This window comes from Thiosulfatihalobacter marinus (assembly GCF_016019955.1).
Classification (GTDB): Bacteria; Pseudomonadota; Alphaproteobacteria; order Rhodobacterales; family Rhodobacteraceae; genus Shimia; species Shimia marinus_A.
The window spans coordinates 1-164,285 of record NZ_JAECRZ010000009.1; the positions used below are offsets into that span (position 1 = coordinate 1).

Annotated in this window: 154 protein-coding genes and 1 pseudogene; 69 read left to right on the forward strand and 86 right to left on the reverse strand. The window is 59.3% G+C overall.

All coding sequences use genetic code 11. The annotated features are described in order from the left end of the window. The first annotated feature begins 254 nt into the window (after positions 1-254). Positions 255-791: a hypothetical protein gene (locus tag I3253_RS13565; protein WP_232272160.1), complete on the forward strand. Its 537-nt coding sequence runs from the start codon at positions 255-257 to the stop codon at positions 789-791. 176 nt (positions 792-967) lie between these two features. Here the strand turns inward: I3253_RS13565 and I3253_RS20715 are convergent, their stop codons facing one another. After that, entirely contained in the window at positions 968-1,399 is a 432-nt protein-coding gene (locus I3253_RS20715) for a toll/interleukin-1 receptor domain-containing protein (RefSeq protein WP_258093597.1), read from the reverse strand. A 335-nt stretch (positions 1,400-1,734) separates the two neighbouring features. After that, on the reverse strand, positions 1,735-1,956 hold the full coding sequence (locus tag I3253_RS13575) for a DUF2188 domain-containing protein (protein WP_102856492.1): 222 nt from the start codon (positions 1,954-1,956) through the stop codon (positions 1,735-1,737). Positions 1,957-2,113: 157 nt separating this feature from the next. Here I3253_RS13575 and I3253_RS13580 point away from each other — a divergent pair, with 157 nt between their 5' ends. The 21 genes from I3253_RS13580 (at position 2,114) to I3253_RS13680 (ending at position 30,363) form a co-directional block, all read left to right on the forward strand. Beyond that, the gene (locus I3253_RS13580) at positions 2,114-2,449 is read left to right on the forward strand and encodes a helix-turn-helix domain-containing protein (RefSeq protein ID WP_165198613.1); all 336 of its coding nucleotides are present in this window, start codon (positions 2,114-2,116) and stop codon (positions 2,447-2,449) included. Next, the gene (locus I3253_RS13585) at positions 2,436-3,290 is read left to right on the forward strand and encodes an ImmA/IrrE family metallo-endopeptidase (protein ID WP_197918452.1); all 855 of its coding nucleotides are present in this window, start codon (positions 2,436-2,438) and stop codon (positions 3,288-3,290) included. The genes I3253_RS13580 and I3253_RS13585 overlap by 14 nt, the downstream gene beginning before the upstream one ends. Before the next feature lie 600 nt (positions 3,291-3,890). Next, on the forward strand, positions 3,891-4,820 hold the full coding sequence (locus tag I3253_RS13590) for a DUF2493 domain-containing protein (RefSeq protein ID WP_197918454.1): 930 nt from the start codon (positions 3,891-3,893) through the stop codon (positions 4,818-4,820). A 132-nt stretch (positions 4,821-4,952) separates the two neighbouring features. Continuing rightward, positions 4,953-5,969, forward strand: a complete 1,017-nt coding sequence (locus I3253_RS13595; protein WP_258093599.1) for a nucleotidyltransferase family protein — start codon at positions 4,953-4,955, stop codon at positions 5,967-5,969. A gap of 539 nt (positions 5,970-6,508) precedes the next feature. Continuing rightward, positions 6,509-6,715 carry a hypothetical protein gene (locus I3253_RS13600; RefSeq protein WP_007120662.1) on the forward strand — a complete coding sequence of 69 codons (207 nt, stop codon included), beginning with the start codon at positions 6,509-6,511 and terminating at the stop codon, positions 6,713-6,715. Between the two features lie 500 nt (positions 6,716-7,215). Further along, complete coding sequence (locus I3253_RS13605) at positions 7,216-7,809, forward strand: helix-turn-helix domain-containing protein (protein ID WP_197918458.1); 594 nt, start codon at positions 7,216-7,218, stop codon at positions 7,807-7,809. Next, positions 7,796-10,129 (forward strand): relaxase/mobilization nuclease domain-containing protein, encoded by a 2,334-nt coding sequence (locus I3253_RS13610; RefSeq protein WP_197918460.1) that lies wholly within the window; start codon positions 7,796-7,798, stop codon positions 10,127-10,129. Before I3253_RS13605 ends, I3253_RS13610 begins: the two co-directional genes overlap by 14 nt. An 8-nt stretch (positions 10,130-10,137) precedes the next feature. Continuing rightward, a complete protein-coding gene (locus tag I3253_RS13615) occupies positions 10,138-12,117 on the forward strand; it encodes a type IV secretory system conjugative DNA transfer family protein (protein ID WP_197918463.1) in 1,980 nt (659 codons plus the stop codon). A gap of 288 nt (positions 12,118-12,405) precedes the next feature. After that, complete coding sequence (gene dndB / locus I3253_RS13620) at positions 12,406-13,512, forward strand: DNA sulfur modification protein DndB (protein ID WP_197918465.1); 1,107 nt, start codon at positions 12,406-12,408, stop codon at positions 13,510-13,512. Continuing rightward, positions 13,509-14,972 (forward strand): DNA phosphorothioation system sulfurtransferase DndC, encoded by a 1,464-nt coding sequence (dndC, locus tag I3253_RS13625; RefSeq protein WP_197918468.1) that lies wholly within the window; start codon positions 13,509-13,511, stop codon positions 14,970-14,972. Before dndB ends, dndC begins: the two co-directional genes overlap by 4 nt. After that, positions 14,969-16,921, forward strand: coding sequence for a DNA sulfur modification protein DndD (gene dndD / locus I3253_RS13630; RefSeq protein WP_197918470.1), 1,953 nt, complete (start codon positions 14,969-14,971; stop codon positions 16,919-16,921). Before dndC ends, dndD begins: the two co-directional genes overlap by 4 nt. Beyond that, positions 16,911-17,285, forward strand: a complete 375-nt coding sequence (dndE, locus tag I3253_RS13635) for a DNA sulfur modification protein DndE (protein WP_011567101.1) — start codon at positions 16,911-16,913, stop codon at positions 17,283-17,285. The genes dndD and dndE overlap by 11 nt, the downstream gene beginning before the upstream one ends. Before the next feature lie 4 nt (positions 17,286-17,289). Continuing rightward, entirely contained in the window at positions 17,290-18,453 is a 1,164-nt protein-coding gene (locus I3253_RS13640; protein WP_197918473.1) for a cysteine desulfurase family protein, read from the forward strand. Positions 18,454-18,519: 66 nt separating this feature from the next. Further along, complete coding sequence (locus I3253_RS13645; protein ID WP_197918475.1) at positions 18,520-20,493, forward strand: hypothetical protein; 1,974 nt, start codon at positions 18,520-18,522, stop codon at positions 20,491-20,493. Positions 20,494-20,671: 178 nt separating this feature from the next. Continuing rightward, on the forward strand, positions 20,672-23,683 hold the full coding sequence (locus I3253_RS13650; protein WP_197918478.1) for a sigma factor-like helix-turn-helix DNA-binding protein: 3,012 nt from the start codon (positions 20,672-20,674) through the stop codon (positions 23,681-23,683). Next, positions 23,683-25,767: a DNA phosphorothioation system restriction enzyme gene (locus I3253_RS13655; RefSeq protein WP_197918480.1), complete on the forward strand. Its 2,085-nt coding sequence runs from the start codon at positions 23,683-23,685 to the stop codon at positions 25,765-25,767. Before I3253_RS13650 ends, I3253_RS13655 begins: the two co-directional genes overlap by 1 nt. Positions 25,768-25,805: 38 nt before the next feature. After that, the gene (locus tag I3253_RS13660; protein WP_197918482.1) at positions 25,806-25,997 is read left to right on the forward strand and encodes a hypothetical protein; all 192 of its coding nucleotides are present in this window, start codon (positions 25,806-25,808) and stop codon (positions 25,995-25,997) included. Continuing rightward, the gene (locus I3253_RS13665) at positions 25,994-28,045 is read left to right on the forward strand and encodes an AAA family ATPase (protein ID WP_197918485.1); all 2,052 of its coding nucleotides are present in this window, start codon (positions 25,994-25,996) and stop codon (positions 28,043-28,045) included. Before I3253_RS13660 ends, I3253_RS13665 begins: the two co-directional genes overlap by 4 nt. Then, positions 28,035-28,466 carry a DNA phosphorothioation-associated protein 4 gene (locus I3253_RS13670; protein ID WP_197918487.1) on the forward strand — a complete coding sequence of 144 codons (432 nt, stop codon included), beginning with the start codon at positions 28,035-28,037 and terminating at the stop codon, positions 28,464-28,466. The genes I3253_RS13665 and I3253_RS13670 overlap by 11 nt, the downstream gene beginning before the upstream one ends. A 125-nt stretch (positions 28,467-28,591) precedes the next feature. Continuing rightward, complete coding sequence (locus tag I3253_RS13675; RefSeq protein ID WP_197918489.1) at positions 28,592-29,134, forward strand: hypothetical protein; 543 nt, start codon at positions 28,592-28,594, stop codon at positions 29,132-29,134. Continuing rightward, positions 29,134-30,363, forward strand: a complete 1,230-nt coding sequence (locus I3253_RS13680; RefSeq protein ID WP_197918491.1) for a DNA phosphorothioation-associated DGQHR protein 1 — start codon at positions 29,134-29,136, stop codon at positions 30,361-30,363. Before I3253_RS13675 ends, I3253_RS13680 begins: the two co-directional genes overlap by 1 nt. A 204-nt stretch (positions 30,364-30,567) precedes the next feature. Here the strand turns inward: I3253_RS13680 and I3253_RS13685 are convergent, their stop codons facing one another. The 15 genes from I3253_RS13685 to I3253_RS13755 are packed head-to-tail and all read right to left on the reverse strand — an operon-like array spanning position 30,568 to position 42,016. Then, on the reverse strand, positions 30,568-31,647 hold the full coding sequence (locus I3253_RS13685) for a type IV secretion system protein (protein ID WP_197918493.1): 1,080 nt from the start codon (positions 31,645-31,647) through the stop codon (positions 30,568-30,570). A 6-nt stretch (positions 31,648-31,653) separates the two neighbouring features. Continuing rightward, a complete protein-coding gene (locus I3253_RS13690) occupies positions 31,654-32,058 on the reverse strand; it encodes a hypothetical protein (protein ID WP_197918494.1) in 405 nt (134 codons plus the stop codon). Continuing rightward, positions 32,055-32,243, reverse strand: a complete 189-nt coding sequence (locus tag I3253_RS13695) for a hypothetical protein (protein ID WP_197918495.1) — start codon at positions 32,241-32,243, stop codon at positions 32,055-32,057. Before I3253_RS13695 ends, I3253_RS13690 begins: the two co-directional genes overlap by 4 nt. Beyond that, positions 32,240-33,226 carry an ATPase, T2SS/T4P/T4SS family gene (locus I3253_RS13700; RefSeq protein ID WP_197918497.1) on the reverse strand — a complete coding sequence of 329 codons (987 nt, stop codon included), beginning with the start codon at positions 33,224-33,226 and terminating at the stop codon, positions 32,240-32,242. The genes I3253_RS13695 and I3253_RS13700 overlap by 4 nt, the downstream gene beginning before the upstream one ends. A gap of 4 nt (positions 33,227-33,230) precedes the next feature. Continuing rightward, a complete protein-coding gene (locus tag I3253_RS13705) occupies positions 33,231-34,610 on the reverse strand; it encodes a TrbI/VirB10 family protein (RefSeq protein ID WP_197918499.1) in 1,380 nt (459 codons plus the stop codon). Further along, entirely contained in the window at positions 34,607-35,302 is a 696-nt protein-coding gene (locus tag I3253_RS13710; RefSeq protein ID WP_197918501.1) for a TrbG/VirB9 family P-type conjugative transfer protein, read from the reverse strand. The genes I3253_RS13705 and I3253_RS13710 overlap by 4 nt, the downstream gene beginning before the upstream one ends. A 1-nt stretch (position 35,303) precedes the next feature. Then, a complete protein-coding gene (locus tag I3253_RS13715; protein ID WP_055296259.1) occupies positions 35,304-35,957 on the reverse strand; it encodes a virB8 family protein in 654 nt (217 codons plus the stop codon). A gap of 16 nt (positions 35,958-35,973) precedes the next feature. Then, positions 35,974-36,783, reverse strand: a complete 810-nt coding sequence (locus I3253_RS13720) for a type IV secretion system protein (RefSeq protein WP_197918503.1) — start codon at positions 36,781-36,783, stop codon at positions 35,974-35,976. Next, complete coding sequence (locus I3253_RS13725; protein WP_197918506.1) at positions 36,783-37,937, reverse strand: lytic transglycosylase domain-containing protein; 1,155 nt, start codon at positions 37,935-37,937, stop codon at positions 36,783-36,785. The genes I3253_RS13720 and I3253_RS13725 overlap by 1 nt, the downstream gene beginning before the upstream one ends. Continuing rightward, on the reverse strand, positions 37,927-38,094 hold the full coding sequence (locus tag I3253_RS13730) for a hypothetical protein (RefSeq protein ID WP_197918508.1): 168 nt from the start codon (positions 38,092-38,094) through the stop codon (positions 37,927-37,929). Before I3253_RS13730 ends, I3253_RS13725 begins: the two co-directional genes overlap by 11 nt. Then, complete coding sequence (locus I3253_RS13735) at positions 38,091-40,454, reverse strand: VirB4 family type IV secretion/conjugal transfer ATPase (protein WP_197918510.1); 2,364 nt, start codon at positions 40,452-40,454, stop codon at positions 38,091-38,093. The genes I3253_RS13730 and I3253_RS13735 overlap by 4 nt, the downstream gene beginning before the upstream one ends. Beyond that, entirely contained in the window at positions 40,444-40,722 is a 279-nt protein-coding gene (locus tag I3253_RS13740) for a type IV secretion system protein VirB3 (RefSeq protein WP_009808059.1), read from the reverse strand. The genes I3253_RS13735 and I3253_RS13740 overlap by 11 nt, the downstream gene beginning before the upstream one ends. Beyond that, positions 40,715-41,008: a TrbC/VirB2 family protein gene (locus tag I3253_RS13745; RefSeq protein ID WP_035252599.1), complete on the reverse strand. Its 294-nt coding sequence runs from the start codon at positions 41,006-41,008 to the stop codon at positions 40,715-40,717. Before I3253_RS13745 ends, I3253_RS13740 begins: the two co-directional genes overlap by 8 nt. Next, positions 41,005-41,619: a lytic transglycosylase domain-containing protein gene (locus I3253_RS13750; RefSeq protein ID WP_055296410.1), complete on the reverse strand. Its 615-nt coding sequence runs from the start codon at positions 41,617-41,619 to the stop codon at positions 41,005-41,007. The genes I3253_RS13745 and I3253_RS13750 overlap by 4 nt, the downstream gene beginning before the upstream one ends. 43 nt (positions 41,620-41,662) lie before the next feature. Next, complete coding sequence (locus I3253_RS13755; protein WP_012187165.1) at positions 41,663-42,016, reverse strand: hypothetical protein; 354 nt, start codon at positions 42,014-42,016, stop codon at positions 41,663-41,665. A gap of 203 nt (positions 42,017-42,219) precedes the next feature. On the opposite strand from I3253_RS13755, the gene I3253_RS13760 reads away from it, so the two are divergent. From I3253_RS13760 to I3253_RS13770, 3 genes are all read left to right on the forward strand, one after another. Continuing rightward, entirely contained in the window at positions 42,220-42,480 is a 261-nt protein-coding gene (locus I3253_RS13760) for a hypothetical protein (RefSeq protein WP_055296411.1), read from the forward strand. A gap of 124 nt (positions 42,481-42,604) precedes the next feature. Beyond that, positions 42,605-42,862, forward strand: a complete 258-nt coding sequence (locus tag I3253_RS13765; protein WP_055296412.1) for a helix-turn-helix domain-containing protein — start codon at positions 42,605-42,607, stop codon at positions 42,860-42,862. A gap of 167 nt (positions 42,863-43,029) precedes the next feature. After that, positions 43,030-43,257 carry a hypothetical protein gene (locus I3253_RS13770; RefSeq protein ID WP_055296263.1) on the forward strand — a complete coding sequence of 76 codons (228 nt, stop codon included), beginning with the start codon at positions 43,030-43,032 and terminating at the stop codon, positions 43,255-43,257. Positions 43,258-43,563: 306 nt separating this feature from the next. On the opposite strand, the gene I3253_RS20470 is transcribed toward I3253_RS13770, so the two are convergent. The 27 genes from I3253_RS20470 to I3253_RS13900 all read right to left on the reverse strand — a co-directional run bounded on the left by I3253_RS20470 (position 43,564) and on the right by I3253_RS13900 (position 73,353). Continuing rightward, complete coding sequence (locus tag I3253_RS20470) at positions 43,564-43,905, reverse strand: hypothetical protein (RefSeq protein WP_232272162.1); 342 nt, start codon at positions 43,903-43,905, stop codon at positions 43,564-43,566. 53 nt (positions 43,906-43,958) lie between these two features. Further along, on the reverse strand, positions 43,959-45,233 hold the full coding sequence (locus I3253_RS13775; protein ID WP_055296265.1) for a multidrug effflux MFS transporter: 1,275 nt from the start codon (positions 45,231-45,233) through the stop codon (positions 43,959-43,961). A gap of 180 nt (positions 45,234-45,413) precedes the next feature. Further along, positions 45,414-46,340 (reverse strand): electron transfer flavoprotein subunit alpha/FixB family protein, encoded by a 927-nt coding sequence (locus I3253_RS13780; RefSeq protein ID WP_055296266.1) that lies wholly within the window; start codon positions 46,338-46,340, stop codon positions 45,414-45,416. Next, complete coding sequence (locus I3253_RS13785; RefSeq protein WP_055296267.1) at positions 46,340-47,098, reverse strand: electron transfer flavoprotein subunit beta/FixA family protein; 759 nt, start codon at positions 47,096-47,098, stop codon at positions 46,340-46,342. The genes I3253_RS13780 and I3253_RS13785 overlap by 1 nt, the downstream gene beginning before the upstream one ends. Before the next feature lie 29 nt (positions 47,099-47,127). Then, positions 47,128-48,333, reverse strand: a complete 1,206-nt coding sequence (locus I3253_RS13790; RefSeq protein ID WP_408647828.1) for an acyl-CoA dehydrogenase — start codon at positions 48,331-48,333, stop codon at positions 47,128-47,130. A gap of 5 nt (positions 48,334-48,338) precedes the next feature. Then, complete coding sequence (locus tag I3253_RS13795; RefSeq protein WP_197918514.1) at positions 48,339-49,874, reverse strand: class I adenylate-forming enzyme family protein; 1,536 nt, start codon at positions 49,872-49,874, stop codon at positions 48,339-48,341. After that, positions 49,871-50,893: an NAD(P)H-dependent flavin oxidoreductase gene (locus tag I3253_RS13800; RefSeq protein WP_197918516.1), complete on the reverse strand. Its 1,023-nt coding sequence runs from the start codon at positions 50,891-50,893 to the stop codon at positions 49,871-49,873. Before I3253_RS13800 ends, I3253_RS13795 begins: the two co-directional genes overlap by 4 nt. After that, positions 50,890-51,687 carry an oxepin-CoA hydrolase, alternative type gene (locus I3253_RS13805; RefSeq protein WP_055296271.1) on the reverse strand — a complete coding sequence of 266 codons (798 nt, stop codon included), beginning with the start codon at positions 51,685-51,687 and terminating at the stop codon, positions 50,890-50,892. Before I3253_RS13805 ends, I3253_RS13800 begins: the two co-directional genes overlap by 4 nt. After that, positions 51,687-52,124 carry a PaaI family thioesterase gene (locus I3253_RS13810; RefSeq protein WP_332262137.1) on the reverse strand — a complete coding sequence of 146 codons (438 nt, stop codon included), beginning with the start codon at positions 52,122-52,124 and terminating at the stop codon, positions 51,687-51,689. Before I3253_RS13810 ends, I3253_RS13805 begins: the two co-directional genes overlap by 1 nt. A gap of 6 nt (positions 52,125-52,130) precedes the next feature. After that, the gene (locus tag I3253_RS13815) at positions 52,131-53,264 is read right to left on the reverse strand and encodes an acyl-CoA dehydrogenase family protein (RefSeq protein ID WP_055296273.1); all 1,134 of its coding nucleotides are present in this window, start codon (positions 53,262-53,264) and stop codon (positions 52,131-52,133) included. Positions 53,265-53,274: 10 nt separating this feature from the next. Further along, positions 53,275-54,471, reverse strand: a complete 1,197-nt coding sequence (locus I3253_RS13820) for an acyl-CoA dehydrogenase family protein (RefSeq protein ID WP_055296274.1) — start codon at positions 54,469-54,471, stop codon at positions 53,275-53,277. A gap of 13 nt (positions 54,472-54,484) precedes the next feature. Next, positions 54,485-55,660: an acetyl-CoA C-acyltransferase gene (locus I3253_RS13825; RefSeq protein ID WP_197918517.1), complete on the reverse strand. Its 1,176-nt coding sequence runs from the start codon at positions 55,658-55,660 to the stop codon at positions 54,485-54,487. 4 nt (positions 55,661-55,664) lie between these two features. After that, on the reverse strand, positions 55,665-57,782 hold the full coding sequence (locus tag I3253_RS13830; RefSeq protein WP_197918518.1) for a 3-hydroxyacyl-CoA dehydrogenase NAD-binding domain-containing protein: 2,118 nt from the start codon (positions 57,780-57,782) through the stop codon (positions 55,665-55,667). Between the two features lie 80 nt (positions 57,783-57,862). Continuing rightward, on the reverse strand, positions 57,863-58,672 hold the full coding sequence (locus tag I3253_RS13835; RefSeq protein ID WP_232272163.1) for an IclR family transcriptional regulator: 810 nt from the start codon (positions 58,670-58,672) through the stop codon (positions 57,863-57,865). Between the two features lie 29 nt (positions 58,673-58,701). Beyond that, on the reverse strand, positions 58,702-60,039 hold the full coding sequence (locus I3253_RS13840; protein WP_197918520.1) for a TRAP transporter large permease: 1,338 nt from the start codon (positions 60,037-60,039) through the stop codon (positions 58,702-58,704). After that, the gene (locus I3253_RS13845; RefSeq protein WP_197918521.1) at positions 60,039-60,554 is read right to left on the reverse strand and encodes a TRAP transporter small permease; all 516 of its coding nucleotides are present in this window, start codon (positions 60,552-60,554) and stop codon (positions 60,039-60,041) included. Before I3253_RS13845 ends, I3253_RS13840 begins: the two co-directional genes overlap by 1 nt. Before the next feature lie 78 nt (positions 60,555-60,632). Further along, positions 60,633-61,682: a C4-dicarboxylate TRAP transporter substrate-binding protein gene (locus I3253_RS13850; RefSeq protein WP_055296280.1), complete on the reverse strand. Its 1,050-nt coding sequence runs from the start codon at positions 61,680-61,682 to the stop codon at positions 60,633-60,635. 787 nt (positions 61,683-62,469) lie between these two features. Next, positions 62,470-63,216, reverse strand: coding sequence for a hypothetical protein (locus I3253_RS13855; RefSeq protein WP_232272164.1), 747 nt, complete (start codon positions 63,214-63,216; stop codon positions 62,470-62,472). 83 nt (positions 63,217-63,299) lie between these two features. Continuing rightward, the gene (locus tag I3253_RS13860; protein WP_136340210.1) at positions 63,300-64,118 is read right to left on the reverse strand and encodes an MBL fold metallo-hydrolase; all 819 of its coding nucleotides are present in this window, start codon (positions 64,116-64,118) and stop codon (positions 63,300-63,302) included. 201 nt (positions 64,119-64,319) lie between these two features. Next, positions 64,320-64,886: a biotin transporter BioY gene (locus tag I3253_RS13865; RefSeq protein ID WP_136340106.1), complete on the reverse strand. Its 567-nt coding sequence runs from the start codon at positions 64,884-64,886 to the stop codon at positions 64,320-64,322. Between the two features lie 47 nt (positions 64,887-64,933). Then, complete coding sequence (locus tag I3253_RS13870) at positions 64,934-66,100, reverse strand: acyl-CoA dehydrogenase family protein (RefSeq protein ID WP_152467144.1); 1,167 nt, start codon at positions 66,098-66,100, stop codon at positions 64,934-64,936. Further along, a complete protein-coding gene (locus tag I3253_RS13875) occupies positions 66,097-68,100 on the reverse strand; it encodes an ATP-binding protein (protein WP_232272165.1) in 2,004 nt (667 codons plus the stop codon). Before I3253_RS13875 ends, I3253_RS13870 begins: the two co-directional genes overlap by 4 nt. Then, positions 68,097-68,891, reverse strand: a complete 795-nt coding sequence (locus I3253_RS13880) for a crotonase/enoyl-CoA hydratase family protein (RefSeq protein ID WP_028288551.1) — start codon at positions 68,889-68,891, stop codon at positions 68,097-68,099. The genes I3253_RS13875 and I3253_RS13880 overlap by 4 nt, the downstream gene beginning before the upstream one ends. 9 nt (positions 68,892-68,900) lie before the next feature. Next, positions 68,901-70,499 (reverse strand): acyl-CoA carboxylase subunit beta, encoded by a 1,599-nt coding sequence (locus tag I3253_RS13885; RefSeq protein WP_043753606.1) that lies wholly within the window; start codon positions 70,497-70,499, stop codon positions 68,901-68,903. A gap of 4 nt (positions 70,500-70,503) precedes the next feature. Continuing rightward, on the reverse strand, positions 70,504-71,070 hold the full coding sequence (locus I3253_RS13890) for a TetR/AcrR family transcriptional regulator (protein WP_332255714.1): 567 nt from the start codon (positions 71,068-71,070) through the stop codon (positions 70,504-70,506). A gap of 243 nt (positions 71,071-71,313) precedes the next feature. Next, positions 71,314-72,144, reverse strand: a complete 831-nt coding sequence (locus tag I3253_RS13895) for an SDR family NAD(P)-dependent oxidoreductase (protein WP_027264429.1) — start codon at positions 72,142-72,144, stop codon at positions 71,314-71,316. 24 nt (positions 72,145-72,168) lie between these two features. Beyond that, entirely contained in the window at positions 72,169-73,353 is a 1,185-nt protein-coding gene (locus I3253_RS13900) for a lipid-transfer protein (RefSeq protein ID WP_152467141.1), read from the reverse strand. A 253-nt stretch (positions 73,354-73,606) separates the two neighbouring features. Between I3253_RS13900 and I3253_RS13905 the strand changes: the two genes are divergently transcribed. Next, positions 73,607-74,218, forward strand: coding sequence for an acyltransferase (locus I3253_RS13905; protein WP_043753615.1), 612 nt, complete (start codon positions 73,607-73,609; stop codon positions 74,216-74,218). A 111-nt stretch (positions 74,219-74,329) separates the two neighbouring features. On the opposite strand, the gene I3253_RS13910 is transcribed toward I3253_RS13905, so the two are convergent. Genes I3253_RS13910 through I3253_RS13930 form a run of 5 tightly spaced genes read right to left on the reverse strand, consistent with a single transcriptional unit; the run spans position 74,330 to position 80,531 of the window. Next, positions 74,330-75,937, reverse strand: coding sequence for an acyl-CoA carboxylase subunit beta (locus I3253_RS13910; protein ID WP_043753618.1), 1,608 nt, complete (start codon positions 75,935-75,937; stop codon positions 74,330-74,332). A 2-nt stretch (positions 75,938-75,939) separates the two neighbouring features. Beyond that, positions 75,940-76,443: an acetyl-CoA carboxylase biotin carboxyl carrier protein subunit gene (locus tag I3253_RS13915; RefSeq protein WP_232237131.1), complete on the reverse strand. Its 504-nt coding sequence runs from the start codon at positions 76,441-76,443 to the stop codon at positions 75,940-75,942. Continuing rightward, entirely contained in the window at positions 76,443-77,912 is a 1,470-nt protein-coding gene (locus tag I3253_RS13920) for an acetyl-CoA carboxylase biotin carboxylase subunit (RefSeq protein WP_136340206.1), read from the reverse strand. The genes I3253_RS13915 and I3253_RS13920 overlap by 1 nt, the downstream gene beginning before the upstream one ends. A 12-nt stretch (positions 77,913-77,924) precedes the next feature. After that, on the reverse strand, positions 77,925-79,724 hold the full coding sequence (locus I3253_RS13925; RefSeq protein ID WP_152467139.1) for an acyclic terpene utilization AtuA family protein: 1,800 nt from the start codon (positions 79,722-79,724) through the stop codon (positions 77,925-77,927). A 21-nt stretch (positions 79,725-79,745) separates the two neighbouring features. Beyond that, positions 79,746-80,531, reverse strand: a complete 786-nt coding sequence (locus I3253_RS13930; protein ID WP_043753629.1) for an enoyl-CoA hydratase-related protein — start codon at positions 80,529-80,531, stop codon at positions 79,746-79,748. 139 nt (positions 80,532-80,670) lie between these two features. On the opposite strand from I3253_RS13930, the gene I3253_RS13935 reads away from it, so the two are divergent. From I3253_RS13935 to I3253_RS13960, 6 genes are read left to right on the forward strand one after another with little or no spacing between them, the layout of a single operon-like run. Further along, complete coding sequence (locus tag I3253_RS13935; RefSeq protein WP_152467198.1) at positions 80,671-81,885, forward strand: acyl-CoA dehydrogenase family protein; 1,215 nt, start codon at positions 80,671-80,673, stop codon at positions 81,883-81,885. Positions 81,886-81,898: 13 nt separating this feature from the next. Beyond that, positions 81,899-83,098 carry an acyl-CoA dehydrogenase family protein gene (locus I3253_RS13940; protein ID WP_152467138.1) on the forward strand — a complete coding sequence of 400 codons (1,200 nt, stop codon included), beginning with the start codon at positions 81,899-81,901 and terminating at the stop codon, positions 83,096-83,098. 9 nt (positions 83,099-83,107) lie between these two features. Continuing rightward, entirely contained in the window at positions 83,108-83,962 is an 855-nt protein-coding gene (locus I3253_RS13945) for an SDR family NAD(P)-dependent oxidoreductase (RefSeq protein ID WP_057796873.1), read from the forward strand. Next, a complete protein-coding gene (locus tag I3253_RS13950) occupies positions 83,955-84,758 on the forward strand; it encodes an enoyl-CoA hydratase-related protein (RefSeq protein WP_152467137.1) in 804 nt (267 codons plus the stop codon). The genes I3253_RS13945 and I3253_RS13950 overlap by 8 nt, the downstream gene beginning before the upstream one ends. Before the next feature lie 12 nt (positions 84,759-84,770). Continuing rightward, positions 84,771-85,253, forward strand: a complete 483-nt coding sequence (locus tag I3253_RS13955) for a PaaI family thioesterase (protein ID WP_027264417.1) — start codon at positions 84,771-84,773, stop codon at positions 85,251-85,253. Next, positions 85,253-85,654: a PaaI family thioesterase gene (locus I3253_RS13960; RefSeq protein ID WP_028093915.1), complete on the forward strand. Its 402-nt coding sequence runs from the start codon at positions 85,253-85,255 to the stop codon at positions 85,652-85,654. Before I3253_RS13955 ends, I3253_RS13960 begins: the two co-directional genes overlap by 1 nt. Here I3253_RS13960 and I3253_RS13965 read toward each other — a convergent pair. Further along, positions 85,636-87,036: a TetR/AcrR family transcriptional regulator gene (locus I3253_RS13965; protein WP_269648888.1), complete on the reverse strand. Its 1,401-nt coding sequence runs from the start codon at positions 87,034-87,036 to the stop codon at positions 85,636-85,638. The genes I3253_RS13960 and I3253_RS13965 overlap by 19 nt on opposite strands. Positions 87,037-87,124: 88 nt before the next feature. Here I3253_RS13965 and I3253_RS13970 point away from each other — a divergent pair, with 88 nt between their 5' ends. The 6 genes from I3253_RS13970 (at position 87,125) to I3253_RS13995 (ending at position 92,782) form a co-directional block, all read left to right on the forward strand. Further along, positions 87,125-87,886 carry a glucose 1-dehydrogenase gene (locus I3253_RS13970; RefSeq protein ID WP_152467136.1) on the forward strand — a complete coding sequence of 254 codons (762 nt, stop codon included), beginning with the start codon at positions 87,125-87,127 and terminating at the stop codon, positions 87,884-87,886. Positions 87,887-88,001: 115 nt separating this feature from the next. Further along, complete coding sequence (locus I3253_RS13975) at positions 88,002-89,939, forward strand: AMP-binding protein (protein WP_197918524.1); 1,938 nt, start codon at positions 88,002-88,004, stop codon at positions 89,937-89,939. Next, positions 89,936-90,790, forward strand: a complete 855-nt coding sequence (locus tag I3253_RS13980; protein ID WP_152467134.1) for an SDR family oxidoreductase — start codon at positions 89,936-89,938, stop codon at positions 90,788-90,790. Before I3253_RS13975 ends, I3253_RS13980 begins: the two co-directional genes overlap by 4 nt. Continuing rightward, complete coding sequence (locus I3253_RS13985) at positions 90,774-91,499, forward strand: helix-turn-helix domain-containing protein (RefSeq protein ID WP_152467133.1); 726 nt, start codon at positions 90,774-90,776, stop codon at positions 91,497-91,499. Before I3253_RS13980 ends, I3253_RS13985 begins: the two co-directional genes overlap by 17 nt. 21 nt (positions 91,500-91,520) lie before the next feature. Further along, a complete protein-coding gene (locus I3253_RS13990; RefSeq protein ID WP_152467132.1) occupies positions 91,521-91,976 on the forward strand; it encodes a PaaI family thioesterase in 456 nt (151 codons plus the stop codon). Between the two features lie 305 nt (positions 91,977-92,281). Continuing rightward, positions 92,282-92,782, forward strand: a complete 501-nt coding sequence (locus I3253_RS13995) for a DNA-3-methyladenine glycosylase I (RefSeq protein WP_136340201.1) — start codon at positions 92,282-92,284, stop codon at positions 92,780-92,782. A gap of 88 nt (positions 92,783-92,870) precedes the next feature. Here I3253_RS13995 and I3253_RS14000 read toward each other — a convergent pair whose 3' ends face one another. Continuing rightward, entirely contained in the window at positions 92,871-93,299 is a 429-nt protein-coding gene (locus I3253_RS14000; protein ID WP_232237122.1) for a MarR family winged helix-turn-helix transcriptional regulator, read from the reverse strand. 98 nt (positions 93,300-93,397) lie between these two features. Here I3253_RS14000 and I3253_RS14005 point away from each other — a divergent pair, with 98 nt between their 5' ends. Then, entirely contained in the window at positions 93,398-93,832 is a 435-nt protein-coding gene (locus I3253_RS14005; RefSeq protein ID WP_036051600.1) for a DoxX family protein, read from the forward strand. Then, positions 93,829-94,533, forward strand: a complete 705-nt coding sequence (locus I3253_RS14010) for a glutathione S-transferase family protein (RefSeq protein ID WP_043753650.1) — start codon at positions 93,829-93,831, stop codon at positions 94,531-94,533. The genes I3253_RS14005 and I3253_RS14010 overlap by 4 nt, the downstream gene beginning before the upstream one ends. Positions 94,534-94,994: 461 nt before the next feature. On the opposite strand, the gene I3253_RS14015 is transcribed toward I3253_RS14010, so the two are convergent. Beyond that, positions 94,995-96,515: a class I adenylate-forming enzyme family protein gene (locus I3253_RS14015; protein WP_152467131.1), complete on the reverse strand. Its 1,521-nt coding sequence runs from the start codon at positions 96,513-96,515 to the stop codon at positions 94,995-94,997. A 26-nt stretch (positions 96,516-96,541) separates the two neighbouring features. Further along, positions 96,542-98,542, reverse strand: coding sequence for an NADPH-dependent 2,4-dienoyl-CoA reductase (locus tag I3253_RS14020; protein ID WP_152467196.1), 2,001 nt, complete (start codon positions 98,540-98,542; stop codon positions 96,542-96,544). A 126-nt stretch (positions 98,543-98,668) separates the two neighbouring features. Here I3253_RS14020 and I3253_RS14025 point away from each other — a divergent pair, with 126 nt between their 5' ends. From I3253_RS14025 to I3253_RS14110, 18 genes are all read left to right on the forward strand, one after another. Further along, positions 98,669-99,850: an acyl-CoA dehydrogenase family protein gene (locus I3253_RS14025; protein WP_197918526.1), complete on the forward strand. Its 1,182-nt coding sequence runs from the start codon at positions 98,669-98,671 to the stop codon at positions 99,848-99,850. Then, positions 99,847-100,626 (forward strand): enoyl-CoA hydratase/isomerase family protein, encoded by a 780-nt coding sequence (locus I3253_RS14030; RefSeq protein WP_197918528.1) that lies wholly within the window; start codon positions 99,847-99,849, stop codon positions 100,624-100,626. The genes I3253_RS14025 and I3253_RS14030 overlap by 4 nt, the downstream gene beginning before the upstream one ends. A gap of 9 nt (positions 100,627-100,635) precedes the next feature. Further along, the gene (locus I3253_RS14035; protein ID WP_027264402.1) at positions 100,636-101,796 is read left to right on the forward strand and encodes an acyl-CoA dehydrogenase family protein; all 1,161 of its coding nucleotides are present in this window, start codon (positions 100,636-100,638) and stop codon (positions 101,794-101,796) included. A gap of 27 nt (positions 101,797-101,823) precedes the next feature. After that, positions 101,824-103,215 carry a phenylacetate--CoA ligase family protein gene (locus I3253_RS14040; protein WP_136340197.1) on the forward strand — a complete coding sequence of 464 codons (1,392 nt, stop codon included), beginning with the start codon at positions 101,824-101,826 and terminating at the stop codon, positions 103,213-103,215. After that, positions 103,212-104,819 carry an acyl-CoA carboxylase subunit beta gene (locus I3253_RS14045; protein WP_152467130.1) on the forward strand — a complete coding sequence of 536 codons (1,608 nt, stop codon included), beginning with the start codon at positions 103,212-103,214 and terminating at the stop codon, positions 104,817-104,819. Before I3253_RS14040 ends, I3253_RS14045 begins: the two co-directional genes overlap by 4 nt. Positions 104,820-104,829: 10 nt before the next feature. Next, on the forward strand, positions 104,830-106,836 hold the full coding sequence (locus tag I3253_RS14050) for an acetyl/propionyl/methylcrotonyl-CoA carboxylase subunit alpha (RefSeq protein ID WP_152467129.1): 2,007 nt from the start codon (positions 104,830-104,832) through the stop codon (positions 106,834-106,836). A 4-nt stretch (positions 106,837-106,840) separates the two neighbouring features. After that, positions 106,841-107,800 (forward strand): hydroxymethylglutaryl-CoA lyase, encoded by a 960-nt coding sequence (locus tag I3253_RS14055; protein ID WP_152467128.1) that lies wholly within the window; start codon positions 106,841-106,843, stop codon positions 107,798-107,800. Between the two features lie 12 nt (positions 107,801-107,812). Further along, positions 107,813-108,727: an SDR family NAD(P)-dependent oxidoreductase gene (locus I3253_RS14060; protein ID WP_152467127.1), complete on the forward strand. Its 915-nt coding sequence runs from the start codon at positions 107,813-107,815 to the stop codon at positions 108,725-108,727. After that, positions 108,727-109,521 carry a citryl-CoA lyase gene (locus tag I3253_RS14065; RefSeq protein WP_152467126.1) on the forward strand — a complete coding sequence of 265 codons (795 nt, stop codon included), beginning with the start codon at positions 108,727-108,729 and terminating at the stop codon, positions 109,519-109,521. Before I3253_RS14060 ends, I3253_RS14065 begins: the two co-directional genes overlap by 1 nt. A gap of 3 nt (positions 109,522-109,524) precedes the next feature. Next, positions 109,525-110,688, forward strand: coding sequence for an acyl-CoA dehydrogenase family protein (locus I3253_RS14070; RefSeq protein WP_152467125.1), 1,164 nt, complete (start codon positions 109,525-109,527; stop codon positions 110,686-110,688). Between the two features lie 11 nt (positions 110,689-110,699). Continuing rightward, positions 110,700-111,539, forward strand: coding sequence for an FAS1-like dehydratase domain-containing protein (locus I3253_RS14075; protein ID WP_152467124.1), 840 nt, complete (start codon positions 110,700-110,702; stop codon positions 111,537-111,539). A 211-nt stretch (positions 111,540-111,750) separates the two neighbouring features. Further along, positions 111,751-112,530 (forward strand): ABC transporter ATP-binding protein, encoded by a 780-nt coding sequence (locus I3253_RS14080; RefSeq protein WP_028288584.1) that lies wholly within the window; start codon positions 111,751-111,753, stop codon positions 112,528-112,530. A gap of 46 nt (positions 112,531-112,576) precedes the next feature. Continuing rightward, positions 112,577-114,532 (forward strand): AMP-binding protein, encoded by a 1,956-nt coding sequence (locus tag I3253_RS14085; protein ID WP_233145719.1) that lies wholly within the window; start codon positions 112,577-112,579, stop codon positions 114,530-114,532. 15 nt (positions 114,533-114,547) lie between these two features. Further along, on the forward strand, positions 114,548-115,432 hold the full coding sequence (locus tag I3253_RS14090; RefSeq protein ID WP_028288586.1) for a branched-chain amino acid ABC transporter permease: 885 nt from the start codon (positions 114,548-114,550) through the stop codon (positions 115,430-115,432). Positions 115,433-115,435: 3 nt separating this feature from the next. Further along, complete coding sequence (locus tag I3253_RS14095) at positions 115,436-116,488, forward strand: branched-chain amino acid ABC transporter permease (protein ID WP_027264390.1); 1,053 nt, start codon at positions 115,436-115,438, stop codon at positions 116,486-116,488. A gap of 34 nt (positions 116,489-116,522) precedes the next feature. Further along, on the forward strand, positions 116,523-117,761 hold the full coding sequence (locus I3253_RS14100; RefSeq protein ID WP_051630972.1) for an ABC transporter substrate-binding protein: 1,239 nt from the start codon (positions 116,523-116,525) through the stop codon (positions 117,759-117,761). Between the two features lie 61 nt (positions 117,762-117,822). After that, positions 117,823-118,614 (forward strand): ABC transporter ATP-binding protein, encoded by a 792-nt coding sequence (locus tag I3253_RS14105; protein WP_028288589.1) that lies wholly within the window; start codon positions 117,823-117,825, stop codon positions 118,612-118,614. Positions 118,615-118,626: 12 nt separating this feature from the next. Further along, on the forward strand, positions 118,627-119,415 hold the full coding sequence (locus I3253_RS14110; RefSeq protein ID WP_043753691.1) for an SDR family NAD(P)-dependent oxidoreductase: 789 nt from the start codon (positions 118,627-118,629) through the stop codon (positions 119,413-119,415). Positions 119,416-119,440: 25 nt separating this feature from the next. Here the strand turns inward: I3253_RS14110 and I3253_RS14115 are convergent, their stop codons facing one another. Further along, positions 119,441-120,544 (reverse strand): CaiB/BaiF CoA transferase family protein, encoded by a 1,104-nt coding sequence (locus tag I3253_RS14115; protein ID WP_232237125.1) that lies wholly within the window; start codon positions 120,542-120,544, stop codon positions 119,441-119,443. A 113-nt stretch (positions 120,545-120,657) separates the two neighbouring features. On the opposite strand from I3253_RS14115, the gene I3253_RS14120 reads away from it, so the two are divergent. Genes I3253_RS14120 through I3253_RS14130 form a run of 3 tightly spaced genes read left to right on the forward strand, consistent with a single transcriptional unit; the run spans position 120,658 to position 123,884 of the window. After that, positions 120,658-121,446 carry an enoyl-CoA hydratase/isomerase family protein gene (locus tag I3253_RS14120; protein WP_152467123.1) on the forward strand — a complete coding sequence of 263 codons (789 nt, stop codon included), beginning with the start codon at positions 120,658-120,660 and terminating at the stop codon, positions 121,444-121,446. A gap of 16 nt (positions 121,447-121,462) precedes the next feature. Further along, complete coding sequence (locus I3253_RS14125) at positions 121,463-122,701, forward strand: thiolase family protein (protein WP_152467122.1); 1,239 nt, start codon at positions 121,463-121,465, stop codon at positions 122,699-122,701. A gap of 16 nt (positions 122,702-122,717) precedes the next feature. After that, entirely contained in the window at positions 122,718-123,884 is a 1,167-nt protein-coding gene (locus tag I3253_RS14130; protein ID WP_136340189.1) for an acyl-CoA dehydrogenase family protein, read from the forward strand. A gap of 42 nt (positions 123,885-123,926) precedes the next feature. Here the strand turns inward: I3253_RS14130 and I3253_RS14135 are convergent, their stop codons facing one another. Continuing rightward, positions 123,927-124,553, reverse strand: a complete 627-nt coding sequence (locus tag I3253_RS14135) for an SDR family NAD(P)-dependent oxidoreductase (protein WP_197918530.1) — start codon at positions 124,551-124,553, stop codon at positions 123,927-123,929. Here I3253_RS14135 and I3253_RS14140 point away from each other — a divergent pair. Beyond that, a complete protein-coding gene (locus tag I3253_RS14140) occupies positions 124,504-125,481 on the forward strand; it encodes an FAD-binding oxidoreductase (RefSeq protein WP_168733229.1) in 978 nt (325 codons plus the stop codon). The genes I3253_RS14135 and I3253_RS14140 overlap by 50 nt on opposite strands. 225 nt (positions 125,482-125,706) lie before the next feature. Here the strand turns inward: I3253_RS14140 and I3253_RS14145 are convergent, their stop codons facing one another. From I3253_RS14145 to I3253_RS14190, 10 genes are all read right to left on the reverse strand, one after another. Continuing rightward, on the reverse strand, positions 125,707-126,903 hold the full coding sequence (locus I3253_RS14145; RefSeq protein WP_232237126.1) for a phenylacetate--CoA ligase family protein: 1,197 nt from the start codon (positions 126,901-126,903) through the stop codon (positions 125,707-125,709). A gap of 27 nt (positions 126,904-126,930) precedes the next feature. Next, positions 126,931-127,740 (reverse strand): enoyl-CoA hydratase/isomerase family protein, encoded by an 810-nt coding sequence (locus I3253_RS14150; RefSeq protein ID WP_028095226.1) that lies wholly within the window; start codon positions 127,738-127,740, stop codon positions 126,931-126,933. A 28-nt stretch (positions 127,741-127,768) separates the two neighbouring features. After that, a complete protein-coding gene (locus I3253_RS14155) occupies positions 127,769-128,920 on the reverse strand; it encodes an acyl-CoA dehydrogenase family protein (RefSeq protein ID WP_152467119.1) in 1,152 nt (383 codons plus the stop codon). Continuing rightward, positions 128,917-130,041, reverse strand: coding sequence for an acyl-CoA dehydrogenase family protein (locus tag I3253_RS14160; RefSeq protein ID WP_136340185.1), 1,125 nt, complete (start codon positions 130,039-130,041; stop codon positions 128,917-128,919). The genes I3253_RS14155 and I3253_RS14160 overlap by 4 nt, the downstream gene beginning before the upstream one ends. Continuing rightward, positions 130,028-130,477: a MaoC family dehydratase gene (locus I3253_RS14165; RefSeq protein WP_136340184.1), complete on the reverse strand. Its 450-nt coding sequence runs from the start codon at positions 130,475-130,477 to the stop codon at positions 130,028-130,030. Before I3253_RS14165 ends, I3253_RS14160 begins: the two co-directional genes overlap by 14 nt. Continuing rightward, a complete protein-coding gene (locus I3253_RS14170; protein ID WP_152467118.1) occupies positions 130,474-131,193 on the reverse strand; it encodes a transglutaminase-like domain-containing protein in 720 nt (239 codons plus the stop codon). The genes I3253_RS14165 and I3253_RS14170 overlap by 4 nt, the downstream gene beginning before the upstream one ends. A 63-nt stretch (positions 131,194-131,256) precedes the next feature. Beyond that, positions 131,257-132,393, reverse strand: coding sequence for a CaiB/BaiF CoA transferase family protein (locus I3253_RS14175; RefSeq protein WP_197918532.1), 1,137 nt, complete (start codon positions 132,391-132,393; stop codon positions 131,257-131,259). Positions 132,394-132,403: 10 nt separating this feature from the next. Next, entirely contained in the window at positions 132,404-133,261 is an 858-nt protein-coding gene (locus tag I3253_RS14180) for a MaoC/PaaZ C-terminal domain-containing protein (RefSeq protein WP_027264317.1), read from the reverse strand. 23 nt (positions 133,262-133,284) lie between these two features. Continuing rightward, positions 133,285-134,436: a thiolase gene (locus I3253_RS14185; RefSeq protein ID WP_027264316.1), complete on the reverse strand. Its 1,152-nt coding sequence runs from the start codon at positions 134,434-134,436 to the stop codon at positions 133,285-133,287. A gap of 3 nt (positions 134,437-134,439) precedes the next feature. Next, positions 134,440-134,817: a Zn-ribbon domain-containing OB-fold protein gene (locus I3253_RS14190; protein ID WP_027264315.1), complete on the reverse strand. Its 378-nt coding sequence runs from the start codon at positions 134,815-134,817 to the stop codon at positions 134,440-134,442. Between the two features lie 104 nt (positions 134,818-134,921). Here I3253_RS14190 and I3253_RS14195 point away from each other — a divergent pair, with 104 nt between their 5' ends. Then, positions 134,922-136,067, forward strand: a complete 1,146-nt coding sequence (locus I3253_RS14195) for a CaiB/BaiF CoA transferase family protein (RefSeq protein ID WP_027264314.1) — start codon at positions 134,922-134,924, stop codon at positions 136,065-136,067. A gap of 16 nt (positions 136,068-136,083) precedes the next feature. Next, on the forward strand, positions 136,084-137,250 hold the full coding sequence (locus tag I3253_RS14200; RefSeq protein WP_027264313.1) for a CaiB/BaiF CoA transferase family protein: 1,167 nt from the start codon (positions 136,084-136,086) through the stop codon (positions 137,248-137,250). Positions 137,251-137,273: 23 nt separating this feature from the next. Here the strand turns inward: I3253_RS14200 and I3253_RS14205 are convergent, their stop codons facing one another. The 21 genes and pseudogenes from I3253_RS14205 to I3253_RS14310 form a co-directional block, all read right to left on the reverse strand. Continuing rightward, positions 137,274-138,431 (reverse strand): acyl-CoA dehydrogenase family protein, encoded by a 1,158-nt coding sequence (locus tag I3253_RS14205; RefSeq protein WP_027264312.1) that lies wholly within the window; start codon positions 138,429-138,431, stop codon positions 137,274-137,276. Between the two features lie 207 nt (positions 138,432-138,638). Next, positions 138,639-139,565, reverse strand: a complete 927-nt coding sequence (locus I3253_RS14210) for an FAD-binding protein (RefSeq protein ID WP_027264311.1) — start codon at positions 139,563-139,565, stop codon at positions 138,639-138,641. Continuing rightward, on the reverse strand, positions 139,565-140,323 hold the full coding sequence (locus tag I3253_RS14215; protein ID WP_027264310.1) for an electron transfer flavoprotein subunit beta/FixA family protein: 759 nt from the start codon (positions 140,321-140,323) through the stop codon (positions 139,565-139,567). Before I3253_RS14215 ends, I3253_RS14210 begins: the two co-directional genes overlap by 1 nt. A gap of 42 nt (positions 140,324-140,365) precedes the next feature. Then, a complete protein-coding gene (locus I3253_RS14220; protein WP_027264309.1) occupies positions 140,366-141,148 on the reverse strand; it encodes an enoyl-CoA hydratase/isomerase family protein in 783 nt (260 codons plus the stop codon). Positions 141,149-141,159: 11 nt separating this feature from the next. Beyond that, complete coding sequence (locus tag I3253_RS14225) at positions 141,160-141,936, reverse strand: enoyl-CoA hydratase/isomerase family protein (RefSeq protein ID WP_027264308.1); 777 nt, start codon at positions 141,934-141,936, stop codon at positions 141,160-141,162. Positions 141,937-142,013: 77 nt separating this feature from the next. After that, positions 142,014-143,264 carry an ABC transporter substrate-binding protein gene (locus I3253_RS14230; protein WP_027264307.1) on the reverse strand — a complete coding sequence of 417 codons (1,251 nt, stop codon included), beginning with the start codon at positions 143,262-143,264 and terminating at the stop codon, positions 142,014-142,016. 95 nt (positions 143,265-143,359) lie between these two features. Beyond that, positions 143,360-144,598, reverse strand: coding sequence for an ABC transporter substrate-binding protein (locus I3253_RS14235; RefSeq protein ID WP_027264306.1), 1,239 nt, complete (start codon positions 144,596-144,598; stop codon positions 143,360-143,362). 33 nt (positions 144,599-144,631) lie between these two features. Next, positions 144,632-145,441, reverse strand: coding sequence for an ABC transporter ATP-binding protein (locus I3253_RS14240; RefSeq protein WP_050685932.1), 810 nt, complete (start codon positions 145,439-145,441; stop codon positions 144,632-144,634). 10 nt (positions 145,442-145,451) lie between these two features. After that, entirely contained in the window at positions 145,452-146,525 is a 1,074-nt protein-coding gene (locus tag I3253_RS14245) for a branched-chain amino acid ABC transporter permease (RefSeq protein ID WP_028095207.1), read from the reverse strand. Between the two features lie 3 nt (positions 146,526-146,528). After that, complete coding sequence (locus tag I3253_RS14250) at positions 146,529-147,416, reverse strand: branched-chain amino acid ABC transporter permease (protein WP_050685832.1); 888 nt, start codon at positions 147,414-147,416, stop codon at positions 146,529-146,531. Further along, on the reverse strand, positions 147,417-149,336 hold the full coding sequence (locus tag I3253_RS14255) for an AMP-dependent synthetase/ligase (RefSeq protein WP_197918534.1): 1,920 nt from the start codon (positions 149,334-149,336) through the stop codon (positions 147,417-147,419). Beyond that, positions 149,329-150,135 carry an ABC transporter ATP-binding protein gene (locus I3253_RS14260; RefSeq protein WP_136340174.1) on the reverse strand — a complete coding sequence of 269 codons (807 nt, stop codon included), beginning with the start codon at positions 150,133-150,135 and terminating at the stop codon, positions 149,329-149,331. Before I3253_RS14260 ends, I3253_RS14255 begins: the two co-directional genes overlap by 8 nt. Before the next feature lie 37 nt (positions 150,136-150,172). Next, positions 150,173-151,027, reverse strand: a complete 855-nt coding sequence (locus I3253_RS14265; protein ID WP_197918536.1) for an SDR family oxidoreductase — start codon at positions 151,025-151,027, stop codon at positions 150,173-150,175. Between the two features lie 105 nt (positions 151,028-151,132). Beyond that, positions 151,133-152,299 (reverse strand): acyl-CoA dehydrogenase family protein, encoded by a 1,167-nt coding sequence (locus tag I3253_RS14270; RefSeq protein WP_172975950.1) that lies wholly within the window; start codon positions 152,297-152,299, stop codon positions 151,133-151,135. Beyond that, entirely contained in the window at positions 152,296-153,507 is a 1,212-nt protein-coding gene (locus tag I3253_RS14275; protein ID WP_152467184.1) for a CaiB/BaiF CoA transferase family protein, read from the reverse strand. Before I3253_RS14275 ends, I3253_RS14270 begins: the two co-directional genes overlap by 4 nt. 123 nt (positions 153,508-153,630) lie before the next feature. Next, positions 153,631-154,053, reverse strand: a pseudogene (locus I3253_RS20475) (IS66 family transposase); the annotation flags it as partial. 202 nt (positions 154,054-154,255) lie between these two features. Next, on the reverse strand, positions 154,256-157,336 hold the full coding sequence (locus I3253_RS14290; RefSeq protein ID WP_197918539.1) for an efflux RND transporter permease subunit: 3,081 nt from the start codon (positions 157,334-157,336) through the stop codon (positions 154,256-154,258). 28 nt (positions 157,337-157,364) lie between these two features. Next, on the reverse strand, positions 157,365-158,468 hold the full coding sequence (locus I3253_RS14295) for an efflux RND transporter periplasmic adaptor subunit (RefSeq protein ID WP_232237128.1): 1,104 nt from the start codon (positions 158,466-158,468) through the stop codon (positions 157,365-157,367). A 31-nt stretch (positions 158,469-158,499) separates the two neighbouring features. Beyond that, complete coding sequence (locus I3253_RS14300) at positions 158,500-159,051, reverse strand: TetR/AcrR family transcriptional regulator (RefSeq protein ID WP_103911562.1); 552 nt, start codon at positions 159,049-159,051, stop codon at positions 158,500-158,502. A gap of 67 nt (positions 159,052-159,118) precedes the next feature. Next, positions 159,119-159,727, reverse strand: coding sequence for a TetR/AcrR family transcriptional regulator (locus I3253_RS14305; protein ID WP_197918543.1), 609 nt, complete (start codon positions 159,725-159,727; stop codon positions 159,119-159,121). Positions 159,728-159,964: 237 nt separating this feature from the next. Then, complete coding sequence (locus I3253_RS14310) at positions 159,965-160,318, reverse strand: winged helix-turn-helix transcriptional regulator (protein WP_232237129.1); 354 nt, start codon at positions 160,316-160,318, stop codon at positions 159,965-159,967. Between the two features lie 131 nt (positions 160,319-160,449). Between I3253_RS14310 and I3253_RS14315 the strand changes: the two genes are divergently transcribed. The 5 genes from I3253_RS14315 to I3253_RS14335 all read left to right on the forward strand — a co-directional run bounded on the left by I3253_RS14315 (position 160,450) and on the right by I3253_RS14335 (position 163,837). Further along, positions 160,450-160,857 (forward strand): DoxX family protein, encoded by a 408-nt coding sequence (locus I3253_RS14315; RefSeq protein WP_197918545.1) that lies wholly within the window; start codon positions 160,450-160,452, stop codon positions 160,855-160,857. A gap of 66 nt (positions 160,858-160,923) precedes the next feature. After that, the gene (locus I3253_RS14320; RefSeq protein ID WP_197918547.1) at positions 160,924-161,739 is read left to right on the forward strand and encodes a DODA-type extradiol aromatic ring-opening family dioxygenase; all 816 of its coding nucleotides are present in this window, start codon (positions 160,924-160,926) and stop codon (positions 161,737-161,739) included. An 8-nt stretch (positions 161,740-161,747) separates the two neighbouring features. After that, positions 161,748-162,245, forward strand: a complete 498-nt coding sequence (locus I3253_RS14325; protein ID WP_036051542.1) for a luciferase domain-containing protein — start codon at positions 161,748-161,750, stop codon at positions 162,243-162,245. 42 nt (positions 162,246-162,287) lie between these two features. Beyond that, positions 162,288-163,190 (forward strand): SDR family oxidoreductase, encoded by a 903-nt coding sequence (locus I3253_RS14330; RefSeq protein WP_152467180.1) that lies wholly within the window; start codon positions 162,288-162,290, stop codon positions 163,188-163,190. Further along, positions 163,190-163,837, forward strand: a complete 648-nt coding sequence (locus tag I3253_RS14335; protein ID WP_051372683.1) for a glutathione S-transferase family protein — start codon at positions 163,190-163,192, stop codon at positions 163,835-163,837. The genes I3253_RS14330 and I3253_RS14335 overlap by 1 nt, the downstream gene beginning before the upstream one ends. Positions 163,838-164,285 lie beyond the last annotated feature (448 nt).

Here is a 164,285-nt window from a genome sequence, read left to right on the forward strand (position 1 = left end):
CGAAGACCAGCGCGGCGGGCAGACCTTCTCGATCATCCCGTTCATCGACAGCGGTGAGCAGCCGCTGGACGCAGGCGTGGGGCTGTCGCTGGTCGCGTGACTAGCGCGTGAGAGAAGACAATTTGTACCGAAAGGGGAGCCGTGGGACCACGGTTCCCCTTTTTCCATGTCTGGCTGCACGACGCACGCATCTGCTTGCGATCTGCTGAATATGATATACGATAATATATTATTGAAAGGGCGAGGGTAGGCACATGGTGGCGAGACTGGGAAAAGCTCCGTGGTACGAGAGCTTTGATGTAGACGCCGAGGTTGAAGAGCTTCTTGCTCATATCGAGCGTTGCACCGGATTTGCGCTGCCTGAACGACAGCGTGATGTCATCATGACCCATGCAAGGGCAAAGCTCGACAGGACAAGGCAGGCATATCTGGAGGCCAAGGCGGCGGGAAAGCCGGTGTCCACATCGCGCCGCGCCTATCTGACCGACCTGCAGGACACGATCTTCATGGCGATCCCGGAAGAGAACCTCGCGCGGATGCCCCTGAGCGAGCAGGTTCTGAACGATCCATCATTTTATGCGGACGCCATGCACTATGCCGCCACGATCAGCGAGGAAGTGCTCTTCATGGCGCTGTCCTCTTCGCTGAAGGACATGACCGTTCAAGACGCCCAAGCCTTTGTCTCAAAGCTCTTGCACGGCACGATTGACGACAATACCCGCAAATATGCCGAAGCGTTGAAGCGCCCCGAGCGTGAAATCATGCCGCAGCGGCCTGGCAAAACAGTATGATACTGCGACCAATCGGTTCCTTGTTCTGGCGTTTCGTGACCCGATCTACGTGAGTTGCCGCGCGCATCAAAGGCGCGCTTGCTCCTCGGTTTCTGTTGCCGCTCGAAGTCAATGGGCGACAGCATTTCGTTCCGCGTGAACCCGCAGTTGCCATTCTGTATCACCTTCAGATTTCATCAAAGCGCCACCAATTCCGCAAGCTTTGCGGCCACATTTGTCATGCTATCTTCAGCAGTGCTCAAGCCACTTCGTGAGCCAAGAAGGGGACTAACTTCGCGAAGCTCCTCGTAAGTTGTTTCATGGACGATTGGGACAAGAAGATCGCGTGCCAACAATGCCGAAAGCTCTTTATCGGCAATTCCTTCGCTCTGAAGGCGGCGCAAAAGTGCTGGGGTGACCAAAACAATGCCAACGCGTGACTTCACAAGTCCTTTGTCGATTTCACGCAGAAGGTTGGAACCAAGCAGAACATCCTTCTCGCTGAACCAAACTGAAACGCCAGCTTCTTCCAAGAAATCGTGTAGTTCTTTCGCTGCGCCTCCTCGGTCGTCCCACGCGTGACACAGAAAAACGTCACGAATGTCAGGAATAGATGCCCGCTTTTCCACGTTTTCTCGGACGGGGGTGAGTGTTCGCACTTCGACGGGAGTATAAACCACCGTCGAGCCTGCTTTAGACCAACGCGGCTTTGTGTTGCCGCCAGATCTGGAACCGCCACCGCTTCGTGCACTTCCACTACTTCCCAACGAGGAATAGGATGGGCTGCGATACGGTGAATAAGAAAAATACGACCTGTAGCCACGCGAACCACCTCGACATGCCGGGCAATTTTCGGCCCCACTTGCCGTGCGATGACCATTCACGGGTGCTGTACACTGTGCCATTAGATTATCTCCTTTGTTCGTGGGCGCGTTGGAAAGGGGTCATATATCGCGACGCTAGTTCAGCCTTTTGGAGGATAGGGGTCGTTGCCGTAGCTCCAGGCTTCGCGGAACTGACCATTCCGACCCTGAATTCGGAGCTCTGAGCCCTGATTGCGAGCGATGTCGCGCCCGTGGTCGATAGCTTCGCGCTGAGTGTCAAAGCTGCGGGTAAGACGTTCGTTGCCTTCGCCACGGACGCCCCATTTGTCGCCATTACGAACGACATACTGGTTCTTAGACATTGCTGTCTCCATTTAGCCGGCCCCGTCATTGGCGACCGATAACGTATCATATGATCTTACGGAGCGAGTTGTCAAGTTAGCCGCTACGTGATAATATCATTGCATCTTACGGCGCGTTCCCTTATGGACTGCGCCGCTTTGATTCAGGGAGAGAAACATGACATTTGCGGTCCGTCTGAACGAGCTCCGGGTAAAAAAGAAAAAATCACTGCAGGAAGTTGCAGACGCCCTCGGAGTTTCCAAAACTCATATTTGGGAACTTGAGAAAGGTCGAACGGACAACCCTTCTCTCGAGCTGTTGACCAAAATTGCGGACTATTTCAAGGTGTCGATCCGGCATCTGGTGGGCGAAGATTTTGAGAACGACCAGAACGATGAAATGGCACGTATGTTCAGACAGGTCGGCGATTTAGAAGAGAATGACCGAGCGATCATAGATGATATGATCCAGTCGCTTCGAAACCGCCGAAAGGGGGCAAATGATACAAATTGACCGCATGGAAATTGATGATGCTGGGAGCGATCCGAAGAGGCTCGCAAAGGCAATTCTGGATCAACTTCCAGACGATACCGTGATGGTGCCGGTCAGAGATATCGCGAAGGCTATAGACATCTACGAGATCCGCGAGGAACAGTTGAGCGGTCTTGAGGGAGCTCTCATAGTTCCCAAAGAAAAGTCTGAAGGGGCAATTTTGATCAACAAAGATCGCCACGAAAGCCGAAAGCGCTATACGATTGCCCATGAGCTTGGGCATTATGTACATCCGTTCCATCGGGCCAATAGTCCAGACGGCTTCCGCTGTAAGAAGAGCGATCTGGCGGTCACAAAAGCTAAGCCGAATGATCCGCACTCACGGATGGAGCAGCAAGCAAACGAATTCGCAGCTGAGTTGCTTATGCCAGCACTGGCTGTTGCGTCCTTTGTCCGAGACAATGGCGAAGCCGATCTATCCCATATTCTTGAGCTAGCTCGACGCCATGATGTGAGCAGAGAGGCAGCAGCTCGACGCTACATTCCGCGGATCGGCGACCCCGCAGCCATAATTTTTTCGAATGGTGGCGTCGTCAGGTATGCCCGGTTGAACGAGTTTTTTCCCAAGTTATCAGTTTGCCGCGGCGACCAGGTTCCGCCGCAGAGCGTCTCTGCCCTCTCAACTGCGGATATTGGAGAAGTAACTGGCTGCGTAGAAGTTGCGGCGTACACTTGGCTGCAGAGGCCGGCCGGAGTAACGTTGTTTGAGCAAACGTTGGCGCAACAAAACGGTTTCAGAATGACATTGCTCACGGCTGAAATCGAAGAAGTTGAGGACGAATGGGAAGCTCCATCGTTCTGACGAAGTGCCGCTCTGTCTATCTACACATTGCATTTATTGGTGTCGCCTGCAGCGAATGTAAGCCTTCGGACCTCCCCTGCTCGGCTTCGCGTGTCGCAGGAGAGAACGGCCCTTCGGTCCGTCGCGCATTCGGCCATGCGGCCTCACCGCGGCGTCGTACCCGGCATCCCGGTTTGCCCGCCTCGCGAGCACGTTCCTCCCTGGCCGCTCCGCCGGATTGCGCTCTGGTCTGTTTTGCGGGGCAAAACGATCCCTCCGCTTCATCCGTCTCCCGCGTCCGGTCGGGCCGTTTGCCTGCTCGGGTCGGGCAAACCTACCGTCAATACACACACACATGAGCGTGGAAGCATATCCTCCGGATGGCCCCCAAATCAGCCCGCGTCAAGGATCGCAAAACTTTTCGGCGAGGGCGGGGTCTATGGCGTTGGGCGGTCCCGTGCGTGAGCGCGCGCATGTGTCGGGTGCTGCGCGCGGAAAACTTTTGCGCCCGGCAAGCCGGCGGCTGCGCCGTCCCTGACCCGGGCAGATTCGGAAACCAGGCATTCGGCCATGCCCCCACACTCACGTGGTGGCTCCACAACCGACTACTGGAGACCAGACATGGCTTACGACAATGCAAACACCTACGAGACCATTGAACTTTTCGGACTGACCGAGAAGGACGCACAGCTCCCGATCCCGGAAGATCACTTCCTGACCGACCGCATCATCCGCGAGAGCTTCGAGGCTCTGCTTGGCTCGCTGCGCGGGACTGGGCTCGAGGCAGAAATCGAACCGCTCGCCCATGGGCTCGCCACGATCCTGCAGCGGCGCAAGGTGGCGCTCGGCAAGGAGGTCGACCGCACTGCGGACAAGATCGGCGCGCTGGCAAAGTCCCACGACGGGTCGGAGATCGCCGAGACCGCACTCGAAGAGGCGCAGGCGCGCTTTCTGCACCTGCGCGAGATTGTCAGCGCCATCGAGGTGATGAGCGAGGCGGCGGCGGAATGCTACGAGATCGAGACGGGTCACGCCTTCATCCCGGCGGCAGGCTCGCGGGCGAGTGTCCGGGCGCAAGAGACTGGGGCGGTCTTCGAGGCCCGGCATCTGCTCGAACAGCATGATCGCGAAACCGCCGAGAAGTCGAAAGTCGAGGGGGTGCCCCTGATCGTTTCGGGCGCCACCGACTGGACCGATGTCGATGTGATCTTCAACACGCTCGACAAGGTTCGGGAGCGGATCAAGCAGAACCGTAACCAAGAGATATTCCTCTGCCACAAGGGTGGCAAGCACGGGGCGGAGATGATCGCGGCTCGGTGGGCGCGGGCGCGCGGGGTAGCGCAAGCGCGCTTCGATCCGCGCTGGTCCGCACACGGGCGGGCGGCACCGTTCAAGTGCAACGACGAGATGCTAGACGACAAGTTCGCGGCGACGGGGGTTGTGCTCTTCGGCGGCAACGGGGTCGCGCTGAACCTCGGGCAGAAGGCGGAAGCGAAAGGCCTGACGGTCATGCGGGTTGCGGACCCGGCGAAGAAGGCGTCGCAGGATTGAAGAGAGAGGGTCGCCTTCGGGCGGCCCTTTCGTCGTTTCTTATGGGTGTGGACGTTCTCCAAATCACTTTGCCTAGCAATTTCCTGTTTTGATAGGTATATGAATGCCAAGCAAAACTTGGAAATGATAGGCATGACCCCACTCAGCAGCATCGCGATGAGCGCCTATACCGACCTGGTGCGTCTTCTGAAGGACGACGCCTTGTCCGGTGTCGAAGGCAAGCCCACGCTCAAGGAGCGTGGGGATAAGGCTTATTGGTATGCCGCGCGCCGTGTCGGGACGGAGATGCGGTTCATCTATATCGGCGAAGACAGCGACGAGACGCGCGCGCGCATCGACCGGATCGAAGAGCTGCGCGCAACGGCCAAGGATCGGCAGGCGGAACGGTCGCGGCTTGTCCGGCTCTTGCGTGCGGAAGGCATGACGCCCATCGACCGGGCGACCGGTTCCATCCTGTCGGCCATGGCCGCAGCCGGAACCTTCCGTTTGGGTGGCACCATCGTCGGAACCAATGCATTTCGCCTCTATGAAGGCGAGCTTGGTATCCGTCTGCCAATTGGCGGTATGGCCAATACTGGCGACATCGACATCGCGCAGTTCGAGAAGCTCAGCGTTGCGTTGCAGGATCAGGTCGACCCGGGTCTTGCCGAGACGTTCTCGGCGCTCAAATTCGATCCTCTGCCAGCTCTTGACCAAGGTCGGACATGGCGATGGGCCCAGGGTGGCAGCGGCCAGTTGGTCGAGTTTCTCACACCGGCGTTCGGAGATGAGACCATCCGTGATCTGCCAGCATTGGGCGTGAACGCCCAAGGATTGAACTATCTCAACTTCCTGATCGCTGAGCCGATCCACGCGGCGGCGATCTATAGATCCGGCGTTCTGGTGCAGGTGCCCCGCCCGGAACGCTATGCGATCCACAAACTGATCATTGCCGACCGGCGCCGCGATGGGGCAGGGAGCCTGAAATCCGCGAAGGACCGCGAGCAGGCGGCTTTCCTTATCGAAGCGATGGCCGAGGACCGGCCCGATGATCTGGCTCGGGCCTATGCCACCGCAATGGAGGTTGGGCCGCGCTGGCGGGAGCACATCGGCAACTCGCTGAAGCGAATGCCTGATACCAGCGGGTTGCTCGACAGCTTGGGCGCGTGATGACCGTAACGGGGTCGTGCTTGGCGCGGCCCTTTCGTCATGTCTCATGGCGCGTGCGATCGGTCACACTTTTTCAGCAACTCGCGGCGGCCAGCACCGTCATCCCTCTACCCAGCCCGTCAGAGTTCGGCCCATCCACATCGGTACGGGCTGGGGATGGTGCGCACCTCGCACATCGTCAGCAGCGCAAGACCGAGGGGGCAAGACGTCGCACATGACGCTGAAGACCTGCACAACCCTCGGGTGGTGTTTCGGAACATCGCATCCACGCGGGCGGGCGTCATCAGCACCCCGGCCAGGATCGGCGGGACGCGGACGCGGATGGTGGCGACTGCGTGATGGCACAGGTCAATCGGGTCCCTCCTTTTTGCTATGCATGTGGATCGCACGGGGTCGGCCCGTTCGTGCCCTCAGCTCACGCTTCGGCAAGCACAAATACGGCTTCCGCGGCGGAGCCGCGAACCCTCCGCATTTGCACTTGCGACCGGGCCTCTTGCCCCCGTGCTGGCAGATCCCCATCGCAACAAGGAGTAACCCAAATGACCAACCACTACGTCGCCACCGTCCCCGTCAAGTTCACCGACACCGATGGCCAGGAGCGCACCCGCTTCCAACGCGTGGGCGCGATGTTCCGCAACACCCGCAACGGGGATGGATCGGAGTTCTTCAGCCTCAAGCTCGACTTCCCGGTCGCGGTCTCGGAGCTGGTGATGTTCCCGCCGAGCGCGAAGGATCCCCAGGACTGAATCCTCTGACGAGGATGGGCCGCCATCAGGCGGCCCGGTCCCTGTTCCAGGGATGCCGGGTCCGGCGGGGGTGATCGCCGACCGGAAGGGTCAGGCCGCGACAGACCGGCCAGTCAGCCTCAAGGGGGCCATCCACAAAAACCTATCGGCCAGGGCCTCCCGGTTTTTGCGGCAGAGATTTGGCAAGCCAAATCTGGCCCTCCTTGACCCTGCCTGTCCGCCCTGTCGGTGGGGTTTGTGCCCGCCCGCGGTTCCGTCCGAACACATGCGTGTTCGGCCAGACCTTCGGGCGGTTTTGGGGAAGGGGACCCATTGGACAGGTGGGTCGCCCGGTGGTGAGGGCGGCAGAGCCGCGTCCCTGCGGGCCGCGGCGTGAAGCGGACACCAAGACTGCCTGAGCCTGAATGCGCCGTAAGTATATAATTGACAGATAGGTATATTATCGTAAGGTGAGGGCAGACTTGGTGGAAGGTGGCAGGAAATAGGGGGTCTTTCTTCGCATGTCGCGCTCAAAACGTCTCACCGATGCGGACCGCATGGAGATCGTTCGCGAGGCTGCGGAAGGTGTGACCACATCGGCCCTGGCGGAGCGGTACGGCGTGTCGGTGCGGGCAATTCAGTACACGCTCAAAGCTGATGCCGAGCGCCAGACGGATGCCGCCATTCCGGTCTCGGCGGTCAGTGTGAAGGTTACGGCTGCGGAGCTTGCGGCGCTCGACGAGGTGCTGGCCGCCGCCGGGATCGAGAGCCGGGCCGAGGGGCTGCGGCGGCTCATTCAGGCGGCAGGCGGGGTGTTCGTTCCGGATGCGCAGATGGCAGCAGAGATGGCGCGCTATAGGGCTTCTTTGCATGAGGTTGGCAATGGGGTCGCACAGATCGCCAAGCAGATGACGCGGGCCAATCGGATGGGGCAGGGGGCTGATGGCGGCACGCGTGCCGAGTTCTCCGAATTGCGGCTTGCGCAGATGCGCGGGCTGGCGCGGTTCATCCTGGATTCTGCTGACGAGATCGATCTGCTCCTGCGCCGTCGTCGCGACGCGATGCAGCTGGAGGCTACGGCCGCGCTGAGGGAGTTTGCCCATGCGGCTGAATGATGCCGTTGATGCCGTCACTGGCGAGGTCTTCCGGGACGGCTGGAGCCGAATCCGAGGCTCGATGCAGGGGCTGCATGTCGCCAAGCAGAGCCAGCTTGCGCGCGTGGCAGCAGGGCATCGGCCAGCGGTCTTCAAGGCGATCCGGGGTGGGGGCACGCATACCAAATCGCAGCTGATGAACCAGCTCGATTACCTCACCACCAAGTCTACTCATATCGTGGACAGTAGCGGGTTCCTCGATGGCAAGGCGAAGCTCGAAGCGAAGGACATCAAGGACCTCACCGAGCGCTTTGCCAAGCGGTGGGACGCGGGCTTCAAGCCTAAGCTTGGGCAGACCACCCATATGCTCATGTCCTTCCCCATCGGCACCCGCGGCGAGGACGTGCGCGACATCGCGACGGATGTGACCGAGCGGTTCTTCCAGACCGATGAGGGGCATTTCGACTACATCATCGCGGTGCATGAGGACCGCGATCACCCCCATGCGCATCTGGTGCTGAACCGCCGCTCGCAGGAAGGCGAGTTCTTCTTTCTGGGGCGCAACCACCGCTTCAACTATGACGACTTCCGCCTCGCCATGGTCGAGGAGGCGGAGAAGTACGGCGTGCGCCTCGAGGCCACGCGCCGCGTCGATCGGGGGCTCATGCATTACCCCGCCCGGACCAGCGAGGTCTATGCGGCGAAAGAAGAGGGGCGCGCGCCCCGCGAGCGCGAACGCGTGGGCACCGACCTGACGCGGACGCTCGCGGAGATCGCCAATACCAGAACCGTCTACCACTCGCTTGCTGCGGAGGCATCGCGCGAGGCCCGTGAAGATATTGCCACAGCCCTTTTCCGCGCGGGTGAGGTGCTGGCGCGCGGCGGGCAGCTGGACCGAACAGGAGATGTGTATATGGCCGAGGATCAGAGTTTCGAGGATCTGAGAAGCCTCTACGCGGAAAAGCTCGCGCGGGTGCAGGGCATGATCGCCGAGAAGTCTGACGCGGAACGTCCCGTGCTGGAAAAACGCCTCATCGAGATCCAGACGCAGGTCCAGCACATGCAGCCGCTCGGATTGCGTTCGAGCACGTTGTCAGAGGCGCCCTCGGAAGGCGGGATCTATTCTGAGGCCAATATCGACGCCAGCCGGCTGGACCGTCTGGCCGAGCCGGACTTGCGGTCGCGCATAGACACCGCGCTGCGCGGAACCGGGATCAGCACATCGGAAGTGGTGGCCCGGATCGAAACCAGGGCCTCGAATGCCGCGCTGGAGCATCAATGGATCGCAGATGATCTCTCCAAAGTGGCCGAGGCGCGCGATCTGAACCTCGAACGCCGCGCCGATCTGGAACAGGCGCGCGACATTCTCAATGACGTGCATGTGGAACTTGGCACGCTGTTGGAGCGCGAGAACGTGCTGCGCCGGGATGGCGTCATGGAAGCGGAAGCGGTCAGCGAGCGGTTCCACTATCAGGAGGACGCGGTCCGGGCGATGGAAGGGGCAATCCGTCAGGAGATGCGCGCAGAGGGTCTGACAGCGGAGCAGATCGAGGCTCGGGACTGGGAGGTGGCCTCACGGGCGGAGCGCCGGATCGAGACGGAGCAGCGTGCGTATCTCGAGGCACATCCGGAGCTGCTCGCCCGTCCGGACGATGTGATCGACCGGTCCGAGCCCTACCGGGAGACCATCACAGATGTGGCCCGCGCCAGCGAGATCACCCGCGAGGTCGACCGGATCATGGAGCGTCGCGATGCCCGCACCCCTGTTGCCGATGCTGTCACGGATGACTTGCGCGCGCGCTATCCGGACATGCCGTCCCACCTCGCCCGTGGGCTCGGCGCGACCTATGCCGCCGTCGTCGAGATCCGGGATACGGAGGTCATCAATCAGGTCCGCCGCGAAACCGAGATGCGCGACGGGCCCGGGTTGGGCAAGCGTGACGAACGTCTAGCGACCCGCGATGAAACTGCACCGCAGTTTGACCGGTCCGACCGCCTCGCAGAGGAGATTGCGCGTGTTCTGGACCATGAGCGGGCGGGGGAGTTGTCCGCGCCCTTCGAGACCGACGCGGAGCGCGACGCCTTCCGCGGTGAGATCGCGCGGGTGCTGGACGTTCGCCAACTAGACCGGCTCACATCCGGCGATGCCGATGCGCTGGACAAGGTTCTCGAGGACCGCCTCGACCGGCTCTATGTCGCCAAGGTCTACCTGCAATCCGATGCCGCGACGGCCAACACGGAGGCCCTGCGTCAGGTGGTCGATGAACTGGCCGATGCCGAATTTGAAAAACACCGCGCGACAGACGTGGATGGCGAAACCGAGCGGGGTCAGGTCCATTGAGCGCCGCCATGGGAAAGGCGCGGATCGCCACGGGCGTCCTGTTGGTGACGCTGGTGACCGGGGCCATGGGCTATACCATCGCCTCGGCGGTACTGACCTACCAGGATCTAGGCTTCGGGGCCGAGATCGACTTTGCCTATATCGCGCAGAACTATCTGGCGATCCTCGATCGCCGCCCCGAGGATGCCCAGCTGATCCACCTGATCATCGGCAGCTTCGCCGCCGCCGGCATGATGCTGAGCCTCGCCCTCTCGGGGTCCGCTCTGACACGCTTTGGCCAGACCCATTGGCAGTCTGCGCGCGAGATGAAGTCCAATGGTTTTTTCGGCGCGCCCGGCACCGGCTTCATCCTCGGCAAGCTGGGTTCTCCAAAATCCAGCGCGAAATACATTTGCTCGAAAGTCTTCCCGCACGCGCTGATCGTGGCCCCCACGGGCCGCGGCAAGACCACGGGCTTCGTCATTCCAAACTTGCTAACCTGGCAAGGCTCCGCCGTGACGCTCGATGTGAAGGGGGAATGCTTCGAGGCAACAGCCCGGCACCGCGCAGCCCAGGGCGACAAGGTCTATCGTTTTGCCCCCACCGATTGGGAGGGCAAGCGCACGCATCGCTACAATCCGCTCCTGCGCATCTATCAATTGAAGGATCCCGCGCGCCAGCAGATGGAATTGCAGCTCCTGGCGACGCTCTTCCTGCAAAGCGACAATGACCGGGTTCAGGGTCTCCTGAAGGGCGGGATCGATCTCTTCGTCGCCGCAGGGCTTTTGGCCTTCCAGCGAAAGCGCCCGACCCTAGGCGAAATCTACCGCATCGCGGCCTCGGGCGGGAACAAGCAGAAGGAGTATTTCGCGCGGGGTCACGAGGTCGACAACAGGGCGGCCAAACTGATCTTCACGCGGCTGGCCTCGACCAACAACGACACGCTGACGTCTTACGTCTCGCTCCTTATGACCTCGGGGCTCGATCAATGGCAGAACCCTGCGATCGATGAGGCGACGGCAGTTTCGGACTTCGATTTCCGGACGATCCGCAAGAAACCCTTTTCAGTCTATCTCGTTGTCCAACCCCTCATGGTCAAACCTCTCGCGCCGCTGATCCGGCTGTTTTTCTCCGACCTGCTCTCGGCCATGCAGGAAAAGGACCCCGGGCCGGATGAGCCATGGCCGGTGATGATCATGCTCGACGAGTTCAATCGTTTGGGCAAGATGCCCATCGTGGTCGAGAGCATCGAGACCCTGCGCACCTATCGTGGTCACCTGGCCGTCGTCACCCAAACCATCCCCGCCCTCGATGAAATCTATGGCGAGAACACCCGCCGCGCCTTGCAGGGCAACGCCGGCGTGAAGCTGTACCTGACGCCCTCGGATGAGAAGACAGTCGAGGAGCTGAGCAAGGCGGTCGGCAAGACCACGAAGACCGTGGTCACGCGATCTCAATCAATCGGCAAGAACCCATTCGAAGGCCGCAGCCAATCGACACGGACTGAGGAAAGCTCGCTGTTGCCGGAAGATGAGGCGCGCCGCCTGCCGCTCGACGAGATCGTCATGGTCATCGATGCCCAGATGCCTGTCCGCGCGAAGCGGATCCAGTATTTTAACGATCGGCTGTTCAAGGCGATACACGCGGCGCAGACGGGCGAGTTGCCGTTCCCGGAACCGGGGGGAGGTGGGTCGCAGGGCACGTTGCCGTTGAGTATGCGCGCGATGCCGATGACACCGCCAGCGAACGAGTCGGGCGGACCCGAGGCCGATGTTGAGGCCGCACTCCAGGCTCCTGATGGCCAATCGTCAGGGAAAACTGATGTCGCTCCAAAGAAGACCGCGCCTGTCGTTCAAGCCGTCGTCGCCGAGGAACAGCGGCAGATGGAGATGAATTTTGTGGCGCAGGTATCATCGGATTATCTGCCGCGAGGCGAAGTCAATGAGGATGTACGGACGGCTGTGGATGGTCTAAGCGAGATTGAGACGATTTTGAAACAAGGCCTTTGAGGCGACCTACCGGTTCGTCGGATTAGAGATTTGATCGAAGAGGAAAGCTGGACAAGACTAAGCCTCATATCGAAGGGTTCGCGGCCCTCATTTTGAAGTCGACCGCCCACATTTTTGGGCTATTTGCTGCGCATCGAGCCAGATGCCGAATTTACTCGTCCTCAACATAGAATTGCGCTAGTTGGCCGTGACGTTTTGTTTAGAAAGAAGCAGCCGCTACAGATGCCCTTAGGGGGGTTGACTTCCGGAGAGACTTCCATAGACTTCCACCCAGCAGTAGGGGGTCTAATGAGCGGTAATTTCTATAATTTCGCAGCCATACGCGGCGTCCAAGCTGGAACCGAGTATTATGTGATCATGGTCCCGCTTAAGATGGTTCCAAAGATTTTCGAATTCGACAGTCAGGAATTGCCAGCGGACTTGCGCGCTCAACGCGTATTGTCAAACGTCCGCGTTCCGCAAATCGCATCCTACCTCTCGGAAAACTTCGAGGAATATACGCTCTCGTCTCTCTGCGCGTCCGTGGATGGTGATCTTGAGTTTTCCCCAGCCAGCGATGGTCTTCAGTTCCGTAATGTAGGCGAGCTACGGCTTTCAATGACAGCGCGCATCATTCTAAACGATGGACAGCATCGTCGCGCCGCAATCGAAGAAGCCCTCAAGACGCGACCCAAACTGGAAAACGAAACCATCTCGGTTGTGCTTTTCGTGGATGAGGGGCTCGAGCGCTGCCAGCAAATGTTCGCGGACCTCAACAAGAATGCCGTACGTCCATCCGGGTCGTTGAACGTCCTCTATGACCGCAGAAATCCTTTGGCACGTCTGAGCACGCGCGTGCTAGAAGACATTCCGTTTTTCCAAGAATTCACCGAGCTCGAAAAGACATCTCTGTCGAACCGAGCCAAAAACCTCTTTACCTTGTCCAGCCTGAATCAAGCCAACAAGTGGCTCGCAGGACATGACGCAAACCGGTTCGGTGAAAACACTGAAAGCACCGTGATCGCATATTGGCGTCAGGTTGCTGAGGTCATCCCCGACTGGCAAAAACTGATGCGCGGCGCGACAACGGCGGGTGATTTGCGCAAAGAAACCGTTCATGCGCATGGCGTCATGTTACAGGCGTTTGGCGTCCTGGGGGCAAGACTGATTGCAGCAAAGCCGGATGGATGGGTGGAAAACCTGGCACCACTGGCGGAGATCAATTGGAGCAAGCGCAATGCACAACTCTGGCGTCCACGCGTCATGGGTTCGCGCGGCATGGATGGCAGTGTGAAATCCGTACATCTGGCGGCCAACGTCCTAATTGGGGCTGTGGGCTTGCCGCTCAATGAAAAAGAACAAGCGAATGAAGACGACTACTTGGCGTCATTGACTGAAGAGAAGGTCGTCGCATGACATCTAGTAAGGATACCGATCAAACAAAGAGGGCAGGGCTCGATCTTGTCGCTCTACAGGAACATATCCGCACCGTTTACGCGGCGGACGACCGGCCTTGGGTGATCGGGTATAGCGGCGGAAAGGATTCAACCTGTGCCTTGCAGCTGATCTGGAGTGCCATTCGTGCACTTCCGGAAGATGCGCGGCGCAAACCGATTTTCGTCCTCAGTTCCGACACGCTTGTCGAAACGCCAGTGATCGTAAACTACATCGACGAGACCTTGGCTGCGATCAACGCGGCAGCGGCAGACCAGAACATGCCCATTACCGCACAAAAGGTGGTTCCGGAGATCTCAGACAGCTTCTGGGTGAACCTGATTGGTCGCGGATATCCTGCACCGTCAAAGCGCTTTCGCTGGTGCACGGAACGCTTGAAGATCGATCCGGCCAATGCTTTCATCAAGAACCGCGTTGCCGAGTATGGCGAGGTGGTCATGGTTCTGGGCGTCCGGTCCTCGGAAAGCGCGACGCGCGCGCAAGTGATGTCGCTGCACAAGATCGATGGGACGGCCTTGTCTCGCCATTCGACCTTGCCTGGGGCTTTCGTTTTCACGCCGATCGAGACCTTCAGTGTGGATGATGTTTGGGCTTTCTTGCTGCAAAACCAGTCACCTTGGGGATCAGACAACCGCGATTTGCTTGCGATGTATAGAAACGCGCAAGCTGGCGAGTGCCCACTTGTGGTCGACAAGCAGACCGAAAGCTGTGGGAATTCCCGCTTTGGCTGCTGGGTGTGCACGGTTGTGACAAAAGACAAGGCCATGGAGGCGCTTGTTGAGAATGGCGAGGAATGGCTTGAGCCTTTGCTTGATCTCCGTGACGAGCTGGCTGAAACACAAAACCCCGAGCGGAAGCGGGAGTTTCGGGATTTTCGCAGACGGGACGGCTCAGTCACCTTTGTGGGCGATGCAGAGACATCCATTCCGGGGCCCTATCTTTTCGAGTACCGCAAAGAGCTCTTGAGAAAACTTTTGGAGGCGCAAGAGCAGGTAAATGCCAATGCGCCGCCCGGGGAGAAGACCGACCTTATTCAGGTCGAAGAACTGCGGGAGATCCGTCGGATCTGGCGGAGCGAACAGGGTGACTGGGGCGATGCTGTTTCAGAGACCCTCCAAGCTGTGACGGGCAAGGAACTCCCAGCCGATGCGACCGACGGATTTGAATTCCAAGCCGATGACGCCAAGGTCTTGGCGGATGTCTGCGCCGCGCATGATTTGCCGCCACGGCTCTTGGCCCAGCTTCTGGAGGCAGAGCGCTCTGTGCGGGGTCTGAAGCGCCGGACACTTATTCACCGAAAGATCGCTTCGATCCTTGAGCAAGAGTGGCGAGACGAAGCAATAGTCCTGGACGAACGCAAAGCGCGATTGAAAGAGCGTGAGGCATCTTCGTCTGACCCTCTGTTTGAGACTGAATCATGATCTTACAGTCTCTACGCCTCGTGAACTTTGGTCTTTATGGCGGTGAGCACCGTTTTGATCTTGCACCTGAGCCAGACGGGCAAAAACCTGTGGTCTTGGTTGTTGGCCATAATGGTGCCGGGAAGACAACGTTCTTGGAGTCTGTCCGTTTGGCGCTCTACGGCAAACGCGCCCTCGGCGCGCGTGTTGGGCAGGCCGAATATGAGCGGCATCTCCTTAAACGGATCAACAACTTCGCCAAGGACCGCAGAGCCTCCGTCGAACTGGCCTTCAAGAGCCAACACCTCGGCAATGAGGACCTCTACACCGTGCGGCGATCTTGGGCGGCCCGCGGTGCCAGCGTCATTGAAAGCCTTGAGTTTGAACGCAATGGCGCACCGGTGGAGGATATCCCAAGCGAGGATTGGAACCACTATCTCGAAGACATCATTCCAGCTGGTGTGTCTCAGCTTTTCTTTTTCGATGGAGAAAAGATCCAAGACATTGCTGATGATCAGGAAAGCACTGGGCTGACAGATGCAATCAAATCCTTGCTGGGGATCGATATTCTCGATCAGCTTCGGGGCGATCTCGCCCTTTACAAGTCACGCAGCATGGACCGGGACGGTTACACCGACTTAGAAGGTCTTCGGCGCGACCTAGAGATCGCAAAGTCTGATCTGGTCTTGGCTGAAGAGGAGATTGGATCGCTATCAGCAAAGCGCACCCAGCTTGCGCGGCGAAGCGAGGCGTCACAGAAAGTCTTTGAACAAGAGGGGGGAAGCATCGCGCTCAGCCGTGACACCCTATCAGAGGAGCTAAAGCGTGTCGAAGCGGATCTGACCAAGCAAACCAACGCGCTAAAGTCGCTTGTAAACGGCGTCGCGCCTTTTGCCCTGGCTCCAAAACTTCTCGAACGGTTCTCAGCAGACCTGGAGAAGGCGCGCGGGCAGCACAGCGCGACAGCAATCGAAGCCTTTGTCTCGAGTTTTCAGGCGGCCGTGGGCAACGACGACAAGACATGGACGAAGACGCATTTTGCGCAGCTCAAAGACTTCGCTCGGAACAGCCAAAGCACCGGGCCCAAAATGGCTCTGAGCACGGAACCGGACTGGGTCTTGGCCAAATTTTCTCAGGTTGCGGATGAACGGGTGAAGGTGGCCACATTGGCTGCGCAACTGGCCGAGCTGCAAAAGCAACGCGCAACCTTGAAGGACCAGTTGAAGAACTTCCGTCCCGGTGCTGCCTCCGGTGCATTTGAGGAGTTGAAGAAAGCAGAGTTCGAACTCGGCGCCGTCGAAACAGAGCTCAATCGCAAGCAAGGCGAGGCGACCCAGGCACGTGCACTGATCGAACGGCTGGAGCGCGAGTTACGTAAGTCCCAGGACGCCGTCTTCGCACTTGCAAGGGCCGAAGAGAAACGAGACCTGGCGACGCGAGCACAGGCCGCGCTCAACGAGTATGAGGAGCGGATTGTTCAAATGCGCCTCGCCTCGCTTTCCAAGCATTTCATCGAGGCATTCAGCGGCCTGGTTACGCGGAAGTCGCTCGTGCATGACGTCATCGTCGACCCCAACAGCTTTCAGCTCAAGCTTTTGGGCAAAGAAGGTAGAGAGATTACCCCATCCGAACTCTCCGCCGGCGAGCGGCAACTCTTTGCGATCTCGATGCTTTGGGCGCTTGGCCGAACAAGTGGGCGCGAATTGCCGATGATCATCGACACGCCGTTGTCACGTCTGGACCGGAAGCACCGGACAAACTTGATGGCAAATTACGTGCCGCGCAGCTCGGCGCAGGTCGTCATGCTGTGCACCGACACCGAGTTGACCCCGGATTTGTCGAAAATCATCAGCCCTTATGTGAGCCGACGTTTTGAGATTGGTGCTGTGGGTGGTGGACAACGCACGGAGATCACGGTGTTGAGAGCTGAAGCGGATGCACAGGTTCTGGAGACAACCGATGCACATTAATAAGTTTCGGATCTCATCGACGGCGACCGGCCAGGTGCGGATCATTTCACAAAGATCAGGTCTGACACCCAACCTCGTTTGCCGCATGGCCATGTTGTCATCTTTTGAAGCCGGGCCCATATCCGGCGCCGCCGATGACGCTGGCGAGGGTCAAGAATTCAATGCCTATACGCTCTTTGGGGACTTCCAGCCTCTCTTCATCGACCTTCTGAAATACGTCGAGTTTGGAGCTGAGGAGATCGAAACCGACGACAGTGATTTGCTGGCGCGCTTGCGATTGCACATCGATCGCGGGGTGCGGCAACTCTCGGTCCGCCTCAAATCCCCGGCGGATGCGGCCGAGCTGATCGCGGGGAGTGCGTGAAGCGATGTCGGCACCGATTTATCTTGACCACAACGCTTCTACTCCGATTGATCCGGAGGTCTTGGAGACGGTCATACGTGTCAGTCGGGACGTATATGCGAACCCATCAAGTGTTGAGCATAGCCAAGGTTCAGCGGCAGCTCGGGTTGTCGAGACTGCGCGCGAGCAGATTGCGGGCCATCTCAATTGCAAGGAAACCGAGCTTGTCTTTACAGCCGGGTCCACGGAAGCCAACAATCTTGCGATCCTTGGAGCGTTCCCTCGGCTCAAAGAGGCAGGACGCACGCATCTGATCACCAGCAAGATCGAGCACCCATCCGTTCTGGCCTGTTTCGACCATCTCGAAGCCCAAGGCGCGCGGGTAACGCGATTGGGGGTAGATGAAGGTGGCCAGATTTCCCTCGATGAGCTGGCCCTGTCTTTGACAGATGAGACCGGATTGGTGTCCATCATGGCTGCCAACAATGAGACGGGCGTTCTGCAACCCATCTTGGAGGCAGGCCAGCTTGCCGAAGAGGCTGGGGCGCTGTTTCACACGGACTTCTCGCAAGCTTCGGCTTTTGTGCCAGTTGATCTCAAGAACGTACCCATCCATCTGGCGAGTTTTTCCGGGCACAAGGCCTATGGACCGAAAGGGGTAGGGGCCCTTTACCGGTCGATCCGAAAACCACGGGTGAACTTAGCGCCAGTGATGTTTGGTGGCGGGCAGGAAAAGGGTTTGAGGGCGGGGACCCTAAACACGCCTGGCATTGCGGGTATTGGACATGCATTTCAGCTCATCTCAAAAAACATAGACCATGACCGGGATCGGATTGGTGCCTTGCGAGACCAGCTTGAAAGGGAACTCAAAGAGACCTTAGCGGTGCAGGTCAATGGCAACACAGAGGCGCGGTTGCCAAACACGATGTCGCTCACAATCGACGGCGTTGTACCACAAGCGCTGATGCAGAAGCTAAGAAACGACATCTGCTTCTCCGCATCGAGCGCCTGCGCCACAGAACATGTCGAAACCTCTCATGTTCTACTTACCATGTTCGGCGACACTCCTAGGGCGCGTAATGCTTTCCGACTAGGTTTAGGCCGGCAAACCAGCAAAAAAGACATATCCAAAGTCATCAGACTCTTTTTACAGGCGTCATCAGAACTCCTGCTTTTAAAAACAGCTTAGAAACCGGCCGATCCGCCACAATTTCGAGAGGTATAGGTAGGATAGCAATAAAGGCTACGAACTTCCATGGATGCTGAGCGAAAGCAGACTTACAAGACAGTCAAACAACTGCGCTCAGCACTTGCTGAGGGTGACAGTCAACGCTTCCAACGCACGTTGGCAACGCAACCGACACTTAGCCTCCTTAAGGCAATTCGCGAACAAAAACTGCTTGTTAAAAACTACGCAGCAGAACATGAACCTGTAGTCGAAATTGTAAGGACGGTGGCTTCCACAGTTCTCAGCCCGGAAGAACTCGCAGAGTACTCCAACTATTTGTCATTCATTGGGCCATGGCAAAAATCTAAGGAACACTCAGAGGCGCGGCTTAAAAGCTGCTTGAACAACTTTCCGAAGGTCTCGATCGAAGAACTTCTGCAAATATTCGACAAAGCACTAGACCGCTTTTTCTCTAAGCTCACTATCGGTGCTCCCAAAGAAGACCAAACCGTAGCGGATTACGAGAAGTGCATTCACGACCGGAACGGAATCGCAGATGACGTACTTTTCGCGGCACTCAGAGCACTCAACTACGCTTCTAGGAAAGTCGTCGACCCTAGCGCCCGGAAGCTCTCACCTAGTACGCGCTTGTCCTCAATACGACGGTTCTACAAGGCTATTCAACTCGCCTCTGAAGTGAATAGCTTGGATTGGGTTATGGACTCTGTTTCATATGGTGATCTTGTGGTTTCGAAGCTTCAGACAGGCTCACCAATAGAAGCACGCCTAGAATACGCCGATAAAAAGCGAAGCTTGATGCTGAACCTAGCTATTCGACGCAAGCTCATTGGCGTTATGCATCTACCGCGCAATGAGCGGTATGTGCGTGAAATGTTGAAGGCCTCCGAAACCTCGGTACTAACAGAAGCCTTAGAATTCTACGCTGGTTTTGTGGGCGAAAATCCTCGCCAGATCGACATGGAATCCCTGCTACGTCAAAGCTCTGCCAGACTTGCTCAAGTGGAAGCAGAAGATGATCTTCTGGTGGTTGCATCGGCACGCGCCAGAAAGCAGGATCATGCGACATACTACCTTACTTCAATGTGTCTGACTTGGTTTGGCATGGCGGCTGATGCCGTACAGAAGGCCTTTCCCAGATCTTTCCGTCGACGAACATCCGTTCCAATCCCCTCAAGTCTGATTGAGTCGGCTGTTTCGAGTGTTGGTGGAAAACAGGTAGCTGAAACTATCAAAGCGCTCTCAAGCACTCTTCCTACAAAGAGCCACCACGACCTTGTACGTCGGCCATTCCTGAGCGTCTCAGAAGATGACACACTTTGGCTACTCAATGGAGATCCAGGATTATGGAATCTCAAGGTTAGAGAGGCATTGCTTTCGGGCGGAAAAGTTGGGGATGCCTATGGCCATGTTTGGGAGGAGTTCTTAGCAAAGTCGTTCGAAGACTCAGATTGGCAGTTGATTGGTCGGAACAAGCGACTGCGCGTGGCAGGTCAGACTGCGACAGAGGTCGACCTCCTGCTAAAGAAGAATGACCTACTTCTTGTAGTTGAAGTAAAGGCACTGATCGGCTCCAATATAACTTGCTACGATCATTGGCGCAGCCGCCAAACAATCGAATGGGGCTGCCGTCAAGCGGCTGCCGCTGCTGAGTTCATAAAGTCCAACAAAAACTGGTTGGTCTCAGTTGCAGGAAAACAGTTGGCGGAGGAAGTCCATCATATTCAACCGCTAGTTCTCACCAATAACGACTTACTTGATGGGTGGCAATTTGAGGGAGTACCAGTGATGGGCGAGGTCGGCCGCAAGGCAATCACGACTGGAGCAAAAGTCGACTACACGGATCAGAGTGGCCGTGTCGTTTCCACGCGTTGGATCACAAAAAAAGAAGAGCTGACGACCGATCGAATTCTGTGGTCGCTCCAGAATCCTGTTGAGCTATTGATTGCCCCCGAAAGCTTAGAGACCTCACATCGTGTGTTGAAATTGGGCGACTTCGCAGTGTTGACCCCGCAATTTGATCTTAGAGATGACCTAGATTAGAGCGTTCCGGCGATTGCAGCCAGCAGTTGAGAAGTGCGCGCAATGACTCAACCGGTACAAAAGAGCTCAGCGAACTGCGGAACAAGTGGCATTTGACCACCGCACTTGATAGATTGAACGAGCATCAAAGGGTATTTTACCTTGTTCTTAGTACGTTACTGGGGGGCAAGCAGGCAACATGCTGTCAAGACTGGGCAAGAAGCTGAAAGCTCTCGTGAGCGGCGAAACGGTGAAGACTGTGCCAAAGGCACCTGGCGCCGCAACCCGCGCACAAAGTCCCTTCGCCGTGTCCGATGCCCAGCACGTCTCAAGAAATTTATTATCCGAAGCCAAAATCGGTGTGATCGGAGCCGAACTAGGAGGCGATCCCGAACCGGCGGCCGTGCTCGTGTTGGAAAGTCCTTCCCTGACTTTAGACCATGTCACCGAGCTTGCAGTGACGCCCGAAGCGATGGACGCGGGCCACATTGATTCAGCTGAGGCGACTTCTGACGATGACTTGACGGTCATGAAATTGGGCTTGGCCCTCGATGAGGCGCATCAGGGCATCCCTTCGAAACAACAAGCCGCAGACACCTCCAACAGTCGACTAAATCAGTCTGCTCGGTCCGCTTCTCAAAATAATCCTGAAGAAGAACGTCTTCTGGACCTGGCGATACAGAGTTTCGCGTCAACGCGTCTTATTAATGTGTTGCGCAATGCCGAAGGTGAGTTGCCCGCAAAAACGGTCGCGGCCTACATGCGAGCGCCTGACGCTGCGCGAGAAGCTTTCCGGCAGCTCGAAAACTCTGGCGAAAAGACCGCAACGGAACTTGATGACCTTGTGAGGAAGTTCGCGCGCAAACTCGATCAGGGCCGGCAGACCGCAGCAGACAGCATCGTCGATGTCGTACGTGAAGCCGATTGCTCCGTTCGCCTCTTGAATGCGATCTCTGCACACTCGCATCGTCTGCCAGTTGCTACCGTAAGAGAGTACATGAAAGCGCCGGAACATGCCCGGCAAGCTTTCTTGAAACTGCCGAACCTCGGGCGCAAGTCGGCAGATGAACTCGACCTAATCATGCGCAGTTTTGTACCGAGCAAAACTGATCTTCAAGGTGACCAGAAAGCGGTCCCAAGCGGAGAAGGTGACTTCCAACGAGCACTTAGGGCCGCTGAAGTGTTCTTCTCTGGAATGATCTATCCTGATGAACTTTTTGAATGGTCGCCGCCTACAAGACTCACAAACCTTCTCAAAATTGACCAGGTAGAGCACCGGCAGAGCTTTGTGGATTTCCTAAAGACATACAATGAGACCGCGTTGCGCATTCGATCGCTGCCAGGCTGCGGACGAAAAAGCATCGAACAGCTGGACGAGATCGTAACCAAGATGATTGAGGCGCGTCTCTGTTTTTGCGGTGTGCGTAGCGAGATCGCGCCCGATCTTAGACGTTTGCTGCAAGGCGAATTTGTTTCCCATACATCGCTCACAAGCATATTCGAACTTGGCAATATTAAGCCTGAAGACATTAAGGCCTCCGAACGTGCTTCGGTCGAAGAATTGACGGTGACCGAAATCATTGAGGGATGTATTTTGACCCTCAACGATCGGCAGCAAGACGTTCTTCAGCGGCGGTACGGCATAAACAGAGGGCAGACTGAAACGCTTGAACAAGTCGCTTCCGACTATGGTGTGACGCGCGAGCGTATTCGTCAGATTGAGAAAAAAGCAAAGCAAAAGCTCGAGACGAAACGCACAAAGAAAATTTTGATCGGCGCGCTGGAGCAAGAAGGGTCGTTGGAAAAGCTCTTCAAGAACCGGAAAATTGTCTCTGACGAACAGATAAGTGCTGTAAGCAATCTGCTTACGGCGCAGGAGCGTCTTGCGGTCGATCTAGCCTTTGGCGACATGAGATCGTTCCTCGACGCTGAAAGCGTTCGAACCGAAGCAGGTTGGATTCAGGAACAAGACCTGCTCTTGATGAGCCATGAGCCGGAAGACTTATCTGGCTCATTGCGGCAGCGGATCGTCTCCGCGATACGCGAGCAAAAACTGCCGATCCGATTGTCAGAAATTGCCGCAGCGCTGCCCGACTACCCACTTTCGGAGATCATGGGTGAGTTGTCAGCACGCTTCGAGGCTTCAATCGAGGGTGACTTCGTTAGAGCTGCTTCCCGTTTGCCTAGCACGGTACGGTGTATTCTCATACTTCGCGAAGCGGGCCACGCGATGCATTGCGACGAAATCCGAGCCCGAATGCACGAAGTCTTCGCAAAAGATGAGAGCATTCATCATATCGGAAGTACGCTCTCTGGAATGGAAGAAGCCCTGATCGTTGAACGAGGAACATACGACCTCTACGAGAACTTGAGCCTGACAGATGGTGATCTTCAAGAAATCCGAGACCGCACGCTTTCCCACCTAGAAAGTGTGGGTGGTTTTATAAGCGCCAAAGTCTTGTTCTCCGACCTGTTTCAAGGCGAGACAGAGCGCTTTGGGATAGCATTCGGACCTTACATGCTGCTTGGCATCGTGCAGGATGACGATCGCTTTGTGACCAAACGAGGTCTGATGATCGGTGTGGCATCTGATGAAAACAAGTCCGAGTTCCGCGGCCTGGGCGAAGAAGTCATGTCCGTACTAACAGAAGCGCAGCGATCAATGACTTTGGTAGAGATCGCCCAGGAACTCGAAGGCCGAAGAGATGTTCTTACAACATCGATATCAATTGGTTTGGAGAATTCACCTGAGGCGGTTTCGGTCGGCCGTGGTCGCTTTGACTTAGTAGGCAGAGCCATCGGTCCAGACGAACGCCAAACAGACCTAATTTTGGCTTGCGCTATCGCTTTAGCGAATGGCCCCAGAACCGCATTTGCTTTATCAGAACTCTTGAGCCCCGTTTGGGGTGAGATTCAGACCAGACCACTACTGAGCTTCTTGAAAAATCGCACAATCTTTGATGTGGATGAAAAGATCGTTTCAGTGACTGAGCTGCCCGAAGCGGTGGCAAAATACGTAGCCATTCGTGATCGTGTCAAAGAGGTTGCAGAAATGGGGGTGCTGGACGTTGAAGCGGTGCGAGATGCTCTCGTCTCGCGTGATGCGCCTGATTTGACCCGGCTCGACCACTTGTTTGCAAGTAAGGAGGAAGAGCCGGGCGAAGGTGAAGAAATGCTTGGGATGATACTTGGGGACTTTGGTATAAATTGATGTCCTTTGAGACCCTGAAACTCCCTTTTTATGTCACCACAAGCGAGCATGAACCGGTGGCAGATTTTTTCGATCCGGTTCTCGAGCATGCGCAGAAATATGACATTGCTGTCGGATACTTTAGCAGTGCGTGGATGCGTGATGCAGCCCATGGCATGGCAACTTTTGCACTCAACGGTGGCAAAGCGAGGTGGGTGATTTCACCCGAAATGTCTTTGGAAGACTTCAAGAGCCTACAGGTTGAAGGTCAGTTTTCAGATGAGCGTATCCGAGAACTCATTTCTCGGTCATATGAAGACCTCTACGGGCACCTTTCGCAGCATACGCGTGAGGCACTCGGATGGCTACTTCATGATGGGGTGTTGACCTTCAAAGTAGGCATTCCGAAGAATAGGCTGTCCGGAATTCTGCATGCGAAACAGGGCATCTTCACGGATGAGTTTGGAAACCGGGTCGGCTTCCAGGGATCTTATAATTTGACCGGTGGAGCCGGCACCAATTGGGAAGCTTTCAGCGTCTTTTGTGATTGGAAGTCAAGCGAGAGCCAGGAGCGGAACAACCACATCGCTGCGTCCTTCGACAGAATGTGGAGAGGACTGGATCCAAACCTAGCACTGTTTGACCCTTCTTCAGCAGATCTTGAGCGGTTTGTCAGCGCGGCCAGGGATAGCTCCCGACACTACGATTTGTTCCCGCCAGAAAAATCAAGCTGTCCTCGTGTGCCAGCACACTTCCTCACCGACGGGCGTCTACGGGACTACCAAGAAGAGGGAATCCGCAAATGGTTCAAGAACAATGGCCGCGGAATCCTCCACATGGCAACGGGAACCGGCAAGACCGTGACTGCGTTAACTGCTGTGACGCGGCTGAACGATTTTGTCGCTCAAAAGAACGGCCAGCTTTGCATCGTAGTTACGGTTCCGTATCAACATCTCGCAGAACAGTGGGCCCGGGAAGCCGAAGAGTTCGGCTTCGAACCCATTTTGTGCTACGGAGGCGTCAATCGCTGGATGGAGGAGTGCCAGAGGCGCCTGAATGAACTGCGATCAAAGGCAACGCAGCACGTGATGCTCATCGCGGTCAATGCGTCTATGGCAGATAAACCGTTCCAGTCGGTCTTGAACTCCTTTGATGGGAACATCCTATTTGTTGGCGATGAGGCGCATAACTTGGGCGCGCCGTCCAACCTACAGGCCCTCCCGGAGCGCGCAGCGTTTAGACTTGGACTGACGGCGACACCTGATCGCTACGGGGATGAGGAAGGCACCGAGGGTCTCAAAAGGTATTTCGGAGAGATCGTTTTGGACTACGGTTTAGACAAGGCGATCAGCGGCGGTCACCTTTGCCGATATCTTTATTATCCGATCCTCGTGCACTTAGACGAAGACGAACAAGACGAGTATGCAGAGCTCTCCGTACGGATCGGTAGGCTTTTTGGCCAAGCAGCCAAGCCGGATAGCGACAAAGGCGAACAGCTAAACCGTTTGTTGATCAAACGGGCACGCCTGATCGGAAAAGCGCGAAACAAGCTGCCGGAGCTGATCAAGCTACTCAAGCAGCAGGGAGAGGTCTCTCATACTCTGATATATTGCGGCGACAGCAAGGAAGATGGGCAGCGATACATCGACACAGCACTTGCTAGGGTAGGCGGCGAGCTCGGACTAAGAGCGAGCCCGTTCACTTCGGAAGAGAACAACGACGAAAGGTCGATATTATTGAAGCAGTTCGCGGCCGGTGACATACAGGCGCTGCTGGCCATCCGATGCCTAGATGAAGGTGTTGATGTACCGATGACACGGACTGCGTACATCTTGGCTTCATCTGCAAACCCAAAGGAATTTGTCCAACGACGGGGTCGGGTACTACGGCGGTCTGAAGGGAAGACCCGTGCTTACATCTACGACTTTATCGTTGTGCCAGATTTGGAAAAATTGTCAGATCAGGCTCCATCCAACGTGGAGCGATCTCTGATGAAACGTGAACTGGTGAGGTTCAATGAATTTGCTACCCTTGCAGAAAACCATGGTGAAGCGCTATCTACGATCACAGAAATTAAGAAGTACCTTAACCTCCTTGACCATTAGCGCGTGTGATCCAGAAGCTTCTAGAAAAGGCATTACGAATGAGCGAGCACAACAAGTCTCCAAAACAAGTTCTTGAAGCTGCATCTCCGAAAGCTCGAAAAGTCGTCAATGAGATCCTATCCATTGAACATGAATATCAGAGTTATCGAAACCTTGGTGCCGTCGGCAGTGTTGAGAAAGAGATTGCCGCGCGGATCAAGCAACTCATCGAGCGTGAGGTAAAACGGTGAGAATACTACGTCTAAAAATAAGGAACTTCCGCCAGTTTTATGGTGAGTGTGAATTAGAATTCCTCTCTGACGATACATCGAGAATTACAGTCATTCATGGCGAAAACGGGTCTGGTAAAACCTCGCTTTTGAACGCCTTCAAATGGGTTCTATACGGCAAGACAGATTTTGATACTGGCGAGCAAACAATCCTCAACGAACTTGCTTTGTCTGAAATCTCTCCTGGAGCGGTGACTGAGCTCAGCCTAGAACTTGAGTTTGAGCATGAAGGCTCCACCTACACTGTGCACCGAAAGCAGGAATTCAAGCGTACAGGAGAAGCGCTGGAAGCCGAACCAATTGGAAAGTCTGTTCCAACCCTGTCCTGGATCGATGATCGGGGCAAATACGAAACGGCAAAGAATCCTGCCAACCGGATCAATCAATTGATACCTGAGCAGATGCACTCGTACTTCTTCTTCAACGGCGAGCGCATCGAAAAACTGGCTAACGTGTCTGCTTCTGGCGAAATCCGAGATGCTATCAAGACCTTGATGGGCTTAGAAATCATAGACCGGGCAAGCGATCATCTTGGTCGTTTGGTGATCAAGGATCTTCGGAAGGAAGCAAGTGAAACGGCTTCAGCTGACTACCGCGATCTCCTCGAAAAAGAGTCTCGGATCAACTCAGAGATAGATCAACGGAAACAAGAACGGGACACGGCGTCGAAATCCAGCAAGGGTTTCCAAACAGAATTAGACGCCATCAATGCATCTTACGAGAAGATTGCCGATGTAAAGGCAAAGGCTGAGCAAAGACGAAGTCTGGAGGCCGAGAGAGGTACAATCGAAGGCGAACTCGAGAAGCTCAGCCAAGAGAGAATGGAGCTGGTCTCGCAGACGGGTGCACTGGCTTTTCTAAGCGATACAGTGGCGTCTGTCTCCAATGTTCTTGAAGACTGTCGCAAAAGGGGTGAGTTACCTTACAAGATCAGGCGGACGTTCATAGACGACTTGCTACACGATGCGAAGTGCATTTGTGGAACTCAACTAGCAGAGGGCACGCAAGCAAGAGCAGCGATCGAAGGCTATCGTGACCAAGCTACTGGAGAGGATCTTGAGGCCGCTTTCACAGATGTCGTTAGCAACCTAAGAGCAATGCCTCGTGAGAGGACTAGGCTGTATGCACAGTTATCAACTTGGTCATCAAAAGAGAGCGACTACAACAAGCGTTTAAAAGCGATCACTGAAGAGCTAGACGAAATCAGCAGCAGCTTGGGGTCTTCTGACATAGAAGATGTCAAACGACTGGAAGAGCGCCGGAACGAGCTGACAAAACTTCAAGCCGACGAACGTCTTAAAATCGCCAAAGCAAAAGATTCGATCGAACTGCTGAACGACGACCTGGCCAAAGTTAAAAAAGAGATCGAGAAGGTCCAATCCAAATCTCAAAAGGAGGACTTGGCAAGACAGAAGCTTGAGTTTGCCGAAGCTTGTAAGAGTCTGGTAGACAACCTGCATGAGGCCCTGGCTGAAGAGACACGCCATCACTTGTCTTCCAAGGTAAATGACACCTTCCAGAGCATCCTTCGCAAAGACTTCTATGCAGAGATTGATCGAGACTACACCCTAAGAATCTTCAAAGACGTCCCGGGGGTAGGAAAGCAACCCGTATCTGAGAAGTCGACGGGCGAAAACCAAGTCATCAGCCTGAGTTTCATCGCAAGTTTGGTTAATCTCGCGAAGGAACGCAACAAAGCAAAAACAACCTTTTTCAAGGGCGGTGTTTATCCTTTGATCATGGACTCACCGTTTGGCGCTTTGGATCGCGAATACCGTGAGAAAATTGCGCAGCACATTCCTGATCTCGCAGACCAAGTGATTGTTTTTGCTTCTAACTCTCAATGGAGCAAGGAAGTCGATGACAAGTGTCGTCCGTTTATCGGAAAAGAGTATAGCTTGGTCTACCACGCTCCAAAGTCTAAAGGGCGCGAAGAAGACACCGACTACGTAAAACGTACAGATGGTCCTGAGTTCACAAAAATTGAGGAGGGCTATCTTGGCCACTAGAGTAAGACGCCCCGCCGAGTTCGAAGAAATGCTCAGTGAGCTACGAGACGAAGGCATTTTCCCAACCTTCAAGGATGTCCTTGTCTTCGCGGCTGCTTTGGGGTTCCGGCGCGGAAATCGGAAGCCATTCCAGAAGAGCTCAGAGCCCATCGATCTCGAAGTGTTTAGAGGTGACTTTGATCGAACCATCATGAGCATGATTGCAATCGAGGAAAACAGCGATCCAAAGATGCTGGCTCCTTCGAACGAAGCCGAGCGTGTCTTGTGTTTTGAAGAGTATGCTAATGGCGGCCTTGAGATCATGAAAAGGGAGATCTCGGACGGCAAACAAGACTGGCGGGAAGGTCTGCTTTCCCTGATTCACAGAGAAGAGGGCGATCAGACGATACTTGACGACATTACAGAGTTGGCGAATTTTTGAACAAGGCTGCACGGCACTCAGGTCGAGCATGCGTCGATATTGGTGTCGATGCCACAGTTCGATGAAGCATTCGTATCGTTTAGCAGTTTCATCCCGAGCCGCATCAATCAGCGAGGGGAAGCCCTTTGAGTAGCAAAGACACGAACCCTAAACAACTGGGTGATTGGCAGTACCTAGGTCGCGAGATCTGGCGCCGCACTTGGCAACCGTTCAAGAACGTACCCTTTGTGTTTTACGTCATTCTGGCGATCATATGTTTAGGTGGCCTCGGCATCTGGGTAGAAATTATCAAGGGCCAGCTTGGACAATCGGCGGATGACTCAGGATTGCTCACAGCGTTATCCACGTTCTTCCCGGCTTTGATCGGTTCAGCATCGCTCCAACTCATTTTGAGCTCAACCGGTAATTCAGACAAGGTTCTGGTCTCATTTTCTTTACTTGCCTGCTTTGTTTCGTTTTTTGGCGTGGTTCTGATAACGATATTTTACCCGGTTCATCCTGCCTGGTCCCTCGGAGCTGCGGTCTGGTTTGGAATCTTTGCAGTGTGGTTTTGGTGGTTCACAAACGGTGACGAACTAACCTATCAAAACGCCCCCATCGACGCCGCTTCAGGTGGCAGCACAACCAGAGCGGTGAAGGGAAACCTGAGCGAATTCAAGGTAGACTAATGGATATTCAATTCCCTTTTACAGTTCCTGCATTGCGGGTCGACCAGCGTCTGGGTAGCTTTTATGTTGCGGTACTCCCAGCTGAAATGTTGCTTCGTGTCTGCGCAAGCGACAGAATGAGCGCATCTCTTAATCCAGACGGAGTGGGTTATTCGCTTGAAGGCACACAACGGGTGATACAAGATAAACGCCTGTCCGAAATCGCTTCTTATATTAACCGTGTAGATTCAGCCTTTCCAAACTCAATCATAGTTGCTGCTAACTATGATCGTGAGACCGGATTCGATCAAACCGAGAATGAAGACATCGCGGAGGAGGAAGGCGAAGAGTCCAAAGATGTCTCTAGCGCATGGACCGTTCAGGTATCTGATGACGGTTGTCACAAGCTAACTATCCCATCGGACGCAAAGCTTGCAGCGGTGATTGATGGTCAACACAGGTTGTTTTCTTTTGCAAAAGCTAATCCGGAAGCTCTGCGGAGCATGAACCTGATTTGTTCCATCTTCATTGACCTGCCCAAAGCTCTGCAAGCCCAAATCTTTGCAACCATTAACTCCACGCAAAAACGGGTAGACCGCAGTCTGACGTTTGAACTGTTCGGGTATAACGTTTCTGACGAACCAGAGGAGTATTGGACGCCAGACAAGTTGGCCGTCTTTTTTGCTCGAAAGTTGGCAACAGACACAGACTCACCCTTGCGAGGCCGCATCATGGTCGCGCCGAAGCGGGACTCGAGATTGGAGAAGATCGCCGCTGAAGCCACATGGCGAATTTCGACTGCCGTTGCAGTTGACGGAATTATGAGGCTCTATTCGAGCAATCCGAAGCGAGACGCCAATCTGATGCGAGAAGGCGACGCCCATACCAGAAATGTTCTATTGCAAGGCCCAAAGGACAAATCTCCCCTGAGAAGCGCTTACATCGAAGGTAACGACGCAGTGATCTTCAAGATGGTTCTAAACTATCTAAAAGCGGCAGACAGAGTTTTTTGGGAAGACGCGAATGAGGGCTCGTACATTTTTCGAACCGTAGGTGTGCAAGCCATTTTCGACATTCTACGAAAGCTAGCATCGGATGCGTTTGAGAATAGGGACATAAGCTCTGGTTACTTTGAAGAAATTCTGAGCCCGGCCAAAAAGATCGATTTCTCCTCAACTGAATTCCAAAATGCCTCAGGTTCTGGCAGGACCTTCATACGTAAAGAAATTGAGAAGGTTATAGGAATTTGAAACAGCCTAAGAATCTGCCCTGACCTCCAAAATGAAGCATTCTCTACAGTCTGCGAGCGCAAGTTGCATTTGCACAAGGCCGCCAATCTCCCGCACTGCCGTTGCTGAACGGCGCAACCTATCGCTGTTGTAGCGATTAGTGCGTTTGGAGGAGCTAAGTTGCAGAGCTTAACTGTCGCGCAAAAAAGTCCGCATCTAGTCTGTTCACCGTCTGCCGAGACGACCCAACCTTGAAAGCTGCGCCAGCATCCGAGCGCCGGTTCCGGTCGCGTCGCCGGGAGGGGCTTTGGTTGGCCCGCCCGCAGTATTGGGTCGGCTTGGCAACGCTTGCACACCAAAGAATTGACGCGCGCGCAGAGCTGCGTATTCGGCCCCGGTGGCGCCTCCGATGGCGTAGCGGTTGTAGACCTGTTGGCTGCCTGCAAGCCCTCGGGCAAAGGCATAGCTTCCTCCGAAGCCAGCTGAGAGTGCTGGCATCATGATGTTTCCCGAAATCGCCCGAACCAGGAAGGGCGTTGCTATGATGAACCCCTTTGCCATCAGCACCATCATGAAGAACGGAATGAGCGCGCCGATATTGGAGGCGCCTTCCGGGTCTCCGAGCTCGGCAAGTAAGGCACGCGACACACCCGTGATCGTTGCGAACACGCCGGCAACAACAATCGGGTACATCGCAAAGGAAATCAGCGCCGAAAGCCAGCGCGCGAAATAATCCTTGGTCACTTCAAAGAGGGTTAGGAAGATCATGATCGGTGCAATCCCAATTAGCAGAGCGATCATGAGCCTGGACGCAACGACGATGAACGCAGCCAAGCCACCGAGGATCGAGAGCAGCAAAACCCCAAGGGTGTCCAACAGGGCACCGGCCATCCAGTTCAGTTCAGATCCCGCAGCATTCAGGTAGTCCCCGAGCGCCGCGATCAGGTCATCGAACTCCTCTGCAAAGGTGCCAGATGGGCCAGGTGACCCGCCGCCGACGGAGGCCACGAGCGACCCGGCAATGCTATCGATCCCGTTCAGGATCGACGCGGCAAGGATGTTGAACTGCACCCAGTTCGTTGCAAAGACACCTATCAGCCCGACTTTCACGGCGAGCCAGAAGGCCGTGCGCCCGTCCATAGCGCGATACTGGTAGATCGTGTTGATGAAAACCAGAATGACAACGAGTGTGGTGCCGAGTACGAGCATCGTTCCGACTGTTGCGGCGACCGCGCCAAATTGCGTCTCGGCAGCGGTATTGAGATAGCCTTCAGCCGTTTCTACGAAGTAGGTGACGACACTCATAGAACCCTACCAATTTCCAGCAGCTTCGCAGATTTGCATGGCTTCGCGTCGAATCTCATTTGCCTGCCGTCGGTATTCTGACGTCGCTTCCACGATGTCCCAGTATTCAGATGCGGCGAAATGCTCGAAGTAGACGCCTTCAGCTGCCTCCCAAGTCGGATACCGCGTTGGACATTCACAGCTTTGGGCTTCAACGATGCGTTGCATGCTCTGCGCCCGATAGATCTGTTGGATCAGGAGCCGCTTGTGGGACTCGCGTACAGCGATGTCTTGCATCCACTGCGGCTCTGGAGGCTGGTCGGGACAGACATCTGGCTGGTTATCGAGCGTTGGAATCAGGTTCCGTTCAGCAACGCCAGCGGTTGCGCAGAGAACGACGAGCAGGCCTGCTGACGCAACGATCCGCATCATTCTGAAGCCACCTTCGCCGCCAAAGATTCACGCTTCAAGAACGTGGTATAGCCGTAGTCACCGGCTTCAGCTGTAATGACTTCCCATCCCTTTGCGCCGCGCTCATTCAAGGCGCTTCGCATCGCGTCGTAGTCCTTTTGTTTCTTCACCTGGAAAAACAGAATGTCGTACTCAAAGGTCTTCATTGGGAAGCTCCGATCTGGGTTGCGCCGGGAAGATAGAATTCGGTGATGCCGCGTTTGCCGTCGTGGCGACCGGCCTGGATGATCACGTCGATGGAGTTCTCGATGTACTTGATCATGTCGGTGTAGGTCATCGGAATCTCGGTTTTGAGCGCGGCGATTGCGAGGCGCTGCACGGCAAGTTGCGGGGTTTCGGCGTGTAGCGTGGTCATTGACCCGCCATGGCCTGTGTTGATCGCCTCGAGGAAGGTCATGGCCTCGTTGCCGCGCACCTCGCCGAGGATGATCCGGTCGGGGCGCATGCGCAGTGTTGCGGTGAGCAGCACATCGGCGGTCTGGAACTCCGCGTCGCGATTGGCGATGAGCGTCACGGCATTTGGCTGGGTCGGTAGAAGCTCGGCGGCTTCTTCGATAGTGACGATGCGTTCCTCGGCAGGCACGTGCGAGAGGATCTTGCGCGCGGCGACGGTCTTGCCGGTTGAGGTGCCCCCCGAGACAATCATGTTGAGCTTGTTGTCGACGCAAAAGGCCAGCGCATCGTCGATCACACCCGCCGCCACGACCTCGCGGAGTTCGCGGGTTTTCTCGAGGCGGAGTTCTTCAAGCTTGCGTTCCTTGCCATAGAGAAAGTCGAGTGCGATCCCGTCGAGCGGCAAGCTGGAAAAGAACCGTAGGCTGATCGACATGGCCGCAAGCACGGCGGGCGGGGTGATGACCTGTGCGCGGATCGGTCGCCCCTTGTAGGTGATCGAGACCGAGACGATCGGGCGGTCTTTGCTCATCGTTGTGTTGGCGGAGGAAGCGATCTGGTTGCCGAGGTCTCTAACTTCTGTTGCGGTCAGCGTCTGGTCCAGCTTTCGCATGAAGTGATCGCCCTGGAATTCTCCCCAGCAACTGCCATCGGGGTTGATGCAGATCTCGATGACATTGTCGCGGGCGGCGGCGTCGATCCGATCAAGCGAGGTCTGGAGATAACTCAGCGACATGGGCTCAGAATATCTCCAGATCGCGGTCGACCATCACGGTGACGCGGGCGCCCTGGTCGACATAGATAACGGGGCCGATCGAAAGGTAATCGCCAACCACGCTGTCCGTGGCATCGGCAAGATCATCGCCCACGTCTTCCAGCACGTCCGCGGCGGTCTCGTCCTGCACATTTGCGGCAGCGGCGCTTGGCGCTGCGGAGATCAGCGAAATCAGTGCGGCCGAGCCAAAGCGCTCATCAAAGCGCGTGTCAACAAAGCCGGTCACGCCGGAGCGGCCCAGTTCATCGCCCCCGAAGGAACTGATCTGGATGGTTTGATTGTTAGGCAGGATGATCCGATCCCAGGCGATCGTGACCCGGCGCTGCGCGATGTCGATGCCCGAACGATAGCGCCCGATCAGGCGGGACCCGCGCGGGATCAGGAGACGGGAGCCATCGAAACTGAATACGTCCTCGGAGACAACGGCCCGGGTCTGGCCGGGCAGGGAGCTGTCGAGGGCGGTTTCCATGACGGCCTGGATCATCGTGCCCTGGATGATGGTGTTGGACGGGTTGGCGATGACTTCTGCCTGCGTCACCGAAGTGGGCAGCGCACCGTTCAGCACAAAATCCGTCACTTCGCCAAAGGTGCGTTCGGTCAGTGCCGTCTCATTTGCGCCCGAGGTACCGCCAAAGGCGATGGTGGGCGAGGCGATGCGGCGATCCTGAAACGCGCGTTCTTCGGCCGCGCGGCGCTCAAGCTCCGCGAGCAGTCTGGCCTCCTCTTCCCGGCGCAGGCGTTCCTCTTCTCGTGCGCGCAGCTCGTCCTCAGATGGGCCCAACGGCGCGGGGGCAGGGCGATTGGCTTCGAGTTGCGCGAGTTCGAGGTCCATGCGGAGTTGCTCCAGCTCGCGATCGCGTGCCGTGAGTTCATCGCGAAACTGCTGTTGTGCAGCTTCCGACGCGGCCTGCAAGGCCGCGATCTGGGCGGTCAGTGCATCGATGGCTTCGGCGGCAGCGGTATCTTCTTCGACGACGGGTTCAGGCGCGTTGCGCAATTCCTCGATCTGAGCCTGCAGGGCGGCGAGTTGCGCCAAAAGCTCGGCGTTCGGTTCCACCGGGTCTGGTGCGACCAGAACGACTTCGGGCTCCGGTGGGGGGAGGGTTTCGATGGCGCCAAACCCGTCGCCTTCGTTCTGGAACACGTCCGGCGTGGCCGTGGGAAGGGCTTCCTCTTCCTCGGGTTGGGACAGGAGATAGAGCAATGCCCCACCCGCACCGATCAGGAGGACGACGACCAGTGCGAGCAGCGGCGAGCGCCGTGCGGCAGGGGGTGAGCTCGCGCCTTTGCCTTGCTCGAGGGCGGCGAGTCGTTTTTCGAAGTCCGCGTTTCCAGTATCGCTCATGAGCCTACCCCCGCAGGTGGTGTGGCCTCGATGCAGACCACCTCCTCCCCGATCCGCAGCACCCATTGTCGGTTCACGCCTGAAACCCGGATCACGCCGTCCTCGGTCGCTTGCGTGTTGACCGTCCGCTCACGGCCACCCGCGTAACGGAAGATCGCGGGCACCGGCGCGTTCCGCGGGAACTCGAAATACGTGAAGGTCCCGTCATCCCAGACGCGGGTCGGGGTGAATTCGGTGCGCGCGCTGGCACCGTAATTGTAATTCGGTGCTTGGGCCGCGATGGCACGCGTGGGCCGTACATTGTCTTCGGGATAGCGGAACTGCACCACGTAAAAGGTCGGGCTTCGCGTCTCCTGGACGTTGAAATAGTAGCTGCGGCGGCTGGTATAGACGGTCACATTGGTATGGACGCCGCGCGCGACGGGCTTGATCGCGAAGGCCTGCCCGCCCGGAACGCCGTCGATCTCGAAGCCTTCCGTGTCGCCTGCGATGATCGAGCGGATGCTCTCGCCTTCCCCGAACTCGATGGTGGTCACATGGGTGAGCGAGACATTCAGACGATAGACCTGGCCTTCCTGGTAGGTGGCCAAGCGTACCCGGTTGTCGTTGGGACCGCCGCGGGGGATAGCTTCGGCAAAGGCGAGAACCGGCAAAAGGGCAAAAAGGCCAGCAACAAATAACTTACTGATCAAACTAATTCTCCAATCTGTCGGAGCGGATGGAAAATTCGAGCACCGTGAAGCCGAAGGGGTTGGTCCAGACCTCGTCGATGGAACGGCGGGTCTCGGGACGGAACTCGAAGAGAAGGGTGGCGGTGAAGAGACCGGTCTGGACCCCATTGATGGATGTCAGGCGCTTGCGCAGGCGGACCGTGGCGCGGTTGGTGCCGATCCGATTGATGCTGAGGATTTCCACGTCGAGCCGGGCGTTCGGCCCGTAGACTGTCGGCGGGTAATTCTCGTTGGCGCTGTTCCAGATTTGACGCAGCCCGCTCTCGGCAGCCCCGTCCGAGCGGCGCAAGACGCTGCGGATGCGCAGATCATTGTCGAGTTGGTTGTAGACCTCTCGGTCGGTCACGTAGCGGAAGACCTCCGCTTCGATGATGGCCTGGTTGGCTGTGACCGACGTCGCGCCCACCGAGGCTTCGGGCAGGGCAAAGCCGGTGGCGGGATCATAGGGCACGACCACAGGCGGCGGATCGACATCGAGGATCGCGACCGCCGCCGCGCTCAGGCATCCGAGAATGCCGAAGATGAGCCCTATGAGCCCAAGGCGCTGCCAGAGCCGCTCGCGGCGCAGGGCACCATAGACCAGCTCTTCTTCGATGATTTCCTGTTCACTCGCCAACCGTCACAACCCCTGATCAGTCTGCGCGCAGGTCCGGCAGCGTAAAGTCCATGAAGCGCTGTTCCTCTGCGATGGTGGCGGCATCGATCACGCCGCCCGTGCCGTCGCCCACGGTCTGAACGGCTTCGAGCTGCCACATGGCGACAAGTGCGATGGCAAGTTCCGCCGTCACCCGCGTGTTGAGATCGATGCTTTCCTTCAGTTCGTCCATGTCGTCGATCAGCCCGACCAGTCGATCGACCCGTTCCAGCGATTGGCCGGCATCCTCATAGCTGTTCTGTGCCGCGGCCGAGACGAGCGCACCGGTCGTGGCTTGCGTCGCCACCCGGTTGGCCCCGGGATTGCCGCTGGTGGCCATTTCCGAGAGCGTATCATCGTCAAATCCGAGATCGGCCAGCACCCGATCCATCTGGGTTTCGATCTCGCCTGCGCCGGAGCCCGAGAGGCCCGAGAAATCCCCCGTCTTGATCGCCTCAATCGTGGCGAGGATGTCGCCGAACTCCTGGTCGAGCAGACCGTTCAACTCGTCTTCCATTTCCGTCCGGATGATTTCGGGAAGCTCGGCAAGACGGGTCAGGGCTTCATAGGTTCTTTGCAGCTCCGCGAGTTGGTCTGTGAGTGTGGCAAGCTGTTCACGGAGCTGCGTCAGCTGCTCGTTTTGCAGGATCTCATCTTCGATCATCTGCCGGAGCTGCTGGATGTTTTGTGCGATGTTCTGGGTATCGACGACGGGAACGCCTTGCGCGAGGGCGGGGGAAAGGGTGCCAAGATGCAGGCCAATCCCGAGCGTCGTGGCCAAGGCCGTCTTCAGGAGTAAATCTCTCATCAGTCTATCTCCCTGATTGTGAAGTCCATGAACGCGCCCTCGGCCATGCGGGCGCTGGCCTGGGCCAGCTCCTCGGCAGAAAGGACGCGGGTGCGTGCCGCCTGAAGCCGGATGCGGGCTGCCACGAGGCGCACGAGTTCGGCGCGGGCATAGGTGTTGAGTGCGATGCTTTCCTGCACGTCCTCGGTTTCGGAAATCCGTTCGACGATGTCCGCGATGCGTAGGGCGGCCTGTCCGATCGCGGCGGGTGAGTTGCTGCCATAAAAGGCCGCCCCATGACCTGTGAGCGAGAGGTTGGCATTGGCCAGCAGAGCAGGGTCGATCGTGCCGAGCGCTTCGATCCCGCCGATGCGGCTCAGGTAGAGATTGTAGCGTTCGGGGATGACCTGGACGTAGTGCTGGGTCTCGGCAAAGGGCGGCACCCCACCATATTCGAACACACGGCCGGGGCCGGCATTATAGGCCGCGAGCGCGTTGATGATATTGCCGTCGAAGGTGTTGAGCTGCGTCGCGAGATAGCGCGCGCCGCCATGCACCTGCAGATAGGGGCTGTCATAATATTCTGGGTTGATGCCGAGATCGCTGGCGGTGCCGGGCATGATCTGGGTGAGGCCGAAGGCCCCGACCGGCGAGCGGGCACCGATGGTGAAACGGCTTTCCTGCCAGATGAGCGCCTGCAGCAGAGCCCGCCATTGGACTGGAGAAAGGCCCGCGCGGCCCACGCCCGCATACCCGCTGGTCTCCTGGGCGACGCGGATGATGAGCTGCTCGATATTTTCGGCGGCATCCCCGAACATCTGTGCGCCGCCGGGGTTGGGGTCGATCTCGGCATTGCCGTAGACCGTTTCGACGGAACGGGCTGGATCGCCGCTGCCGCTTTCCAGCCCGGAGACCATTGCCGGCAGGCCCTGACCGCCGAAGCTGGTCTGGGCATCGAGGATGCGCTGCAGGGTTGCGAGTTGCTCGCGTTCGATCTCGGCAATGAGCTCGCGCACGGACAGCTTGTCCGCCTGGATCGCAAGGTCGGTCTCGCGATCTCCGGTCTCGACGATATCGCGCGCGGTCAGCCCGCTGTCATCGGTCGGCACGCCTTGGGAAAGGGCGATGCCGGGCAGCAGGCAAAGCACGAGGATATGGGGCAGTTTAGACTTCAATGCCGCCCTCCGGCGCGCCAAGGGGCGTGAAGGTGCAATCAGGTGCTGTGGGTGCCGTCGAGGCGAGGAAGGTAAAGCAGTTGGCCTGTGGCTCCTGGTACTGGGCGCAGGAGGCCAACACACCAAGCGCAGAAAAGAACAAGAAGATACGGGTCATGATAGCCTCCAGAAATCAGGGCGGTCGCGGTAATCGGCGCCGACGAGCGCTTCACCTTTTTCCATGCCGCCGAGGATGGTGAGATTTGGCCCGAGGGCGCTCAGATCGGCATCGACGACGATGGATCCCTGGTCGTCGCGGATGAGCGCAAGGCGGCTGTCGCTGCCGGTGTTGAGAAGCACATCGAGTTCCTTCTCATAGAGGTTCAGCATCGCGTAGTCGGCGGCATGGGCGCGGATGTTCGGGAGCAGGATCTGCGTCGGCACCGCCTCGACGATGGTCTTGCCGGTCCGGGTGCGTTCGAGCTGGCTCGCGTATTGCGTCATCATCACCGCGACGGTGTTCTGCTTGCGCGCGGTCACCAGCCAGTTCGACAGCCGCTCGGCGAAATACGCGTTGTCGAGCGCCTTCCAGGCCTCGTCGATCACGATTATGGTGGGGCGGCGGTCTTCGATCTCGCGCTCGACCCGGCGGAAGAGATAGGAGAGGACGGCCATGCGTTCCTTTTCGGCCTCGCTGTCGAGAATGCCAGTGAGATCGAAGCCAACGACATCGCCTTCGAGCGAGAAGGTGTCTTCCAGCGTTTGTCCGAAGATCCAGCCGTAGCGGCCCTCTTCGGTCCATTCGAGGAGGCGCTGGTGCAGATCGCCGCCATCGTCGGTGGAGACAAAAAGCGATGCAAAATCCCGCCAGTTGCGGAGGGCAGGATTGGAGGCCTGGGCGTTCTGGCGCACGACTTCCTGGATGCGGTTGGTCTGCGCAGGCGTCAGCGGCTTGTCGGCACGGTAGAGCAGGGTGGCGAGCCAATCCGAGAGCCAGGCCGTGCCGCGACTATCTGTTTCGGTCCAAAGCGGGTTGAGCCCAGTAGGTTGCCCAGCTTTCAAAGACGCATAGCGTCCGCCATTGGCGCGGACCGCCATCTCCATACCGAGACGGTAATCGAAGACGAAGATCCGCGCCCCCGCTCGACGGGCTTGCGTCATGAGGAAGGCCGAGAGGACCGATTTGCCTGACCCGGGTCGTCCCATGATCAGCGTATGCCCGCTGGTGGGTTCTTTGTCGGGCGAGCCTTGCTCGTGATAGGAAAACCGATAGGCGCTCTGCTCGGGCGTGGGCAGATAGGTGATGACGCGGCCCCAAGGGGTTTTCGTGGCGGGTTTGCCGAGTTGGGTCCGGTGGAAGGCCGCGAAATCCGCGAAGTTGCGATTAGTGATGGCACTGGCGCGGACACGCTTGGGCTGGTTGCCAGGATGCTGGCTGAGGTAATGTGCCTTGGCCGCGACCCGCTCGCCGATCATCTTCACGCCCTCGGCGGCGGCGGCGTTGACGATCTCGGCGCTGAGGGTCTGCAACTCATCCAGCCTATCGCAGAAGATTGTCACCACCATGTGGTGCTCGCCGAAGCTCTGCCGCTTGGCCTCCAGATCATCGGCGGCGATGTCGAGCGCTTCCATGAGCGACAGGGCTGCGTCCTGCGAGGCCTGCATCTGGCGCTTTTGCCGCTTGATGCGACCCGCCATGAGGTTCGAATTGATCGGCGTGAAGGAATGCGTGACGATCATGTCGACGGGCAGGTTCAGCATGTCGAACATGGTGCAGGAGGTGGCCTCGGAGTATTCCCCGATGGTGAAACTCTTGCCGTAGCGATGGCCCACGACGCCTTCGGAAAGCTCAAAGTGGTCGCCTTGAAACGTCACTCGCGTGTTGGCCACGTTGAAGGACAGGAAGCCGTAGGTATTGGCCGGATAGAGTGGCAGTTCCTGGCCAGTGTTGAGGGCGCCCAGAAACCCGACCAATTCGCCATTCTTGGATGACAGGACGCGCGGGTTCAGCTCCGTCAGGCCCGACAGGAACACACTTACGGCCTCGCCTAGACGACGTAGACGCTTCTCGGTTGCGTCCTTGAGACGATCCGGGGCGCTGCGGTTCAGGAAGGGCAGAAAGCTTTTTGGCGGCGGGCGGTGGATCACCGTGAGGGTCAGGGTCTTGTCGCGCAGGCCGCTGGTCTCGAGTTTCGCGCGCCACAGGCGGTCGACGTCTTCGGCAAAACTGTCATCGCGCACAGGCTCAAGGTCCGGCGTGATCGCCTTGGAGACCTTGTGGACGTAGTAGCTGAACTCCGGCCCCAACTGCGCGATGATCCGGGCAAAGAGCGCGGTCACCTTGTCGAGATATGCATCATCCGTCGTGTAGCTGTTGACCCCATCGAGCCGGATGCACTGAAATAGCTCGTTGACCCGCGTCCGCACGGTGCGGTCATCAACTAAGCTCACATAGGGCAGCATATGCGCGAGGCGGGTCTCGCGCGCATACCACTCCGGCATCATCGTGCGGGGATCGAGCGCAGCATCACGGGGCATAGCTGTCCCCGCCGTGGATGGAGCGGTTCCGCGTGGGCGGCGTCTCTTGCAGCGCCGTCATCATCACGTCGATGAAGCGCGGATCCCAGTCTGCGGCCTTCCAAAGCACCGGGTAGAGCAGGGCCGCGACAGCCAGCACCGCGATATGCTGGACCCAGACGAAGAGAAGCACGGAGCCGAAGAGCCAGACCATGGCATACATGATGGGCAGGCCCAGGAGCTTGGGCGGGCGCACGAGGCCGAGAAAGAGGGGCGAGCGCTCAGCCACCGGCAAAGACCGCGGCAACGATCGTGGGGGCGGCGGCGACACCAGCGATGCCGACAAGCACCCAGAGTGCTTGTCGCAGGTCGATGATGTTGAAGAACCAGCTGAGGAAGACGCCCAGCACGGCCAGCGTCGCGATGACAACGCCAAGCGGACCGGTCAGCGCATCGACAATGCCCTGCAACAAGCTCTGGATCGGGGAGAGATCGATGCTTTGAGCAAGCGCAGGCTCTGCGACGAGCAGGAAGAGCGCGAGCGACGCAATAAACAGGTTAGATATGTGCTTCATGAATTTGATCCTTCCAATCGGGCCACGACAGCCATGACTCGGGCCACGTGGTTCTGGGTTTCTCTGTAGGGGGGGATGCCGCTATACTGGCGGACCGCATCCGGTCCGGCGTTGTAGGCCGCGAGTGCCAGGCGCGGATCGCCGAACGTCTCCAACATCATCGCGAGGTAGCGCGCGGAGCCGTCGAGGTTCTGAAGCGGATCACGTGGGTCGACACCGAGATCGCGCGCGGTTGCTGGCATCAACTGCCCGAGGCCAATGGCGCCCGCGCTCGAAATCGCATCCTGCCGGTAGGCGCTCTCGACCTCGATATTGGCACGGTAGAGAGTCAGCCAATCACGAACCGAGAGATCCGTGCGCCGAAGCCCGGGATGCTCGGCGTGGCGAAGCGCGGTGGCCTCGATGGCCGCCAGAACATCGGCGCGGGGCAGGGGAGCAGGCCGCGCTAGGGATGCCATCTGCACTTCGTCTGGCCCAAGGTCAGTCTCGCCGAGGATCGCCAGCTCATCTGAAGCGGACCCCTGTCCGATGCCGTCATTGTAGTTGCGGGCAAAGCTGTCCTGGGAGCGAGACGGGGTCAGAGAGCCATCGCTCTCCATGACCAGTACCATCTGCGCAGTGACGGGACCCGTCAGGAACCAGAAGAGAAAAAGACTACTTGCTGCCGCCCTTGTCGGTCGCAGCAAGCTTGTGCGTCGTCCGCTGGCCTTCTTCGAGCGGCACATCGGCATGGGAGAAGCCGATGCCGATAAGGAAAGACACCACGCCAGTGATAGTCTTGAACTCGCGGATCTTGATGTCGTTGTAAGTGGTCCGGGTGCGGGCAGTGACCAACAGCTTTTCCACGCCCTCGTCAGAGACGACGCGCATGATCCAGACCCCGTAATAACTCGGGCCCTTCTTGTGTGCCGATTCCTGGCAAAGGATTTCAGCGCTATAGCCGCTTTCCACGAGTTCGCGGAAACGTGCTTCCGTAACCACATTTGGTGCTTCGATGTCCCAGTTCATGGCCCGGCTCACGCTTTCTTCAAACGCGCAACGCCCGGGCATTCCCACTTGAAGCCCAGAGTTACGATAGTATATTATTAACTGCAAGATATATTGCAGCAGATACGGCTGTATCTCGGTTACTCAAACTCTAGGCACGGCAATTGGCGTCTATCAAGGAAAATAGGGGTTTCAGAAACCTGCGGTTGAGCCGATTGGTGACAATGCAGGCTGCGGCCTTACTGATGCACGTTCCGATCGCAAGTCAGGCGGAATCCTGTCTTGCTCCGGTCCGGCCTTTTGTCCCAGGCGATTCGCAGGCCGCCCGGGACTATGCGGATATCATCCGGCGGGACTTTGAGGTCTACATCACGGACATTCAGGACTACTTTCGCTGCCTCGAGCAGGAGCGTGCGCGTGCTTTTGACGAAGCCCGTGAGGTCAGTCAGGACTACGGTCGGTTTCTGGAACTGGTGGGGGATTGATGGGCGATTGGGTGTGCATCAGGCTTGCACCCGACGGAAACCAGACGCCGATAACACCCTCAAATATCTACTTTTTAGATAACAGATTTCATCCGCTAGCGACGTCACAAAAGGTATGTGGCGCGTGGCAAAAACAATCAGAAGCAAAGGTCAGGAGGCTCTGTGCCAGGCGTTGGTCGACGCCCGGAATAAAGCAGGACTCAGCCAGCAACAGTTGGCGGCGAGGCTCAAACGCCCCCAGTCATTTGTGGCACGTCTCGAAAGCGGCGAGCGTCGTATCGACGTCGTGGAGTTTACAGTTCTGGCGAGGGTTATTGGTTTTGACAAAGATGAAGTCTTGTCGATTGTCGAAGCCGCCACGGAGCCCGACCACAAGATTTGAGAACTATGTAGATTTGGGACGCTCCGCTTCATGCGTCCCCATGTGAAGTGAGCTCCTCCAGGAAGAGCAGTTAGCCAACATTCCCCAAGCGCGGCATGCGGTGCAGGCGAGCACCGCAGCTCGTCACGCTGCAAACTCAGAGCCTCAGTGCAGGAAGTCAGTAAACAGTGAACGATGATAAAGGTGAGGGCGTCGCGATCGCTAATCTGATCGGGACCGACGGGTGCAGCGTGGTTGGTTGGGTGTATCGCTGGAGTACAGGCGGGCATGCGGTGATGTGGGACGTCCACGGGCCCCAGCCGGTGTCGGAAATCCGGCCGGATCTCACTGCGGAACAGAAGCGGGAAATCGACTTCGATGGTTTGAAGCGGATCGGAAGCGGCGAAGGCGGATAGGCTCCTCAGCTAGCCGCCAGTTCATATTTGATGGTTGGGGTCGGCCGGCATACCGGACATTGGGGCCGCACGCGGCAAATGCGGACTCTGAGCCCTCAGGAGACCTCTCAAATTCTCGCTGCGCGCGCATGCAGCACGAAAGTTGCTGCGAGAGCGTGACGATTGGTGCCGCTTCACGGCGTGCAAGACTGCCGTTCATGCGGCGCGCAGTAACGCCGCTGCGCATCGTGTAGTGCAGCCATTCTTGCCAAGTGCCGCGAAGTATTGATCGGCATTAACCGGGTCGCGGGCCAAAGGCGACCTTCATCATTTGATAGCCGGTCCAAGAACTGGTGGCGAACGCGACTTTAACTCGGACTCATAGTCCTTAGTATTTCGTAGCGCGCGTATCAATTTGCCGGACCAGTTGCGAGTGACCAACAACAGTTTCGCGCCAATGGCTGCATCTGCGGCACCATCTCGGGCGATCAGTTCTATGCGATCGGCGACACCCTTGATCGCCGTCCGCGCCCCGATCCCGAAATTGTCGAGGCATCCGGCATCTGTATCCTCCGTTTTTCTAAAGTTAGCTGAGGACCACTTCACTGCAGGAGGAGCAGGATCATGAATCAACTTTGTATCGAGTATATTGCATAGTACCACCGCCACCAGTTTGTCTTGGGGCCAAGAGTCCGTAAGAAGGTGTGTGGTGTCTTGTATCCTCACTCCTCTCGCAGGAATGTTCGCCCTGGTGGAGCAGCGCCAATCACGTTTTCGCGCGGTTCCGGTTTGGCCAGATGCGGGTTCAGACGGTAGATCGCGTAGCTTATGCAGGCCACCACAGCCATGGTGGGGATCAGCACCGCGAACGCGACCAGCGTATCCGCAAAAAATGCGCCGATTGTGCCAACCAACACCCCTGCACCCATTTGCAGGAATCCCATCAGCGCTGCTGCCGCCCCGGCGATCCGGGGGAAGGGCGCCAGTGCGGCGGTGGACATTGCCGGCATCACGAAGGCGATACCGAAGGCGTAGATGCCCACCGGGACCATCACCCGGAAGGTTTTCGGGTCATCCGCCCAGAGAAGCAAGAAGATGAACAACGCCCCCAGGGCGATGGCACCCAGCCCGGGCCAGACCAGCCGGTATGCGCTGGTTCGTTTCATGACAGATCGTGCCACCAGTGCGCCCGAGAAGAACAGCCCCGATTGTAACAGCATCGCCAGGCCGAAGCTGCTGGGGCTCAGGCCGATCTGCCCCATCAAGATGAAGGGCAACAGTGTCGCCTGCGCATAGATTGCCCCGACCGAGCCCGCAACCGTCAGGCTCGCCGTCATGAAATTCCGGTTGCCAAGGAGCCGAAGGTAAGACCTGCCCAGGGCCGCCAGCCGCAGCGGTTGCGGCGCAGGCAGGGTTTCGCGCATCGCGACCTGCGCGACCAGCGCAACAGCAAGGCCGAAGAGGATCATCACCGCGAACACCGATTTCCACCCAACATGCAGCACGAGCAACCCGCCAATCGTCGGCGAAACCGCCGGGCCGACCGCAAGAATGATTCCGATCATGTTCATGATGCTGGACGATTCGTCGCCCTGGAAACAATCGCGTACGATAGCGCGCGAGATCGCCACCCCGGCAGACGCGCCAACCCCTTGGGCGAAGCGGGCAAAGGTCAGCGTCTCGATTGTCGGCGCCAGCAGCGCGCCCAGCGACGCTGCGCAGAAAATCGCCGCGAAGATCACCGTCACCGGACGGCGCCCGATCGCATCCGATAACGGCCCCGCGACCAGCTGGGAAATAGCGAAACCTGCGAAATAGAGCGTCAGGGTCAGTTTCACGATGCTATTGGTGGACTCGTACGCTGCAACCACGCCCGGCATCGCCGGCGTATAGAGCGCCATGGCAATCGGACCAATCGCGACCATCAACCCGCCGATCAGGCTGACCCGCTGCGCGGTCATTAGCGGCACCGATACGAATTCGGTGGGTCTGTTCATATCGTCTCCAGTTCTGCGATGCCGCCCGTGCCGGCAGCTACATGCACCGGATCGGGCCAGCGGGCCACTTGGCCCGCTGGCCTCTCTCCCATTAGCAATGCCCAACCGCGTGACCGGACTTGAAAAACGTCCGGGATCCCGACCAGAGAGAACGGGGATTCCCTCACCGCCGCGCGATTGTCACAGTTTTTCGTTCAGTTCCGGCACGGCGTCGAAGAGGTCGGCGACCAGTCCGTAGTCGGCAACCTGGAAGATCGGCGCCTCTTCGTCCTTGTTGATCGCAACGATGATCTTCGAATCCTTCATGCCAGCAAGGTGCTGGATCGCGCCGGAGATACCAACCGCAACATAAAGGTCCGGGGCAACAACCTTGCCGGTCTGACCCACCTGCCAGTCGTTCGGTGCATAGCCGGAGTCGACCGCCGCACGCGACGCGCCAACGGCTGCACCAAGCTTGTCAGCCAGCGCTTCGATGATCTTGAAGTCCTCTTCCGAACCGACCCCACGACCACCGGAGACAACCACACCGGCGGAGGTGAGTTCCGGACGATCGCTTTCGGCAACCTTGTCCTCAACCCAGCTCGACAGGCCCGGATCAGCCGCGGCGGAAACGGTTTCAACCGGGGCTGCGCCAACTTCACCAGCGGCGTCGAAGGTCGAAGTCCGGAAGGTCACAACCTTTTTCGCGTCCGAGGATTTCACCGTCTGGATCGCGTTGCCAGCGTAGATCGGGCGTTCAAACGTGTCGGCATCAACCACGCCGGAGGCGTCGGAGATCACCATCACGTCGAGAAGCGCCGCAACCCGGGGCATCACGTTCTTGGCGTCGGTGGTGGCCGGGGCAACGATGTGGTCATAGTCACCCGCCAGCGAAACGATCAGCGCCGCGGTCGATTCCGCCAGGCGGTGGCCCAGCGAGGCGTCTTCGGCGACCAGCACCTTCGACACGCCGTCGATCTTGGCGGCAGCTTCGCCTGCGGCCGAAGCCGAGGCGCCTGCGCAAAGCGCGGTCACATCACCGAGTTTCGCAGCAGCCGTCACGGCCTTTGCGGTTGCGTCGAGCGCCAATTCACCACCGGTGACTTCTGCGAGAAGAAGAACAGCCATTACACAGCCCCCGCTTCTTTGAGTTTCGCGACCAGCTCATCCACGGAGCCGACGATTTCGCCGGCCTTGCGGGCCTCGGGTTCAGTGGTCGATACGATCGACAGGCGCGGCGAGACATCGACGCCGTAATCGGCGGCGGTTTTCTCGTCCAGCGGCTTTTTCTTTGCCTTCATGATGTTCGGCAAGCTCGCGTAGCGCGGCTCGTTCAGGCGCAGGTCCACGGTCACGATGGTCGGCATCTTGACCGAGATCGTCTGCAACCCGCCATCAACCTCGCGGGTGACCTTGGCGTTGTCGCCCTCGATGTCGACCTCGGAGGCAAAGGTTGCCTGCGACCAGCCGAGCAGCGCCGACAGCATCTGGCCGGTGGCGTTCATGTCGTTGTCGATCGCCTGCTTGCCGCAGAGAACGAGGTCCGGCTGCTCTTCCTCGACAACCTTGGCGAGGATCTTGGCCACCGCCAGCGGTTCGATGTCGGTGTGCACGTCATCGGCAGCCACCACAAGGATCGCCCGATCCGCACCCATTGCAAGCGCGGTCCGCAGGGTTTCCTGGGCCTGCTTGACACCGATGGAGACCGCAACGACCTCTTCAGCCTTTCCAGCTTCCTTCAGGCGGATCGCCTCTTCGACGGCGATTTCGTCGAAGGGGTTCATCGACATTTTGACATTGGCGAGATCGACACTGCTGCCATCCGCTTTGACACGGACTTTCACGTTATAGTCGATCACGCGTTTGACAGGTACGAGCACCTTCATTGGCATGGTCTCCGAGTTGTTGTTTGGAATTAATAAAACGCCTGAAGGCCGGTGATTGCGCGCCCGAGGATCAGCGCGTGGACATCGTGGGTGCCTTCATAGGTGTTCACGGTTTCAAGGTTCAGCATGTGCCGAATGACGTGAAATTCTTCGGATATACCGTTGCCGCCATGCATGTCGCGGGCGTGGCGCGCTATATCGAGCGCCTTGCCGCAGTTGTTGCGCTTGATCAGTGAGATCATTTCGGGCGCGGCGCGGCCCTCATCCATCAATCGACCGACACGCAGCGCGGCCTGCAATCCAAACGAAATATCCGTTTGCATATCGGCAAGCTTCTTCTGGAAAAGCTGTGTCTGGGCCAGCGGTTTGTTGAACTGCTTGCGGTCAAGACCGTATTGTCGCGCGGCATGAAAACAGTATTCTGCCGCCCCCAACACGCCCCAGGCGATGCCGTATCGCGCGCGATTAAGGCAACCAAACGGGCCTTTCAGACCTTCGACACCGGGCAAAAGGGCATCCTCGCCGACGGCCACGTCCTTCATCACAATTTCGCCCGTTGTCGATGCCCGTAGGGAAAGCTTGCCACCAATTTTCGGCGCGGACAGGCCCTCCATCCCCTTCTCAAGGACGAACCCGCGGATCTTGCCGCCATGAGCGTCGGATTTGGCCCAGACAACGAATACATCCGCGAAGGGGGAGTTGGAGATCCACATTTTGGAGCCATTGAGGACATAACCTTCGGCCGTTTTTCTGGCGGTGGTTTTCATCCCGGCCGGGTCCGAACCCGCATCAGGTTCAGTCAGGCCGAAACAGCCGATATATTCGCCCGATACCAGCTTTGGCAGGTACTTCTTGCGCTGTTCTTCCGACCCGTAGGCGTAGATCGGGTACATGACCAGCGACGATTGCACTGACATCATCGAGCGATAGCCACTGTCCACCCGTTCAATTTCGCGCGCGATCAGCCCGTAGGTGACGTAAGACGCACCCAACCCGCCGTATTCTTCGGGAATGGTGACGCCAAGCAGGCCCGCCTCGCCCATTTCGCGGAATACGCCGGGGTCGTCACTTTCCTCGCTATAGGCCTTCATTACGCGGGGTTGCAGCCGGTCCTGGGCAAAGTCGTGGGCTGCGTCGCGCAGCATGCGCTCATCCTGATCCAGCTGGTCCTCGATTCGGAACGCGTCAGCCCAATCGAAGGGGCCGAGGCCGGGGCCGTTCATGTCTTTTGCCATCTCAGTCATTCCTTTGTTGCGGGTTGGGCCAGCTGTTCCGCGAAAACGGAAGCCAGCTTTTGTTTCAGTATCTTGCCAGTCGGGGCGGCCGGAAGTTCGGTTGTCAGGATGATGCGGGAAGGGCGCTTGTAGCCCGTGAGCCGCTTGGCGACAAAAGCGGCAAGCGCGTCCTGGTCCAGCGTCGCCGGATCTGCGCATTGAACGAATGCAAGGATTTCCTCGTCGCCGTCCGTGACATTGCCTATCACCGCTGACTGAATCACATCGGGATGGTCGTTCAGCGCGGCCTCGACCTCGGGCGGGTAGACGTTGAACCCACCGCGAATGATGAGTTCCTTGCAACGCCCGACAACGTGCAGATTGCCGACCTCGTCGATCTTTCCTAGATCACCGGTTCGAAGCCATCCGTCTGCATCAATCGTGCGGGCGGTTTCCGCCGGATTTCGGAAATACCCCTTCATGACCTGCGGCCCGCGCACGAGAATTTCACCAGCATCGGGATCGCCTGCGGCACTTACCGAAGCGTCAAGCCGGATTTCGGTCTCAGGCAACGGAAAGCCCGCGCTGATATCGGGTGAACCGATGGAATTGCGAGTACCGCAGACACCTGCAGTGCTTTCCGTCATGCCATAGCCGTTTTGCAGGGGCAGACCATAAAAGGCCTCGGCCTTGCGTTTCCATGCCGGGTCCAGCGGGGCGGCTCCGGAGGAAACATAGCGCAGATTGCTGTTTTCCAGGCGCGAAAGCCCCTGATCCCTGGCGTATTGCATAAGCAGCGCGTGCATTTGCGGCACTGCCGGAAGGATGGTCGCCTTGTCCATCAGTGCCGCATAAAGCGCATCAGGACGGAACCGGGGTTCAAGCTGGATGGTTGCGCCGATACCGCTGGCGGCCATCAGCATGGATGCAAGCCCGAAAACATGGGTCAACGGCAGCACGCCGTAAATCCTGTCGTCCTGTCTCATGCCGCGCAACTCGGTCGAGGCCCAGCCCGCATAGCGCAGGTTGGTATGGGTCAGCATCACGCCCTTGGGATCGCCCGTCGTGCCGGTCGTGTAGAGAAGAACGGCGGTTTCGTCCGGGCCGTCTGCGACCTGTTCCGGTGCGCTGGTCCCCGTGACGGCGATGGCGAAACTTCCAAAAGATGTTTCCTGCGTGCCCGCGTTTGCGGTCGCAGCATGTGCCGCCGCTTCCTTGGACGCTTCGGTCGTGAAAACGGTAACGCACGGCGTTGCATGGGTCATCACGCGGGCAATTTCGGCTGCGGTCATCCGTGCATTGATTGGCAGCGCATAGGCCCCGACGGTGCTGGCGGCAAAGATGAAAGCGGCAGTGGTGATGCAGTTTTCTGCCACAATCGCGACGCGGTCGCCTGGCTGCACGCCCCGGTTTTGCAACAGGGCTGCAGCTTCGGTGATCGCGGCCTGGTATTCGGTATATGTGACCTGATGGCCGCTGCCATCTATCAGCGCAATCGCATCGGGATAGGCACGCGCGCTGTCCTCGACAAGATGATGTATCCGGAAGCTGTATTCGGTCATGACACCAGCACCTCTGGGCGTTGCGTTGCAAGGGGTTGGGGACGCAGGCGCGCCAGGGCGACACCTGCCTCTTGTTCCAGCTGGGCGACAATGTCTGCCAGCGGGGCGATGCCGTTGGTTAGGCCCAGAGCCTGCCCTGCGGACAACATCCCGCGCGACACATCGCCGGTCTCATAAGCCTTGCGGCCAATTGCGCCAGACACATAAGGCATCAATTCGGCAATGCCGACATCGGGGTTATCAACCTCAAGCTGCCGTACGATCTCCGTCGTTTCGTTGGTGAGGGTGCGGATGGTGTTGCGCACGCTGCTCATCGTCAATGTCGTGTCACGTTCATTGGCCGTCACCAGGGCCTGCTTGTACTGCGGGTGCGCCGAGATTTCTTCGGACACCAGAAAACGCGTGCCGATCACGACACCCGAAGCGCCGGAGGCCAAGGCCGAGACGATCTGACTGCCGGCACCGATGCCACCGCCAATCAGGAAAGGGATGTCGAGCCGACGCTCGGCGAGCGCTTGGTTGACCATGCTGCCGATCAGATCGAGCCCGGGATGGCCGCCGCATTCCGCACCGACGATGGAGACCATGTCGACCCCAACCTCCTGCGCCTTCACGGCGTAGCGCACGCTTGGAACCTTGTGCAGCACTTTGATGCCCGCGTCGTTGAGGATCGGCAGGAAGGCCTCGGGATTGCGGCCCGAGGTTTCGACAAAACGCACGCCCTCATCTGCGATCAGGCGGAAAGTGTCCGCGATCCTCTCACCTTCGACCAGTTTGGGCAGCATGGACACGTTGACACCAAACGTGCGATCACCGCAAAGTTCCCGACATTTCGCGATCTCCTCGCGCAGGTCGTTTGGGTCGGGAAAGCTGGCCGCCGTGATGAAGGACATGATGCCCGCATTGGCGCCGGCAGCGACATAGGGCGCATTTGAAAGCCACATCAGACCACCCGCGACGATGGGCAGGCGGCACCCAAATGTACGTGTAACAGCGGTTTTGAAGGTCGGATCTGTCATTTGGAGGCTCGTGCTTTGGCAAAGTCCGGACGGCGCTTTTCGAGGAATGCGGCGATGCCTTCGGCGGCTTCGGCGGCAGCAATGGCATCAGCCATCGAATCGCGTTCAGCATTCATCTGATCCAACCGGGATGACGTATGTGCGCTGTTGACTAGCGCTTTGATGCGGCCTTGCGCGTGCGTTGGTCCAGCGCCCAACCGGCCGGCCAGCGCAAGTGCCGCCGGCAGCACGTTGCTCGCCGGTTCGATCTGCGAGATTGCGCCGAGACCGAAAAGGCGTTCCGCCGTCATCGGCTCCCCGAGCAGCGCCATGCGCATCAACAGCTCGCGCGGCAGATGGGCGGCCAATGTGCTGGTCAGGCCACCGTCGGGGACAAGTCCCGCCTTGACATAGGCGACGGTGAAAGTCGCATCCCGGTCGGCCACGATCATGTCACAGGCAAAGGCAAGCGAGACCCCGGCACCAGCCGCGCCTCCTTCGACGGCGGCGATCACCGGTTTCGGGCAGTTCATCACCGCGCGGATCACGTCATGCAGTTCTTCAATGCGGGCGACACGCTGATCTCGGGGCATGTCCCGGCGGGTCGCCAGCTGACCAAGATCGCCACCGGCGCAGAAATAGCCGCCTTCGCTGCGCAGGATGACCGAGGTGATGCGAGGCTCTCTCGTCGCAAGGTCCATTGAATCGACCAATACGCGATATAGTTCCGGCGACAAGGCGTTGCGCTTTCTAGTGTTCGAATTGACGACGATCAGGCGGTCGCCATGATCTTCGCAACGGGCAAGCTGTTGCATCACTGACCACCCCTCTTCGGTACGGTCAACTGGTCCGGCGGCACGCGTTTGAACACACCCGTTGCCGTGGCGATGAGCCAATCCGATCCGTCGCGCAATTCCCCTTTGGCGAACACCAGTGCGCGGCCACCGCCGACAATCTGACCGGTTGCGATCAATTCCGATTGGCCGGTTGCCGGGGCGATGAACTGGGTCGAAAGCGAGATGGTGAGGAATGGTGCGCGGCCGCATGGGTCGACCGACAGGCTGGCGGTCGCTCCCATCGCGCTGTCCAGCATTGTCGCGGCGATGCCGCCGTGCAGGACACCGTGTCGGTTGAGATGCAGATCCGTCATCGACAAGGTACAACGTGCGCGCATGTCCGGTTGCCCCACGTCAAGGACATAACCCATCAGGCGCTGCGCGCCGGTTTCGTTTTCGATCAGATCGCCGGGCACCATAGTTCAAGCCACTGCCAGCGCGATAAAGCGTTCAAGATGATGGATCGCGTCACCAAAGCGGTGATCGACCATGATCAGCCGTTTTGCGAGATGCCCCAACTCGTACTCGTCGGTCATGCCGATGCCGCCGTGCATCTGAATGCTCTCTTCGGCAACGAGTTTCGCGACATTGCCGATCAGGTTCTTGGTTGCGCTGACATGCTTATCGCGAATGTCCGTTGGTTCGTCGACGTGCCCTGCCAGGTTGATGACAGCGGACCGCGCCTGTTCGATTTCGATCAGAACGTCGGCCATCCGGTGCTGCAGCGCCTGGAACTTGCCGATGGGTTTGCCGAATTGCTTGCGGGTCTTCAGGTAATCTGTCGTCAGCTCCCGGATGCTCTCCATCAGGCCAAGTGCCTCGGCGCTGATGGCAAGCGTGGCGCGGGCGTGAATGCGGGTGATTTCGTCATACGCCGCACCTTCGGGGCCGATCAGGGCGTCGGCGCCAAGCTTGACGTCTTCCAGCAGGACCTCGGCTGCGCGCCCGCCGGAGACAAGCGGGTAGCTGCGCAACGACATGGCAGGGGCGTCGGCCGGAACAAGGAACAGGCTGATGCCGGATTTGGCCGCTGCATCGCCGCTGGACCGGGCGCTGACCAGGATGTGGTCCGCCGCCGGGGCATTGACCACGACGGACTTACGCCCGTTCAGCACATGGCTGTCACCGTCACGGGTCGCATTGGTTTCGACACGCGACATGTCATAGCGGCTGGACGGCTCGCTGTGGGCAAAGGCTAGCTGGGTCGTGCCTGCGATGGTGTCTGCGATCATCTGCTTCTGATCGTCGTTACCAAGCGCGGCGATCAGCCCACCGCCAAGGATGGCAGTGTCCAGCAGGGGATCGACCGCGCCGACGCGGCCCAGTTCCTCGAACACCAGCGCGATATCGAACCCGGCCCCGGCGAAACCGCCGTCGTCTTCGGAAAACAGCGCGCCGATGACACCCATTTCCGCAAGCCCGTTCCAGACATCGGCAGAAAATCCGCTTTCGGCCTCTGTAAGTTCGGCCCTCAAGGCAGGGGTGTAGGTGTCCCGCAGGAAACGGCGCAGGCCGTCCTGCAACATCTGGCGTTCTTCTGTCAGTTCAAAATTCATGTTCTGTCCCTTACAGTTCCAGAATGGCCTTGCTGATGATTGTGCGCTGGACCTCATTCGATCCGCCATAAATCGACAGCTTGCGGTTGTTCAGATATTGCGCGGTGGCTGAAGCGGCGTAATCGGGGCCGACGGGTTGCTGGTTGCTGCCGTCCTCCAGCGCTTCGGAGGCGAAGGGCATCGCGTAGGGGCCAACGGCGGAACGGGTCAGCGCGTTGATTTCCTGACGGATGATCGTGCCCTTGATTTTCAGCATCGAACTTTCGGCGCCAGGCGCCTGCCCTGCCGCGGCCTTCGAGACAACGCGCAGGTTGGTAGTGGACATCGCCATCAGGTCGATTTCGAGCCGCGCGATACGCGCCGCGAAATGGGGGTTCTCGATCAGCGGGCGACCGCTGGCCTGTTCGGCTCGGGCAATGCGCTTCAGGTTCTCAAGTCCAGCGTTGGCAAAGCCGACACCCGCAATATTGGTGCGCTCGTGGGTCAGCAGGTACTTGGCATAGGTCCACCCCTTGTTTTCCTCACCCACCAGGTTTTCGACGGGAACCTTCACATCGTCGAAAAAGACCTCGTTCACTTCAGGTTCGCCGTCGATCAGGATGATCGGGCGAACCTTGATGCCGGGGCTGTCCATGTCGATCAGAAGGAAGGAAATGCCTTCCTGCGGCTTGCCCTCTTTCGAGGTGCGCACAAGGCAGAAAATCATGTTGGCGTGCTGGCCCAGCGTCGTCCAGGTCTTCTGACCGTTGACGATATAGTGGTCGTCATTGCGTTCCGCCGTTGTGCGGACAGACGCCAGATCTGAACCCGCGCCGGGTTCGGAATATCCCTGGCACCACCAGTCGTCGCCATTGAGGATGCGCGGCAGGTAGTGTTCCTGCTGCTCCTTCGAGCCGAATTGCTGCAACACCGGGCCGAGCATCGCGAGACCGAAGGGCAAGATGCGCGGCGCGGAGGCCTTGGTCATCTCGTCCTCGAAGATATGCCGCTCGACCGCGTTCCAGCCTGCGCCGCCGAATTTCTTAGGCCAGTTCCCTGCAAGCCAACCCTTTTCATTGAGGATCGCGTGCCATTTCTCGTGATCCGCCTTGGTAAGGGTCTGACCGCGCTTCACCTTGTCGGACAGTCGGGAGGGAAGTTTTTCGGCCAGAAAGCTGCGCACCTCGTCGCGAAACGCCTTCTGTTCATCCGTGTAGTTCAGATCCATTGCGCGTTCCTATTCAGTAGATTTCAAACAGACCGGCGGCACCCTGGCCGCCACCGATGCACATCGTCGCGACGCCCAGTTTCGCGCCACGGCGACCGCCCTCGGCCATCAGATGCCCGGTCATCCGCGCGCCGGTCATGCCGAACGGGTGCCCAACCGCGATGGAGCCGCCATCGACGTTGCAGATGTCATTGTCGATGCCGAGCGTATCCCGACAGTAGATCGCCTGGCTCGCAAAGGCTTCGTTCAGTTCCCAGAGGTCGATATCATCGACTTTCAGCCCCTGCCGTTCCAGCAAACGGGGGACGGCGAAGACCGGGCCGATGCCCATCTCGTCCGGCTCGCATCCGGCAACGGCGAGGCCGCGGAAGGCACCAAGCGGGGTTATGCCAAGTCGCTCCGCCTCTTTCTCGTCCATCATCACCAGCGCCGCCGCGCCATCGCTGAGCTGCGATGCGTTCCCGGCGGTGATGAATTGATCAGGGCCGCGCACCGGGTCAAGTTTTTGCAACCCCTCCAACGTGGTCGAAGGGCGGTTGCATTCGTCCTGTGAGATGGTGATTTCGACCTCCGAAACCTCGCCGGTTTCCTTGTCTTTCTTCGCCATGGTGACAGTGATCGGGGTAAGCTCCTGATCAAACCGTCCGGCGTCCTGCGCCGCCGCCGTGCGTTGTTGGCTTTGCAAGCCGAGTTCGTCCTGCGCCTCGCGACTGACATTGTAGCGTTTGGCGACGATATCGGCGGTTTCGATCATCGGCAGGTAGAGGTCGGGCTTGTGGCTTTCGATCCACGTTTCGCGTGAATGACGCACCGGGGGTTGCACCATCGAAATGCTTTCAACGCCACCGACCAGCACCGCCTTTGCGCCTTCGCTGTCGATCATGTGGGCGCCCATAGCGACCGCCTGCAGCCCGCTGGCGCAGAACCGGTTGACGGTGGTGCCCGCGATGCTGACCGGCAGGCCCGCGCGGATCACGATCTGGCGTGCGATATTGCCGCCGGTGACGTATTCCGGATAGCCGCAGCCCCAGATGCTGTCTTCGATCAGGGCCGGGTCGATCCCGGCGCGCTTGACGGCCTCTGCCGCGGCGTGTCCACCCATTGTCGCGCCATGGGTGATATTGAACGCGCCACGCCCGGCCTTTCCGATCGGTGTGCGGGCGATGGATACGATAACGGCTTTGGACATAGGTTTATTCCTTTCCGGCCTTGTTCAGGTTGTCAAAGTTGCGGCCTTCGGCCACCAGCTTTTCCAGCAGCGGCGCGGGGGTCCAGAAATGATCGTCGGTTTCGGCGAATGTGCGGATGTCGGCGAGAATGCTGTCGAGGCCACGCATATCGGCATATTTCATCGGCCCGCCGCGCCAGCGCGGAAAGCCGTAGCCATAGAGAAACACGACATCCACATCGAGCGGGCGCTGCGCGATGCCGGCTTCCACCACGCGCGCGCCTTCGTTGACCATCGCGGCCATGTAGCGGCGCACGATCTCGTCATCGGTGAAGGTGCGGGTGCTGGTGCCGGCCTCCTTGCGGGCCTGCGCGATGATTTGCTCGACCTCGGGGTCGGGTTGCCCTTTGCGATCGCCCTTTTCGTAGATGTAATAGCCGTGACCGGTTTTCTGCCCCAGCCAGCCTTTGTGGTAAAGCGCATCGGCGAAGGCCGGGTAGCGGTCACGCGGGTGGGCGTCCGCCGCCTTGCGCTGGCGGGTGGCGTAGCCAATATCGAGCCCGGCAAGATCCGAGACCTGATAGGGACCCATGGCAAAGCCGAAATCGGTCAGCGCCTTGTCGATCTGATAGGGGCTTGCCCCGTCCAGCACCAAATGATCGGCCGCCGTGCGGTAGTGCGACAAGATGCGGTTGCCGATGAAACCATCGCAGACACCGGCACGCACGCCGGTCTTGCGGAGTTTCTTCGCCAGCGCAAAGGCGGTGGACACCACGTCCGGCGCGGTCTTGCCGGCGACAACCACCTCCAGCAGCTTCATGATATGCGCGGGAGAGAAGAAGTGCAGGCCGATCACATCCTCGGGCCGCGAAGTCGAGGCGGCGATTTCGTCTACGTCGAGGTATGAGGTATTGGTCGCCAGGATCGCACCGCGCGGTAGGATTTCGTCGAGCTTGGCGAACACTTCCTTTTTCACATCCATGCTTTCAAACACGGCTTCGATGGCCAGATCGACGTCGGACAAGGCGTCGTAGTCGGTGACGGTCGTGAGGGCGTCATTGAGGATCGCGTCACGCCGTTCGGCATTCAGCTTGCCGCGTTTCACGGCGGCGTCGAGGTTGCTTGCAATGGTCGTGCGGGCTTTGTCGGCGGCCTCAGAGTCCCGCTCCACCAACGTCACCGCCAGGCCGTTCAGCACCGCCGAAGTGGCAATACCGGCCCCCATCGTGCCGCCGCCGATGACGCCGATACGCGTGAAGTCACGGGGCGCGATACCGGCGATTTCCGGCAGTTTCGCCACGGCGCGTTCGGCAAAGAAGGCGTGGATGAGCCCGGCGCGCTGGGGAGTGTCCATCAGATGCAGGAACAAGCGGCGTTCCTCCTTCAACCCTTCGGCAAAGGACTTCTGGACCGATGCTTCCACCGCATCGACTGCAACCAGCGGGGCCACTTCGCCACGCGACGATTTCTGCAGCTTCGCGCGCCATTGCTGAATGACGCCCTCACTGTCCGTGGCGCGGGGCAAACCGCTGATTGGTCGTGCCGGGGCATTGTCGGACAGCAGCGATTGCGCATAGTCGATTGCGGCTTCGCGAATATCAACGCCTTCGCAGATTTGATCGATCAACCCGGACTGGAGTGCTTCAGCTTCGGTCACAGGGGTGCCGCTGGTGATCATTTTCAGCGCTGTGTCAGCACCAACGAGGCGCGGCATACGCTGTGTCCCGCCCGCGCCGGGCATGATGCCCAGCTTGACCTCGGGCAGACCCAGCCGCGTGCCGGGAGCCGCGATGCGGTAATGCGCCCCAAGGGCAACTTCAAGCCCGCCGCCCAATGCCATGCCGTGAATGGCAGCGACGACAGGTTTTGCAGATTGTTCTATCTGGAGGATCACGTCGGGCAGGCTGGGGCTTTGTGGTGGCTTGCCGAATTCGGAAATGTCAGCGCCGCCAATGAGCATCCGACCAGCCCCAATGATGACGGCAATATCGGCCGACTCGTCGGTCTGAAAGCGGCCGAAAGCGTCTGACAGACCGCTGCGGATGGCCTGCGACAACGCGTTGACTGGAGCATTGTCGACGGTCACGACCGCCACCCTGTCAACATTTTCGTAGGATACTGACCCCATCAATCTGCCTTTCATTGATTCATTTTCTTGATAACAGGTTCACTCACGAATTTCAACATGCGATATTGAATTCTACTATGCAGAATTTTGCATCATTATAGTTCTTGATATGCCTGGGAGAAGCCCTGACCCATCATGCGTTCCAGTTCCTGCACCGTTTCACGCAGCCTTGGCCCAACCTCCGTACGCATGCGGGGCACTGAGAGGACCTCGGGCAACGCGCCACAGGTGAAAATCACCGGCTCACTCAAGTCGCGAGAGTAGAACGGGGTGGCAACCGCGTGAATATTGGCTGCAAAATATTCACCAGGGTCGGTGACGACGAAACCTGTTGTCACCAGCTGATTGTGCGCAACGCGCCGAATCTCTTCCGCACGATCTTGGGTCAGCCCGTGATCACCGTCTGCCGCAGTCACAATTTCATCAAACCCTTCTTCGGAGGCTGAGGCGAGCAGCGCATGGCCGGACGAGGTGCCGTTGAACGGCAAGCGATGCCCGACCTCCAGCCAGAGGGAGGCAACCCCGCGGGGGCGCCATGTCTTGACGATCAGCAGCTTGCCTCCGTCGCGCACCAGCAACAGGGCAAGAGTTCCCGTTTCATCCGCCAGCCGCTGCATCAGCGGTGACGAAAGATCGACAAATGAGATCGACGCGCTGGCCATATTTCCAAGCGCCAGCAGCGCAGGGCCGGGGCGATACCGGTCATGGCGCCGCGCATGGGTGAGATAGCCGAGCTTCTGCAAGGTGAAAGTCAGGCGCGAAACGGTGGATTTTGGAATGCCCGTACGCTCCGAGATTTCCGCATTGCCCAAGCCGTCATCGGATGGCCTGAACGCCCGCAGCACGCTCAAGCCCCGCGCAAGAGTGGTTGCGAACCTTCTGTCTGTCTCAATCTCGTTGGGCATGACGTTCCTCAACATTTTGGGGCCCCTAATCACATCGAATTCGGGATCAGCAGCGAAATGATTGGAAACGCCATGATCAGGATCAGAACAATCACGTCAACCGTCAAAAACCGCAGGATGCCCGAGAAGATCTTGTCGATCGACACTTCTTTGCCCACAACGTTGGCAATGACAAATACATTCAGCCCAACCGGTGGTGTGATCAGCCCGATCTCAAGCAGCTTGATGACAACCACGCCGAACCAGATCAAATCGAACCCGTAGGTTTCCACCAGCGGGATCATCAGCGGCAGGGTCAGCACCATGATGCCGATCGGATCAAGGAACATTCCAAGCACCAGATAGATCACCGCGATGGCCCCCAGCAGCAGGACGGCAGAAAGCTGTGCCTCTGTCACGGCACTGACGATGGCGGGCGCAACACCGGTCAGGGCAACAAAGGCCACAAAGATCTTGGCAGCGGCGGCGATCAGGAAAATGCTGGCCGTCTGGATGCAGGTCTCACGCAAAGAGTCGATCAACCCGCTCAGATCAAGCTTGCCTTGTGCAAAGCCAATGGCGACAGCGGCCGATACACAGATCGCAGCTGCTTCGGTTGCTGTGAAGAAACCACCGTAGATGCCGCCGACAATAATCACGAACAGGCTGATGGCCGGCCAGGATTCGAACGCGGCCCGGCCGCGATCCCGCATCGTGATCTGGCCTTCGAACCTTGGCGCGGCTTCGGGTGTCCGGCGAACCCAGACAAAGATGACCAGAACGAAACCAAGCAGTGAGATGATCCCGGGCAGGATGCCCGCCAGGAACAGCGCGCTGATCGAGGTTTCGGTGAAGATACCGTAGATGATGAATAGGACGGAGGGCGGAATGAGGGACCCAAGTGTCCCGCCCGCCGCGACGCTGGCGGTCGCAAGCCGCTTGTCGTAGCCCATGCGCAGCATCTCCGGCGAGCAGATGCGGCCCATGGTCGATGCACAAGCGATGGAGGACCCGGTGATGGCAGAGAACCCGCCGCAACCCACAACCGAGGCCATCGCGACACCGCCCGGCACGCTCGCCAGCCAGACCCGGGCGGCATGATAGATTTTCGTCGTAATCTCAGCCCGATAGGCGATGTGACCAAGTGCGATGAACAACGGGATCATCGACAGATCGTAAGAATGAATCAGGTCGAAAGAGTTGGAGAACACCAGCGAGGTCGTAGGCTTTAGCGCCCGTTCCGGTGCAAAGGCACCAGTGCGAAACGCAAAGACCACAAAGGTTCCCACCGTGGCGACACCGGCAAGCGCAAATGCAATGGGCACCCGTACCGCAAGCAAACTGATGACTGATGCGAAGGCGACGATGCCGATTAAGGTGCCGTCCATCAGACGCTCTCCTCATGTTCATGTGTCGGTTTGATCACGCTGCCGCCGCTGCGGATCGTGCGGATGTCGCCGATCACCATCAGCAGCAGCCGAAGCCAACAGAATGAAATTCCGATCAGAAAGATCACCCGGCCTGGCCATTTTGGCAGGTTGAGCTGACCGAAGAAAAAAGCACCGCTCTCAATGGTGTGGACGGTCTCGCGCCAGCCAGCAAAGATCAGGGGTGACAGGGCGAAAAGCCCGAATATGCTACCCCCAACGATCAGCCAGTCTTGCACACGGGTTGGCATTTTGTTGCTGAGAAACTCGACCACGATATGCGCCCGGTCCAGGGTCGCCACGGCCAGGGGAAGGACGATGGCGACGACCATCAACTCGCGCACGATCACGATAGTGTCGGGGATACCGGAATTGAATGCGGCCCGCAGAAGCACGCTTGCCGTGATCAACACACCCAGGCCGATTACGGCAAATACGGCCAGGTCGAGCAGCAGCCTTTCGATGCGACGCAACATCGGTCAACTCCGTTGAGATTGGGGACATTGAAGTACCGCGGCGCCGGTCTTGCGCCGCGGGCAGACATGCGACCGATATCAGTTGCGCGCCCAGGGATAGCCCTGGCTGTCACGCTCACCGGCATATTTTTCTAGCAAGGCACGGTATTGCTCCAACAGCGAAACCCCGTCGAGACCTGCTGCATTGGCGCGCTCGACCCATTCATCGACATATTGCTGGCCTTTCTGCACAAGCTTGTCGCGCTCTTCCGCGGGCAGGTCGATGACCTCGATACCGGCCTCCTGCATGGTCTGGACCGCGGCATCATTGGCCGCGGTGATCAGTTCACCCAGCTTGTCGGCCATCGCAATGCCGGCCTCGGACAGCGCGGATTGCGTCTCAGCGTCGAGCGCATCATGGGCGTCCTTGTTCATGAAAATGCCCAAGGCGCCAACCTGCCCCCAGTTGAGCAGGGTATAGCTGGTCATGACCTCCTGCTGTTTCAGCGCGGTTACCGCGTAGGAGTAGCCCTGCGAGCAGTCCAGCAACCCGGTATCGAGACCCTGATAGGCATCGTAGATCGGCATTGCGACCATGTTTGCACCAAAGTCCCGGAAAGTGTCGCCATAGGCACCGACACCACGGATCTTCAGGCCCGAGATATCCTCGACCGTGCGAATTGCCACGTCCTTGCACGCGATATTCACAGCCGAGGTTGTGAAGGTGCCGATGTATACCAGGTTCTGGTCTGCCAGGCTGGCCGCGATCGCGTCAGATGTCCTCATCAACTCGTCCGTCGCGCGCATTCCGACCCAGGCATCCTCATTGCGCATAGGCAGGTCGGCGAAGCTGTAGCTCAGCATTTCCTGCGGGAAATACACTGCGATCACTGTGCCGAGGTCAGCCACCCCGTCAGCAATGGATTGTGCAGCCGCATTGGCCTTAAACAGCGCGCCCCCCCATTGAATGTCAATATTGACTTCGCCGTTGGTACGGGCCGTTACGTCGTCGGCAAAGGACTGCAATGCTGCGGCCCGGGCGCCCCGATTCGGACCGGCCTCTCCCAGAATCAGCGTGGTTTCGGCACTCGCGATTGTCGCGGCTGCCAAGCAGAGTGCAGTAGCGGTGGAAGCTAGCAGGGGTTTCATTAGGTCTCCTCCCTAAATTCTACTATGCGGTTTTGATTTCCAATTATGCGAACAATAGTGTAAATTGCTCCAACGAGTCAAGCTTAGTGTTTTTCTGCCGTGAACCGTGGCCAGGACACCCGTCTCGAGGGTGACAATGAACAGCGGCTGCATGTTCAAAATCGCCCCAAATTATGCGAACGTTAGTTTGCCAAACTCAGCTATGGGCCCGCAGAAATCCCCGTGGCGCTCAGCAGTCGCACATTCGGTTAAGCACACCCGCTGCGATATCAACGTTCACGTTGCCTTCTAAGTTCCAAGATCTCGCGCAGATCGGGCGGATTTGCCGATGCCCAGCATATTGGGTTCCCGGCGCTTCCCGATGGGGTCGTGAAAAAATCTATTCTGCTGGTGGGTTTAGTCAAACGTGAACACCGCAATGCATCAATGTGGCAGCGGCGGAAGACGTGTTGCATGTGCAATCGGTTTCTGCATGAGCGAGAGCTGTACGGGCCAACGGCAGCAAGGTACGCGCCTCGGTGCTTGTGATCAGACGCAGAGAAACAGCGGTTTGAAATCCAGTGAGATCAGTACGGGTGAATGCCCGGTTCGGTGAAATCTTCTGCATCGCCGAATTTTTCGCGCTGCAAGGGCGAAGACTTTCTGCGCAAGCATTGGCGACACGGGCAAAAGGCGGCTGTGTCCCGCTCAGCTGACCTTGACATCGACAGCAGCGAACGACCGGTGATTGAGTAGCTCCGAGCACTTGGGCCGACACGAATGAATGCCAACGCTGTCTTTGTCGGCGCTAGTAGTTCACCTGCTCAAAGCCGTAGTTCCCTTCATAGTCACGCCAGTCGACGAAGACAGAACGGTGATAGATGCTGGGGCAATTCTGGCCCCAGCGTTCGAGGCCGATATGGGCGGAGGGTAGGGCGGTTATGGAAGACCTCTGCCAGGCGAAGTCACCTTGCGTCCCATATGTGCCGAGGACCACGGTGGCGCTACGATTGCAGTCACCATCACGACCGGATTCGTGTTGCCGCGCATACCGGACATCAAAGACGCGGATGGAACGTACGAAATTGAACTCAGGTCCGCTGATATCGATGTCCGCGCGATCTTGAATGAGCCGGAGGGCCTGGTCGGCAGGAACGAAGTCACTAGGTGCTTCTGGAATGCGTCCAGCAGCCATAGTTGGATCAGCGGTATTGCGCGCTGGAAATGATTGTCGCGGTCCAGTGCTGTTGTTCTGGAAGAACGCATCAAAGATGCGGTCTGCACTGTTTGCTGCCGGAACGGTCTCAAAGGACGCACCCATGGGACAGCGCCAGATTTGAAGCGGCGGTTCCACCGGCCAAGGGGTAATGCGTCGGATGAATTCGGCTCGAGCCCTGGCGCATGGTACGGAAGCAGGCCAGCCGCCAGACAAGCACAAGAGGATCGCGCAATCGATCGGGTATGTCTGCGCGCGGACGGGCATCGGCAGCGAAAGGCCTGTCACGGTTAAGGCAACTGCGACCGAGGGGAGGAGCTTCTTGAATAGATGGTGCATACTGAGGGCCCTCTGTGACAGGCTTCAGCATACATACGAAAATATACTATCGCAACACTAAGTATAACGGCGCATAATGAAGTTTATGTTAATTTCCAGGCCTCGCCATCTTGTACCACCCGCGACTCAGACAACAGCTTCTCCAGATGCGCCGCAACGTTTCGTTCTGCGGCCATTGCGATATGTGGGTCGGTTTTCTGGTAGACGGAAGCGGCGATATTCTGGACCGAATCCGGGGTGTTTGAGAGGTGGGCGAGGATCTCCGCCTCGCGACGCATGCGGTTGGAAAGCAACCGTTTGACGTAAGGTTGCGGATCCCGGAGTATAGGTCCGTGCCCCGGAAAGTAGATCCTATCGTCGCGCTCAATCAGCCGCTGTAGCTGCGCGCAGTAGTCGTGCATGTTTCCGTCAGGGGGGCTGACGATCGAACTGTTCCAACTCATAACGTGGTCGCCCGTGAAGAGCACTCCGTCAGGTCTCGCGAAACAAAGGTGGTCGCTCGCGTGACCAGGTGTGTGCAGGACGGTAAGACCGGCAATGACCTGTCCGTCCTCCAGAAACCGGTCAGGTCGAAATGCATCGTCAGGGAATGCCCGTGAGGCATAAACAGGTGCGTCTGTCCGTGCTCGCAGGGCTGGGACGACTCCAAAATGATCAGAATGGTGGTGTGTGAGCAGAATCCCGGATGGTTTGGCCCCCAAATTTTTGATGATTGCCTCGAAATGTGTACTGTCTTCTGCTGGGCCGGGGTCGATTATGAACCGACCATCAGGCGTATCAATGATGTAGCTATTTGTCCCGTGGTAGGTCATCTTTCCGGGATTGTTCGCGACGATCCTCAGAATTCCAGGGGCCAATTCGACTCCCTTCGCGCGGCAAGGCTCCGGCTCTGAGAAAAACATGCTGCTTCTTTTCATTGTGTGCGACCAGGTATTGATTGCGAACAATTTGGTTCGCACAGTTTTGCGCATTGCTCTCGCATGGCGCCGGAAACCTCAGGCTGGCGTCCGGTGCCTGTCAAATCCGGCATCGGACCATTTCAACTTATATTGGACCAAGACCGTATGAGACTGAAACAGTCTGATACAGTCTTGGGCTGGCAGTCACACAGCGCGGCGATTATGGTAAGCAGTATACAGAACTACAGCAATTGTCGCCTTCGTCAGATCCCCGAGAAGGAACGGGTAAAGACCGGCGTTCAGCAACTTTTCGCCATAGCCGACAAAGCCACCCAACCAGAACAGCCCTGCGCAATACATGAGTATCGAGCCCAAAAAGACCGCGACAGATGCTCTGAATGAAGGCCAAAGTCCTTGCAGTGCTTGAACAACCCAACCGGCAGCCGCCGCTGCAAGTGCGAAGCCTATCAGGTATCCGCCTGTGGGACCCGCAATATACGCCAGTCCGGCCGGAGCCGGAGGCGTGCCTGCGAAGACCGGCAGGCCAAGCAGACCTTCAAAAAGGTATGTCACAACAACAAGACTACTGCGCACCGGCCCCAGGAAAAGGCCCAGACCCAAGACAACCAGGGTCTGTGTAGACATAGGTACGGGGTAGAACGGCACCACGATTTTGGCGGATAGTGCCAAAAGAATTGTGCCGACGAGTATTATCGAGATTTCTCGGGTCAGTCTTGCGACTGATTGGCTTTGAGTGGTTTCCAGATTCATCTTTTTCGTCCTTGTTTCTGAAGATTGTTATTTTTGGGATAGTAAGCTCACATGCGCTTGGCGACTTCTTCCAACATGACTTCGCTCGCCCCGCCGCCGATGGCCTGCACACGGGCATCGCGTGACATGCGTTCCACCGGTGTTTCGCGCATATAACCCATGCCGCCGTGAAACTGGACGCAGTCATAAAGCACGCTGTTCACCAGTTCGCCGCAATAGGCTTTGACCATTGAGACCTCTTTCACGCAGTCACCGCCCGCGGCATCCAGACCGGCGGCGTGATAGACCAGCTGACGTCCTGCCGCGATCCGCGTCTGACAGTCGGCCAGCCGTTGGCGCACGGCCTGCTTGTCCCACAGAACGCCGCCAAAGGCCCTGCGCTGCTTGACGTAATCCACGGTCATGTCCAGCGCGGTTTGCGCTTCGGCACAGGCCATCGCACCCAGGACGATGCGTTCGTTCTGGAAGTTCTTCATCACCGAATAGAAGCCGCGGTTGACCTCGCCCAGAACGTTTTCGGCCGGGATGCGGACATCTTCGAAGATCAGTTCGGCAGTGTCCGAGCACAGCCAGCCGGTCTTGTTCAACGCCCGTCCGACCGAAAAGCCCGGCGTGCCTTTTTCGACCGCAAACATGGTGATCCCGCGCGACCCCTTGGCATCGGGATCGGTCTTGGCGCCGACAAAGTAGAGATCGCCATGCACGCCGTTGGTGATGAACATCTTGGTGCCGTTCAGCACCCAATCCGACCCGTCCCGCACCGCGCGGGTGCGCATGCCGGCCACGTCCGAGCCCGCGCCCGGCTCGGTCACGGCGACGGCGGTGATCATTTCGCCAGAGGTGATCGACGGCATCCACCGCGCCTTCTGTTCGGGCGTGCCGGCGTTTTCCAGATGCGGCGAGGCCATGTCGGTGTGGACCAGAACCGTGGCCGAGAATCCGCCGAAGGTGGATCGCCCGACCTCTTCGGCCAAAACCACGCTGGACATCACGTCCAGCCCCGCGCCGCCATACTGTTCGTCATAGCGCATCCCCAGAACGCCGAGATCACCCATCCGGCGCAGCACGTCGCGGGGCACCATGCCCTCCTCCTCCCAGGGCTCGGCCTTGGCGGTCACCTCGGTTTCGATGAACCGGCGCAGCTGGTCGCGGATCAAGTTGAGGTCTTCGTTGAACGGGCCGGAGGCCGCGGTGATGTTGTCTTGTCTGGTCATGTGTTTTCCTCTGGATCGAGTTTGATAAGTGGGGCGTGCCCGGCAACCGTGTCGCCCGGTGCACAATAGATTTCCGTCACTACGCCCGCGACCGGCGCGGGCAGGCTTTGCAACAGCTTCATGGCCTCAAGCACCACAAGCGTGTCACCGGCTTTAACGCGGTCGCCGCGTGCGACACGCACCTCGGCAACGGCGCCGGGCATGGGTGCGGACAACAGGTCAGCGACGCCAGACCCGCCGGTGGCACGTTGCAGATGCTGGTCTTCCAGCGTGCGCAGGTCTGTCGCGGTCATTCCGGCAGGGGTTTGCAGGTGCACCCGCCAGTGACCCGGCGCGCGCGAGACATAGGCGGTGCGCGAAAACGGAACCCCGTCGATGCGTCCGCTCAGACGGCATCCTGTTAAGGCGGCACTCTCGACCGCGATGGTCTGGCCGTCCAGTTGTACGGCTGTCAACACCGACCCGGAGCCGTTTACGCGGATCGGGTCGTCTTTGGTCGTCTCCCAATAGGATGTTGCACCGGGCCACCCCGCAGGGGCCGTGAGCCGCCATGACCCCAGGCTTTCCCAGGGCGACGCGCCCGCCGGGGCGAGATGCAGATGCAGCGCCATCGCGGCAAGGGCCATGTCCCGGGGATCAGCGGACGGTTCAGTCCAGCCGCCTGGAAACATCTCGGGCAGGCCTGAGGTATGGTGCCGGAACGCCTCAAAATCCGGGTGTGTCAGCAACGCGCGCTGATAGGCCAGGTTCAGACCGACGCCACCGACTGCAAAGGCATCCATTGCGACAACCGCCCGGCGGATCGCACCGGCCCGATCCGGCGCGTGGACGATCAGCTTGGCAATCATCGAATCGTAATGGTGGCTGACGACCGAGCCTGCCTCGACCCCGGTATCGAGCCGCACGCCGGCGGGCGGAGCCCAAAGGCTGATCTCGCCCGTTTCGGGGCGGAAATTCTCGGCCGGGTTTTCGGCGGCGATGCGGATTTCAATGGCGTGCCCGTCAAACTGCACATCGCCTTGCGTCAGCGCCAGCGGCTCGCCCCGCGCGATGCGCAACTGCCATTCGACCAGATCGATGCCGGTGATCGCCTCGGTCACGGGGTGTTCCACCTGCAACCGGGTATTCATTTCCAGAAAGTAGTATTCACCGCGCCCGGGGTCATAGAGGTATTCCACCGTCCCGGCGGAGCGATAGCCGATCGCCTGCGCCAACCGCACCGCTGCCGCACGCATGCGGTCGCGCACAGCCTCGGGAAGATCGGCGGCGGGGGCTTCTTCGATCAGCTTTTGGTGGTTGCGTTGCAGCGAACAATCGCGGTCGCCCAGATGCAGCACGGTGCCGTGAGTGTCGCCCAGAACCTGCACTTCGACGTGGCGGGCACGGGGTGCATAGCGTTCGAGGAACACCGCCGGATCGTCGAAGGCGCTCTGCGCTTCGGCCCGGGCAGATGCAATCGCTTCGGGTGCGTCGCCCGGATCGGAGACCAGCCGCATCCCGCGTCCGCCGCCGCCGGCGCTGGCCTTGACCAGAAAGGGGGTGCCTAGCGCCTCGGCCTCTTGCAGCAGGCGCGCGTCGGACTGATCCTCGCCTCGATAGCCGGGCAGGACGGGCACGCCTGCGGCTTCGGCGGCAGCCTTGGCCTCGATCTTGGAGCCCATCCGCGCGATAGCGTCGGGTTCCGGCCCGATGAACACAAGGCCCGCCGCCTCGACCGCCGCCGCGAAACCGGCATTCTCAGACAGAAAACCATAGCCCGGGTGCACCGCACACGCGCCCGTCGCCCGCGCGGCCTCAAGGATGGCCTCGACGTTCAAATAACTGTCCGACGGGGCGGCCCCACCGATGCAGACGGCATGATCGGCCTCGGCCACGAAGGGCGCGTCGCGGTCCGCGTCCGAAAACACCGCTACGTTTTCCAGCCCCAGTTTGCGGCACCCGCGCTGGATGCGCCGGGCAATCTCGCCCCGGTTGGCGATCAGAACGCGGGTGAAGCTCATTTCACCCGCCATGACGGAACGCCCTTGTTGATGAAACTGTTGATGCCTTCGATACCTTCCTCAGTCTCCCACGCATCGGCCAGCCGGTCGGCGGTGTAGATCATGTTGGTCTCCAGATCGTGGGACGCGACATAGGCGATCAGCGCCTTGGTATCGGCCACGGCACCCGGCGCGGCCTGAAGGTGATCATGCACCACCCGGTTCACCGTGGCGTCCAGGTCGCCCGGCGCGACAACCTCGGTCAACAGACCGATCCGCTCGGCGCGGGCCGTGTCGAACAACGCCCCCGACAGCATGGTTTCACGCGAATGCACCTTGCCGATGCGGGCCACCACATAAGGCGATATATTCGCGGGCAGAAGGCCCAGTTTTACCTCGGTCAGACCGAAGCGCGCGCCTTCGGCGCCGATGGTGTAGTCGCAGACGGAGATCATGCCGACACCGCCACCGTAAGCCGGGCCGTTGATCCTCCCGATCAAGGGTTTGGGCAGCGTGTCAAGACGGCGCAACAGCCGCGCCAGCGTGGCGCTTTGTGCGACCCTTTCACTACGGGTTTTCTCGACATTAGAGGCGAACCAGTTGAAATCGCCGCCCGCGCAGAAGCTCTTGCCCGCGCCGGTCAGGACCACAATACGCACATCGTCATCTGCAGCCAGCTTTTCGGCGGCATCGTATAGCTCTGCGATCAATTCGCCATTCAGCGCATTGTGTTTGTCGGGGCGGTTGAGCGTCAGCGTGGCGACGCCACGCGCATCGGTTTCGATAAGGATCGTGTTGTAGGTATTGGTCAACTTGAAGCCTCACATTCTGAATACAGGCGTATGGCGACCGGCTTCGGGCACCGATGTCACGATGGCCAGACACAGGCCAAGGATATCGCGGGTTTGCGCGGGTTCGATCAGCCCGTCATCCCAAAGCCGCGAGGTGGCATAATAGGGATCGGACTGTTCACCGTACTGGGCCCGAACCTGCTCCTCGATCAGCTTCATGTCGGCCTCCATCTTGCCCGGGTCGCCCCCTTTCTGGCGGCGCAGTTCCAGCATCACATTTGTGGCGATGTCGGCAGACATGGTGGCCAGTTCCGCCGTGGGCCAGGCAAAGAGAAAATTCGGGGCGAAACCACGTCCGCACATGCCGTAGTTGCCTGCCCCGTATGAGCCGCCCAAGAGGACCGACAGGCGCGGCACCTTGGCAACCGACATGGCATAGACCAGCTTGGCGCTGTCTTTGGCAATGCCGCCGCGCTCGGCTTCGGTGCCGACCATGAAGCCCGAGATGTTGTGGAGGAACAAAAGCGGGATGTTGCGTTGATCGCACATCGACACGAATTGCGCGCCCTTGAGCGAACTGTCGGACACAAGCGCCCCATTATTTGCGAGAATGCCCACTCGATAGCCGTGAATCCGCGCGGTGCCGCAGACCAGCGTCTCACCCCATCCGGGCTTGAATTCGCGGAATTCGCCGGCGTCGATCATGCGCAGCAGAACCTCGCGCATGTCATAGGGCTGTTTGCGATCGGCGCTGATGACGCCAAGCAGTTCCTCTGGGTTGCGCGCCGGCGGCGCGCAGGTTGCATCGGGACCCATCGGGCGCGACAGGCCCAGTTCGGATACGATGTCGCGCATCAGAGCAAGCGCATGATACTCGTCCTCGGCCAGATGGTCAGACACACCGGAGACGCGCGAATGCATCTCGGCCCCCCCCAATGTTTCTCCATCAACCTCTTCGTTGATCGCCACCTTGACGATCGAGGGGCCGCCCAGATGGATGCGTGCGTTGCCGCGTACCATGATGACTTCGTCCGACAGGGCCGGGATATAGGCCCCACCGGCCGTGCAGCCTCCAAAGACCGCCGAGATCTGCGGCAGGCCGCTCGCGGACATGTTGGTTTGACGATAAAAGGAATTGCCGAAATGGCGGGCATCGGGGAAAACCCGGTCCTGCTCTGGCAGATAGGCACCGCCGCAATCCACCAGATAGAGGCAGGGCAGCCGGTTCTCGGCTGCGATTTCCTGGGCGCGGATGTGTTTCTGCACGGTTTCGTGATAGAAAGACCCACCCTTCACTGTCGCATCGTTGGCGATCACAACGCAGGGCAGCCCGTGGACGATCCCGATACCGGTCACGATCCCCGCACCGGGCACCTCGCCCCCGTATTGACCGTAGGCGGCAAGCGACGACAGCTCAAGAAACGCAGTGCCCGGATCCACCAGCAGGTCGATCCGTTCGCGGACCAACAGCTTGCCGCGCTTGCGATGCCGCGCGACCATATCGGGGCGGCCGCCAGCCGTTGCTTCGGCGATCCGCGCACGCAGCGTTTCGACGCGCTCGCTTTGTGCGGCGTGGTTGCGGGTGTAGGTCTCTGATGCGGTCAGCACCGCTGTTTCAAGACGTGCCATGAAGTCAGGTATCCTGTCTTTGGAGTATCCCGTTGAGGAACACATCGGCATAGGTGCGTGACAACGCATCGGCGCTACCGCGGTCCGGGTCGAACCAATCGAGCGTGGCGTTCAATGTACCGATCAGCATCAGGCGCAGGCGACGGATATCGACGTCTTGCTTCAGCGTGCCATCTTTCTTAAGCTGGGACAGAAGACTGTCCCACTCTGCCTCATAGGCCCTGCGCGTGGGCAAGTTGGCATCCCGGACGGATTGCGGCACCTGCCCGAAAATACGCACATTCGCCGATGTATAATCGCTCACATCAATAAGCGCGCGCAGATGCGCCCGGATCGCGGCGCGCAGTACCGTTTCGCCGTCGGCATCGGCCCGCAGGTCGGTGACGGCGTCTCTCATGCTCTCGTGAACGACTCGAATCCCTGCATCAAGAACGGCCGCGACGATCTCGTCCTTGGAACCGAAATGATAATATATGCTACCCGCCTTGATCCCGGCGGCCTCGGCAATTTTTCGGAGCGAAACGGACCCGTAGCCTTGTTCGCGGAAAAGCCGCGCGGCAATGTCCAGCACCCCATCCCGTCCAACCGCGCTGCGCGATGTCTCGTTGATTTTGATTGCCGTGTTTTGTGCCATATACTTTCGTATCGCCCCAACGCCTAACTAACGCCTGTTAGGTTAATAACGCAAATGAGTAAATCGTCGTGATCGTGCCAGACTAGAGTTTGCGGAAAATTCCGCATTGGCGACCGCCAAGAGGCCGCCCAGACATTAATGTGCTTGCCCGGACCCCGTCATCGGGTCCGGGCAAATGCCTTAGATCACGAAACCGCCACCGCAGATGACGTGCTGGCCTGAAATGAAGTTCGATTCCGGCGCACAGAACAGATAGACGGCACCGGCAGCTTCTTCCGGAGTGCCGACCCGGCCCAGCGGGATCATGCGCTCCATCTGGGACAGGAGATCGGGATTCACGCCGACCTTGATCTCTTTTTCTTCGACCTTGATCGTGCTGTCGCCATCCGCGCTGCCTTCGGTCAAGCGGGTGCGAATCGGGCCGAAGGCGACGGCGTTGACGTTGACCTTATAGCGGCCCCATTCCTTGGCCATCGTCCGGGTGACCCCTAGGATACCGGCCTTTGCGGCGGAATAGTTGATCTGGCCAGCATTGCCGCCGGTCCCTGCGATGGACGAGATGTTGACCACCTTGCGGAACACCTCTTGCCCGGCGGCGGCCTCTTCCTTGGCCTTGGCGCTGATCACCGGCTGGGCAGCGCGCAGGATCTTGAAAGGTGCCGTCAGGTGGACGTCGATGATCGCCTGCCACTGTTCGTCGGACATCTTCTGAACGACGCTATCCCAAGTGTAGCCTGCGTTGTTCACGATGATGTCTAACCCGCCAAAGCTGTCCACGCCGGTCTTGATGAACCGTTCGGCAAAACCGTCTTCGGTGACGCTGCCGGCACAGACCACGGCCTCAGCTCCCATTGCGCGCACCGCCTCGGCGGTTTCATTGGCCGGATCCGCATCCAGATCGTTGATCACCAGCCGGGCCCCTTCCGAGGCCAGTTTGAGAGCGATTTCGCGGCCAATGCCCCGGCCCGAGCCCGAGACCAGCGCCACGCGCCCGTCGAGTTTTCCAGTCATATTGATTCCTCCCGAAAGGCGCTATCAGGCTTTTTCATAAAGCGTGGTGACGCAGGCCCCGCCGAGGCCCAGATTGTGCTGAAGCGCCAGACGTGCGCCATCAACCTGGCGCGCATCTGCCTGGCCGCGAAGCTGCTGAACGAGCTCGGTACATTGCGCTAGGCCGGTCGCCCCAAGCGGATGGCCTTTGGACAAAAGACCGCCCGACGGGTTGGTCACGTATTTTCCGCCGTAGGTGTTGTCGCCATCATCAACGAATTTCGCCGCTTCGCCGCGACCGCAAAGGCCAAGCGCCTCATAGGTGATAAGCTCGTTGTGGGCGAAACAGTCGTGCAGTTCGACCACATCCACGTCCTCGGGCCCGATGCCCGCGTCCTCGTAAACCTGATCGGCGGCGCGCTTGGCCATCGAAAAGCCGACCACTTCGCGCATGTCATGGGCTTCGAAAGTTTCCGGTCCGTCTGTTGTCATGGCCTGCGCCGCGATCCGAACGGAACTGTCCAATCCGTGCTTGTCGGCGAATTCCTTGGAACAAATGATCGCCGCCGCCGCGCCACAGGTTGGCGGACAGGCCATGAGCTTGGTCATGACGCCGGGCCAGACGACCTGGGCGGCCATGACATCTTCCGCCGTCACCTCCTGCCGGAACAGGGCAACCGGATTCTTCGCAGCATGTCGGCTGGCCTTGGCGCGGATCTTGGCGAAGGTCTCGACGGGTGTGCCGAACTCGTCCATATGCGCCTTGCCCGCACCGCCAAAGTACCGCAGTGCCAGCGGGATTTCGGAACGGCCAACCAGATCGTCGGTTTCACTGTCGAATGCCGCAAACGGGCTGACCCGGTCATGGAACATCGCACCGATTGCGCCGGGCTGCATCTGTTCGAACCCAAGTGCCAGAGCACATTCGACCGCGCCGCTTTCAACTGCCTGCCTGGCCAGGAACAGGGCGGACGATCCGGTCGAGCAGTTGTTGTTCACATTCAGAACCGGGATGCCTGTCATTCCGACATGGTACAGGGCGCGCTGACCGCAGGTGCTGTCGCCATAGACATAGCCAACATAGGCCTGTTGGACTTTATCATAATCCAACCCCGCGTCTGCCAGAGCGGACCGGGTCGCAGCGGTCGCCATCACATCGTAGCTTTCGGATTTTCCCGGCTTCTGGAACGGGACCATCCCAACGCCTGCAACATAGGCTTTGTCTGTCATTTCTCTCTCTCCCAAGTTCGGTCAGGCCACCCTAATCGGTCCGCCAGCCTATTTTCTACCATTTGTTAGATTTTAAATCCCAACCTTGGGAAGTGTCAATATCGCCAAGCTGTGACGTAGGGAGCTTGCGCTATTTTCTAACTTGTGTTTGTTTTCGGGCCACACGCCCTGATCGGCGGCACAATTGAGGGATTCTGGTCCCGGCGCAACCGCTGACAAGCGTTTAGCACTCAGCTTACGAAAGGTGGTCGGAATGGCATACTGTTATGAGTTCAAGGGTTTTATACCCGTCGTGCCCGAGGATACATATGTCCACCCCCAGGCCGTTCTGATCGGAAATGTCATCTTGGGTCATGGATGCTACATCGGCCCCGGAGCAAGCTTGCGGGGCGATTTCGGCAGGATCGTGATCGGGGATGGAGCCAATGTTCAGGACAATTGCATCATCCATTCCTTTCCCGGCCGCGACGCCGTGGTGGAAAGCGACGGCCACATCGGCCATGGCGCGATCCTGCACGGTTGCACAGTGGGCCGGAACGCTCTGGTCGGAATGAATTCCGTCATTATGGATGGTGTAGAGCTTGGGGCGGAATCGATTGTCGGCGCGCAGGCGTTTGTGCGTGGCGAAACCGTGATTCCGCCGCGTTCGATGGTGGTGGGATCGCCGGCAAAGGTGATCCGCGAGGTCAGCGAGAAAGAAATCGCGTGGAAAACGCGCGGCACCGCGGAATACCAGCAACTTGCGCGCGACTGTCTGGCCGGATTGACGCCGGTCGAGCCGCTGAAGGCGGTCGAGGCAAACCGGCCCGGCATGGCGGCCTCTGACGTCGTCTCCATTCAGGAGGCGCGGCGGACATCGTCCTGACCGGTCCGGGAACCGGACCGGTCAGGACTACTTCAGATTCCGAAAGCACCAGATGGAAGCGCCTTGACGCGGAACGGCACTCCCCGACCCGGTGTGCCGTCCCTCAAGCCTTTACAGACGGAAGATCCCGTAGTGCGGATCGTCGATCGGTGCATTGAGCGAGGCAGAAATCGACATGCCAAGCGCGTTGCGTGTGTCCGCCGGATCGAGGATGCCGTCGTCCCACAATTCCGAGGTCGAGGTATAAGCCTCGACATCGCGCTTGTATTTTTCCAGCACCGGTTCGCGGATCGCGGCGATTTCTTCTTCGGTCAGCTCTTTGCCTTCGCGCTGAAGCTGCCGAATCTTGACGTCCGCCATGGTATTTGCGGCCTGATCCGCCCCCATCACGCCGATCTCGGCCTGGGGCCACATGAACAGCGTGCGCGCGTCCCAGGCCCGTCCGCACATCCCGTAGTTGCCGGCCCCGTAAGACGCATTGGCGATCACGGTAAACTTCGGCACGACCGAGCCGCCCTGCGCCATCAGCATCTTGGCGCCATCCTTGGCGATGCCTCGTTCTTCGTATTCGCGGCCCACCATATAGCCGGTGATGTTCTGGAAAAAGACCAGAGGCGTGCGGTTCTGGTTGCACAACTGCATGAAATGCGCTGCCTTGAGCGAACTGTCGTTGAACAGCACCCCGTTGTTGGCAAGGATGCCGACCTTGTAACCCCAGATATGGGCAAAGCCGCAAACCATCGTGGTGCCATAGTCGGGCTGGTATTCGTGAAAGCGCGAGCCATCGACGATCCGCGCCAGAACCTCGCGCATATCAAACTGGGTTTTCCGGTCCTTGGGGATGATCCCATAAAGCTCCTTGGGGTCGTAGTATGGCTCTTCAAAAGCGGCGGTTTCGATGATCGTTTTCGGGGTGCGCATCCATTGGCTGACAATCTCGCGCGCCAGTGAAAAGGCGTGTTGTTCGGTCGCGGCGCGATAGTCGCCGGTGCCCGATACCGAGGTGTGCATGACCGCGCCGCCAAGCTCCTGAACACCGACCTCTTCGCCGGTAGCCGCCTTGACCAGCGGGGGACCGCCAAGGAAAATCGCGCCTGTGCCTTCGATGATGATGTTGTAGTCGCTCAGCGTCGGCACATAGGCACCGCCAGCCGTGCAGTGTCCGCCGACCACGGCAATCTGCGGGATATTGGCCTGGCTCAGCTTGACCTGGTTGCGGAACACCCGCCCGCCCAGATACCGGTCGGGAAACACCCCGTGCTGCAGCGGCAGGAAACCGCCCGCGCTGTCGCAGATATGGATGACCGGCAGACGGTTTTCCAGCGCGACATCCAGAAGACGCACGACCTTTTTCACGGTATGCGGATACCAGGCACCGCCCTTGACGCTGGCATCATTGGCATGAATGGCGACCTCGCGGCCTTGCACGATGCCGATCCCCGTAACCACGCCTGCGCCGGGCACCACCCCGTCATATTCACGACAGGCCGCCAGGGTTGAAAATTCCAAAAACGGAGTGCCGGGGTCCAGCAGCAGTTTCAACCGCTCGCGCACGCCCAGTTTGTTCTGGCGGGCGAGGCGGTCGATATCGCGTTGCGGACGTTCGAAACGCGCCGCGTGCTGGCGAGCGTGGAATTCCTTCAGCCGTTCAGACATGGCGGCGAAATTTGCCTTGTAGTCGGCGGCATTGGTGTCGATCTGACTTTCAATTCTGCGCATGGTCACTCCTCCTCCGGAGCCAATTGGGCCAGGATGTCTTTCAGACCAAAACTGTCGCCTTCGGCGAATGGCATTTCGGCAACGACCCCGTCGCGCGGCGCCGTCAGTGTGGTTTCCAACTTCATGCTTTCGATCACCAGAAGTGGCTGGCCTTCTTCAACCGCATCGCCGGGTTTAACCGCAACTGACACCACGACACCCGGCATGGGCGCCACCAATCGGTCGTCGCTCGCGCCACCGTCGCTTCCGGCCAGGCGTTCGGCGGGATCAACCCGCCCGACTTCGTAGGTTCGCCCGTCCATGTGCACAAAAGTTGCTTCCGGCCCCACGGCCAGTCGCAATTCGCGCACAACACCCTTGGCCCGCAGCTTGTAACCGCCCGGCAGACCCGTCGGATCCAATTGGCAGGCAACAGCGCCAGTGGGGGTGTTGAGCACGAACCGGCTGCCATCATGACCCAGCCAGCAATCAGTCTCTTCTCCGTCGATCTGAAAAATCCGTTGCATCAGTTTCTCCACCCACCCATCTTGCGGTACATTTCCGGTATCTGCATTACGTCACTCACCAGGCGCTCGTCCGATAGGGCCGCCGCCGCTATCAGCAAGTCAGAGACATCTTCGCCCGGCGCGGTTAGCGTTTCGGATTGTTCAGCCAGGAAGCCAGTTGAAACGTCACCAGAGGCGAAATCCGGATGTGCAAGGATTGCATCCAGGTAACCGGTGTTGGTCGTTACCCCGAGAATCACATAGCTTTGCACCGCGCTCCGGGCACGGGCGATGGCCTGCGCGCGATCCGGGCCATGCACGATCAGCTTGGACAACATCGGGTCGAAGTCGGTCGTTACCTTGCCGCCATCCAGAATGCCGCTGTCTACGCGGATCCCCTCGCCCTGGGGTTCGTCCAGCAGCAGGATATTGCCGATCGCGGGGCGAAAATCGGCGGTCGCATCCTCGGCACAGATGCGCAGTTCGATCGAGTGTCCGGTTTGGGGAATATCCGCCTGCACGGCGCTCAGCCCGTCGCCCGCCGCGACACGCAGCTGCTCGGCAACCAGATCAAAGCCGGTTACCATCTCGGTCACCGGATGTTCGACCTGAAGGCGGGTGTTCATTTCCAGGAAATAAAAGGCCCCATCCTGTGCATAGATGAATTCGACAGTCCCTGCCCCGCGGTATTTGACGGCGCGGGCAATTCCGGCAGCGGTCTCGCAGATCTCATCCCGTTGCTCGGGGGTCAGCGCCGGTGACGGCGTTTCCTCGATAATCTTCTGGAACCGGCGCTGGATCGAACATTCACGTTCCCAGAAATGGACCACGTTGCCCTGTCCGTCGCCCATCACCTGCACCTCGATATGGCGCGGGCGTTCGATATAGCGTTCGACGAAAAGCCGCCCGTCGCCGAAATATCGTTCGCCTTCGCGGCGCGCGGTTTCGATTTCGGTCTCCAGCGTGCTGTCCTCGCGTACGACGCGCATGCCCTTGCCGCCACCGCCGGCCGAGGGCTTGATGAGCAGCGGATAGCCAACGGCGCGGGCGCGTTCGACAAAGCTCGCCGGATCATCATCCTCGATGGCCGAGGGGGCGACGGGAAACCCGCGTTCCTCGACGAAGGCGCGGGCGCGGACCTTGTCCCCCATCAGGTCGATGACCTCGGACGTCGGGCCGACAAAGGTCACTCCGGCTTTTTCCAGCGCCGCGACAAAACCGGCATTCTCTGACAGAAAGCCATAGCCGGGATGAACCGCGTCCGCGCCGATCCCTTTGGCGGCTTCGACGATCTGAGGAATATCGAGATAGGCGGCCACGGGCGTCGGGCCGTCGATCATCACGACCTCATCTGCGATCAGATGCGCCGGCCCCTCTTGCTCGGCGACATGACGCAACACGGCAGTCGCAAGCCCGCGGGCCTTAGCGGTGCGCAACACGCGCGCCGCGATCTCGCCCCGATTGGCGACCAGGAGTTTCGAAATGGTCATGGTGTCGTCCTCTTAGTTCCGGGCCGCGGCATTCAGTCCGTCACGTGCGGCCAGATCGGCTGGCACGGGAATTTCGATATCAAGCAGCATCTGCGCGAACCCTTTGCCCTGCGGGTCTATGCGGACCGAGGCGATGCCGCCACCGCCAAGCGATTCATGCAACAGGAAATTCAGCGAATGGCTTCCAGGCAAGTCGAACCGTTCTACCCTGCCGTCGCAGACATGGGCGAAATAGTCCTTCACCACCTCTTCGCTGAGAGCCGAGCGGATATATGGTAGGTAGTCCGGCTTGCGCGCGAGGATGCCGATATTGGCGATGTCCCCCTTGTCGCCCGAGCGGCCCCAGGCCAAATCGACGAGGCGGACCTTGACAACGTCCGGACCGGGCTCGCGGCTATCTGCGGGCGGTGCGGCAGGCGGATCAAGGTGGACTGGCGTAGTGGCCACGCTCACGGGCACATCCTTGCCGTCGACCTCGACCGCGACGGGGGTTTCGGCCTTGCTCTGAAGGAAGGAAAATAGACGGACCACCGGCTGCACCTTTGGCCGTCCGGCGAAGAACCCGGTCAGACCCTGCGCGGTCGAAATCGCCATCGGTGCGATTTCGCCGGCAAAGATGTTCAGCGCGGCGCGATCGTCATGGACCGCGCCGATCTTGAGCACCACCTCGCGGGTCCGGGCGCGCGCATTTGCGCCGTAGGCCGCCTCGGCCCCCAGCACCTCGACGCTGACCTGCCGGAAATCTCCCATGTTGCGGTCGCGGAAAATCCGGCGACAGCGGGTCAGGATCGCCTCGGCCACACGTTCGGCCTTGGCGGGTGCGTCAATCGCGGCCAGTGTCAGGGTAGAGACCGCGCGCCAGCCATCGGCATGGGTCGCCGACACCTTGTAGCTGTCGGTGCGCCCAAGCCCCCTGCCGCCCTTGACCAGCACCCGGTCGGGTCCGACCTGTTCCAGGGTGACCCCGGACCAGTCGCAGATCACGTCGGGCAACAGGTAGGCGCGCGGGTCCCCGATTTCATAGAGCATCTGCTCTCCGACTGACCCGGGCACGACCAGCCCGCCGGTGTCAGGCGTCTTGGTCATGATGAAACTGCCGTCTTCGGACACCTCGACGATGGGCATGCCCATATTGTCCCAACCCGGCACGTCCTGCCAGTCGGTGAAGTTGCCGCCGGTTCCCTGGGGGCCGCATTCGATCAGGTGGCCGGCCAGCGATCCCTGGCTGAGCTTGTCCCAGTCATCGTCGCCCCAACCGTATTCATGCATCAGGGGACCAAGCGCGACCGCGCTGTCGGCGCAGCGTCCGGTGATCACGATGTCGGCCCCGGCATCCAGCGCGGCAGCGATGGGGCGGGCACCCAGATAGGCATTCATGCTCCAGATATCATCTGGAAATGCGACACCCGAGAACATTTCCGTCTGACCGTTTTTGCGAATTTCATCGGCCCTGGGCAACAGGTCATCGCCTAGCACGACTCCGACGGACAGATCGATCCCGGCCTGGGCGGCGGCTTTGGCAAGCGCATCGCTGCAGCCACGCGGGTTCACGCCCCCTGCATTGGCAACGACCTTGATCCCTTTTGCCTTGATATCCGACAACCAGGGTGCCAGCGCCTTGACGAAGTCCGGCGCATAGCCCGACTCGGGCGCTTTGGCGCGGGCCCGCGCCATCAGCGACATTGTCACCTCTGCCAGATAGTCAAACACCAGATAGTCGATCTCGCCCTTTGAGACCAGTTGACCGATCGCTTCCGGCGTATCGCCCCAGAAACCCGACGCGCATCCGATGCGCAGCTTTCGTTCCGACATATTCCTCTCCTCCCCGTTTGATCAGCGGCCCGTCCATTCGGGTTTGCGCTTCTCAATAAAGGCATCAAAGCCTTCGCGCGCGTCTTCGGTCTGCGCCACACGCGGTAACAGTGTTTCTGCAAACCGCATCTGCTGCGGATAGGTCATGTCCTCCATCGCGTGACAGGCGTATTTTCCCAGCCGGATCGCGCTCGGCGACTGCGCGGCGATCTGGGCAACCAGTTCTGCAACCTTGTCGTCCAGCCCCGCGGCATCGGTCACATAGTTGACCAGATTGAACTGCAGGGCTTCCTCGGCCGTCAGAGGAACGCCGGTGATGAACATCTCCATCAGCCTCCGCCGGGGCAGCACGCGCATCATGGGTGGCACGATCGTCATGGGAAACAGACCCACCTTCACTTCCGGCGTTCCGATGCGAGCATGATCCGCCATCACAGCCAGATCGCAGGCACAGATGATGCCCGCTCCTGCCCCCATAGCGACGCCATTGATGCGCGCGATCGTTGGCTTTCGGCACGCCTGTATCGTCTCGAACAACCTTCCGGCAAAATGATCCGGGTCCGCCGGATCCTGAACAAACGGGCCGCCATCCGCCCCCGCCTTGATGTCGCCCCCGGCACAGAAGGCGCGCTCGCCCTCGCCGGTCAGAACGATCACGCGGCAATCGCTGTCCCTCTCGGCAGCACATATGGCGGCCATGATCCCGTCTGCGACCTCACGGTTGAGGGCATTTCGATTGTCAGGACGTCGAATCGTGATACGCACTTCTTTGCCGAGCGCCTGCGATTGAACAACGCTCTCAGTCATTTCCGAAGCTCCCCCCCCCTCTGTATTGCAGGACACCGCGCTTTCTTACGTCAGGTCGTCAAAAGCTTGGCTTGATCTATTTTCTAACATATGTTTGATTTTGGTCAACACGGCGGACGACATTTTTCGGGAGGATGATATGACCACTCAAAGTGAGGCCATCTCGGCTGATCTGGAAGCCATCAGGGCGAACTATTCTTTGACTGATGAGCAACGGCAGATCGTCGATCACGTGGATCGGGTGTCGCGCGAGGTGCTACACCCACTGCAAGCGCGTATGGATGACGAGGAATGGTGGCCCGATGATCTGTTCAAGCAGATGGGCGAGCTGGGCCTGCTGGGGATTACCGCACCCGAAGAGCTTGGCGGATCGGGACAGAACGAGTTCACCCAGGCGCTGGTGTCCGAGGTGATTTCGAAGTGGAATCCGGCTGTGGGCCTCTCACACGGGGCGCATGACAACCTGTGCCTGAATAACCTGCTGCGCAATGGATCCGAAGAGCATGTGAAGAAATACGTGCCGGGCCTTTGCTCGGGCGAGCTGGTTGGTGCTTTGGGCCTGACCGAACCGGGTGCGGGATCCGATGCGCTCGGATCCATGGCCACAACTGCCCGCCGCGACGGTGATGATTATGTCATCAACGGCTCGAAGATTTACATCACCAACGGCCCCATTGCCGATGTGATCCTGCTTTATGCCAAAACCGACAAGTCGAAGGGCGCCAAGGGCATTTCTGCTTTCATCATCGAGACGGACAATCCCGGTTTCAAGGTGGCGCAAAAGCTTGACAAGATGGGCTTTCGCGGCTCGCCAACCGGAGAACTGGTGTTTGAGGATTGCCGCGTACCCGCATCCGCCATGGTTGGACCGGAAAACACCGGCGTTTCGGTGGTAATGAGCGGGTTGGATCTGGAGCGTGCTATGGTTGCCTCAGTCTGCGTTGGCATGGCCGAACGCGCCCTGGAACTAGGGCTGGAATACGCCAAGATTCGCGAACAATTCGGCAAACCGATTGCAAGTTTCCAGATGATGCAGTCGAAACTGGCCGAGATCTACACCGAGGTCGAAACCGCGCGCGCATTCGGTTATCGGGCACTGGCCGCCTGTACGGGCCTACCAAAAGGGGCCGGGGGCCGTGGCGAAATCCACAAACTGACCGCGGCGGCCTGTCTTTACGCAGGCGAGGCATTCAACAAGGCGGTGACCGAAGCCTGTCATATTCATGGTGGCTCTGGCTACATGCAGGACACCGAGATCAACCGGCTGTTCCGCGCCAACAAATTGTTGGAGATCGGCGCGGGAACAAGCGAAGTCCGCAAGATCATCATTGCCGAAGAACTTTTGCGCGCCTGAGGGGGACGAGACAATGAACAAGCAACTGCGCAACGACACCGCTCTGCCAACACATTTCATGACGGACGAACAGCAGGCCCTGGCCGATCAGGCCGGCAAGTTCTTCATGTCCGAATTCCACCATCTGAATGCGGAAATGGACGATACTGATGACCTGCCGTCTTCGGTTTTCCCCAAGCTGGGCGAAATGGGCTACCTGGGACTGAACGTGCCGACGGAATTCGGCGGTGCCGGGCTCGATTTTACCTCGGCCTGTATCATCACCGAGGAAATGTCGCGCGCCTCGGCGGCCATCGGACTGACCCATGTGGCGCACGACAACCTCTGCGTCAATAATATCTATCGCAACGCCAATGACGAGTTGCGCCGAAAATACCTGCCAGGTCTGTGCGACGGCACGCTGGTGGGTGCCCTGGGTCTGACCGAACCCGGCGCGGGGTCTGATGCGCTTGGCTCGATGCGGACCACGGCCAAAAAGGATGGCGACGACTACATCCTGAACGGCGCCAAGATCTACATCACCAATGGGCCGATTGCCGATCTGGTGCTGGTCTATGCCAAGACATCGCCCGAAAAAGGGGCCAAGGGCATTTCCGCCTTTATCGTGGAAACCGACACGCCCGGTTTCAAGGTGGCGCAGAAGCTGAACAAGATGGGATTCCGGGGCTCGCCGACGGGCGAACTGGTATTCGAAGATTGCCGTGTTCCGGCCAGAAACATGGTCGGCAAGCTGGATGGCGGGGTTGCCGTTACCATGTCCGGACTTGATCTGGAACGTGCCATCGTCTGTTTCAACGCTCTGGGCATTGCGCAGCGGGCGCTGGATATTTCCATCGATTACGCCAAGACACGCCAGCAATTCGGCAAACCGATCGCCAGTTTTCAGATGGTTCAGGCGATGCTGGCCGACATGTATACGCAGATCGAGGCCGCGCGGAGCCTGTCCTTGCGCACCGCTGCCATGTGTGAAGGCCTCGAAGAGGGCGAAGGCGGGCGCGGCGAAATACACAAGCTCACCGCTGCGGCGATCTACAAGGCCGCTGAGGCGACATCCTTCGTGCTGGACAAAGCTGTCCAGATTCACGGCGGCTCGGGTTACATGCGTGATACAGAAGTGAACCGGCTATACCGGACCGGTCGCGTGCTTGAGGTCGGCGCAGGCACCCAGGAGGTTCGCAAACTCATCATCTCTGGCGAATTGCTGAAGAACTAGGGGCGGAACATGAGCGAAGCGAAATCAAGGCGTTACGCGTCGGATCTCATGGCGGGTCAAGTTGCCCTGGTCACGGGGTCCGGATCTGGAATGGGCCGGGCGACGGCGATCGAAATGGCCGCTTGCGGGGCAAGGCTTGCGCTGTTCGCGCGCCGCGAAGAGCCGCTGGAAGAGACCGCCGAAATGATCCGGGCGGCGGGGGGCGAGGCCTTTGTCGTGCCCGGAGACACCCGCGACGAAGACAGTATCGAAGCTGCGATGGGGCGGATCAAGGACCACTATGGGCAGTTGGATGTTTTGGTGAACAATGCCGGCGGCCAGTATATCGCGGCCGCCCGCGATATCACCAACAAGGGCTTCGAAGCCGTGATCCGCAACAACCTGATCGGATCTTGGCAGATGACCCGGGCAGCGGCGGATCACTTCATGTACGACAATGGTGGATCGGTTGTGTTTGTCACCGCCATCTCTGCGCGCACCGCGCTTACCGGCTTTACACACACCGTCGCCGCCCGCGCCGGTGTGACGGGCATGATGAAAACGCTGGCCGCCGAATGGGGCGAGTACGGCATCCGGCTGAACTGTGTCGCGCCGGGCACGATCAAGACCGATGCGCTTGGCCGCTATCCGATTCCGCCGGAACAGTGGAAAAAGCTGAACCGCTCGGTGCTAAACCGGATGGGGGCGGCCGAGGACATCGCAGGCACGATCATTTTCCTGGCCTCGAAACTTGGCGGTTTCATCACCGGAGAAGACATTTATGTAGACGGCGGTGAAACCTTGCATATGGGTCATGACGCGCGGGACATGATCAACCCCGCGATGTTCGAGAAACGCGAACGGGGAGATGGCAAGAATGAATAAACAGCCCGTCCTTCTGGAGATTTCCGACAGGATCGCTACGGTTACGCTGAACGACCCCGAGCGGCGCAACCCGGTCACCGGCAACGACATGATCGCTGCCCTTCTGGAGACCTTCGCCAAGGTGCAGGCCGATCCTCAGGTCAGCGTGATGATCCTGACCGGGGCCGACCCGGCCTTTTGTGCAGGCGGGGACATCAAGGAGATGAACGATCCCGACAGCGTGTTCCGCAAGGAGCCGCTGGCGGCGGCGCAGAGTTATGTTGATGGGGTGCAGCGGCTGCCGCTTGCGCTCTACAACATGGATATTCCGACGATCGCCGCAGTCAACGGCCCGGCGGTGGGCGCGGGGTGCGACCTGACCATGATGTGCGACATGCGCATCGCGTCAGAAAAAGCAAGGTTCGGCGAGGTGTTTCTGAATCTCGGAATCATTCCGGGCGATGCGGGCAGCTGGTTCCTGTTGCGTCGTCTGGGCCACCAGAAGGCCGCCGATCTGACCTTCTCGGGGCGCATGGTCGAGGCCAAGGAAGCGCTGGAGCTTGGTATGGTGCTTGAACTTGTGCCTCATGAAAAATTGATGGAACGGGCCCGTGAACGGGCCGCTGTCATCGCCGCGAAACCGCCGCGCGCGGTGCGGGTCGCCAAGCGTCTGATGCGCAATGCCGAACGGATGGACCTGCCGGATTTCCTGAATTCCGCGGCGGCCTATCAGGCGCTCATGCATCAGACCGAAGACCACCACGAGGCGGTTGCTGCGTTCGTCGAAAAACGAAAACCCAATTTCACGGGGCGTTAAAGGAAAGATCGCATGTCAGACATCACCCAAAAGAAGATGGAGCAAATCGCGCAGATGTGGAATGCGCGCGGCAAGGGTCTGATAACGCATATGGCGCTTGAGATCGAAGAGGTCTCGACGGAAGGTGTTCGGGTTCGGATGCCGTTCAATCCGGACTTTTGCGTCGATGCGGAACAATCGCTGCTCCACGGTGGTATCCTGACGGCACTTCTGGACAGTGTCTTTGGACTGGCGAACTTTGTTGCCATCGAAGGCGTCAGTACCATGGCCACTCTTGACCTCAGAGTTGATTACCTGCGCCCGGCCCGTTCGCGCGCGGATGTCATCGTTCAAGCGCATTGTTTTCGCAAGACCCGCCACATCGCCTTCAATTCCGGCAGCGTCTGGTTCGCGGGCCATGAGGATGCTGAAATAGCTAGGGGAACCGCCTCGTTTGCATTGACGCGCGGCGAAACCAGCCTGTTTGACGCAATGACAAAAGGAAAAACCTCGTGATGGACGTGCAAACTGTCAATGCCAATGTATCCCGGGTGCCGTTCTTCCGATTTCTCAACTTTGAGGTCAGAAGTCTAGACAGTCTCCATGCTGAGGCGGAAATGACCTTTGATGACCGCCATATCGGTAACCCGATCATGGAGTACTACCATGGCGGCATAATCGCGAGTTTTATGGAGGCCACTGCCGCCATCGCGGTACAGCCCGATTTCGCCGACGTTCCGGCCAAGCCGATCAACCTGACCGTCGATTACCTCAGACCCGGTGTGAAGGGACCGCTTTTTGCGCGCGCTAACGTCACGCGCAAAGGCAAGCGGATGGCAAGCGTCAGCGTGCTCAGCTGGCAGACGGATCGGGAAAAGGCGGTTGCCGAAGGGCTGTATCACTTCCTTCTGGTCTGACCGGGGCAACCGCTTTCAGGGCTACCTTGTCCTGTGGACGGGGTCGCTTCCCGGTTACAAATGCCTTCCAATAGCAGATTGATGAGCATGCTGGAGAATTCAGGCAGTGATAGATATCCTTCCACTCCTGCCTTGTTCGGGTCGAACCATTCCACCGTCCAGTTTAAGGCACCCAACATCACTTGGCGCAAGGGGACGATCTTGATATCCGACCGTATGGCACCGTCGTCCTGAGCTTCACGGAGTATCCGATCCCAGAGTTTTCCATACTCATGGCGAATACCCCTGTGCCTCTCCCTGAAATGATTGGGGAGCATTCCATAGCTTCTGATATTCGCCGAGGTGAATTCACTTGCCTTGAAGAGGAAATCCAGGTGCGCCCAGATTGCAGTCGCTATCTTGGCGTGATGATCGTACGGGGCATCGAATTTCCGAACGGCGGCTTCGACACCTGATAGCAAGTCCCTCAGTCCGGCGTTTAGAACTTCGTCAACGATCGCTTCTTTGGAGTTGAAATGGTAATAGACGCTGCCCGCTTTCATGTCCGCTTCTTCCGCGATCTTTCTCAGCGTGGTCGCCTTGTAGCCATTGTCCCTCAGAACGCGCGCTGCGGCCTTTAGAATTTCTGCACGGGTCTTAGCCGCCTTGCTGTCGGGATCCGGGGTTTTGGCGGTAGTGGCGGGGCACAGCTTCAAGCCTTCGGTATCCGCCTTGCGATGTGGACACATTCCGTCAAGTATCAGCTTACTCATTCGTTCCGCGAGTATGCGCACCGGATACGAGTCGACATCGTACCATTCTACGGTCCAGTTCATGGCACTCAGGATGAACTGGCGGATCACAGCAGTGGATATGTCGCTTCGAAGGTGGTCGGCGCGTTTGGCGTCATTCAGGAATTTGCCCCAGGCACCCGCATATGATGCACGCAATTCGCGATGCGGGGCGCGTGTTTCGTCCGACAACATCGGATAGTTCCGAATATTGGCTGACGTAAAGTCGCTGTCGGTCAATAGGTAGGCAAGGTGTGTTTCAATCAGCAGTCCGAAAGTCTTGCGAAAATCCTCCGAACTTGTCGGTGCCGACCGAACGATTTCACTGACCGCCTGATATAGTTGACGGACGCCAAGATCGAGAACTTCGCTCAGAATCTGGTCCTTGGATTGAAAATGATAATAAATGCTGCCGGCCTCAATGCCAGCTTCCTGCGCGATGTCGCGCATAGTCGTTGCGTGATAGCCTTCATACCGAAAAAGTCGCGCAGCCGCCGAAAGGATACCCTCACGTGTCCTCTCAGACTTGCTCAAGTCTTCGCTCAGTGTCCTGGGGGGGTCAGTCTTGTGTACCATTTCATTTCGATACTTGCGGGACACGAGACTGTCCATTGCATTAAATCTAACAAATGTTAGAATAATCCAAGGAACGTTCCGAATCAAGTTCTTGACAAAGGTTTATCGGAAGAGGAGGACCTCCATGCGAGGGTTGAGTGGAAAACGGGTCATTGTGACCGGCGGTGGAAGCGGCATTGGCCGCGCAGTTTGCGAACGGTTCGGCGAAGAGGGCGCCGAAGTTGCCGTTTTCGATCTGAACAAGGATGGGGCGGAGGAAACTGTCCGACTGATCACCGAGGCTGGCGGGAAGGCGCAGGCCTTCAAGGTAGATATCACCGACCGTAGTCAAGTCGACACGGCGGTGGCCGAGTTCGAATCCGGCGGCCCGATTGATGTGCTGGTGAACAACGCCGGCTGGGACGTCAGCAGAATGTTTCTCGACACCGATGCCGATCTTTGGAAAAAGGTTATCGACATCAATCTTTACGGCCCGCTCAACATGCATCACGCGGTGCTTCCGGGCATGGTCAAGAGCGGCGGCGGTCGCGTGGTTAACATCGCCTCTGACGCTGGTCGTGTCGGGTCATCCGGCGAGGCGGTTTATTCAGCCTGCAAGGGCGGCATCATTTCGTTCACGAAGACCGTGGCGCGCGAGCTGGCGCGCAAAGGTATACAATTGAATGCGGTCGCCCCGGGACCGACCGACACACCTCTGTTCGCTCAATTTGCCGAGGGCGAGGCAGGTCAAAAGATCGCCGAAGGTCTCAAGCGGGCGATTCCGATGAAGCGCCTGGCGCAGCCGACGGATTACCCTGGCATCATCTGCTTCCTGTCGTCGGACGACGCAGGGTTCATTACCGGCCAGGTGATTTCGGTTTCGGGCGGCTTGTCCATGCACGGTTGAAGCCATGACAGCAGCGCCGGACACCAGGCGTTGCTGCCAAACCGTGCCAAAAGAGTTACCTCCCCGACTGGCCGCGCCTTTTGTGCGGCCCTTTTTCATTCTAGAAAGGTTGCGAATGTTTCAGCCAGGCTCTGACATCCAGCGGACAAGCACTCTGACCGCATTTCTGACGGGCTGCGGCATTGACAGTTACGAGGAACTCGTCCGCCGTTCGAATGAAGACCCAGACTGGTTCTGGGGCCGGATCATTGACCATGCCGGGATACGGTTCGCGCGGCCCTACAGCCGGTTGCGAGATATCTCCGAAGGGCCCGAATCGATCCGGTGGGCCGTCGGGAGTACTTTGAATCTGACGGAAACCTGTCTTGACGCCCGAATTGTCGATGGCTTGGGCGACAAGGTCGCAATCGACTGGGTCGGCGAAGACGGAAGCCGCCGCCGCTGGACCTATTCCGACCTTACCGCCGAAGCCTCCCGCGTTGCCTCGGCCCTTGCCACGCGCGGTGTAAGGCCCGGTCAGGCGGTGGGCATCTATATGCCGATGATCCCCGAAATCGAGGCCGCGCTTCTGGGGATTGCCCGGCTGGGCGCGGTTGCGGTGCCGCTGTTTTCCGGTTTTGCGCCTCATGCCATCGTATCGCGCCTGAACGACGCGGATGCCGTGGCGGTGCTGACAGCGGATGCCACACCCCGGCGAGGCAAGCCGGTCTGGATGGAGGCGAGCCTCGCCCAGGCTTTGACCGACGTGCCATCGGTTCATACCGTGATCAGCCTGCGACGGTTCGGCGGTGCGGTAGCCGATCCCGCCCGCGATCTGGACTGGAGCGAAACCGTGGGCCGCGCCAGTCCGGAGCTTGCCGCCGTTCCGGTCAAGGCCGAAGCCACCTTTCTGATCGCCTATACGTCAGGCACCACCGGACGGCCCAAGGGCGTCGTGCATACCCATCTGGGCGTGCAGGCCAAGGCCACGGCCGATTTCCTGCTTTGCCTCGACATGAAACGGGATGACCGGCACCTCTGGATGACCGACATGGGGTGGGTCATGGGACCGCTTACCCTTTTGTCGGTGCTCTTGTCCGGTTCGACTCTGGTGCTGGCCGAGGGCGCACCATCAATGCCCGGCGATCCCTTCAGGCTGTTGCGTCTTGCGTCCGAGATGGAGGTCACGCATCTCGGCGTGGCCCCGACCCTGGTACGGCAGTTCATGACGCAGGATACTGAATCTTTGTCGGGCTACGACTTGTCGTCCCTGCGCATCGTCGCCTCGACCGGCGAGCCCTGGACCGAGGATGCCTGGCTCTGGCAGCTCGATCATATCTGTCGCCGCCGCGCCGTGCCGCTGAACATCTCGGGCGGGACCGAGCTTTTTGGCGCGATCCTGACCTCGACCGTGCTGCACGAGCTCAAGCCCGGCGGATTTTCGGCCCAGGCCCTGGGTGTCGGGGCCAAGGTTCTGCGCCAGGACGGCAGCGAAGCCGCACCGGGCGAGGTCGGCGAACTGGTCGTGACCCAGCCGCCTCTGGGTCTGACCCCGGCCATCTGGGGGGACCGCGATCGCTACCTTGAAACCTACTGGTCCACCTTCCCCGGCCTCTGGCGGCACGGCGACTGGGTGCGCTGCGATCCGGACGGGACATGGTATATCCTGGGCCGGTCGGACGACACGCTGAACATCGCCGGCAAACGCATCGGCCCGCCCGAGATCGAGGCGGCCCTGACCGAAACCGGAGAGGTGGTGGACGCCGCTGCCATCGCGGCACCTGATGACATCAAGGGCGTGGCCGTCGTCTGCGTCTGCGTGGCGGCCCCAAATGTGTCGCCGGACGCGGAGCTCGTGAACCGGCTCAAGGATCGTGTCGGAGAGATCGTCTCGAAGCCCTTCCGCCCGCGCGAGATCCACTTTGTCGAAGCGCTGCCCAAGACCCGCAGCATGAAAACCATGCGCCGTGTCGTGCGTGCCGCCTTTCTCGGTGAAGATCCGGGCGATCTGTCGTCGATCAGCAACCCGGAAACCATTCAGCCCATCGCAGACCTGCAAAAGGAAAAGTCATGATCACTGTTTTCGGAGCCACGGGCACGACTGGCGCGCCCCTCGTCGATACGCTTCTGGCAAAAGGCGCGTCCGTGCGCGCTGTCACCAGCGCCCCCTCCAAGTTAGATGCGCTAAGGGCCAAAGGATGCGAGGCGGTCGCAGCGGATTTCACGGACCCTGCCGCGCTGGCGCGGGCCTGTGACGGGGCAGAAAAGATATACCTGGTCACGCCTGCCCATCTGAACATGCGCCAGTGGAAGGCGAACGTGATCGAGGCGGCCAAGGCCGCGGGCGTGCGCCATATCGTTGTGGCCACGGGGCTTGGCGCGTCGCCCAAGGCGGGGCTGACCTTTGGAAAGTGGCATTCCGAAACCCAGGAGCTGCTGAAGCAAAGCGGCCTTGACTGGACCTTTGTCCAGCCGACCTATTTCATGCAGAACCTGCTGTGGCAGGCCGGCAACATTGCAAAGGACGCCGTGTACTATGACGATCTGGGCGGCCCCGTGGCCTGGATCGACGCCCGCGACATCGCGGATGTCGCCGCCGAGGCGCTGACCGCTCCGGGTTACGAAGGCAAGGCTCTTGGCCTGACCGGGCCCGAAGCTCTTGCAGGGGATGACATCGCGGCCCTTCTGTCCGGGGTGACGGGACGAACAGTGTCGTGCGTGTCCCTGTCGGCCGAAAATGCCAAGGCGGGCATGGTGGCTGGCGGAATGCAGGACGAGGTCGCCAGAGCCATGGTCGAATTGGCTTCCATCGCGCCCAAGGGCTACCTTGCCGGCATCGAGACCACGGTCAGTGATGTGATGGGACGCCCGGCGCGCCGATTTGCCGATTTCGTCGCCGAGAACCGGGATGCTTTCGTCAAGTAACCTGATGGAGCCGCCGCGTTATCTCGAACTGGCTCCGCCTGAGGAAGCGGCCAAACAGATCGACCATTTGTTCGTGTTCCGCGATACCGGTGTGCTGAGCGGTGGTGGACACGGGCGGTTCGCAACCGACCTCTTTACCCTTTCGGTAACGCGCGACGACAGCGGCGGCGGGCGCGTATCGCTGGCAGAACCGCGCCCCTATTTTTCGCCCCGCCCAAGGCCATTCCTGGGTGTCGTGGCCGGGCTGCGACTGTCGTCACGACCGCAGCGATTTCCCGACTCCAAAGGGCTGGACATGCTGGCCTCAGAACTGGCCCGGGTTCAGAACGGGGACGATGACCTGCCTGCGCTCATCGCGGTGCTTGACGGCCTTGCGAGAGACCTGCGCTTTGCCGCACCAACCGGAGCTTACAGCGACCGGACCAAACGTCGAAAGGTGCGGGCGGAAACCGGCGTGTCGCGGCGGCGGCTTGCGACCTTGCGACGCTTTCGCCGGGCTCTCGGGCAGCTTGCGTCAAAGACCCTGCTGCTGAGCGATCTGGCGCTGGACGCCGGATACTACGATCAATCTCACTTGTCCGCCGCTTGCCGGATCTTCGCCGGCAAACCGCCCGGCGCGTTGCGCGCTCTGTCTATTCCGCGTCGTTTTGACCTTTCGCTACAAGATACGCGCCTCAAAGACCGCCTAAGATTGGTCATTGACGAATGAAATCGAAGAGGAAGACCCGCCATGACACAATTCAAACCGAAAAACCCCGACTATGACGCACGCGTGCGCAACAGTTTCGATCGCCAGAAGGTGATGAACACGTTGGGGATCAGCATTGCCGAGTTGTTACCCGGCCGCATCGTTCTGGAAATGGCACATCAGGTTGCACTGACCCAGCAGCATGGGTTTTTGCATGCCGGAATCCTGTCGACAGCGCTGGACAGCGCCTGCGGATACGCGGCCTTTTCGCTGATGCCAGCGGACGCGGCAGTGTTGACGGCCGAATTCAAGATCAACCTACTCAACCCGGCGGACGGCGAACGGTTTCGCTTCGTCGCTGACGTGGTGAAACCAGGCAGGACGCTGACCATATGCGAGGCGCGTGCCTATGCCGTGAAGAGCCAGGATGAAAAGCTCGTCGCAACGATGACCGGAACGCTCATGGCGCTGATCGGGCGGGCGGGGGTCGCGGACTGAGCGCAACCCGGCCGCAGCACATCCGATCCGGGCGGCCGGGCCGATTATTCAGACAGCTGGATCAGCTGTTCCAGCGGCTCGCGACCTCGGCCAACCGTTTCCCGTAGGCGCGCGCGGTATCCAGATCGCCGCCAGCAGGTTCAGACCTGCCAAGCGGTAATGTTAGCCTTTAGCAGTGCGGTCGCCGATTGTCCCTCGTCAGGGTTTTTCGGAGAGCTGAGACTGTATCGTAACGGAGGATCTGGTTCAGTTTCTGTTCAAGTTTATGCGGCAGCGGCCTGATGCTGCAACCGTAATTGGAACGGATGGACGCCCACGGTGCCGATGGGCTGCCGTCACGCCGGAGTTTCCAGTCAGGGCGGAGCTGGCGCACCATTCCGGCCAAGCGCGAGAACTTTCGTGCTGCCTTCGCCGGGTTCGACTTTCGGGGAGTTGCGAACTTTGACGACAACGATATTAAGCGCCTACTTGCCGATGAAGGAATTGTTCGCTATCGAGGCAAGATCGAAGCCGTGATCAACAACGCTCGCCGTACTTTCGAGGTCGTCCAAGAGGAAGGCTCCTTCGCCGCATTCATCTGGCTATATGAACCTGCCAAGGACGACGCACTGCCACAAATGCGGTCCAAATCACCAGCGTCCGAGACCCTGTCCAAAGACCTACGAAAGCTTGGCTTCAAATTCGTGGGGCCGGCCACCGTATATGCATTCATGCAGGCCATGGGATTTATCAACGATCACGCAGAGGTCTGTTGGATGCGAAAGGACGTCGAAACAGCCCGAAACACCCTTCGCACACCGACATAGGCAACTGTCGGCCAATTAACGTGAAAAAAATTCAGGGCCACTTAGCGTGGAAAGTCACAGACAGGTTTCGCGTCAGTCGACCTAGACTTCAGAGCTTTGAGAGTAGCGAGGCCAATTGAGCGGCGTCTTTGGGTTTCAGCTTTGCGCCGATCCTTTCCGACAGAACCCGTTCATAGATCGGCCACATCGCCCTCCTGACAGATTTACCCTTTTCAGAGATAGAAATGTTTTGACCTCGCCCATCTTCCAAGCAGTCCTGTCGGTTCACCAGCCCTGCTTTCACCATACGGTTCAGCAGCCGCGAGGTACCGTATTGGGGTAACAAAATCCGGTCTTTGAGTTCGAATGGCCGGAGTCCGTCCGGGCCAGCCTTCTCGAGTTCGAGAAGCGCGTCATACCATGCAATTGGCGGGTATCCTGCCGATTTCAGAGACGTTTCGACAGCCTCAAGCAAAACGCGGCTTTTAGTCATGAGGGCTGTCCAGGCGGCCTCAGTAGCATGGTCAATCTCGTTCATATCCAGCACCTATCATGTACATGTAAGTGCATCAACCTTGACATCGCATGTGACGCGCTATATATAGATGCAACTGCATCGACATATGGGATCATATCATGTCACAATCGCACCTCACAGAATTTGGGATATTCCTGCTCCGTATAGCACTCGGGATCATGTTCCTGGCGCACAGCCTGTTTCTCAAGCTCTTCATTTTCACACTTCCCGGAACGGCGCAGTTCTTCATTTCGATCGGGCTGCCCGGCTGGTTTGCTTATATGGTCTTTGCAGTCGAGGCGATTGCCGGTGCCCTTTTGGTCCTCGGCGTACAGGCTCGGTGGGTCGCGTCGGCGACCGTGCCCATCCTGGCCGGTGCGACCTGGGCTCACTCCGGAAACGGCTGGATGTTCGGATACGAGAACGGCGGGTGGGAATACCCGGCCTATCTGACGCTGCTTGCCATCGTGCAAGGGCTTCTGGGCGACGGCCGTTTCGCCCTCAGCCCTTCCTTCGCGCCCGGTAACGTGCAGATGGCGGGAGAGACAACATGAGCCTCCACCTCATTAGCCATGCGCTCTGCCCATATGTGCAGCGCGCGGCGATCTCGCTCACTGAGAAAGGTGTCACGTTCGAGAGAACTGACATCGATCTTTCGAACAAGCCCGACTGGTTTCTTGCCATATCTCCGCTGGGCAAGACGCCTGTCCTGGTTGTGGACGGGACGCCGATTTTCGAATCTGCGGTTATCCTCGAATATCTTGAGGATACACAACCCCACGCGCTTCATCCGCACGACGCTCTCGATCGCGCCCGCCACCGTGCCTGGATTGAATTTGGATCTGCTGTCTTGAACGACATTGCGGGGTTCTACTCGGCGCCGAACGAGAAAGCGTTGGAAGAAAAAGTGGCGGCGCTCCGCGCAAAGTTCCTTCGGCTGGACGCGGAGCTTGGGGAGGGACCATGGTTCGATGGCCACCGGTTCAGCCTCGTCGATGTCGTATTCGGCCCGGTCTTCCGCTATTTCGACGTTTTTGACACCATCGGAGAGTTTGGCGTCTTCACAGGGCTTGCCCGTGTAAGGGCCTGGCGACATGAACTGGAGCGTCGGGTTTCTGTGAAGAATGCCGTCAGTGAAGATTACCCGACCCTTCTGCGTGACTTCATCAGACGGCGCAATTCTTACCTGTCCCAGATCATGCAGACAGGAGGGCCGAAGAAGACAGTTACACAGGTGCGATCGGCTGACCGCTGATCACTTGATATCGTTTTGTCGGGCCGCAGTACAGAACCGGACGTTTGAGGTCGCTTGGCGAATGTCCGCTTTGTCCCGCACATCGGATAGTCGCCGACTTTCCCTTGAAGGCCCGCAGCAGCCCCAACCGGCAATTGCCGGCAGTCCATGCCCGTCGGTGCGATGCGCCGGGTTACTGCTGCCCCCACAGCGCAACCGGGAACAAACCACCGATCGCACTGATGAATGGCTCAGGGATCTACGAATCCTCCTGAGCTCAAACACCCGGAAAACCCTAGCCGTGTAGTCCGACAGAGGGCTGCGCTTCAATCGCGGGTCAATCTATCCCAGATGGTGGATCACTTTCAGGGGGTTACTCCAAAGGGCGGGGATAAGAAGCTCGTGGCAACGAGGATAAGAACGCTTTTATCGCTATTGGGGCGAACTGGCGTGGCTGGCTGACGATCGGGTCAGAGCGAAAATTAATCTGCGAGCCGGGCTTCGAGGATATGCCGCTGGATCTTGCCGCTGGTCGATCTGGGAAAATCCTCGAACGCGATGAAGCGAATTTCGCGTGGTCGCTTATAGCCAGCGAGGCTTTCGCGGCACAAGTTCAGCAGCGCCTCGGCATCCGGCCCGTCATCGTCACAGGCGACAAAGGCCACCGGGCTTTCCCCCCATTTCGCGTCGAAGGCCCTTACCACGGCGGCATCGATCACATCGGGATGAGAAAGAAGCACACGTTCGATTTCCGCCGGATAGACGTTTTCACCTCCGGTCTTGATCAGGTATTTCGCCCGATCCACAAAGTCGACGGTGCCGTCCGCATTGCGCCGGAACAGATCGCCCATGTGGAAAAAGCCGTTGCGAAAGTCACGGGCATTGGTGTCGTCGGCGTTCCAGTACCCGGAAAACAGCGTCGGACCCCGAAGCGCCATTTCGCCCGGCGTTCCATCGGGGACTTCGCGGTCGTCGGGATCGACCAGCCGCACCTCGCAAAAGGCGCTGATGCGCTTGGACAGCCGGTCCGGGGTCACACCCGGCGCGATCAGATCGGCGGTTCCCGGCGGCAGGCCGGTTTCGGTCGCCCCGAAGGAATTCAGATAGGGCGTGTCCAGAAGACCGGTCAGTTCCGCGATCTGATGCGGCGGCACCAGATCAGCCATTGCGCCGCAAACCTTGATCCCCTTCAGCGGCAAAGGGTTGGCGTGCCGTTCGTTAATAAAAGCCTCCAGTGCCCCGGGCATCATCACGAACCAGCCGATCCTGTGGCGTGACAGCGCCTCGTTGATGACGGCGGGCTGCAGCCCGTCCACCATCACCACGGTCCCGCCCCGCAGGATCGTTGCCAGCGCATGATCGGTGGAGGCCATGTGGAACATCGGCGCCCAGGCGATGAACCCGTCGCCGGGATCCAGCGCCAGCTGGGCCGCAAAAACCATGGATCGGGCGATATGCGCGCGGTGGCTGATATGCGCCCCCTTGGGCAGGCCCGTGGTCCCCGAGGTATAGAGGATCGTCAGACCGGCCTCGGGGTCGTCAACCATGGTTCCGGTGCGCGGGTCCGGCTCGACCCCGGCAATGGCCGTTTCCAGGTCTGGCCCGACGGTTAGACAGGGTGTCGACGCGACGGCGCGGTAAGCTTCTGAAAGTTCCGGTTCGACAACCGCGAGAACCGGCTCGACCAGATCGATGCAGTGCCGCAGTTCATCGGGGGCAAGCCGCCAGTTCAGACAGGCGACGATCGCGCCGATTCCCGCTGCTGCAAGTTCGACCTCCAGGTATTCTGAGCGGTTATGCGACAGGATCGCGATCCTGTCTCCGGGCGCCACGCCTCGTGCCAGAAATACAGCCGCCAGACGATCGACCCGCTCCAGCAGTTCTGCATAGGTCAGTTTTCTGCTGCCGTCCTCGATGGCGAGGGCGCGGGCGCAGTCATGTGCGCGGGTTCGAAAGATCGAATACAGATCAGCGCGCCCCGCGCGGATGACGTCGGTCAGCATAGTTTCCCCCTTGCCCGAGCCTCGGTTCAGAGATCCTGCGCCAGGCGCACGCCCTCATCAATGGCGCGCAGCGCATCCAGTTCGGCGGCCTCCTTTGCCCCGCCGATCATCGTAACCGGGACGCCGCGCGCTACAACCTCTTTGGCCAGGGCCCGTTCCGGTTCCTGACCGGTGCACAGCACAATTGTATCGGCTGCGATGACCGTCGGGTTTCCGTCCGCGACGATGTGCAGCCCCGCATCGTCGATATGTTCATAGGTCACCCCGCCCATTGCCTCGACCCCATGTTTGCGCAGCGCGTTGCGCAGGATCCACCCTGTCGAAACACCAAGCCCCGCGCCCGGTTTAGCGGTCTTGCGCTGCAGCATGACGACCTTGCGGCGCGACGGCTTCGGTGCCAGAGGGTCGCCCGCCAGGGCACCCGAGGAGACAAACTCGGGGTCCACTCCCCAGGTTTCGCAAAAGACGTCGGAATTCGCGGTCTCGGCGGGTTTGGTCACTAGGAACTCGGCCACATCATGACCGATGCCCCCCGCCCCCATCACCACGACACGGTCGCCCGCCTCGCGGTCACCGGACAGAATTTCGGCGTAGGTCGCGACGCTGGGATGGTCGATACCCGGCAGGTCGGGAATGCGCGGCGTGACCCCGGTGGCGATGACCACATGGTCAAATCCCTCAAGATCGCTCGCCTCTGCCCGCTGTCCCAGACGCTGCGTGACCCCGTGTTTCTGCATCTGACCGGCATAATACCGCAGGGTTTCGTCGAATTCGTCCTTGCCTGGTGCGGCGCGGGCCAGATTCAGCTGACCGCCCAATTTGTCCTGCGCTTCGAACAGGGTGACATCGTGGCCCAGCCGTGCCGCCTCGGCGGCTGTGGCCATGCCCGCGGCACCACCGCCAACGACGGCCACTTTCTTTGGCGTGTCGGTTGGCGTATCCCGGAATTCCGTTTCACGCCCGGCCCTTGGATTGACCAGACATCCGACCGGCCGGTCCGAAAAAATGAAATCCAGGCAGGCCTGGTTGCAGGCAATGCAGGTGTTGATCTCGTCTGCGCGGCCCTCGCGCGTCTTTTTCACGAAATGCGGATCGGCCAGAAACGGGCGCGCCATCGAGATCATGTCCGCATCGCCAGAGGCAAGTATGTCTTCTGCAAGCTGGGGTGTGTTGATCCGGTTCGAGGCGACTACCGGGATCGACACCGCCGCTTTGACGTTGGCTGCCGCCTTGCGCCAGGCACCGCGCGGCACCGGGTAGGCGATCGTCGGCACGCGGGCCTCATGCCAGCCGATGCCGGTGTTCAGGATATCCGCACCCGCAGCCTCGATCTTGCGGGCCAGTGCGGCAATTTCTTCGGCGGGCGCGCCGCCCTCGACCAGATCGGCCGCCGAAATCCGGTAGATGACCAGAAAGTCGGGGCCGCAACGTTCGCGCACCGCGCGCACGATCTCGACCGGGAATCGGTGGCGGTTCGCGGCGCTGCCGCCCCAGTCGTCTTGGCGCTTGTTGGTGTGGGTGACGGTGAATTCGTTGATCAGGTATCCCTCGGACCCCATGATCTCGACGCCATCAAAGCCTGCGGCCAGCGCATTGGCGGCCGCTACGGCAAAATCCTCGATGGTACGGAGAATGTCGGCTTCGGTCATTTCACGCGGGATGAAACGGTTGATCGGGGCGCGGATCGGCGACGGGGCCACACACCCTTCGATCTTGGCATAGCGCCCGGCGTGGAGGAGTTGCGCGCAGACCAGGCTGCCTTCGGCCTGCACCGCCTCGCAGATCGGGCGCAGGTCAAGCGCTTCTTCCGGGTCATCGATTCTCGGACCTTCTGGATCGAATATGCCCTCGGCATTGGGCGAAAACCCGCCGGTGACCAGAATCGCCGCCTCCCCCCGCGCACGCTCGGCGTAAAACGCGATCTGTTTGGCTATGCCGTCAGGCTCGGTTTCCAACCGCGTGTGCATCGACCCCATGATGACACGATTTCGCAATGTATGCTGGCCTGCGCGGATGGGCGAGAGCATGGTTTCAAAGCTTCCATCTGGTCTATTTTTCACTTTGGTTCTCCTCCTCAAAACTGCACTTGATCTACATTCTAACATTTGTTAGATTTTTGGAAAGAAGATTTTCGCTCATGGGGAGGAGCACCGATGCAATTCCAGCCAACAGATGACCAAAATGCGTTTCGCGAAACCGCAAAGCGCTTCGCAACTGAAAAGCTAGCGCCCACATATCAAGAACGCGCCAGCGGCCATACATTCGACCGTGCTCTGATCAAGGAGATGGGCGCACTGGGACTGATCGGGGCCGATCTGCCCGAGGAATTTGGGGGGCTTGGCGAAAGCTCTGTCACGTCAGGGCTGATCGTCGAAGAGATCGCCTATGCTGATTTCAACGCAAGTTACGTGCAGCTTCTGGGGTCTCTCATGGGCGGAATGGTTGCCAAACATGCCTCCAAGGACATCGCGTCGGAATGGGTGCCGAAGGTTGTTTCGGGTGATGCCGTCATTGGTCTGGGCCTGACAGAGCCGCGCGGCGGTTCGGATGCGGCGAACCTGATTCTGAGGGCCGAAAAATCCGGCAACGGCTGGCGGCTGAACGGTGAAAAGACATCCATGAGTTTTGCCAGTCAGGCGGATGCAGCGGTCGTCTTTGCCCGTACTGGCGATCCTAACGGCGGCTCACGCGGGGTCAGCGCCTTTTTCGTCGATCTGAACCAGGAAGGGATCAAGCGCACCCATTTTGACGACATCGGCACCAAGCCTGTCGGGCGCGGGTCGGTGTTCTTTGACGATGTTTTCGTGCCGGCCGAAAATATGATGGCGGAACAGGACCGTGCCTTTGGCACGATCATGGCAGGCTTCGACTATTCCCGCGCACTGATCGGGCTGGAGTGCCTGGGGGCCGCGCAAGCGTCGGTGGATGAAACCTGGGCCTACGTTCAGGAGCGCGAGGCATTCGGAGCCCCGATCGTGCAGTATCAGGGTGTCAGCTTTCCCCTGGCCGAGGCCGAGACCCAACTAACCATGATGCGTCAGCTTTGCTATTACACTCTGGACCTGCGCGACCGTGGCCTGCCGCACACCTCTCAGGCCGCCATGTGCAAATGGTACCTGCCCAAAACCGCCTGCGAAATCCTTCACCAGTGCCTGATCCTGCACGGACATTACGGCTACACCACCGACCTACCCCACCACCAGCGCTACAACGATGTGCTCGGCCTGCAGATCGGTGACGGCACCGCGCAGATCCAGAAGCTGGTGATCGCCCGCGAAAAGGTCGGTCGCATGGCGCTGCAGTATGACAAGAAGGCGAAGGGAGCCGCGAAATGAGCGACCCCATCCTCGTCACTTCCGAGGGCAACACCGGCATCATCGAACTGGCCCGCCCCGAGAAATTCAATTGCCTATCACTTGAGGTGCATGAGCGTATTTCTGTCGCGCGTGCGGAATTCGAGGCGAACCCCGCTATTCGGGCGATCCTCATCCGGGCGCAGGGCAAGCACTTTTGCACCGGTGCCGATCTGGTGGAAGTGAAAGGTAAATTGAACGATCCCGCCGCGCTGGACCATTTCATCGCCTTTGGCATGAACAACCTGCGTGCGCTCGAAACCTCCTCCCTCCCTGTCGTGGTGGCGGTGCAGGGGTTGTGTCTGGCCGGCGGGATCGAACTGATGCTGGCATGCGATGTATGTTTCGCGGCCGAAAGCGCCCAGTTTGGCGATCAGCACGCGCAATTCGGGCTGATTCCCGGTTGGGGTGGCTCGCAGCGGCTGACACGGCTGATGGGGCAGCGCCGGGCGCTCGACCTGATGTTCTCGGCCCGCTGGCTCAGGTCGGACGAGGCCAAAGAGGCCGGATTGGTCAACTACATCGTGCCGGATGCGGACCTGCACAAGTCTGCGCTGGAATACTGCGAGAAAATCGCCACCCGTTCACGTCCCGGCATCGCCGAGATGAAGCGGTTGGCGCGCGAAGGCGCGGACCTTGGTATCGACCAGCAGATGCGGCTTGAGCGCGATGCCGCCGTGCGCGCACTGCCCAGCGATGACGTCGCCGAAGGACTCGACGCGTTCGAGAACCGGCGCCCCCCCGAATTCAAGGCCTGAGGACGAAGCATGGATTTCATTTTGAACGACGAACAACGCCAGATTTACGACTATGGCGGCCAGCTGGCGCAGAAGTTCGACAACGATTACTGGCTGAGACACGCACGCAAGCACGAGTTTCCGCACGAAATGTTCCGCCAGATCGCCGATGACGGCTTCCTCGGCATCATGGTGCCCGAGGAATATGGCGGCGCGGGCCTTGGTATGACCGAAATGGCCCTGTTCATGGAGGGCACCGCCAATCACGGCATTCCTCTTTTGATGATGGTGGTCGGGCCGACCATGTCGCTGGCCCATATCGCCAGCCACGGGAGCGAGTTCCACAAGAAAGAACTGCTGCCGGCTGCCTGCCGCGGTGATATCCAGTTCTGTTTCGCGATCACCGAACCGGGGGCCGGGTCGAACACGATGAAGGCCACTACGCTGGCCAAGCGTCGAGGCAACCGGTTCAGCCTGTCGGGCGAAAAGACCTTCATCACCGGGGCCGAAGTGGCCGACTACTGCCTCGTGGTGGCGCGGACCAAACCGCATACCGAGGTCAGCCGCAAGACCGACGGCTTTACCCTGTTCGCCGTGGATCTGAAGAAAAAAGGCGTCGACAAGCAGCGGGTGAAGATCTCGATCCCCCTGCCCGAGGAGCAGTGGACACTGTTCTTCGACGATGTGGATCTCGGCCCCGAGGATGTGGTCGGCGAGGTGGACGAAGGGTTCTCGATCCTGTTCGACAGCCTCAACCCCGAGCGTATCATCCTGGCCGCCTTGTGCTGCGGCATCGGCCGGTTCGCCCTGAACAAGGGCGTGGCCTATGCCTCCGAGCGCAATGTGTTCGGCCAACCCATCGGTGCGCACCAGGGCGTGCAGCATCCGATGGCCAAGGCGCACACAGCGGTCGAGATGGCCAGTCTGATGACCCGGCGCGCGGCATGGGAGTTCGACAACAAGCTGCCTGCCGGTGCGTCGTCGAACATGGCGAAATATGCCGCCGCCGAAGCCGGGATCGAAGCGGTCGACGCGGCGCTTCAGGCGCATGGTGGATCGGGCTTTACCGAAGATACGGGACTTTACGAAATGTACCCGCTGGTCCGCCTGCTGCGCACAGCGCCGGTGAACCGCGAACTGTGCCTGAGCTTTATCGGCGAAAAGGTCATGGGCCTGCCACGATCCTATTGATCGCCACGGCTTGGAACGGAGAACGACATGCAATTTGGAATGCGCTTCCGGCGGGAGGATGCCGCCGACAAGGTAAATGATCGCTTCTGGCACGCGATCGAGGGCACGCCGCTCGACGAGGTGCGCCGTATTCAGGAAGAGCGGCTGCGTGACCAGATGGCCTATCTCAAGTCGAATTCGACCTTCTATCAGGAAAAGTTCGCCGACGCCGGTGTCGATTTCGACGAGATTCGCAGCATCGAAGACCTGCAGAAGCTGCCTTACACCTACAAGACCGAGATCCGCGAAAGCCTTGCTGCGGAACCGCCCTTCGGCAAGCACCGCGCGGCACCAATGTCGGACATCATCCAGATGCAGGCCTCGTCGGGCACCACCGGCAGCCCCTCGTATGTGGCCCTGACCGAATCCGACGCCGAAATGTGGCACGAGATGACGGCGCGCTGCTTCTTCGCCAACGGGGTGCGACCGGGCGATATGGTGTTGCACGCGTTTTCGCTGGCCAAGGGCTTTGTCGGCGGCATCCCGGTGATGCAGGGATTGCAGTACATGGGCACGATCGATGTGCCGGTGGGGGCGGATGGCGGTGCAGAACGTCTGCTGCGCGCCTGCGCAGACACGCGGCCGCGTTGCGTGGTCGGCGCTCCGAACTTTGTTCTGCACCTGGCCGAAAAGGCTCCCGAGGTGCTGGGATGCAAGGCCAGCGAACTGGGTATCGAGCGCGTGATCGTCGGCGGCGAACCCGGCGGCGGCATTCCCGCAATTCGGGCAAAGATCGAAAAGGCCTGGGGTGCGAAATGCACCGAGATGCTGGGCGGCACCGATCTGGGCGTGACATACTGGGCCGAGTGCGACGCCCAGTCGGGTATGCACATGGTCAACATGGACTATATCATCACCGAATTGCTCGACCCCGAAAGCGGCGAAATCATCCCCTGGGAAAAAGGTGCCGAGGGCGAGATGGTCTATACCGCGCTCGGCCGCCAGGCGAGCCCGCTCGTGCGGTTCCGGTCAGGCGATTATATCGAAGTGATCGATACCGAATGCTCCTGCGGCCGCACCGGGCCGAAGATCCGCTGTACCGGCCGGACCGACGACATGCTGATCGTCCGGGGGGCCAATGTCTTCCCGTCGGCGATCAACAGCGTCATTACCGAAATGGTGCCGGACACCAATGGCGTCATGCGCATCGTGGCCGATTTCGAGGGCCACACCACGCAGGGCGCGCTGACGGTGATTGTCGAACGCGGCCCCAATCGCGATCCGGCCGATGACGTCACCCTCAAAAAGAAAATCGAGCAGCGCCTGCGCGAATCCTTGGTCTTCAAGGCCGACGTTCACCTGGTTGCGGCCGACACTTTCGAAAAACCTGGCGCCGCCAAGGTCGCCTTCGTTCTCAGGAAATATCCAGACCTGCCATGACTAGAATGAAATCCCTTCTCGACACCGCGTCGGACGACTTCCGCGCCAACGACGTGTCTTACCGCGAAAAGGTCGATGAACTACATGCCCTCCGGCTCTTACAGCGCGTCGGCGGCCCCGAAATGGCGCGCAAACGTCATGTGGACAAAGGCAAAATCCTGCCGCGCGAACGGATCGAACGACTGATCGACCCGGGCACACCATTTCTGGAACTCGGCGAGTTGGCCGGACTGAATATGCACAAGGGAGTTCCACCCGGCGCCGGCATCATCACCGGTATTGGCGTGATCGAAGGCCGTCAGTGCATGATCATCGCCAATGATGCCACCGTAAAGGGCGGCACCTATTTCGGGATCACCTGCCGCAAACACGTCCGGGCACAGAAAATTGCCTGGAAAAACCGCCTGCCCGTCATCACCCTCGTGGACTCCGGCGGTGCCTTCCTGCCCGACCAGGCCAACCTTTTCCCCGACGAAGGCCAGTTCGGCTCCATCTTTCACCAACAGATCGGCATGTCTGGCGATGGTGTGCCGCAAATCGCCGTGGTCATGGGGCCCTGCACCGCGGGTGGTGCCTATATCCCCGCGCTCTGTGACGAAGTGGTGATCGTGCGCGGTCAGGGCTTTATGTATCTAGGCGGACCGGAATTGACCTTTGCCGCAACCGGCGAAAAGGTCGAAGCCGAAGAACTGGGTGGCGGCAAGATGCATTCGTCCGTCTCCGGTGTGACAGACCATTTGGCCGAAGATGACGCCCACGCTCTGGCCATCACGCGCGAAATTGTCAGCCATCTTGGCGAAAAACCCCAACCCCGCAAGACGCCCGAAACGCCCCGTGCGCCCGCCTACCCGGTCGAAGAGATTTATGGACTCATCAGCCGCGACCCCAAGGTGCCGACCGACAACCGCGAAATCGTGGCTCGGTTGGTCGATGAGAGCGATTTTCACGAATTCAAACCGCTTTATGGCGACACGATCATGACCGGCTGGGGCCGCATCCACGGCCACGAGGTCGGTATTCTCGCAAATACAGGCGTGCTTTTCGTCGAAGCCGCACTGAAGGCCACGCATTTCATCAATCTCTGCGTCCAGCGTGATATTCCGCTGCTGTTCCTGGCCGATGTGAACGGCTTCATGGTGGGCCGCGAGGTCGAGCAGATGGGCATTGCCAAGGCTGGCGCCAAGATGATCACGGCCATGTCTTCGGCCCGGGTGCCGAAATTCACCATTATCACCGGCGGCTCCTATGGGGCGGGATACCTGGCCATGCTGGGCCGCCCGTTCCAGCCGGACGCAATGTTTGCCTGGCCGACGGGACGGTCGGCGATCATGGGGCCGGAACAGGCCGCCAGCGTGCTGGCTCAGGTCCGCGCGCAGATCAACGAACGCGAAGGCAAAAGCTGGACCCCCGAGGAGGAGGAAGCCTTCAAGGCACCGATCCGCAAGGAATACGAAGATTTTCAGGGAGCCTATAATTTTGCTTCCAACCTTTGGATCGACAGCGTGATCGAGCCCTGTGAGACCCGTGATGTCATGGCGCTGATGCTGGATGTGACATCGCGCAGACCCAAGGTCGATACCAAATTCGGCGTGTTCAGGATGTGAGGAGCGAACCGTGAAAATCAAGACGCTTCTGATCGCCAACCGCGGCGAAATTGCCTGCCGGATCGCGCGCACTGCGCGGGCCAGCGGTATCATTCCCGTCGGCGTGCATTCGCAGGCCGACGCCAATGCCCTGCATGTCCGCGAGATTGGCAAATCTGTCTGTATCGGCGCCGGACCTGCATCCGAGAGCTATCTGAAAATCGACGCGGTGATTGCCGCTGCGCAATCAGTGGGCGCGGATGCGATCCATCCCGGTTATGGCTTTCTGGCCGAAAACCCCGATTTTGCTCGTTCGGTCGAAGCCGCCGGCATGATCTTCATGGGGCCGACGCCTGAAACGCTTGAACGTTTCGGCGACAAGGCCAGCGCCAAAGAGGCCGCCGTGGCGGCCAGCGTCCCGGTGATTTCGGGCGCCGAAGGTGCGCGGTCCGATCCCGAGCAGATTGCCGAGGAGGTGCGCCAAATGGGCCTGCCGGTGCTGCTCAAGGCGGTCGGCGGCGGTGGTGGGCGCGGACAACGGCTCGTCACTGACGAAACCACGCTGGTCGAGGACATCGAAGGCGCGCTGCGCGAAGCAAAATCCACCTTCGGCTCCGAAGGGCTGCTGTTGGAGCGTTTCCTGCCCGAGGCGCGCCATGTTGAAGTGCAGATCGCAGGTGACGGCAAAGGCCATGTGGTGCATCTGTTCGAACGCGATTGCACGCTTCAGCGCCGCCACCAGAAGGTCATCGAGGAAGCCCCGGCCTGGGGTCTGCCCCGAACGCTTCTGGACGACATCGCACGCGACGCGGTGCGCTTGGGCGAAACGCTGGACTATCGCGGGCTGGGCACGGTCGAATTTCTGGTCGCGGGTGGCGAGTATTTCTTCCTTGAGGTGAACCCGCGCATTCAGGTGGAACATCCCGTCACCGAAGCGATCACCGGGCTGGACCTTGTCGCGCTTCACCTGCGGATTGCCGAAGGCGCGGGCCTTGGACTGGTGCAGGACGATCTGACGATCAACGGCCACGCGGTCGAGGCGCGGCTTTACGCCGAAGATCCGGCGATGCAATTCGCCCCGTCGACGGGCACGCTCTCCACGCTCAGCCTGCCATCGGGCCTGCGCATCGACAGCGGCGTCGAAGAAGGCGATGCCGTCACGCCCTACTACGACCCGATGATCGCCAAGCTGATCGTGCACGCGCCCGACCGGGAAACCGCATTGGCACGTCTGGCCACGGCGCTTGATCATGTCGCGGTCGAAGGTGTCGAGACCAATCGCGCCTTTCTAACGGCGCTGGCGCGAAACCATGAATTCGAACGGATGCAGGTGCATACCCGCTGGATCGACGGCAGGCTGGATGAGCTGACACAGGCACCCGGCCTGACCCGCCCCGATCTGTGGAAGGCGACCGCTGCCATTCTCTTCGTGACCCAGTCGCGCAGCGACACAAACGCCAATCCCTGGACCAACCGTGATGCCTTTACCGGCTGGCGGCTTGGACTGGGCGGCGATGCGATTGAAGCGGGGCAGCGCGTGACGCTTACCGATTCTGACGAGGTATCCGAAGAACTGCGCGTCAGTCCTGTCAAACCGGGTGCCAAGTACACCATCCATTCGGAGAAAGGCGAGGCGCTGATACTGTCGGCACGTGAACTGACCCCGGGCCGTTGGCGTGTCGGCGAAGGCGACACCGTCCATCTGATCGACGCGCGCCTGCACGCGGGCGTGATCGAACTGGATACGCCCGAAGGCCGCCTGGTATTTCGGCCCGCCGCGCCCCTTGCCTTTGCCGGCGACAATGCCGCGGCGGATCGCGCCGTGACCTCTCCGCTGACCGGCATGATTGTCGAAATCAAGGTCTCCGATGGTCAGAGCGTGGCCGAAGGCGACGTGGTCGCGGTCATGGAATCCATGAAACTCGAAATCTCGATCCGGGCGGCCGCGGCCGGGATCGCCAGCAATATATCCGTCTCGAATGGGGACATGGTCGATCGCGGCCAGGTCATCGCCGAGATCCTGCCATCCGAGGAGTGATGAAATGAGCGACTTTCCCAAATTCGTAGAATTTCGTGAAGAAGGCCCGCGTGAGGGTTTTCAGATCGAAAAGAAGATTTACCCGATCGAAGAGCGGATCGAACTGATCGACATGCTCAGCGAAACCGGCTTGAAACGCATTCAGGTCGGCAGCTTTGTCAGCCCGAAATACGTTCCTCAGATGGCGGACACCGGCGAGTTGTTCCAGCGTATCAAGCGCAAACCGGGCGTGAACTACACATCGCTGTGGCTGAACGACAAAGGGTTTCGCAAGGCCCTGACCGCGCATGAGGTCGATATCGACCCGCGTCTGCTGTTCTATCCTTCCGAAGCATTCGCCCAATCGAACAACAATTGTTCCTCGGCCGAGATGCGGGAAAAACAACGTGACTGGGTCCGTCTTTACAAGGAAGAGGGATATACCGTCGACGCGGCCTATGTGATGACCGCCTTCGGCTGCAACCTCGAGGGCCCCATCCCCCAAGAACGCATCTTGGACGATTTCCGCTTTATCCTTCAGCTATGCGAAGAAGAGAACATCCCCGTGCCGATCCTCGTGGTCGCCGACACCATGGGTTGGGGAAACCCCGAGGCGGTCAAACGGATGATCGGCGCCCTGCGCGAATTGGCGCCCGAGGCGCGCATCGGTATGCACATCCATGACACACGTGGGCTGGGGATCGCCAACGTTTATGCGGCCCTGTCGATGGGCGTGGACATGTTCGAAAGCTCCGTCGCCGGTCTTGGCGGCTGTCCTTTCGCGGGCCACGGCCACGCGCGCGCCGCAGGAAATGTCTGCACCGAGGATTCAGTGTTCCTGTGTCACGAGCTCGGCATCGAAACCGGCATTGATCTGGACAAGCTGATCGCAGCGGCGGTCAAAGCAGAAGAGATCATCGGTGTGCCGCTCATGGGCCGGGTCATGCACACCGGCGGGTTGGACAAATACCGCAAGTCACGCTGAGGGAGCAAGAAGATGACAAAAGCACTTGACGGAAAGGTCGTTCTGGTCACCGGGGCCGGCGGTGGGATCGGGCGTGATATCGCCTTGATGGCAGCCGCAGAAGGCGCCGCCGTGGTGGTCAATGATCTGGGCGCATCCCTGAAAGGCACCGGTCAGACAGAAACTGCGGCGCAGAAAGTCGTCGAAGAGATCAAGGCGGCGGGCGGCGATGCGATCGCCGATGGCGGCAACGTCACCGATCCGGACGCCGCGCGCGCGATGATCGAGGCGGGTGTCAAGGAATTCGGCCGCATCGACGCGGTGGTGAACAACGCCGGCATCCTGCGCGACGGGTTCTTCCACAAAATGACCTACGAGGATTTCGACGCGGTGGTGAAGGTCCATCTCTATGGCGCCTTCAACACCAGCCGCGCGGCGGCCGATTATTTCCGCGAGCAAGAGGGCGGTGCTCTGGTGCACATGACCTCGACCTCGGGGCTGATCGGCAATCTGGCGCAGGCGAATTATTCGGCGGCAAAGCTGGGCATCGCGGCCTTCTCGAAATCGGTAGCGCTCGACCTGAAACGCTGGAACGTGCGGTCAAACTGCATCGCGCCCTTCGCCTGGAGCCGGATGATCTCGTCTATCAAGACAGACACCCCGGAACAGGTGGCACGGGTCGAAAAGATCAAGGAGATGACACCGGCCAAGGTTGCACCGATGGCCTGTTTCCTGATGAGCGACCGCGCGGCTGACGTGTCAGGACAAATCTTTGCGGTTCGCAAGAACGAGATCTTCCTGTTCAACCAGCCCCGCCCGGTGCGGTCGGTTCATTCCGATGATGGCTGGACCGCCGATGAAATCGCCGAGCGCGCCATTCCCGCGCTCAAATCACAGTTCACGCCGCTCGAAGTTTCGGCGGATGTCTTTTCGTGGGATCCGGTTTGATGGGAAAACGCAAAGAAAAAATCAGCTCCGACATTGCCTGGAGCACCTCTGACAAGATCAGCGTGCGTGGGCTCGATCTGCCCAACGAGATCCTGGGCCACATGAACCTCGGCGATCTGGCGTTTCTGCAGTTGACGGGTCGCAAGGCCACGCCCGAGGAAAGCCGCGTCTTTAACGCTATCGTCATTACCTTGGTCGAACATGGTATCACGCCCTCGGCCCTGGCGGCGCGGATGACCTATATGGGGGCGCCGGAATCGCTTCAGGCGGCTGTGGCGGCTGGCTTGTGCGGGCTGGGCACCGTCTTTGTCGGTTCTATGGAGGGTGCCTCGAAGATGCTTTACGAGGCACTGCCACAGGACAAGTTGGGCACCGGTGTCGATCTGGATGCGCTGGCCGTCGAGACGGTGGAAAAATTCCGCGCCCGCAAGATGATCGTGCCGGGGCTGGGCCATCCGGTGCACAAGCCGGTCGATCCGCGCACACCTCGCCTGTTCCAGATCGCTGCCGAGAACGGCAAGTCCGGTGAATACATCGAGTTGATCCAGAAAATTCAGGCCGTTGCCGAAGAAAAATCGGGTAAGATGCTGCCGATCAACGCCACCGGGGCGATCGGAGCGATCTGCTGTGAATTTGGCTTCCCCTGGAAGATCGTGCGGGGCTTTGGCGTCATGGCACGCGCCATCGGTCTGGTCGGTCATATCCTCGAAGAGAGCGAAAACCCGATTTCCTATGAGCTTTGGCAGCGTGCCGAGCAGGAAATTCTTGAAACGTCGGGTCCGGGAGCGAAGTAACCGATGCAGACGTCAGCCCCAGACACTCACACCGATCTGCGCGACGCCTTGCGCGCACTTTGCGCGCAGTTTCCGCCAGAGTATCATCGCAAGTTCGGCGAAGACGAAACCTACCCCGAGGAATTCGTCGATGCGCTGACCCGCGAGGGCTGGCTTGCCGCGATGATCCCAGAGGAATACGGTGGCTCGGGTCTGGGGTTGACCGAAGCCTCGATCATCATGGAGGAGGTGAACCGCTGCGGCGGAAACGCGGGCCATTGCCACGGGCAGATGTATAACATGGGCACGCTGCTGCGGCATGGTTCGGATGAGCAAAAGCAGAAATACCTGCCCGGCATCGCCAGCGGCGCGTTGCGCCTGCAATCCATGGCCGTGACCGAACCGACAACCGGGACCGACACCACCAAACTGAAGACCACCGCGGTCAAGAAAGGTGACCGGTATGAGATCAATGGCCAGAAGGTCTGGATCAGCCGTATCCAGCATTCCGACCTGATGATCCTGCTGGCACGCACCACGCCGCTGAGCGAGGTCAAGAAAAAGTCGCAGGGCCTGTCGATCTTTATGGTCGATCTGAAAGAGGCTATCGGCAACGGGATGGAGGTCCGCCCCATCGCCAATATGCCCGGCCACGAAACCAATGAAGTGTTTTTCGACAACCTGGAAATCCCCGCCGAGAACCTGATCGGCACCGAGGGGCGCGGGTTTTACCATATTCTTGACGGGTTGAACGCCGAACGGACCCTGATTGCGGCGGAATGTATCGGTGATGGATACTGGTTCGTCGACAAAGCCCGCGCCTATGCCGGTGACCGCGTGGTCTTTGACCGTCCCATCGGCCAGAACCAAGGCGTGCAATTCCCTATCGCCAGGTCTTATGTGAACATCGAGGCCGCCAATCTGATGCGCTTTGAAGCCTGCAGGCGGTTCGATGCTGGGCTGGATTGCGGAGCACAGGCGAATATGGCTAAGCTGCTGGCTTCGGAGGCCAGCTGGGAAGCGGCCAATGCCTGCATTCAGACCCATGGCGGCTTCGGTTTCGCACGGGAATACGATGTCGAGCGCAAGTTCCGCGAGGCGCGCCTCTATCAGGTCGCCCCGATCTCGACCAACCTGATCCTGTCATATGTCGGAGAACATATCCTCGGCATGCCAAGATCGTTCTGAAGGCTAGGATTATGGGTGAGATCGACCTTGACGCGCTGGCGCCCTGGCTGGGACGCACCGAGACTAAGGAAGATGTTCTGACGCACGGGCTGATCGACAAATTCCGCGCCACGCTCGGTCCGCATCTTTGGGATGGAGCGGGCGATGTCCCGCTGGGAATTCATTGGTGCCTTGCCCTTGATACCGTGCCAGCGACCGCCCTGTCAGAAGACGGCCATGCCGCGAGGGGTGGATTTCTGCCCCCTGTTCCGCTGCCCGCCCGCATGTGGGCTGGCGGCGATGTTACGCATATCGCGCCGCTGAAAATCGGCGAAACCATCACCCGACGCTCTTCGATCAGGGATATTGTGGCCAAGCAGGGCCGTAGTGGACCATTGGTCTTTGTGACCGTCGAACATGAGTATCTGAGTGGCAACCGGCTTTGTATCCGGGAGCAGCAAACGATCGTTTATCGTGAGATTTCCGCCCCCCGCACGGGCGAGAGCGCACCTGACGCGGGTGACCCCACCACGCTCAGATCGACCCTGACACCGGATCCTGTTCTGCTGTTTAGCTATTCGGCGCTGACGTTCAATGCCCATCGCATTCACTATGACCACATCTACGCCACCGAAACCGAAGCCTATTCCGGGCTTGTTGTCCATGGCCCCTTGCAAGCCACGCTACTTCTGAATCTGGCGGCGGATGCGTTGAAAACATCGCCTCACCGGTTTTCTTTTCGCGGACTCGCGCCACTCACCCTGCCCTGCGAATTGCAACTGCACAATGAAGAGACCGGCACCTCCGGGACAGTCTGGTGTCAGGATCAAAACGGTCTTCGAAGCTTTTCCGCAGAGTACGCGGCTGTCTGATCGTTTTTCTTCGGTAGCGAATTCAATTGTTGACCAAATTTTCTAACATCTGTTAGGAATGGCGGAGAAACTTGGTAAATAAACCAGGCAAACCTCTGAATTTAGAGGTGGGAGGAGGAACAATGCGAGGAAAACTCGTAACCAACGAAAAACCGTGCGGTCAGGCTATGCGCGCCTCCATGAGGTGTGGGGCAAAAGCACGGGCCGCAACATGACCACGAATAACGGGCACGTATCCTCACCGCTTGCGGTGCGTGGTGCAACTTTGAAATTTGGCGGTGTGACCGCGCTCGACGATGTGAGCATTTCTGTGGCCGACGATGAATTGCTTGCAATTATCGGACCGAACGGAGCCGGAAAAACATCACTTCTGAACGTGACTGCGGGCTTCTACCGTCCGCAGAAGGGCCGTGTCGAATTGTCCGGGCAGGACGTGACCGGCCTGCGTGTTGACCAGATCGCCCGGCGCGGTCTGGCGCGGACGTTTCAGGGCACCCATCTTTTTGCCGGGCAGACGGTGGTGGAAAACATTATGATCGGCCGCCACATGCTGATGAAATCGAATGTAGTCCAGGCCTTTTTCCAGTTCGGTCCCGTGATGCGCGAGGAATCGGAACATCGTGAAGCCGCAGAGGAGATCATCGATTTTCTCGAGATCGAGGCAATCCGCAACCGGCCCGTGGGCACGTTGGGGTATGGGTTGCGCAAGCGTGTCGATCTGGGCCGTGCATTGGCGCAGGAACCGTCGATCCTGCTGATGGATGAACCGATGGCCGGCATGAACTCGGAGGAAAAAGAAGACCTGGCGCGCTTCATTCTCGATGTGCGCGAGGCGCGCAAGATTCCGGTAGTTCTGGTGGAGCACGACATGGGCGTCGTGATGGACCTTGCCGACCGGATCGTGGTGCTGGATTTCGGGCGGGTCATCGCCGAAGGCACCCCGGAAGAAATCCAGAAGGACCCGGCTGTCATAAAGGCATATCTGGGGTAGCGGCATGGTCAAACAACGGACAGCAATGGTCTTTTCGGACCCAGCAGTGACACATAGCGAAACCCTGCCGCAGGTTTTGCTCGCGCGAGCGACATCCACACCGACCAACCTCGCCGAACGGCACAAGCGCCTGGGCATCTGGCGTGAATTCACCTGGGCCGATGTTCTTGACAGGGTTCGCGCCCTGGCTCTCGGGTTGGAGAACCTGGGCTTGTCGGCTGGCGAATCCGTCATGATGATTGGCGAAAACGAACCCGAACATTTCTGGGCTGAATACGCCGTCCAGTCGTTAGGCGGCAAAGTCCTGTCTGTCTATCCGGATCAAAACGCTGAAGAGATTCTGTATCTGGCCGAAGACTCGCAAACGCGGATTTTTCTGGCGCAGGATCAGGAGCAGGTCGATAAATGCATCGAGATTGCGGGCAAGTACTCGGGCGCCCTGGCGGTCGTTTACTGGGACGATTCCGGTCTGTGGGGCTATGATCATCCCCTGTTGCATTCGTTTGAAAGTGTGAGCGCGGCAGGGCGTCAGATCCACGCCAAGGAACCCGCCAGATTTGAAGAACACGTAAAACGTGGACGGGCGGACGATACCGCCTTGCTGTCCTATACCTCGGGTACCACGGGAAAACCCAAGGGCGTTGTCATCAGCCATCGCTACCTGTTCGACAATTGCTCGCGGGTGATGGGGGCAATCGAAATCGCGCCGGGCACCGAATACCTGACCTACATTTCGCCGGCCTGGGTCACGGAACAGATTTTCGGCCTGTCGATCGGTTTGATCGCGCCCATGGTCGTCAATTTCCCCGAAGGCCCTGAAGACGTACTGACCAACATTCGCGAACTGGCGGTCGACGCACTGGTGTTCAGCCCGCGCCAGTGGGAAAATCTCGCCTCCATCGTTCAGGCCCGGATGCTGGGGGCGGGCAAAATCCGCAATGCGATGTACAACTGGGGCATGAAGGTCGGCCACGACGTTTATGTGGAACGGCTGGAGGGGCGTAGCCCCAGCCTTGCCGCACGCCTGCAGCTTCCCTTTGCCGAAGCTCTGGTGCTGCATCACCTGCGCGACAATCTTGGCCTTGGTAAGGCCAAAAACGCAATGAGCGGCGGCGCCCTGATGGCACCTGACGTCTTTCGTATGTTCCACGCGATGGGGGTTAAGCTGCGCAACGTGTATGGCGCGACCGAAATCGGCCTTCTGACCGCGCATGTCGGCGAAAGCTATCAGCTGGAAACCAGCGGCAGCTGGATGCAAAGCAACACGAACTACGGCGAACCGCTGGAATACAGGGTCTCGGACGAAGGGGAGCTTCAGGTGCGTGGCGGATCGGGCTTCGGTGGCTATCACGGCAAGCCCGAAAAGACCGCAGAGGAATTGACCGAAGACGGTTGGTACAAGACCGGTGACGCGGTGTCGATGACCGACGACGGCGAGCTTTTGTTCTTTGACCGTGTCAAGGATATGCGCCGCCTGGCAAATGGGCACAGCTATCCGCCGCAATTCATCGAAACGCGGTTGCGGTATAGCCCCTTCATCAAGGATCTCATGACCTTGGGCGACGAAACCCGGAGCTTCGTCAGCGCGCTTATCAATATCGATATGGAAGTTCTCGGGCGTTGGGCGGAAGAGAACAAGATCAGCTTTTCGACCTACACCGATCTCTCGCAGAAACCCGAAGTTCTGGACCTTATCAAAGGCGAAGTGGCGCGCATCAATGCGCTCCTGCCCGAAGGCTCGCGCGTGGCACGTTTTGCGAATTTTCCCAAGGAACTCGACCCGGATGAAGGCGAGTTGACCCGCAGCCGAAAGCTTCGCCGGGCCTTTCTGGAGGAACGGTATGCCAAGCTCGTCGAGGCGATCTATGCTGGCGATGACGAGACAGATCTCGAAATCGCTGTGACCTATCAGGACGGCCGTCAAGGCGTTCTCAAGACCACGGTTCGCGTGTCGGATGTTGAAAACGCATCGAAGGCTGCCAAGCGGCAGTCCAAATCTTAAAGGAGGTCGGCGACAATGGTCTATTTCATCAATGACATCATTACCGGGGCTTTGATCGGCCTTCTGTATTCGCTGGTGGCCATGGGCTTTGTTGTGATTTACCGCGCCAGCAAGGTGTTCAACTTCGCGCAGGGCGAGCTTGTGATCATCGGCGGGTTCATCGTCTGGTTCACAACGATGCAAGCGGGGCTTAGCCTTTGGTTGTCGATACCCCTTTCGCTGGTTCTGGCCGGGCTGGTCGGGTACGCAATCGAACGGATTTTCCTGACAAAGCTGATCGGTGAATCGGTTTTCTCGATGGTCATGGTCACCGTCGGCCTTTTGATCCTGCTGCGCGGTTTGGTGCTGCTTGTGTTCGGTCCCGCGGTAAGACCCTTCCCGATCATTTTTCCGCTGAAACCCTTGTTCCTCGGCGATATGTTGATCCCGATGAACCTCCTGATAGGTGGGATCATCACCATTGTCGCGGCCGTCGGCCTGTCGTGGTTCTTCAACCGGACCCGGTCCGGCCTCCGTATGACCGCTGTGGCGGAGGACCACGTCGTAGCTTCCTCGATGGGCATTTCGGTGAAAGGCTCGATTGCCGTTGCCTGGGTTCTCGGGGCAATCCTGTCCACAATTGGTGCGATGATCTTTCTCAGCGGCAAATCGCTGACCTTCCTGGCCTCGGATATCGGGTTCGCGGCCCTGCCGGTGGCGCTCTTTGCCGGGCTGGAATCCATCGGCGGGCTTATCTTGGCAGGAATAATCATCGGCATCGCGCAGAGCTTGACCACCAACTACCTTGATCCGTTGATCGGTGGCTCGCTCGGCAGTGTCGTTCCATATATCATAATGCTTGCCATTCTGCTGATCCGGCCGACCGGCCTGTTCGGCTGGCGCACAATCGAACGGGTGTAATCCATGGATCCTTCTGGCGTATTCCCGACAAGCTATCGCAGTGACAGACGTTTGATCCGAACGCGCTGGCAGTTTCTGGCCCTCGTCGTATTCATGGCTCTACTGCTGTTGGCGCCTTACCTGGTGAGCAGCCGTATCATCGCTATCCTGAATATGATGATGATCAGCGCCGTCATCGCCGTCGGGCTTCAGATCTGCACCGGCTATGCGGGCCAGATCAACCTGGGTCAGGCGGCGTTCATGGGGGTCGGCGCCTATACGGCCTCGATACTGGCCTCGAAGACCGGCCTTACGTTTCTGCTGACCATTCCTCTGGCCGGGCTCTCGGCTGCGCTGTTCGGCTTTCTCTTTGGCTTGACCGCGGCGCGGATCAAGGGGTTCTATCTGGCACTGACCACGATTGCAGCTCAGTTCCTGTTCCACTTTGCCGTATTGAACCTGCCGTCAACCTGGCTGGGTGGGTCGAACGGTATCACCGTGCCCCCGGCCGAGCTTTTCGGGCTGCGATTTGTCAGCGAATCTTCGCAGTTCTATCTGAATTTCGCCGTGACCGCGATCATGGTGGCGGGCGCGTTCGGGATCGTTCGGTCACGCTTCGGCCGTGCCTTCGTGGCGGTCAGGGATGATGACGTGGCCGCGGGTATAATGGGGATCAATGTCGCGGCCACAAAGGCAAATGCCTTCCTGATCGGCGCTTTCTATGCGGGCGTCGGCGGGGCGCTTTGGGCCTATCTGATCCGCTTCGTGGGGGTAGACCAGTTCACCCTGTTTCACTCGATCTTCTTCGTCGCGATGATCATCGTCGGCGGGATGGGTTCAATCGTGGGGGCCCTGATCGGCGTCTTCATTATCCGCATCATCCAGGAAATTATCGCGACGGTCGGCCCCAATATCGCCGACTCGGTATCATTCCTTGGCGGTGACATCGTGTTCGCTGGCATGAATGTCGTTCTTGGCGGCGTGATCGCATTGTTTATGATCCTCGAACCCAAGGGGCTGATGCACCGCTGGAACATCCTGAAGTCGTCATACCGTATCTGGCCGTTTCCTTACTGAGAAATAGAGCGGCTCTAAACCTGGGAGGAAGAATATGACTTACCAATCGAATCGAGGTCTTCGCGGCTTACTGGCAGCGGCTGCCTTGGCGGCCGCGGCGACCATGCCTTTGAAGGCGCAGGCCGAAGAGACCTATAATCTCGCCCTGCTGTCGGACTTTTCCGGCCCTTATGCTGACATCATGCCCATCCTGGCAGGCGGACGCGAAGCTGTGTTCACCTGGTGGAATGAAACCCGCGGCAAGGAACTTGGCGTCACGCTGAACTACAAAAACTACGAAACCCGCTATGACGCGGCACAGGTGGCAAGTCTCTGGCCCGGGATCAAATCGGAACTGGACCCGATTGCGGTTGTCGGCCTCGGCGGGCCTGACGTCGCGGCCCTTTCCGAACGCCTGCCGGAAGACAAAATCCCGATGTTCATGGCCACAGCGGCCTACGGTTTTGCCTGGCAACCGGATGCCTGGATTTTCAACCCACGCCCGACCTATTCGCACGAAAGTGTCGGCTTTCTGAACTGGATGCGTGAACAGCGCGGAGGAGACGAACCGCTCAAGGTTGCGATCCTCGCCTCCGAAGCATCGCCTGCCTATGTCGACATGGCAAAGGGCCTTGAACTCTATGCCGAAGAGCACCCCGAGGAGATCGACCTCGTCGAGGTCATCTATACCGAAGTTCAACCCACCGATCTGACGGGGCAAATGCGCCGCGTTGTACGAGCCGGGGCCGAGGCGCTGGTAATCCAAACTAACACCTCTATCGTGGTTGCCGCGAAACGTGGGCTGCAGGCCAACGGGGCGAACATCCCGATCATGATGAGTTCGCATAACGGGCTTCCAGCCTCGGGTGGCGCGCTTGGCGGGCTTGAGCAAATGGAGGGGGACTTTGAAGCCTACGGCATGGCGATTGCGGCCGATGAGGACACTCCCGCGCGACAATTCTACGAGACATTGGTTGCCGATTACGGACTCGAAGCACCTTGGAACGTCGTGACCGCAATGGGCGTATCTCAGGGTCTCTATACCGTGACCGTGATCGATCACGCGATCGAGGCGAACGGCGCCGAGGGCCTGACCGGAGAGATGGTACGTGAGGCGCTTTTTGCCAAACCGATCACCACCGAAGAAACCCATGGGTTCCTGCCGACCTTGTCCTTTACGCCAGAAGCACCGTTCCCATTGGAAGGCCTCAAAGTGAATGTGGGCACCGTCAAAGATGGGAAAATCACCATCGCGGCAACGGGTGTCGACGTTCCGCAAGTTGAGAAATGGTGAATTAATCCGGGCGCCGCAGTCGCGGCGCCCGTTCTGATCCTTAGCCCCGGGCAATATGACCATGCTGGAACTCAACAACGTAGAGGTGACATATTCCGACGTCATCCTGGCGCTCAAAGGCGTGTCCATGACAGTCCGTGCGGGACAATGTGTTGCTCTGCTCGGTGGCAATGGCGCAGGAAAAAGCACGACGCTTAAAGCCATCTCGGGAACGCTCAAATCCGAGGATGGAACCGTTTCGGCGGGGTCCATCGTTCTGGACGGAACTCCCATTCAGAACATGGAAGCCTCGGAAGTCGTGAAGAACGGTCTCATCCATGTGATGGAAGGGCGGCGCGTTTTGCGGCATCTGACGTCAGAGCAAAACCTGATCGTCGGCGGGCACATGGTGCCCAACTCCGCCGAGCTGAAAAAGCGCCTGGACCATGTTTACACCTTGATGCCCCGGCTTGCGGACCTGCGCAACCGCACCTCTGGCTTCATGTCTGGTGGCGAACAACAACTGCTGCTGATCGGCCGGGCCATGATGGCCAGCCCCAAGATCATCGCGATCGACGAACCGTCGTTGGGATTGGCCCCGATGATGATCCGGGATGTTTATGAAGTGCTCAAGCAGCTCAAGTCAGAAGGCACGACCTTCTTCCTGGTCGAACAAAACAGCGCCGCGGCGCTATCGATCGCCGACTATGCCTATGTGATGGAGAACGGCCGGATCGTGATGGACGGCCCTGCCGACAAGCTTGCTGACAACGAGGACATCAAGGAATTCTATCTCGGCGTCACCGCATCGGGCGAGCGCAAAAGCTATCGAGATATCAAACACTATCGCCGCCGGAAGAGATGGCTGGGATAGAAAGGAACGAAGATGAGTAACCTGCTTTCCATCAAAGGTCGTACCGCATTTGTAACCGGAGCGGGGCAAGGCGTTGGTCGGCAAGCCGCGCTTTATCTGGCGGAACACGGAGCCGGTGCCATCGTTGTCAACGATTTTCACGCCGAACGGGCCGAAAGCGTTGCCGCGGAAGTGGAGGCAGCGGGTGCAAAGGCTCTGCCACTCGCCTTCGACGTCTCGGATTTCGACGCGGTTGGCGCGGCGTTTGCCGAAACGCAGACCACATTTGGCGGCGTGGATATTCTGGTCAACAATGCGGGCAACGCCGGGCCGACATCGCGGCTCGACGATCTGGTCCCTTTTTGGGAATCCGATCCCGACGAATGGCGCCGCTGGATGGCCACCAATTTCGATGGGGTGCTGAACTGCACCCGTCACGCCATGCCGTTGATGGTTAACAGTGGCTATGGGCGCATTGTGACCGTCATTTCCGACGCCGGCCGTGTCGGTGAACCGCATCTGGCGGTTTATTCCGGGGCCAAGGCCGGTGCGGCCGGCTTCATGCGGGCAATTGCAAAGGCCGGCGGCCGGTTCGGGATCACCGCGAATTGCGTCGCCTTGGGGGGCACAAGAACTCCGGCTGTCGCCGACCTGATCCCGGATGCAGAGACCGAGAAGCGGGCATTGTCGCAGTACGTGATCCGCCGTCTGGGCGAGCCGGAAGACCCCGCCGGAATGATCCTGTTCCTCTGCTCGGATGCTGCCAGCTGGATCACCGGTCAAACCTATCCGGTGAATGGCGGGTATTCTTTTGCCTGCTAGAGCCGCCATCGGACGGCTGCCGCCTCTAGTTGGAGCTGTCCGAAAAAACGCTGTCATTATCTGCCCCGAGCTCGGGGGGCAGATCCGGTATCGCGGTTTCGAAACCATCGAATTTCAACGGCTGGACAATAAAAGTCTCGGCCTTGCCGCCGTCATGCGTAATCTTGCGCAGCAGCTGGCGCGCACGCACATGGGGGTCGTCCAACGTTTCGACCAGGGAATTGACCGGACCCCATGGCACCCCCGCCTTATCCAGAAGGTCGCCCCATTCGGCGCGCGTCTTGTTGACCAAAATCGCCGCGATTTCTTCGCGCAGCGCGGCCTTGCGGGCGACACGGTCGCGGCCTGTCAACGGCGCAAGATCCGCCCTGTTGATCACATCGCAGAACGGTTTCCAGAACCAGTCCTCATGCGCGATGGACAAGGTCAAGAGCTTGCCGTCTTTGCAGGTGAACACGCCATAGCCCGGCTCGGCGATAAATTCGCCCAGCGGTGTTCCATTGGCGGCGGGAACGAGGAATGCGGTCAACATCGAAACCACCGCATCCGACATGGACACGTCCACGTAACGCCCCTGCCCTGTGCGCTGGCTCGACACCACCGCCGACAGGATTGCGATCGCCGCGAACAACGCCGCGCCAACATCCGCAAGGGGGATCGGCGGCACAGGGCCGGGCTGCTTTGCATCGGCCTGATCGGCCAGCAAACCGCCAACCCCTTCATAGCTCAGGTCATGGCCAGCCCTGTCACGATAGGGGCCGTCCTGCCCGTAACCCGAAATCGATACATAAACCAGCCGCGAGTTGACACGACGCATGTCCTCGAAACCGGCACCCAAGGCCGCAAGCTTGCCAGGGCGGAACCCTTCGACGATGACATCCGATTCCTTGGCCAGTTCGCGAAACCGTGCCAGCCCCTCGGCCGATTTCAGATCCAACGCAACGCTGCGCTTGCCTCGGTTCAGTGCCCGGAACAAGGGCGGAAATTGCCGGGCCGGATCGCCGACACCCGGTCGTTCGATCATGATCACCTCGGCTCCCATGTCGGACAACAGCATTGTGGCATAGGGACCGGGAAACTGTTCGGCAAGGCTGAGAATTTTCAGGCCGGCCAGGGGTGTAGTGCTCATATCAATCTCCAGCTCTTTTGTTTTCCACGTGCGGGTCCGCCCGAGTGCAGCGCAAATCGCCGCAAAAGACAAGGCGAAAAACCAATAATATGTATAATTATCAGGAGCTTAGCATGAGTGAAGCAAAGCAGACGCTATTCGTTGAGCGGGTCGAAAAAACTGAATGGATTACCTTCCAGCGCACCGAACAGCTCAACGCAATGTCAACGCAGATGCTGCGCGAGATGGCGGCAGCACTGGAATCGGCGCTGGCCGACGATGGGGTGCGTACAATTGTCCTGACCGGCTCTGGCCGGGCATTCTGCGCCGGTGCCGATCTGAAAGAAGTTGCTGGCGCCAAACATGCACCAGGCGAGCCGGATCTTCTGGATCTTGTCGATCACACGTTTGGGCTGATGCGACATGGCCCGAAACCGGTGATCGCCGCAGTGAACGGGCTGGCGATGGCGGGCGGTTTGGAAATGGTGATGGCCTGCGATCTGGTCTTTGCCGCCGAAAGCGCGCAACTGGGCGACGCACATTCCAACTTTGGCGTCTTTCCCGGGGCCGGCGGTGCGGCGATCCTGCCGCGTAGGATTGGCCTGAACCGCGCGAAATACCTGCTGTTCTCGGGCGAGAACGTTTCGGCACGGGACATGATGGACTGGGGACTGGTGAACAAGGTCGTCGCGGACGAAGACCTGCGACAAGCGGTGCAGGCCTTTACCGACAGGCTGGCAGAAAAAAGCCCGGCGGTCTTACGCCGCATGAAGACGGTTGCCAATCGGTCGCTGGACGTGGACGAAACCGCCGCGCTTTCCGAAGAGATGCTGAACCTGCGCGCGCACATGCGATCCTGGGACATGCACGAGGGTCTGTCGGCGTTCAATGAAAAACGAAAACCGCAGTTTCGCGGATACTAGGTCAGGAGGACAAACGATGCAGGACATTTACATCGTTGGCGTCGGGATGACGCCGTTCGGAAAGTTCCGGGACAAAACCATCAAGGACATGACCGGCGAGGCCGTCGCCGCCGCGCTTTCCGATGCCCGAGTGACGGCAGATCGTATCGACGGCGCATTCTTCTCGAACGCGGTGCAGGGCCACATGGAGGGCCAGCACATGATCCGCGGCGAAATCGCGCTGCGTGAAATGGGCATTCAGGGCATTCCGGTGGTGAATGTCGAAAACGCCTGCGCCAGCGCCTCGACCGGGTTCAAACTGGCAGTCGATTTCCTCAAGGCCGGCAATGGCGACTGCTGTCTCGCCGTGGGCGCCGAAAAGATGTATTCTGACGACCGTGCGTTGATGTTTTCGGCCTTCGACAGCGGCTGGGACGTCAGCAACAGCGAAGAGGTCGCGCAACGGCTGGCCGATCTGGGTGCAGGGGTCGAGGAACCCGAAGGATCGAAATCGCCCAAGCCCTACAGCGTGTTCATGGATGTCTACGCAGGCTTCGCCCGGCTGCACATGAAGACCTTTGGCACAACTCAGGAACAGTTCGCCGCCGTCGCCGCCAAGAACCATGCGCATTCCGTGCATAATCCACTGGCGCAATACCGAGAAGCCATGAGCGTCGATCAGGTATTGGCCGCGCCGCCGATCACCTATCCGCTGACCCTGCCGATGTGCGCCCCGATCTCGGACGGGGCCGCTGCGGCCGTTTTATGCACCGGCGAGGGGATAAAACGTCTGGGCCTAGATCCCGCGCGCGCGATCAAGGTCAAGGCCGCGATCCTGCGCTCGGGCACCGATCGTCCGCCGGAAGATTACAAGAACCACCTGACCCGGCTTGCCGCGCTTGAGGCCTATGAACAGGCCGGGATCGGCCCCGAGGATATATCGGTGGCCGAAGTGCATGACGCCACGGCCGTGGGCGAAGTGATCCAGATCGAGAACCTCGGATTTGTCGAATTCGGCGAGGGCGGTCCCGCCAGTCTGCGCGGCGAGACAAAGATCGGCGGACGCATTCCGGTGAACCCCTCGGGCGGGTTGGAATCCAAGGGCCACCCGGTCGGTGCCACAGGGATAGGGCAGGTTTTCGAACTGGTCACGCAACTGCGCGGCGAAGCTGGCGCGCGCCAGGTCGAAGGGGCAAAGAATGCCATCGCCGAAAACGGCGGGGGGTTGCACGGGGTAGAAGAAGCGGCCGCCTGCGTCATCATTCTGGGCCGTTGAAACAAGGAGACGAACCATGGAAAACGTGATCGCCGCCGCTCAGGCAATCTATACAGATGAGCAACGCATGTTGCTGGAAAACTTCCGCAAGATGGCCGAGGCAGAGTTCGCGCCGCTGGCCGAGAAATACGAGAACCTCGGCCACCCCCCCGATGCGAAAACCCTGAAGTCCCTGTTCGCCAAGGTCGAGGAATTCGGGCTGATCAGCGGCCTGATCCCCGAAGAGGAAGGCGGTGCCGGAATCGACCGCATGACCTATGGCATCCTATACGAGGAACTGGCCCGGATATGGGCCGATCTGGCAATCGCGGTGCTGATTCAGGGTCATGCCGTGTTCGCGGTCAACCTCTTGGGAAATGTGGCGCAGAAAGAGGCCTATCTGAAGCCGCTCCTGCGCAGCGAACGGATCTGTGCCACCTGTATTTCCGAACCAGAGGTCGGTTCGAACGTACGCGAGGTCAAGACACGTGCGGACCGAGAGGGCGATAAGATTTTCGTCACTGGCCAGAAGCTCTGGATTTCCAATGGGGCCCAGTCGGATTTCGCCATCGTTGTCTGCAATCTGGACGACGGTATTTCCATGGTCATCGTCGACCGCGACACCGGCAACTATGAGAGCCGCGAATTGCGCAAGATGGGACTTGTCGGTGCATCGACCTGTGAATTGTTTTTCGACCGGGCGGAAACCACCGCCGAGCATGTTCTGGGTAATGCAGGCGGCGGCCTGTTCCAGACGTTGAAACTGTTTGAGAGCGCGCGTGTGTTTGTTGGCCTGACCAGCATCGGCATTGGTCAGGCGGCATTGGAATGTGCGGTCAAATATGCCCAGGAACGCGAGCAGCATGGCAAGCCGATTGGCGGGCACCAGTTGATTCAAGGCTACCTGGCCGACATGGCCACGCACCTGGATGCCGCGCGCCTGTTGTGCCAGCGCGGGCTGCAACTTCTGGACCTGGGCGTGCGCTGTGACACCCAGACCTCGATGGCGAAATGGTATGCAACCGAAATGGCCGTCGAAATCGCCGGCAAAGCGGTGCAGATCCACGGCGGCAACGGCATCACCAAAGAGTTCGACGTTGAACGGCACTTCCGCAATGCAAAGGTCATGCCGATTCCCGATGGCACCACCGAAATCCAAAAACTGGTCATCGGGCGCAACCTGACCGGGCTTAACGCGTTCTGAAATCGTGACTCTAAGAATTGCGGCCGGGGATTCCCGGTCGCCTTATCGTAGGCCCCCGGTCCGGGGGGGGGCGGCCAACGGATCATGCCCCAACCGGCGCTGCGGGACGCGTTTGATCAATGCCTGTCCCGCGTCAGTGGCAAAAAACTCACGGTTCAGGTCGGTTTCGATATAACCGGGGCAGATGGCATTCACCCGGATGCCATGCCGCGCCCATTCAAGCGCCAGAGACCGGGTCAGTTGAATCAGCCCTTCCTTGGACGCGGCATAGGCGGACACATGGCTGGCCACCCGTGTGCCCAGAAACGAGGCGACATTGACGATACAGCCCCCGCGTCCGGCATCAATCATCGCTTTGGCGGCGATACGTGCGACATGAAATGCGCCCTTGAGATTTGTGTCTATGATCGCGTCGATTTCGGCCGGCCCGTGTTCCAATGCGGGAAGAGATGCCGTCGTTCCGGCATTGTTGATGACAGTGTCAAAGACCCGTCCCTTCAGCGCGGCTTCCACCGACTTCGGGTCCGCCACGTCCATCTCTATCACATCGGCCTGCCCCCCTTCCGCCGCTATCTTTGCGGAAAGCTCAGACAAGCGGGCGACGCGGCGGGCGGCCAATGTGACGTCGACATCCTGCCCCGCCAGCAGTTCGGCGAAATGCTCGCCCAATCCCGAAGATCTGGCGGACGACTATCAATTCATCCCGGGCCAGTACGTCACGCTGCGCCGTGCCGATGATATCGATGGTGTGCGGCGATGCTATTCGGTCAGCTCCGGCCGAGACGATGGCGAGTTGCGCGTTCTGGTCAAGCTGCTGGAAGGCGGAGCGTTTTCCTCTTTCGTTCATAGCGAACTGCCACCGGGCACCGAACTTGATGTCATGACGCCCGAAGGCACATTCGGATCAAAGATACGACAAGGCGGACCACGCACCTATCTCGCCCTGGCCCCGGGCAGTGGAACTACTCCAATCATTTCGATCATCCGCTCGGTGCTTGCCACCGAGGCCGGGGCCAACTTCATCCTTTTTTACGGCAGTCGAACGCTAAGTTCCATCATCTTCCGCGACGAATTGAACGATCTCAAGGATACCTATCCCGGACGGTTCTCTCTTTTTCATACACTGACGCGCGAAGGCACCGATTCCCCACTATTCTCGGGCCGGCTTGATGCGGAAAAGCTGCGCAAGTTCTCCGGTGCCCTGTTCGCTCCGGCAGAAATAGAAGATGCTTTTCTTTGCGGCCCCGCCGAGATGATTCAGGAACTCAAGACCGCGCTCCGCGACCTAGGCGTTGAAGAGAACCGTTTTCATGACGAGCTGTTCGCTCCCGCCGATGCTGACAATACCGCCACCGTCACGCTTGCGCCGCTTACGGCGGAAGCCGCCACTGGAGAAGGAGTTCAGGTCACGGCGATCCATGATGGCACCGCCCGCAGCTTTGTGATGACACCTGATCAGGAAAGCGTGGTCTCCGCCGCCGCAGCAGGTATCGAACTACCCTATTGCTGCAAGGGCGCAATGTGTTCCACCTGCCGCGCCAAAGTTATCGAAGGCGAGGCAGAGATGACGCTGAACTATGCTTTGGAGCCTTGGTAGTTGAAGGAGAACTTTGTCCTGACCTGCCAGGCCCGTCCGAAAACCAAAAAACTGACAGTCGATTTCGACCACGTTTGACCTGTGCCGCTTTCCGCGACACCCCACGGGCGCGCGGGGCCGGGATCCCCAAGACCTTCGCCAAGTTGAAAGTCTTGGGTCCACGAAAACCCGCGTGCCAGTGTCGGCTAAAAGGTCGGATTCAGGCAAAGCGCACAGAACCCGATCTCAGCGGTCTTTTTGGTTGACGATCAGTTCTGCATTTTCGGGTAGTTCCGAAACAATGTTCACCTCGTCAGCACGAATTCGTGCATGCAGTTTGAAGGTATCAGCGGCGGCTGCTTCTGCGGCGGAAGCGTCGGCACCGTCTTCCAGCACAAGCGAGAGGCGGATCATGTCGCGATCGTTCTCGCGCGTTACCACGGCCTGCGCGGCCTTTGCGCCCGGCGTGCCGATGACAACTTCTTCAACCACGCGCGGATAAACGAAAATCTCGCGCACTTTGACCGCTGCCCCGACCCGTCCCTGCAATGCTGAAATCCGGCTGACGGTGCCATCCGCGTTGCTTTCCAGGGCAAAGGCGCTGTCGCCGGTGCCGAACCGGATCATCGGCCAGGTGGCATCGCGCGCGGTCACGACAACCTCGCCAGGTTCGCCATGAGCGACCTGTTCGCCGCTGACCGGATCGCAGATCTGCACCACGCGGTCGGGATGAACCAGGTAGCCTTCGCCGCCATCCTCATAGGCGACAAGGCCCAGATCGGCGGTGGCATAGGCGGCCCAGGTGGACACGCCGTATTCGGCCTCGATCCGGCGGCGCTTGGCCATCCAGTCGCCCATCTCACCGCCGAGGAAGGCTGTCTTCACCTTCCATGCGTCGCGGCCATAGGTTTCGATCACCTTGTCCGCCAGCGTCAGGAAAAACGCGGTCGAAGCGCAGATCGAAGTCACGCCGGTTTCGGCGATGATCTGTGCCTGAAGCTCCGTATTGCCGACGCCTCCGGGGATCACCGTGGCGCCTGCGGCCTGTGCCGCTTCGTCGAACAAAAGCCCCGCGGGCACCAGATGATACATCCAGGTGTTCAGGATGATATCCCCCGGCCCCACGCCTGCCGCCTTGAACAGCCGGTCAAGGCCGTGGCCGCCACCGTCCGAAAGGGCCGGTTCGAAAATCGGGCCGGGGGACACGTAGATCCGCCCGACATCCTTCAGATCCGAGGCCAGGAACCCGCCAAAGGGCGGGTTCTCGCGCTGGATCTTCAGAAGCTCTTCTTTTTTCATCACTGGAAGACGCGAGAGGTCCGCCACCGATGTGACAGCTGCCGGATCGAATCCGGCAGCCGTAAATCGCGATTTCAGGCCAGGAGCTTTTTCGGCCGCAGCGGCATAGGCTTGAGCTATATCTTTGTAGATATCATCAGACATTTCCATGCCTCCTCGTCCAATCGGGCGTTAAAGCGGGCAGTCCTTACGGAAGTTCGGCGCGCGCTTCTCGCGGTGCGACAACACACCTTCCTTGACGTCCTCGCTCATGAAGCCAAGCATCTCCAGCGCGGTCGACGCATCAAAGATCGGCCCGGCCTGGCGCAGCCAGTTGTTCAGCGAATACTTGGTCCAGCGAATCGCGCTTTGCGAGCCGTTGGCCAGTTCGACGGCTGTATCCAGCGCGATCTGCTGCAGCTCGTCATCCTCGACGCACATTGATACCAGACCGATACGCTCGGCCTCTTCGCCCGACACCGGCTTGCAGGTCATCAGATAGTATTTCGCCTTGGCCATCGAGGTCAGCAGCGGCCAGATAATCGCCGCGACGTCACCGGCGGCAACACCAAGGCGGGGATGACCATCGACAATCTTGGCCTTCTTTCCGGCGATCGAGATGTCGGCCAGGATGGCAACCACAAGGCCTGCGCCGGCCGCAGGGCCATTGATCGCGGAAATGATCGGCTTGTTGCAGTTGATGATGTTATAGACGAGATCCTTGGCTTCTTTCCACGTCTTCATGATCTCGTGCGAATTGCCAATCATGTTTTCGATCAGGCTGAAATCACCCCCGGCGGAAAATGCCTTGCCCGCACCGGTCACGATGACCGAATTGATGTCTGGGTCACGGTCGATATCGATCCACATGTCCGTCATCTGAGTGTGGGTTTCGGCATCGACCGAGTTGAATGTCTCGGGCCGGTCGAACGTGATGCGCAGGACGCGATCCGCCGGGTAGTCAAATTTCAGTTTATCGTATTTTGCATAACGATCCGACATGGTTCTATTTCCTCCGTGGGGTATTGAGTCAGCCAGGCAGTCCCAGGACGGCCTTGGACAGGATGTTTCTTTGGATTTCGTTCGATCCACCGTAGATCGTGGTAGGTCTGGCCTTGTAGAAACTCGCCAGAACATCGACACTTACGTTGCCGACCTGAAGCGGCCCGATGGAGCCGCCATCGGGACCGGCTGCTTCGATCATCAGCTCGGTGATGCGCTGGAAGCATTCAGTCACCCAAATCTTCAGCATGGACACATCCGCACCGAGCGTCTCGCCACGTTTGAGCTGATCTGCAAAACGGGCATAAAGCGCGGCATGATCTTCCACATCCAGTGCCGCCTGGGCAAAGCGGTCACGGAACACCGGATCGTCAAACGCGCCACGGCCACGGGCAAAGCTTTCAAGCTGTCCCAGAGCGTTCTGGGCCAGACTTGGCGAACCGATGAAAATGCGTTCGAAGCTCAAGAGAGCCTTGGCCATCGTCCAACCCTTGTTCAGCTCGCCCACGAGGTTCTCGCGGGGCGTCCGTGCATTGTCAAAGAAGACCTCGCAAAACTCGGTCTCGCCCGACAGGGTCGTGATGGTGCGCACCTCGACTCCGGGTTGATCCATCGGAGCGAGCAGGAAACTGATGCCCTGCTGTTTCTTCGGCGCATCGGGATCGGAGCGCACCAGCATGAAAATATGCGTGGCGTCATGCGCCATCGTGGTCCAGATCTTCTGTCCGTTGATGACAAAGTCGTCGCCGTCAATCTCTGCGCGTGTGCGCAGGTTCGCCAGATCGGACCCGGCGCCGGGTTCCGAATAGCCCTGACACCAGATATCTTCGCAACTCAGGATACGCGGCAGCCAGTAATCTTTTTGTTCCTGGGTGCCGAATTTGATGATCAGCGGCCCGACCATCTGCACGCCCATGTCGCGGCCGCGATTGACGCCCCAGCGCTGCTGCTCTTCGTAAAAGATCAGCAACTTGGCGGCGTTCAGCCCCATACCGCCGAATTCAGCGGGCCAGGCTGGCGCGACCCAGCCCTTGGCGTGAAGCTTGCGGTGCCAATGTTCGATCTCGGCGAACTTCGGTCGGTGCGGCAGGTGACGCAGCTCCTCGGGATATTCCGCCTCGAAGAACTGGCGCACTTCTTTGCGGAACTCTGCATCGGTCATAGCGTTCCAGTCGGTCATTGTGCTGCCCCCTCTGCTTCGCGTGCCTCGAACCATATCCGCCTGTGATAGGCATCGTCGCCCAACCAGGCCGACAGCACCAGCGCCCGGTTCAGGTAGAGCCCGATATCGAACTCATCCGTGTACCCGACGGCCCCGTGCAGCTGGATGGCGTCGCGGGTGATTTTCTTGGCGGCCGTGACGGCGCGCGCTTTGGCGCGGCTGGCAATCGGGGCCCGAACCTTCGGATCGGTTTCGCTGTCCATCTGCGCAAGCGCCTCCCGCACTCCGGCCTGCGCGACCTCGCACATCACGTTGAGGTCGACGGCACGGTGCTGGATGACCTGGAATGATCCGATCGGCTTGTCGAACTGCTCCCGCGTCTTGATGTAGTCGAGCGTGATCTCGAAGGCGCGCTCGCTCAGGCCGACAAGCTCGGCCGCGGCAAGCGCCGTTGCATCGGCGACAGCCTCGGCCAGTGCAGTGAGAACCGCACCGCTGCTGGCCAATTCCGCGGCCGGAGTTCCCGAAAACGAAAGCTCGCCCAGAGAGCTGCCATCCGCCTGCGTCCGCTTGTCGATGACAAGCCCCTGCGCGTCTGCCTCAGCCAGAACCAGAACCGGACCATCATCCTGTTCGGCCACGACAAGGAACCCGTGCGAACCGATCGCACCGACGACCCAGGCCTTGCTACCGGTCAGCTTTCCGTCCGCGTATCGGCAGGTCGCATCGGCAGGCGCCCCGTCGGGGCCGCGTTCCTGCCAGGCAACCGCCAATGAAATTTCGCCGCCGATGAGCTGTGCCATCTTCGGATGATCCGGACAAAGGCGGCGCAGAAGGCCGAGGCTCAGACCGATCGTCGACACGACCGGTTCCGGGGCAATCACACGGCCGACTTCCTCGGCGATGACACCCCCGGCGGCTAGGCCCATGCCAAGCCCGCCCTGATCTTCGGGCACCGCCACGCCGAAAACACCGGCCTCGGCCAGTTCCCGGACCATCTCCGGATCGAAACCGCCCCCGGCATCACGGAGTTGTCGGGCTCTGTCACTTCCGCCCGCCCGTTCAAACAACGTGCGCACGCTCTCGCGCAACAGGCGAAGGTCTTCTTGTTCGCTGGAAAGGATATCAGTTTGTGTCATTTTGTTTTCGCTGGATCATCACGGGGGTGTCGGTCGAAAAAACGACCTCGCCCTCGGGGTTTCTGGCGCTGAGCGTATAGTGCAAAACACCTCTGTCGGGCTTGCTTTTTGACGGTGTGACCGAGTTGACCGTCAGTTCGACATCAAGGGGTTCGTTCGGGTGCACAGGCCGCAGCCAGCGCAAATTGTCAAAGCCCATGCCGCCGATATTGGCAACATCGACCATCATCTCGGTCATGACCGGCTTGAACACCTCAAGCATGGTCTGAAAGCCCGAGGCGATCAGGCTGCCATGTATGGCGGTTGCATAGTCTTCATCGGTGTGCAGCCGCTGCGGATCCCATTCCTTGGCAAAGGCCTTTATTGAATCCGCGCTCATCGGAGCGCTGCGAAAGCGATAGACTTGGCCCGGCGAGAAGTCTTCCAGATACCTCAAGAGGCACCCTCCTTTGCGAAACCGTCATCGTATCCGCTCGCATCCTTGGATATTCGGATGCGGTTGAATTCTTCCAGCTTCGGATAGGTTTGCTTGAACGCCACCAGGAACTCACCCATCGGCGCGTCGAAATAGAGACCACGGTCGTTCACATATTCCATGTGCCGGTGATTCTGTTCGTCGAACTCATGAAAGAGCGCGTCGTGATAGCCGTCGAAGACCAGGGGTTTGACCCCGAATCTTTCACACAGTTCCATGTTGAATGCAGGTGTCACCTTGTAGGCCTCATTCCCCAACCACAGCTGAACATAGCCGTGGTAGATAAAGAGATCGGTCCCCATCAACTCCTGCAACTTGGGTGTATTCAGGTGGTTGCGCACATCCGCGAACCCCAGAGCGGCAGGGATACCCACAGCACGCAAACAAGCCGCCAGAAGAATTGCCTTGGGAACGCAAAACGCCGCTTCCGCCCCAGCGATACGGCTGGCACGGTAAGAGTCCTCATCCAGCGCAAAACAATAGGGATCATAGCGAATATCGTCGCGCACCGCTTCGAACAGGCGGATCGCCTTATCTCGATTGGTTGCGCCCACAGGAAGATCACGCAAAGCCGATGTCACGAAACCCTGCACTTCCAAGCTATCGCTTTCCACAAAGCGCGATGGCATGACATAACGCTCAGCTTCAGTCGGCAGGTCATCGTCAGACTTGTCCATTGGACCCTCCTTTTTTCTAACAATTGTTAGATTACCGATTCAAAACCTGCCCGTCAACGGGATTTACTCTGTCTTTGGTTGGTCCAAGCCATAACGCGTATTGTCTTCGCCCAGAGTGGCTGCAACTCCGACCGAATTTCCGGAAGAACGGAACTCCGGGGCAATTGGCAGCGGCAAAGCGGGCGCGTCCCGGCCGGAGATTTTTACGGTCCGCCCGAACACGTCACGCGCTTTGAAATGCGGGCCACGCGCCGCCTCGGCGGGCGTCTTCACGACCGAACAGCAGCAATCTGCCGCAGCCAGCAAAGGCTCCCAATGGGTCGAGGGGTGTTCCCTCAGACGACGTGCAACCTCTGCGGCACAGGCATTTGGATCGGACCAGTCATCGCGAAGGGCCACCGGCAAACCAATGACATCGCAGAACGACTGCCAGAACTTTTCTTCCAACGCGCCGACGGCGATCTGACGCCCGTCCGCAGCCGTATAAAGCCGATACCGGGCCAGGCCACCCGTCAGACGGCTGCCACCGCTTTCGATGTTCTGCCCGGCAATCACACCTTCGGCATGGGCCCAATAGGCAAAGGCGAACGCCCCCTCGGCCATTGCGATATCCAGATGCGTCCCCTGCCCGCTTGCCTGCCGCGCAATCAGGGCCAGCAGGATATTCATCACCGCAGGATAGGTTCCGCCTCCGATATCGGCGACCAGCCCGAACGGGGCTGTTGGCTGGTCATCCGGTCCGCGACTGAGCGACAGGATACCCGCATCACCGACGTAGTTGAGATCGTGGCCGGCGGCGCTGGCCTTTGGTCCGGTCTGGCCATAGCCGGTGATCGAACAATAGATGAGACCGGGATTGATCTTTCGCACCGCTTCATAACCAAGCCCCAGCCGGTCCATCACGCCGGGACGAAACTGCTCTACCAGAACATCGGCCTTCTCGATCAAGGGGCGCAGACGTTCCACTGCGCCCCTTGACTTGAGGTCGATGGCCACCGATCGCTTGCCGTGGTTCAACACAGCAAATCCGATGCTCTCTCCGTCGATCTTTGGCTCCGTGTGGCGCGCGTCCTCGCCGGCTCCGGGCCGTTCGAACTTGATCACTTCGGCGCCAGCCTCGGACAGCATGAGCGTCGCCATCGGACCGGGAAGAAGTGTGCTGAAATCCAGCACCAGGATATCCTTGAGCGGTTGAGCCATCTTCACTGCCTCAGGCAAAGCGCGCCGCGCCGTTGTTCAGAACAACCACGTCGCGTGCAGGAATAGACGCTCGAAACCGGGCCTCGCCGTCCTCTTCCCAGATTTCGAACCGCACGGTTTCGCCGGGATAGACCGGAGCCGAGAACCGAACATCCAGACCGACAAGCCGGGCAGAATCATAGTCCAGCAACGTCTTGAGAATCGCCCGGGCGGCCAGACCATAGGTCGCCAAACCGTGCAGGATCGGGCGGTCGAACCCGACCGACCGCGCGACATCGGGGTCGGCATGCAGCGGGTTCATGTCGCCGCTGAGCCGGTAGATCAGCGCCTGGCGCGGAAGCGTCTCGATATCACATATGTGATCGGGCACCCGGTCCGGCAGCACCGCCGGCGTCGGGCCGGGCCTGTTCTCGCCGCCGAATCCGCCGTCGCCCCGGGCGAAGGCCGACATCGCGACGCGTGCCAGCTTGTCGCCGCTGTCCGCGTCGATGATCTCGCGGCTTTGATAGATCACAGCGCCCTTGCCCTCGCCCTTGTCCGAGATGAAGTCGATCTGGCTGCGGCCGACAATCCGGCCATGTGTCGGCAGCGGCTTGTAGATGTCGAGCCACTGTTCTCCGTGCAGCACTTTTTGCCAGTTTACGCCGGTCTTGGGATCGCGCAGCCAGAAGCCGGGATACCCCAAAATGACCGCCATCGAGGGAACCGCCTTCAGACCGTCCTCATAGACAAAGGCCAGTTCTTTCTTGTCTGTCGGATCTTCGCCGAACCCCAGCCCGAGTGCGTAAAGGATGGTATCCCGCTCGGTCAGAGTCTGCTTGATCTCTTCGAAATCCCAATTCGAAAGTGCTTCGAAATCCAGTGGCATGATCTTTCCTCCCTTAGTTGCCGTCAGAGCGTGTTTTGCGATCCAAGTATGGCCGTGACCTGACTGGACAGCACACCGCCGTTGCCATGCGCCAGCGCCAGATCAATATCCTTCAACTGAATGCCCGGCGCGTCGCCACGGATCTGACGAGCAGCCTCGATCACTGTGAAGATACCGTACATCCCGGGGTGCACACAGGACAGGCCTCCGCCATTCGTGTTCACCGGCAAGGCCCCGCCAGGCGCGATGCGCCCGCCCTGGACAAAGGCCCCGCCATCGCCCTTGGCGCAGAACCCCAGATCTTCAAGAAACAGGATGGTATTGATGGTGAAGGCATCATAGAGCTCGACCGCCTGGATATCCGCAGGGGTCACGCCGGCCGTCGCAAAGGCGCGCGCGCCCGAGTCGCGGGCTGCGGTCACGGTGAAATCCTTCATCTGCGAAATCTGCCGGTGCGAGCTTGCCGCAGCACTGCCCAGCACATAGACAGGCGCCTTCGGGAAATCCCGGGCGCGGTCCGCGCGGACCATTACGATCGCGCCGCCGCCGTCGGTGACAAGACAACAGTCGCGCACGGTCAATGGATCGCCCACCATGCGCGCACCCAACACGTCCTCGCGGGTCAGCGGGCCGCGCTCGAACGCTTCGGGGTTGTGCTGCGCCCAGGCCCGCGCAGCAACGGCCACGTCGGCCAGCTGTTCGCGGGTGGTGCCATATTCATGCATGTGCCGCGCCGCCGCCATCGCATAGGCCGAGATCGGATAGCGCGGATTATACGGCGCCTCGTAGGCCGGCGGACGTGAAGCGGTCACGAGTCTGCCCGACGCGGTGCGCTGGTTGGAGCCATAAACAATCAGCGCGACATCACACAGACCGGCGTCCAGCGCCATGGTCGCGGACGTCAGGTAGTTTACGAAAGACGAACCGCCCGACATCGTGCCATCAATGAAACGGGGCTGGATGCCCAGATACTCCGCCGCCATAAGCGCCGGCATGCTGTCTTCCATCATGGTGCAAAACAGCCCGTCGACGTCGGACAGTTTCAGCCCGGCATCGCCAAGCGCCGCAAGCGCAGATTGCGCCATGACATCATAGGCCGTCAGGCCATGGGCTTCTCCGAAACCGGCATGACCGGTACCTACGATGGCGGATTTCCCCCGAAGTTCAGTGGTCATGGCTTATCCCTCCGACGGCTTGAAAAGCACGGCCGGAACACCCTCGGCCTCGCCCACGAAGGCGGTTACCGGCATGTCGATGGCGACCTCACCCGGAGCAATGCCCTCGACCCGGCTCATCATCCGGACACCCTCATCCAGCTCGACGACGCATACGTTGTAATCGCCGCCCCGTTCGGGCTTTCGGCGCACAACTGTTGTGGTGTGGACCCGTCCCTTGCCGCTAGCCTTCTTCCAAGAAATCGCGCTGCCATGACAATGGGGACACAGGACTCTCGGGAAAAAGTGATATCCCCCGCAGTCGTCGCACTTGGGCAGCAGGATCTCTCCCTCTGCCAGCGCGCGTTGGAAAAACTGGTCTGGTCGTTTGGCGTCCTGCACCGGCGTTCTCCTTCAAGCGATCCAGTCTTTGTCTAATCGTATTGATTATGTTTCTAACAATTGTTAGATTTAGTCAACCTTTCAGGATCAATTGAGAGAAACTCATGCCAGGTTCAGATTTAGCCCCCCTTTCCGGCAAACTCGTCGTTGCGCTGGAACAGGCAGTCGCCGCGCCTTTTTGCTCCTCGCGGCTGGCCGATGCCGGCGCGCGTGTGATCAAGATCGAACGCAAGGGAGCCGGCGATTTCGCCCGCGCCTACGATACCGCCGCCAACGGTGAAAGCGCCTATTTCACATGGCTGAACCGAGGCAAAGAATCGGTCGCCTTGGACATTAAAGCCGACGAAGACCGTGAAATCCTGCTCAGGATGCTGGAAAACGCGGATGTGTTTATTCAGAACCTGCTGCCCGGCGCGCTGGCCAAGCTCGGGCTCGATTCCGCAAGTCTGCGAGAGAGGTTTCCGCGTCTGGTGACCTGCGACATCACCGGCTACGGAGAGGACGGCCCGATGCGCAACGCCAAGGCCTATGATCTTCTGGTGCAATGCGAAAGCGGCCTGGCATCGGTGACCGGCACGCCGGATGGACCGGGGCGGGTCGGCGTGTCGGTCTGCGATATCGCCACCGGCATGACAGCCCATGCCGGGATCTGCGAAGCGCTGGTCGGGCGTGATCGAACCGGCAAGGGCAGCGGCCTCTCGGTGGCCATGTTCGACGTCATGGCGGACTGGATGGCGGTTCCGCTTCTTTTTCACGACTATGCCAATCAGCCCACGCCCAGAACCGGGCTTGGTCACTCTGTCATATGCCCCTACGGCGCATTCCACTGCCGAGGCGGTGAACAGGTCGTCATCTCGGTCCAGAACAGCCGCGAATGGAACCGGTTCTGCGTACAGATTCTCGGCGACCCGGCCTTGGCCGATGATCCGCGATTCCATGATAATTCAGCCAGGATCGCGCACAAATCGGAACTCGAAGAGCTTATCAAGACCGTGTTCGGCGCGCACGAACGTGCCGAATTGTTGAAGCTGCTCGATGGCGCGGGCATTGCATCGGCGGCGGTGAACGACGTTGCCGCGCTGTCGGATCACCCGCAACTTGATCGGGCGACCATCGGCACGCCCTCGGGACCTGTCAGCATCGCAATGCCCCCGATACGACGCGGCAGCACCGAAGCCGCGATCGGACCGTCCCCCGCATTGGACGCCGATGGAGCGGCCATTCGCGCGGAATTCGGTTCTCGTTCCTAGAACAGGAAATCAACCCATGACCAATGCAAAGAACACCGCAATCCTGCAAAGCGTCAGGATCATCGACCTGACGTCGATCATCTTCGGTCCTCTGGCCACGCAGATGCTGGGAGATCTGGGAGCGGATGTGATCAAGGTGGAAGCGCCCGAGGGCGATCTTCTGCGCCAGGTTCAGCCATCGCGGCACAGGTTGATGGGCGCTGCGTTTCTAGGGGCCAACCGCAACAAGCGCAGCGTCGTACTCGACCTGAAAACGCAAGCCGATCGCGACCGTCTGCGCAAGTTGCTGGTCGATGCCGATGTGATGATTTCAAGCATCCGGCCCGCGGCGCTTGCCAGATTGTCTTTGGATCCGGAAACCTTACGGAACGAGAACCCGAGCCTGATCACGGTTTCTGCAACCGGATACGGGCAGGACGGGCCTTACGCTTCGAAACCGGCCTTTGATGACATCGTCCAGGCGGTTTCGGGTTTGGCCAGCCTGCCCACCCTTCGCGATCCAGAGGCAAAACCCGATTATTCCCCGACCATTCTTGCCGACAAGCTTGGCGGTGTTACCACGGCTTATGCCGTCATGGCAGCCCTGTTTCATCGGGAACGCACGGGCCAGGCACAGCATGTCGAGGTGCCGATGTTCGAAACGCTGACGGCGTTTCTGCTGGCCGAACACATGGACGGCGCGACATTCGACGAGGTGCCGAGGAATTTCGGATATGCCCGCATGTTGGTGCCGCACCGCCGCCCGCTCCAGACGGCGGACGGGTTCATCACGATCCTGCCCTATACCAACGCCCAATGGGCGCGGTTTTTCAAGACGGTCGGGCGCGACGACATGATCAACCACGTCTGGGTCACCGACATGGACACCCGCAGCCGTAACATCGGCGCCCTTTACGACATGGTTGCTCGGATTGCGCTGACGCGGACAACCGCCGACTGGCTGGCCCTGATGGAGCAGGCCGACATTCCCGCCATGCCGGTGAACACCCTGTCGGATCTGCCGAACGATCCGCACCTTTCCGTAACCGGTTTCTTTCAGAAGGTCGAACACCCCACCGAAGGTACGATCTGGATGACACGCCCGCCCATTCGATTCTCGGCGACACCGGCGCGGCATGACCTGCGCCCCGCCCCCGGACTGGGCGAACACAACGACGAGATCATCGGTCCGGGGGGCGACTAGTCTCCGACCCGGCACCCGACGGATCAAACATCCAGCGAACGTGCGATCAGTTCCTTCATGATCTCGTTGGTGCCGCCATAGATCATCTGGACCCTGCTGTCGGCATAAAGTCGCGCGATGGGGTATTCCATCATGAAACCGTAACCGCCGTGAAGTTGCAGGCATTCATGCATGACCTCGTTCTGCGTCTGGCTGCCCCACCATTTCGCCATCGAAGCCGTGGCCGCATCAAGTTCGCCCGCTTCAAGACGCGCGATCCCGTCATTTACGAAAGAACGTAGCAATTCGGCCTTGGTTTTGCATTCCGCCAGTTTGAAGCGTGTATTCTGGAAGTCCATGATCCGGCTTCCAAATGCCTTGCGGTCCTGAACATATTTCACCGTTTCATCGATCGCAAAATCAATAAAACCGAGGGCGGTAATGCCGATCATCAGCCGCTCCCAAGGCAGCTGCTTCATCAGCTGGTAGAACCCCTGCCCCTCTTCCGGACCAAGCAGGTTCGCCGTGGGCACGCGCACATCCTCGAAGAACAGCTCAGCAGTATCCGAACCTTTCATACCCAGTTTCTTCAGGTTCCGTCCCCGGCGAAAGCCCTCGGTGCCCTCGGTTTCCAGAACGATCAATGAAACGCCCTTAGCGCCGGCGTTGCGATCGGTCTTTGCCACGATAACAACGAGATCCGCCGTGTGCCCGTTTGTGATAAAGATCTTCGAACCGTTGATCTTGTAGTGGTTGCCATCCTTTTCCGCATAGGTTTGTACGTTCTGGAGGTCAGAGCCCGTTCCAGGCTCGGTCATGGCAATCGCCGCAACGCTGTCGCCGCTGACCAGTTTCGGCAACCACTTTTTCTTCTGTTCCTCACTGCCATATGCGTTGAGATAATGGATTACGATGGACTGAATCCCATAGCCCCAACCCGTATCACCGGTGCGCCCCTGCTCGTAGACGGTAATCGCGTCGAACCCGATGCCGCCACCGAACCCACCATATTCTTCGGCAATCGAGCCACCCATGACACCCTGCTGACCGACTGTTTTCCAGAAGTCGCGGTCAACAATTCCCTGCTCCGCCCATTTTTCAATCTTCGGAGCCATCTCTGCATCGAAAAGCCTGCGTGTACTATCGGCGAACATCTTGTGTTCATCCACTGCCCAGCTAGGGGAGTTCTTGATCAGAGACATGAATTTTTCCTATCGATTCAAGCTTGTGTTGAGCCAAAATCTAACAAGTGTTTTGCTTCTTGACAATGAACCGGAGCCGTTCTGACGAGGCGTCACAAGGCTTAGGACCGCGCGCATCCTAGTCCGTCCGATCCGCTCGCCGCCCATTCGGCTCGTACAAAAAGGCCCGACAAATCAGGCGGGCCTTTTTATAATTTTTGCAATGACTTACAACTTTTCGGTCAGTTCGGGCACGGCTTCGAACAGGTCGGCGACCAGGCCGTAATCGGCGACCTGGAAGATCGGTGCCTCTTCGTCCTTGTTGATGGCGACGATGATCTTGCTGTCCTTCATGCCCGCAAGGTGCTGGATCGCGCCCGAAATGCCGACGGCGATGTAAAGGTCGGGGGCGACCACCTTGCCGGTCTGGCCCACCTGCCAGTCGTTCGGGGCAAAGCCCGAGTCGACGGCGGCGCGGGATGCGCCAACGGCGGCGCCCAGCTTGTCGGCCAGTTTCTCGATCAGCGCGAAATCGTCTTCCGAGCCGACGCCACGGCCACCCGACACGACCACGCCGGCCGAGGTCAGTTCGGGCCGGTCGCTTTCGGCAACCTTGTCCTCGACCCATTGCGACAGGCCCGACGCCTGCGCGCCGTCCACCGTTTCGACCGAGGCCGAGTTGCCGGTGCCCGCCGCGTCGAAATTGGCGGTGCGGAACGAGATCACCTTTTTCGCATCCGACGATTTCACGGTCTGGATCGCGTTGCCTGCATAGATCGGGCGCTCGAACGTGTCGGCGTCGACGACGGCCGAAACATCGGTCAGCATCATCACGTCCAGCAGCGCGGCCACGCGCGGCAGCACGTTCTTGGCGTCGGTGGTGGCGGGCGCGACGATGTGGTCGTAGTCACCGGCCAGGCCCACGATCAGGTCGGCGGTCGATTCCGCCAGGCGATGACCCAGCGCGGGGTCTTCGGCGACCAGCACCTTGGCCACGCCGTCGATGGTGGCGGCCTCTTTCGCGGCATCGGCGGCCGAGGCGCCGGCACACAGCACGGTCACGTCACCCAGGTCCTTGGCAGCGGCCACGGCCTTGGCCGTCGCGTCCATCGACAGTTCGCCATTGTTGACTTCGGCAAGAAGAAGAACAGCCATCACACCGCCCCCTTTTCCTTGAGTTTCGACACGAGCTCGTCGACCGAACCCACCATTTCACCGGCGGCGCGTTCGGCCGGCTCGGACGTCTTGACCACGGTCAGGCGCGGGGTGACGTCGACGCCGTAATCGGCGGCGGTCTTTTCATCCAGCGGCTTTTTCTTGGCCTTCATGATGTTGGGCAGCGAGGCATAGCGCGGCTCGTTCAGGCGCAGGTCGACGGTGACGACCGTGGGCATCTTTACCTTGATGGTCTGCAGGCCGCCATCGACCTCGCGGGTCACCACGGCGTCGTCGCCTTCGATGTTCAGCTCGCTGGCAAAGGTCGCCTGGCTCCAGCCCATCAGCGCCGACAGCATCTGGCCGGTTGCGTTCATGTCGTTGTCGATGGCCTGCTTGCCGCAGATCACCAGGCCGGGCTCTTCCTCTTCGACGACCTTGGCCAGGATCTTGGCCACCGCCAGCGGCTCGATGTCCTGGTGCACGTCATCGGCGGCAACCACCAGGATGGCGCGGTCGGCGCCCATGGCCAGCGCGGTGCGCAGGGTTTCCTGCGCCTGCTTGACGCCGATCGAGACGGCGACGACCTCTTCGGCAGCGCCCTTTTCCTTCAGGCGGATCGCCTCTTCGACGGCGATCTCGTCGAACGGGTTCATCGACATCTTGACGTTGGCGAGATCGACACCGCTGCCATCCGCCTTGACGCGGACCTTCACGTTGTAGTCGATCACGCGTTTCACCGGCACGAGTACCTTCATTGGCGTGGTCTCCTTGAGTTTTGCGATAAGGTTTCAACCGAGCTAACGGTCTTTGAATTCTGGAGCTCTTTTTTCCGAAAACGCTTTCATCGCCTCGGGAAAGTCATGCGCGCACAGCAAAACGCTTTGGGCATCGCGCTCGATATCCAGCGCCTCGAGATAGCTGCACTCGGCTGCGGCGCGCATCACACGCTTGGCGGTCTGAACGCCAAACATCGGGTGCGTTGCAATCTCGCGGGCAATTTCCAACGCCCGTACCTCGACCTGGTTGGCCGGCACGCATTCTTCGACAACGCGCAGGTCCCTAGCGGTGCGCCCGTCGATTTCACGGCCCGTGAGCACCAGCATCCGCGCCACCCCCGCACCGGCACGCTGTTGAAGCAGCCAGCTAGATCCCGTGTCAGGACAGCCGCCGACGCGCGCAAAAACTTCGCACAGCCGGGCATCTTCGGCAGCAACGACAATGTCCGCCGACAAGGCCAGGCTTAGACCCGCGCCAAAAGCCACGCCGCATACCGCGGAAATCAAGGGTTTACAAAACAGATAGGCCGCGCGTCCGCCATCGTGCACGCGGTCCACCATTTCCGATGTCGCCCTTGCGCCTTTCGCGATCTCAGACTGAAACCCGACAAGATCGCCGCCGCTGCTGAAATGATCGCCACCGGTCATAACAACGACACGGATCGTATCGTCCCGTTCGGCTTCGCGCAGGAGCGCCACCAGTTCTTCGACGAACCCGATGCTGTAAGGGTTGCGTTTTGTCGGCTGAAGAAACCGCAGGATTCCGACAGGGCCTTCCCTGTCCAGACGAATAAGTTCAGTCATTCAAGCCTCCATCAGGTCCCAGTCCAGACGGGTGCTCGTTTTTCAGCGAAGGCCTTGGGGCCTTCAATCGCGTCGTTGCTGGCGTAAACCACTTCGTGCAGGCGCTTGCCCTCTTCCAGACCACCGGCACAGCCCAGATCCATGGTTGCGCGAACACTGCCTTTCGCGGCAACAACCGACAGCGGGGCCGCGCTGGCAATGCGTTTGGCAAGGTCGAAGGCCCGTGCGCGGACAGCATCGGGGGTGTCTTCGATATAGTTGGTGAACCCGTATTCGTGCAGGCGCTCGATCGGCATCAGGTCGCCGGTCAGAACGATCTCCATAAGGATGGGCTGTGGCAGCATGGACAATGCCGGCGATGCCCAGGGCGATCCACGACCGATCTTTACTTCGGTGATACCGACCTTGGTCCCCTTGAGACCGACCCGCAGATCGCAATTCAAGGTCAGCATCATGCCGCCCGCCATCAAAGACCCGGTCATCGCCGCGATGATCGGTTTCTTGCAGGCGCGCATGGTTTCGTGAAACGGATCGCGCATCTTGGACAGGATATCGACACCCTCGTCCCGCGCGATCTGGGTGGCTTCCTTCAGATCCAGCCCGGCACAGAACACGCCGCAATCGGCCGAGGTCAGTATTGCCGCGCGAATGCTGTCATCCGCCTCGATCTTCTCCCAGGCATCCGTCAGCCCGTTCGTTGCGGCCACGGAAAGTGCGTTCTTGCGTTCGGGCCGGTTGATACAGACGGTTGCGATGCCGTCTTCGATCTTCACATCAATGGGGCTCATAGCATTAACTTCGTTATTCATGGACTGTATTTGTGCGAAAAATCCCCGCGGCATGGGTGCCGCGGGGATGCTTGTGTTCATTCGACTGAGAACGACTCGGAGCTTTCCTTGATCACTTCCCAAACGATATCGAGGTAATCGGCGCTCCAGTCGGTAAGCGGAACCCAGGTCTCGCCATCCCACTGTTCGACCCGGGTCTTGCCACCGCCGCCATGGTCTTCCGCGGTCACCGTGACCGGCGCCATGAGACCGTTGCCGTCGAAGTTCTCGATCGCTTCATAGCCCGCTTTCATGCTCTCTGGCGTCAACGGCCATCCGTTCTCCTCGATCGCGATACGGGCAGCTTCGAAACCGACCGAATAGATCGCAAGACCGGTGTTGTAGTAGACATCGTGCACCAAGCTCTCGGGGCCGCTGCCTTCGCCATTGGCATAGTAGGTGTCCAGCATCGTCTTGACGAGCGGGACTTCCTGGCCGCCGGCCACGTTGGTCCCGCGCAGGATGCCTTTCGCCTCTTCCGCGCCGATATTGGCGATATCGACTTCGTTCAGCCAGTTCACCGACAGATAGCGGTCGATCGGGAAACGGTTGCGGCGCATTTCCTTCGAGGCGACCACATGTCCGCCCGCCAGTAGCCAGCTGATCACATAGTCGGGCTTGTCGCGGCGGATTTTGCTCCATGCGCCGGCTTGATCCGACCCGGGAAGCGGCACGGGATAAAGCTCCAGTTCGAACCCTTCCTTCTCGGAAAGCGTTTTCAGGATCTCGATCGGTTCCTGGCCAAAGGGGTAGTCCAGATAGATGAACCCGATCTTCGCATCGCTCAGATCACCGCCCATCTGCTCCTTGATGAATGCAACGTCGTTCGCCGCCTGCTGCCAATAGGTCGGGCCGACCGGGAAAACCCATTCGAACACCTCGCCATCCACGGCGTCACCCCGACCGACGAACGATTGCATCAGGATGTTACCGTCTCTCATTGCACGGGGCAGAACCGCATTCGTGACCGGCGTCGAGAGCATGTTGAAAATGAATACACCTTCACGCTTGAGCTGCTCGTAGCATTCCACGCCGCGCTGCGGTTCGTTGCCGTGATCGCGCACGATGATTTCCACCGGATGCCCTTCGATACCACCGTTTTCGTTGGTATACATCGCGAGGTCCTGAGCGGCCTGGGCCACCTGAGGCGAAATGAAGGTGTAGGACTTGCTGAGGTCGAAGCAGAGTCCGAAGCGGATCGGCTCCTTGTCCTGCGCTGAGGCCACAGTCGCGCTTGTTGCCAGCGCAGCAGCAAGGACCACTGCCTTAATTTGCTGTGTGACTTTCATGTTCTCTCTCCCGTTGGTTTGGTTTGGGGCGGTGATACTGTCTTATAAACGCCGCTGCCGCCCCGCGTAGCGTCGCCCTTCCTGCTATTGGTCATTCACTGCTCGTATTTTGAGGAACTTTCTTTCACCACGTCCCACACGACGTCCGTGTACTCAGAGATCCAGTCGGTTTGCGGCACCCAAGTCTCCCCGTCCCACATCTCGATCCGGGTCTTACCGCCGCCGCCATGATCTTCGGCCGTCACCGTAATGGGGGCCATCAGCCCGTTCGCGTCGTATCCCTCAAGAGATTCCAGTCCGGCTTTGTAGGACTCCGCGGTTATCGGAAGGCCTTCCTGTTCTGCCGCCCTGCGCGCGGCTTCGAACATGATTGAATACATCGCCAGACCGGTGTTGTAGAAAACGTCCTGCGTCTTCTCGATCGGGCCGGACCCCTCGCCCTTGTCATAAAGCTCGGCCATGATTTCCTGATACAGGGCAATATCCTGACCGCCCACGACATTGGTACCGCGCTTGATACCCTTGGCGGCCTCTTTACCGATGTTGGCGATATCGACTTCGTTCAACCAGTTGACCGAGATGTACTTGTCCATCGGAATGCGATTGCGCTGCATCTCCTTCGACGCGACCACATGCGCACCGCCCAACATCCAGACGATTACATGATCGGGCTTGTCGCGGCGCACCTTGGACCACACTCCGGCCTGGTCGCTGCCAGGCAGTGGCACAGGGTAAAGCTCAAGCTCGAAACCCTCTTTTTCGGACAAGGTTTCCAGGATCTCGATCGGCTCCTGTCCGAAAGGATAATCGAAATACACAAACCCCACCTTCACGTCCGACAAGTCGCCATCATGCAATTGCTTTATGTAGGCAACATCATTGGCCGCCTGTCCCCAATAGGTCGGTCCGACCGGATAGACCCATTCGAAAACGGTGCCGTCGACGGCATCGCCTCGGCCGACAAGCGACTGCATCAGGATACGCTCGTCTTCCATGGCCCGCGGCAGGATAGCCAGAGAGACCGGAGTGGACAGGGTATCGAAGACAAAGACGCCCTCGCGGCTGAGCTTGGAGTAGCACTCGATTCCGCGCTGCGGTTCGTTCCCGTGGTCACGCACGATGACTTCGACCGGTTCCCCACCGATGCCGCCCTTCATGTTGATGAGCTTGGCAAGGTCCATCGCGGCCTGCGAAACCTGCGGCGTGGCAAAGGTATAGGCTTTGCTGAGATCGTAGCAGATGCCGATCTTGAATGGCTCGGCCAGCGTCTGGGTGCCAAACATTGCTCCGCCGAACATTGATAATACGGCCAACGCTTTGGTAAGTTTCTTCATTTGTTCCTCCCTGAACAACTTCTGATTAGTACCTCAACTCAACCAACGTTTGCGTCGGCTGTAGTGCTTGACGTTGTGAAAGTCGGTCTCTCCGCCGCCTAGATAGAACTCCTGAATGTCGGAGTTAGATTTGAGCGCCTCGGCGGTGCCGTGCATAACAACGCGGCCGTTCTCGATAAGGTACCCTTGCGAAACGATTTCCAGAGCCGCCAGGGCGTTCTGTTCCACCAGCAGGACGGACAGGCCCTCATCCTTATTGATCTTTTGCAAGATGCCGAAGATCTCCTCGACCAGGAACGGAGCAAGCCCGAGACTTGGTTCATCAAGCATCAACAGCTTCGGCTGGGTCACGAGGGCCCGCCCAATGGCAAGCATCTGTTGCTCACCACCCGACAAATAGCCTGCTTGCGAACTTTTGCGTTCGGCAAGCCGCGGAAAATATCCGTAGATCTTGTCCTTTTCCGCATTCAGCGTTGATCGGGACATTCCGCGCGGCGCGGCGGCGGTCAGGTTCTCGTCGGGGGTCAGATGTTCGAAGACCCGCCGCCCTTCGATGACATGACAGATGCCCATCTCGACGCGTTCTTGCGCGAGCGCTTCGGTAATGTCCACTCCCTGGAACGTTATCTCACCTCGGCTGATGCGTCCGCGCTCAGCCTTCAAAAGACCGCTGATCGCTTTCAACGTGGTGCTTTTTCCCGCTCCGTTCGATCCCAAGAGTGCGATCATCTCGCCCTTTGGGACTTGGACCGAAACACCTTTGATCGCCAGTATTACATTGTCGTACAGTACTTCGACGCTGTTCATGGATAGAATGTTCTGGGCTTCAACTTTTTCTTGCATCGGCATTCCCCTATTTCTTGAACTGATCGAAGGGCCAGACCATCAGATAGTCTCTGATGTTGCCGTAGAGTTTTCCCAAACCGAGTGGTTCGATCAGAAGGATAATGACGATCAGTGCGCCATAGACTGCGTTCGGGATGTGAGCGAGTGTTTCAACATCGATCTGCATGCCAAGCCCGTCACTCAGCGTGACGACGAGACCGTTCACGATACCCGGAACAAGAAGGATCAGGGCAACACCGAAATAGGAACCGATAATGCTGCCAAGGCCGCCAACAATCACCATCGCAAGAACCTGGATCGAAACGGCAACCGAAAATTGCTCGGGTGCGGCGAGAAAGAAAAAGGTGGCAACAAGCAACGCACCGCTGACGCCTGCGATGAACGACGAAGTCGCGAACGCGAGGATTTTGTAGTAGAAACTGTTCACACCCAGGATCGCGGCCGCAAAGTCTTTTTCCCGGACAGCGACCAAGGCGCGACCGAGTCCAGTACGCTTGAGATTAAGCATGAAGATCGTCACCAACACACACCAGCCGAAGGCGACATAGTAGAAGCCAGTATCAGTGGTAATCTCTTGCCCGAGCAGAGCCAATGTCGGTGACTGGAGCGACGCGTGTGAACCCCCCGAGATCGCCGGAGAGTGGGTCAGAACCCAGTCCATCACGAATTGCATCGCAAGAGTGGTAAGGGCGAGATACAGTCCCTTGACCCGCAAAGCGGCAAAAGCAAACAGGCTGCCGATCACGGATGACGTCAATCCGCCGATGATCAGGGCGAATTCCCACGGCACCCCGAAACGCGCGGCATGGATCGACGAATACGCTCCGACGGCCATGACCGCAGCATAACCCAAGTGAAGTTGGCCTGCCCAACCTGTCACCAGATTCAATCCAAGCGCGGCGGCCGTCCAGATCAGCCAGGGAAGCATGTAGCTGTTCAGATAAAGCGACGGGATGATGAATGGCGCGGCAAGACCGATCAGAAAGATGAATGCTGTCAGATTTCTGTCGGCAGGCACCTTGAAGATACGGCTGTCCGAAACGTAGTTGGCGTGATGGACGCCGGAAAGTCTGTAAAACATCCCTTACACCCTTTCGATGTCGTGACGACCGAACAGCCCGTGCGGACGGATCATGACGGTAAGAATGAGCACGGCGGCGACGATAAGCTCACGGCTTCCGCCTCCGACAAGCGGATCGAGGAAATCAGAAACAACGTTTTCGACGACGCCCAGGATGATGCCTGCGATCACGGCGCCAAGGATACTGTCGAGACCACCGAGAACGGCAACTGTCAGACCTTTGAGAAGCAACAGCGACAGCGCCTGATCGACACCCTGAATCTCGCCCCAGATAACGCCCGCAGCGACGGCAACAACGGATGCCAGCGCCCAGGACAGGCCAACTCCGCGTTCAACCGAGATACCTACCGACCACGAAGCCATGTAATCATCCGCGATCGCCCGCAACTTGATCCCGGTCCGGGTTCGGAAAAACAGCATGAATGCGACAAACAAGGCGAGCGCAACACCGGCACCAACCAGATGGATGCGGCTGATGAAGATGTCGTCAAAAAACAGTGGATCATAGCTGACGCCCAATTCCATCGAACGTGACGTCCCGCCCCAAATCGCAAGCGTTGTACCCCGCAGGAAAATGTCGAGGCCGAGTGTCAGCATCAAGATCATGACAACCGGCCGACCTGCGAGACGGCGCAGAGCAACACGCTCAATGCCGAACCCAAGGCCGAACATGACAACCGCAGCCAGAGGGATGGCCAGCCACAAGGGTAAACCCACGTCGCGTGCCAGCGCCAGGACCACATAGGCCCCTACCATGGTCAACCCGCCCTGAGCCAGATTGGGCACCGAAGATGCCTTGTAAATCAGCACAAGGCCGATGGCGAATAGCGAGTACAGCAGACCCGTCAAGGCTCCGTTGATCGCAAGCTCTGATAGAAAGACCCAGTCCATTTATACCTCCCTGATGGGAAGGCTTCTTTCGACCTTCCCTACTTCCCCGGTCTCGTAAGTCACCTGCGCGCTTACATGGACCTCTTTTGAACCGTCGTAGAGCGCCGCGATCACGTCGGCATAGCGTTCCTGAACGACCTTCCTCCGCAGTTTTCGGGTTCGCGTGATTTCACCATCGTCCGGGTCGAATTCTTTCGGCAGACTTACAAAGCGTTGCAGGCGCAATGGTTCGGTGACGGCCTTGTTGACCCGTTGGAAGGCCTCGCGAAGCAACGTCGCGACCTCTTCACGCTGAGAAAGATCGGCATAAGACACATAGGGCACGCCGTTCACCTCTGCCCAGTGGCCAACGGCTTCGAAATCCACGCAGACCATAGCCGTCAATTCGTCAAGCCCGGCGCCGATTACGGCAGCATCCTTAATATAAGGGCTGAATTTCAACCGGTTCTCGATGTAGTTTGGCACAAACCGCTCGCCTCCGGCCGTATGCATGACCTCGGAGACGCGCCCCAGAACAACCAGGTGTCCATCTTCCTCCAAATACCCGGCATCACCTGTATGCAGCCACCCGCCCTCAAGGGCTTCGGCGGTCGCTTCGGGTTTGTTGAAGTACCCTTCGAATACGCTGTCCGAGCGTACCAAGATCTCCCCGTCCTCGGCGATGGTCACCTCGACGCCGGGCGCGGGTTTGCCAACCGTATGAAGGCGCACTTCACCCGGAGACTGAATTGCATTGATCGCGCTGTTTTCGGTTTGGCCGTAGAGTTGGCGCAATTTGATTCCCAAGGCTCGGTAGAAAACAAAGGTGTCTTCGCCGATTGCTTCACCGCCGGTGAACGCGTTCTTGAGTCGGCTCATTCCGAACTGGTCCTTGACCGGACCGAAAATGATTGCCTCGCCCAAAAGTCGGCCCAAAGGCTCAAGAACACCGCCGCTTTTGCCATTCAGCTTGCGCGTTTCCGCCGCGATGGCCCGATCCATGAAAAAATGGTACAGCCGTTTCTTTAAAGGGGTCGAATTTTCGATACCCACCTGGATTGTCGTCAGCATCTGGTCCCAGCTTCTCGGAGCCGCCAGATAGAAGGTCGGAGCGATCTCGCGCATGTCGCGCACGACCGTTTCCTGGCGCTCAGGCACATTCACGGTGAAACGCCAAAGGAGTGCCGCGGCAACGGTTATGGCGTAGTCTCCCACCCAGGCCATCGGCAAGTACGCGAGGATCTCCTCATTTTCGTCGAAGGCACCCGCCGCATGTCCATTCCGAGCAGCAGCAAGAACGTTCTTCTGACTCAGTACGATGCCCTTCGGCGCGCCCGTCGTTCCGGAGGAGTGCAGAAAAATGGCCGGATCTTCCGGCTTCGCACGACTAAGCAGTTCCTCACGCAGGCCCGGGGTTTCGTTCAGATCGTGCTGACCAACTTCGATCAGGTGATCCCAGGACAACAGCCCTTCAACCTCGTAGAAGCCAAGACCGCGCGCTTCATCATAAATGATGTGGTCGATGCCCTCGGCGCCCGCGTCCTTCAGTTCCAGGATCTTGTCAACCTGTTCCTGATCTTCCGCAATGGCCGCGACGATCTCGACTTCGCCAAGAAAGTGCCTTAGTTCCTCAAGAGTTGCGCCCGGATAAGCGGGCATGGCGTAGGCACCAAGCAACGAAACAGCCAGCATGCCGCCATAGAGCCGCGCACGGTTATCGCCCAGAACAAGCACTGCTTTGCCAGGCTTCACGCCGATTTTTTCAAGCCCAGCCGCACAGGCCACCACCTCTTGGGCGTATTCCGCCCAGGTGGTTTCTTTCCATATCCCACGCTCTTTTTCGCGACGGGCGATATCCTTTCCGTGGAGCGACGCGTTCTTCGCCAGAAGTGCACCAATCGTTTCGCCGCCTGAAGACCGGTTCTTCGTAAAATCAGTCATGCGACCCTCCGATATATGCCTCGATGACCCGCGGGTCCTTCACAACCTCCTTGGGGATGCCACTGGCGATCATTTCACCGTAGTTCAGTGCCAGCATCCGATCACAAATGCCGGTGATGACATCCATATGGTGTTCGATCAGCAGAACGCTGACGCCGCGTTCGGCACGGGCATCCAGAATGAAACGGGACATATACCCTTTCTCTTCCTGGTTCATGCCGGCCATCGGTTCATCGAGAATCAGCATCTGTGGCTCGGCCACCAATGCCCGCGCCAGCTCGACCCGCTTTTTCAACCCGATCGGAAGACCATCGACCAACTCATGCCGAATGCTCTCGAGCTGTAGAAACTCGATCACCTCCTCGACGATTTTACGGTTCTCGATTTCTTCACGCTGTGCTGCCCACCAATATAGCGCCGTACGCAAAACGCCTGGGCTCATGTGGATGTGCCGCCCGAGCAGGATGTTGTCCAGAACGCTCATCCCGTTGAACAGGGCAAGATTTTGGAACGTTCTGGCAACGCCGAGCTTGGCAACCTTGTGAGGCGCCGTACCCGTAATGTCGTTTCCTGCCAGCCGGACCCTGCCCTCGTTTGGCGGGTAAAATCCGGTAATTGCGTTTGTTAGCGTTGTCTTGCCGCTGCCATTCGGACCGACAAGTCCAAAGATTTCCCCTTGTCGAATAACGAGGTCAACACCGGTGACAGCGACGATGCCGCCGAACCGTCGTTCGACCCCGCTGCACTCCAGTATCGCCCCATCATCGGCTCCGATTGCTGTGTTAATCCTTGTCGTCATCTAGATATCATTGTCCCCCTAAGGTTCACGGCCAACATCAGGTAATCCGGAAGTAGTCCGGCCGCCCCGTTGGCCATGGATCCCCCCACAATTGCTGCCCACCGTCGATGTTCAGAACTTCTCCGGTTACGAATTTCCCTGAATTCGCCGCCATATAGACAACCCCTTCAGCGACATCCCATTCGTCCCCGGCGTGCCGCATCGGGTTGGAGTCCTGAAAGGTCGCAGAACCCTCCGGAGGGTAGTTCCCGAAACCGTTGCTTTCGCAGCAACCCGGCGCCACGCAGTTCACTCGGATACCGTGCGGGGCCCACTCCACCGCAACCGACTTGGACAGGTAAACTACCCCTGCCCGGGCCGCACAGGTATGCGCGATGCCGGGCATGCCGCGCCAGATATCGGCCACGATGTTGACGATGGAGCCCGATTGCTTGTTGGCAACCCAGTGGCGCGCCGTGGATTGCATCATCCACCACGTGCCGTTCAGGTTGGTGTCTATGACCGCATTCCAGCCCTTTGGACTAAACTCCAACGCTGCTTGCGGAAACTGACCCCCAGCATTGTTCACCAATACGTCAATCGCCCCGAACTCCTGGTTCGTCTTGGCGACAAAATCCTCGACCTGCTCAGGCTCCCGGATGGTCATAGGCACAGCGAAAACTTCGCCCCCGAAACTTTCAAGAAACTTCTTGGCCAAAGCCAGTTTCTCTTCGTTGCGTCCATTGATCGCCAGATTGGCCCCGAGCCTTGCGAACAAGGTCGCAATTGCCAGCCCCAATCCGCCTCCGGCCCCGGTCACCACAACGACTTTGCCGGTGAATAAACCGCTTGCGTAAACGGTTGCACGTTTTGATAGGTCCTCCCTCGAAGACCCAAACTGCGTCTTATTCATGACGCCTCCTCCCATTCCCCATTAGGGGCAGCTGCCAGTAATCTAACGGGCGTTAGAAAATTGGTCAAGACAACTTTTCCCACCAGCCCCGCCCGTTATCTCCGATCAGTAAGACTTTGGAAGTCCAAGGGCTTTTTCTGCTATGAACGACAGAAGCATCTGCGGTGTCACCGGTACGATGCGGAACAGCAGAGCTTCACGTACCAGTCGCTCCACGTGATATTCCTTAGCATATCCGAATCCGCCAAACGTAATTTGCGCGGCTTCGGTCGCCTCGACCGCGGCGTCGGCGGCCAAAAGCTTGGCGGCGTTCGCCTCGACGCCGCAGGGTTCTCCCGCATCGTAGAGGGCTGCAGCGTGCATCACCATGAGATTGGCAGATTCCACTCGCGCCCAGGCTTTGGCGAGTGGATGCTGAACACCCTGATTTTGGCCGATCGGGCGGTCAAAAATCACACGTTCGTTTGCATAATGCGCCGCTCGCGCCAGTGCGTTGCGCGCAATACCGATGCATTCACCGGCCACCAGGATGCGTTCGGGATTCAACCCGTGCAAAATTTGCCTAAAGCCTTTGCCCTCCTCCCCGATCAGGTCCTCAGCCGGAATCGGCAATCCATCGATGAAGACTTCGTTCGAATCGACAGCCTTTCGACCCATCTTTTCGATCTCTCGCACGTCAACGAAATTTCGGTCGAGATCTGTATAGAACAGGCTCAGCCCTTCGGTCGGGCTGCTCACATCCTCAAGCCGCGTTGTTCTGGCCAGAAGCAACATCTTGTCTGCCACCTGCGCGGTAGAAATCCAGACTTTTTGTCCGTGCACGACATATCTGTCCCCCCGCCGCACCGCCATGGTCTTCAGCTTTGTGGTATCCAGCCCCGTCGTCGGTTCGGTCACGGCGAAACAGGCCTTTTCATCGCCTGCTATTAGAGGGCCAAGCATACGCGCGCGCTGCTCATCGGTCCCAAACTTCACCACCGGGTTGAGCCCGAAAATGTTCATGTGGATGGCCGAGGCTCCGCTTGCGCCGGCCCCCGACTCGGCGATTGCCTGCATCATTATGGTCGCCTCGGTGATCCCCAGACCAGCGCCGCCGACAGCTTCTGGCATGGCGATACCCAGCCAGGCGCCATCGGCCATTGCCCTGTGCAGTTCATGGGGAAAACCACCGTTGCGATCCCGATCCAGCCAATAGTCGTCGTCGAACCTTGCGCAAATCCGCAGAACCTGGTCGCGAATCTCTTGTTGGTCGGCGGTCAATCGAAATGTCATAGCGCGCGCCCTCTTTCCAATCTTACGAGCCCAGCCTCACATAGGGCAGCGATCCGCTCATCGTCAAAACCAAGATCACGCAGAATGCTTTGGCTGTCTGCGCCAGGCGGTCGTCCCAGCCAACGAAGCTGACCGGGCGTCGCGCTGAGATGAGGGACCGGACCAATGACCTGAGTCTGTTCGCCAGCGACCGACACGATATCCCCGCGATGGCGTATCTGCTCGTTCGTCGCGATTTCCTCGACACTCAACACACGCGAGGCAACGGCATCATGGCGGGCGAATACCGCCTCCACTTCCTTAGCCGTGTGCTGCGTGACGAAATCATTGATCGCGTCAAAGACCACCGTCATGTGCTGCGACATCTCGCCGAGTGTCGCAAACCGCGGATCATCGGCAAGGGCGTCCCCGCCGACTGCCCGCAACAGTCGGTGCGCGGTTTCCGCGCTCCCTGCGGAAACGGTCAGCCACACCCCATCGGACGTTCGGAACATCCCCCCCGGAGCAAAGTCCATCGGCTGGCGCAGCCCATTGCGCCGCGGCGAGAGGTTCGCGCCCGTCAATGCGGGAACAGGATAGTCCATCAACCGAAGCAACGCCTCGAACACCGCAAGATCGACGACCTGACCGCGTGCAATGCCCTTTTCGCGAGCAAATAGCGCGATCATGATTCCCAAAGCGCCCATCAGCCCTGTCGTGCTGTCGGCCGCCGGAAAGCCGGGGTGCATCGGCGGCCCGTCGGGAAAACCGGTCAGATGCGCTAATCCACTCATGGCCTCCGCAGCACGCCCAAACGCTGGCACGTCGCGCATCGGACCGTCCTGTCCGTAACCTGAAACCCGCAAGACAACCAAGTCCGGGTTCCAATCGTGCAAGACGTCTGGCCCAACACCGGCACGTTCCAGCACACCCGGTCGGAAATTTTCGATCAGCACGTCGGCATCTTCGACCAACTTTCGCAGGATGTCCCGGCCCTCGTCGGACTTCCAGTCCAGGCCTAGTGTTTTCTTGTTACGGCCCAAAGTCTTCCACCAGACGCCCACCCCATCCTCTGCCTTGGGTCCAAGGTCGCGCATCATATCCGTCCGGTTGGGGGCTTCGATCTTGATGACATCTGCACCAAAATCCGAGAGTAAAGCTGCCGCAAGTGGTCCGGCAATTACGTGACCAAGTTCTATAATCTTCAGTTGATCAAGGGGTCCAGACATCTGCACTTTCGACTTTGCTAATTTTCTAATGGTTGTTCGATTCCTAGCAAAGGCGAAGTCGGACCTCAAGATTCAAAGGTAATCACTTCCCCAAAAACGTAACCGCCCGGTTGTTACCGCGGATCAGTTTATCGGCGTCCAGTTCCATGAAAGCAGTTCGTTGAGCGGGTTGGTCATGTGATTGTGGATGCGGTCGAGGATTTCGGCCAGCCAGGCTTGCCGATCGTGGCCGTTCATCTTGGCTGTCTCGACAAGGGAGATCGCCCGGGACAGCGTTTCGCCACCGCTGTCGGAGCCTGCAAAAAGTCAGTTTTTTCGCCCGATGCTGATCGGGCGCATGACGCGCTCGGCGGTGGTGTCGTCGATGCCGACGCGGCCATCTCCAAGGAAGAGCTCGAATGACGGCCAGCAGCTGAGACCATAGCGGAAGGCCTTCGCGAGACCGTCCTTGCCGGGAATGCGTAGCAGTTGGGCCTCGGTCCATGCCTTGAAGGCCTAGACCATGGAGCGGGAGTGCGCCTGGCGTGCTGCCAGCCGCAGTTTCGCTGTCTTTTTTGCCCACCCGAACTATGGCCTGCCGTGCGTTCTTTCAGGCCTGTGGGACGAAGCGCTCGTCTTTGGCGGCACCGAAGTGGCTCCGACATTCGGCGGTTTTCTCGAAGGCGCGCTTGAGGCGACGGAACATGCCTACACCGTCCTTAAGACGGGTCGAGGGCGCTCAGAGAAACGCTTATAACTGCATCTGCGTTCAGGCTGTCGCTGGGGAACCTGAAGGAGCGTTTTCTTGTTTAGGCGGCTTGATCAAGAAGAACAGCGCATACAATACCGGCACCGCGACCAGTGTCAGGATCGAGGCGAACGCGAGGCCACCCATGATTGTGACAGCCATCGATGCGAAGAAGGCGTCTGATATGAGCGGAGTCATACCGAAAATCGTTGTGCCCGCAGCCAGCACGACGGGCCTCAAACGGCTGACCGAGCCATCGATTACCGCCTGATAGTCCTCGACACCTTCGGCGCGTTGCTGATCGATTTCTTCCACCAGCACAATGGCATTCTTCATCAGCATCCCGGAAAGGGACAAGAAGCCGAGAAGCGCCGTGAACGTGAACGGTAGCCCAGTGAACAGCAGACCAAGAACCATCCCCGTGACCGACATCGGAACCACGAGCCACAGGATCAGTGGCTGGCGCACTTTGTTGAACATCAGGATCGAAATTGTCAGCATTACCAGAAAGCCCAAGGGAAGCTGTTTGCCGAGACTTGCCTGCGCTTCTCCCGCGCTTTCGAACTCGCCACCCCATTCCATCGTGTAGCCTTCGGGAAGCCGAATGGCTTCGATATCAGAGCGGACACTGCGAAAGGCCTCATCTGCTGTCAGGTCGCCGCCTGCACCGCCGAGGACCGTTATCGTACGCTCACGGTCGCGGCGGTGGATAAGGGCCTCGACGAGGCGGGGCTCAAAGCCGGAGACGAGGTTGGCCATCGGCACATAGCCATTTGCACCCGGCGACCAGACGGAGAGATCGCGCAAACGATCCAGCCCGTCGCGCTCGACCTCGGGAAGCCGCAGATACATAGGGATTTCGGCATCGCCTTCGCGCAGGGTGCCGACCCGCAGGCCCGAGGTCCCGTATTGCACGGTGTCGGAAATCGATCCGCGAGTCGCACCGGCCAACCGCATGCGAGCCTCGTCGACGATGGGTTCGACGAGAATTTCGCGCTGTCGCCAGTCTGTGCGCGGGTTTGTGATCGTGCCGGCCTCGTCGAAGATCGCAAGCGCGTTATCCGATAGCTGCCGGAGGACTACCGGATCGGGTCCCGAAAAGCGAACGGCGACATCGGCCCCGGCAGGCGGACCGAAGACGATCTCCTCGACGCGGATAAGAGCATTGGGGAATTGCGCCGGCAGTTCGCGATTGAGACGCGCCGCAACATCGGGGATGAGTGTGGCATCGGTCGCACGCACGATCAGCTGACCGTAGCTCGCATCGGCCTGCTCAGGGTTGTAGGTCAGCATGAAGCGGCTGGCCCCTCGCCCGACAAGCGTTGTAACGTCCGTCACTATCTCCTCGCCTAAGATGATCGCCTCGAGCCGGGCCATTTCTTCATTCGTGGCTCGAATGTCCGTGCCCTGTGGCATCTGGAATTCGACGTAGAATATCGGGGTGTTCGACGCCGGAAAGAAAGCCTGCTTGACTTGGCCGAAGGCCATGACCGACCAGACCGTGATTCCGACGACCGTCAGGACTACGAGCACGCGGGCGCGCAGCGCCATCCAGAGGAAACCGCGATAAGCCGAATAGACTAAGCCGCGATAGGGGTCCTTGGAGGTGTCTCTTGGCGCCTTCAGAAGGAGCTTCCCAAGATAGGGTGTAACGGTTACGGCGAGGATCCAGCTCATCAGCAACGAAATCGCGATAACCGCGAAAAGCGAGAACAGGAATTCTCCGGTGGCGTCTGGCGATAGCCCAATGCCCGAAAACGCCATGATCCCGATCACGGTGGCCCCAAGCAGGGGAAACCCTGTCGCGGTCTCTGTATCGGCGGCGGCGTCTTCGGCGGACTTGCCCCGCGCCATGCCAATCAGCATGCCTTCGGCGATCACGATGGCATTGTCGACCAGCATGCCCATGGCGATGATCAAAGCCCCGAGACTGATCCGTTCCATCTCGATGCCGAAGACAGACATGAAAAACAGTGTGGAAAAAACCGTGAGGCCCAGCGTGGCACCCACGACCAAACCCGCGCGCCAACCCATGGTCAGCATCAGCGCCCCGATGACGATGGCCACGGATTGACCGAGGCCGACGAGGAAGCTCGAGACCGCTTCGTCGACGACCTTATGCTGTTCATAGATCGGTACGATCTCGACGCCGTCCGGCAATTCGGTCTTCAGCTGGTCCAGCCGTGCCTCGACCGATCTGCCGACCTCGACAACGTTGCGGTCCACGAGCGCCGAGACCCCGAGGGTGAAGGCCCGCGTGCCATTGTGACGCACGATCTGGCTCGGCCGCTCTGTCTCCTCTCGGACCACGCGAGCGATGTCGTAGAGCGCAATCTGCCCGACCTCTCCGGGGGCGCCGAGCCGCAGCGCCTCTATGCCCTCGACGCTGACATAACCCGGCGGAACGGACACGCCCAGCCGAGACAGCCCTTCGCTGATCTCGCCGTTGGAGAAAACCTGGTTTTCGTCGGCGATGATACCGAGGATCTGGTCCGGTGGCAGGCCCAGTTCGGTCAGGCGCGCCGAAGGGATCGAAATGATGATCTCCTCTTCAGCCAGCCCCTGAACCTCGATCTTGGCCACCCCGTCGACGGTGACAAGGTCGCGCCGCAGTTTAGTCGCGAGGTCTCGCTGTTCCGAGGCGCTCAACCCATCGGCCGTCACAGCGTAGAACATGCCGTAGACGTCGCCGAAATCGTCATTGATGATCGGAGACTGCGCACCGGAGGGAAGCTCTCCTTCGATGTCGCGGATACGGCGGCGCATCTCGTCCCAGACCTGCGGAATCTCGTCGGGCCCATAGGTCATCTCGATCTCGACCGTGATCTGGGCCATGCCCGGCATGGATTTCGATTCCACCCGGTCGAGCTGCTTCATCTGTTGGAGTGCGCTCTCCACGACATCGGCGACTTCCTCTTCCACTTCCATCGCGGTCGCGCCCGGATAGGGCACGAAAACGAGCGCCGTCTTGAGCGTGAAACTCGGGTCTTCGAGGCGTCCGACCGTGTTCAGTCCCCACAAGCCGCCGATAAGGCAAAAGACAATTGCCAGCCAAACGGCGACCGGACGTCGGATGCTTGCGCGTGAAATACTCATTGTCATGGTTTCGACTTGTCCGGTCCAGGGGTGTTCAGAGGCCGCGAACCGCGACCGGTTCGTTTTCCTTCAGGCGCCACCAGCCGCCTGACACCACCAGTTCGTCTCCGGAGAGCCCCTCAAGCACGACGATTTCGTCGTCGTTGGGTAGCCCCAGCCGGATTGTCTTTCGGTACACCCGGCCGGAGTCTTTGTCGTAGAGCCAGACGGACGGCTCGTTCCGGCTCGTCGTGTCGATCGCCGAGACGGGAACCACTACCGACCGCGATTGCGCACCCTCCGCGGCGGCGGTTACGCGCACATTCGCCGTCATTCCGGACAGTAATCGTGGGTCGATAGCGCCCTCTATCACGAACTCGACGTCATAGGTTTGGGCCGTGGTGTCCGCATCGGTCACGAATGTCCGCGGATAAAGAGTTGCCTCATATCCCGGCACGGCGGGGAAAGTGGCGGTTACCCTGAATGCATCGGGCTGGGCCCGTGCCATCGCGGCGAGTTCCTCGGGCAGGGAAATCCGGACCCGCATTTCACTGATGTCCTGCAACCTGGCAATCGGAGCCGCAGGGGTGACGTTCGAAAACTCCTCCAGAAAGATGCGCGCGACAATGGCGTCGAAGGGCGCGGTGATCGTGGCTTGAGCCAGGCGTCGCTCCGCTTCACGGAGGGCGACTTCTGCTTGGACCTGCTGCGCGCGGTTCGTTTCGAGACGGGCGTCCGTCGCCACCCCCCTCTCGGTCAGACTCAACGCACGATCGTATTCGGATTTTGCGAGGTCGAAAGAGGCCTGTGCCCGGTCCAAGGCCAATTCGAAATCGACCGGGTCGAGCGCAGCGATCAAATCGCCTTTCTCAACCCGAGTCCCAGCATCTACCGCGAGGTCGGAAAGCTGACCCGAAACCTGAAAGGCAATATCCACGGTCCGGGCGGGCTCCACGCGACCTGCCAGGCTGCGCGCCCTATCGCTGTCGCGAAGCTCAGCGCGCGAAACTTCGACCGTGACCGGCTGGACCAAATCTTGCTCGGCGCTTCCTTGCGCATCGGCACCGGAAACCTCATCCGTAGTCTGCGCGAAGACCTTGGATGCGATGTCCGGGCTGAATTGCACGAGAAGGACAATGGCGAGCAGTAAGACGATCAATCCAGCGGCGCCTCCTCGGAAGTATCCGGTTCTATTCGAGCTCATCGATCATGTCCTTCAATCGGTCTATGACGGCGTCTTGCTGATCGGCATCACCATCTGCGAGGCGAAGGAGCCGCTGGAAACGAAGACCCTGGATCGCCAACAAGAGAACCATCGCCGCAGTGTCGTCCTGCGCGTCCGAACGGATGCGCTCGACATCACGGGACAGCTCTCGTCTCAGCGGGTCCAGAAGATTCGGATCCGACGCCGAAACCGCGAGAATAGCCATCGAAAGGTCATCATCGGTGCTTCCGGCTTGCAGGACTGTTTCCAGATGCCCTCGTAGGGTGCGGGAACTCTGCCCTTCCGGGACGGACGCCAGACGTTCGCGGTGCTCGGCCAGCATTTCGTCGAGCAGCCCGGCCAGAAGTGCCTTCTTGGTGGGGAAATTGTACAACACCCCACCCTTGCTGAGGCCGGATTCCCGAGCGACGGCGTCGATCGTGATCTTTCCCGCGCCTTCTCGCAGTGCAATTGCCCGCGCGGCGCCGAGAATATTCGGCGATGCGTTTTTCGGTTGCTTTTTTAGTTGTGCAGTCATCCTGTACCGTCCGGTCGGTGAAGTCATTGGGCGAGCTAATGCGCTGCCCCGTATTTGGCAAGCGAGCTCAATCTGAAAATTTGTCTCTGTGGCCGCTACTGTAAAGTCGTAGAAATGCAGCGACCGCTTCGCCTGCATGTTTCTCGCGGTTGACTGCTCGTTTCACTGCGAGAAGGCGCGGCATAAGTAACCCCGAAACGCACAGGTGTATGAAGTAATCGGACGCGCGCCGGGTGTCATCGACATCAAGCGCGCCTTCGCGTGTAAGGCGCTCCAGAATCCGACCGACGAGTTCGCGTGCCCGTTTCGGTCCGGCACGAAAATACACCTCCCCGACCTCGGGAAGCATCTCGGTGGCACCGATACACGTCCGCAGAAGGCGGATGTAGGTTTCGTCCAGAACGAGATCGATCATGCGCAGGGCAAGTTTTTCCAACTGGGCGCGCGGCTCGGGACCTGCGGACAAGGGTCGGAGGATCTCTTCCGCAAGCCGACCGCATTCGGATTCCACGACGCTTAGAAACAGCTGCTCCTTGGTCGGGAAATACGAATACATTGTTGCCTTCGACACTTTCCCTTCGGCGGCAATGGCATCGACGGTGGCGCCTTCATAACCGCACCGGAAGAAGACCTCGCGCGCGCCGAACAAAACCTCGGCCATTTTTCTCTCGCGCATCTCGTTCTTCCTGTCCTGTGCAGCATTGCGGGATTTCAAACTTGACTGTACCGTCTAGTCGGTACAGTAGATTGATTTTTATGTGGCGGCAAGCCGCAAACCTGGGCGGATCGTTCGGAGTGAGTGCCGCCTGTCAGGCATACCCAACGCGGCTTTCAATTCGTCATGAGCTTCGGGCCGTGCTCCGTTCGCGGCGCTTTCTGGCGCGGGATTATTCCGCGAACAGGACGGACGTCATCATTCCGCCGAGCGTGCCGTCCCGTCGAAAGCACCCTCCGCCTCCCAGCGGCGTGCAATGGATCCAAGGGTGTCCAGCACACCGCGCAGCTCCGCGCCGCGTTCAGTCAGCCCGTATGTGACAGCGGGCGGGATGGTCATGGCCTGCTCGCGCCAGACCACGCCGGCATGTTCCAGCATTCTCAGCCTCTCAGTCAGGACCCGGGTGGAAATTCCAGGCACCAGCCGTTTGGTCGCGCCGAAACGCTGTGGACCCTGTTCGGACAGAACCCAAAGGATATAGATCGTCCAAGGTCCCGTGATGACACGCAGCAGCGCCTCCATCGGGCAGGAAGCTAGTTGGACGCTTTTCATTGTGGATAGCCCTCGCAGCCCACGAAAGTAAGTTACTTTTAAGTGCCTACTTTAACTGATGAAGTAAGGCACCTAATGATACTACATGGAAACCGACAGCCTAACAACCGTCGAAAACCGGGAGAGCGGCAGTGAGTGACAACGTGGCAAAATATGTCTACTGGATCGCGACCGGCCTTGTGGCGCTGGTCTATCTGGGTGCGGCGGCCTTCTACATCTCATCCCACGACATGGTCGCGGGCATGTATCGCGAGGTGTTGGGCTATCCCACATACATCATCTGGCCACTCGCAATTTTGAAGATCGTCGGTGCGGTTGTGATCCTCTGGCGCCCTTCGGCGGTGCTGGCAGATTGGGCCTATGCGGCAATGTTCTGGCATCTGGTGCTGGCGTTCGGGGCGCATGTGGGCGCGGGCGATCCAGGCTGGCCACCGGCTCTTGCGACCTGGGTGCTTCTGATCGCCTCGTGGATGACAGCCAATCGCGTGCGTGCGGTAAAGTCGGCATATGCGCCGACGTTTCCGACAGAGACGAATTAATCCGATGCGGAGTTGCCACGGCGCTGGCCATCCACCCTCGGACTTGGGGTTCAAAAGGAAGACAGAATGACCGAAAGGCAGCCGACAGTGTTTGTTCCCCATGGAGGCGGCCCTTGCTTCTTCATGGACTGGAACCCGCCTGACACCTGGGACAGGCACCGCAGATTCCTTGAGGCTTTGCCTGCGAGCCTGCCGGCAAAGCCCAAGGCGCTTCTCGTGATCTCAGGCCATTGGGAGGAACGGGTGTTTACCGTGCAGACCAACCCCGCGCCGCCGCTGCTGTTCGACTATCAGGGGTTTCCCCCCCATACTTATCAGCTGACCTGGCCCGCGCCAGGCAATCCTACGCTGGCGGCCCGTGCAAGCGAGCTATTGAACGGCGCGGGGTTTGAAACCCGGGCCGACGCTACGCGTGGCTTCGATCATGGGGTGTTTGTTCCGCTAAAGGTGGCTTTGCCTGAGGCCGACATACCTACCGTCCAACTGAGCCTGCGCGACGATCTCGACGCTGAGGCGCATCTTGCTGCTGGTCGCGCGTTGGCGCCCTTGCGAGACGAAGGTGTTCTGATCATCGGGTCCGGCAACACCTATCACAACATGGGCAAGATGATGCGGGCGATGAGGGGCGGACCCGATGGCCCGGTGAACGGCGGCGACTTCGACCGATGGCTCACGGGTGCGGTGACCCATGAAGACCCCGGGGCGCGCCGCGCCATGCTGGCTGCTTGGGATCGGGCACCCGGCGCACGCGACGCCAATCCGCGCGAGGAACATCTAATTCCATTGCACGTCGTGGCCGGCGCCGCGCTTGCGGATCGGGGGGAAAAGACCCTCGAGGATCACGTATTGGGCGCGGTCGAAAGCGCGTTCAGATTTGGATAGGACCAGATATGTGCTTCGAACTTCCCTTGCGGCAGGGTCCGCGCCCCGAAACCACCGAGTGCGCCCCGCATGAGCAAGTGTCGCAGAACTCCTCGGCCGAGATTCACGCATTGTTCAAGCAGAAGGCCTTCGCCCTGCCCTTCGTCGAGCGTTGCCGATCGGGTATTTCGGTCCCCGGCGCCGAGGCATTAGTCCTGCCGCGGCCGCATGCCTGCGGCCCGCGCGAAGCCTTCATGATCGGACGCGAATTTGCGCATGTGCATCCCGCCTATGACGGTTCGTCGCACATGATGCTGCCGCTGGCGGCGGTTGAGGAACTCATCGCGAAGGGATGGGGCGAACAGCACCCGATGGCCTCGGCCGGATACATCCCGGCCAATGCGATCATGGCCTTTGCTCCACGCGATGAGGCAGAGGTCGATGTGATGATCAAAATCCTGACCACAAGCTGGGGTTTCGCGCGCGGCAAGCTGGCGAATCCCGCCCCCACCCAAATCCACGATTGATCGCAAGCGCGCTTGCAGAAACATCAAGATAAGAGAGATACCATGTCCAACATCCAGAACGGCCCCTTCATCGTGACCGGCGCGTCCGGACAACTTGGCCGGCAGGTGGTCGACCTGCTGGTTCAGGCAGGTGCCGGGCCGGTCATCGCGATCTCGCGCACTCCCGACAAGCTTGCCGATCTGGCGGGAAAAAGAGTCGAGGCGCGCGAGGGCGATTTCAACGACCCGGCTTCTCTTGAAGCAGCCTTCGCGGGCGGCAAGCGTCTCCTCATCATCTCCACCGACGATCTGGAGCCGGGCAAGCGGCTCGCAGCTCATTCCAATGCGATTGCTGCGGCCAAGACGGTAGGTATCGACCACATCGTCTATACCTCCTTCGCAGGCCCAGTCGCGGAAAGTCCAATCGGATTCGCTCAAGACCACGAAGGGACCGAGAAGCTGATCACGGAAAGTGGGGCGGATCATACGATCCTGCGCAACAATATGTACACCGACTTTCTGTTGATGGGCGGCCAGCAGAGCGTCGCCATGGGCACGCATTTCTCCGCCGCAGCAGATGGCAAGACCGGATATGTGACACGCGCGGATTGCGCCCGTGCCGCAGCCGCGGCGCTAATGAAAGCTACGGGAAGGGAGACCCTCGATATCACCGGGCCGGAGACGGTCAGCCAGGCCGAGGTCGCGGCGATCTTGTCCGAAATTGCGGGTAAGGAAATCCCCTATGTCGCCCTGCCCGCCGAGGATCTGGTGCAGGCGATGATCGCAAATGGACTGCCGGAGTTCATGGCGAGGGTCTTTGCCTCCTTCGACGAAGCAATCGCGCAGGGCTATCTCGATGTGGCCAGCGGCGATCTCGAATCGCTCACCGGCAAGCCCGGACAGTCGGTGGCCGATTTCCTGGCCGCTAACCGCGCGGCGCTTCTTCAGGCGCCGCAGGAACAATAATGCTGGAAAATGTCATGAGGCTTTACAACGCGAACTTCTCACCGAATGCGCTGCGTGTACGGGCGGTGGCGCACGAACTGGGCGTGGAACTCGAAATCGTCGAGGTCGACATCCGTGCCGGGGACAACCGCGCGGCGGAATTTCTTGCCCGCAATTCAAATGCAAAGGTGCCTGTTTTGGAGGACGGGAATTTCGTGCTCTGGGAGTCCCGGGCGATCTGTGCCTATCTGGCCGGGATCCGGCCCGAGGCAGGGCTCTATCCTGATGGCCTCAAGACGCGGGCCCTCGTCGATCAGTGGGCCTGGTGGCAAGCCATCCACCTAGGCCCGGCGATGCAGAAGTTGTCCTTTGAGCTGTTCCTCAAAGAGAAATTCGGCATGGGCGATCCTGATCCTACTGTGGTCGAAGCGGAACGGAAAGCCACCGATCAGTTCCTTGCCGTTCTGGAAACCGGACTCGACGATAAGGATTGGATTGCAGGCGCACTCAGCCTTGCCGACTTCTATCTGGCGACCACATTCATGTATCGCGACCAAGCGGGGATTTCGCTGGACGAATTCCCCAGAATCGCGGGCTGGATCGGCCGGCTTGAAGCGCGTGACAGCTGGCAGAAGGCCGTAGCACCGCTTCTTGCGCTCTTCGCCTGACATCGCGCTCGCCGCGATGATTGAACGATCTGCATCACGTCCGGCGATCGGCGCGCTATCAGATTTAGACATGAGCAGGAAGCGTCGCATGACAGAAATTAGCCGCAGACAGCCGCGACAACCAACCTGACAAGAGTTCCTCCGGAAGCAATGCGGCGGTTTTGGGATGTAGATGCTGTGTCTCATCCCGATCTTTAGAGTTTTCGCGCGGAGTGTATTCATCAGGTCCGATAACTCAGCATCCGTCGCGCCAATTGAGCACGTGCCGTTCGTCCAAGACAAAGACTGATCTCACGGCCTCCGCGAGCGGGATGCCGAGCACAGTGTAACCGTGCAGGACAGCTATGCGGGTGTCACTGTTCCCTTAATTCGGTTCTGCCTCAATCTGTGTGGCGCAGTGGCAGCATTCGGGCTCTGAGGAGTTCTGGTCCGGCGCGACCGTACATGG

Coding starts and splice junctions, on each gene's coding strand:
- I3253_RS14210 (WP_027264311.1), bottom strand. CDS start 139,565: ATGGCTGTTCTTCTTCTTGCCGAAGTCAACAATGGCGAACTGTCGATG.
- I3253_RS13850 (WP_055296280.1), bottom strand. CDS start 61,682: ATGAAACCCCTGCTAGCTTCCACCGCTACTGCACTCTGCTTGGCAGCC.
- I3253_RS14145 (WP_232237126.1), bottom strand. CDS start 126,903: ATGTCTGATGATATCTACAAAGATATAGCTCAAGCCTATGCCGCTGCG.
- I3253_RS14060 (WP_152467127.1), top strand. CDS start 107,813: ATGACAAAAGCACTTGACGGAAAGGTCGTTCTGGTCACCGGGGCCGGC.
- I3253_RS14155 (WP_152467119.1), bottom strand. CDS start 128,920: ATGACCGACTGGAACGCTATGACCGATGCAGAGTTCCGCAAAGAAGTG.
- I3253_RS13860 (WP_136340210.1), bottom strand. CDS start 64,118: ATGTTTTTCTCAGAGCCGGAGCCTTGCCGCGCGAAGGGAGTCGAATTG.
- I3253_RS13685 (WP_197918493.1), bottom strand. CDS start 31,647: ATGAGTGTCGTCACCTACTTCGTAGAAACGGCTGAAGGCTATCTCAAT.
- I3253_RS14245 (WP_028095207.1), bottom strand. CDS start 146,525: ATGTTTTACAGACTTTCCGGCGTCCATCACGCCAACTACGTTTCGGAC.
- I3253_RS13780 (WP_055296266.1), bottom strand. CDS start 46,340: ATGGCTGTTCTTCTTCTCGCAGAAGTCACCGGTGGTGAATTGGCGCTC.
- I3253_RS13845 (WP_197918521.1), bottom strand. CDS start 60,554: ATGTTGCGTCGCATCGAAAGGCTGCTGCTCGACCTGGCCGTATTTGCC.
- I3253_RS14045 (WP_152467130.1), top strand. CDS start 103,212: ATGACTAGAATGAAATCCCTTCTCGACACCGCGTCGGACGACTTCCGC.
- I3253_RS13660 (WP_197918482.1), top strand. CDS start 25,806: ATGAGCGAGCACAACAAGTCTCCAAAACAAGTTCTTGAAGCTGCATCT.
- I3253_RS14130 (WP_136340189.1), top strand. CDS start 122,718: ATGGAAAACGTGATCGCCGCCGCTCAGGCAATCTATACAGATGAGCAA.
- I3253_RS13645 (WP_197918475.1), top strand. CDS start 18,520: ATGGATGCTGAGCGAAAGCAGACTTACAAGACAGTCAAACAACTGCGC.
- I3253_RS13895 (WP_027264429.1), bottom strand. CDS start 72,144: ATGACTGGAAAACTCGACGGGCGCGTGGCGCTGGTCTCGGGCTCGGGC.
- I3253_RS14065 (WP_152467126.1), top strand. CDS start 108,727: ATGGGAAAACGCAAAGAAAAAATCAGCTCCGACATTGCCTGGAGCACC.
- I3253_RS14000 (WP_232237122.1), bottom strand. CDS start 93,299: ATGAACGAGATTGACCATGCTACTGAGGCCGCCTGGACAGCCCTCATG.
- I3253_RS13775 (WP_055296265.1), bottom strand. CDS start 45,233: ATGAACAGACCCACCGAATTCGTATCGGTGCCGCTAATGACCGCGCAG.
- I3253_RS13885 (WP_043753606.1), bottom strand. CDS start 70,499: ATGGCACGTCTTGAAACAGCGGTGCTGACCGCATCAGAGACCTACACC.
- I3253_RS13815 (WP_055296273.1), bottom strand. CDS start 53,264: ATGAATTTTGAACTGACAGAAGAACGCCAGATGTTGCAGGACGGCCTG.
- I3253_RS14225 (WP_027264308.1), bottom strand. CDS start 141,936: ATGAGCCCCATTGATGTGAAGATCGAAGACGGCATCGCAACCGTCTGT.
- I3253_RS14075 (WP_152467124.1), top strand. CDS start 110,700: ATGGGTGAGATCGACCTTGACGCGCTGGCGCCCTGGCTGGGACGCACC.
- I3253_RS13830 (WP_197918518.1), bottom strand. CDS start 57,782: ATGAAAGGCAGATTGATGGGGTCAGTATCCTACGAAAATGTTGACAGG.
- I3253_RS13610 (WP_197918460.1), top strand. CDS start 7,796: ATGCGGCTGAATGATGCCGTTGATGCCGTCACTGGCGAGGTCTTCCGG.
- I3253_RS13755 (WP_012187165.1), bottom strand. CDS start 42,016: ATGAACTGGGACATCGAAGCACCAAATGTGGTTACGGAAGCACGTTTC.
- I3253_RS13985 (WP_152467133.1), top strand. CDS start 90,774: ATGCTTTCGTCAAGTAACCTGATGGAGCCGCCGCGTTATCTCGAACTG.
- I3253_RS14220 (WP_027264309.1), bottom strand. CDS start 141,148: ATGACTGAACTTATTCGTCTGGACAGGGAAGGCCCTGTCGGAATCCTG.
- I3253_RS13875 (WP_232272165.1), bottom strand. CDS start 68,100: ATGAGCTTCACCCGCGTTCTGATCGCCAACCGGGGCGAGATTGCCCGG.
- I3253_RS14095 (WP_027264390.1), top strand. CDS start 115,436: ATGGATCCTTCTGGCGTATTCCCGACAAGCTATCGCAGTGACAGACGT.
- I3253_RS13935 (WP_152467198.1), top strand. CDS start 80,671: ATGACCACTCAAAGTGAGGCCATCTCGGCTGATCTGGAAGCCATCAGG.
- I3253_RS13735 (WP_197918510.1), bottom strand. CDS start 40,454: ATGCCCCGTGATGCTGCGCTCGATCCCCGCACGATGATGCCGGAGTGG.
- I3253_RS14335 (WP_051372683.1), top strand. CDS start 163,190: ATGCTGGAAAATGTCATGAGGCTTTACAACGCGAACTTCTCACCGAAT.
- I3253_RS14310 (WP_232237129.1), bottom strand. CDS start 160,318: ATGAAAAGCGTCCAACTAGCTTCCTGCCCGATGGAGGCGCTGCTGCGT.
- I3253_RS13585 (WP_197918452.1), top strand. CDS start 2,436: ATGATACAAATTGACCGCATGGAAATTGATGATGCTGGGAGCGATCCG.
- I3253_RS13950 (WP_152467137.1), top strand. CDS start 83,955: ATGAATAAACAGCCCGTCCTTCTGGAGATTTCCGACAGGATCGCTACG.
- I3253_RS13615 (WP_197918463.1), top strand. CDS start 10,138: ATGGGAAAGGCGCGGATCGCCACGGGCGTCCTGTTGGTGACGCTGGTG.
- I3253_RS14255 (WP_197918534.1), bottom strand. CDS start 149,336: ATGACTGATTTTACGAAGAACCGGTCTTCAGGCGGCGAAACGATTGGT.
- I3253_RS14025 (WP_197918526.1), top strand. CDS start 98,669: ATGCAATTCCAGCCAACAGATGACCAAAATGCGTTTCGCGAAACCGCA.
- I3253_RS14320 (WP_197918547.1), top strand. CDS start 160,924: ATGACCGAAAGGCAGCCGACAGTGTTTGTTCCCCATGGAGGCGGCCCT.
- I3253_RS14195 (WP_027264314.1), top strand. CDS start 134,922: ATGCCAGGTTCAGATTTAGCCCCCCTTTCCGGCAAACTCGTCGTTGCG.
- dndB (WP_197918465.1), top strand. CDS start 12,406: ATGAGCGGTAATTTCTATAATTTCGCAGCCATACGCGGCGTCCAAGCT.
- I3253_RS14185 (WP_027264316.1), bottom strand. CDS start 134,436: ATGACCACTGAACTTCGGGGGAAATCCGCCATCGTAGGTACCGGTCAT.
- I3253_RS14300 (WP_103911562.1), bottom strand. CDS start 159,051: ATGACTGCACAACTAAAAAAGCAACCGAAAAACGCATCGCCGAATATT.
- I3253_RS14020 (WP_152467196.1), bottom strand. CDS start 98,542: ATGCTCTCGCCCATCCGCGCAGGCCAGCATACATTGCGAAATCGTGTC.
- I3253_RS13705 (WP_197918499.1), bottom strand. CDS start 34,610: ATGAGCGATACTGGAAACGCGGACTTCGAAAAACGACTCGCCGCCCTC.
- I3253_RS13795 (WP_197918514.1), bottom strand. CDS start 49,874: ATGACCGAATACAGCTTCCGGATACATCATCTTGTCGAGGACAGCGCG.
- I3253_RS13720 (WP_197918503.1), bottom strand. CDS start 36,783: ATGAGAGATTTACTCCTGAAGACGGCCTTGGCCACGACGCTCGGGATT.
- dndE (WP_011567101.1), top strand. CDS start 16,911: ATGCACATTAATAAGTTTCGGATCTCATCGACGGCGACCGGCCAGGTG.
- I3253_RS14240 (WP_050685932.1), bottom strand. CDS start 145,441: ATGCAAGAAAAAGTTGAAGCCCAGAACATTCTATCCATGAACAGCGTC.
- I3253_RS13690 (WP_197918494.1), bottom strand. CDS start 32,058: ATGATGCGGATCGTTGCGTCAGCAGGCCTGCTCGTCGTTCTCTGCGCA.
- I3253_RS13700 (WP_197918497.1), bottom strand. CDS start 33,226: ATGTCGCTGAGTTATCTCCAGACCTCGCTTGATCGGATCGACGCCGCC.
- I3253_RS14115 (WP_232237125.1), bottom strand. CDS start 120,544: ATGAGCACTACACCCCTGGCCGGCCTGAAAATTCTCAGCCTTGCCGAA.
- dndD (WP_197918470.1), top strand. CDS start 14,969: ATGATCTTACAGTCTCTACGCCTCGTGAACTTTGGTCTTTATGGCGGT.
- I3253_RS14015 (WP_152467131.1), bottom strand. CDS start 96,515: ATGCTGACCGACGTCATCCGCGCGGGGCGCGCTGATCTGTATTCGATC.
- I3253_RS13695 (WP_197918495.1), bottom strand. CDS start 32,243: ATGAAGACCTTTGAGTACGACATTCTGTTTTTCCAGGTGAAGAAACAA.
- I3253_RS13920 (WP_136340206.1), bottom strand. CDS start 77,912: ATGACCATTTCGAAACTCCTGGTCGCCAATCGGGGCGAGATCGCGGCG.
- I3253_RS14200 (WP_027264313.1), top strand. CDS start 136,084: ATGACCAATGCAAAGAACACCGCAATCCTGCAAAGCGTCAGGATCATC.
- I3253_RS14270 (WP_172975950.1), bottom strand. CDS start 152,299: ATGACATTTCGATTGACCGCCGACCAACAAGAGATTCGCGACCAGGTT.
- I3253_RS13595 (WP_258093599.1), top strand. CDS start 4,953: ATGACCCCACTCAGCAGCATCGCGATGAGCGCCTATACCGACCTGGTG.
- I3253_RS14070 (WP_152467125.1), top strand. CDS start 109,525: ATGCAGACGTCAGCCCCAGACACTCACACCGATCTGCGCGACGCCTTG.
- I3253_RS14265 (WP_197918536.1), bottom strand. CDS start 151,027: ATGAATAAGACGCAGTTTGGGTCTTCGAGGGAGGACCTATCAAAACGT.
- I3253_RS13955 (WP_027264417.1), top strand. CDS start 84,771: ATGTCAGACATCACCCAAAAGAAGATGGAGCAAATCGCGCAGATGTGG.
- I3253_RS13655 (WP_197918480.1), top strand. CDS start 23,683: ATGTCCTTTGAGACCCTGAAACTCCCTTTTTATGTCACCACAAGCGAG.
- I3253_RS14305 (WP_197918543.1), bottom strand. CDS start 159,727: ATGCGCGAGAGAAAAATGGCCGAGGTTTTGTTCGGCGCGCGCGAGGTC.
- I3253_RS13915 (WP_232237131.1), bottom strand. CDS start 76,443: ATGCAACGGATTTTTCAGATCGACGGAGAAGAGACTGATTGCTGGCTG.
- dndC (WP_197918468.1), top strand. CDS start 13,509: ATGACATCTAGTAAGGATACCGATCAAACAAAGAGGGCAGGGCTCGAT.
- I3253_RS14230 (WP_027264307.1), bottom strand. CDS start 143,264: ATGAAAGTCACACAGCAAATTAAGGCAGTGGTCCTTGCTGCTGCGCTG.
- I3253_RS13930 (WP_043753629.1), bottom strand. CDS start 80,531: ATGACTGAGAGCGTTGTTCAATCGCAGGCGCTCGGCAAAGAAGTGCGT.
- I3253_RS14330 (WP_152467180.1), top strand. CDS start 162,288: ATGTCCAACATCCAGAACGGCCCCTTCATCGTGACCGGCGCGTCCGGA.
- I3253_RS14105 (WP_028288589.1), top strand. CDS start 117,823: ATGCTGGAACTCAACAACGTAGAGGTGACATATTCCGACGTCATCCTG.
- I3253_RS14110 (WP_043753691.1), top strand. CDS start 118,627: ATGAGTAACCTGCTTTCCATCAAAGGTCGTACCGCATTTGTAACCGGA.
- I3253_RS14055 (WP_152467128.1), top strand. CDS start 106,841: ATGAGCGACTTTCCCAAATTCGTAGAATTTCGTGAAGAAGGCCCGCGT.
- I3253_RS13730 (WP_197918508.1), bottom strand. CDS start 38,094: ATGACCCGTATCTTCTTGTTCTTTTCTGCGCTTGGTGTGTTGGCCTCC.
- I3253_RS14290 (WP_197918539.1), bottom strand. CDS start 157,336: ATGACAATGAGTATTTCACGCGCAAGCATCCGACGTCCGGTCGCCGTT.
- I3253_RS13940 (WP_152467138.1), top strand. CDS start 81,899: ATGAACAAGCAACTGCGCAACGACACCGCTCTGCCAACACATTTCATG.
- I3253_RS13900 (WP_152467141.1), bottom strand. CDS start 73,353: ATGACAGACAAAGCCTATGTTGCAGGCGTTGGGATGGTCCCGTTCCAG.
- I3253_RS13840 (WP_197918520.1), bottom strand. CDS start 60,039: ATGGACGGCACCTTAATCGGCATCGTCGCCTTCGCATCAGTCATCAGT.
- I3253_RS13790 (WP_408647828.1), bottom strand. CDS start 48,333: ATGGCAAAAGACATGAACGGCCCCGGCCTCGGCCCCTTCGATTGGGCT.
- I3253_RS13745 (WP_035252599.1), bottom strand. CDS start 41,008: ATGAAGCACATATCTAACCTGTTTATTGCGTCGCTCGCGCTCTTCCTG.
- I3253_RS13760 (WP_055296411.1), top strand. CDS start 42,220: ATGCAGGCTGCGGCCTTACTGATGCACGTTCCGATCGCAAGTCAGGCG.
- I3253_RS13785 (WP_055296267.1), bottom strand. CDS start 47,098: ATGAAGGTGCTCGTACCTGTCAAACGCGTGATCGACTATAACGTGAAA.
- I3253_RS13680 (WP_197918491.1), top strand. CDS start 29,134: ATGGATATTCAATTCCCTTTTACAGTTCCTGCATTGCGGGTCGACCAG.
- I3253_RS13910 (WP_043753618.1), bottom strand. CDS start 75,937: ATGCGCAGAATTGAAAGTCAGATCGACACCAATGCCGCCGACTACAAG.
- I3253_RS14035 (WP_027264402.1), top strand. CDS start 100,636: ATGGATTTCATTTTGAACGACGAACAACGCCAGATTTACGACTATGGC.
- I3253_RS13960 (WP_028093915.1), top strand. CDS start 85,253: ATGGACGTGCAAACTGTCAATGCCAATGTATCCCGGGTGCCGTTCTTC.
- I3253_RS13905 (WP_043753615.1), top strand. CDS start 73,607: ATGGCATACTGTTATGAGTTCAAGGGTTTTATACCCGTCGTGCCCGAG.
- I3253_RS13650 (WP_197918478.1), top strand. CDS start 20,672: ATGCTGTCAAGACTGGGCAAGAAGCTGAAAGCTCTCGTGAGCGGCGAA.
- I3253_RS13750 (WP_055296410.1), bottom strand. CDS start 41,619: ATGGTACTGGTCATGGAGAGCGATGGCTCTCTGACCCCGTCTCGCTCC.
- I3253_RS13605 (WP_197918458.1), top strand. CDS start 7,216: ATGTCGCGCTCAAAACGTCTCACCGATGCGGACCGCATGGAGATCGTT.
- I3253_RS13820 (WP_055296274.1), bottom strand. CDS start 54,471: ATGGATCTGAACTACACGGATGAACAGAAGGCGTTTCGCGACGAGGTG.
- I3253_RS13575 (WP_102856492.1), bottom strand. CDS start 1,956: ATGTCTAAGAACCAGTATGTCGTTCGTAATGGCGACAAATGGGGCGTC.
- I3253_RS13855 (WP_232272164.1), bottom strand. CDS start 63,216: ATGCACCATCTATTCAAGAAGCTCCTCCCCTCGGTCGCAGTTGCCTTA.
- I3253_RS14250 (WP_050685832.1), bottom strand. CDS start 147,416: ATGGACTGGGTCTTTCTATCAGAGCTTGCGATCAACGGAGCCTTGACG.
- I3253_RS14260 (WP_136340174.1), bottom strand. CDS start 150,135: ATGACGACAAGGATTAACACAGCAATCGGAGCCGATGATGGGGCGATA.
- I3253_RS13990 (WP_152467132.1), top strand. CDS start 91,521: ATGACACAATTCAAACCGAAAAACCCCGACTATGACGCACGCGTGCGC.
- I3253_RS13835 (WP_232272163.1), bottom strand. CDS start 58,672: ATGCCCAACGAGATTGAGACAGACAGAAGGTTCGCAACCACTCTTGCG.
- I3253_RS14080 (WP_028288584.1), top strand. CDS start 111,751: ATGACCACGAATAACGGGCACGTATCCTCACCGCTTGCGGTGCGTGGT.
- I3253_RS14235 (WP_027264306.1), bottom strand. CDS start 144,598: ATGAAGAAACTTACCAAAGCGTTGGCCGTATTATCAATGTTCGGCGGA.
- I3253_RS14150 (WP_028095226.1), bottom strand. CDS start 127,740: ATGTCGGATCGTTATGCAAAATACGATAAACTGAAATTTGACTACCCG.
- I3253_RS13600 (WP_007120662.1), top strand. CDS start 6,509: ATGACCAACCACTACGTCGCCACCGTCCCCGTCAAGTTCACCGACACC.
- I3253_RS13590 (WP_197918454.1), top strand. CDS start 3,891: ATGGCTTACGACAATGCAAACACCTACGAGACCATTGAACTTTTCGGA.
- I3253_RS14125 (WP_152467122.1), top strand. CDS start 121,463: ATGCAGGACATTTACATCGTTGGCGTCGGGATGACGCCGTTCGGAAAG.
- I3253_RS13800 (WP_197918516.1), bottom strand. CDS start 50,893: ATGACAGATCCGACCTTCAAAACCGCTGTTACACGTACATTTGGGTGC.
- I3253_RS14215 (WP_027264310.1), bottom strand. CDS start 140,323: ATGAAGGTACTCGTGCCGGTGAAACGCGTGATCGACTACAACGTGAAG.
- I3253_RS13580 (WP_165198613.1), top strand. CDS start 2,114: ATGACATTTGCGGTCCGTCTGAACGAGCTCCGGGTAAAAAAGAAAAAA.
- I3253_RS14010 (WP_043753650.1), top strand. CDS start 93,829: ATGAGCCTCCACCTCATTAGCCATGCGCTCTGCCCATATGTGCAGCGC.
- I3253_RS13805 (WP_055296271.1), bottom strand. CDS start 51,687: ATGCAACAGCTTGCCCGTTGCGAAGATCATGGCGACCGCCTGATCGTC.
- I3253_RS14090 (WP_028288586.1), top strand. CDS start 114,548: ATGGTCTATTTCATCAATGACATCATTACCGGGGCTTTGATCGGCCTT.
- I3253_RS13975 (WP_197918524.1), top strand. CDS start 88,002: ATGTTTCAGCCAGGCTCTGACATCCAGCGGACAAGCACTCTGACCGCA.
- I3253_RS14160 (WP_136340185.1), bottom strand. CDS start 130,041: ATGACACAAACTGATATCCTTTCCAGCGAACAAGAAGACCTTCGCCTG.
- I3253_RS14175 (WP_197918532.1), bottom strand. CDS start 132,393: ATGGCTCAACCGCTCAAGGATATCCTGGTGCTGGATTTCAGCACACTT.
- I3253_RS14170 (WP_152467118.1), bottom strand. CDS start 131,193: ATGGACAAGTCTGACGATGACCTGCCGACTGAAGCTGAGCGTTATGTC.
- I3253_RS14030 (WP_197918528.1), top strand. CDS start 99,847: ATGAGCGACCCCATCCTCGTCACTTCCGAGGGCAACACCGGCATCATC.
- I3253_RS13970 (WP_152467136.1), top strand. CDS start 87,125: ATGCGAGGGTTGAGTGGAAAACGGGTCATTGTGACCGGCGGTGGAAGC.
- I3253_RS14100 (WP_051630972.1), top strand. CDS start 116,523: ATGACTTACCAATCGAATCGAGGTCTTCGCGGCTTACTGGCAGCGGCT.
- I3253_RS14275 (WP_152467184.1), bottom strand. CDS start 153,507: ATGTCTGGACCCCTTGATCAACTGAAGATTATAGAACTTGGTCACGTA.
- I3253_RS14325 (WP_036051542.1), top strand. CDS start 161,748: ATGTGCTTCGAACTTCCCTTGCGGCAGGGTCCGCGCCCCGAAACCACC.
- I3253_RS14120 (WP_152467123.1), top strand. CDS start 120,658: ATGAGTGAAGCAAAGCAGACGCTATTCGTTGAGCGGGTCGAAAAAACT.
- I3253_RS13980 (WP_152467134.1), top strand. CDS start 89,936: ATGATCACTGTTTTCGGAGCCACGGGCACGACTGGCGCGCCCCTCGTC.
- I3253_RS14180 (WP_027264317.1), bottom strand. CDS start 133,261: ATGCCACTGGATTTCGAAGCACTTTCGAATTGGGATTTCGAAGAGATC.
- I3253_RS14040 (WP_136340197.1), top strand. CDS start 101,824: ATGCAATTTGGAATGCGCTTCCGGCGGGAGGATGCCGCCGACAAGGTA.
- I3253_RS14205 (WP_027264312.1), bottom strand. CDS start 138,431: ATGTCTCTGATCAAGAACTCCCCTAGCTGGGCAGTGGATGAACACAAG.
- I3253_RS13965 (WP_269648888.1), bottom strand. CDS start 87,036: ATGGACAGTCTCGTGTCCCGCAAGTATCGAAATGAAATGGTACACAAG.
- I3253_RS14005 (WP_036051600.1), top strand. CDS start 93,398: ATGTCACAATCGCACCTCACAGAATTTGGGATATTCCTGCTCCGTATA.
- I3253_RS13925 (WP_152467139.1), bottom strand. CDS start 79,724: ATGTCGGAACGAAAGCTGCGCATCGGATGCGCGTCGGGTTTCTGGGGC.
- I3253_RS13565 (WP_232272160.1), top strand. CDS start 255: ATGGTGGCGAGACTGGGAAAAGCTCCGTGGTACGAGAGCTTTGATGTA.
- I3253_RS13995 (WP_136340201.1), top strand. CDS start 92,282: ATGGACGCCCACGGTGCCGATGGGCTGCCGTCACGCCGGAGTTTCCAG.
- I3253_RS13640 (WP_197918473.1), top strand. CDS start 17,290: ATGTCGGCACCGATTTATCTTGACCACAACGCTTCTACTCCGATTGAT.
- I3253_RS13870 (WP_152467144.1), bottom strand. CDS start 66,100: ATGACCAGACAAGACAACATCACCGCGGCCTCCGGCCCGTTCAACGAA.
- I3253_RS13865 (WP_136340106.1), bottom strand. CDS start 64,886: ATGAATCTGGAAACCACTCAAAGCCAATCAGTCGCAAGACTGACCCGA.
- I3253_RS13945 (WP_057796873.1), top strand. CDS start 83,108: ATGAGCGAAGCGAAATCAAGGCGTTACGCGTCGGATCTCATGGCGGGT.
- I3253_RS13825 (WP_197918517.1), bottom strand. CDS start 55,660: ATGTCCAAAGCCGTTATCGTATCCATCGCCCGCACACCGATCGGAAAG.